Here is a 230,686-nt window from a genome sequence, read left to right on the forward strand (position 1 = left end):
TCAACGCCCAGGTGGCCCTGGAAAATGCCCGGGTGGATTATGCCAGCGCCAAGCGTCAGCTGGAGATGAGCCAGATAGCCCTGTCGCGAATGCTGCATCAGAGTGATGTCGATACCGCGTCAAAGCTGTTCCTCCTCGATAACCCGCCCTCCCTCGGACAACTCAGTCAGCTAACCCTGACTAGCCATCCGGCGCTCAAGCTGCTGGAGGCCAAGGAAACCCAGGCCAACGGCCTTATCGATGTGGAGAAGGGCAGTTATTACCCTAGCGTCTTTCTCTACGGCAATTACACACTATATGAAGACGACAGCCTGCTGGCCAAGATGGAGCCGGACTGGATGGTCGGCGTCGGGGTGAAGATCCCGCTTATCAGCCGCGATGGTCGTAGTGGCAAGGTCGAGGCCGCCCGCAGCGCCCTGTTGCAGGCGCGCTACACCAAGGCGCAGACCCAGCAGGATCTCAGCCTGCTGCTGGATCAGAGCTATCGCCAACTGCAGCAGGCCAGAGAGGAGACAGAGTCTCTCGACCTGTCGCTGTCGCTTGCCAGAGAAAACAAACGCCTAAGGGATCTCGCCTTCAGCCAGGGGCTGTCGACCTCTATCGAGAAGGTGGACGCCGAGCTTAAGCTGAGCGGCGTGCAGACCCAGCAGCTGGCGGCCCAGTATCGCTACGTACAGGCCTACGCCAGATTGATGGCCATCAGTGGCCAGTTAGATGAATTTATCGGTCGTTCACGCACCGCCCAGGAGAGAGCTGATGCGCACTAACAGAATCCTAGCCATTGTCGCCCTAATCGCCTTAGTGGCCATCCTGGCCTACGGCCTGATGCTGGCCCATACGCCCAAGGCCGAGCGACTGCAGGGGCAGATAGAGGCTAGAGAGTACAACATCTCCTCCAAGGTGCCAGGGCGCGTGGCGCAGGTCATGGTGCGCCGTGGCGATCAGGTGGCCGAAGGCGATCTCCTGTTTGCCATCGACAGCCCTGAGCTCAATGCCAAGTTGATGCAGGCTCAAGGGGGCCGCGATGCCGCCAAGGCGTTGCAACAGGAGGCGGATAACGGCGCCCGCAAGCAGCAGGTAGCGGCTTCTAAGGAGCAATGGCTAAAGGCGAAGGCGGCAGCAACCCTGGCCGAGACCACCTATCAGAGGGTAGAAGCCCTGTTTAGCGAAGGCGTGCTGGCCCGTCAGAAACGCGACGAGGCCTTTACCCAGTGGCAGGCGGCCAAGTACACCCAGCAGGCGGCCTACGCCATGTATCAGATGGCCGAAGAGGGCGCCCGTGAAGAGACCAAGGCCGCGGCCGAAGGCAATGCCCGCATGGCCGAGGGGGCGGTGAAAGAGGTCAGCGCCATTTTGGCTGACAGCCAGATGCGCTCGCCTAAGTCTGGCGAGGTTAGCGAGGTACTGCTGCACCCGGGCGAGCTGGCGCCAAGCGGCTTTCCTGTGGTGAGCGTTATCGACATGCAGGATGCCTGGGCCGTGTTTCAGGTGCGTGAAGATCAGCTTAAGGGCTTTAAGGTGGGCGATACCCTGGAGGTGGAGATCCCGGCGCTCGGCGAGCGTTACCCTTTCAAGGTGGCGCACATCAGCGTCATGGGCCATTTCGCCACCTGGCGCTCCACCGAGAGTGGCCACGACTTCGATATGCGCACCTTCGAGATGGAGCTGAGACCCGTGTCGCCCATAGCCGACCTAAGGGTGGGTATGACCAGCCTGCTGGTGCAATAGGCCTTGGCGTCCATGGGGCATCTCATCACGCGGGAATTCAGGCGGCTATGGCAGTCGCCCTGGCAGCTCGCCCTGGTCAGCTATCTGCCCTTGCTGGGCACGCTCGCCCTCTGGTGGCTGTTTAGCGCCGGGCTGCCTCGGGCCCTGCCTGTGGCCGTGGTGGATCAGGCTCAGAGCCAGCTGAGCCGCATGCTGGTGCGTCAGCTGAGTGCCAACTCGGTGATCAGCCCTGTGAGCTATCAGGATATCGGTCAGGCTCAGGCCGCCATGGAGAGAGCTGAGGCCTATGCCATAGTGGTGCTCCCCTTCAAGTTAAATCAGGACCTGATGATAGGGCATCAGCCCAGCATCGATATCCGTTACAACGCCCAATTTCTGCTGGTGGGCAAGCTGCTCTCCAGCCAGATCCAGCTCAGCCTGGCCGATGGCCTCAAACAGAAGGCGCGGCTGAAGCAGCTGGCATCTGGCGTGCCGCCGGTGCAGGCGGAGATTAACCTGAATCTGATAGAGACCCAGAGCAGCGCGCTCTATAACGCCAACAATAACTATGTGGCCTTCCTGGTGCCGCCGATCTTGATCGCCCTGGTGCAGATAGTGGCCATGTTGGTGTTTGCCAATGCTCTTACCGAGGAGCTGAGGCGCGAGACCCTGGTCGAGTGGTTTAGCCTAGGGACCTACCGGGTGTTGCTGAGTAAGGTCTTGGTCTATACCCCACTGCTGATGTTGCAGCTGGGGCTTGTCTACGCCTGGCTCTATGGCTATCTGGGGTTGCCGATGCGCGGCGGCCTGGGTCAGCTGCTCATCGCCCAGCTGGTGATGCTCCTGGCGGTGTGGCTTATCGTGCTGACCATCTTTGCCCTGCTGCAAGATTCGGCCCGGGTGATCAGCTTTTGCACCGCCTTGTTTGCGCCGTCCTTCGCCTTCATGGGGGTGACCTTCCCTACCCACGAGATGCCGCTTCTGGCGCAGTGGTGGCGACAGATCATGCCCTCGAGCCACTATGTCGACACCCATATCGGCGTCATCGCCTATGGTCAGGAGACTCAGGCATTAATCTCCCAGCTGTCGAGCTATTGGGGCTTCCTGCTGTTGCTGCCGCTGATCGCCTTGATGCTGGCTAAGATGCGCCGGGAACAGATTGGCGAGCAGCTGGGTCAGGCGCAGATAACGGAGGGGCAGGGATGAACTTTTTTGCCCTGATGTTTGAAGAGCTTAAGGCAATCGTTACCGACAAGGCGATAGCCATCACCCTGTTTGGTGGGGTGATCTTCTATTCCGTACTCTACCCCTTGCCCTATCTTAACGAGGTGCCGACCCGGCAACAGATAGTGGTGGTCGATGGTGATCACTCCAGCCTGAGTCGCCTGGTGATCCGACATGCCCAGGCCAGCCTTAAGCTGGAGGTAGTGGCTCAGGTGGATGACCTGAGCCAGGCACAGGCCGCCGTCAATTCAGGGCAGGCCCATGGCTATCTGGTGATCCCCGAGGGGTTTCGCCGGGATCTGCTGCGCCAGCGTGGCGTCACCCTGGCCTATGGCGGCGATGCCAACTATTTTCTGGTCTACTCGGCGATCCTCGAGGGGCTGGTGTCCGTGGGGATTGATGCGGGGAAATATATTCAGTTCCAGGGCCTGCTGGCCAGAGGCGAGGCGGCCAAACAGGTTCAGCGCGAGCTTGAGCCGATTCATCTCAACAGCGTGCCAGCTTTCAACCCCAGCCTGGGCTATACCTCCTACGTAGTGCCCGGCGTGCTCTTGTTAGTGCTGCATCAGACCCTGCTGATAGGCACCGGCATATTGGGCGCAGGTCAGTGGCAGCGTCAGGGGTATTGGCGCAGCGTGGGACTCGGGCAGTTGCTGAGCGCCAGGGTGGCCACCTTCGGCCTCATCTATAGCCTGTTTACTGCCTACTACATAGGCTACTGCCACTACTGGTATCAGGTGGGCGTGCAGGGCAATCTGGGGCAGGTCTGTCTGTTTCTACTGCCCTTCTTGCTGGCCACTAGCCTGGCGGGTATCGCCTTTAGCAGCCTTTTTGTGCGCCGGGATCTACCGACCCAGGTGCTACTGCTGATCTCCATGCCCATCCTGTTTGTGTCGGGCTTCGCCTGGCCGGTTGAGCTGATCCCTGCGCCGCTGCAGGCCGTGTCTCAGCTGATCCCCGGGGTGGTGACCATCAAGGGGATGTTACAGCTTAATCAGATGGGGGCGGACTGGCAGAGCGTCGCGCCGCTATGGTGGCAGCTGTGGGGCCTAGTGCTCTTCTATCTGCTGCTGGCCTATCTCGGGCTGCGGCTCAGACTCGAGACAAGAAAAAGCCCGCACTAGCGGCGGGCTGTTTCATCTTTCGTTTAAGGCTGGTGGCTATTCGCCTGTCTCGGCGCGCAGGTACTTCACCAGCTCGGCCGCTGACTTAGAGGCCGTCTCAGGCTGTTTGGCTAACTCCTTGTTGGCCTGTCTCACCAGCTGACGCAGCTTCTGGCGCTCGAGGCCGGGATGCTGCTCGAGCAGGGTCTGAATCGCCTCATCACCGCCTGTCAGCAGATGATCTTTCTGCTTCTCGGCGACGTTCTGTTTAGAGCTCTCGTTGCGGTTCTGGTTAAGCACGTTCTTCAGGTTTTCCTGCAGTTCGTCGATATCGACGCTGCGCATCAGTTTACCCACATAGTGCAGCTGGCGGCGGTGAGCCTCGCTGTTGATACGGATAGTCTTGGCCTTCAAGATGTTGTCGTGTAGCAGCTCATCCAGCTCAAGCTTCTTCAGCTGACTCTTGCTGAGGGAGACCAGTTTCTTACCTAGCTCTTGGTAAATGGCAATTTCGCGCTTTATATCGGCTCTGCTGACGTAATCATCGTCATGATCGAAGGGCTGTTTAAAGTGTTCTGAGTCGCCAACAATATTCATCATTAAAAAATCTCTGGGGTCCAAGCCATAACTCCCCTAATCATAACATTTCCGGCCAATATCGCCTACGAAACGACTCAGTTATTTAATGTGAAAGCCTGACGGGTTTGCTATGCTACGGCCACGATTGATAACAAAAGAGTAGATCTGTGGCTTCTCCAAGCATCGAAACCGAATTGAATTCATTGAAAGACGCCGTGTCTATGGCATTAGAATATGCCGCCAAGTTGGGCACCTCGGGGGCCGAAGTGGCCATCAGCAAGCAGCAGGGACTCTCTGTCTCGACGCGCTTGAAAGAGGTTGAGACCGTTGAGTTTAATAAAGATGGTGCACTGGGGATCACCCTGTTTCGAGATGGCTGCAAGGGGAGCTCGTCGACCTCAGATCTGAGCCCAGAGGCGATTCGCCGCGCCGTGAAGGCCGCCGACGATATCGCCCGCTTCACCTCGGAAGACCCCTTCAATGGCCTGGCCGATGCCGAGCTGATGGCTAAGCAGATCGACGATCTCGAACTCTACTATCCCCACGAGACCACGCCCGCCGAGCTCGAAGCCCTGGCGGCCCGCGCCGAAACTGCGGCCCTAGATGCCGATGCCCGCATTAAAAACTCCGATGGCGCCAGCGCCAATGCCCATACGGGTGCTAAGGTGTATGGTAACAGCCATGGTTTCCTCAACGGTTACGTCAGCTCACGCTACAGCCTGAGCTGTGTGGTGATCGGCGAGCAAGATGGCCATATGCAGCGTGACTATGACTATACCGTCGCCCGCCGCTTCGACGACCTGTGGACGCCAGAGGCCGTGGGCCAGCAGGCAGCCAAGAAGACACTGAGTCGTCTGGGCGCGCGTAAGATTGCCACCACTAAGCTGCCGATTCTGTTCGCACCCGATGTGGCCACCGGCCTCATGGGGCACTTGGTGGGCGCCATCAGCGGCAGTAGCCTGTATCGCAAGTCGAGCTTTTTGCTCGATGCCATAGACACCCAGATCTTCCCCGAGTGGTTCACCATCGCCGAGCAGCCGCACCTCAAGGGCGCGCTGGCCAGTGCCTGGTATGATAGCGAAGGGGTGGCGACAGTCGATCGCAACATCATCGACAGCGGCATACTCTCGACTTACCTGCTGACCAGTTATTCGGCGCGCAAGTTAGGGCTGACTAACACAGGCCATGCCGGTGGCATCTACAACTGGACGCTGTCCCATACCGGACAGACCTTCGATGAGCTGGTGAAGCAGATGGGCACAGGCCTTATCGTCACCGAGGTGATGGGTCAGGGGGTTAACGGCGTGACCGGTGACTATTCTCGCGGCGCCGCCGGTTTCTATGTGGAGAATGGTGAGATCCTCTATCCGGTGGAAGAGATCACCATTGCCGGTAACCTCAAGGAGATGTACCGCAACATGGTGGCCGTAGGTAAGGAGCAGGATCTGCGCTCCTCTATCCGCACCGGCGCTATTCTGCTCGACGAGATGAAGATAGCCGGTAACTAATCCTAGGGCCTGATTAGCCTGACGTTTTTAGCGACCTTAAAGCGAGCCTGATGGCTCGCTTTTTTGTGCGTTAAATTAATCTGCCAGGGCAAAAATGTGGCCATCACGACTTGTATATATGGAAATCCATATATATGATTAGCCATATATTTGTTTGAGGAAGCACTGATGGCTGTTGCAATCTTTAAAGCCCTGTCCGATGAGACCCGTCTGCTGAGCCTGCTGCTGATCCAGGCCGAGGGCGAGCTGTGTGTGTGCGAATTGATGGTGGCGCTGGACGAGAGTCAGCCCAAGGTCTCGCGTCATCTGGCGCAGCTACGCAAGGCCGAGCTGCTGAGCGATCGTCGCCAGGGTCAGTGGGTATTCTACCGAATCAATCCTGAGCTGCCCGACTGGGCGGGCGAGGTGATTCAAAAGACGCTGGCGGGCAACCCTCAGCTGTTGAGTCAAGCCCAGGCCAGGTTGGCCGAGATGGGTCAGCGCCCCGAGCGGGTGCAAGTCTGCTGTAAGGGATAGAGCCATGGGATTATTTGAGCGTTATCTGAGTGTCTGGGTGGGGCTGGCCATCGTCGCCGGCGTCGGCCTGGGTTATCTGCTGCCGCAGCAGTTTGCCCTGATCGCCTCGTTCGAGTACGCCAGCGTCAATCTGCTGATCGCTGTGCTGATCTGGGTGATGATCTACCCTATGATGGTGCAGATCGACTTCTCTGCGGTAAAGGATGTGGGTAAGCGCCCCAAGGGGCTGCTGCTGACGTTGGTGGTGAACTGGCTGATCAAGCCTTTTACCATGGCGCTGCTTGGCTGGCTCTTCTTTCGTGTGCTGTTCGCCTCCTGGGTCGATCCCCAGACCGCCAGCGAGTATATCGCCGGCATGATCTTACTGGGCGTCGCGCCCTGTACCGCCATGGTGTTTGTCTGGAGTCAGCTCACCAGGGGCAATCCTAACTACACACTAGTGCAGGTGTCGGTGAACGACATCATCATGGTGTTCGCCTTCGCCCCCATCTGCGCCTTCCTGCTAGGGGTGAGTGATATTCAGGTGCCCTGGCAGACGCTGCTGATCTCCGTGGTGCTCTATGTTGTGCTGCCCCTGGTGGCAGGCATAGTGACACGCAAGCTATTGAATAAAAAGGGTCATGTTTTGAGTGTCGAGGCCTTTGTCGCCCGCCTCAAGCCCTGGTCTATCCTGGGCCTGCTGGCCACAGTTGTGCTGCTGTTTGGTCTGCAGGCCAACACCATATTGGCTCAGCCGCAAAACATCTTGCTGATCGCCATCCCCTTGCTGCTACAGACCTACGGCATCTTCTTCATCGCCTATCTGGCGGCCAAGCGGATGAGGCTAGAGCAGGATGTGGCGGCGCCCGCCTGTATGATAGCCACCTCTAACTTCTTCGAGCTGGCGGTGGCCGTGGCCATCTCCCTGTTTGGTCTTCACTCGGGGGCAGCCCTGGCGACCGTGGTCGGTGTGCTGGTGGAGGTGCCAGTGATGCTCTCCCTGGTGGCCTTCGTCAATCGGGATAAAACCAATTACCTGCGCGGCCTGGGTAAGGCCTAGGCGGTTAGCGCGAATCTAACGAATAGGACGATAAGATGACAATCAAAGTGGGAATTAACGGCTTTGGCCGCATGGGACGCCTGGCGCTGCGCGCCGCATGGGAGTGGGACGATATCGAGTTTGTACAGATCAACGACCCGGCGGGTGATGCTGCCACCCTGGCGCATCTGCTGACCTTCGACTCCATCCATGGCCGCTGGAGCCATGAGGCAATCGCCGAGGGCGAGCAGATCATTATAGGTGACAAGCGCATCGCCACCAGTGCCAACCGCGCCATCGGCGACACCGACTGGTCGGGCTGCGATCTGGTGATCGAGGCCTCTGGGGTGATGAAGTCTAAGGCGCTGCTGCAGGCCTATCTGGATCAAGGCGTGAAGCGCGTGGTGGTGACCGCGCCGGTGAAGGAGGAAGGCGTACTCAACATCGTCATGGGGGTTAACCATCAGCTGTATGACAAGGATAAACATCCTATCGTCACCGCGGCCTCCTGCACCACCAACTGCCTAGCGCCTGTGGTCAAGGTTTTGCATGAACAGATAGGTATCAAGCATGGCTCCATGACCACTATTCATGACATCACCAATACTCAGACCATACTCGATGCGCCCCATAAGGATCTGCGCCGCGCCCGCGCCTGCGGCCAGTCGCTGATCCCCACCACCACGGGCTCGGCTACCGCCATCACCCATATCTTCCCCGAACTCAAGGGTAAGCTAAACGGCCACGCGGTGCGTGTGCCGCTGGCCAACGCCTCCATCACAGACTGTGTGTTCGAGATGCAGCGCCCGGTGACCGAGCAGGAGGTCAACGCCCTGTTTAAGGCGGCCGCCGCAGGTGAGCTGAAAGATATTCTCGGCTACGAGGAGCGCCCGCTGGTCTCTGTGGATTACAGGACAGATCCCCGCTCCAGCATAGTCGACGCCCTGTCGACTATGGTGATCAACGGCACTCAACTCAAGCTCTATGTCTGGTACGACAACGAGTGGGGCTATGCCAACCGCACCGCCGAGTTGGCGCGCATGGTCGGCCGCATGGATAAGGCCTAAATGATACTTGCCAGCCTGCGCGCCCTGCCGAGCGAGATGCGACAGTATCTGCTGGTAACGGGCAACTACTGGGCCTTCACCCTTACCGACGGCGCGCTGCGCATGCTGGTGGTGCTGCATTTTCACCAGCTTGGCTATTCGCCGCTGTCCATCGCCATGCTGTTCCTCTTCTACGAGATCTTCGGCGTGGTGACCAACCTGGTGGGCGGCTATCTGGGGGCTCGCCTCGGGCTCAATCGCACCATGAACATCGGCCTCGGGTTGCAGGTGGTGGCCTTGGCCATGTTGTTGGTGCCCAGTAGCTGGCTTGTCGTGCCTTGGGTGATGGCGGCCCAGGCGCTATCTGGGATTGCTAAAGATCTCAACAAGATGAGCGCCAAGAGCAGCGTGAAGATGCTGGTGGCCAAGGGGGAAGAGGGCAGGCTGTACAAGTATATCGCCGTGCTGACTGGCTCTAAGAATGCCCTCAAGGGGGCGGGCTTCTTCCTCGGCGGTGCCCTGCTGGCGCTGCTGGGCTTCAAGGGGGCGATCGGCCTGATGGCGGCGCTGCTGACTATCGTCTGGCTGGTGAGCATCATCAAGCTCAAGCAAGATCTCGGCAAGGCCAAGAACAAGCCCAAGTTTACCGAGCTGTTTTCCAAGAGCCGGGCGATCAACATACTCTCGGCGGCGCGCATGTGCCTGTTTGCCTCCCGCGATGTCTGGTTTGTGGTGGCCCTGCCCGTCTATCTCGCCAGTCAATTTGGCTGGGATCACTATCAGGTGGGCGGCTTCCTAGCGCTGTGGATCATCGGTTATGGTGCGGTGCAAAGCCTCGCCCCTAAGATCACCGGAAGAGCCAGCGGTGTGGTGCCCGACGGGCGCAGCGCCATGTGGTGGGCTGGCGCTCTGACGTTAATCCCTGCGCTGATCGCCTATTTGATGAGTGGTGAGTTGGCGGCACAGGCGCCCGAGTTCAATCTCGGCGTGTTGCTACTTGGCCTGATGCTGTTTGGCGCCGTGTTTGCGGTCAACTCCTCCCTGCACAGTTACCTGATTGTCAGCTATGCCAGCGACGATGGCGTCTCCCTAGATGTGGGCTTCTACTACATGGCCAATGCCATGGGGCGCCTGCTGGGCACTATCCTCTCAGGCTGGGTGTACCAGGCCTATGGGCTGGGGGCTTGCCTGTGGATCTCCACTGGACTGCTCGGGCTGACGGCTGTGATAAGCGTGGGACTGCCGAGGCGCTAGCTTTGGAATGAAGACTGAATGCTTTGAGGTTGCTAAATATTCTAGCAACAGCGGGAACTGCTTAAGAACTCATATACCAAGACTTAGACTCTTGGTGTAACAAAATCAAGAGGATTTGGTTATAGTGACTCTAGGTTCAAGCGTGACCGCTTGTTAATAGTAATCTGAATTTAAAAGGGATTTTCATGACGGATTTAGAGGAAATTAAGATTTTAACCCGGGGTGAGAGGGGCGTTGTTGCCGGAGTCTGCTCCGGGTTAGCCGACTATTTCGTTTGGCAAGTCAACGGATTGCGGGTCGCTTTTGTCCTTAGCAGCCTATTCTTCTTCCTACCCGTTTTAGTCTATCTGGTGTGCTGGTTAGTGTTGCCTAAATATCCCACAACCCAGGCGATGCGTCGTCAGTTGCAGCGAAAGGCCAACCAAACTCGTTGATTGGCCGATCCTGTTCCTATGCGTTTGTGTCTCTGTTCATTCCCCTTCAATTTATAGTCATTCGTCTCAGTGAAAGAGTCGCAGGCCTAGCGCCGAGAGGTAGAGGCCGAGCCCGAATACGCCATGGGTGATCAGGCTGTGTAGTCGAGCCAGGCCAGGGTTGGGCAGACGTGAGGCGGCGATGCCTGCGCCCATGCCGGGTTGCATCAGCAAGAAGGGGGCGAGCACAGTGACTAAGCCCACCGCGAGGGCGGGGGGCAGGCTGGGGCTGGTGAACCATTCCGATCCAGCGACGAGCAGCAAGAGGGCGGCAAAGCTGACGCCGATGAGATAGTGGGCCAACCAACCTATGAGGGTCTCACCTGGGACTGGGGCGGCCTCGGTAATCGTCTGGTGACGAAACTGGCCGCGGGGCATATGGCCCAGCCAGCGGCCCACCAGATAATAGCTGGGCAGTGGCATACCCAGCAGGGGATGACGCAGCAGGCCCCAAAGATCCATGATGAGGGTGGCGCCTAGGCCGATGAGGAGGCAGTCGATAAGGGGAGACATATTCATTCCTTTGTTGTGTGAAGCCGTTGATATTGTTAGCTTACAACTTCAAGTCGACTTGAGGTCAAGGGAAGGATATGGATATTTCACAGGTCGCCAAACGCTCAGGCTTGCCGGCGTCGACCCTGCGTTATTACGAAGAGCGGGGGTTGATCCGCTCGCTGGGACGTCATGGCATTCGTCGCCAATTTGGCGCCGAGGTGCTAGAGCGTCTGGCGTTGATCGCTCTTGGCCGCTCGGCGGGATTGTCCCTCGATGAGATTGGCAGCATGCTAGCTACAGGCGGCGATCCCCTCATAGACAGAGAGCTGCTGCTGCGCCGGGCCGACGAGCTGGAGCGCACCATCTTGAGGATGCAGGCGATGCGTGACGGTTTGAGACACGCCGCCAACTGCACCGCGCCCAGTCACATGGAGTGTCCCAAGTTTCGCCGTCTGATGAAGGCCACCGCAGCCGGTGCATTTGACCCGCAGGATAAGCCTTCTCTGCCAAGGCTTTAGCGGCTCGCTTGCGTCTAACGCCCTGAACACCCCTTTAGTCTTATTCTTCGGCGTTAGGCTCGCCGCGTCAGCTAACATCTCTCTTTGTTTCAATTTGTTAACAATCGCTGCTTTCATTTTGAACGCTTTTCGTTGTACTCTGGGATGCAATCAACAGAGCGTGGCGTAGATCACCAAAATAACGATAAAAACGACGAGGTTTGAATGGAAGGTATTACTGAATTTGTCAGTACGATCAACGGGTTCGTATGGGGTACTCCCATGCTCGTGATGATCTTAGGCGTGGGACTCTTTCTCTCCTTTGGCTTGCGGTTGATGCCGATCCTCAAGCTGGGTACCGGCTTTAAGCTGCTCTGGTCCGGACGCATTCCCGACAAGGATAAGCAGATGAAGGGGGAGATCAGCCCTTTCAATGCCCTGATGACCTCGCTGTCGGCCACCATAGGTACGGGTAACATCGCAGGGGTGGCGACCGCCATCTTTATCGGTGGCCCAGGCGCCCTGTTCTGGATGTGGTGTACCGCCCTGGTGGGGATGGCTACTAAGTTTTCCGAGGCCGTGCTGGCGGTGAAATATCGTGAAGTGGACGATAACGGCAACCATATCGGCGGCCCTATGTACTACATCAAGAATGGTCTGGGCAGCAAATGGGCCTGGCTGGGCACCGCCTTCGCCCTGTTTGGATCCTTTGCCGGTTTCGGTATCGGCAACACGGTACAGGCCAATTCAGTGGCCGATGCCCTTAACAGTAACTTCGGCGTGCCAACCTGGGTGACGGGTCTGGTGCTCATGGTGCTGGTGGGCGCCGTGCTGATGGGGGGGATCAAGCGTATCGCCGATGTGGCGGGTAAGCTGGTGCCTCTGATGACGGTATTCTACATCGCCGCCGGTCTGTCGGTGATAGTGGTTAATGCCGCAGCTATCCCAGATGCTATCGCTCTTATCGTCCACAGCGCCTTCAATCCTGTGGCGGCCCAGGGCGGTTTTGCCGGGGCGGCAGTATGGGCGGCGGTGCGCTTCGGTGTGGCCCGCGGCGTCTTCTCTAACGAGGCCGGTCTGGGTAGCGCGCCTATCGCCCACGCGGCGGCGCAGACCAACAACCCTGTCGCTCAGGGCCTGGTGGCTATGCTGGGTACCTTCATCGATACCCTGGTGGTATGTACCATTACCGGTCTGGCGATCGTGGTATCAGGTGCCTGGACATCGGGTGAGAATGGCGCGGCGTTGACCTCCTACGCCTTCTCTCACGCCCTGCCTATGGGTAACTATATCGTGGCCATCGCCCTCTCTATCTTCGCCTTCACCACCATCCTGGGTTGGAGCGTCTATAGCGAGAAGTGTGTGCAGTACCTGTTTGGTGTGCGCGCGGTAAAACCCTTCAGAGCCATCTGGGTCATTGTTGTTCCCCTCGGGGCTGTCAGCTCGCTCGACTTCATCTGGCTGCTGGCCGATACCCTGAATGCGATGATGGCGATACCAAACCTGATCGCCCTGTCGCTGCTTAGCCCAGTGGTCTTTGGATTGACCCGTGAATACTTCATCAAGAAGCGTCAGCAGGAAGCAGAAGCCAGCAGCTAAGCCAACAGCTAAAGCCTGTGTTTGTTGAATTGAAGAAGCGCCCAAAAGGGCGCTTTTTTTGTACCTCAGTTCTGGAATCAATCGAGGCGCTTATTGAAGCGCAGCGAGGCGACCAGGATACCGACCAGGGTGAAGCCGATAAGCCAGAGAGCATCGAACTGCATGTCACTTAGGGCGCCGCCCCGCAGGACGATGGCGCGTATGATACGCATAAAGTGGGTGGCGGGCAGCAGCTCGGCGATCCACTGGGCGGGCTTGGGCATGGCCTCGAAGGGAAACATAAAGCCCGACAACAAGATAGTGGGCAGTATGATGAAGATGGTCATCTGCATCGCCTGCAGCTGCGTCTTGGCGATGGTGGAGATGATAAGCCCCAGGGTAAGGCTGGCGGCGATGAAGAGCAGGGTGCCCATGAGCAGTTGGGCGATGGCGCCATTGATGGGCACATCGAAGATAAGATGCCCAAGGCCGAGGATGATGGTCATCTGCACCAGCCCCACCAAGATATAGGGGACTATCTTACCCAGCATCAACTCTAAGGGCTTGATGGGGGTGGTGATCAGCAGCTCCAGGTTGCCACGTTCGCGCTCTCTGACGATGGCCGCCGAGGTAAAGAGGATCATTGTCATGGTGAGGATCACAGCGATCAGCCCTGGCACTATGTTGACCGCCGAGCGCTGCTCTGGGTTGTAGAAGAGGGCGACCTCGAAGGTGGGCAGTCGCTGGCTGTCTTGGCCCGTGATCTGATCCAGCGGCATGTTCCTCAGCTGGCTGATAGCCGAGGCCACCATAGTATCTGATCCGTCGACCACCCATTGGCCCAGTGTCTCGCCGTTGGCCAGCTTCTCGGTAAGGTTAGGCGGCAATATCAGCGCCGCGCGCACCTCGCCCCGGGTGATGGCGGCCTCGGCCTCCTCGGCGCTGGCGTAGTGCTTCTCTATGCTAACCACCTGAGTCACCTTGACGGCCTCGACGATCCAACGCCCGGCGGCGGAGTGGCTCTGATCCACCACCACCACAGGCACGTTACGCACATCGGTATTGATGGCGTAGCCAAACAGCAATAGCTGGATCAGGGGGATCATCACCACCATGCCGAAGGTGATGCGATCCCGCTTGAGCTGGCGGATCTCCTTGGTGGTGATCGACTTTATCCGCCTCAGGCTAGCCAGTAACATCTTCAGCCTCCCGAGAGGTCTTGAGTCCCTTACCTGTGACGGAGACGAAGAGATCTTCCAGGTTGGGCGAGACCAGGCTTAATTGGCTTGGCTTTAGTTGGCTAGCGTTAAATTGATTTGGGCTCAGCGGTTCAGGTGTTGGTTGCCCTGCCATGGTGCGACTCCTCTCCAGCAGCCAGGGGATGGGATCTGCTATCTGCTTATCGACAAGAACCCGCAGGCGATCGCCGAGTTGGGCGGCGGAGGGGATCTCGCTGAACTGGCTCAGGTGTGACTTTAGCTGGCGTAGTCTGTGGCCGGCGATTTCTATGACATGCAGCGGCATCGCCTCGAGTAGCGCCTGAGGATTGCCCTTGGCACGAATGTGGCCGCTTTCCATGATCGCCAACTGGTGGCAGCGCTGCGCCTCGTCCATGTAGTGGGTGGTGACCAGTATGCTGGTGCCGCGCTCGGAGAGATCGAATAGCTGCTCCCAGAAGTCGCGCCGATTCTGGGGATCCACCGCCGAGGTGGGCTCATCGAGAAACAGCAGTTCGGGCTCGTTGATACAGGCGCAGGCCAGCCCCAGGCGCTGCTTCTGCCCGCCGCTGAGGGTGCCCGCTAGCTGTTGGCGCTGGGCGTCGAGATGATAGGTATCGATCAGCTCATCTATTTTGCGTTTGCTTTCTCTGGCACCCAGTCCATAGATATCAGCGATAAATTGCAGATTCTCCCTGACGCTTAGGTCTTCGTAGAGGGAGAACTTCTGGGTCATGTAACCGATGCGTCGCCTGAGGGCCTCGGCTTGCTGGGGGATGGCCATGTCGAGCACGGAGATCTCGCCCCGGCTAGGAGTCAAGAGGCCGGTGAGCATGCGTATTGTGGTGGACTTACCGCAGCCATTGGGACCGAGAAAGCCATAGATGTGGCCCTTCTGCACCTGTAGATCCAGCTCGGCCACCGCCAAGAGATCGCCAAATTGCTTATCGACGCCGCGGGCATCTATAGCCAGATCCGCATTTGACTGCATCAGGGCAGCTCCACCTGGGCGGGGATCCCCGTGGGCAGGCTCTGGGCCGAGTCGTCGAGATCGAACTCCGCCAGATAGACGAGGCGAGACCTGTCTTGCTGATTCAAGGCGTAATAGGGAGTGAAGGCCGGCTCCTTGCTGAGCCAGCGCAGTGTGCCGCTGAAGGGCTGCTCTTGACCGTCGACATGCACCTTGAGCTGTATCCCTATGGTGAGCTTGGCCATGGCGGGAGCGGGAATATAGACCCTGGCATAGGCGGCCTTGTCGGCCTGAATCGCCACCACCACGGCGTTGGCGGGCACCCGCTCCCCCAGGTTAAAGGGCAGGCTGTCGAGGCGGCCGCTGCGGGTCGCCGTGATGCTAAGGTCATCCAGCAGTTGCCGCGCCAGATCCAGCTCGGCCGCGGCGGCATCGAGGGCGGCCTGGGCCTGCTGAATATCTTCCTGGCGCACGCCGACAATCAGCTTGCTCAAGGCCTCATTGGCGGCGTTGTGTTCGGCTATGGTTTGATCCCGGCTGGCAACGGCCTGATCCAGATCCTGCTGACTCACCAGATTCTGTCGCTTGAGCTTGTCGATGCGCCTGTAGGTCTTCTCCGCCTGCACCATGGCGGCGGTGGCGCGCTCCAGATTAGCCTGGGCACTGGCGATATCTTCGGGGCGCTCACCATTGGTGAGTCTGAGCAAATAGGCCTGGGCCTTCTGCCACTGGGCCTGGGCATTGGCGACACGAGCGGTTTGTTTGCGGGTGTCGAACTGTAGCAGCAACTCGCCTTCGGTGACCTGGCTGCCCTCGCGTTTGGGCAGTGCCGTGATGATCTCTGAGGTGGTGGCGCGCAGTAGCACCCGGTCGCGCTCCAGTGTGCCCAGGGCCTGGGGAGGTTCGACGCCCTGACAGCCGCTAAGTAGCAGGAGCAGCGGGGCGAGAAGGCGTAAGGATTTACTCAGCGTCATGGTGACCTCTTGCAGACGAACCGCTTGGAAGAATTATGACTATCAATAAGTTATGTGCTGAATTTAATCTTACACCAATTTAACCTGGGTAGAAGGGGAATCTTTGAGTTTTGAATTTGAGTGCTATATCCTTGATGTACTCAAGGCTTATGCTCAACGTCGAGAGCAAACGCCTGCATGGAGCCTGGCCCCATGCAGTGCTGGCGCGAAGGAGGCAAAGGAGTCAGGGGTTAGTAGAAATCTCCCCCCATGGCGCGTTTAAGTGCCGCCTCTTCGAGTAACTCTTCCAGGCGACGTTTGACTTCGCGTCTGTGTTGCAACTCACAGGCGGCCTTAGGGTTTTTGGGTGCTGTGATCGCTTCGATTTCAGCATCGTTCGGAATAACATCGAGTAACTGAGCCATAGTGAAATCCTCGTCAAATAAAGTGCTTGTGCACTCATTTGGTGCCGCTTAGCACTGAGCCGCTTTAACATAAAGTTAACTGAGTCAAAGCGTTAGCTAGTTTAGCGTCCTAAGGTGTGAGCACATTAGCGAGCGCTAATGAGAAAAATAGCAGGGGATTTTCGATTTTTGTTTGATCGAGTTAACACTATTGTATTTGTCGTGGATTTAGACAAAATGTGAGCGAATAGACGGGTGAACTGTTTTTAATTAACTGTTTTTAATTGAAATATTTTTAGAGTAATAGTGAGTTGCCAGCTAATTTAGTGGCAACTCATTTAAATTTAGATCACAAATCGAAACTATAGCTGTAGCCAACGACCACTTTAGGATCGTCACCCTCGAGGTCGGTATCGCTGACCAGGAAGGAGATGGTGCCGAAGTCGGTTTCCTTATCCAGAGACAAAGAGTAGTCGGCATAGTTGTCGGTATCGAACCAGGCGTTGACGACATCACCGCTGGAGTAGCCATAGTGGGCCGAGATAGACAATGTCTCTGACAGTGGGAAGCTGACGCCTGCGTTGATATAGCTGAGATCTTTCTCATCGAAAGGATCCGCTGCCACGTCGCTGCCGGCATTGACCACCTTTGAATAGCCGATGCTGAACCACTTCCAGCTCAGGGCCAGGGTGACTTCACCAAAGTCTATGCTCGAATCGCTGTCTGGGTAGGCGTAGTAGAGGTAGCTGATGTCATAACCAAAGTCTTCCCCTATGCTACCGGCATAGCCGCCGTAGAAGTCGATCTCATAGCTAGTGTCGTCGCCGAAATCCACATTGGACGCCCAGGTTCCGAGGTAGAGGCCGCTGTCGTGTTCGAAGTCTATGCCGCCTTGAACCGCGGGCGCATCCCCCGTCTGTGTGGCGCCGCGCCACAAGTAGTTGGAGGTTGCGCCTATGTTGCCCGTGACGCTAGCGCTGGTCGGTAGGGCAACCATCAAGGTGCCCGCGAGTAGGCTTAGGGTTCGCAATGCTTGTTTCATACTCATTCCTTCTTATTGGTCTATGGGAGCGGCCCTGCCTGTTGTTATGAGTATTGTCAGGCCGCGTACAAGCTATAGCGAAGAACGTGCCAAATATTTATATGTTATTTTTCAACTATTTATTATATTTGCATCAGAATTAGGCAACGAATTGGTTAAAAATGAGGCAGAGGATGCACTAGGAGGGTGCATAAAAAAACCTCCATGGAGGAGGTTTTTTCGACGGATTAAATACCGATTTAGTTTACGCTGTCTTTTAGCGTCTTACCGGCTTTAAACTTAGGTACTACAGCCGCTGGGATCTGAATTTCTTTGCCCGTCTGTGGGTTGCGGCCTGTACGTGCTGCACGGCTAGTGGTCTCGAAAGAACCAAAACCTACAATAGAGATTTTTTCGCCGTTCTTCATCGCTTCCGCTACCGTTTCTTCGAAAGACTTTAAGGCGCGAGCAGCTTCAGCTTTAGTGAGTTCTGCGCTTTCCGCTATTTTTGCAACAAGTTCAGTTTTATTCATTTGGATAGTCTCTTCTTTCCGTAGATTTAGTAATACCAATTACATTAGATACTTGCAATTGCTGGACTTAACATGCCACAAGCATCCCTATAATGAAAGCGGTTTTATGCGCTCAAAGGGTGCTTTCAGTCAAATTCAGTAAAAATTTAACCCTGTGACAGAGGAAAGCGGCCTGGATTTGACTGAATTGGCACGAAGGCCTGTCAGATAAGGGCTGGGGAGGAGATGGGATGTAAACCTCCCCGATAGAGGGATTAGGCCTTGGTCTGGTCGCTCGTTTGAGCCGTCTGCGGCAGGTACTGTTTCAGTCCCTTGGAGAAGGCCATATACCACTGGAAACTCAGCAGTGCGATGACGACTAGGGCGATGGCCCAGATGGGCAGCTCCTGACCACGCACCACCACCTTAACGTCCTCCGGGGTGATCTGATAGGCGATCACCGCCGTGGCACCCAGCGCCATGAAACCCAGAGTCTGTATGCCGATATAGATCTTTAGCACCAGGCTTGCCCAGCTGGTGCGGGCGATGAGGCCGATGAGCACAGGGATCACGCCCAGGGTAAAGAGATCTAAGGTCTGGCTGTCCAGGGCGCGCCAACCGGCGAGGATGGCGATAACAATATAGAGGGCGATCAGTAGCAGTATGCTGGGACTTGGTCGGTTCATCTTGGCTCTTGGGTGAATGATTTGCCCCGCAGTGTAGAAAAATGGCGCAACTTAGTCCAACGCTTTACTTAAATGTCTAATGCTTTACCTAAATGTCTATTGCTTTGGCTAAATTGCAAAGGTCATGCTGCTAGCTGGGCTGGCTTAGGGTAAGATGTGGCCTCTGTTTGGCCTGTCGCTTGGTACAAGTGAGTTAGGATACGCAGGGCAGGAGTATATATGAAGGCTATCGTTAACCATAAACCGCGTTTGGTATGAGAAGAGCATGAACGAGAATGAATTTTGGCAGTTAGTCACCCGCAGCAAGCCAGAGCAAGATCAGGAGAGCCTGGCGGCGGAGCTTAAGGCGAAGCTGAACGAACTCGACAACCAAGCCTTGGCGGCCTTCGATAAGTTCTTCTCGCAACAGATGCGCCGCTCTTACCTCTGGTCGCTGTGGGGCGCCGCTTACATAGTGACCGGGTGTGACAGCGAATATGGCTTTGCCGAATTTCGCGCCTTCCTGATCTCCCTGGGGCAGGAGTGGTTCGAGCGGATACTGATTGACCCGGATGCCTTGGCCGAGCTGCCTGCCTGGCCTGAGAAGGATGGCTATGCCTATCCCTTCGTGGAGGATTACGATCTGATCGCCGGGCAGATCTATGAAGATCGCATCGGCGAGGAGCTGCCCTTTGTGCCTTCTGGGCAGGCGACGCCTCAGGGCAAGAAGTTTTCGCCCAAGAAAAAACAGCTGAAGGCGACTTACCCTCAGCTGTTTCAGTTATTTCCTTTCTAGCGAGCCCTTACTAAGGCTGCTCTAGTAGCAGACCTGGCTATCGCTATCGAAGGTTAGTTCATGCTCGGCGCAGGCTCCTTCCATAAACTCCTCTTCGGCCTGTTCCAGCTGGCTGTCGAGATCGGCCAGGAAGCCGTCGAGCGTCTGGTTATCGCTCGCTTCTTGCTGCTGGTCCAGAATCTGGAAGTGTTGTTCTACCGCGGCGCGTTCGCTGTCGCTAAGCTCACTGGCGTTGGCGCCTGAGATAAAGGCGAAACCAAGGATTAGCGAGGCCAATAGGGCGAATCTACCTGAGAATCTTGTGTGGGTTAGCTTGCTCATTGTCATAGCTCCTGTCGGTGTCTTAAATTCAATCTGTTGTCGGCATCTGGGGCTGTGTTTGCTGCTGCCGTTTCATTGATACCTATGTTAATGGCAATAGCTTGAACAGAAGCTGAATAAAAAACGAACAAGTAAAATTGGCTCGCTGAGCGATGAAAGGCGGCTGACTCACTCCTGATTCTGCATGGTCTCGCACTGAAAGCCCTGACGGCTGTTGTCGAAGCGACACCTGAGGCCACACTCCCACAAGACATCGCCAAGCTCCTTGGCCTGCTCGGTGGCGAAGGCCTTACAGCTTTGGTAATCCTCGAAGTCATCGGTTTTCTTGTAGCGGCCCGAGTTGTAGCCATGGGCATAGACGAAGGCCGACCAGGTTTCTGGGGCCTGCTGGGTCTCCTCCTCTAAGGTGATCCAATAGAGGATGCCGGCCAGCAGCGAAAAAAGGATGACGACGAACAGCAGAGAAGATCGATTTTGCATGATTTACCTTAGTAGCCTTGCTTGCCCTGTGAGTCTACCCCAGGCTCGAAGCAAATTGATACAAAGGCTGCCAAAAACTGTGGGCTGGGGAGAAAAGGGTTAATTGCGCTTGTCCAATAAGTAAATGATGGCGAAAAGATTCGCCAGGATTTTGCATTAAGCCTATATTCAGGTTAGCTTTTGTACACTCAATGCAGTCGCTAGACTCAGTAGGTGTCCCAAGCTTGGGCGATTAAGGAGGCATAATATGAAGTTTCAATCTCTACTCTTGGTGGGCGCACTGGTGTCACTCAACCTTGCCGCCGAAGAAGCCAAAGAGAATCCAGTCACAGAGGCCGGGGTGGTCAAGATCACCTGGCAAGATACGGATAACTACCGTGACGTGAAGGCGGTGGGTGACATTCAGTCTCGCTATGAGCAGCGTGTGTTCGACACTCTGACCAAGAACCTCAACAAGGCCGCAGAGAAGACGCTTAAGCCGAATCAGAAGCTGGTGCTGGTGGTGACAGATGTAGATCTGGCCGGTGATGTGCGCCCCACCTTTGGCGCGACCCCTAACGATATTCGTCTGATCGAAGATATCTACCCGCCACGCATGACCTTTAGTTACCAGGTGCTCGACGGTGATAATGTGGTGATCGCCGGTGACGAGAAGCTCAGAGACATGAGCTTCATGCACACCACAGGCGTGATGAACGACAAGCCCCTGAGACACGAGTCTAAGATGCTGAGCGATTGGCTGAAGAAGACGGTGCAGCCCAAACTCTAAGGCTGCTGGGCCTCTCAGGCGAACTTGAGCGGCCGATACATGGCAATTGCCGCGTCGTTGGGCGCGGGCGTAAACAGGCTAAAGCCATTCAATGCGGCTTTGGCCTGTTTTTTTGCCGCCGCGCTATAGGCCGACAGCCCCTGCTCGTCGCAAAAGCGAGTCACCTCGGGGGGCAGCAGGCCGACACACAGGCTGATTAAAGGGTGGGCCACCCTTTGTCCCTGTCTGTCTTCGGCCATCACGCACTGGGCCAGCCAGTCGTCTGGGCTGTAGAAGGCTTCTCTGTCTTGGTTAAAGCTGAGCAGCAGGCGGCGACACTCATCGACGATCGCCTGGCTCGTGCCTATCACCACAAAATCATCGCCGCCCACATGGCCGACAAAATGCTCGCTACCCAGTTGCTGCTGCAGGCGTAGCGCTAGGGATTGGATCACCTCATCGCCACGGCAGAAGCCATAGATGTCGTTGTAGGGCTTGAAGTGGCATAGGTCGAAGTAGGCCAGATAGAAGGCGCGACCCTGTTGTCGCAGGCGTTGCAGCTCCTCCTGAATGGGGATGTTGCCAGGAAGACCGCTCAGGGGGTTGGCGTGACGGGCCATCTTGATGCGCTGCTCGGTGATCTGTTGCAGCAGATCTTTGGTGTGACCTATTCCTAGCAGTTGTTGGTCGCGCATCACCATGAAATGTTGTGCAACCGTGCCGTGTTCTGCGGTCAGGCACTGACTCACCTCGGAGATCGGCATGCAGGCTGGCACCTTCAGCACCTTGTCGTTCATCACCTCTATTACAGGGCTGTTCTCGTGCAGGGCACGGCCATAGGGGGTGCTGAACAGCTCCATCAACTGCGCCCTGTCGACGACGCCAAGGGGTTTCTGCTTAGCATCGACGATGGCGACTACCTGCAGGTGCGGTGAGCGTACGAAGCGGGCGCTCAGTGCCTTGAGCTTGATCTCGGGTGTCACACATATGGTGCGGGTCGATAGACTTTCGGCCGATTCGGCGTAGCGGGTCTGTCGTTGCTTGGTCTCCTGGGGCGCCACTGCCTTCAGTGTCTGTGTCGGTTGCGTTTGGGGGCGGCCCAATAGGTAGCCCTGACAATAGACTATGCCTAGCTGAGTCAGTAACGCTAGTTCCGCAGGTGTCTCTATCCCTTCGGCGATCACCTTACAGCTCAGGCTCTGGCAGAGATCTATGATGGAGCGGACAAACTCCTGCTTTACCGGGGATTGGTCTATCTGGTGGATGAAGTGGCGGTCTATCTTGACATAGTCTGGTGCCAGTTCGGACCAGAGTCGCAACCCTGAATAGCCGGTGCCGAGATCGTCGATGGCGGTCAGAAACCCCTGGCTGCGGTAGTGGTTGAGACATTCCTTCAGGAGATCGATATCGTCGGCGGGATATTGCTCCGACAGTTCTATTACTATCTGATCCGGCGACAGCCCCAGCTCCTGCACCAGGCTTAGGGTGAGCCCCTTGGCGTGGCTGGGTTCCAACAGGGCCTTGGGGGAGATGTTGATAAACAGCTTGCCCGGCAACTCGCGGGCGTCGAACTGCCTGATGGAATGACGACGGCAGATCTCTTCAAGCTCGGACAGGCGTCCCTCGTGGGCCGCGGTCTGAAACAGGGGCACGGGAGAGAAGAGGGCGCTATGCTCGGGCCCCCGGCTCAGGGCCTCGAAGCCATGTAGCCGCTGGCTGTTGATGTTAAAGATGGGCTGAAACAGCACGTGGATCTTCTCATTCTCGATGATCTTATCCAGTTCACTGCTCAGGTCGATTGCTGTCATCTAGGTCCGCCTCGTACGAAAAGTAGGGCGATTTTATGGCCAGGCCATGACAGCAATATGACACTAAAGTATGAGCCTACCCGCTCATTCAGTTACTTTAGTTACTTAGGTGCTTCGTTATTTGGCCTGGCTCTTAAATGCCTGCAGGGTCTGTAACAGTACTCCTAGCTTACGCACGAAACTCTCCAGCGCCGGGGCCAGACCATCGCCTTGGCTTGGCAGCTTGGTCATCTCGTCGGCCAGCTCCTGTACATAGGGGCCGAAGCGGTTGCTGCGCGAAGTAAAGCCTTCATCTTGGGTGAAGATGGTGGTGAATTTACCGTGGCCGGCCTTCTTTAACTCATCCAGTTTGGCATCGGCGTCGATGGCCTGACGATAGGCCAACTGTAGGTTCTCTTTCAGTTGCTCTATTAGGTGACTATGTGGCATAACAGCCTCGTGTTGAAAAATTTAGCCGAATTATAAGGGGCAAGCCAGATGGCAACAAGTCGACCGCGTTTATTAACTATAGGGATTTTACTATTGACAGGGATCATGTCACTCAGCGCGATGGCCGCCGGTGATGACAAGCCGCCCTTTTATAAGATCACTTATCAAGGCAAGCAGACCTATCTCTTGGGATCGATTCATATCGGTCAGGCCGATTTTTACCCCATGGCGGAGCAGATCGAAACGGCCTTTGCCAAGGCGGGCGCCCTGGCGGTAGAGGCCGATACCAACAAGGCGGATATCATGGGGCTGATCCGCAAGTATGGTTTGGCTCAGGTGGCTGCCGATGCCAAGACCCAGACCCGATTGGCAGAATACTGCCGTACCCGCAGCGAGATCTGCACCCCCATGCAGCCCTACGCTCCTTGGATGCAGGCGATGCAGTTTAGCGTGATGCGTTTCGCCTCCCTGGGTTATCAGGCTCAGTGGGGCGTGGATCAGATGCTGCTGAGCAAGAACGGTTCGCGCCCTGTGATCGAGCTTGAGAGCACAGAGTATCAGTTTAAGCTGATGGCCTCTTTCAGCCCGCAGATGCAGTGGGATATGGTGCTCGAGGCCATCGATGCGCCGGACGAGGAGATGGTACAGCTGATCAAGGCCTGGCGCAGTGGCGATGAGGCTGGGCTCGATGCCTTGATGCAGGGGCAGATGCTACATGATGGCGATAAGGAGCTTATCGACAAGATGCTGTGGCAACGCAACGAGCAGATGACGGCCAAGATCAGATCCTTGATGATGCAACAAGATGGCCCATCGCCACTGTTTGTGGTGGTTGGCGCAGGTCACGTTGTGGGGGATAAGGGGATACCTGCCAAGTTTGCAGGTGTAGAAGGAGCCAAGGTGCAAAACTGTTGGCAGACGGCCTGCAACTAACCTTTCTCTGCTCTGCACCGGTTTCTCCCGTTTGGCTATACTGATAGGCAGGATAAACCTTGGAGAGATATCGATGGACGCCAAGTCCATCGATGCAGGGAGGCAAGATGCAGGCAGAGGCGACTCTTTTCCCCGTTCGACCCGAATTTGAGGCGATTCCCCGCCATTGGGATAGCCGCCACGACGCCGTGGTGGCCCGGGTCGATCCCGGCAACTTCTATGTCACCGCCCATGATGAGCTGATCTTCACCCGCCTGGGTTCCTGCGTCGCCGCCTGCATCTGGGACCCCTTGCTGGGCATAGGCGGCCTCAACCATTTCCTGCTGCCCGAGCGGCAACTCCATGAAGACTGGCATCAGTTGACAAGCTATACCTGCCGCTATGGCAACTGGGCTATGGAGCAGCTGATTAACAGCATTTTGAGTCTGGGGGGCATGCGTAATCGCCTCAAGGCCAAAGTCTTCGGCGGCGCGCAGATGACGGCCACCAGTGTGCTGAACGTCGGCGAATCCAATATCAGCTTCGTGAAGAACTACCTCAAGACAGAGGGGATAGAGATAGTGAGCGAAGATCTCGGCGGGCCCTGGCCGCGTAAGGTGCTGTTTCATCCCAACAGCGGCAAGGTCAAGCTGATGCGCCTGTCACCTGAGCGGATCGCCAAGATGATGAGCGAAGAGCAGCGCTACCTGAAACAGATAGTCACGGCTCAGGGGGAGAGCCAGGTGGAGCTGTTCGATTAGTGAGCTAGCTATTTTTGCCAACGGATGATGAAGTGAACGTAGCGCCCCAGGCCTATGTAGGCGGGGTGGGTCGAGTATTGCAGCTCCATCTCCAGTAGCTGGCTGAAATCTGAATTAGGGGGCTGGTGGGTCTTGAGATAGTCGTGGATCACCCGCACGCCAGAGACCGTCACCAGCTCCATCTGCCAATCACTCACCCAACCTCGCACATCGTCGATATACAGGGGATAGCTTGGGGTTAGGCCCACCTTCTTCTTCACCTTAAAATCTGCCGCCACATAATCGAAGTTACCCGAGATCAGGCTGTGAAAGCGCATCGCCTCCTTGTTGTAGAACATGAGGGAAAACAGCCCCTGGGGTTTTAACAGCTGGGTCAGACCGGCCAGGGTCTGCTTGGCATCGCTGAGCCACTCGGCCACCGCATGGCAGAGTATGAGGTCGAACTGGCCAAGCTCTTCCAGGGTCAGGGATTGTATCGGTGCGTGCAGCAGTGTGATGTCCAGCTTCTCACCGCTATCATTTTCATACTCTGTAATCTGCGCCTGACCCAGGGCCAGCATCTCGCTGGAGATATCGCACAGGGTGACGCTATGGCCAAGCTTGGCCAGCTTCTGGCTAAAGAAGCCGAAGCCGCCGCCGGCGTCCAGAATACGCAGTTGCCCCTCGGGCAGTTGTGTCATGGCCTGAGAGATGTCCCGCCACAGCACGGCGGCGCGGATCTCGCCCTTAGGCGTGCCGTAGATGTTCTTGGCAAATTTACCGGCTAATGCATCGAAGTTTTTGTCTTGCACTGAGTGACGCCCATGGGAAAAGCTGACTGAAATTAGGAGGGCTATTTTGCCATAGGCGGGGGCGACGCGCATTAAACAGACTTAAGGTTTAGGTAAAAAACGTGATTTTGGGGTATACTCGCGGGCTTGCAATTTTTAGGCTGAGTAAAGTGTGAAGGGTTTGGATAGCGTGAATAAAGAAATTTGTGTTGAACTTAAGGCGATGCCGTCGCTGTTATCGCTTTATCGCAAGATCTTTTTTGGCCGAAAGCCAGGCTGGGACGAACAGCCTCTGCCCCATGTTAAGGTGACCTGTCCACAGGTGGCTGTGCGCGGCGATAAGGTCGCCCAATATGCCAAGGTGTGTGGCTTCGAGTTCGATGGCGAGCAGCTGCCGTTGACCTATCTCTATGTCATGGTGTTTCGCCTGCATGCCAGCATCTTTACCTTAGATGCGATCACCTTCCCCTTGCTGGGCATGATCCACCTGAAGAACAGTATCACCCGTTACCGCACCACGAGTGTCGATGAGCGCTATGATCTCGAGTGCGAGCTGACCAGCAGCCAGATGACAGACTCAGGGCTGGAGTTTGAGCTGGTGTCTCGCGCCTTCGTCGGCGGCGAGCTGGTGTGGGAGTCGCTGTCGACCTATCTCTACCGTATCGAGCAAAGCGGCAAGCGTGCGCGTCCGCCTAAGGCGAGCCCAATGAGCTGGTCGAATCCGGTCAGCTGGGAGCTGAGCGAAGATCTCGGCCGTCGCTATGCCAAGGCATCGGGTGACTACAACCTGATCCATCTGCATCCCGTGTTGTCTAAGCGTTTCGGTTTCGATCGCGTGTTGGCCCACGGCATGTGGTCTAAGGCGAGAAGCGTGGCCCAGCTGATGCCTGAGATCGGCGATAAGCCCTGTACCGTGGAGGTGGCCTTCAAGTTGCCGCTACTCATGCCGGCTCAGGTGAGTTTCGACTTCGATACCGAGAGTGCAGAGGGGCTGATGTTCGAACTGCGTGACGTCAAGGGGCGCAGGCCGCACCTGACGGGTCAGGTGAAGTTTCACGATTAAATCCCTGAAGCTAAACCTTAAAAGTTAATTCCTCAAAAGCTAACTCATAAGGTGCAGCCCCAGTTTTGAGATAGATAGAGAAAAGCCAGCAGATTGCTGGCTTTTTCGTTTCTGATGAGAAAGGTAATGACTTCCTAGAGCCCTAAGGCACGCTGTGGCCGGTGGAGGCTTGCCAGATGCTAAACCACTCCTGCCTGTCCAGCTTTATCTCGCTGGCGTCAACGGCGGCGCTTATCCGCTCAGGATTACCGCTACCTATGATAGGCCTTGGCTGGCTCGGCAGGGCCATCACCCAGGCGTAGATGATCTGGCTGATATCGTCCGTGCCATGGTCGGCGGCTATCTTGGTCAATGTCTGGCGAAGTCGCTTGGCCTGCTCACTCTGGCTGCTGAAGATCTCGCCGCCACCTAGGCAGGACCAGGCCATGGGCGGGCAACGATACTGCTGCGCCTGATCCAGGCTGCCATCGCTCAGGGTATGCATGGCTAAGGGCGAGATCTCCAGCTGGTTGGTCACCAGGGGGCGATCCAGCCGGGACTGCAACAGGTCAAACTGGGCTGGGGTGAAGTTGGAGACGCCGAAGTGGCGCACCTTGCCGGTCTGATAGAGCTGCTCGAAGGCCTGGGCGACTTCGTCGGCATTCATCAGGGGATCTGGTCTGTGGATCAGCAGTAGATCTATCTCATCCACCCGCAGCGCCTTAAGCGAGTTATCGACGCTGGTGAGAATGTGCTGATAGCCTGTGTCATAGTGGTTGACGTAGCGCTCAGGTGTCGAGGCGAAGGCAGGCTTGATGCCGCACTTGGTGACTATCTGCATCTGCTGTCTCAGCTCGGGCTTGAGGGCCAGTGCGCGGCCAAACAGTGCCTCGCAGCTGTACTCGCCATAGATGTCCGCATGATCCATACAGGTCACGCCCAGGCTGAGATAGTGTTCGATCAACGCCAGGGTCTGCTGGGGTGTCTGTTGCCAGCTATCTAGGCGCCAGAAGCCGGCGATAAAGTGTGAGAATGTAAAGCTTTGCTGACTCATGGGCCGCTCCGTTTGGATTAATTTTTTCCATTAATAATCATTTTATTGATTTAGATTCATAAATCCTTAATTAATGCCTTCGCCGACAATGAATAGGTTTGTTGTGACCACTTTTTGCTCTATATTCGCACCAGCTCGCTTTTTTTCATGCTTATTTATTGTAGGAGCGCTATATGCTGACTGACATCGAAATTTCACGCCAAGCCAGCTTACAACCCATAGAAAGTATCGCCACTGCTTTCGGGATCTTGCCCCACGAATTAAGCCCTTACGGCAGAACCAAGGCCAAGGTTGATCTGGCTATCACCAACCGAATTAAAGATAACAAACATGGTAAGTTAGTGATAGTCACGGCGGTAACGCCGACTCCCTTCGGCGAAGGCAAGACAGTGACCAGTATCGGCCTGACCCAGGGCTTGCAGGCAATCGGCAAGAAGAGCTGCGCCTGTATCCGTCAACCCAGCATGGGACCTGTGTTTGGCATCAAGGGCGGCGCCGCCGGCGGTGGCCTGGCCCAGGTGGTGCCCATGGAAGATCTCAACCTGCATCTGACAGGTGACATACATGCGGTGACCAGCGCCCATAACTTGGCGGCCGCGGCCATCGATGCCCGCCTCTATCATGAACAACGCCTGGGCAGTGATGCCTTTCGCGAACAATCTGGGCTAGCGCCCTTAGATATCGATCCCGAGAAGATCTTATGGCGCCGGGTAGTGGATCAGAATGAGCGCAGCCTGCGCACCATCACGGTCGGCCTTGGCGAGGTCAATGGTCCAGTGCATCAGGGCGGCTTCGACATCAGCGCCGCCTCCGAGTTGATGGCGATTCTGGCGCTGAGCCGGGATCTTAAGGACCTGCGTGCCCGCATCGGTCGTATTGTGCTGGCGCAGAACAAACAGGGCGATTACATCAGCGCCGAAGATCTTGGCGTGGCCGGCGCCATGACGGCCATCATGAGTCAGGCCATCTCGCCGACCCTGATGCAGACCTTAAGTGGTGCCCCTTGTCTGATCCATGCCGGTCCCTTTGCTAACATCGCCCATGGTAACTCGTCGATCATCGCCGACGATATCGCCCTCAGGCTGGCAGATATCGTGGTGACCGAGGGGGGCTTCGGCTCAGATATGGGCTTCGAAAAATTCTGTAATATTAAGACTCGTCAGTCGGGCAATGCGCCGGATGCGGCGGTATTGGTGGTGACGGTCAAGGCGCTCAAGTCTCATAATCCTGACGCAGGTAGCGAGATGGAGAAGCTCGCCGCCGGCTATGCCAACCTCAGCTGGCACATCAGCAACGTGGCCAAGTATGGCCTGCCACTGGTGGTGGCCATCAACCGCTTCGCCGAAGATACCCTGGAGGAGCTGGACTGGCTCAAGGCCCGCGTGCTGCAAGAGGGGGTGTTTGCCTGCGAAGTCTGCGAAGCCTTTACCCAGGGCGCCGAGGGGGCGGTGGCATTGGCCAGGGCTGTGGTACGCGCCACCGAGCAGCCGAGTCAGTTCCGTTATCTTTACGAGACCAAGCAGTCTATCGAGGCCAAGCTGCTGACCATCGCCGAGGCAGGTTACGGCGCCAGCGGCATCAGTTTATCCGACACGGCCAAGTCTCAGCTGGCGCAGCTGCAACGCCAGGGATTTGATAAGCTGGCGCTCTGCATCGCAAAGACGCCCATGTCGGTCAGCCATGACCCTAAGCTCAAGGGGGCGCCACAAGGCTTTGAGCTGCCCATCGCCGAGCTGAAACTCAATGCTGGTGCCGGTTTTATCACGGCGCTTGTGGGTAAGGTGATGACCATGCCAGGACTTGGGATACGTCCCGGATATCTGAACATAGATATCGATGAGCGAGGCGAGATAACCGGGCTAGCCTAACGCTGGCAGGTCTTCCTAACTTAAAATAGATAAAAAAAAGCGCCTGCAGTTGCAGGCGCTTTTTTGTGAAGGGCTTTGTTATAAAGAGCTGTTTTTGATCCCTTACTTGCCAGTCTGGTAGATATGCACGTCGCGCTGTGGGAAAGGAATCGAGATATCTTCCTGGTCGAAGCGCATCTTCACCGCGCGGGTGATGTCCCAATACACGTCCCAGTAATCTTCTGGTTTCACCCAAGGACGCACCACGAAGTCCACCGAAGACTCGCCCAACAGGTGTAGTTTCACCGTCGGCTCAGGCTGCTTGAGCACCTTAGGATGCTCGTCGACTATGCCGCGCAGCACCTGCTCGGCCTTCTCTATGTTGTCGCCGTAGCCTATGCCGAAGGTCATGTCGACGCGGCGCTGATGTTCTACCGTGATATTGTTGATGGTGTCGCCCCATATCTTGTTGTTGGGGATGATCAGACGCTGGTTGTCCAGGGTCTTGATGGTGGTGGAGACCAGGCTCATCTGGCTCACCTTACCCGTCACGCCCGCGGCGTTGATCAGATCGCCCACATCGTAGGGACGATAGATGAGGATCATCATGCCCGAGGCGAAGTTAGACAGGGTATCTTGCAGGGCGAAACCTATGATCACACCCGCAACCCCGAAGCCGGCCAGTAGCGGCCCAAGTTCGAAGCCCAGCTGTGACAGGGCGATCATCAGACCCAGGGCAAACACTGTCTTACCCGAGAGGGAGACGAAGAAGTCTTGCAGCAGCTTGCTGAATTTAAGCTTAGAGTTGCTCACCATCTTCTTGACGATGCGCTGCACCGCCTTGCCGGCCAGATGGGCCAGGAAGAGGATCAGCAGGAAGACAAACAACTTGAACAGCAGGCCCGGGCCGTTGTCCAGCGCCTGATTCTTGGCCTGGTTCCACCACTGGTCCAGCAGGTTGCTGGCCACGTCGACGTTGAGCACGTCTTGGGTGATATCCCCTGAGATGCTAAACAGGGTCTGCTTGAGGGCTGTGGTGTCCTGGCTCATAGCATCCAGTAGCTCGATCGCCACCGACAGGCTGGCGCTGGTCAGGCTGAGTCGCTCGTTGAGGTTGGTGACCAGCGCGGTCTGCTCAGCAGTGACATCCTTACCCGCCTTGGCCGCCTCATCCACCGCCAGCTTGAGTTTGTCCTGGGTGAAATGCACCAGGCTGTTGAGCATGTCTGAGCGTTTCAGCAGTTGAGCCGTCAGCTGGGTCTTGATGGCTTGGGTATCTTCGCCCAAGGCGTCCAGCCAGGTGAGGGTCTCATATTTGGCGCTGAGGATCTCGTCGCGCTGGCGATCCCGCATGGCGAGCTTATACATGACGCCTGTGTCATTATCGCTGCCAAGCTGTTGTTTAAATTGGTCAATATCGGCGGCATAGTAGTCGGCCACCTTGTCGATGAAGGCCAGATGCTTCTGCAGCAGTGGTAGCAGGTTTGCCTTATCCAGCGGTTGCTGGTTCATCATCAGCTTGAACTTGTCGTGCAGCTGGTTGGCGTGCTCCTTGATACGGTACTCGATAAACTGCTTCATCTCGCCGTTGGCATTGCCTAGTTTAGCTATGTCTGAATCTATGGTCTGTTGCAGTTGAGTCAGTTCAGTCAGGGGCTGGGGTGTCTGGAGGGCTTCATCGGCGGTGGCGGGAAGATGGGCTAGGGCCATCATAGTCACCAGCGCCAGGGCTAAGTTGCGTAACATATTATCCGTCCTGTGTTAGCTAATGGCTGGGATCATAATCTGTTCCATCTGCGCTGTAAATTCGCAACGCGCGGCGGCGCAATCTGATAGACTAGCACTCTTTGCCGTTATTTGAGAGTTTGTTGTGCTGTGTCCTCACTGTAGTCACCCCTTTCGCGCCCAACAGGTTGCTGCCCAGCGGGGCAAGGGGCTGGATGCTCAGATCCAATGTCCCCACTGCGAGGCCTGGCTGGGTCGAAGTGCCAACCTGATGCGATTGAAGATGTTGGGTTTCTATCTGGGGCTGGTGATGCTGGTCGTGGGCTATTTCCTACCAGAGTGGCGTAACTTGACCACGCCGGTGGCGATATTTGCCGTGATGATTCTGCTGGTGACTCATATGATGGACCACCTCAAGGTGACCCAGGCGCCGCCGAGGCAAGAGGTGGACGACAGCGAGCACAGACATAAGTATCGCTAATGGGCGGGCCGTGTGAGTCGGTTAGATGATGATGCGCTTGAGCTAGGCCTGGCGCCTAGCTCATCAGAAATCTGATATGTGTGCCCGAGTCGTTATATGTCGACTCAGGCCTAAGCCGTTATTCGACGACCTGAACCTGAGCCTCGAGCGCCGCTTCGACGTAATAGATCCCGCCGAGAATGGCGACAAAGAAGATGGCGGTCCAGAACAGCATTTTGAAATTTTCGCGAAAAAATTCCTTCATAGAGAGCATTTCCTTTAAACCTTGAATGGTGAGAGTCGGTAGCCCAGAGCCGCCGCTCAATTTAGCTGTCATCTTAGTGTCACTAACTTAAGTCAGACTTAATTTTAGCCAATCTGGCCGTGATGTGGGCCACGCTTTGGGTCGGCGCATAAGTAAAATTTTCGAATAACTTTTGTTACATTCCAGCCTGAGCCACCGCCAATTCTGGCTTGACTTCATCACTCGTATCCCTAAACTTGGTCGGAATTTGAATGCGTCCAGTAGATCCCATGGCAATAAAGGTAAAAGGAAAAGTTAGAGGAGTGGCGATATGGCTTAGTGCTATATTGTTCTGCTTGTCTGTGCTTGCGCCTGCCCATAGCCTGGAACATCTGGACGAGGGCGCCACCACACACTGCACCCTGTGTATTCAAAAACTGCAGCTCAATAGCGTCTTGCCGGTTGGCGAGTTCAGCTTTAGTCTGCCCAGTCTCACGGTGGAAGTGCCGCTGCGAGAGCCCACGGCCCTTGCCGCCGTCCACGTCGACTACTTCCAGAGCCGCGCACCGCCCGCACAATCGTAATACCTCAAAAACTCAAGATAATTAATACTCTGCGCCCCATTGGCGGCGGAGTCGTTTAGCTGTTTTTTGGAGACATTATGATGAATTTCAATGCCCGCCTGTCGGCGGTTGCACTTGCCTGTGCCTGTTTGCCTAGCCTAATGCCAAGCCTAAGTTTCGCGGCGGATCCTAGCCTGACTAACCCTGCCATCAGTGCGGTGCTCGACGGTTACTATCAAAACGCCGAGCGCCCAATGTCTGAGCGTGTCGAGGGCTTTGGCCTGGGCCACACAGAGCTGGCGCTCAGCGCCAACATCGACGACATGTTCTACGGCAAGCTGACCTCGGTGATCGAGGTGCACGATGGCGAGACCGAGGTGGGACTCGAAGAGGCCTTCATTCAGACGTTGGCGATGCCCTATGGTCTGTCGATGCGCGGCGGTCGTTTCCTGTCGGATGTGGGTTACCTTAACAATCAGCATGTGCACAGCGATGCCTTCTCCGATCGTCCGGCGGCCTATCGCGCCTTCCTGGGCAGTCACTACTTCGATGACGGTGTGCGTCTGGACTATGTCGCGCCTACCGATCTCTACTGGAGCATGGGCGTCGAGGCTTTCAAGGGTGATAGCATGCGCGCCGAAGATGAACACGGCGAGCGCGAATTTAAGAGCGTCGGCGTCTACACCGCCTACACTAAGTTGGGTGGAGATATCGGCGTCAGCAGCTCCTGGCAGCTGGGTCTGAGTTATCTGCGTAACGAAAACGGTCGTCTCACCGCCCATGAGGAGCATGAAGAAGCCGTGGTGGCCGAGGATGGCCATGATCATAGCCATGCCGCCAGATACACGGGTGAGAACACCTATATGGCGGACTTCGTCTACAAGTGGGCGCCCCAGGGCAACTACAAGTATCAGCATCTGACCCTGAGCGGCGAGTATTTCCGTGTGAGCGACTATGCGCCGCTGGACGACCATGACCACGAGGCGGTCGACGATCATGATACCGCTAAGCCGGATGCCCACACGGGTTGGTATCTAAGCTCTGTGTATCAGTTCTCGCCAAACTGGTCGGCGGGTCTGCGTTACGGTCAGGTCGATACGCACCTGATGCACGATGAGCACTTCGATGCCCAGAAGCTGAAAGAGACTGAGGTGAGCCTGGCCTGGCATCACAGCCACTTCTCCACCGTGCGCCTGCAATATACTAATCAGCAAGGCACTAACTTTGACGGCATCACAGATGATAACGTCATTACTCTTCAATATGTTATGACTCTGGGGGCTCACGGTGCGCATCAATTCTAACTACTTAAAAGCTGGCGTTGCGGCGCTGGCACTGAGCTTTGCTTGTGGTGCACAGGCGAAATTGAATATCTTCGCCTGCGAGCCTGAATATGCCGCCTTGGCCAAGGAGCTGGCACCGGATGCTAAGATCTACGCCGCGACCACGGCGATGCAGGACCCGCATCAGGTGCAGGCCAGACCCAGCCTGATCGCCAAGATGCGCCAGGCGGATCTGGCGGTCTGTGCCGGTGCCGATCTCGAGGTGGGCTGGCTGCCCATGTTGCAGATGAAGTCGGCTAACGCCCAGGTGCGCTCGACCGACAAGGGGCTCTTCTATGCCGCCGAGCATACTCAGACCCTGGATAAGCTGGCCCAGGTGGATCGCAGCATGGGCGATGTCCATGCTCAGGGCAATCCACACCTGCACTTCGACCCTGAGCGTCTGCTCGAGGTGGCTAAGGCGCTGTCGGCCAAGATGGTGTCGCTGGATCCGGACAATCGCGCGGCCTACGAGTCGGCCCTGGCCGATTTCAGCCAGCGTTGGCAGGCGGCGATTGGCCGTTGGCAATCACAGGCGGCGCCGCTTAAGGGCAAGAAGGTGATCGCCTATCACACCAGCTTCCGCTACCTGTTTAACTGGTTGGGCATGGAGCAGGTGGGGGATCTCGAGCCTAAGCCTGGCCTGCCGCCAAGCACGGGGCACCTGGCCAGCCTGCAGGGGCGCGCCGGGCAGGGCGATGTGATGGCGATTATTGTCGCCTCCTATCAGGATGAGCGCGGCGCCAACTGGCTCGGTGAGCGCACCGGCCTGCCGGTGGTGAATCTGCCTATGTCGGTCGGTGGCAACGATGACGCCCAGGACCTCTTTGGCCTGTACGACAGCGTTATCCACTTGTTGCTGGGCGTGAATCGCTAGCCTGGTTTAGATCCGGCGCCCTCATTGCGGGCGCCGTTGTTCGCTTTTTGGTACTTAATCATGTTTGATCTCGATCTCTTATCAATTCTACTCCCTGCCTTCGCCGCGGGGATCTTGGTGCTCTCGACCCATGTCTTGCTGGGGAGTCAGGTGCTCAAGCGGGGCATCATCTTCATCGACCTGGCGATCGCCCAGGTGGCGGCGCTGGGGGCGATTATTGCCCACACTAACCATGAGCTGGAGCATCTGCCCTATGCCACGGTCTGGATGCCGGCTCTGTTTGCCCTGCTGGGCGCTGGGTTTATCGCCTGGCTGGCCAAGCGGATGGCCGACGAGCTGGAGGCGATCATCGGCTGCTTCTATGTGTTGTCGGCGGTGGCGGCCATGCTCTTGCTGTCCAATGACCCCCACGGCGCAGAGATGCTTAAGCAGTTGATGTCTGGGCAGATTCTCTGGGTGAACTGGTCACAGTTAATCCTACCGGCTGTGGTGTCTGGCCTGGTGCTGGCGATCATCGCGCTGCGCCCCGCCATACTCAATGGCGCCGGTTTCTATCTGCTGTTTGCCTTAGTGATCACCCTGTCGGTGGAGCTGGTGGGCGTCTATCTGGTGTTCAGCTCGCTGATTTTGCCGGCACTGGCGGTCAACAAGCTGCGCGGCAAGGGTAAGTGGCCGTTGGCCTACCTGGTGGGCTTGCTGGGCTATGGCATAGGTCTGCTGCTATCGGCCAGCTTCGATCTGCCTAGCGGCGCAGCGATCGTGGCGACCCTGGCGGTCAGCACGATAGCGTTTCGTCTGCTGCAACCCAGACTACTTAGAGAAAGTTCGATTACAAAGGTCGAGGCTAACTAGAAAAGTCGATAAAAACGACGCACTTGTGAGTTGAGCGGGTAGGGGGCAACAGGTTCCCGCCCGCTTTTTTCTTAGCTGTATTTGATTGCGGTGATGTTTTTCTACTGTTAATTCCATGACTTATATCGTTAACACTTGCCCTGTATCCTGTAAGGCTGCTAGGGGCCTAAGACGACAGGTGTAAGTCAAAAGGCCTGCTGCTATAATGTCGCCACTGAAATCACAGGAGTAAGTTGTGCTGTTAATCTTCAGATCTCTGATCTTAGCCATCATGTTGTTGTTGGCCTTTGTCTTCGGTGGCCTCTATTGTGTGCTGCGCCCCCGTCATAGAGACAATGTTCATCTGTTTGCTAAGATTTTTTCCTGGGCCGCGCCAGTCTTGGGGGTCAAGGTAGTGGTGCGCAAGCCCAAGGTGGAGCGCAGCGAGCCCTGTATCTTCCTAGCCAACCATCAGAACAATTTCGACATGTTCACCCATACGGCCGCCGTGCCAAAGGGCACAGTTAGCCTGGGCAAGAAGAGCCTGGCCTGGATCCCTTTCTTCGGCCAGATCTACTGGCTGTCGGGTAACATACTGATCGACCGTAAAAATCGTAACCGCGCCTTCGAGACCATGGCACAGACGGCGAAGAAGATTAAAGATAAGTGCCTCTCTATCTGGATCTTCCCAGAGGGCACACGCTCACGGGGCAAGGGGCTGCTGCCCTTTAAGGCTGGCGCCTTTCATACCGCCATCGAGGCGGGTGTCGCCATGGTGCCTGTGCTGGCCTCGAATCAGGAACATATTAAGCTCAACCGCTGGAACAACGGCGTGGTGATCATCGAGGTGATGGATCCCATAGAGACCAAAGGCCTGGCTAAGTCTCAGGTAAAAGAGCTTTCTACCCGGATTCATGCCATGATGGCGGAAAAACTGGCCCAGCTTAATCAGGAAGCCAGCGCCCTGATGGCCAAGAAAGCAATTAATTAAGAACATTTTTATTCGGAGAGATCCATGTCTACAGAACGTCAGCTGCAGGAACAGAAACAGGAAAACCAGGAGATCGTGGATGCGATTCTTGCCGATGGTTCTGAGCCAGATGCCGAATACACCATAGAACACCACTTCTCGGCCTCTAACTTCGACCATCTGGAGAAGGCGGCGGTGGAAGCCTTTAAGATGGGCTTCGAGGTGAACGATGCCGAAGAGATGGAGCTGGAAGATGGCTCAGTACTCTTCTGTTTCGACGCCATCGCCTACCACAAACTCGACGTGGCTTTGCTGGACAAGGCCTGTGAAGATCTGATCCAACTGGCGGCTAAGCTCAAGGTGGATTACGACGGTTGGGGCACCTACTTCATCGGCGATGAGATGGAAGATGACGACGAGGAGTACGAAGAGGAAGACTCTCGTTTCCATTAATCTTCGCGTATCTCGCATCGAGCAAAAAGCCCATCATAGATGGGCTTTTTCGTATCTGTCACAGCTTGGGTTTGACCCTATTCGGCTTCATCGGGATTGAAGATGACGCAGCAGTTACGCCCCTTCTGCTTGGCCTGATAGAGGGCGCTGTCGGCTTGGCCTAGCCACTGGGCGCTGTTGCTCAGGTGCTCGTCTATGCCGCAGATGCCGATACTCACCGTCACCTTGAGGATGGCGCTCTCGAATCTCAGCTCAGAGGCCTCGATCTTCTCCCGCAGGCGATCGGCAAAATGCAGTGCAGCCTCGGCATTGGTGTTTGACAGCACCACGGAGAACTCCTCACCGCCGTAGCGGCCGGCGCAGTCTGTGTCCCGAAGGGATTGACGCAGGATATGGGAGACATGCTGGATCACCCTGTCACCGGCGATATGGCCATAGGTGTCGTTGATTCGTTTGAAGTGATCTATGTCGAACATCACCAGTGTGGTGGGCTCGCCGTAGCGGGCATGGCGGTCGAACTCCTTTTGCATACACAGCTGCCAGTGACGGCGGTTGTGCAGCTGGGTTAGTCCATCTGTCTGGCTCAGATGCTCCAGGCGCTCGTTGGCGGCCTTGAGCTGTAGCTTGTTGATCGCCACATCGGTGACGTCATAGATGATCATGCTGATATGGGTGATCTGCCCCGTGAGGGAGGAGAGGGGCAATAGGGTCACATTCTGGTACATGAAGTCGGCGCGGCCCGTGATGGGGCGATAGTTGCCAAACTTAAACACATAGGGGCGTTGCTCCCAGCTGATGAAGGCGCGGTTCTTGAGCAGAAACACAGACTCCATCTTCTGCTTCAGCCAGTTGGCTGGCAGGTAGTCGAACTGATCGAACAGATTCTTGCCCTTGATGGAGTTGGGTGAGATGCCGCTATGGTTCTCCATGAAGCCGTTCCAGAGCTGGATGTTGTAGTCGCGATCCAGCACGACCAGGCCCACCTCTATGGTCTGCACCATATCGATTAGCCAGTGGAGTTCGTTCATTGCGCTTTGGTCATATGGCATATCTTGGTCCAACTTAATCCAGCAGGTAGCCCAGCTTATAGTTAAGCGTCGGCAAAGAGTCTTCGGTAAACAGCAGCAGGAGATCGCATTGAATATCATGGCCTTCGATGCGGTAGTTGATCTCCATCGCCAGGGTGCGGGACCATTTTTCCGAGTTGTCGTGGATAAGGTCGTTTACCGTGCAGTGACGCCCCAGCACCACGGGATGGCTCTGGCTGAATTTCATGTGCAGCTGCTCCGAGATACCACTGAGGAAGGCGCCGATAAGCACGTTGCCCGTGTCTATCATCACCTCGATCTCTGTGTTGGCATCCTCGGGATTAGCGAGTCCCATCAGCTTGGCCATATCCTGAAAGGAGGAGTCGTGAAACAGCAGCAGCGCCTCGCCGGCCACGCCAGCGCCGATAAAGCCCTGGCACAGGGCCGAAACCGTGCTGTAACGCTCGGTGGCCTTGAGGGTCATGGTGAGCTCGCTGACTTCCAGCACGTTGACGTTAGGGATTGGCAGCAGCACGAAGACATCCAGCAGCTTGGCCAGCAGATCGGCGGCGCGGCCCATGGCCACGTTGGCGACCTCCTGGCAGGCGTCGCGCAGATCCACCTCTATCATGGGGTTGTCGTTGTCTTGCTCGCCCAGGGCTATGGTGAGTATGCCGTATTCCTGGAGGATATTGCTGATGGCATCGGCGCTCACCGGCTTCTGAATAAAGTCCAGGGCGCCCAGAGCCTTCACCTTCTCGTGGGCCTTGATCTGAATGTCGCCGGAGACCACAATCACCAGGGCGGGTAGATCTTCCTTCTGAATCGTCTCCAGTACCTCGTAACCATCCATGACAGGCATATTGAGATCGAGAAACACCACTTCGCCCTTGCCGGCCCTGATCGCCTCGATACCTTCGGCACCATTGTTGGCAAAGGTGATCTCGACATCCCACTCCTTGGGCAGGGTCCTGGCCATCTGCTTGCGAGCGAGTGCGGAGTCATCGCATATGAGTACGGGAATCGACATCTAGTTATAACATCCTAATCTGCCTTCATTATTAGAAGATAACACCAAATCACTTGCTTGGTGGCTAAAAGCTTCGTCCTGAGGCAGTTTTCATCGGTTTTGTCTGTGGTAACGACAGGGTTTAATGGGACTTGCAGTTGGTCTCTTTGCCGGGGCATCTACCCCAATCCCAGGCATCCAGGCCGGGTCGCCGGGTATGTCGGCGGAGGTATATGACAAGCTTTGCCCAAAGGTTATTATCTATCAGCTTGATTAACAACCGTAAACTCTTAAGTGGCAATATTTTGACGCCAGTCAAAAAACGGACTTATGTTATATCTTTTAGGGATATTTGCCAAATGTGTTACATTCCTTCTGGACTGACCAGTAGCAGAGTTTACCTGCAGCGATTGAGGAGTAAAGGAATGCAACATCCCCACGTCACCCTGACCATAGTCGAAGGCATTGCCTGGGTAGAACTGTCACGGCCGGAAAAGTACAACGCCCTCAACTATGCGCTGTTCGACTCTATCGTGAAGGTGCAGAAGGTTATCGCCGGGCGCAGAGACGTGCGGGCGGTGATCCTCAGTGGCAGTGGCGGCAACTTCTGCTCCGGGCTGGATGTGGCCAGCGTGATGAAGTCACCCCTGCAGGCGTTTAAGTTGCTGTTTAAATGGCTGCCGGGCAATGCCAACCTGGCGCAGCGGGTCTCCATCGGCTGGCGCCGCCTGCCCGTGCCAGTGATCTGCGTGCTCGAGGGGATCTGCTATGGCGGCGGCACTCAGATAGCCTTGGGGGCCGACATGCGTATCGCTGCGCCAGACTGCCGCCTCTCTATCATGGAGGCCAAATGGGGCCTGGTGCCCGACATGGCCGGCCTGGTCGGCCTGCGGGAGCTGGTAGGTAAGGATGTGGCCATGCAGCTCACCATGACCGCCGAGGTGATCGATGCCGAGCAGGCCAAGGCCTATGGCCTAGTGACCCAGGTGAGTGAGGCGCCGCGCGAGGCCGCCGAGGTGCTGGCCTTGAGGCTGGCGAATACCTCCCCCGATGCTAACGCCGCGATCAAGTTCAGCATCAATAAGAGTTGGCGCGCCGGTGAGCGCAGCCTGCTGGCCCGGGAATCCTTGAGTCAGGTACGCCTGCTGCTGGGTAAGAACCGGGTGATTGCCGCCCTGCGTCAGACCAAAGATCCCGAGCGGCGCTACCGGCCGCGTCAGCCCTGGTGGCGCTAACCAGAACCCTTATCGCTAAGGACGGCGACATAGAGATGTCGCGGCTAAGCGAATGAGTCATAAGTAATTTTCAATGTGATCTGCTTCACACTCCGCTTCCCCAGGCGCGACTAAGCCCCTGAGGCCCGCTAGTATCCCGCTGCCAAATTTTTGATTAAGGAAAGCATGATAATGCGACAAGGGTTCGAACGATTTCTCTGGAGTAGCCGCCTCTCTGTGATGATAGGGGTGTTTGCCTGTGTGCTAGCGGCCTTTGTGGTGTTTATCATGGGGGTGAAGGACGTGGTCCACATGGTCGCCCTGCTGTGGGACTATGTGCTGACCGGCAGCTACGAGGTGCGCAACGATCTTGTGATGGTGGTGGTCGAGATCTTAGATACCTTCCTGCTGGGCTCTGTGTTGCTCATCTTCGCCTTCGGCCTGTATGAGCTGTTTATCAGTAACTTGCAGGCGGCGGAAGACAGTGTCGCTGGCGGTAAGATATTGGTGATCAGCAGCATAGACTCGCTCAAGAGTAAGCTGGGTAAAGTGATTCTTATGATGTTGATCATCAAGGTGTTCTCTTACTTTACCGAGATGAAGCCCACCTCAATGCTCGAGCTGCTCTACATGGGCGTCATCGTCGTGCTGATCGCCCTGGCCCTGATGTTGAGTAAAGACAAGAAGTAAAAGGCAAGAAGTAAAAGACAAGAAGTAAGGGACTAGATACCCAAGCTTTATGGATAGGCCCGCAGGATGCGCTGGGCGAAGCCCTGCACCAGGGTCAGCACATCCTGCCAGGCGCTGGGCTGATCCAGGTTTAACGCCAATCGCTGCTGCTCATAACGCAGCGGCTCCCCCATGGGGGAGAGAGCCTTGCGGGCCTTCTGGGTCGCCAGCGAGGCGGGCAGTCCGTCCGGCGATTGAATATCCAGTACCGGCAGCGCCAGCTTGGCCAGCTTGCCCGGCAGATCGCGATTCTCCTCATCCTGTTCAAGATAAGGGTTGATCACCACCAGTAGATCTGGGCTCGGCAGCGTTGCAGCCGTCAGCATCTCGATAACCAGGCCGGCGCTTTGGCCGGTAACTATCAGTATGCGTTTACCTGGATAACTCTTGCCGAGAGAGTCTAGCTGACCCAGGGTCTGACTCATCACCGTCTTCTGTTGCTCCCGCAGCGCCGCCCACTCCTCCTGGCTGTATTTAGGCAGACTCTGATTACTCTTCTGGCTAAGCTGCTGCTCGCCCGGCTTAGGGATCTCACCGGCATCAGTAATATGGTTAGGCTGCGCCGCACCCTGGGGCGCGCCTATGCTGAGGGTCGCCCAGCCCTTGGGCGTCAGCTCGCGCCTGAGAAAGGCTAGCAGTCCCTCAGGGTCGGCGTCCTCGCCTAAATCTCCTAATAAGACTGCCGCACCATATTGATTTCGCCCCTGCCAGGGACGCACCAATACAGCTTGCTCAGCATCGCCTAGGGTGATCTTTTCCACCTCGGCAGGCGGCAGGTAATCATAATCCGGCGTGGCACTGCGCTGGGCTATGGCCATAGCGGGAATTAGGGTCAGGCTCATCAGAGCGAGCAGGGAGAGGCTAAGCTGTGTGGCGCGTAGAGTCATCGGCATCTAAAGTCATTGGGCGTTTACTTTGGCTATGGCGTCAGTATAAGCCTAAGTGCTTGCCATTGGCGATAAAATGCAGAAGAAGCAGGCACCGACTAGAAGTCGGTGCCAGTGGAAGAGGTGTAGCGCTAAGGGCAGATTAGGCGTGGCTGACCAGTACCAGACGCACGGCGTCTAGCTGCAGCTGACAGGCATCTAAGTAGTTGCCCAGCTCGACCATCTGATTTCTCAGGTGCTCCAGCTCCTCGTCACGAATGTTGGGATTGACCGCCTTGAGGGCCTCCAGTCGCTCCAGCTCTGCGGTGAGCTGCTGGGTCATCTTGTTGCTGGCCTCTTCGGTCAGCTGCTTCATCGCCGCCAGGGCAAACTCCTCACCCTTGGCAAACAGCGGATGCAGCAGGGTCTGCGAGGCATTCACCAGCTTGCTGGCGATATGGCGGTTGACCGCGCTCAGCTGCTTGTCGAAGCTCTCGTAGCTGACATTCTGCGACAGGTTGTTGCCATTCTTGTCCAGCAGCACGCGTACCGGGGTCGGTGGCATGTAGCGGTAGAGCTGGCTCGAGCGCGGCGCCGAGGCATCGGCCATATAGATCAGCTCCAAGAAGATGGTGCCCGCAGGTAGTGCCTTGTTTTTGAGCACGGCGACGCTGGTGGTGCCTGTCTCGGAAGAGGTGATCAGATCCAGCCCCGTCTGCACCAGCGGGTGCTCCTGGGTGATCAGGGCGATATCGTCGCGTGACAGCGCCATCTCGCGGTCGAAGGTGACGGTAATGCCATCTTCCGGCAGACCCGGGTAGGTCGGGAACATCATGTGCTCGCTCGGGTGCAACACTATGGCATTCTCGCCGCTGTCTTCCTGCTCGACGCCTATGATATCCCACAGGCGGATCACAGAGCCGATCAGCTGGGTGTCCTGATCGCGGGCCGCCAGACTCTCCACCAACTTCTGCGCCTTGTCGCCGCCATGGGAGTTGATCTCCAGCAGCTTGTCGCGGCCCTGTTCCATCGCCTTCTTCAGCGCCTTGTAGCGGCTCTGGGTGTGGTTGAGCAGCTGGGTGAACTTGTCTTCGTCGCGGTAGACCAGCTGGGTCAGCAGCTCCTCGGAAAACTCGTTAAACAGAATATGGCCGGTAGGGCAGGTCTGCTCGAAGGCGTTCAGTCCCTTGTGGTACCAGTTCATCAGGTTTTCCTGGGCCGTGTTGGCCAGGTAAGGCAGATGGATCTCGACATCGTTGGCCTGACCGATACGGTCCAGACGGCCGATGCGCTGCTCCAGCAGATCCGGATTCAGCGGCAGATCGAACAGCACCAGGTGGCTGGCAAACTGGAAGTTACGACCTTCCGATCCGATTTCGCTACAGATCAGTGCCTGGGCGCCGCCGCTTTCCTGGGCGAAGTAGGCGCCGGCCTTGTCGCGCTCTATGATAGACATACCTTCGTGGAAGACGGTGGCCTGAATCCCTTCACGGGTACGCAGGGCCTCTTCCAGGCTCAGGGCGGTCTCCGCCTGGCTGGCGATGATCAGCACCTTCTTGCTGCGATGGTTCTTAAGGAAATCGATCAGCCAGTCGACCCTAGGGTCGAACTTCCACCAACTGGCGCTATCACTCTCGAAGGCCTGATATAGCTTCTCTGGGCTCAGGGCCTGTTTCACCTTGGCGGTCAGATCTGTCTGGCCACCCATCATGTCAGACACCCTGGCGGCAGTCTCATACTGAGCCGGCATGGTCTGTGGGTGTGCGTTGAAGATACGGGTCGGGAAGCCCTTCACCGAGGCGCGGCTGTTGCGATAGAGCACACGGCCGGTGCCGTGTCTGTCTAACAGCTCCTGCAGCAGCTCGCTGCGGGCCTGGTCGCGTTGTTCGTTATCGACGCTCTCATCTTCAATCAGACGCAGCGCCGGGGTGATATCTTTCTCGTTGAGCAGCTCGGTCAGGCTGGCAACGGCCTCGTCGGGCAGACGCTTCCCGCTGGCCAGAGCATCGGCGGCGCTGGCCACCTCTTTATAGCTCTCCTCCTCTTTGAGGAAGGCCTGATAGTCGTAGAAACGGTCTGGATCCAGCAGACGAAGACGGGCGAAGTGGCTCTGGTGGCCCAGCTGATCCGGGGTGGCGGTCAGTAGCAGCACGCCGGGCACCACTTCACTCAGGGCCTCGACCACGCGGTAGGCGCGGCTCGGCGCCTCTTCGGTCCACTCCAGGTGGTGGGCCTCGTCGACCACCATGAGATCCCAGTCGGCATCCAGGGCCTGATCCAGGCGCTTCTTCTTACGCAGCAGCTCGAGTGAACAGATCACCAGCTGCTCTGTGTAGAAGGGGTTGTCGTGGTCGGCGTAGGCCTCGACGCATCTGTCTTCATCAAACACAGAGAAGCGCAGGTTGAAACGGCGCAGCATCTCCACCAACCACTGATGGCGTAGGGTGTCTGGCACTATGATCAGGATACGCTCGGCGCGGCCGGTCAGCAGCTGCTGATGGATGATCAGGCCGGCTTCGATGGTCTTACCCAGGCCCACCTCGTCCGCCAATAAGACGCGCGGCGCGAAGCGCTGGCCCACTTCATGGGCAATCCACTGCTGATGGGGGATCAGGCCGACGCGAGGACCCTGTAGGCCCAGCAGATCTGAGGTGGCCAGCTTATGACGCAGCAGCTGGCTCTGATAGCGCACGCCGAATCTGTCCAGACGGTCGATCTGGCCGGCAAACAGTCTGTCTTGGGGCTTGTTGAAACGAATATTGTGGTTAAGCAGCGTCTCTCTGAGGCTGACCTCTTCGCCGGTCTCGGTGTGGATACCGTGGTAGATCACCAGCTGGTTCTTCTCTTCGATCTCGCTGACCTTGAGACTCCATCCTTCGTGACTCTCAATGATATCGCCAGGGTTATAGATCACTCGGGTTAGCGGGGCATCGTCGCGGGCAAACATGCGGTTTTCGTCAGTGGCGGGGAACATCAGGGTGACCATACGGCCTTCGAGTCCAATGACAGTACCTAAACCGAGTTCCGATTCGGTATCACTAATCCAACGTTGACCTAAGGAAAAGGGCATTTACAAATTCTCATCTACAGGGTGAATCACGAAAGGGCGCGTATGTTATCCAATCGAGACTATGATGTCGAACATATCTGACCCGTAATTGCCTCGTTAAAAATACTAATTAGATTACAAATTATCCAATCAGATCGGCCGCCGCCCGCCTTGTCATCTTAATGTCATTTTAGGCCACCAGTCTCGAATTGGGTCGGGCGATTTTCTGGACAAGTTTCCGTTGAAGCCGTGAGATTTTGGTGTCAGTATGGATTTAATCCCTAAGTGCTTTATTGCGCGTCACTATACTGACAGAGAAGGAGGCTAATTACCCGCTCAGCTCGCTTGACTACAAATATAACACCCTACGCACAAGTGGAGGCGCCATGGAACAAGACGACAAGAAGTTGTTTGTACTGGATACCAATGTGTTACTGCATGAACCCTTAGCCATCTATTCGTTTAAGGAGCATGATGTCGTAGTCCCCATGACTGTCCTTGAAGAGTTGGATCAGATCAAAGACAGGAAACGAGATGTTAGCCGAGATGCCCGAGTCGCCATTCGCGCATTGGAAGACATACTCGGCGGGCAGACCACCCCAGAAGAGATTGTCAGCGGGGTGCCCTTGCCCAAACGCGAAGGACACGGTGACGCAGTAGGTTCCCTCTCTATCTTCCCCGACCATCAACTCGAATTTACCCAGGCATCTCTGCCCGGCGACAACAACGACAACCGCATCATCAACACAGCACTGCATCTGCAGAATCAGTTTGCCCCACGCCATGTGGTGCTGGTGACCAAAGATATCAACATGCGCCTCAAGGCCAAGGGCGCCGGCATCAATCTGGTCGAAGATTATCGCACCGACCAACTGATCGACGACATTCGCTTCCTCACCAAAGGTTTCCATCAGTTTGAGGGGGATTTCTGGGCGCGCAAGGAACATGTGAATACCGAGACTCAGGGGCGTCATACGGTGCATCGGGTGCCAGTTAAGGAGGTGGGTGAAGAGAACTTCTATACCAACCAATACCTTATCGACGAAGACTCCAACTTCTGCGGCCGGGTACTGAGCAACAACGACGAAGAGCTGGAGATATTGGATCTCGGCCGCGACCGTCTGCTTAACCTGGATGCTTGGGGCATCAAGCCTAAGAACGTCTACCAGGGGATGGCGATGCAGGCGCTGCTGGATCCCGATATCGATCTGGTGATCCTCACCGGCCCCGCCGGCTGTGGTAAGACGCTACTGGCCATGGCGGCGGCCCTGGAGATGGTGGTGGAGCGCGGCCTCTACGATAAAGTTATCGTGACCCGTAACACGCCAGAGATCGCCGAGTCTATCGGCTTCCTACCTGGCACAGAGGAGGAGAAGATGGCGCCCTGGCTGGCGGCCATTACCGATACCCTGGAGGTGCTGCACAAGCATGACGTTAACCCCAGCGGCAGCATGAACTACATCATGGACAAGGCCAACATTCAGTTTAAGTCGATCAACTTCATGCGCGGACGTTCGATACAGAACTCTGTGGTGCTGCTGGATGAGTGTCAAAACCTGACCGCCTCGCAGATCAAGACGATGATCACCCGTATGGGCGAGGGGACTAAGCTGATCTGTAGCGGCAACCTGGCGCAGATCGATTCTAACTATCTGACGGCGGTGACCTCGGGACTCACCTATATCGTCGAGCGCTTTAAAAACTTCGATGGCAGTGCCAATGTCTACCTCAACGGCGTGGTGCGCTCTCGTCTGGCAGAGTTTGCCGAGGAAAACCTCTAACCGCTTAGGCGGCCACCGACGGCAAAAGACTCCCTGGTGGAGTCTTTTGTCTAAAGTAAGGGCGATCTTGTGGGTCTGCGCCAATGCGCCAGCCCTGTGCCAGCCTGACGACTGAGATCATTCTGGCAAAAGCGACTCCCCTTTGTATTCCATTGGGCTGGCTTCCTGATACTATATGCAGAATATGATGCGCCGCTCCGGGTTAGCCCAAGGGCAGATGCTTGTTTTCAAAGGTAATCAATGAAGTCGACAGAGCCGGACTTACAGCTTAAGTCTCCGATTCAAAAAAACTACAATCGCGCGGTTTTCTATACCTATATCGGCGTGATCATCATGGCGTTGCTGACGGCCTGGATCTTCTTCGAGCGTCAAAAGACCCAGATGATGGATCAGCGTGAAGAGCTGGTCGAGCGTCACGTGTTGCAGATCGACCTCCTGTTGGAATCCAGTATCCGCGCGGTAAAGAGCCTGCGCAACGTGGCGGTGGATCACCTGCGTCTGGGTGAGCTGGTGCGTACCGACCGTCTACCCCAGTATGAGAAGTTCAACGAGAGCGGCCAGTTCTTCACCCTTGAGCCCAGCTATGCCCAGAGCGGCAAGCCCTTCACCAATATGGGTCGGATCACGGGCGCGGGCTCGCTCAATGGCCGCAGCGACAAGTTTTATCAGGAATTGGAGATGCTGTTCGAGCTCTCCCTCTCCTTCCCGGTGGCCCGACAGGCGGCGCCCAAGGCCTCCTCTATCTACTACATCTCCAAACATAGGATGATGTCGTACTACCCCTGGCCCTCGGATGAGCAGCGTTTTCGCGACGAGCTGCTGAAGAAGCAGCAGTTCCAGCTGGTCACCCCGGCGATGAACCCACAGCGCAGCGTGGCCTGGAGCCCCGCCTATGTGGAGCCCAACGGCAAGGGGCTGTTGACCACGGTCGGCGTGCCCATCTATCTGGAAGATGAGTTTATCGGCTCCATCAACCTGGACATGACTCTCTCCTCACTGGATAAGCAGATCCGCCTCTACTTCAAGATGCCGGGCACGGTTATCCTGCTGGATCAGCAGAACAACATTCTCTCCCACAGCGATATCGACGCCGCCGACATCAACCGCGTCTTCCATATCAGCCAGAAGATCCCCTCGGCGCTGCACTCGGTGCCCGAGTCTGAGCTGTTCGATGCCCATGAGGGGATCATGCGCAACGGCTATTATATCCACTCGGTGGCCCTGCAGAACGCCCCCTGGCGCCTGCTCTATCTGCAGGATGAGAACGAGCTGTTTAAGGACTCCTGGGAGAAGCTGGAGCTGACCTTCCTGCTGGTGGTGATCGCCCTGTCTGTGTTGGTGACCATAGTGCACTGGCAGACCCGCCGCTCCTTCGTTAACCCGGCGTCGCGCCTGCTGTCCCATCTGGAGGGCTGCTCTCAGGAGCCACGCAAGCCACCGGCCAAGATCACCCAGGGCTGGGAGCCCTGGTTCCAGCTGGTGAGTCGCATCTTCGAAGAAAACCAGCAATATACCCGTCACCTGGCGGAGCAGAATCGTCGCCTGGATAACCTGGTGGCGCGGCGCACCGAGCGCCTCAAGGAGACCACGGAGCGGCGCGAGCGGGAATACGCCCTGTTGCGCTCCCTGCTGGACTCCATCCCAGAGGCGATCATCTTCAAGGATAAAGAGGGTAAATACCTGGGCTGTAACAAGTCCGCCGAACGCATGCTGGGTTATACCGAGAGCGAGATGATAGGCCAGGATTCCCAGACCATGACCAGCAATGAGCAGTCGATGCGGATCCGCGCCGAGGATGAGCGGGTGCTGTCCGAGCGCACGCCGCTGCGCTACCAGGAGAAGGTGGAGCTGGCGGGCAAGCCGGTGCTGCTCGATACCCTCAAGCTGCCTTTCTATAACCGCCGTGGCGAGCTGCTGGGCCTGATTGCCGTGTGGCGTGACGTGACCAGAGAGTACGAATCCGCCGAGCAGCTCAGGCTGTCGGAGGAGCGTTATCACCTGGCGATGGACGCGGTAGAAGATGGCCTGTGGGACTGGTATCTGGATTCCGAGCAGATCATCTGTAACCCGGCCTACTACTCTATGCTCGGCTATAAGAGCAACGAATTCCCGGCCCTGGTCTCCACCATAGACGAGCTGGTGCATCCAGACGATCGCATCCGGGTACAGGAGTATCGCGAGCAATACCTGGCGGATCCTATCGGCGCCTACGACGTGGAATTCCGTATGCGCGGCAAGAGCGGCATGTACCACTGGGTGCTCAGCCGTGGCCGTGTGGTGGAGTTCACCTCGGACAATCAGCCTAAGCGTATGGTGGGTACCCACAAGGATATTACCCGTCATAAGAGCAACGAGGTGGCGCTACTGGAGGCCAAGCAGGACGCCGAATCGGCCAACCTCTATAAGAGTGAGTTCCTGGCCAACATGAGTCACGAGATCCGCACGCCGATGAACGCCATTATCGGTATGTTGCAGCTGGCCAGTCGCACTCAGTTGACGCCACAGCAGGCGGATTATCTGGATAAGGCGGGCTTCTCGGCCCAGTCACTGCTGCGCATCATCAACGACATCCTCGACTTCTCTAAGATCGAGGCCGGTAAGCTTGAGCTGGAACGGGTCGCCTTCCCACTGGATAAGGTGCTGGACCACGCCCTGGATCTCAACGCCCTCAAGGCGCAGGAGAAGGGGGTCGAGCTGCTGCTGTATGCTCCTGTCACCGCTGGGCTTATCCTCGAAGGAGATCCCCTGCGTTTGGGTCAGGTGCTGATCAACATGCTCAGCAATGCGGTGAAATTTACCCAGAGCGGCGAGATTGAGCTGGGTTGTGAAGATGTGGGCGAGCGGGATCACCGCATCACCCTCAAGTTCTGGGTACGCGACACCGGTATAGGGATCAGCAAGGAGCAGCAGGAGAGCCTGTTCGACGCCTTCGCCCAGGCCGACGGCTCGACCACCCGCAAGTATGGCGGCACGGGTCTGGGTCTCTCCATCAGTAAACATCTGGTTTCCATGATGGGCGGCACCATGCAGGTGCAGAGTGAGCTGGGGGTCGGCAGTACCTTCAGCTTCACCATCAGCTTCGAGATCGCCGAAGAGGCCGAGGTGAAGCCGCTTATCGTGCCCGAGGTGATCGGCAACCTGAAGACGCTGGTGGTGGACGACAACCCCACGGCGCTGCAGATCTATTCTACCGCCATGCGTGACTTCCACTTCGACGTGGACACAGCATCCAACGGCGCCGAGGCGCTATACAAGCTGGAGCACAGGCCGGTGGATCTACTGCTGCTGGACTGGATGATGCCAGAGATGGATGGGGTCGAGGTGATCAAGGCGCTGGACGCCATGGTGGCCGACGGCCGCCTGGAGAAGCGCCCGGTGATCATCATGATGACCGCCTACGCCTCTGAGCCACTCAAGGAAGATCTGGACGATCTCGACATCTACGCCATGTTGCAGAAGCCGTTCAAGGCCTCGGCCCTGTTCGACGAGATCATCGCCGCCTTCATCGACAAGCCTAAGATCAATCCGGCGGCCGCGCTGCCGGTGGAAGGCAACGCCACGGGCACAGGGCAGATCCTGCTGGTGGAAGACAACTTCATCAACCAGCAAGTGGCGACCGAGCTGCTCAAGAGCGCGGGTTACGAGGTGGATGTGGCCGAGAATGGTCAGGTGGCCCTGGATATGGTGGACGCCAAGCAGTACGACGCCGTGCTGATGGATATTCAGATGCCAGTGATGGACGGTCTGACGGCCACCAAGGAGCTGCGTAAGCGCTACACCAAGGAGGAGCTGCCGGTGATCGCCATGACGGCCCACGCCATGTCGGGGGATCGCGAGAAGAGCCTGGCGGCGGGCATGAACGCCCACATCACTAAGCCTATCGTGCTCAACGAGCTGTTCGACACCCTGGCCCAGTGGATAGTGCGTCACTAATCAGACAATGCAATGCGCATGTGCGAGAAGAGAAGGGGCCCTGGCCCCTTTTTTATGCCTGTGGCTCCGCTGGCCAATAAGGCGGAGAGGCTTATGATGCGGCGTGAATTATTTGCACTTGAGCCTGAATTGAGACCTGTTAAGCTAAGTGACTGATATTCACGAGACGCATAATATTTGAACAACTCAGTCTCCCATTATAAGTCTCAGCAAGGAGATAACATGAGACCCTCTACACTCGCGCTGGCCCTTGCCCTCATTCTGGTCCCGACTGGCCCCCTGCTCGCCGTCGAAAATAGCGCTAAGGTGATCAAGAGCAGCCAGGCCGCCAAAGGCTTTATCAACCTCTTTTATCAGCAAGGCTCGGGCGACCTCTACCTGGAGGCGACCCGCCTCAATCAGCCTTTCTTGTTGGTCACCAGCCTGCCCCATGGCGTGGGCTCTAACGATATCGGCCTGGATCGCGGCCAGCTAGGGATGACCCGCCTGGTGCAGTTTGAGCGCCACGGCCCCTATCTCATTCTGAAACAGCTCAACACCCGCTACCGGGCGACCACAGACAACGGCGCCGAGCAGCGGGCAGTCAAAGAGGCCTTCGCCGAGTCTGTGCTCTGGCGCGGCAAGGTGCTGGAGGGCAAGCAGGCGCTGGTGTCGATCAACGATCTTGTGCTGCGCGATCTGCACGGCATAGCCGACACCTTGGAGCAGACCAAGCAGGGCCATTATCAGCTGGATAAGGAGACCTCGCTTATCCTGCCTCAGGGAGTGAAATCCTTCGAGCGTAACAGCGATGTCGACGTGCTGCTCACCTTCAAGGGCGCCAAGGCTGGGCCTCAGGTGGCCGAGGTCACCCCAGACGGCAAACAGATGTCACTGCGGATGCGCTACTCCTTCGTCGAGCTGCCGGACGACAACTATCAGCCACGGGCCTATCACCCCAACAGCGGCTACCTGTCCGATGAGTATCTGGATTACGGCGCGCCGATCGACAAAGACATAGTGCAGCGTCATCTGCTGCGTCACCGCCTGCAGAAGGTCACCCCGGGCGATGCGCCTAGCGAGGTGGTGAAACCTATCATCTACTACCTGGATCCCGGTGTGCCCGAGCCCATTCGTAGCGCCCTGCTAGAGGGAGCCCGCTGGTGGGAGACCGCCTTCAACGAGGCCGGCTTCATCAACGGCTTCAAGGTGGAACTGTTGCCGGAGGATGCCGACCCTCAGGACATTCGCTACAACGTGATCCAGTGGGTACACAGGGCGACCCGCGGCTGGTCCTACGGCAGTGCCATCGCCGATCCCCGCACAGGTGAGATCATCAAGGGCCATGTGACCCTGGGCAGTCAGCGGGTCAGACAAGATCACCTCATCGCCCGTGGCCTCACCGCAGGCTGGCAAGACAGAGAGGCGGCCGCCCAGGCGGTGACAGACCTCTCCCTGGCGCGTATTCGCCAGCTGTCGGCCCATGAGGTGGGCCACACCCTAGGCCTAGATCATAACTTCGCGGCGTCGAGTAACGATAACGCCTCTGTGATGGATTACCCGCACCCCAAGGCGACCCTCAAGGGCGACAAGATAGATATCTCTGCCCCCTATGATGAGGGCGTCGGTGCCTGGGACAAGTTTACCGTGGCCTATGGCTATGCTCAGTTTAGCCAGGAAGATCAACAGGCTAAGCTGACTGAGCTGATGCAGGCGGTGGAGCGTCAGGGGCTAAGATATATCGGCGAAGCAGACTCGCGCCGCGCCGGTGCCAGTCATGCCTACGCCAGCCTGTGGGACAATGGCCAGGATCCTGTGGCCGAGCTGAGCCGCCTGGCCAAGGTGCGTGAGGCGGCCATCGATGGCTTTAGCGATGCCGCCTTGTTGCAAGGCCAGCCCTTTGGCGAGCTGCGCGATGCCTTCGTGCCTATCTATCTGCTGACTCGCTATCAGATAGAAGCCGCAGCCAAGTTTATCGGCGGCACCGACTATAGCTACTCTACCCAGGAGGCCGGGCGCAGCTGGCACTATATGGCGCCAGAGCTGCAAAAGAACGCGCTGGATGCACTGCTGCAAGGGCTGAGTGTGGATGCCCTGACGCTGCCGACCAAGGTGACCGATGCCCTGGTGCCTAAGTCGGGTAACTATGGCTCCACCCGCGAGAGCTTCGATAGCGCCACCGGCGTGGTGATTGACCCTATCGGCATGGCCGAGGTGCTGAGTCGTCACACCTGTACGCAGCTGCTGCAGCCGATGCGACTCAATCGCGTCAATCAGGGCTACTTTGCCGACAAGGAGCAGCTCTCCGTAGTCACTCTGGTAAACAAGCTGCTGGCCAAGACAGTGTTTGCCGATGCCCCTAACGGCCCAAGCCAGGGGGTATGGATGCGGGTCAACGCCGTGGTGCTCGACGCCCTGCTGGCCAGCTACCACGACGGGGGGAGTTCGCCCGAGGTGAAGGCGCAGCTGGCGGGCCGTCTGGCTTTTGCTCAGAAGCAGCTCAGCCGACTGGTGAAGCGCAGCAGTGACTATGAGGCGGCCCACTATCAGTGGCTGCTCGATGGCGTAGAGAAGGGGCTGAAGGATAGCAAGTACAAGCTGATCCACAAGCCGCTGGCTATGCCGCCTGGCTCACCTATCTAACTTCGTCAGAAGCGCTTCTGAGCGTAAATGGTATTTAGCTAAAAGCCCCGCATCGCGGGGCTTTTTTATGGTCTAAATTTGCTCGAGCCGGCGGGCTAGAGACGCTGCACTGAGTCGAGGAAGTTGCGGGCGGTCTGCTCTTCGCGGCTGGACTGATAGCTGGCCATCAACAGCAGCAGGTGGTCGTCGATGATATAGATGTGTTGCAGCATGCGGGTATCGTCCTTGGGCAGACGCATCTCAACTTCGTAGCCGCGCATGCCATTGGTATTGATATAGCCCTTGCTGAGGATCAACTCCTCAAGAATGGCGGCGACTTCAGGCCCCGCCATACTGGTGTATTTGTCCATCTAAAGGGTCTGTTGACCTTTCCTGTTTATTTCTGCAGCAGTGTGTAGGCGGTTTATACAAGGCAGAGCCTGTGAGGTGTAGTTACTCTACATAAACAGGCAATAACGCAGTAAAAATCGCCTACAAACGCTGCCCGTAGGGTTCATCTAAACACATCTTGTACTTTGTTGTTCGCCACTCGCATAGCACCACTATGCTACATGGCTCTCGCCGTGTACAAAACGCGTTTAGATTGAACAGAAATTAAACCTGAAAGATAAACAGACCCTTGGGTAAGAACTCCAAGTCTTCTGGCTCGAAGCGTTCCATCGACGACTTGAAGGTCATCACGAACATGGTGAGCTTTTCCTCGCTGTTTTTCTGGGTATTGAGGGACTCGAACTCCACCTGAGTGTTTTGCTTGTGCAGCACCTTAGGATCCGGCAACAGCTTGAGGCTTACGGGCACAGAGGTGAGGCGATAGGTTTTTAGCGGGTAGGGGGCAAACCAATGTTGGTAGCCAAAGTAGAGCGCAGCCACCAGGGCCGCCAGTTTGATCACGTGCGACATGTTTGTTTCCTTGTCTGCTTAGCCTGGGGCTAAGGGTTATCCGTAACGCGTCATTGGGTCTTGCTAGCCATATCTGCCCGACTTGCCATATTTGCTGTGCATTGCGCACTTGCCATGAAAATAGACTTGGGGGCCGCTGCAACCAAGTCAGTTTACCCAGCAAATTACCCAAATAGCAAATTTGCTGCTGGGTGGATTGCCATGCAAAAAATGTAACAATTTGCAAGCCTTACTGTGATCTTGTTCAAAAAATGTGGGGTTTAGGTTAGTATCTTTGTTAGCTAATTGTGGTCAATAAGATTGGAGTACATGATGAAGTTGTTAGCCAGCACGACCTTAGCTTTAGCCTCTCTACTACTTACTACCCAGGCGTTTGCCGAGAGACCGGATTTCTCGAAGACCGCCGCGGCAAGAGCCGATTATCTCTTTGCCAACAACCCAAGTGCGCAGCTGGATCAGGTGCAGCGTTCAAGCAGTCGTCATGATTTTTCCAAGACGACCGCCGCCAACAGTGAGTATCGCTTCGCCGACAATCCTCCCGCCGATGAGACTGAGCTTGAGCCGAGAACGACTCAGCACGATTTCTCGCGCACGGAAGCGGCAAGAAAACAGAGCTAAAGCATTTTTGATCTTGTGAAGGAGCCGCTTAGGCTCCTTTTTTTATGGCTGTTTTTGCGGTTGTTTTGCAGAGTTAGCTAAGGATTTGAGTCGGTCATTTGAGCCAGTCTCTTGAACCTTAGCGGTTAGCCTCGGCGTGCGTCTCGCCCTGCTGTGCCTCCTGGCGCATCAGCTTACGGCCCTGGCGATAGGCGTCTATGATGCCGATGAGCCAACCGAGGATGAAGGCCCAGGTGGCTGCCTCGACCCAGAAGGCCTCGCCACCCTGGGGTGCCTGGCTGATGGCGGCATAGATGGCGCCATAGTCCAGCGGCAGCTCCCCCGACAGAATCTGGTCCGATACCGTCACGGCGCGATTGACCGCCTGATATAGCAGGTAGGCGAGGCCGCTCAGGCTGATGCAGGAGATCAGTGTCCCGGCGTTATAGCGCTTGAGGTAGAAGTGGCCCGAACCCGGGCAGACGAAGGCTGAAAGCAGGGTGGCTATGATGGCTTTATTCATAATGTTCGCTTCTGAGTTGTTTGGTTTCAGCCTCTACACATTAGCGGCTGAACTATTCCAGGTCGATGCGCCGGATGGCGGCCCTGAGGTGTTCGGCCTTGGCGTGCATATTCTCGGGCGCACTGTCGCCATGGGCGGCGAGCTGACTCTCAATGCCGCTCAGCTCCTGCACCAGCCAGCCACGCACCATCACATAGTAGCGCGAATCCGTGCCGAAGCGGGCGATCACCTCTAGCTGCTCGGGCGATGGGCTGGCAATTGCCTGCTGCAGCGCCTGCACCATGGCCCCCAACTCTTGCTGCTCTGCCTGGAGACTAGATTGAGCCTGAGTCAGGGACTGAGCCTGAGTTTGAGACTGATCTTGAGCCTGGCCGTGACCATTGGCGCAGCCGGACAGTATTCCGGTGATGAGCAGGCTGGCTGCAAATAGGGTGAACAAAAACAGACGAGCCATGGGCGTGTCCAACTAAGTGGCCTACAAGTGAGTCTGATAATAACAGCTCTTTTGGGCCTGTTTAGTCTTATGGATTAATTTTTATGCAAGCTACACCCGCGCTGTTTATTTGTGAAGCAGAAAAAAAACCACCGCCTCGGGGCGGTGGTCAGCAGGTGGAATCTTAGTTCTGTTTCGCGCCTTCATCTATCCAACGCTTGATGAGGGCGATCTGCTCGCTGCTGAGGGGCTTTCCTTCGCCTTGCGCAAATTTATCACTGTGGTGGGGCGGCATCTGGATCTTGCTGTCGACCTTATGGTCGATCGCCAGATAGAGGGTGCTGGAGGCGGAGCTGCCAGGAACCACGACGGGGCCAAGCTGGGTACCGCGCATCACGCCCTGATAGCTATCCAGTGCCAGATGGGTTTTTGCCATGCCTTCGCCTGCACCCGAATGACAGCTGATGCAGGAGGCGTTGAGTATGGGCTGTACTTCGGATGAGAAGCTCACCGGCCGCTCACAGCCCAGTAGCGCCGTGGCGGCTAATGCTGCCACCAGTAACAGGCGCCTGTCGATGGAGTGATGAGCATACATAGTATCCTCCCAATAACCTTGTATTATGTACGGTTTAAGTATAGTCCCGCCGCGCCTAATCCTCCTGTGTGGTGAGTGAGACAAGGCGCCTGTGGTGAGCGGGTGTAAATCCAGCTTGCCGCTAATCCGAGGTGAACCAAAGAAAAAGCCCGACTCTCTCGAGCCGGGCACGCCGGGAAGCGAAATGGAAAGGGGTTATGCCGCCTTAGGCACCTTGATGCCGAAGACCAGGGTGTAGGCCACCGGCAGCACCACCAGGGTGAGCACAGAGGCGAAGCCCAGGCCGAAGATGATGGTGATCGCCATGGAGCCGAAGAAGGCATCCGGCAGCAGGGGGATCATCCCCAGCATGGTGGTGATCGCCGCCATCAACACCGGACGCACACGGCTCACCGAGGAGTCGAATACCGCGCGGTAGGCTTCCTTACCCTGGCTCAGCTCCAGGTTTATCTGATCCACCAGGACGATACCGTTCTTGATGATCATCCCGGTCAGACTCAGCAGGCCCAGCAGCGCCATGAAGCTGAAGGGGGCATCGAACAGCAGCAGGCCTGAGACCACGCCGATCAGCGCCAGCGGCACGGTAAACCAGATCACCAGGGGCTGTCTGACCGAGTTAAACAGCAGCACGGTTATCAGGAACATCGCCAGGTAGCCAAGTGGGATCGAGCTAAATACCGATTGCTGCGCCTCGCTTGAGGTCTCATATTCGCCGCCCCATTCCAGCTCATAGCCGGCAGGCAGGCTGATGGCCTCGACCTTAGGTCGTAGCTTTCTAAATACCGAGTCTGCGGTCTCGTTGCCGCCGTTCACCGGGTCGGCGAGCACAGAGATCACCCGCTTACGGTCGCGGCGCATGATCAGCGGATCTTCCCACTCTGTGGTGAAGTCACTGACCACCTGAGAGATGGGCACGAAGATGTTGTTTTCCGTGCTCCACACCTGCAGCGCCGAGATGCTGTCGGCATTGAGACGTTCATCGGCCGGCGCGCGGGCGATAATCGGCAGCAGATGGCTGTTCTCACGATACAGGCCGACATGCTTGCCGCTGAAGTTGGTCAGCAGGGCATTATCCAGATCTTGCTTGCTGATGCCGGTTTCCCGGGCCTGAGCCAGTGCCAGCTGTGGACGCACCAGGGTCACCTGGTTACGCCAGTTATGGCGCACGCTGGTGGCGCTCGGCTCGGCGAGGAAGATTTCGCTCGCCTGCTGGGCCAGCTGTCTCAGCACCTCTGGGTCTTCACCGTAGAAGCGCGCCTCGATCTTGGCCGCCGGGCTGGGGCCATTCTCCATATACTTGAAGCGATATTCAGCCTCTGGATAGTGCTGTACCAGGTCCTGCTCCAGCTTACGCATATAGGCGTTGAGGGTCTCGAGATTGGTCATCTCGATCAGCAGTTGACCATAGGCGGCGTAGCCCTTCTCCGGCACATAGGGCAGCACGAAGCGTTGGGCCCCCTGGCCGACCACGCTGGTGATGTTCACCAGGCCGAGATCCTGTTTTTCCTGCTCCGCCATCAAGTCCTGCTCGATACGACCCAGCAGCGCCTCGGTGGCCTTGATGTCGCTGCCTTCCGGCATCCACACATCCACGAAGAAGATGGGGGTGTTAGAGGCCGGGAAGAAAACGTTCTTCACCTGACCAAAGCCCATCACCGAGCCCACCAGGGCCAGCAGCACGACCAGCAGGGTCAGGCCGCGAAAACGCATCGCCAGGCTCAGGCTGCCGCGATAGAGCTGGAACAGCCAACCCTTGTAGGGGTCGCTATCCGCCTCATCGGGGATCTCGCCATCCTTAAACAGCAGATCGCAGAAGAAGGGGGTCAGCGTCATGGCGGTGATCCAGCTGATAAACAGGGAGATCAGCAGCACCAGGAACAGTGAGATACAAAACTCACCGGTGGCGTTATCCGACAGGCCGATAGGTGCGAAGGCGATGATGGCAATAACCGTCGCCCCCAGCAGTGGCCACTGGGTCTGGGTGATCACCTGCTTGGCGGTCTCCAGACGCGACTGGCCGCGCTTGAGGCCTATGATGATCCCTTCGGTCACCACGATGGCGTTATCCACCAACATCCCCAGGGCGATGATCAATGCCCCCAGCGAGATGATCTGCAGCTCGATATTGAGCACCTTCATCATGATGAAGGTACCGAGTATGGTGAGCAGCAGCACCAGCCCCATCAGCAGGCCAGATCTCAGCCCCATGAAGATCAGCAGCACGCCGATAACGATGGCGATCGATTCCGCCAGGTTCACCAAAAAGCCGTTGATGGTCTGATCCACCATCTTGCTCTGGTCGTAGACTGTGGTGAGCGTCATGCCCACCGGCAGCTCGTCGTTCAGTGCCATCATCTTCTGGTTGACGGCTTCGCCCACCTTGACCACGTTGACGCCGCTGGAGAAGGCGATGCCCACAGACAGCGCCATGTTGCCGCCGCTGTGATACAGGTTGCTCGGGGTCTCGTCCATCGCCTTGTAGATGTTGGCGATATCCCCCAGGTAGATCAGCTTGGCGCTACCGGGCGCACTCACCACCAGGCGTGATAGCGCCTCGACGCTGTCGAACTCGCCCGTGGGGTGGATGCGGATACGGTTGTCGCCCACGCGAATGCTCCCCGCGTTAGAGACCACGTTCTGGCTGTTGATCAGGCCATAGATATAGTCCTGGTTCAGGCCTAAGGCGTTGATCTTCTGAGTGGAGATCTCCACCACCACCTGTTGGTCGACGATACCCGCGATATTAACGCGCTTGATCCCATCGACCAGCACCAGCTCGCGGCGCAGAAAGTCGGCGTAGTTTTCCAGTTCGCGTTCGCTGTAGCCGTCGCCGCTGAGGTTGAGCAGAATGCCATAGACGTCGCCGAAGTCGTCGATCACCTGAGGCGTCATGGCGCCGCTGGGCAGACTCCCCTGGGTATCGCTCACCTTACGGCGCACCAGATCCCAGATCTGCGGCAGCTTCTCGGCGTCGTACTTGTCCTCCATCTCAATCTGGATCTGCGACAGGCCGGCGCTGTTGATCGAGGTGATATGTTTCACCCCATCGAGCTGTTGCAGTGCATCTTCCAGGGGCAGGGTGACCTCTTCCTCCACCTGCTCCGGCGAGGCGCCAGGGTAGGCGGTGACGACCAGTGCCTCTTTAATGGTAAATTCGGGAAATTCCAGCTGCCCCAGGCTCATGAACGACAGACTGCCACCTATGAGGAGCAGCAGGGCAAACATCCAACTGACCACCTTGTGGGTGATCGAATACTCGGCAAAATTCATCTGTTAAACACCTCGTTGCCAGCGCAGAGGCTTGACCTGCTGACCCTCGTGCAGCTGGGCCACACCGGCGACTACCACACGGTCACCTACCGCCAGGCCCTGGGTGATCTCTATCCCCTGACTGGTCACCTTACCCAGGCTCACCTTGCGGGCGCTCACCTGGCCCGTGCCCAGATCATAGGTCCAGACGATAGGCTCGCCGTCTTGATCCCGCTTGAGCACGGCGCTCGGCGGCACTATGGCGCTCTTCTTTTTGGCATCGGGACCGGCGATATCCAAGATCAGCTGGGCACTCATGCCCGGCAACACGCTAAATTCGGTTGGGGTCGGTAGGGTAAACACCACCTCGTAGCTCTGGGTGCCTGGCGTCACCTGAGTGGCGAACTCCTTGAGACGCGCGGCATACTGCTGCTCCGGGTGATTGCTAAAGGTCACCATGGGCAGCGAAGGCGAGTGTGGGTTAAAGGAGGTCACACGGCTGGCCAGCGACTCGGGCACCTGGATCACCACGTCGATGAAGCGATCTTTCTGCAGCACCAGAACCGGCTGGTTGGCCTGTACTATCTGGAAATTCTCTATCTTGGTCTTGGCGACCGTGCCGCTGAAGGGTGCCTTGATCACTGTATAGCTCAGCTGATCCTGGGCGCTGGCTAGGTTGGCGGCGCTGGATTTCAGCTGGGCCTTGGCCAGGTCATATTCCGCCTGAGAGATCAGCGCCTGACGCAGCAGCTCACCCTTACGGTTAAAGTCGGCCTGGGCCAGTTCATGATCTGCCTCGCGGTTGAGCAGCTGATTGCGTGCGTCTCTGTCGTCGAGGCGCGCCAGCACCTCGCCCTTGGTGACGCGCTGGCCATCCACCAGAGAGAACTCGACCAGCTGACCCGATAATCTGAACGACAGTTCCGCCTGCTTGGTGGCGGCGACCTTGGCGGGGAAGCTTCTCAGGGTGCCGCTACCCAACTCGGTGATCTCCAGCAGCTTAACGGGACGAACACTCTCGGGAGCGATCTCGGCAGATTCTGTGCTGCAGCCGGCAAGTACTAGAGTTAATACGAGTAGTGAAAGTGACGTTGTAAGGGGTTTCATATCGTAAACTCCATCATTTGTGACAAGGTGTATCTCATGGCGGCTAAGATAGCAGCGCGATACATCTATTAAAATGGAATTATGTGGAACCGTGAGTTCCAAAAATTGAAACTGTATTAACTTGATTTACCCCTGTGACTGTGTGCAAAGTAATAACAGAATCGGGTCTGCCGCCTGTTATTAAAGTGAGACTGTGATGAAAACCGAAGATATTGCCCTGTTCCACCGCATCGTAGAGACAGGCAGCCTGGTCGAGGCTGCCGATATTCTCAATGTGCCTAAATCGACCCTGAGTCGGCGCCTGCAGACGCTGGAAGATGAGCTCAATGTTAAGCTGTTTCATCGCCAGAGTCGTGCCATGACCCTCACCGCCTCGGGCAGCCATTTCTACAATAAAACCACGCCCTTGCTGGCGACTCTGGAGCAGACTTTCTCCGAGCTGTCGGGGAAGGAAGCGGCGGTTAACGGCCATCTACGCATACTGATCTTTCCGATCCCCGAGCTCTTGTATATCACCCAAGCGATATTCGAGTTTATGGATCTCAATCCGGCGCTAACGGTGGAGATCATCGTCAGCTCAGAGCCCAAGGATATGATCCGCAACAACATCGATCTGGCCTTCATGCTCGAAGATGCGTTTAACGAGAATGAGATGGTGGCACGGCACATCATCAGCGAATTCGTGCATTTCTTTGCCAGCCCGGAATACCTGGAGAGGGCGGGTAAACCCACCAAGCCGGAGGAGTTGCCCGAGCATAACTCCATTTTGTTTCGCTATCCCAACGGTAGGATCTTCAACGAGGTGCCCTTCGGCAAAGACAGGATACTGTCGGTAACGGGTAACCTGTGTGTCAACAGCCTGAGTACCTGTCTAGAGGCCGCCTTGATGGGGCGTGGCATCGCCATGATGCCGCTGCCGATCGCCCGGGAATATGTGGAAAATGGCAAGCTGGTGATGCTATTTGAAGATATCGAGCCCTATGAGGGTAAGTGTTTCCTCGTCTATCCTTCGCGGCGTTTCATTAGCCTCGCCAGTCAACGCTTTATCGACCATGTATTGAAGGCATTAGATGAGTGTCTGCAAAATGGTGCCTGCGATCGTGAGGCCAGGACCAAGGGGGCGATTAAGCCGTTAATTTAACGCTATTCGCCGCAGACAATTAAGCCGAAGGGCGCCAGCAGCTGACTCTGCTGCCAGGCGTCTATCATCACCCCTTCCAGTGCCACCTCGCGGGGATCCAGCCCCTCGAGATCCACCCTCGTCAGGTTGGCGCCCCTGAGATCGAACTCGCCCCACAGCTCAGGGCTAAACTCGCCGCCGCTGAGGTCACTGCCCTTAAGCGATGCCCCGGTCAGGTTGGCGCCGCGCCAGCGATTGTCGGTCAGTTCGCAATCTTCCAGTATCGCCTGGGACAGGTTAGCGTAGGCGAGGTTACAGCCGGAGAACACGGCGCTGCAGAAGTAGTGGTTAATGCCTATCTGATTGGCGAAACTGGCGCGGTAGAAGTCGGCGCCCTGCAGGTTAGAGTCTCGAAACTCGGCGCCGAAACAGCGGGCACCTGTGAAGCGCGCCAGGTTGAGGCGACAGTCACTGAACTTGGCGTTGATCAGCGTGGCGTAGCTAAAATCACACCCCAGCAGATCGCCGGGCTCGACAAACTGACACTGCTCGAAGTGGCAGTCGGTCAAATCCGCGCGGTTAAAGCTGCAGCGCAAGAAGCGGCAGCGACGAAACTGCAGCCCCTGCAGATCCTCACCGCTGAAGTCATGCTCAAAGTAATCCTGTTCAAGCGTCTCGTGTTGCAAATCATCCATGGCGGCTAGCCCTCTGTTAACGCTTGTAGATCTCGACGTGCTTGGGCGTGGTGTCTGGCTCAGTGATGCGACTGGCCAGGATATAACAGGCGATGCCCATCACGGCGTTGGTGATAGGTAGCGCCAGCAGCAGCCCCTTCACGCCGCCTAGGTAAGAGCCCAGCGCCGCCAGCGGCAGCAGGAGCAGAAACAGGCGGCAGACGTTTAGCACCAAGGAACTCATCGGCCTGTGATAGGCGTTGAGCGAGGTGGCGGTGAGGATCACCATCCCCAGCGGGCCATAGGCGGCGGGCAGGGCGATGATGTAAAAAGCGAGCCACTCGATCACCTGGGGATCTTTACTGAACAGCTGGGCGATAGGCGTCGCCATGAGTGCCAGCGGCAGATAGATGAGGGTCTGGAATACCAGCACGAAACGCAGCGATAGCATCAAGGCGTCGCGGGCGCGCTCCGTCTGCCCCGCCCCCAGGTTTTGGGCGATAAAAGGCACCAAACTGGAGGAGAGCGCCATCACGGCGATCAGTAAAACCGACTCCAAACGGGTGCCGGCGCCGAAGGCTGCCACCGCGCTGTGGTCGATGCGCGCCAGCATGGCCATTATGATGGCGTTAGCCACAGGGTTGAGCAGGTTCATCAGCGCCGCAGGCTGGGCGATATGGGCCAGCTGGCGCCAGTTGCAGTGAATGCGCTCAAGGTTAAACTCGGCAAAGTCCACCAGGTTGCGCTTGATGATTAAAAGGTATCCCGACAAGGACAGCGCCACCACCCAGGAGATCAGGGTGGCGATGGCCGCGCCCTGAATTTCCAAGCGGGGGAAGGGGCCCAGACCGAAGATGAGCAGCGGATCCAGCACTAGGTTGATCACCGCCGCCAGGGCCATGATCTTGGCCGGCGACTTGGTATCACCGGTGGCGCGCAGCCCCTGGTTGCCCACCATCAAGAGCACCAGCAGCGGCGCCCCCAGATACCAGAGAAACATATAGTCGCGGATCAGCGGCAGGCTGTCGTCGTTGGCGCCCAGCAGGGTAAACAGCGGGCCGATAAACAGGCTGCCCAGCAAGGAGAGGGCGGCGATCAGCCAGAAGGTGATCAGCAGGGCATCGTGCAGAAACACCTTGGCCTTGGGGCTGTTGCCACTGCCGATGAGGCGGCCGAGGTTAGTCGATACCCCGGCCCCTATGCCAATGGCGATGCTGGAGACGATCAGGGTGACCGGAAAGGTAAAGCTGATGGCCGCCAGGGCTTCTGTCCCCAACTGGCTGATAAAAAAGGTGTCTACAAGGCTGAACCCAAGAATGGTGAGAATACCAATCAGGTTCGGGAGGCTCATATTTAGCAGTACACGACCGATTGGCTGACTGAGCAGCCCGTGTCTGTCTCTCATGTATGTGGAATGCCTAGGTAACAGAAGGAGGGCAATTCTATCAGGAAAGGCTGATCTTTTATAAAACCCAGTTAAAAAAAATCAGATTTTTTTTGTAAAGCCCTTGGATCTGCTAAACCTTATCCCCATATATCGAACATCCCGCGGCGAAAGCTATCTCGCCGCACTTTTAATTTGATAAACCGCCAACGTTTGTTGGGCAAAAAAATCATTAGGAGAGTCCGTAGATGAATATTCGTCCATTACATGACCGCGTCATTGTTAAGCGTTCTGAAGTTGAATCAAAATCAGCCGGTGGCATCGTACTAACAGGTAGTGCAGCCGAGCAGTCAACTCGCGGTGAAGTTCTTGCAGTAGGCAATGGCCGAATTCTTGAAAATGGCACTGTGCAGCCACTGGACGTGAAAGTCGGTGACATAGTGATCTTCAACGAAGGTTATGGCGTGAAGAAAGAGAAGATCGATGGCCAAGAGGTCTTGATCCTTTCTGAATCAGATTTGATGGCTGTAGTGGAATAATCCACTCAATATCCCGTTTAACCAGAATTTTATTAAAGGATACAGAACATGGCAGCTAAAGAAGTTTTATTTGGCAATGACGCTCGCGTAAAAATGCTTGCGGGCGTAAACGTACTGGCTAACGCAGTTAAAGTTACTCTAGGCCCTAAAGGCCGTAACGTAGTTCTAGACAAGAGCTTCGGCGCGCCGCTGATCACCAAAGACGGTGTATCGGTAGCTAAAGAGATCGAACTGGAAGACAAGTTCGAAAACATGGGCGCGCAGATGGTGAAAGAAGTTGCTTCTAAAGCCAACGACGCCGCCGGTGACGGTACCACTACTGCAACCGTACTGGCACAAGCTATCGTAACCGAAGGCCTGAAAGCCGTTGCCGCTGGCATGAACCCAATGGATCTTAAGCGCGGTATCGACAAGGCGGTTGTGGCTGCTGTTGCCGAGCTGAAGACCCTGTCTCAAGAGTGTAGCGACACTAAGGCTATCGCTCAGGTAGGTACCATCTCTGCTAACTCTGACGAGTCAATCGGCGAAATCATCGCAACTGCGATGGAAAAAGTCGGTAAAGAAGGCGTGATCACAGTTGAAGAAGGTCAGGCCCTAGAGAACGAGCTGGACGTGGTTGAAGGTATGCAGTTCGACCGTGGTTACCTGTCTCCATACTTCATCAACAAGCCAGAAACTGGCAGCGTTGAACTTGAAAACCCATACATCCTATTGGTTGACAAGAAGATCTCTAACATCCGTGAGCTACTGCCGATCCTTGAAGGTCTGGCGAAAACCGGTAAGCCACTGATGATCATCGCAGAAGACGTTGAAGGCGAAGCCTTAGCGACTCTGGTTGTGAACAACATGCGTGGCATCGTTAAAGTAGCCGCGGTTAAGGCACCTGGTTTCGGTGACCGTCGTAAGGCAATGCTACAAGATATCGCTATCCTGACTGGCGGTACTGTGATTGCCGAAGAGATCGGTCTTGAGCTTGAAAAAGCGACTCTGGAAGACCTAGGTACCGCTAAGCGCGTTGTGATCACCAAAGATGACACTACCATCATCGACGGTACTGGCGAGCAAGAGCAGATCTCTGCCCGCGTTGCCCAGATCAAGCAACAAGCCGAAGAGACGACTTCTGACTACGACCGTGAAAAACTGCAAGAGCGTATGGCTAAGTTGGCCGGCGGTGTTGCAGTGATCAAAGTTGGCGCGGCTACCGAAGTTGAAATGAAAGAGAAGAAGGCTCGCGTAGAAGACGCGCTACACGCGACTCGCGCTGCCGTTGAAGAAGGTGTGGTTGCCGGTGGTGGTGTTGCCCTGATCCGCGTTGCCTCTAAGATTGGCGAGCTGGACGTGGCTAACGAAGACCAGAAGCACGGTGTAACTATCGCACTGCGCGCCATGGAAGCGCCACTACGTCAAATCGCGACCAACGCAGGTGAAGAAGCCTCAGTGGTAGCGAACAACGTGAAGAACGGCTCTGGTAACTATGGTTACAACGCTGGTAGCGACGTGTATGGCGACATGCTAGAGATGGGTATCCTTGACCCAACTAAGGTGACTCGTAGCGCGCTACAGTTCGCTTCATCTATCGCAGGTCTGATGATCACCACCGAAGCTATGGTGGGTGATGTACCACAAGAAGCTGGTGCTGGCGATATGGCCGGTATGGGTGGAATGGGTGGTATGGGCGGAATGGGCGGCATGATGTAATTCTAGCTGGTTAAAATCGTCTATAGCGGCGTTATCTTGCCACTCGTTTAGACAGCTAAACGTCGCGGCAAGATGCCTTGCTCTAAAACGATTTTTCCTGCGCTAGAAGTAATGCTGGTCTAAAACCTAACAGCCTGAAACCAAGTTAATTTAATAGTAAAGCCCCGATACCTAACGGTATCGGGGCTTTTTATTTGTGGTGAGAGAGTGAGTGGCGTAGTTTTGCCACATTCTTGTAAGGTGTTAGCAGACAGCTAAACATCACGGCAAGATGCCTTGCTCTAAAACGATTTTTCCTGCGCTAGATTAATACTGGTCTAAATCGTTTATAGTGGCGTTACATTTCCGCTTGTGTAAGTGAACTACACGTCGTGGAAAAATTCTTGCTCTAAAGCGATTTATCCTACGTAAAATAACCTGTAAAGTTACAATAGCTATATCAAAAAAAGGGAATCCAAAGACTCCCTTTTTTGTGTCCTATAAAAATTAGGGGTGATAATTTAGGATATGGCTTAATAGGTTGTGAGTATTAGTTCTCGAATTATAAGTTATCAGCAGAAACAGCAAGACTTCCTAAAAGGAGGGTGAGTTTCAATCATGAATATAACGTTTATAGATGCTGGTTTTTTCTTATAACGTCAATAGTTCATTTGTAATAAATATGTTGATTACAAGGAGGGTAATTGTGAGAGTAAGTGGTTTTACCATAGATGATGTGCTTTGGGCTGAGTTAAGAAAGTGCCAAAAAGGTAGCATTAAAACTGCACTTAGCTATGTAAGAAGGCCACTGAACGCTGAGGCTAAATCTTGCTTAATTAGCTTACCGACAGGCGCGGGTAAATCAGGTGTTATTAGTGTTATCTGTCATAAGGCTACACAGAAAAAAGTACTGGTTTTATGTCACCGTAGGGCTGTATGTAATCAACTGCTTGATGACATTAATGGTAAATTCTTCAATGAGCGTGCAGAGGGGGAGGATATTCCTCTTAAGCCGGCTTTTAGTATAGTTGATGACACATCTGCTAATGGCGTGTATGTGTCAACTTTTCAAAAGCTACAAACTTTCACTCAAGCCCAGTTAGATGAGCTGAAGCAGAATATTGAATTGGTTATCATTGATGAAGGTCATGCCGAGCCATCTCCAGTTTGGCGTAATTTGGTACGCAACATTGAAGCACATAAGATAGTTATTACAGCAACGCCATACCGTAATGACCTATTTCAGTTTGATATTGATGCTAACGCTAGTTACATATATACCTTTGAAAAAGCGCTTGAAGACGGTGTGCTAAAAGAGCCTCAGTTTGAAACTATCCAAGCTGATGAGTTAAGCGCATCCATTCGCCATTTCTTAAACAATAATCCTGGTGCCAAATGTATCATAAAAGCTAATAAATTTAGTGATGTAGAACATTATTACGCTTTATTAAATGAGCAGTTTAATTTATTGGCGATCCATGAGCAGTTCACGGCTGATCCACGTGAAAATGCGAAATCATCCGTTCCATCTAACCTAAATAGTTCAAACTATGAAGTCATCATTCATCAACGTAAGCTTGATGAAGGTGTTGATATTCCTCAAGCAAAGCTGCTGGTTTTAACCTATGCGGTAAGTAGTGGCAGGGAGTTAGTTCAAACTATAGGGCGAGTGGTTCGTCTGTTCGGCGAGGTTGATCCAAAGGTTTTGGAGCTCGGGCAAAATGCAAATGAACAGATGTGGCGCAATTATCGAATATTTGACTCATCGATCAGTGATGATAGTGCGGCCAAGAAGTTTATATCTTCATTAGATGTAAATAGGCTCATTGAACTATATTTAGAAGCTTTTCCTGATGCTAGTTACTATGGAAATCGTTTCTTAAGTAAGTTTGATCTCAATACCTTTAACCCCGAAGCCTCGCTTAACATTCCTACTGCCTCGGTTTGTTTTCTTAACCAATCAAGAAACTTCAATATTGAGGTTATGTTAGATGCGTTGTACTGGCGATGTAATAACGCAGGTGAGTTAGCAAGGAAGATTGATACAGACTATGGGATTAAAGTAATTGTCTCTATTGCATTTAATCGTTCTAAATTTCTAGCTGATAAGTTTTTCTTTGAACCATCACTGGAGATCACTCTGTTTAAAGAGATTGCTCAAAATATTGTTGCCATTTATGACAGTCGAGGGCGTAGATTCAATGGCGATAAGGATTTAAATTTAGGCTCTGCGGTGACACAAGATCAACTGTTAAAGGTCATGTCTCGAGGTGTCTCTGTCAAAACAAAAGAAACAAGCAGTAAGTCAGTTAGCTCTGCCAGACGGCGACCTGAAAGTGTTGCTGTAAAAGGGCCTAATTTAGAGGATATGTCCGATTTACAGAGTAATGCTGCATATAGGCTTGCGACTTTGAGGTGTGATACATATAACCAGTTTGATCAAAAGTCTGGCAGTTATTACGTAGGGGTTGATTCTGGCCGAATTTCTGACCAAAAAGAAAGTTCATTTAGCCTAAGGGACCTGAATGATTGGTTAGAGGGGATGGAAGCTATGATTTTAGGCAACCCCGCAATCACGAGTGGGTTAGTACACTCTTTTGCAAAGCCTATTCCTGTAAATGTCGACTTGGGTATTGAGAGTTTAATTTTTGACTTTAGTGAGTTTGAGCAACCTATATCTATACTCGTAGATGGAGAACGTTTTATTCTAGAAAATGAGTTCATATATAGACAGTACGATGATGGATGTTTGTTAAATGCAGAGGTTGAACGGAGCAAAGTCAAAGCAACTTTACAGGCAGAAGAGCCATTTCTAGTGCTAACTACGGATGAGCAAATACTGTATTCATTAGAAGATGGAGTGGAACCTAATCTTGATCTAGTTGAACTACTAACAAAGTACTTACACAAAGCCCTATTGGAAAATGGTGTGGGTTATTCACAGGGGAAATTCTTCGAACTTAAATTGCCTGTGGAGAATGATTTTGATATTGCCAATTCACAGTTAGCAAATGTGGTTGTTGGTATGGATACATTAGTGGGTGCAAATCTAGACGAGAAAGGCCTTAATAATGGTGTTTATCAAGTTATTAACCAGGAGTTTAGTGCAAACTCTATCTTTTATCTGTTAGACCAGATTAAGAGCAATGCTTTAGATAATCCGACACTTCGCCAATTAGGTCCATTTAATCAATATATTCCCGCAGCAGATCTAGTACTCAATACTGATATGGGGACTGAACCTGCCGACTTTATCCTCTCTTCGCCAGAAAAATTAGTTTATGTACATGTAAAGTGTGGTTCATCACAAAACCCTCAATCATCAGCTGGCGCACTTGCTGAAGTTGGCTCCCAAGCCATAAAGAATATTGAGATGTTAATTAGCGGTAATTCCAACTTAACGGCTGCAAACTGGAATCGTTTGCTGGGGCCTTGGCCTCAAAATGGTGCTGCTCAGCAAATGCATGAAAGAATCAGAATGTTTAAAGGTGAGCGCTTCCAAGCTGCTAATAATAATGAACGAGAAGCGATGACTGAAGAAGTGTGGGACATTATCGCACAAAGAAGACGCTCAAGCAGAGTTCATAAAGAAGTGTGGATTGTCGCCGCTAATAGTTTCTCGGCTAGTCATTTCGAAACGCAATTAACACGTGGGCACAATGCGTTAAGTGAGTCATTACAAGCCTACCAGTTAATTCAAAGTTGGTTGTCGACGGCAAATAGCAATGATGTCGACTTGAAAATATTTGTATCTCCTTAACTCTTGGGAAAAGTAGTCAATCCAGGGAATTTGATATAACAATAAGTGGGGTTAATAAGTCCTTGCCTTATGCCGACTCTCTGGTGAGAGCGGCGCCATCCCTGACATTCATTCGCACAATCTAGTAAGCGCTTAAATATTGTTTTAACAACAAAATATTAACTTATCCTACAGTATGGCCGCCGCGCAAGGCAATAGTGAACAAGATACCGCTCAGGAATGGTCGGGACCGTCAGAATAGTGTCGATGATGTTTTGCGGTGTTAGAGACTCTGAGAGTGTAACAAATGACACTTTTGGCCCATTTGCTAACCCGAACAGATGAAAGGTGTATGATGTTACACTTTTTGCTCTATTGGTCTTGTTAATACTCAAAAAGTGTATGTTGCTACACTTTTATGTTGAATCATCCCTTTATCGTGGCTAAAGTGTAGCAAAGTACACTTTATGGTGATCTTATGAGCTCCTCGTTAAACCAAGATTCGTTGGGATTGCTGATTAAAACCCGCAGGAAGGAAGCTGCGCTGACTCAAGAGGTGGCGGCAATGTTGTGCGGTGTCACTAAGAAAACCTTGATTCGTGTCGAGAAGGGCGAAGATGTCTACATCTCTACCGTATTCAAGATACTTGATGGTCTGGGGATTCGGCTCGCTGTCGAGTCAAAGTCGGATGCCGGCTCAAGTGAGTGGTACTAGCCATGGCCGAATCACCAATCCTTGTGTTAGATATGCTACTTGGTGACCAGCTTATCGGCGCGTTGTCATTTAATCCAAGCGATGAGCGTTTTGCGGTCAGCTACACTCAAGCCTGGCAGCAAAGCGGTTTTCCGTTATCACCTATGGTCCCTTTGGATGGCTCGGGTAGCAGTACGCAAATTGCCATGTTTCTGGTTAATTTACTGCCTGAGAATAAGGGGCTCGATTATCTTGTTGAATCGCTTGGTGTTGCAAAGGGCAATACCTTTGCGCTTATTCGGGCCATTGGCCTAGACACTGCGGGTGCCATCGCCTTTTCTTCTAACGGTTCTGCATTTCCACCGACAACATTCCGGACTATCAGTGACGATGAGATCGTTCAGCGACTGGAAGATCCTGAGTTCTGGCCGATGGAGATTTGGGATGGTAGACCCAGGCTGTCGGTGGCTGGGGTACAGTCAAAGTTAAATCTCTTCTTTAATGGTGAGGAGTTTGGCTTCGGTGAAGGAGCACTGTCATCGACACATATCCTGAAGTTTGAACAGCATCCGCATCTGGTCATCAACGAGTTCCTTACTATGCGCTTGGCTAAGGCGCTGGCCTTGAATGTCGCGAATGTCGAGATTCGTTGTTTTGGCCAGTATAAATCCTTGTGTGTCGAACGTTTCGATCGTCGCTATCTGGCCGATGAAAACAGGGTGCAGAGGCGGCACATTATCGATAGTTGCCAAGCCCTTGGTTTTAGCGTCAACAAGAAATATGAACGTAACTTTGGTAGTGGACGGGATGTCAGGGATATTCGTGAAGGTGTCAGCCTGCCAAGGTTGTTTGGCCTAGCTAATCAATGTATTAATCCTGCAGCAGCCAAGCAGGATATGTTGCGGTGGACGCTGTTCAATTTATTGAGTGGCAATGCCGATGCCCATGGGAAAAACTACTCGTTTTTTATGACGCCTAAGGGGATGTCACCTACACCTTGGTATGACTTAGTTTGTGTCGCCCTGTATGAGGATTTTGAACAAGAGTTGGCAATGGCGATAGATGATGAATTCGATCCCAATAAGATTTATGCCTATCAGCTTGCCGCTTTTAGCGAAGAGGTGGGATTACCAAGAGCCTTAATCGTAAATAGCCTGGATAAGATGCTAGTTAAGATAAGGCTCGAAATTGATGGTGTCATCGCCATGCTCAAAGACTTGGACGAAGATGAGCAGGCTTTTGTGGAGGCATATAAGGCACAATTGCTGGCCAGGTGCGAACGTTATTCGGCGATCGCTCCTGAAATCAAGGCTATTGAGCTTTAACCCTTAACAGGCCATCGGCATCAGCCGAGCTGTTTTTAATGATTAGGACAAATTTCCTTAAGTGGATCTATGGTATGGATACACAACATGTATGAAGATCTTATGCCGGTTTTGGTGATCGCCGTGATGCTGGCGCTGCTCGTTGCGGTCATGCTTTTTATCGAGGGACGACGTAAGCCGACCATAATGCCGGGCTGGTTAGACTTGCAGGGCTTTGAGCGTCTGTTTATCTACTGGGATGCGCCGAGTGCGAAGGAGTATGGCGAAAAGCATCCTCGCCGTTATCAGCGTCTGCTCGAGGCCTGGCAAGATCTGCCGCCAGAGGAGGCTTGGTTTCACTATAACCTCTCCTGTATCGGCGTGACGCCTGTGGGGGCGAGTGTGCGTAGCGCGAAACGTTGGTGTCAGAAGGCCTGGCTGAATAAGCAGGATGTTGAGGCGGCCTATCATCTGGGGATGATGCAGCTTATGGGCTTAGGTGGGGCGCCGGAGTATCGCTCGGCGTTGACACTGTTTGAGGCGGCGGAGCAGGGGGGCATCATACGCGCGACTACTGCTCGCGGCCTGATGTTGCTGCGTGACCCTGGTTTTATGAGTACTGGCTATGTAAATACTGGCTTTGGCAACTCAGATATAGGAGATTCTGGCTTAGCAGAGGACTGGCCAATCGAGATGCCCAAGGCGCAGCGCCACGCCGAGGCGCTGGCCTGCTTCATGGGAGCGTTTGCACAGGGCGATATGTTGGCGGCGCTTAACTTGGGTTACATGCTGGAGCATGGCCTTGGTTTAGATGCGGGTGCAGAGGCTGAGCGCGCGGCCAATCTGGATCGCGCCATCGAGAGTTATCTGCTGGCAGCAGAGGCCGGATTGCCGGCCGCTCAGTATCGTCTGTCTATGCTGTTTGAGGATCGCGGCGAGCTGGTCGATGCCTATCGCTGGGCCTATGTTGCCGCGGCCTGCTCTGAGTCCGACATCCCCATGGCTCGCAGCCAGAGGTTGGCAACCTTGCTGGATAGTTGCACCCTGCAGCAGGCGCAGGAGTCGGCCAGAGCAACCGCCCACAGGATAATGACGCCACGTGTGCTCGCCATGCTACATAACCTTAAGCATCTGCGCAGTGCGGCTTAACCCTTTATCTGGCTCTCTGCGCTAACGCTCGGCTTTAACCTGAACAATTACCCATTTTTAAGATTTGCCTCAGCTTGCTTGGGTAGCATGGTGACTGTTTTGTGTCTGGAATGGTTATCAAAGGGAGCGAGCGGCATGGGAAATCAGCATTTAAATGGGACTAAGCGGGGGCCTTGGATGGCGATTGGGGTGAGTCTGGCCGTGGTGGGCCTGATCGCGCTGCTGCTTATGATGATGCCCAAGGGCTTCAAGGCGACCCATGAGGAGATAGGCAAGGGCACGCCGGCCCTGGTGTTTGTCTACGACCCTAATCTGGCGGTGAGCCATACTCAGACAGAGCAGATGAACGAGGCGCGGGGCCATCTAGGCGATAATGTACTGTTTCTGCTGGCGAGAGTCGGCACCCCTGAGGGTGAGCAGCTGATCGCCAAATACCGGGCGGGCGCCGCCGAACTCCTGCTGTTTGATGGCTCGGGCAAGCTGGTTAAGCGCCAGCTTGCGGTGCAGGATGCCAATCAGTTGATGCGCTGGGTACGTTAATCCCTCGTTGGGCGCGTTTTCGGGCGCGCCGCCTATCTTTAATCGCTAATCCTTCAATACCAATTCTTTGCTGCTAGTTACTCAGTGCTAGCCATTGTCCCTGCAGCCCGCCTTAACCTAAGTGTTTCCAGTTTGCTGAACATTTGTTAATCGAAAAAGTCGTTGTTGAAACCCGCTGGGGTGGTAAAATGCCGCTCGGCTTGCGGTTGCTGCTGTTTAACACGGCAACAAATACGCAGCCCCATAACTCCTAACATCTTATTTTTCCTGACTAATCATTAGAGTGTTTATGAAACGGATTTTATGCTTGTCCCTGCTGGCCTTTTCTCAAATGGCCGCCGCCGTAGAACCCCTGATTGAAACGCCAAAAGATATGCAGCCTACCTGGGTCGATGAGATCCTGGACGTCTTCGGCGCCGACGGTGAGTTTGACGAGAGCAAGACCATAGACATGAGCTACCTGCCGACCGCCTATTACACGCCCGAGAAGAAGTTCGGCGTGGGCCTGCTGATGGTGGGGCTGTATAAGACAGATGGCGCGGCGCCCGAAGAGCAACCCTCTTCCCTGGTGCTGAACTCCTTCGTGTCGATGAACAACTCCTACGGCGTCGAAGTGGAAAACATGACCTTCTTCAACGGCGGCAAGCAGCGTCTGCTGCTGGGGCTGGAGCTGCACAACGAGGCGTCTGTCTACTATGGTCGTGGCATAGCCGATGGCAACATCGACAGCAATCACCATGAGTTCGACGAGCAGCTCTATAGCTTCACGCCGCGCTGGATGACTCAGGTGGCCGACAACTATTTTGTTGGCGTGGGCGCCGACTTTACCTACGCCAGTGCCGACAAGTTCACTCGGGTAGAGGGCGATATTCCCCTGCCATCCGACGGCATCTTGCCAAGCAACTTCAGCTCGGGCCTGGTGGTGACCAGCATCTATGATTCCCGCGACTACCGCCTCAACGCCACCAAGGGCTGGTTGTTGCAGCTTGATGCGGGCCTGTATCAAAACAGCGAGTACGACAGCTTTGCCAAGTATGACCTCGAGCTGGCCAACTATATCGATCTCAGCACCACCTCTTTGTTGAGCCAGATGCCAGGGCTTATCGCCTGGCAGGTGCAGGGCCACTTCACCAGCGGTGACGTGCCCTGGAACATGCTGCCGGATCTCGGCGGTTCCAGCGCCATGCGCGGCTACATCAAGGGCCGCTACCGTGACAAGCAGATGATGATGGGCCAGGTCGAGTACCGTCTGCCTATCTTCCAGCGTTACGGCATGGTGTTCTGGGGCGGCGTGGGTAGCGTGGCCGACAAGGTGAGCGATCTTAACGATGAGCTGCTGACCTCTTATGGCACAGGTTTCCGCCTTAAGATCAAAGACAACATCAACCTGCGTCTGGACGTGGGTGTCGGCGAGAACGAGACCAACTTCTACCTCAACGTCAACGAAGTCTTCTAGCCATGACAGTGCTGCCTGCTCGATTGTGTGTTAACGCCAAGCCTATGCTTGTCGCCTCGGCCGTTGTTGCGGCCCTGGCTTTGAGCCAGTGCGCGAAGGCGGACGAGACTCAGAACCGTGATGCACAAGACAAGGCTGTTATCGATGCGGCCCCTAAGCAGAAGCCACAGTGTACTCGCCGCTCGGATTACGACATCTATCTCAGCGGCATACACACGGGCACCATGAGCCGCACCGAGCAGTGGCAGGGCAAGCAGGCAGTAGTGACTTCAAACAGTGAGGCCAGCATCTTAGGCATTGGCACCCGCTATCGGCAGCGGGCCGAACTCAGCTGGTCAGAGGCCACTGAGGAGTGGATCACCCAGGCGTTTCATCAGCAGGTGAGCGGCTTTCGCGCCAGAGACATGCAGGTGCGTTTCAGTCAGAATGGCCGCGCCGCGCGGGTGGATCTGGATGGTGAGGTGACCGACTACCACTCCAAAGACAAGGCCCTGCGGGACGTAGACACCCTGGCGATAGAGATGCGGCGGCTATTGATGCAGGGCAGGCACCAGTTTGCCTTGGTTCGTCAGGCGTCCGATGCCATGGAGCCCTATCAATTTTATGTTAAGGCTCCGCAAGCCGCCGAAGTGGCGCCTTGGGGCCAATTGATGCTGGTACCCGTGGAACAGACTGGCGCCGAAGAGGTGACCTACTATTTCGCCCCCGAGCTGGACTATCAGCTGATCAAGGCGCGCTATCACGGCATCTTGCTGCAGGGCCTTATCGAGCTGAAGCATTACAGCTCGAGTTGCGAATCCGCCCCCTCGGCGTGAGTCGCGCGCTTTCTTTCTTATCCAAGCGCGGCGGCTAACATAAACGCTCAAGATAAACGCCCAAGATAAACGCCTAGCTTAAGCGACTAATTTAAGCCAAGAGCCTGCTAGTTGGTTTCGTAGTGGGCGATCGGTAGCTGACTGACGCTGTCGAGTCGCCAGGCACCTTTCTCGTAGACGAAGCTGACGCTGTGCAGGGTATCCTTGAACTCATAGCGTTCGCTTGATTTGGGCAAGGCATCTTTAAATTCGATCTGAATGTTTTGGTAGCCTTGCTCGAGCGACATCTTACTCAGATGGCTGGGCAGGTCTATCAGGCGGCTCAGCGCCTTGTCTAACTCACGATCCTTTATCGGTAGCTTAAGTTTAAACTGCTCGCTGAACAGCGCCGAGAAGGCCTGTTTATCTTTGCTGTGGGTGTAGGCGGCGACAGTCCAGTCGGCCAGCAGCAGTTCGAATGCCTTGTCGGCCTGGGTGAGCGAGGCGATAGGCGTCTTGTTGTCGTTGGCTAGGTATGCCTTGAGCGTCGCCTCGGCTTCTTGGTAGCCGTCGATGAAGATCTGCGCCACCTGAGTCGCCGCCGGATCTTGGCTCGCCTTAAGCTCATCGGTTACGGTCGCGATGGCGTCCCCGCGGGCCTGCCAGCTGTCGAAGCCCTTCATCAGGCCTTGGAGTGAGGCCTTATGTTGTTTCACCACCTCGGCAACGGCCTTATCCTGTTGGCGCGCCTGTCTGATCTTAGTGCCGACATACTCGCTGTAGGTGCCGCTGAGCAGGCTGGCTGGCGACTCGAAGTAGAGACCCGCACCGCTGTAGGGATCGACCCAGAAAGCGCTGCTATCTATCGGCGCCATGGTCTTGGGCGTCATGCCGTTAAAGTAGAGATCTGTGAGTGTCGTCTTGTGCTTAGTGAAGAAGGCCGCTATCGCCTTGCTATCCGTAGCGGGCACTTGCCGGTATTGCGCCGCTAGTTGCTGCAAGCCTTGGGATGCCTGGATTCTCTGACTGGCATAGTAGCCGCAGCGCAGGTCACAGGCTTGCTTGGTCAGGCTAGAGGCTGGCCCTATGTTGATTGTCTTGCTCTGCACGAAGACCTCGGCGGTATAGATGCCCCTGGGGATAGCGCCGCTTTTATCCATCAGGTAGATGGTGTTGTTGGGGCTATGGCGGCCGACGACCTGGAGATCTTGCTTGCTGGCGCAGAGGGAAAAGTCACGGCTGGTGACCGGCAGCTCCTTGTTATAGGTGGAGACCACTAGCTTCTCCAGGCTGACGCCCTCGGGCACTGTGCCTGTGATGCTGAGATCACACTGCTGAGCGTTAGCGCTCATTGTCATCGCGCCTAAGCCTAGGCCGATGATTAGACATCCTTGTTTCATAAAGCTTCCTTGTCGCTATTAAATTAAATTGACTTTATATGCTTCCCCAGCGGCACCATTGTCGCTCACAGGGGATACCGTCGCCATCGCCGTCCATTTCTGTGCCCGGGCAATGACGAAGGTAATAGGTGGCCTCCTCGCAGGAGCGCATATGACTGCAATGTGTCTTACCTGCCTCACAGCGAAACTTAGGCGTAGCCGGTTGCCACTCTTGGGTCTCGACTGTAGGGAGTTCTTCGTAGGTGATCACCGGAGTGGCATTGAGTGCCTGATACTGTTTAATGGCGAAGCTGCCGATACTTACCAGTATGATAATGAAGATCATCCGCTGTAGGCGTGAGCCGGAGCGACGATGGGAATAGTGGGACGTGGGCGTATGGTCTTTATATTGGGAGCGAGTCGGTTTATTCGCGAGGCCGGAGGTTACGCCCGATATGACGGCGACCCCCTCGATGCTGGCTTTAATCGCCTTTATCTTGCCATCACTCTGTTGCTGGCTTTGATAGACAATTTCGTCGCCTACCACAGGCTTTCTGGCCATCTGTTTCAGGGCGGAGATATGGATAAACACATCTTGGGCATTGGGCGTATTTGGCTTGATAAAGCCAAAGCCTTTGTCGTCGTTCCAGCGAACCAGTGTGCCTCTTTCCATGGCAAAGGTTGTCCTTTTTTGAATTGTTTTGCTATCGATGCAGTCGCTAAGCAATGATTTTCACTCAGCTTTTTATCTATGCTATCGCGAATGCTCCCGCTTTGTCATCAGCTAATGCTGACCAGGTTCAGCACCCAACCCATCAGGGTGAAGGCGACCAGTAGCAGGGCAAACAGCAGGGCTAGCAGGCGCCACTGCATCACCTGTTTGAGCATGACAAATTCGGGAAAGCTGGCGGCGACCGTGCTCATGCAGAAGGCCAGTGTGGTGCCCAGGGGCACGCCTTGGATCAACAGGCTCTCCAGCACCGGAATCACCCCGGTGGCATTGGCATACAGGGGGATGCCCATCAGTACGGCGATGGGCACTGACCACCACTGGCCGTCGCCCAGGTTGGCTTCAAGATAACCTGCGGGCACGAAGCCGTGTAGCGCCGCGCCGATACCGACTCCAATAATCACCCATTTCCACACGCGGCCGAAGATGGTGAGCGTCTCCTCCTTGGCGAACTGGTGACGCTGGCGCCAGCTTATGCCGGGCGTGCTCTCGTCTGGCGTGTAAGTGTCAGATGCAGAAGTTGAAGTTTGCGTCTGGGTGGCGCCACGTCGGTAGGCGTTGGCGGCGAGGGGCTGTAGCCAGCGCTCGGCATGCAGTAGGTCGAGCAGGGCGCCGCCGAGCATGCCAATGGTGATGCCGGTGAGGGCGTAGAGCAGGGTGATCTTGGCCCCCAGCAGGCTAAACAGCAGCAAGATGGCCACCTCGTTGATCAGCGGCGAGGTTAGCAGGAAGGCCATGGTGATCCCCACGGGGATCCCCGCCGTGGTAAAGCCGAGGAACACGGGAATGCTGGAGCAGGAGCAGAAGGGGGTGATGGCGCCAAAGCCGGCCCCCAAGCCATAACCCAGCAGCTTAGGCTTGCCCGCCAGATAGTCGCGCACCCGCTCGACATTGAGCGCGGCTCGTAGCCAGCCGATCAGGTAGATCATCACCACTAAGAGGGCGAAGATCTTGCTGGTGTCTTCGACGAAGAAGTGCAGCGCCTGTCCGGCGGCGCTCTGGCTGGAGAGGCTGAGCAGATCGTAGACCAGGAGATCGGCGAGTTGGGTAAACCAGGCTAGCATGGGGCCCCCTTGAGGTGACTGAGGCGCTATTGCACCTTGTTGATCTTGGTCAGCAGCTGGGCGAGCTCGTCCTCGCTGGGCAGGCGGCCGGCGGCCAGGACTTCGCCGTCGATCACTATGGCTGGGGTCGACATCACGCCGTAAGCGGCGATCTGCGCCATGTCGCTCACCTTGGTCAGCTCTATATTGAGGTTAAGCGTTTCGGCGATCCTGGCGATGTCGCTGGCGAGGTTAGTGCAGCGTTTACAGCCGCTGCCGAGTACTTCTATCTTCATCTGTTTCCCCTTATCTCACGGATTGAATAGGTTTGGCTTTATCTACTTTGGCTTTATCTGTTTTGGCTGCTAATGACTTGGCGCAGCAGCCGGGTGATTGCGCAAGGGCGGTCTCGATACAGCTCAGCATGCCGAGCAGGCAAGGCGTCTCCAGCCGGTAGTAGATCTGCTTGCCCTCGCGGCGGCTGGCGACTATGCCCGCCTGCCGCAGTAGCGCCAGATGTTTGGAGACGGTGGAGATGTCGGCGTCGACGCCATCGGTCAGCTCGCAGACGCAGCGCTCCTGATGTTCCAGCTGTTCAACCAGCCAGAGCCGGGTCGGGTGGGCCAGCGCCTTGAGCAGGGCGGCGCGGTTGTTGAGTCGCTGCTGGGCCTGAGCTTGAGTCTGGATCTGTGCCGTCGTTGATTTCATGGTGCGCCTCAAAAAGTGGAGCCTTCATTTGGCATAATAGCCAAATGTTCTGGGGTGAGTCAGCTTTATATCAAGGGTTTAGCTCGGGTTTGTGATGGGCCTGTCAACTGCAGAAGGCTTTGTGAGCCTTGGCTGATTTGCAATCTGAGTGAAGTAGATTTGCAGTTTGTGCAACTCTGCCTGGCCCACTGTGTGAGTGCGTTTGATGATGTGGCGAAAATTTGTACTTCGGCCACTTGGTGATAGAGTGAACAGATGCTGATCACAAGGAATTAAGATGAAGGCACTCAAATTATCCCAGAGGCTGGCATTGATGCCTGCTCTGTTAATAGGGCTTGGCCTGTTTAGCGCCCAGGCGTCGGCCAGCAATGGTTTTAACAGTGAGGCGAGTCACGCCGCCGGAGGCGCCGCCATGGCAGGGGCGCTGGTGTGGGCATCGGATGCCTGGACGCCTCAGTATGACAGGGCCTGGGTGGGCTTCTCCGTCAGCGCCGCCATCGGCATCCTGGTGCAATATCATGAGTACGACAAGGGCACCAACACCGCCAGCGAAGCCCTGCTGGACGCCGCCTCTCACACCCTGGGGGCTGCCATCGGCGCCTATGTGACCGACGGCTATCTGCTTAGCCCTGTGGTCAAGCCCGAGCCGGGCGGCAGTTATGTGGGCGTGGATCTCTCCTTTCGTTTCTAGCGCCTTCCCTCTTTGGTGACTGACGCTGGATGGCGTTTGACAGATTAAGCTTGGTTTAAGTGTTAGGGCCGATCATGTTGGCCAAATCACAATAAAAACAACTTGAAGGAGAGGACGCGTGAAGAAGATAGCCATTTTGTTGCTGTGCATCTTGATGCCGGTGACGACGGTTTTTGCCCAGACGGGCAAGCCCCTGTCGGTGGAGGTGCTGTGGCAGCTCAGCCGAATAGGTAACCCCAGCATTTCCCCCAACGGCGATTACATCATCGCCCCAGTGACCGAGTACGATGTGCCCGAAGACAAGGGCAATACCCAGCTGTGGCTGTTTAGCCAAGATGGCAAGCAGCAGCGGGCGCTGACCGCCAAGGGGATGCGGGTGAGCGAGCCGGTATTCTCGCCAGACAGCAAGACCCTAGCCTTTATCAGCAAGCGCGATAAGGACGAAGCTGGGCAGATCTATCTCTTGCCTATGGATGGTCCGGGCGAGGCTCAGCGCCTGACCGATGTGCCGAGCGGCGTCTATGGCCTCAAGTGGGTGGGCGAGCACCTCTACTTCATCAGCTCTGTCTATCCGGGTAAGAACTGGAAAGAGATAGGGGAGCAGCTCAAGGCCGATAAGGACAAAAAGGTGTCGGCCCATCAGTGGAACGCGCTGCCTTATTCGAGCTTCGATCACTGGATAGACGAAGGCCGTCAGGCCCATGTATTCCGTATTGCCGCCAAGGGTGGCGAGGTGGAGGCGATCACTCAGCCCCTGAATATCGAGCTGCCACGCTCGTCCCAAAGTGCGGGCAGCTATGACATCAGCCCGGATGAAGCCTGGATCGCCTTCAACGCCAACGGCAGCGACAACCAGGTCAATCCTAAGCTAGATCTCTTCCTTGCGGCCATCGGCAGCGGCAAGGCGGAGAACATCACCTCAGACAACCTGGCGCCAGACGCCAGCCCGCAGTTCAGCCCCAACGGTAAGGCGTTGGCCTTCACCCGCCAGCACATTCAGGGCTTCTATGCCGACACCGCCAAGCTGATGCTGTTCGACTTGAAGAAGCGCAGCACTAAGATGCTCGCCAAGGATTGGGATCGCTCTGTGGCCCGCTTCGTGTGGACCCCAGACAGCAAGGGCTTCTATGCCGCCATCGACGATGCGGCCACCAGACGCCTGTACCATATCGACGCCAAGAACGGCAAGGTGAAGGCGATCACCAAGGCGACCAATTTCGGTCAGCCTGCCATCGCCAACAATGGCACACTAGTGGCGGCCAACGACAGCTTCCTCTACCCGGCGCGTTTGGTGAAGGTGAATGGCAAGAACGGCAAGACCAGCCGTTTGGATAGCTTTAATGACGAGATCCTCGCGGATGTCGATCTGGGCAGCTATGAGTCGGTGACCTACAAGGGTTATAACGACCAAGAGATCCAGATGTGGGTGCACTACCCTCCAGGGTTTGATCGCAGCAAGAAATATCCGCTGATGATGCTGGTTCATGGCGGGCCGCACAACGCCATATCGGACGGTTTCCATTACCGCTGGAACGCCCAGACCTTCGCCTCTTGGGGTTATGTCACCGCCTGGCCAAACTTCCACGGCTCCAACAGCTTCGGTCAGGCGTTTGCCGACAGCATCAATCCGGACTGGAAGAACAAGTCACTGGAAGATGTGCTCAAGGCGGCAGACTGGTTTAAGCAGCAGTCCTGGATCGACGACAAGCGCATGGTGGCTGGTGGTGCCAGCTATGGCGGTTACCTGACCTCTATCATTCTGGGGCAGAAACATCCCTTCAATGCCCTGTTGATCCACGCCGCCGTATACAACATGTACTCGCAGATGGCGGCGGATTTCTCGGTGCACAGCCCACGCTTTGGCAACTACTGGGATAACCCAGAGATCTACCAGTCTATCTCGCCTCACTACGGCGCGGGCAACTTCAACACCCCGACCCTGGTGATCCATGGTCAGTTGGATTATCGCGTGCCTGTGGGCCAGGGCTTCGAGCTGTTCAGAACCCTGCAGACTCGCGGCGTGGAGTCGCGCATGATCTACTTCCCCGATGAGAACCATTGGATCATGAAGCCCAACAACTCCATCTACTGGTATCACCAGGTGAAAGACTGGATGACCCGCTTCGCCGAGCCGGGTGGCAAGTAGCAGAGCAATCTAGCCATTAAATCAGCAATAAAAAAAGGCTGCCCCAATTACTGGGTGCAGCCTTTTTCGTATAACAATTTGCTTAGGATTTTTGTAGCTGGGCCTTGGCGGCCTCGACCTTGGCGAAATCCAGGCCTAGCTCGGTCACCGCCTCTTTGATCAGGGCGGGATTTTGCATCACCAGCGCCATCAGCTGCTGTAGCTTTTCCGGGGCGATCCCCAGCTGACCAATGGTGCCCATGGCCATCAGAGGGTTTTCGGTCAGGGCCTGAAACAGCTCCTGGATCTGCGCGTCGCTGACGTTGTGTTCTTTTAAGATCGCAATAATCGGATTCATTGCACTACCTTATCTCGGTTGAAAGTAAAACAGGCCGCAAGTGTAGCATCCTCTGCGACCAGCTCAAGCGATAGCTTCTAATGCCAAAGCTTCTAGCGCATGCCACAGCATCTAGTTCATGCCACAGTTTCTAGTTCATGCCATTGCGCTTGAAGCAGTCCACATAGGCCTTGTCCTCCTTCTGGATGTGCTGGCTGAGCCAGCTCTTCAGAAATGCCATCAACTCAGCGCCAATATCTTCGCCCTGTTCCACCCGGCGCTGAAACGCCAGCACCTTGCCCACTAGCTGGTGGTGAGAGTCGGTATGCTGCTTATCCTGGGGGTAGCCAAACTGCTCGAACAGCGTCTCTTCATACTTGAAGTGATTGGCTGTGTAGTCGATCAGCCCCTGTACCACCCGCTTGATGGAGGCCAGGCCATAGTTGTTGTTGAGCAGGTAGTAGAGCTCGTTGATCAGGTGTACCAGAGTCTGGTGCTGACGGTTGATCTCGGCAAGGTTGAGATCCAGGGCATCGCTCCATTCGATCAGCTTGTCGCGGCGTGTATCCTCACGGCCGATCTGCTGGCTGTCGGTGGCAAAGCGGTGCAGCAGGGAATCGATCTCACCCGCTAAATTACGCACCGTGATGCTTGCCAGCAGTGTCTCCTGGGTAGCCTTGACGTTTTCATCGGATACCTTGTCGACCTCCACCAGACAGGTTTCCAGCATCTGAGTCTGCTCGACCTGATGCTGGGAGGCGACGGCGATCTCCTGGCCCAGGGCGTCGATGGCGTCTATCTGGCTTACCAACTCTTCGAAATGGGATTCGGCCTCGTTGGCCACGCTCTGGGAGTGTTGCACGCTCTGGCGGTTTTTCTGCATCGCCGCGATGGCACCATTTATCTGGGTCTGCAGGTTGACTATCTTGTTGTTGATATCTTCGGTGGCCACCTGGGTGCGTAGCGCCAGGGAGCGAACCTCGTCGGCGACCACGGCGAAGCCCCGGCCCAACTCGCCGGCGCGGGCACTCTCGATGGCGGCGTTGAGCGCCAGCAGGTTGGTCTGCTCGGCAATCCCCTTAATGGTTTCTACCACCTGACCTATCTGCAGGCTCTCCTGCTTGAGCTGCTCGAAGTTCTGGTCCGAGGCGGCAAACTGTTCGCCAACTTCTTCCAGCGCCGTCTCGAGGGAGCGCATCTCCTGCTTACCACGATCCGCCTGACGCTTGGACTCGCTGGCCAGCTGTGAGGTGGACTCACAGAAGGAGGAGACTTCGGCGGTGGTCTCAAACAGCTTGGAGACTATCTGTTTGGCCTCTTCGACATCGCCCTTCTGTCTGAGGGCGCCGGTTTTGGAGACTTGGGAGTCGGCCTGCACGGTATCGGCCACCCTGACCAGCTGCTGGGCAGACTTGCTCAGGGAGAAGACGGTGCGCGACACATCCTCGCCTATCTGATTGAAGGCCTTAAACAATGGGCCGCCGAGGGCCTCCTGGGTGTCGAGCCTTACCCTGAGATCGCCCTCGGAGAGATGGATGGCGGCGCTGTGCAGCCTGCCGAACATGCTATTCAGGGCTAGTAGCACAGAGAGGATAAACAGGTAATCGATAACTAACAGGGCCAGCCAGCCCCAGGCGCCTTGGCGTATCAAGAGGTAGGCTATCGGTACCAGTGGCAGGCCGGTCAGCAGACTCCACTGCAGGGCGCTAAGCGAAGCGATCCTTTTCGCAATTTTATCAATCATTCCCAAACCTTATGTTGAGTGTGACTCTATAAAATTTAGTCCAAATTCACTAAATAGGTTATCTGTATCCGCTAATAAAAACCGCTCGGCCCGGCGCAGATTTAGCCGGGCCGAATGTTGGTCGAATGCGGGCTGAATGTGGGGGGGAGGGAAGGTGAGCGCCTAGAGGCGGGGATCGCCGGACTTGCTGTCGACCTTGCCGATCACCTCGATATCGCTCAGTTTAGAGAGTATGCCCCACTGTTGTATGGTCATCATATCCTTCACTTCCTGGGCCTTGAAGCTCAGGCGCAGGCCATCCTTGCGATACTCCTGGGGGAGGTTTTGCGGCAGTATGTGGCGACCATCGTCGGCAACTATGCCCCAGAAACCACCCTCGAGATTGAAATACCTAACCGTGCCTTGTGTCATGGTGATCGCCTTCTGCAGTGAGTCGCTGGTCTCCTTAGATAAACCATCGGCGACGATTTTAAGATCCTCGGCCTTGGGCTGAGCCTTGCTCGTTTCGACTTGAGTCGCCGTGGCCTCATCGGCCTTAATTGCGACTGTCTCTTCAGCGCTTTGCTTTGCCGCAGGTGGCTGCGCGGGGGCTGATTGCTCTTCCTGGTTACAGGCCGAGAGCGCCAGGGCGGCCAGTAGGGGGAGTGACAGCTTAGTGATTACACCCATAGGTAAGTTCCTCATGCACTTTATGTTTATCTTAATTACTCTAACAGAATCCCCAGGAATGCCTAGCCCAAGGAGTGGGGCAATGCTTGCAATAGCATTTGCAAGATAGCTCGTACCATAGCCGCCTCATAGCAGGCTAGCGCTAGCACGCCAGTATCTATTGGTTTTTCGCATATTAACTGCCAAGGCGGATCGTCCCCGCGGGGATAAGATGGCGCCCCATTACCTCTGTGATAACCAAAAAGAGAAGGCCCATGAAAAAATTACTCCTTGTTCCGGCGTTGATCTCTGGCGCCCTAGTCGCCGCTACGTCGGCATCGGCGGCGACCATTATCGGTGGTTTAGGCTTCGAGTCGGCGCGCACAGTGCAGCCCACTGAGAAGAAGGAGAAACAGCAGGTCGAAGCCATCTTGCAGGCGGTGAATGTGGAGTTTCTCGGGCTTAACTGGAGCAACACCACGGCGGCCAAGATAAACCGTAACGGCGATATGACGGTGGCGCGCAACTGGGCCTACGGCTTCTGGAACGATAATTTCGGTGTCTCAGTGGATCTTATCAAGGGGGACTGGCTCGGCGCCGGCCCCAATATCGCAGCGATGGGTCTCGCCTATCAGGATTGTTGGGACAAGTTCTGCCTGCGGGTTAACCCGACCCTGGCGGCGATCGACATGAAGGGCGCCGACGGGCAGGTGTTTAAAGATAATGGTGCCCAGCTCAACCTTAAGGCGGACTATCAGTTTAACGATACCTTCAGCGCCACCTTTCACCCCCAGTATGCCAGTTGGAACGACGACGAGCTGGGGCAGACCCTTAAGCTGGAGTTTAACCTGACCGCTAACCTGACGGACGATAAGCGTCATAAGCTGATGCTGGTGAACGAACATTTTCTGGTCAATAACGCCTCTACCGACCACAGAACCCGTTACATAGGCGAGAACTCTCCCTTCGGCGGTTATGTGGTGGGTACCGAGTCGACCCTGAAGCTGCGTTATTTTTACGTGTTTTAAATCAAACCTTTGCCTACAAATTTGCCGACACTACCCTCTCTCCTGGTGTCGGCGATCTCCGCCTGGGCCCACCCTTAGGGTGTGGCCCAGGTTTTCTTCTTCCCTTTAGCCAAGTACCATAGCCTGCAACAGACTGATTTATAGCGCCGCGAACCAACCCTGTTCGGCGGCCAAAGGAAGGCGTGATGCTTGCTAACAAATTGCTTGCCAAAAAAAGAGGCCCCACGACCGCGATGCGCGCTCAGCGAGGCTTTAGCGGAATGCAGATCTTCTTGATCGTGCTCCTGACCATGGTGCTGACCGCGCTGGCCAGCTTCTTTATCATCAAGACCTATATCTTTCCCTCGCCCTTTACCCCTGTGACCCTCAATGCGAAGGAGGAGCAGCGGCTGGATAACAAGCTGTCCCAGCTGGGCTGGCAGGTGGAGCGCAAGGATGATCGCCACGGCGGCGCTGGCAAACTTGAGCCAGAACCCTATCGTGAGCGCGACGCCGACCGTCAGGTGACCTTTAGCGAGAAGGAGGTCAACGCCATGATCGGCCGTAACCCTGATTTTGCCGAGCGCGTGGCGATAGATTTCTCCGACAATCTGGCCAGCGCCAAGATCTTGATCCCCATTCCCCAGGACTTTCCCATCATGGCCGGTGAGATCCTGCGGGTGAACGCCGGGCTGGATATCCATCTGGATGCCAGCCGTCGCCCCGTGGTTGCCCTGGTTGGCGTGAGCCTGATGGGCGTGCCTATCCCCAATGCCTGGTTGGGTAACATGAAGAACGTCAATCTGGTTGGGGAGTTTGGCGATCGCGGCTTCTGGACCGCCTTCGCCGATGGGGTCGAGGATCTGCAGATCCGCGATGGTGAACTCTATCTTAAATTACGCCGCTAGAATCGCCCGGCCTCAGCTGAATTGGAGGCAAAATAAAAGCCGGTGATGAGGGCCGGCTTTCGATGCAGTGGTGTAGGGAGATGGTGAGATGGCGCCTAGTCCTTGCTCTGCTGGGTGTCGGCCTCCTGCTCTGCTGCCTTCTCTTGCTTGGTCTCTTCCTGTTTAGGTTTCTCGGCCTGTCCGCCGCATCCGCCGCAACAACTCATAACAACTCCTGTTGGTTCGATTAACTGGTCACAGAGTACTTGATTAAATTACTCAGGTATTTGATCTCGATCAGCTTTTTGCAACTTGTTGTGATCGCCGCCGCGCTCGGCAGCGATCCTTTAAGCGTTCTGGCGAGCATTTAAGATCTCAGGCGGTCAGCTCCTGCTGCGCGCCTTGGCTGTCTTTGGCGGCGAAATAGCTCAGGGTGTCGGCTATGATCACCTTGCGCAGGCCGATGAGGGCGATCAGGTTGGGAATCGCCATCAGGCCGTTGACGGTATCGGCCAGCAGCCAGATGAGATCCAGCTGGATGAAGGCGCCCACGGCGATCAGGCTGAGGAAGATAAACTGGTAGATCTTAATGCCTCGCTCGCCCAGCTTGTGGCCGGTGAGATAGTACCAGCAGCGCTCGCCGTAGTAGTGCCATCCCAGTATGGTGGTGAAGGCGAAGCAGACTAGGGCGATGGTCACCAGGTATTGGCCTATGACGGCCGAACCGCCGGTGGCGAAGGCGGCGCTGGTCATGGCGGCACCTGCGGCGTCGCCGCTCCAGACCCCCGTGATGATCAGCACCAGTCCCGTCATGGTGCAGATGAGCAGGGTGTCGAAGAAGGTGCCCGTCATGCTTACCAGCCCCTGTTCTACCGGTTCCTTGGTCTTGGCGGCTGCCGCTGCGATGGGCGCGCTACCCAGACCCGACTCGTTGGAGAAGACGCCGCGGGCGATCCCTATCTGAATCGCCTGGGCCACTGTGGCGCCAAGGAAGCCACCGGCGGCCGAGATGGGGCTGAAGGCCGAGTGGATCACCAGCTGCAGCGCCGGGATGATCTGCTCGCTAAAGGTCACCAAAATCCACAGGCAGGCCAGCACATACCCCAGCGCCATGCTGGGTACCAGCTTCTGTGCCACCTTGGCGATCCGCTTAACGCCCCCAAGGGTAACAGCGGCCACCAGCAGGGTGAGCACCAGGGCCGTCACCCAGGCGGGCAGGTGGAAGGCGATGGTCATGGCATCGCTGATGGCGTTGACCTGGGCAAAGGTGCCTATGCCGAAGAAGGCGACGCCGACGCCGAACAGGGCGAACAGCTTGGCCAGCCAGCCCAAGCCCAGGCCACGTTCTATGTAATACATGGGGCCGCCGGCGATATTGCCGCGTGAATCTGTGGTGCGATACTTGAGCGCCAGCATGCACTCGCCATACTTGGTGGCCATACCGAAGAAGGCCGCCAGCCACATCCAGAAGAGGGCGCCCGGGCCGCCTACCTTGATGGCGGTGGCCACGCCGACGATATTGCCCGTGCCTATGGTGGCCGACAGCGCGGTGCACAGGGCGGCGAAGGAGGAGAGGTCCCCCTGGCCGCTGGCGGGTTTAAACAGCAGCCTAAGTGCCAGGGGCAGTTTGAAGACCTGGATCAGCCTGAGGCGCAGGGTGAGATAGAGGCCGGTGCCGACCAGCAGGCACAGGGTGATGGGGCCCCAGACGATGGCGTTGATCTCGCTTAGTAACGCGTGAAAATTCATGATGTTCCTCGAATATTAAACAACAAAATTAATATGGAGGAGGAAAAGAAATGTCTGTGTGGAGACCGGCGTTTGTGGCTACATAACACTTATTAGTAGTGACGGCTATTAGCAGTGACACCTAGCGGCACCGATTAACAGCGACAGGCTTTAGCAGTGGCGAGCAGCAACTGGCAAAAGCAACAAACGACAGTGACTGAATATAGCCGGGGCTATAACCGCTACAGTCATCCTCTCCTCTGTCCTTTTGCCTGAGCGTTTCGCGCAGCCATTGGGGCTGCACTTTCGCCTTCGGCGCCGTGATACCTAGGGGTTATCCTGGGCTCACAGTCTCTCCAGAGGCTCGTCCAGTAACAGTCCACGCCACAATATGGCACCTGAAAGAGTGGTTTCTCGCCGATAACGCCTGGCGACAAACTTGCCTCGTCGGTGTGGGGTTGACTCCCCACTCTCCTGCTACCTTCATCCGAACGGAATCCGGGGGCGGTAGCCCCCGGGGCCGTATAGCATGCGACAAACACCGCGCCATCTCAAGGGGCTAAGTCACACTTTTGGTTGGTAAGTGTGGCAAAGAGAGTAGGGGATCGGGGGGAGAGGGGATGAACGCCAGGCTTAGACCAAAGGCGTACGATTTTTTTCGCCCAGCCCCTTACCTTGGCGCCCGCCCAGGGTTTAGAATAAAAGCTCATAATCACACTGTGGTTATACTGGCATTCATTGCTTAGCAGTCCAGCCTCTACGCTCACAGAAACTTCAGGTGTATCGTCACCTCACGACTTGCCATTTTTTGCCAAGTGCAGACAAGCCTTGATCTCGACTCGTTACACTCAGATGTTCGCAACTGTGTTGCGGCCGCAAGCATTATTTCATCGGGATCAACATGTTTTCAGCAGTCAAAAAAAGCATTAGCGCTAAACCCTCTTTTCAGGAGATACAGACCAACATCTTGGCGGGATTGACCGTGGGGGTGATTGCCCTGCCACTCTCTATGGCACTGGCGATCGCCAGCGGCGTGCCGCCTCAGCACGGCCTCTACACGGCGATGATCGCCGGCATAGTGATCGCCCTGTGTGGCGGCTCTAAGGTCAACATCTCGGGGCCGACGGCGGCCTTCGTGGTGATCTTGCTGCCAATCGTGCAGCAGTTTGGTCTGGGGGGACTCCTGCTGAGCGGCCTGATGGCCGGGGTGATACTGTTGCTGATGGGGCTGGGCAAGCTGGGCAAGTTGATCGAGATTGTCCCTTACCCCGTGACCGTGGGCTTCACCGCCGGGATAGGCGTGGTGATCGCCACCTTTCAGATCAAAGACTTCTTCGGCCTCGAGGTGGCCGCCGGTGGCGAGCATTACCTGGAGAAGCTCTCCTATATCCTTCAGGCATTGACCAGCATCAGTTGGCAGGAGACGCTGATCGGCGCCCTGACCCTGGGCGTGTTGCTGGCCTGGCCTAAGCTCAAGTCTAAGGTGCCGGCGCACCTGGCCGCGCTTTTGGTGGGCGCACTCATCGCCTGGGTCATGACCCAGATGATCGGCGGTTTCTCGGTGGCGACCATAGGCAGCCGTTTTCACTATGAGCTCGATGGCCTGCTGGGCAGCGGTATTCCGCCCATCATGCCCAGCTTCGAGTGGCCCTGGAACCTGCCGGGCGCCGATGGCCAGCCCATAGGCATGAGCTTCGAGTTGGTTCGCGAGCTGCTGCCCTCGGCCATCACCATCGCCATCCTGGGGGCGCTGGAATCCTTGCTGTGCGCCGTGGTGGCCGACGGCATGTCGGGCAAGAAGCACAACCCTAACGATGAGCTGATCGGCCAGGGGCTGGGTAATATGTTGGTGCCTCTGTTTGGCGGGATTCCGGCGACGGCGGCTATCGCCCGCACCGCGGCCAACGTCAAGGCTGGGGGGAGCATGCCGCTGGCCTCCGTGGTCCATGGTTTGTTTATCTTGGCGGGGATCCTCCTGCTGGCGCCGCTGCTGTCTTACATTCCCATGGCGTCCATGGCGGCGCTGCTGCTGGTGGTGGCCTGGAACATGAGTGAGGCCAAACACTTTGCCCGTACCTTAAAGGTGGCGCCGAGGGACGATGTGTTGATCTTGGTGCTCTGCTTCGCCTTGACCGTGTTGTTCGACATGACCATTGCCGTGGCGGTGGGCATGGGGCTGGCGGCCATGTTGTTTATTCGCCGCAGCATCAGCCTGACCGATGCCAGGGCGGTGGAGACCAACCATCAGGCCTATGAGGTGCCAGAGAGTGTGGTGGTGTACGACATCAACGGGCCGCTGTTTTTCGGCTCTGCTCACAAGGCGCTCAAGACCATCGCCCTGGTGCGTCCCGACGTGCGGGTGGTGATTCTGGATATGTCCGAGGTGACTCTGCTGGATATGAGCGCCATCGTCGCCATGGAGTCTATCGCCCAAGATCTGTCGGGCAAGCAGGTGGCGCTGATCATCAACAACCTGCAGCCGCGCATGTTGCTCAAGCTCAGGCGAGCGGGGATCCGCAAGCGCCGTGGTCAAGTGGAGTACGCCCGCACCATGGACGACAGCTTCGCGCTGGCCCAGCGGATGACGGCGCAGGCATAAAGCGATTAGGGCACTTGGGGCCGCTGCATGTCGAAGCGCAGCGCCTCAGAGATGCCGTAATAGGCAGAGGGACCGCCGGCCCTGAGGATAGGCTCGGCCCTGGCGGTCTGGTAGCTGCCATTTTCTATCAGGCTGGGGTCGATATGCACGGCGACCACTTCGCCCAGCACCAGCCAGGTCTCAATCTTCTCGCCGCTAGCCGATTGCAGCTGCAGCGACTGGGTCAGCCTGCACTCGAAGTTGACCGGGCTCTCGGCCACCCGGTCGACCCCCACAATGCTACCCGCCACAGGCGTGAGCCCGGCAAAATCAAACTCGTCGCTGCCCGCTGGCAGGGCCGCCGAGGTGAGGTTCATCTTCTCAGCTAGCGGCCGGGTGGCCAGGTTCCAGACAAACTCGCCGGTAGCCAATATGTTGGCCAGGCTGTCCTTATAGCCGACGCTGGCGAAGCCTATGATAGGTGGATGGTAGTTGAAGCAGTTGAAGAAGCTGTAGGGAGCCAGATTTCTATGGCCCTCGGGGCTGCGAGAGGCGATCCAGCCGATCGGCCTGGGCCCGACGATGGCATTGAGCGGATCGTGCGCCAGCCCATGGCCCTTGCTTGGTTCATAGTAATAACGCGCCTGTGTGTCCATCTCATCACCCTCTGCCAAGATCGCTGTCGATTAGGTTAGTCGATTAGGTTAGTCGATTAGGTTATTTAACGCCGCTTCAGCTCGAAAAACAACTCTCTGGTCTTGGGTTGAGTTTTTGATTAGTCTAAAAAATCCCCTACCTAACAGTGAGAGCTCGAATGCTTGCCAATAAGAATAATAATTTAAGCCTCTTTGCGATTTTTATCTCGCTCGCCTGCCTACTGGCGCCTCAGCTTGGTCAGGCGGCCGCTACCGACAAGATACTGCCGCTGCGCGAGCGTGCGGCGATGATCGACAGCCTGACTCAGAAGCGTGTGCAGCAATTGCTGCCCGACTTGATGCGCGAAACCAATATCGATATGTGGCTGCTGATCAGCCGTGAATATAACGAAGATCCCGTGCTGAAAACCCTGCTCCCTGCCACCTGGTTGTCGGCGCGGCGCACCACCATACTGGTATTTGCCCGTGATAAAGTGGGCGAGGTGAACGCCTATGCCATCGCGCCTTATAGCGTGGGGAATCTGTTTACCAAGGCCTGGGATAAGGAGGCGCATCCCAGTCAGTGGCAGGCGCTGAACGCCTTAGTGGAGCGTTATCACCCCAAGCGTATCGGGGTGAACCGCTCCGGCAGCTGGGCCCACGCCGACGGCCTGGTATCCGGAGATGAGCAGCGGCTCTTGAGTCATCTGCCCGAGCGTTATCGACAGGCGCTGGTGTCTGCCGAGCCGCTAGCGGTGGGCTGGCTTGAGCGTCGCATCCCAGAGGAGGTTGAGCTCTACCCCAGCCTGGTCAAGATGGCCCATGAGATCATCGCCCAGGGCTTTTCCAATCGGGTGATTAAGGTGGGGAAGACGACCAGCGAGGATCTGGTGTGGTGGTTTAGGGAGCGGGTACGTGAGCTGAAACTCGACACCTGGTTTCATCCCAGCGTCACCATACAGAGGGCTAAGCAGCAAGACCTGTCTGGCGATAGCGTAATTCTGCAGGGTGATCTCCTGCATGTGGACTTTGGTATCACCTACCTGAGATTGAATACCGATACCCAGCAACTCGCCTATGTGCTGCGCGATGGCGAGACCCAGGCGCCCGACTATCTGGTGAAGGCGTTTAACTCTGGCAACCAGCTGCAAGACTTACTCACGGCTCAGTTTGCCGTGGGCAAGACGGGCAATGAGGTGCTCAAGGCGGCGCGCGAACAGGCCATCGCCGCTGGGCTGAAACCCACTATCTATTCTCATCCCATCGGCTATCACGGTCATGGCGCCGGCACTAGCTTAGGGATGTGGGATGCCCAGCAAGGGATCGCGGGATCTGGGGATCACCCCCTGCATCTTAACACCGCCTACTCCATCGAGCTCAATAACGCCGTGTTTATCCCCGAATGGGAGCGCGAGATCCGTATCATGCTGGAGGAAGATGCCATGTTTGACGCCAGCGGCGTCTGGTATCTGGACGGCCGCCAAACGGCACTGATCTTAATCGAACCGGAATTAAGTATGGGAGGTAAGTGAGCGGACTAATACATTTGTTGTATTTTTGTTGACACTCGGTTGGCCTGGCAGTAGCTTCTAGTTTCTTTTTTTTGAGGGAACAAAAATCGTGACTAACTACAAGATACAAAAACATTTTTCGCTAATTTTAGGGGTTGTTTTATTAGGCCTGACCACAGGTTGTGCCACCTCTTATAAGGTGAACCCTGAGCTGGTGAGCCAGTTTAAACCTGAGGCGACGCCGACTCAGGAGCAAACCTTCGTCTATGTGATCCGCGGCGCGAACTTTCAGGGGGGCGCCCGCGGTGCCTGGGTAGCGGCTAACAAAGATGTGGTTGCCGATCTCTCTAACGGCAGTCATACCCTGTTAAAGCTGGCAACCGGGCTTAACTCTGTGCATCTGGTGCAGGGGCTGGTGGGCTTCGGTTATAGCCGGGTAGATAATCGTCCCGGTGAGACGGTATACCTGACCATAGACTACACCACGGGCAAGATGAAGGAGGTCGAGCGTGACCTTGGTGTCTCCATGATCATGCAGACCAAGAAGGCCAAAGATATCGGCGCACCGAGAAAGAACGATGCCTACGATAACCTGTTGGCCAACCCTGCCTTGCTGGGCTTTCCCGTGATGAAGACTGGTGTCGAGCCGATTAAACCCGATGAGCACTCGGCGGTGATCAACTTCTATCGCATGGAGACGCTGATCGGCGAGGTGCCTTTCGATATCTGGTCTGAAACCGGTTATGTGGGCAGTACCAAGGCGGGCACCTATTTTCAGGTAAGAGTCACTCCGGGCAAGCACACCTTCGTATCACTCTCCGAGCGTTATTCTGTGCTCGAAGCCGAGGTCGAGGCGGGCAAGGAGTATGTGGTCGAGTACGATGTCGACATGGGATGGAACCAGGCCCATGTGCAGATCTTGCCTATCGATCCCGTCAAGTCGGCCAAGACCATCAAGAAGTGGCAGGAGAAAGCCAGGCTGATGGTGTTGGATGAGACTGTGGTGCAGCAGCCCGAGTTTGCCCAGCGTGTTCAGATGGCGAAGGAATACCTGACGCCGAAATTTAAGAGCATAGATGCTGGCGAGATGAGCACTCGTGCCTTGACTAAGCAGCACGCGCTCTAGTCTCTAGGCTCTAGTCTTTAGGGACTAAGCCTTGCCTCTCATAAGCGAATCACTCTTAGGTGGTTCGCTTTTTGTTTTTTAGCCACCGCGAATATAAGCCAGTGTGAGCCAGCCCTCAGTTTCATTTCATAAGATCTCCCACAATTCAGTTATTGGCGCACGCTAATAACTAGTCAACATTTAATCGATAAAGGGAATGGCCATGCCAAGACCCAAAAAATGTCGCCGTCTGCAGTGCCGTCCGCCCTGCAGCCTGTTTAAGCCTAATGGGATCCCAAGCGTGGAGCTGGAGAAGATCCAGCTGGAGGCCGACGAATTTGAGGCCCTGGCGCTGGGTGATGTGCAGCGTCTGAGTCAGTTGGAGGCCGCCGCGTCCATGGGGATCTCCCGCCAGACCTTCGGCAATCTGTTGGCCAGTGCCCGCCAAAAGGTGGCGACGGCGATCACTCTGGGGCAGGCCATAGTGTTGCCGACATCGAACCAATAAGGAATCATCATGATAATTGCTATGCCCATGAGCAGGGGCCGTCTGGCGGCGCATTTTACCAAGGCGCAGCGCATCGGCTTCTTCAACGAATATCACCAGCTGATCACCAGCTTCGATAACCCGGCCATAGGTGGCGGTGGTTGTCGGGCCAAGAGTGAGCTGCTTAGCCTGATCAAGGCGCAGAAGACAGACATAGTGATAGTGCAGCATATCGGCGAGCGCATGCTGGGTAAGTTGCTGGCGGCGGGGATAAGCATCAGCCAGGGTGACAACGCTGAGAGCATCGAGGTGCTGCTCAGTCAGGCTCAGCTGCTGGAACGTCGTCTGCTGGACGCCTCACAGGGACGGGCTTCCCTCAATCACGCCAAGAAGGGCGGCTGTTGCGCAGATGGCGGTGGCTGTTGCTCAAGTGCAAGTAGCTCGGGTGGCGGCTGTTGCTCTAGTGTGAGTGGCTCGGGTGCGAGTGGCGGCTGCGGATGTGGTGGCCATGATGGGCACGAGAGCCAATCCTCAAGCCTGTTGCAGCAGTCTGCTTTGCACAAGGCTGTCCACTCTTCGAACAAGTCTGCCCAAGCTTTGCACAAGGTTGAAGAGAAGGCCGACAAGCCCATCAGCTATCAGGGATTTCGTCCTCTGACTTGATTGATCATGGTCTGTTAGTAAAGAGGCGTATAGGCCTGGGCGACGCTTATAGCGGTATTTTCTGCGTTACACTTCTTGCGAAGGACTAGGGCCATTCGCAGCAAACTGTGCCTTGCATCTATCCACTTTAAGCACACGCAGAGCAAGCACGGGACTTATTCGCACCTTCTCTAGTCCAGCAGTCGATAGGGGCGAGCGATCGCCTCTCTCACCTCGGCCATGGCAAACACCTTCATGAAGCGAGCGAACGCCTGCCCCTGAAAGTAGAGCTCGACGACGGGGAGGGTGAACACCCTGTGGGCGGCGGCAATATCTGCCTGCTGCTCACAGTCGATATAGCAGAGGTGCATCTTGGGAAACTCCTCGGCCAGCATCTGTAGCAGTCTGGGCTTGATGCTCTGACAGACGCCGCAATGGGCGCCGCCAAAGAGCAGGAGCACGGCCTCATGGGTGGCTAAGTAGTCGTCCAAGGCGTCATTAGACTCTATGTTATCTGCAATTAACTGTGCCATCTGCATTACCCTTGTCTTTCATGCTCTCTTTCGCCTCGATGCTCTCGAGAGGCTTCGCAAGCGTTACGCCACTTACTGAGTATGCCTCTAAAGAGGTATTTAAATTCAATATCATAGCCTAATTTACCTACTTGGTTCACACTTCTTTTGTTCGGCTCGAATATCCGTTGTCCGCCATCCCTCCTCTGAGTAGACTGGCGGCAATAAAGCTATATTCAAGATGTTTGTTTAGTCCCTTATTCAGACCGAGGCGCAGCAGATGTTAAATATCGATGATCCTAGCGTGGTCGACAAGACACCGGCGATTTGGCGCCTGGGGTTTAGGCCCTTCTTCTTGGGTGGCGCCCTGCTGGCGACCCTGTATGTGCCCCTGTGGTTGATCACCTGGTATCTGCCTGAGATGAGCCTGCTGAGATCTCAGTTCTGGGTTAAGGTGGTGCCGCTCTGGTGGCACCCTCACGAGCTGCTGTTTGGTTTTGCCATGGCGATCGTCTCGGGCTTCCTGCTCACCTCGGTGCAGACCTGGACCAATCAGCCTAGCCTCAAGGGCTGGCCCCTGGCCTTGGTGTTTGCCTGCTGGTTACTGGCGCGGGTGCTGCTATTGTCGCCGTTTGAGCTGCCGGTGTGGCTGCCCGCGCTGTTTGACAGCCTCTTCTTGCTGCTGACGGCGGCCAAGCTCTGGTCTTGCATCTACCGGGTCAAGCAGTGGCGCAACATAGGTTTTCCCATCATGTTGTTGGTGGCCACGGGGATCAACCTGCTGAGTTACTACGCCCTGAGCCAGCGCGACTTCGTGCTGAGCCACCATATCTGGCAAGGCATGCTCTGGTGGCTGGGGCTGTTGATCACCATAGTGGGCGGCCGGGTGATCCCCTTCTTTACCGCGGTGCGTATCAAACAGGCTAAGCCTGAGCCGACTAAGGCGTTGGATCTTAGCCTGATCGCCTTGATGATCTTGTTGATCGCTCAGGGGATCACTAAGTACCTCACGCCTGGGGGCGAGCAAGCTTTGCTGGCGGTGACCGCGCTGGCACACCTGCTGCGCTGGAGTCGCTGGCTGCCCCACAAGACGCTCGGCGAGCCCATGCTCTGGTCCTTGCAGCTGGCCTATCTCTGTCTGCCCCTGACCCTGGCGGCGCTCGCCTGGAATATTGACGATGAAAATGCCTATCGCCATCTGCTGCATCTGTTTGCCATAGGCACCATGGCGGGGCTCTGCCTGTCGATGATCTCCCGGGTCTCCTTGGGCCATACCAGCCGTAACATCTATCAGGGCCCCAAGATGTCACTGGCCTTTATGGGCATCACGCTGGCGGCGCTGTGCCGGGCCGTGATGCCGCTGTGGTTTCCCGAGTATAGCGAGCTGTGGCTGTGGATAGCCGGCAGCTGCTGGAGCCTGGCCTTCGGTTGGTTTGTCTGGTGCTACGCGCCCATATTAACCCGGCCCAGAGTCGACGGACGTCCGGGTTAGCCCAGAGACAATCTATCCCAGACACAAGTAGTCATTTAAATGAGTGTGGAAGTGTAATGAAGAAACTAACTGCCATCGCATTGAGCCTGCTGGGCTGGTGCACCCTGAGTCAGGCGCTCGCCGCAGATGTGAGCCCCGAGAAGATGCAGGCCAAATATCCTAACCAGTATGCCAGCTGGCAGGCGACTTCGACCCAGGCGGCGCGCAGCGACATGCTGGCCAGCTATCCCGCCGCCATTATCCTCTGGGCGGGCTCGGCCTACGCCAAGGAGTACCATAGCCCTCGGGGGCATCAGTTTGCGGTGGCTGACGTGACCCATACCCTGCGCACAGGTGTGCCGCCGGGAGAGGGCAAGAAGGGGCTATCGGCGAGCTGTTGGACCTGTAAGTCGCCGGACGTGCCGAGGCTTATCGATGAGCTGGGGGTCGAAGGCTTCTCGGCAAAGAACTTTACCGATCTCGGCACCGAGATGAACAGCGTGGTCTACTGCAGCGACTGCCATGAGCAGGGCAAGGCGGCACTGACCTTGCCGCGTCCTCATGCCCGCGACGCCATGGCCAAGGTCCATCTGCCCTTCGACAAGCAAGATGAGGCGATGCAGGGGGCGCAGGTGTGTGGCCAGTGTCATGTGACCTACTACTTTCAGCCGGAGCGCAGCAACAAGGTTAACATTCCCTGGATCTTCGGCAGCAGCGCGGATCTTATCGAGAAATATTACGACACCCGCCGTTTCTACGAGTGGATCCATCCCGTTTCTAAGACGCCCATCCTCAAGGCGCGTCATCCAGAGTTTGAGCATTGGAGCCGCAGCGAACACGCCAAGGTGGGTGTGACCTGTGTGACCTGCCACATGCCGGCGGCGACCGACGGCGAGGGCAAGACCTACACCAACCATCAGGTGGGCAAGGCACTGCCAAACTACGATGCCGTGTGCAAGGGCTGCCATGAGAATAAACAGGCCTTGATGAAACAGCTCACCTCGGCCAAGTCGCAGATTGCCGAGAAGGCGAGACGCGTGGAGCAACTACTGGTTAAGGCCCACTATGAGGCGGGAGCCGCCTGGGATGCGGGCGCGAGCTGGGCAATTATGAACGATGCCATCATGGCGATCCGTCATGCACAGTGGCGCTGGGATTTCGCCATGTCATCCCACGGCAGCTATGCCCATAACCCCCAGGAGGCTAACGCTCTGCTAGACACGGCGATCCTTCAGGCCGAACATGCCCGCCGCGCGCTTAGCGAAATCCTCAGCATGTTGTCTGTCACCCAGGTGAACTACCCGGACATCTCCACCAAGGAGGCGGCGCAGCAGGCAGTGGGGATCGAGCTGGATAAGCTGACCAAGGCAAAGCAGGCCTTTATCAAGCAAGAGGTGGATAAAAATTGGCCCGCGGTGAGCCGAACTGGTTACTAATCTACTGGCTTTCAAGTTTACGTAATTAAAAGCGCCGGCCTGGATATTGAGCCGGCGTTTTTTGTTGCTAGCGCCTGAGCAGCGGATATTGGTTGTCGAAGGCCTGGCATTTCTCTTTAAGATACTCGATGCAGGTGCGGACCTTGTGGCTTGGGTATTCCGTTTGCAGATAGGTGAGCTGCAGAGGGATGGGGTCGGCCAGATAGTCGGTCAGCAGCAGCTCGAGCCTGCCCTCTGTGACCTCCTGGGCCACATCGAACCAGCTCTTGTAGGCGATCCCTTCCCCCGCCAGGGCCCACTCTTTTATCACGGCGCCGTCGTTGCAGCTCTTGCTGCCCGTCAGCTCGACCTCGAGGGGCTGTTGTTTGTCGGCGAAACGCCACTTGTGCCATGGGGTGTTACCGCGATTGAGCAATAAGATTTTATGTTGGCTTAGCTGCTGGGGATGGCTCGGGCGGCCATGTCGCGCTAAGTAGCCTGGCGAGGCCACCGCCACCCTGTGCATGCGCGCCAGCTGCCGACGCATCAGGGAGGAGTCCTGCAGCTCACCGTATCTCAGCGCCAGGTGGACATTCTGAGCGATGAGGTCGTCCAGCTGATCGCCGAAATAGAGCCTCAGGGTCAGCTCGGGAGCCTCGGCCGCTAGCTCATCCAGCCAGGCTCTGACCCGGTTGCGGCCAAGATCTGAGGGGAGGGCGATGCGCAGCTCGCCCCTGAGTTCGCCTCGCTTGTCGGCGAGGGCGTCGCTGGCGCCTTGCAGCAGGCTGAGGGCCTGACGCCCGGTGTCGATGAAGGCCTGGCCCTCCTCGGTGAGCTGCATGTTGCGGGTCGAGCGGGCGAACAGCTGACAGTTAAGCTTATGTTCCAGACGTTGCAGGGCGGCGCTGGCAGAGGCAGGTGTCATGCCCAGTTCGCGGGCGGCGGCCGATACGCTGTGCAGGTCGGCGATGCGGATCGCCAGTTGCAGATCTTTGAGATGATACATATCAAAAATTTTTTGAAAATGATTTCAATACTAGCCTAATTATCAAATTATGTAACGGGTAATAGACTCTGTTTCATCGAACAACTTGAACTGCATCTGCCGCGACCTGTCGGCATAAGGAAACCCGATGAAACTTTTTAACTCCTACCAGATGGGCCAGCACACCTTGGCCAACCGTATCGTGATGGCGCCCATGACACGTTCACGCACCAGCCAGCCAGGCAATCTGCCCAACCAGATGATGGCCACCTACTACGCCCAGCGCGCCTCGGCGGGGCTGATAGTGACCGAGGCGACCCAGATCTCAGGAGATAGCCAGGGATATTCCTTTACCCCTGGCATCTATACCCAGGCGCAGATCGACGGCTGGCGTCAGGTGACTGATGCGGTGCACAGTGCGGGCGGTAAGATCTTCAATCAGCTCTGGCATGTGGGCCGGGTGTCTCATCCTGTCTTTCAGGGCGGCGAGGCGCCCATGGCACCCTCGGCCATCAAGCCAGAAGGAACCCAGGTCTGGGTGGTCGATGCTGCGCACCCCGAGGGGCAGATGGTCGATTGTCCGACGCCCAGAGAGATGTCCCAGGCGGATATCGATCGTGTGGTCAAGGACTTTGCCGATGCGGCGAGCAATGCGGTGGCCGCCGGCTTCGATGGGGTGGAGATCCACGGCGGTAATGGTTATCTGATCGATCAGTTCCTGCGCACCAACTCTAACAAACGCCGCGATGCCTACGGCGGCAGCGGTGAGAAACGTATTCGCTTCCTGCTTGAGGTGGTGGCGGCCGTGAGCGAAAAAGTTGGCGCCGGCCGCGTCGGCGTGCGTCTTGCTCCCTTCGTGACCTTTAAGGACATGAACTGCCCCGAGATCGTCGATACCATCTTGCTGGCAGCCGGCGCGCTGTCAAAGATGGGGATCGCTTATATTCATCTGTCAGAGGCGGATTGGGATGATGCGCCGCAGATCCCCGAGTCCTTCCGTGTGCAGCTGCGCCACCTGTTCGACGCCACTATTATCGTTGCCGGACGTTACGATCTCGCCAGAGCCAGCGAGGTGCTGAGCAAGGGCTATGCGGATCTGGTAGCCTTCGGTCGCCCCTTTATCGCCAACCCTGACCTGCCCCACAGGTTGCAGCAGCAGTTGCCTCTGGCAAGCTTCGACAAGGGGCCGCTGTTTGGCGGTGGCGCGGCGGGATATACGGACTATCCCGCTGCGCGTTAGGCATAATAAAAATCTGATGGGAGGTATTCCCTTAGCCCCAAGGATTAGTACAAGGGCTAGGGGATTAATCGACTTAGTGCCTGAGATCAGAGATCAGGTGCCACTGCCTGCGGCCCATCTCCAATATCACCCCAACGGCGAGTCCGGCGGCGGTATTGATGGTCAGGCAGACGGCGGCGGTGGATAAGATCACAAAGATGCAGAAGGGTTTGCCATCGAGGAAGCGTTTCGACCAGGCCAGTTGCAGGCCGGCGATCGCCAGCAGGCTTCCCAGGATCGCAAGAGGGATCAGGGACAGCACCTGGGCTATGGTATCGCCCCAGCACAGGGCGACCAGCAGGCAGCAGATACCGAACAGGGCCGGGGCGCGCCAGCTGCGGGCACCAAAGTGATATTGCACCGCCAGGCCGCCTGCGCCATGACACATGGGCGTGGCGCCCAGTGGTGCCAGCAGCAGGTTTGCCCAGCCCGAGCTGGTGGCCAGGCGCCGCGGCGCGAAACGTTTGTCATCGATTAGCCTATCTTGGGGAAACTTCTCACCGGCCATGGCCGAAGTGGCGATCACCGCATTGGTGAGTGTGAGTGCCAGCTGCGGCAGCACTAACAGCAGGGCGGCAGATTGCCACTCGTCGATATTGGGCCAGCCCAGTTGCCAGTCAGTGGTGGCCGACAGGGTGAAGCTGGGGGCCGAGCCCTGGTTTGCCTGCCACAGCACGCCTAGCACCAATACCAGGGGCATGGCCAGGTAGGGAAGCGGCATGAAACGGCTCATAAACAGGGCGCTGAAGGCCAGTATGCCGATGAGCCAGGTGCCGCTCATCATCTGCCCGCCCATCCAGATGAGTTGCAGGCCGATAGCCAGTTGTATACCTATGCTCACCGCGGGGGACAGTTGTTTGGCCATCCAGCCGATGGCACCGCTATAGGCCAGCAGCAAGAGTATGAGTCCCATCAGGATACCGCTGGCCTGCAGCATGCCGGGCGTGAGTCCCTGGGCGATTACCAGCGCCGCGATCACCTTCATCGGCTGCACAGGAATGGGCCGACGATAGAAGTAGGCGGTAAAGAGGGCGAATAGGCCGAAGCCGAGAAAGATCCCCTGAGGGGAGAAATGGTTGATGGCGACCAGGCCTAGCACCAGTGGCAGAAAGGTGCCGAGATCGGCGAAGGCACCGCTGAATTCTCCTATGTGTTTGTTTAGCTGGTTAACGTCTTGGGTGTTACATCTCATATTACTTGCCGTGGGAAATCATCACTCATTTCATGGCAAATTTAATGCCATGTTTTTTGTAGGCTTTTATCGGTAAAACCGAGGCAAAATGGGCCATTTGGCTAAAGTGGGTGAGACAAGTTGTCACACTCTCGGTCGCCACTGGGTCAAGAGATCTCAACATTAATTATTGCTAATCATTCAAAAAGTGTGCGATTGCTGCGGATTTCTGGTCGGACGTGTGTGTTAGTGTTTCGCTTCTGTCAAATGAAAAAAGGGTCAAGTGATGGAAGAGAAGCAGTTTATCAAATTGGGGATTGTGCCTTTGCTGGTGGCGACGACATGCCTGCTGTCGGCCTGTGCCAGCCAGAGAGACATCATGATAGACCAAGGGTATCCGGTCGCCTATGCCGATGGTTACGACGATGGATGCCATAGTGGCAATAAGGCGGGCGGCAGCCTTTTCGATCAGTTCAAGAAGGATGTCGCCAAGTTCGACGCCGATAAGCAGTATGCTCAGGGATGGTCCGACGGCTTCAAGCAATGCGAGTCTGAGCAGGAAGCGATTCAGCGTCAGGTGAGGCTGAATCTGGAGCAGCAGAAACTCGACGAGCAGAAGAAACATAACGCCTGGGAAGAGAAGAAGGCGATGGAGCGCGAGGCGCTAAAGGGGGTAGACACCAGCGGCCTGAAGAGCCTGTCTCAATCTTAGCGACCAAGCCTAGGTTAAATGCAAAGGCCCGCGAGCGGGCCTTTCTTATGCCTTAAAACTGGTTGTGCATATCGTTTAAGGCGTTGTGCAGCAGGTCGTCGTCATGGGCACTGGCATGCTGATCGTCTCTGGGATCGTCGATATCCACAAGCGATGGATGAGGCTTCTCTTTCTCATGCTCCTCCAGCAGCGGGTTGTCGAACTGATCTGCCGGGGTCAGGGTGAGATCGTCGGCGTCGAAGTGCTCTGTGGCCATCAGCGGCGTCTCCAGATCAGGCTGAGGCTTAGTGTGACTCTCGACTTGCGCCAGATCCTGCTGACTCAGCCCCACCATCTGCAGGTAGTGGTCCACGGGGGCGAGCGCCGCAGCCGCCAGTGGGCGGGCGTCCGCCTCTGTATGAGAGGGTTCGGCGCCACTTGCCGCCAACTCATGGGGATGATTAACAGGCTTCTCATCTTGATCCGCCGCGCGTTGTGCATGCTTGTCCTCTGCCTCGCCTTCGCTTGCCTGAATGACGATGACCTGGGCGTCATCACTGGCCTCCTGGTTGTCATCCCATTGGGGAGTATCGTGCAGCTCAGGCGGCGGTGGCGGCGGGGCAGGGCTAGTGGTGACAGGGGTGACCGTCATATCTACCAACTGGGTCGATAGTTGGTTGTGACCACTGTGGCCGTGAACATAGGTGATATCCAAATTTACTTCCACATCCACATTGGAGGAGTGGCTGTCGTGATAGAGGATATGAAAGATATCGTGATGGGTTTCCGAGGTGGTTTCCCCCGCCCAGTGGGTGCCGCCGGCAGCCTTATCGCCAGGTGTTGGTGCCTGGTTATAGACATAATCCACATGGCCGGTATCTGGATCTATGGTGAGTGTGCCGTACTGACCCCTGAGGCTTAGGGTGGGGTGACCATGACCGTCATCGATCGCCCAGGCGCCCTTGGTGGGAGCGTTGGGGGTAAGCTGTTGCAGTAGCGGCGGCGCAATCAGATCGCCCGAGATGTGGGAGCCTATGGCGCCAGTCCCCGTCGGCGTAGGCGGCGTGAGGAAACTCATGCTGGGGATCGGGTTGGCGTGGTCGACCACATACAGGGGGCTGCTCATCTGGGCGTGGTTACCCGCCAGATCGCTGACCATGGCCTTGATCTCCAGGCTGCCGCCCGGCAAGGCATCGACCTCGGCGGCGCTTAGCTGAGTGCTCCAGCAACCGTTATGCACATTGGCATGGTATTGCTGCCCACCTATGGAGACGGTCACCCTCTGCCCCTCTTCGACATTAGTGACCGTGCCGCTGATGGTGAGGGCTTGGTGCTGCTCGCCGGCCTGTAACATGTTGTCGCCGGCGATGGGGTTCATGTCTATGCTGGCCTGGGTATCGACCCGGTATTGATGGCTCTCCGTGGCGCTTCCCTGGTTACCGGCAAGATCTGTGGTGGTCAGGGAGGCATTGATCTCATGGGCGCCGGCCAGCTCGCTGCCGGGCACCTGCACGCTGAAATTCCCCTGGTTGTCCACCTGTCCCTGATAGGTCTGTTGCCCTATGGCCAGGGTGATTACTGTACCGGCGGGCACCTCGCTGTTGACGCTGCCCGTGACCGCTATGCTTCTGCCTGCCTCGGCGGCATTGACCAGATTGTCTGGCGTGATGGCGTCGAGTCGTATCTGGGGGAGCGGCGCCTGATTATCCAGCTCAAAGTCGAGTTGGGTGTGGGGCGATGCGTGGCCGAAGGCGTCGGTCTGGCGCACCCACAATTGGTTGTGGCCCTGCACCGGATTAAATTGCGACTGCCAATGCTGACCGCCGTCGATCGAATATTCCACCCACATGCCGGCAAGCTGGCCACCTATGGTCAGGCTGGCGTCTGTGGTGATGCCATCGCTGCTGGACTGGCCGGTATCATGGGTCAGCGCCAGGGTGAGGGGCGGTATATTGGTGTTGAGGCTGAGCGGTAAGCCGTTAAATTGGCTGCTGCTGGCCGAGGCCTGATTGCCCGCTACATCTTGCCCGCGCGCGCTGATGGTGAGTTCGCCATCGGGCAGCGATGAGAGGTCGATATGCTCGAAATTAATATACTGATGATCGGGATGACTCACGCTGCCACCTATGGCGTCGTGATGTTGAGGGTCGATCACCAGGGGCTGACCGCCGCCACTGCTGCTGATCACCAGCTGAGTCAGCTCGCTATCCTTGGGCAGGTAGACCTGCACCACCAACTCGCCATGACCATTCAGTGAGGCGCTATGTACGGCTATGTCGGTCTGGGTGTCGAGTGTGAGCGCCAGCGGTGTGGACTGCACAGCTTGTTGACTGCCGGGGGCCTGGGCACTGGCGCTGATCTGATGGGCGCCCTCGCTCAGGCCGCTGAGTGCGACGCTGTAGTGTCCCTGAGCATCACTTAACACACTGGTGAGCTTGTTGCCTTGCTCATAGAGGGTGACCAAGGAGAAGGGAATGTCCGTCTGCCCTTCGACCACAGGGTGGGTGTCATGGGTGATTCCGTCGCTGTCGGAGACTCCGGTATCGCTGCCATGACTCAGTACTAGGGTGATGGCGTTGCCTATGGTCTGTGTCGGTGGCAGCTGTGGCTTAGTGTCCACCAGCTGTGATGGACTGGTGACTGTGGCATGCAATTGGGGTTGCAGGCCAGTGCCGGTTGGCATGGTGAGGCTAACCCTTGCATCGAAGCTGATAAATTTGGTCTCGCTGCCGCCATGGTTGTCACTGACCTGCACCTCGAAGGAGTCTGTGCCTTGGTACTGACCGCTGGCCTTGTCATAATGCATGCCGGCCACGCTCTGATTGAGGTGGTAGCTGTAGGCGCCTGTGTCTGGGTCGACAACCAGGGTGCCAAATTGTCCCGTTTGCCGGGCAACCGAGAAGCTGTGGCTGTCTTGGCTGTCGGGGTCTTGTACCGTGAGATGCCCAGTGGTGCTTGAGAGCTGCGCCACGCCTAGCTTGGGAGCATCGTTGGTGCCAGTTATCTTGATGACGATATCCTGCGCCGTGCCGTCTAAGGTATAGACTCTGTGGGTAACCAAGACCTCCTGATGTTCGCTCAGCTGTTGTAGTTTGGCGTTGTCGACGTCGTAGGTCCAGCTGCCGTCGGCGCCGATATGCAGGCTACCGCCGAAGGGATCGTCCACTTGTGTGGCCGTGCCCGCTTGGAAGGCCGCCTGTCCCGCGTCGGGATCCTGCACATTGAGCTGGCCCGAGATGGCTATCTGGTTGTGGGCGTCCGGGTGTTGATCTTCGACAAGCTCACCCCGGGTATCCCCCGAGACCTGGGCCTGGTCACTCACCGCTGCCAGTGTGGTGCTGGCACCTGTGTGAGTCACTCCGCCGTGGGCATCTTTGACGTCATAGGTAAAGTGTACCTCGCCGTTGTAGTCCTTCTCAGGGGTGAAGGTGAAGCTGCCGTCGGGGTTGGTGGTGATAGTTCCATGATCGGCCTGGAGATTGGCGACCGTGAGTTGGCCGGCGTCGTTGTCGTCGACATCTCTGGCGTGGGCTAGCAGCTGCGCCGGGGTGAGCCGCATCTGGGTATCTTCCTGACCGTCGCCGAGACGGACGGCAGAGCTGATCACCGGCTTATCGTTGGTGCCATGCACAGTCACGCTGATGGTTTGGCTGACACTGCTGTCGATGGAGGTGACGGTAAAGGTCTTATTGAATGATTCATTAGAGCCTAAGTGCTGCACATTAGCGTTGTCGATAGTGTATGACCAGCGTCCGGAAGCATTGATTTGGAAATGGCCACCCTCAGGCGTGTTGATGCTTTGTGGGATAAAGCCCGCCTGATCATGGTCTGGATCTATAGCCACTAGAGTGCCACTGCTATGGAGTTGATTGGTGGCATTACCCAGGGGAAGACGATCTTCATAAAGATGGTTCTCTAGGGTGGAATACTTACCGACTTCGATGCGCGCCTGGTTATCTTCGCCGATGATTTTGACCATGACGGTGAGGCGCTGGCCGTCGCTGGTGCGCACCTCGTAAGGCACCTCCATCGACTCGCCTTTGTGTAGACTGGCGACCTTGTCATCGGCGTGATGGATGTGGGCACCATCTAAATGGAATTCATAGTGACCATCGGGCCATACGGTGAGGTCCCCGGGAGCATAGCCTTGGCCGAGGTAGGTACCACTGAATGCAAAATGGGTCTGATCACCGCTGTCGGGGTCGAACAGCTGTAGCTGCCCCCGGTAGGTGACCTTCTGGCTATCGATCGCTTGTGTCTCCGTCATCTGGATCACGTTAGAAACCAGGGATGCCTTATCATCTGTGCCTTGTATGATCAGTTTGGCCGTCTGCTCAGTGCTGCCGCCGTGGCCATCTTCGACCCGATAGGAGAGGGTGATCGCCTGGTTTTGCCCCTTGGCAAGGTGCTCGAAGGCAGGATCTGTGGCATCGACCACCAGGCTGTGGCCATCCGGTGCCAGTGTTACGCCCGCCGGGAGTTGGCTCGAGGCTGGCTGGCCATCGACGCTGATGCTGAGGTGGCTGATGGATAAGCTATCGCCTTCCTTGTCGGTGGCTCCTTGAAGCAGATCTATCGCGCGTAGTTGGGGTTCGCCTTCCGTTATATGCTCTTCGAACGGCGACACATCCGGCGCGTCATTGACCGCCGCGAGCGTAGTTCTGGCCTGTGCGTGGGTTATACCACCGTGTGCGTCTTTGACGTCATAGGTAAAGTGTACCGCGCCGTTGTAGTCCTTCTCTGGCGTGAAGCTGAAGCTGCCGTCGGGGTTGGTGGTGATAGTTCCATGATCGGCCTGGAGATTGGCGACCGTGAGTTGGCCGGCGTCGTTGTCGTCGACATCTCTGGCGTGGGCTAGCAGCTGCGCCGGGGTGAGCCGCATCTGGGTATCTTCCTGGCCGGCTGGAAGTATCTGGGTGGCGCTAACCACGGGGGCATCGTTGGTGCCCTCTAGGGTGATCGTGATATCTTTACTTGTGCCATCGGCGCTGTAGACGCGATAGACGACCTGCTCAAACTGTCCCTTACCCAGGTGTTGGAGGGCGTTATTTGAGACTACGTACTGCCACACTCCATGCTTCTCGATATCCAGGCTGCCACCGAAGGGATCCGAGATTGCCTGGGCGTCGTGAGTCGCCCGAAAATAGCTCTCCCCCTTATCTGGATCATGAACGTCCAGGGACCCCGTGTAGTGCAGGGTATTGTGCGCATCGCCGGCAGGATAATAATCTTCCTTAAGGTTGCCCTTGTCTTCTCCCGTGATGACGGCGGCGTCGTCTTGTCCTGAGATCTTGATGGTGATCGTCTGCTCTGTGCCATCGACGCTATGCACCATCAGGGTTTCGCTGAGGTACTTGCCAGATTTGAGCCCTTGTATCGCGGGCTGGGAGTTGTCGGCTGTGTAGGTCCAGTGGCCGAGATCGTTAATAGTCAGAGTGCCATATTGGCCCTGCAGGCTGGTGGCAATGAACTGGTTTTGGCCGCTGTCGGCATCGGTGACCGTCAGCGCGCCATCGACTCTCAACTGCCCCTGATAGAGGTCTCTGTCCTCGGTCACGGCTCCCGTTGCGGCGCCACCAATGACGGCCTTGTCATCAGTGCCATTGATGGTGACTGTGACTTTCTGCTCGCTGCCATCGACACTGTGAACAAGCAGAGTTTCGGTGAGTGACTCGCCTGATTTGAGCCCCTGAATGGCAGTTTGAGAATTATCGGTGCTGTAGGTCCAGTGACCGAGATCGTTGATGCTGAGGGTGCCGTATTGGCCCTGCAAACTAGTGGCGAAAAATTGCGCCTCGCCATGATCGGCATCGGTCACCGTGAGCGCACCGTCCACTCTCAGTTGCCCTTGATAGAGGTCTCTGTCCTCGGTCACTGTGCCCGTTGACGTGCCGCCAATCACCGCCCTGTCGTCAGTACCATTTATGCTGACTGTGACTTTATGTTCGCTGCCGTCGATGCTATGAACAAACAGAGTCTCGGTGAGCGACTCGCCGGACTTGAGCCCTTGAATGGCAGCCTGTGAGTTGTCGGCTGTGTAGGTCCAGTGGCCGAGATCGTTGATGGTCAGGGTGCCGTATTGGCCCTGCAAGCTGGTGGCGGCGAATTGCGCCTCGCCATGATCTGCATCGGCGACCGTGAGCGCACCATCGACCCTTAGTTGGCCTTGATAGAGATCTTTGTCTTCAGTAACCGCCCCCATTGAAGCGCCACCAATGACCGCCTTGTCGTCCGTGCCATTGATGGTGACTGTGACCTTCTGCTCGCTGCCGTCAACGCTGTGAACAAACAGGGTCTCAATGAGTGACTCGCCGGACTTGAGTCCCTGAATGGCGGCCTGGGTGTTGTCGGCGGTGTAGGTCCAGTGGCCGAGATCGTTGATGCTGAGGGTGCCGTACTGGCCCTGCAGGCTGGTGGCGACAAATCGCGCCTCGCCATGATCGGCATCGGTGACCGTTAGCGCGCCATCGACCCTCAGCAGGCCTTGGTAGAGGTCTCTGTCCTCGGTCACGGCTCCCGTTGTGGTGCCGCCAATCACAGCTTTATCGTCTGTGCCATTGATGGTGACGGTCACCTTCTGCTCTGTGCCATCGACCGAGTGTACAAACAGAGTCTCGGTGAGTGACTCGCCGGATTTCAGCCCTTGTATCGTGGCCTGGGAGTTGTCTGCTGTGTAGGTCCAGTGGCCCAATTCATTGATGCTGAGGGTGCCGTATTGGCCTTGCAGGCTAGTGGCAACAAATTGCGCCTCGCCGTGGTCGGCATCTGTGACCGTCAGCGTCCCGTCCACTCTCAGTTGTCCCTGATAGAGGTCTCTATCTTCGGTTACGGCTCCCGTGGCCGCGCCGCCAATCACAGCCCTGTCGTCTGTGCCATTGATGGTGACGGTCACCTTCTGCGCTGTGCCATCGACCGAGTGCGCCTGTAAGGTTTCGGTGAGCGATTCGCCGGATTTGAGCCCCTGAATGGCGGTTTGAGCGTTGTCGGCTGTGTAAGTCCAGTGGCCGAGATCGTTGATGGTGAGGGTGCCGTATTGGCCTTGCAGGCTGGTGGCGATGAACTGGTTTTGGCCGCTGTCGGCATCGGTCACCGTCAGTGCACCGTCCACTCTCAGTAGGCCCTGATAGAGGTCTCTATCTTCGGTTACGGCTCCCGTGGCCGCGCCGCCAATCACAGCTTTATCGTCAGTGCCATTGATGGTGACGGTCACCTTCTGCGCTGTGCCATCAATTGAGTGAACAAACAGAGTCTCGGTGAGTGACTCGCCGGACTTGAGTCCCTGAATGGCGGCCTGGGTGTTGTCGGCGGTGTAGGTCCAGTGGCCGAGATCGTTGATGGTCAGTGTGCCGTACTGGCCCTGCAGGCTGGTGGCGACAAATCGCGCCTCGCCATGATCGGCATCGGTGACCGTTAGCGCGCCATCGACCCTCAGCAGGCCTTGGTAGAGGTCTCTGTCCTCGGTCACGGCTCCCGTTGTGGTGCCGCCAATCACAGCTTTATCGTCTGTGCCATTGATGGTGACGGTCACCTTCTGCTCTGTGCCATCGACCGAGTGTACAAACAGAGTCTCGGTGAGTGACTCGCCGGATTTCAGCCCTTGTATCGTGGCCTGGGAGTTGTCTGCTGTGTAGGTCCAGTGGCCCAATTCATTGATGCTGAGGGTGCCGTATTGGCCTTGCAGGCTAGTGGCAACAAATTGCGCCTCGCCGTGGTCGGCATCTGTGACCGTCAGCGTCCCGTCCACTCTCAGTTGTCCCTGATAGAGGTCTCTGTCTTCGGTCACGGTTCCCGTGGCGGCGCCAATCACCGCCCTGTCGTCTGTACCATTGATGGTGACCGTGACCTTCTGCGCTGTGCCATCGACCGAGTGTACAAACAGAGTCTCGGTGAGCGACTCGCCGGATTTGAGTCCTTGTATCGCGGACTGGGAGTTGTCGGCAGTGTAGGTCCAGTGCCCCAAATCATTGATGGTGAGTGTGCCGAATTGCCCTTGGTGTGTGGTAGCAATGAAGTGATTATCGCCGCCATCGGGATCGATAACCGTCAGTTGCCCCGATGTCTGTAGCTGTCCGGCGACCAGGTCTCTGTCTTCTGTCACCGAGCCGCTGGCCATGCCATGGATGATGGCTCGCTGATCTGCGCCGTGAACTTCTATTGTTACTATCTGGCTGACGGGTTGTCCCGAGCTGTCGGTTGCTGTGACTCTGAAGGTTTCCGTGGCCACCTGGCCTGCGTGTAGGGAGAGGGTGTTGGGGGAGCTATTATCGATCCGATACTGCCAGACACCTGTATCTGGGTCGATCACTAGCTCGCCATAGACGCCGGATGAGTGGGGGACGGCCCAATGGACGGCGTCTCCTGTGTCAGGATCTGTGGCGATCAATTGCCCCGACACCTTATCAACCGAGCCCAGCTCGTTGAGGCTGGCGTGATGAACACCGGAGATCACCGGCAGATCGTTGCTTCCCTCGACGGCGACGCATATGATGCTGCTGACTCTGTTGCCCAAATTGTCAGTGGCCGTAATGGTAAAGGTTTCATTGTGGTGCTCGCCTTCGAACAGGGCATTGGTCTTGGCATCGAAGTTGTTGAGATGATAGTGCCACTCACCTGTGCTGGGATTGAGCACAAGATCGCCATATTGCCCCTTGCTGGTCTCTACCGTCCAGGTGACGGTATCCTTGGTGTCGCCGCTGGCCGCGAGTTTGCCCGATACCGTATCGATAACACTATTTTCTTTAATCGTTTGAAAATCTTGTTGACTATCAATATGTAACGGATTTTCATGCGTGCCAGTGCCAGTGCCAGTGCCAGTGCCAGTGCCAGTGCCAGTGCCAGTGCCAGTGCCAGTGCCAGTGCCAGTGCCAGTGCCAGTGCCAGTGCCAGTGCCAGTGCCAGTGCCAGTGCCAGTGCCAGTGCCAGTGCCAGTGCCAGTGCCAGTGCCAGTGCCAGTGCCAGTGCCAGTGCCAGTGCCAGTGCCAGTGCCAGTGCCAGTGCCAGTGCCAGTGCCAGTACTCGTTCCTGTCAGCGAGACCTGAGGGTCGGTAGTGGGGCGGTCAGTTGTTGGGTGCTGAGTGCCTGTTTGCTGAGTGCCAGGCTGCTGTGTCGAGCCTGTGCTCGGTTGTGGTGGCTTATGAGCTTGTGTCTCGCTGCTCGTCAGGGTCACCTGAAAGGCGGGTGGCGTGCCGCCTGAGGTGAGGGCGTGAGCAAGAGGCGTCAGGTTTGGGGTCTGGGCTGTGCCTTTTTCGAAGCCGCTAAACTCCTCTATTCCCGTTGTCTGCGCTGCGCGGTGGGCCAGCTTATTATGCGGCTGCGCCGCATTTGCTTGTGCTTCTGGCGCTTGAGCTTCCTGTGGCTGGGCTTCTTGTGGCTGAACCTCTTGGGACTGACTTTGATGAGACTGGCTTTGCTGTGACTGCGCCGCTGACGCCATCTTATCGTCTAATTCTGTTGAGCTTGGTGCTTGCTCTCCCTGAGCCATTGGGCCCTGATCTGCACTATTTGCCAGATCTGCGTCTAGTTGCTCTAGCTCTGTTTGTGGCTCTGCGCCTGCGCTGGCGGCCGTGTGCCAAGGCTTATCTGCCACCAGATCTTGATTGAAGCGGCTCGTCGTCTTGCCATCGCGATACTCTTCGGCCTTGAGCTGTTCGACCGCGTTGTCCTGCGCCCTGGCGAGACGTTTCGCCTCGCGCTCACGTCGCTGAGCCTCTGTTAACGGCTCCGGCTCGCTCGCCGGCTGCGAATTGGTTTGCGGCTTAGCCTGATTCCTAGCCTGACTAGATTCGTCCTGAGGCGGCGTGTTGGGGCGCTTATCTTGGCTCATGGCGTTCTCCTAACGTTCACCAAAGGCTTCGGTCACATTGGTAAATACCGGCTTCCACAGGTACTGGAAGACGGTCTTGTCGCCTGTCACTATGTCGGCTTCTCCCGTCATGCCGGGGATCAACGCCAGCTTGTCGGGTTGGTCGCCGAAGTAGGGCTTGTCGATGGCGATCTGTACCTTGTAGAAGACGCCACCCTTCTCGTCGGCGTCCGTGCTGGGGGAGATCTTCTTCACTAGCCCATCGATGGCGCCGTAGCGGCTGTAGTCGAAGGCATCTATCTTGATGCGGGCCTTCTGTCCGACGGTGACGAAGCCTATGTCTCTTGGGGACAGCTTGGCTTCCAGCAGCGCAGTGGGTGTGGTTGGGACGATCACCGCCACGGTACCGCCCGGCTGGATCACGCTATCCGCCGAGTTGTTGGGGATAGATTGAATGATGCCATCTACAGGTGAGGTGACCCGGTTCTGCTGCACCAGGGAGTCAGAGGATTTGAGCCGGGCAACTATGCCCAGCAGTTCGGCCTGGGCGTCGGTGCGTTTCTCACCCACCTCGTTGAAGAGGCTCGCCTGCTTCTGGGCCAGTTGTTTCTCTTGATTGTCTATGTTGCGTTGCAGCACGCTGCGACGCCCCTCCAGCACCTTGAGCTCACGGATATAGGCGTCGAGCTTCTGTTGTGACTCCAGCATTCTAAGCTTAGAAACTGCCTGTTGTTCCTTGACCGAGTTCATCATCTTGAGGGTCTGTTCTACCGAGCGGATCTGATCCTTGAGCGGGGTGATCTCCTGCTCGACACTGGCCAGCTCAGCCTCAGACTTTGCCACGTCAGATTCGGACAGGGCGATGATCGCCTGCTTCTCCTGATTCATACGTGCCAGGGCGTTGATGTGTTGAGCCACCAGGGCGGGGAAGCCGAGCTGATAGGCGTTGAAGTCGGGCTCGCGCTCCTCGAGGAAGGCGGTGTATCTCTCTATTTTCAGCTCCAGGTTGGCCTGCTTGCTTTGTAGCTCCTCCTTCAGCGCCTGGCTGTCGGTGGCGACAAAGTTAGCGATAAGGTCGCCCTTCTGGACCAGATCTCCCTCGGCGACGGCGATCGATGCCAGGGTGCCGCCGGTCTGGCTCTGGATCACTTGCCTGTGCCCCAGAGGCACCACCTGGCCCTTGGCCTTGGCGATCTCCTCAATGTTGGTGAAGATAGACCAGATCAGCAGAATGAAGACGGCCGTGGCGATAAAGAAGGTGATGCGGCGAATGGCGCGCTTCTCGGCGGGCGCCTCGACGGCCTCGGTAAATTCGTGTTCAGGCCATGAACGCTGAGTGAGTTGGCTGTCATTCATTTTGTGAGGCCTCCATGCTGGGGGTTGAGTCCTGGTTGGTTGCACCTTGTGTCGTCACACCGTCTTGGTTAGGCAGAGGCCCTGCGTAGACCACTGTGCCCTTGTCGAGGATCACCACCTTGTCGGCCTGTTGAATCAGTGCCTGATCGTGAGTGGTGAATAGTATGGTGGTCTTGCCCTTGAGGTGCCTGAGGGTCTGGATAAAGGCCTGTCTGGCAAAGGGATTGCGATTGGCTATCGGCTCATCCATCACCAGCAGGGGGGAGCCTTTCAACAGGGCCCTTGCCAGGCTGATATAGCTGCTTTCCACTGCCGAGAACATGCTGGTGCCGCGGGAGAAGAGGTTGGCATCTATGTCTTGTTTTAGCGCCTGCAGCAGCGATGCGCCGCCGGCATCTTTGAGGGCCTGCTTAAGCTCTTCGTCACTGGCCTCTGGCTTGGCCAGGCGCAGGTTGTCCGCCAGGGTGCCGGGTAAGATCTCGCTGTTGGTGGGGCTGTAGGCGGCCCACTGACGGAAGATCTCAGGGTCGAACTGTTTCAGATTTTTGCCATTGACTGTGACGAAGCCCGCCTGGGGCTCGATAACTCCGATGGCGGTGAGCAGCAGCGAGGTCTTGCCGCTGCCGTTGGGGCCTATGATGGCCACCGTCTCGCCGGCTTCGATGTCGAGGGTGACCCCGGAGAGGGCGGGCTCGCTGTCGGCGCTGTATCTCAGGGTTACATGCTTAAAGGAGAGCACCGGTGTCTGGTTGAGATTTGGCGAGTCGAGCCTGAGCTCATTGAACTCTGTGGTCACGCCCATGAAACGGTCGAACTGATCGACGGCGCCCTTGAGCAGGGTAAACTTCTGCCGCGAGGCGAAGGCCAGCTGCGCCGGGCCTGTGATCCGCCAGATCAACATGACGCAGGCGATCAGCGCCCCCGGGGTGATGCTCTGGTTGAGCACCAGGAAGATGCCGGTAAACACTGTGGCTAGGGCGGTAAACAGCCCCATGGCATGGGCCACCGCCGCGTTGAGTCCCGCACGTTTGCTGTAGAGAAAGTTCTGCCGGCAATGTTCCCGGGCGCGGCGCATAAATTGCTCGTACCAGGCGCCACTCTCGCCGGCGCTCTTAAGTGGTAGCAGATGAGTCGAGAGCTCGTTGAGGCTGTTCTGATATTCGCCGCTGATGGTGGGCGCCGCGGCCTGGGTATACTTGTCCAGCGCCTTCATCACCAGATAGAAGAGCAGCAACATGGCCAGCGGCACCAACACCAAAACACCACTCAACAGGGTGATGGCGACCAGAGCTATGAGGGTAAAGGGCAGATCGATGAGACCGGCGCCGCCAGGACCGGCCACCAGGCTGCGTACCTTCTCGGCGTTGCGCATCCTGGCGATATGGCTGGAGAGGCCGACGCGTGAGAGCAGGCTAAGGGGCATGCTCAGCAGGCGGTTGAAGGTGATGCCGGAAAGATCCCTTGCGAAGCGATTGCTAACATTGGCCAGCGCCTGTGCCCTAAGCAGTCGACTGGCGACAAAAATTCCCAAGGCAAGGGCCGCACCCAGGGCTATGCTGGGCAGGATCTGAGGCGCCTGGCCGCCGATGACCCTGTCGTACACCGCCATGGTAAAGAGGGGAATGGCGAGGCCACTCAGGCTGGATAGCAGACTCAGCCAGAAGATGGGGCGATACCAGGGCCTGAGCTTGGCGAGATGGGAGGCGAACACGCTGCTGCTTCGGCTCTGGGCCGGCAGGCTCTCCACCAGAAACACGTGGCCGGCGCCCGGCAGCTTGTCGAGGGTGAGCCATTGATTATCTTGGCTTAAGTATTGAAAACTGTGGTTGCTGCGCCGCGCCACCATAGGCTCGCCATCCTGAGGCAGCAAGATGAAGGGGTAGACGCTGTGGACCAGGAGGTTAGCATCCAGTGCCTGCACCTTGATACCGACATGATGCTTCTTCAGCAGAATATAGGCTTCGAGATGGGTGAGCCTGTCGTGGAGATCGCTCTTGTCGATGTTGCTGGCCTGCACGCTAAGGCCCAGCTGATGGAACAGGGCGATCAGCAGCGACTTGGGCAGATGTATCGGATCCAGGTGCTGACTCATGGGCGCGCTCCTCCTTGACCTTGGCCTTGACCTTGGCCTTTAGCTTGACCAGCCAGCTCACCATGCTCGCCGAGTGCGATCTGCATGTCGCTCAGCGCCGCGACCTCATCGAAATAGGAGGCGATGACAACCGTCATCTGCCCGCGCCGTTCCATTAACACCTGTAGCAGGCGAGCCTGGGAGTCGGCATCCAGTGAGACCATGGGCTCATCCAGCAATAGGATAGAGGGGGACTGCGCCAGGGCCCGCACCAGGGCGATCAGCTTGATTGCACCCTTGTTGAGCACCTGATTCTCATTGCTGCCCACCTGGGTCTGATAACCGGCTGGCAGCTGCGCCAGGGTGGCCGATAGGCCGAGTTGGTCTGCGATCAGCATGGCGCTGGCCTCACGCTCGCGGCGAAACAGCGTCATGTTCTCCAAGATGGAGCCGCTGAAGAGGCTGGCCCAGGGGGGGACATAGCAGATGGATTGACGGTACTCGAAACCGTCGTGATCCTGCTGCGGCACGCCAGCGATGGCGATCTGCCCGCTATCCACCTGGTGATAGGCGCCAATGGTACTCAGCAGGAGGCTGGCATGGGTCATGGGGTTGGAGGTAACGGTAACTATGCTGCCCGCAGGGATGGTCAGGCTGATGTTGTCGAGCCGGGCGCTGGTCTTCTCGGCGCTGACGCTCTCGAAGCTAATGGGGCCGAGGGGCAGTTGCTGTTGATAGCGGGTCTGGCCGTTAAAGGTCTCCTGAGGCGTTGCAATCAAGGTATTGACCTGATCCATCGCCTCCTTGGCACTGACGTATTTGGCCCTAAGGCTGCCGATGGCGCTTAAGGGGGCGACGGCGCGACCGGCTAGGATGGAGCAGGCCGCCAAGCCACCTGTGGTCAGGTTACCGTTGAGCACCTCGAAACAGCCTATCATCACCAGGCACAAGGTGGTGGCCTGGGCGGTGCCCTGTATCAGCTCCTGTAGTTTCGCCGAAAGCCAGTCGACCTCCTCCTGCTGAGCGAGGCGCTGATGATTGATCTTTTTATAGGCGTAGGTCATGCGGGACTCGAGGGCCATCGCCTTGGTGGTAGTGAGGCCTGAGAGCACCAGCATCAAGAGGCGGGTGCGCTCATCCTGGCTCAGGCTCAGCTCCTTGGTGGCGAGAGAGAGCTTCTGCCCCAGCTGCCACACCCTCACGCCGGCGATCAGCCAGACGACTAAGGGGATAAACACCAGCGGCCCGCCTATGTAGGCTACCAGGGCGAGGAAGATGATCACGAAGGGGAAATCCATCAGCGCCACGGCCGCCTGGCCGGAGTAGATGTCGCGCATGGCCGCTATGCTGTGGATGCCGTGGGAGATCTTGCCCGCGCCGAGATTCTCTATTTGGTGGTAATCGGCATTGAGCAGACGCTTCACCACCTGGGTGATGGTATGCAGCTCATAGTTGGCCGCCGAGGCGCCGAGCAGCCAGCTACGGGCGTACCTGAGGATCAGTTCCAGCAGGATGGCGATAGCGACTCCAATCACGAGTACCGTTGCCGTCCCGTGTGCCTCGTTGGGCAAGATACGATCGTAGATCTGTAACATAGTAAAAGGCAGGGCGAGTGAAAGCAGATTGATAAACACAGAGGTGAGGAGCAGTTCGTTGAACGACTGATTCTGTGCGAGCAAACGAAAGGTTTTAACCATCTATGCCGTCCCTTGGAATAATTGGTGATTAAACAAGAGTGTAGTTCAATGTTGCTAGGACTAAAGCTAGCAGCTAAGACAAGGGTTAGATATAAGACAAATTTCTATACTTTTGATTTAGCTGCAAAGCTTGTCTCGTCATCCTTTCGAGCGGATTGGTTGACTAAAAGGGGGGGTCGATGGGCAAAAAAAAGAGGCCTGGTAGACCAGACCTCTTTGCTGCAGGGAGATGACGAAAGGGGATTACAATTTACTTGGCGTGTTTAGCGCCTTTCTTGTTCTTCATTGGGTCGCCTTCGTAACCTAAGGCTTGCCAATCTAAACGTGTGCCCTTGTTGTGGCAGTCGTTACACTTGAGCGCCTGATCTTTTGGCGAAACCATGTGGTTAATACGCCACCACATCTCGGTTTCGGCAAAGCCATGCTCACCACTGTACTTGATGCCTTGCTGGGCCAGTGCCTGGTTAGCCTCCATGCCGAGCTTGGCGGCCTTATCCCAGTCGAACTCTTTCCAGTAACCGCCCTTGCCATAGACTTTGGCGGTAACGAAAATGTTCTGCTTCTTGTCGTAGATCTGCTTGCCGCGATGCACCTTGAATGGGTAGATCTTGGCGGTCTTGTCTGTGATATCACCCAGTGGTGCAGTCAACTTAGTGACCTTGGATGGATCCATCTTGTCACCCACCATGTAGGCATCGGCCTTGCCGTTGTACCAGGCGTATTCAGGCTTGACCATCTTGCCCCAGACGAAGCTGCCTTTCTTCTTCATGAAGGTGTGCTTGCCATACTCGTCTACGGTTTCCTCTTGATCGCTACCAGCGGTAGACCAGTCCCAGCTCATCTTGGTGGGTTCGTTACGGGCGAAGAAAGGAATGTGACAGGTCTGACAGGCGACACTGGCCGTATGGGTGTTGAGGCGCTTGTTGGCGTGTGGCGCGCTATCGTGGCAGTTTTCACAGCCGATATCGTTCTCACCGCCTGGCGATACGCCCATGGCATTACCTGTGATCTGGTGTTGCTGTGTGGTGTGACAGGTTTGGCACTGGAAGTCATTGCCATCGCTGTCCATGTGCACGTCGGTAGCCTTGTCGGGATAGGCCATGGAGGAGTCTAGATCCCCATGCTTCACCGCGTCGCCGCCGCCACCGTAGAAGTGGCAAGAACCACAGTTGTCACGTACCGGCATGCCGACATTTTGCGCCACACGTTCCAGGTTGACCTTAGCCAAGGCCTCACCGGCTCCGGCAGGGTCTTTAACATAGGTACCTGTGGTGTCGTGACATACCAGGCAGTCGACCTTAGTCATGTCGCTAAAGTCGAAGTTGTTGTCTTTCCAGCCATAGCCGGCGTGACAGCTGGTACATCTGGGTTCGTTGCCGGCAATCGAGGTACAGAAGTTGTTGATGGCGTTCTTCTTCCCCCGTTTAACTGTGCGTCCGGGCAGCTTCTGCTCCAGTTCCCAGGTCCAGTGAGACGACTTCATAAAGTCTTTGGCGTGATCTTCATGGCATTCGATGCACTGCTCGGTCACCTGAGAGCCCTGGGTAAAGGGTCCCTGAATGGCTTCCTTATGCGGGTTTTCGGCGATGGCATTGAGGCTGGCCAAGCCGAAGATCCCTGCAGCAAACATCGCCGTGAGAGAATGTGTGTGTTTCATTGTCTGTTCCCTACCCCCGGCCTAAGCCGGGGGAGATAGCTTAGTTAGAAGTTGACGACGAGTGAGGCGTTGATGTCATAGGCGGTATCGACTACTGGCAACATAGAGAAGGCAGAGCCAGCGATCACGTCATCCACCTTCTGCGGTGCGCCCACAGGGGTGCCGCTGCCGGTGTATTCGTAGTCGTAGTAAAGGCCGGCGAGTTTGATGAACATTCTTGGGTTGATATCAAACATATAGTAGGCCTCGGCCACATGACCACGGGTAGCCAGCTTGCTGCCGATAGGATCGTCTTGTGCCTGAGTAAATGGGGTCCAGTACTTGGAGCCATAGTTATACTCGAGACCGAATTTTCCGTATGGCGCCGGGATCTGAATACCTACATAGATACCGTAACCATCTTTGGTGTCGTTCTCATCGGCGACGCTTGGCATCATGATGATCTCGCTGCCGTCGGCATTGAGCTGTGCTTCAAATACCGCGTCGCTGAGCATGCCACCAAACATTCCGGCATTACCGTTGCCTTCGGCGCGGGTCCAACCGAAAGAGGCGAAGGCTTTGAAGTCTTCATCGCTCTCGTAGGCGTAACCTATGCCGCCCAGGTACATGTCGCCGATCACGCCGCTAGGCTGTACTCGGGTCTGGAAGTTGAAGTTGCTGAACTTCTGCATGTCCTGGTACATGGTCGGTGCGAAGATGCCGGCTAGCTGTGTTGGGAAGGCCATGGTGCCCTTGAAGCCATCGTTGATATCTTTGGCGCCAAAAAGAGTGAACTGCAGGAAGTGGTTACCGTCGTTGATGGCATCTATGTTAAAGCCGCCCAGGTGGGTGTCTTTGGTGACGATATCGCCAAACATCTCACCATTGCCCCACTGTGACTCGAAGCCCTGGCCATAACAGAAACGCACCACCTGACCTTCGATGCCGGTGAGCTCACCCAACTTGTAACCTAGGGTGGCGCCGTCGAAGTTGAAGTTAACCAGGTGACCCGATGGCGTACCGCCGCGTTTCTCGTTTTCACGATATTGGGTTGGTGGGCCATAGGTAGATGGACGACGACCGATAGAGAGGTAGGTGTTGCTGCCACCTATGTTCTTCCAGTCGAAGTAGGCGCGTTCGACCCTGAGCCAGTCGCCGCTGGTGTTACCACTGTTGGTGCCGTCCATGGTGAAGGAGCGCCATGAGTCGAACACCTGAACACCTGTGGAGTCACCCCAGTTTTTGTACATGCTGAGACGGCCGGCGAAGCTGACGTTATCCCATACCTTGGCCTTGAGGTTGAGTCGCAGACGCGTGGTGTAGAAGATGTCGTTGTTGATGTCTTGGGTGGTCTTAGGAGCCAGCACGTAAGGCATCACACCTTGTAGCATGCCGCTCTGGAAGGCGGCGGCAAGATCCGGGTTGGCAGCCATCATCTGTCCCAGGGGGGAGTTGGGATCGTTAGGCATACCAAAGGCACCAGACATGGCTTTAGCCCCAAAATCATTGAAGTCCACCTTGATTGCAGGGTTCCAGGTGACATTTTGGTAGTGCAATGAATGGGCCTTGGTACGGAAATCGCCGGTGATCTCTAATCGGTCGAGAGCTGTGTGGCGCTCGTTCTTATCGACGCGGCTGTTGATCTGATCGATCTCTTCGGTGAGATCGGCAAGTTATTGTTTAAGTTCGGCTATTTTTTGCGCATCGCTATCGGCGGCATAGACTGAGCCTGACATAGCCAGGGCGTTAGCGATCAATATAGACAGTAGAGTACGCATGTGAATCTCTCCTTAGGCGCTCATCGGGAGCGGTGAATGAGCGCTTCGATTACGAAAGCTGTGGTTAACCGCAAGTCTGTGGCTGATCTGAGTCGGCCGCGTGGTCGTATAAGAACTGCTGGATATCCAGGCGTTCTTTGTCGGAGAGCTTTTTAAATACGTCTGGTTGGGCGCTGTGCATGTCGCGCTTGAAGAAGCGATCCCACTGGCTCATGGTCTTGCTCATGGGCGTGAGTTCACCGGCGGCATCGCCCTTGCTGTGGCAGGCTTTGCACTCTTTTTTATAAAGGTGTTTCCCTTTCTTAGGGTTACCACCGTCGACGGCGTAGACTTGTCCGCCTACGGTGAAGGCGAGGAGTAAGCATGTAGCTATTTTGGCAACGTTTTTCATCATCATTTTCCTTAATCGCTACTCTGAGCGATTTATTAACCTGAAACAAAATGCTTGTTTCTTGTTGGAAAATTTACCAAAAGGGGTTAGTTGTAAATTTGATGTTGATCACCTTCATGAAAAAAATCTAATTGATAAAAATATCATGGATAAAAATCTAATGAATATTTGATAATGCAATGAAATTTAATGGTTTTTGTTCTTAAGGTTTTGCTGTCTTGTGATCTTGCTCTCGGGGAGAAACCACCTAGTTAGATCACACTTTATTATTTCAGCTCTCTCTAAATAGGTATTTTTGCTTGTTTTTGTATTGCAAACGGGCCTGTTTTAACGGGCTGGGTGGCGAACCGAATCGGCAGGTTTCTCTGGCAATGGGAAGGGGCGGCAAAATGATTTAAAAAAAAGTGTCTGATCGAGCTGTTTTGAGAGCACTTTTTAGCCGTCTTAGTCTATCTTTAAAGACGACTCGGGTAGATTCTCGAGCGAGAACAAAAATAATGAACGGGGTGAATGAGATGAAATACCTTAGCTTGGTCATCGCAGTGTTATTGTCTGGTAGTGCCTCACTGGCATCTGCCGCCTCCCTCTACAACGAGGCCCGTAGTGATGCCATGGGCGGAACCGGGGTCGCGGCCTCTAACCGCGAAGGTGCCGCCTTTATCAACCCCGCTCTGTTAGCCATTCATGCCCCCAAGTATTCCGGCGGCGCCGTGATGTTGCCCGTGCTGGGTGCCGAGGCTGCCAATATCGATAATCTGACCGACAAATTCGACGCCCTGCAGGCCTCCTATGACGGTCTGGAGGCGGCCATCAATGCCAGCGACGTCACTGGGATCACCAATTACCGCGACATGCTGGTCGCCGATCTCAAGTCCCTTGATGGTGAGAATGCCTATGGCAGCGTGGGGCTAGGTTTCTCCGTGGTTTTACCGACCAAGCGCATGCCTATGTCGATCTTTTACAAGACCTATATCGATGCGGTGAGCGTGGCGGTGATCGAGGACAGCGACATAGACGCCCTGACTAATCTCGATCCTAACAATCCGCCTGCCGTCACCGATCTGGATTCGCAGGGGGCCGTGGTCGCCGGTGCCATCTCTGATCTTGGTGTGGCCCTCAGCTTCCCGCTGTCGATCGTCAACATGCCGGTCGCCGTCGGTATCTCGCCCAAGCTGCAGCGCATCGACACCTATAACTATGTGGTCAGCGCCAACAACTTTGACGCCGATGATTTCGACGACAACAAGTACCGCAACGATGATACCGTGGCAAACCTGGATATTGGCGTGGCCATTCAGCCACTCGAACGCATGACCATAGGCCTGTCGGGACGTAACCTGGTGAGCCAGAAACTGGACACCGTCGAGGCGATGGGACGCAAGTTTACCTACCGTGTCGAGGCCCTCTATACCTTAGGTGTGGCCTATGATTGGGATAACTTCAGCCTGACGACAGATGTGGATCTTAATGGTCATAAGCGATTCGATGAGATAGGCGAGACCCAGTATTGGCGCCTGGGCGGCGAGATGAGGGCGACCGATTGGCTGGCCCTGCGTGTCGGCTATCGCCACGACATGAAAGATACCAGCAGTAATCTCTATACCCTGGGCACGGGCTTTACCATAGGCCGCTCCTTTAATCTGGATCTCACCGGTCTGGTGGGCACAGATGACGCCGTGGGCGGGGTGATTCAGACCTCCTATCATTTCTAGGATAGGTTTTTTAGAAACAAGAAGGCCGGCTATGATGCCGGCCTTCTTTTGAGCCTAGGTGTTAGAGCAGGGCACTTAAGGACTTGGCGGCCAGCAAGATGGCGCTCAGGCTACAGAGCACCAGCGTCATGATGCGGGTCTTATTCTTGTCTATGCGTCCCACCAGGCGATTGGCCATCAGGTAACCCAGCAGCACAGAGGGGAGCAGCAGCGCCGAGCAGTAGAAGTGATGCAGGGTCAGTAGACCCGTAAGCCCCAGGATCACTATGGCGATGGTGGAGCTGAAGATGAAGAAGGCCGACAGGGCCGCGCGAAACTGCTTGGCATCTTTACCCGAGAGCAGTATGGCCAGCGGTGGTCCGCCGATAGCGGCGATGTTGCCGAAGATCCCCGAGATCACCCCGGCGATAAACAGGCTGCGGCGGTTGACCACTAAGTTGAGCCGCATCAGGCTCAGCAGTACGGCGATGGCCACGATGATGGCGATAGTCATGCCGAGCACGTCCTGGGGGGCGACCATGAGCAGGCCGGCGCCGATCAGTCCGCCGGGGATGCGTCCCAGCAAGGCATATTGCAGGCCGTTGAATTCCAGGGCGCCACGCTCGCGGATCAGGGTCAGCAGGGCGATAGAGAAGCCCATCAGGATCACCGGCGCAGGCACCAGAGACGGTTCGATAAGGTAGAGCAGAGGCGCGGCGACGACTGCCATGCCGAAACCGATCAGGCTCTGGGTGAGGGCGCCGACGAAGACGATAAGCGAGGCTAGCGCCAGAATATGGGGATCGAGCGGAAGTGCAGGCACTGCAATGTTCCAGGCTAAGGTTGAAAACTAAAAGAGGGACCGCCTAGCGATCCCTCTATCGATTCGTGTGTGAGTGGATCACTCCATCTCTTCCCACTCTATGCCCATCTCGGTCATCAGACGTTTGACTTCGGCTGGGATGCTATCTGGCTTGTCTTTAGACAGGTCATCGTCTTGGGGGAGTGGTTGACCGGTGTAGGCGTGCAGGAAGGCCTCGCACAGCAGCTCGCTGTTAGTGGCGTGACGCAAGTTGTTGACCTGGCGCCGGGTGCGTTCGTCGGTTAACACCTTAAGCACCTTAAGAGGAATAGAGACAGTGATCTTCTTTACCTGCTCATTCTTCTTACCATGTTCAGCATAGGGGCTGATATAATCGCCATTCCACTCAGTCATTGACTCACCTGTAAATTCTAAAATTCGGTGCAGATTTTAAACCCTTACAAATTACAGTCAAATTATTGCCTCGAATTTTTGGCAAATGCAAATAGATTTCTAAATGTTTGGACGTCTAAACGTCCAAAAGTTGTTGACGCCCACTACCGGCTTAGGTACATTTAGACGTCCAGACATCTCTTTTGTCCGAGGTGCCTGCCCAGATCCATATTGAGGAGTTGAAGATGACAGCGCGTAAACTAGCCACCGCCGCCGTACGACGAGGCATAGAGTCAGACACTCAGCACGGTGCCGTGGTGCCGCCTATCTATCTGTCGACAAACTACTCGTTTGAAGGGCATCAACAGCCGCGGGCGTTCGATTACAGCCGTTCCGGTAATCCGACCCGCTCCATTCTCGGCGATGCGATTGCCGAACTGGAACAAGGGGCGACCGGCGTGGTGACCTGCACCGGCATGGCCGCCATCACCCTGGTGACCAGCCTGTTAGGCCCAGAGGATCTGCTGGTGGTGCCCCACGATTGCTATGGCGGCAGCTATCGTCTCTTCACCAACCTGGCCAAGAAGGGCGCCTTTAGGCTCCTGGTGGTGGATCAAACCGATGAGCGTGCGCTTGAGCAGGCGCTGACCCAGTCACCCAAGGTGGTGTGGCTGGAGACCCCCTCTAACCCGCTGCTGCGAGTAGTCGATATCGAGGCCATCGCTCAGGCGAGCCATAAGGTGGGCGCTCAGGTGGTGGTGGACAACACCTTCCTCTCTCCTGTGTTACAACAGCCGCTGTTGCTGGGGGCCGATATCGTGGTGCACTCCACCACCAAATATATCAATGGTCACAGCGATGTGGTGGGCGGCGCCGTGGTGGCCAAAGACCCTGAGGTGGGCGAGCTGCTGCACTGGTGGTCGAACACCCTAGGTCTCACCGGGTCAGCCTTCGACAGCTACCTGACCCTGAGGGGGCTGAGAACCCTGGCGGTGCGCATTCGTGAACACCAAGCCAACGCTCAGAAGGTATTGGCACTGCTTTGTGACCACAAGGCGGTGGAAAAAGTGTATTATCCGGGGCTTGCCGAGCATCCAGGCCATGAAATTGCGGCCAGACAGCAGAAGGGCTTCGGCGCTATGCTGAGTTTTGAATTAAAAGGTGGCGAATCGGCACTCGTTGCCTTTTTAGATGCGTTACAATACTTCTCGGTAGCCGAGAGTCTGGGAGGCGTAGAGAGTCTGGTGGCGGTCCCCGCGACCATGACCCACAGAGCCATGGACCCGGAGGCGCGCCGTGAGGCGGGCGTGAAAGATACCCTGATCCGTTTGTCAGTGGGCATAGAAGATGGCGAGGATCTGGTGGCAGATATTCTTGCGGGTTTAGAAGCGGCTATCGCGGTAAGTAGTTAAAGGGTTTGAGGAGCAGATAATGACACGATGTCATTTGCATAAGTTTGGTGGTTCTAGTTTAGCGGATGCAGATTGTTACCGCCGCGTCGCCCACATTTTACTGACCCACGGCCACAGCGATGATCTTATCGTGGTGTCGGCCGCGGGCAAGAGTACCAATTTCCTATATCGTTTGCTGGAGCTGTGCGACACAGATCAGCTGTGGCAGGAAGAGTTACAGGTGCTGGTGAGTTACCAGCAGAATCTAATCGAGCAGCTGCTTTCCAACGAGCAGGCCCGTAGCCTGAGAGAGCGACTGGCCACCGACAAGTCGCAGCTGACCAGCCTGTTGTCGCTCGATGAGCTCAACGATTATCAACGTAATCAGGTGGTGAGTTTCGGCGAGCGCTGGTCTTCCCGTCTGCTGGCGGCGCTGCTGCGCGAGTCTGGCGTGGCGGCGACCGATGTCGATGCCCGCACCCTCTTGGTCGCCGATGAAGGCGCCGTGCCGCAGATCCGCCTTGGCGAGTCGCGCCAGAAGGTGCAGGCGCTGCTCGAGGCTCATCCACAGGAGCGTCTGGTGATCACCGGCTTTATCTGCGCCAACGAGCAGGGCGATACCCTGTTGCTGGGCCGTAACGGCTCAGATTTTAGCGCCACATTGCTGGCCAGCTTGGCGGATATCGAACGCGTCACCATCTGGACAGATGTGGAAGGGGTGTTCAACGCCGACCCGAACCGAATTAACGATGCCAAGTTGCTCAAGAGCATGTCGCTCACCGAGGCGAATCGCCTGGCGCACCTTGGCTCTCCAGTGCTGCATAACCGTACACTGCAGCCCTTGTTCGACACCGAAGTGAGCCTGGCGGTGCGTTCAAGCTACGCCCCTCATACAGATTTTACCCTGATCGCCCCTAAGAGCTCGTCGGCCAGTGCCCCTGTGGTGACCAGCCTCTCCAGCGTCAGCCTGTTTAGCCTAACCATAGGGGTCGAGTTGCCGCAGTTGCTGGCCTGTTTTGCCCAGGCTGGCCTGACGCCACTGGCCTATTGGTCGTTGGCCCACGGCCGCGCCGAGCTGGCCTTTACCCATGAAAATCAGAAGCAGGCCCAGGCGATCTTCGAGGCCAAGCGCAGCGAGCTGGGAATCGATGAGTTACAGCTGCGCGACGATCTCGGTTTGGTGGCCCTGGTAAGCGCCGATGCCAGCCTCTATCGCCGCGGTTTCTCGCGTCTGTTGAGCCGTGAGGCCCATCCTCTGTGTAATGATGGCCTGAGCCTGGTGACTCTGGTGCCTAAGGCGCAGGTGAACCTGTTGACCCAGAAGGTGCACAGACGCTGCGCCGGTCCGCGCAAGCGTATCGGTGTCTTGCTGCTGGGCATAGGCAACATAGGCGAAGCCTGGATCGATCTCTTCAAGCGGGCTCGCCCCGTGCTCAATAAAGAGCTTGAGGTCAGCGTCGAGCTGGTGGGACTCTTAAGTTCCAAGAAGGCGCTGCTGAGCGAGACGGATATTGACTTAAGCAGCTGGCAGCAGGCTTTCGAGGAGCGCGGCACCGGCTGGCAGTACACTCATCTGTTCGAGCAGTTGCAGGCACTAAATTGCGATGAGTTGATCGCCCTGGACATCAGTGCCAGCGCCGATCTCACCCTGCAATACCCCGAATTTTTTGCCCGCGGCATCCATATCGTCAGCGCCAACAAGCTGGCGGGTTCTGGGCCGCTGGCCTTCTATCAGGAGCTGAAACAGCAACTGGGCAATCGTCGTCTGTTCTGGCGTTATAACGCCAGCTGTGGTGCGGGCCTGCCGGTGCAACATGCGCTGAACGATCTGCATAACAGCGGCGACAGCATAGAGGCGGTCGGCGGCATCTTCTCCGGCACCCTGTGTTGGCTGTTCGAGCACTATGATGCCAAGAAACCCTTCTCCGAGCTGGTGCTGGAGGCTAAGGGGCTGGGCATTACCGAGCCGGATCCCCGCGACGATCTCTCCGGCCGGGACATGCAGCGCAAGTTGCTGATCTTGGCCCGTGAGATAGGTTACGACATAGAGCTGGACGATATCGAGCTGGAGTCTCTGGTGCCGACTAAGCTGGCTGAGATCCCGCTGGATGATTTCATCAAGCGTATGGCGGAGCTTGATGGCGAGATGTTGCAGCAATATCAGGCTGCTGCCGAGCAGAACAAGGTGCTCAGGTATGTGGCGTCATTGGATTCAGACCAGGGCCAGCTCAAGGCCAAGGTGGGGATCCAGTGGGTCGATAGGAGCCACCCGTATGCCAATCTGACGCCGGGCGATAATGTCTTCGTCATTCGCAGCGATTTCTATCAGGATAATCCGCTGATCATCCGTGGTCCGGGCGCCGGGCGCGAGGTGACGGCTGCCGCGGTGCAGTCGGATCTGGCGCAGATCTGCCGAGATCTCCTGCAAGAGTAATTAAATGGGCCGATCTCGAATCGGCCCTTTTTTTACCCTTTATCTCTTCATTCTTACTCGCTTTCTCAGCATATTTCGCCGGGGTCACTCGGCGGGATCGGCTCGCCTGTGTCTGCCGTTTCACTTTCGGACTATCTTATAAACAGATTGTTTTTTAATGAGGCAATTTTTGGGCTTGACATCACTCTGAGTTTCTCTAGTATATGGACATATAGACGTCCAAACGTCTAAAATATTTTTTGCTCTAGGTCTGAGGGAATTAAGATGGCTTTTCATCACGCACAACACGCCAATTCATTGAATCAAAGCTTGTCTGAGCTTAATGGTGATATCAATGTGTCATTTGAGTTTTTCCCACCGGCCACCCCCGAGATGGAAACCATTCTGTGGAACTCCATCAGACGCCTGGAGCCGCTTAAGCCTAAGTTTGTCTCGGTAACCTATGGTGCCAACTCTGGTGTTCGCGATCGTACCCATGGTGTGATCGAGCGTATTCAGAAGGAGACAGATCTGGTGGCGGCGCCCCATCTGACCCTAGTCGATGCCAGTGACGAAGAGCTGGTCGAGCTGGCGAAGCACTACTGGAACTCGGGCATACGTGACATCGTTGCGCTACGAGGCGATCTACCCGCGGGCAGTCCTAAGCCGACCCGTTTTGCCAACGACCTGGTGCGCCTGCTTAAGTCTGTGGCCGACTTCGATATCTCGGTGGCGGCCTATCCTGAGGTGCACCCGGATGCGCCCAATGCCCAGGCGGATCTGATCAACCTCAAGAAGAAGATAGATGCGGGGGCCAACCGCGCCATCACTCAGTTCTTCTTCGATGTGGAGTCTTACCTGAGATTCAGAGACCGCTGCGTGGCCGCCGGTATCGACGTGGAGATAGTACCGGGCATACTGCCAGTGACCAACTTTACTCAGCTGAAACGCTTCGCCGGCATGACCAATGTGTCTATCCCAAGCTGGCTGCATAAGCAGTTTGAAGGGCTCGACGATGACCCCTCGACCCGCCAGATGGTAGGGGCCAACGTGGCCATCGACATGGTCAAGGTGCTGTCGCGTGAAGGGGTGAAAGACTTCCACTTCTATACCCTGAACCGCGCCGAATTAACCTATGCCATCTGCCATACCCTTGGGGTAAGACCCGGTAAATAGCATTTCGTTAGCCAGAATAGACGTCTAGCCCCGCCTCGATAGGTGGGGCTTTTTTATACCTATTATCAATAGTCCTAGTGTGGTTTTTCTTCTATGATTGACCACAGCCAATAAGGAGGTTGATATGTATAGAATGCTTATCGGAGTGACAGTGCTTTTCCAGAGTAGTCAGGCGATGGCCGCCAACGAGATGCCACCGGCCGCCGCCCTGTGTGGCAGTTGTCATGGCCCGACCGGGATGGGCATAGAGCCTATCGCGCCGCGTATCGCCGGACTCTCTTCCGAATATATTGCCAAGCAGATCCACCTGTTTCAGCAAGGCGACAGACAAAACCCCAGCATGACACCCATGTCGATGACGGTGCAGGGAGAGGCCATCAATCAGGTGGCAGATTACTTTGCCGCTCAGCCAGTGCCTGACTTTTCCCAAGCCTCACGCGGTAGCCAAACTAGCTATCAGAGCGTGGCGGAAACCTTGGTCTATCAAGGGGACTGGCAGCGCACCCTGCCGGCCTGTGTCTCTTGCCATGGCCCCTCGGGGATAGGTGGAGGCCAGTTCCCGCGTCTGGCGGGGCAGCAGGCCAGCTATCTCAAGACACAGCTGATGGCCTGGCAGTCGGGCACGCGTAAGGGGGATATCGATAACATGATGGGCAATATCGCCAGCAAGTTGAGCCAGGATGAGATAGCGGCCCTGGCCGACTATTTTGCCACGTTGAAGTAGGGAGGCGGATATGAACAGGAATCTAATGACACTCAGCGGCCTACTCTTGTTTGCCCTTGGCAATAACGTACAGGCGGGTGACTTACCCGATAAGCAGGCTGAGCTGAAACTGGCGGCGCCAGCGCAGGATGCGGATTATCTTAAGATGCGTTCGCTTGCCAGCATCCCCGAAGGTGCCTTCGGCGACAAGGTGCGCCTGGGTTATCAGCTGTTCGTCAATACCCAACAGCTTAGGGGCCAATATGTGGGCAACGAGCTGAACTGTGTCAACTGCCATATGGACGCAGGACGCAGGGCCAATGCCTCTCCCTTGTGGGCCGCCTATCTGGCCTATCCCGCCTATCGCAAGAAGAACGATAAGGTGAACAGCTATCAGGAACGGATCCAGGGTTGTTTCACCTATTCGATGAATGGCAAGGCGCCCGAGTCGGGCAGCGAGTCCCTGGTGGCGCTGTCGGCCTACTCCTACTGGTTAGCCATGGGCGGCCTGATGGATAAGTTCGGCGTGACAGGCGCCGTGCCCGAGCTGAGCGATGCCGAGCTGCTCAAAGGTGGCAAGCGGGAGGATTTTGTCTTGCCCGAGGCGATCGCCAAGGCCACGACACTCGATGAGCGTGCCAAGCTGCCGGGCAGAGGCTTCCCCGCCATCCCTAAGCCCGAACAGGCTTATTCACCTGCGCGCGGCGAGCAGGTCTATCGGGCTCATTGCCAGTCCTGCCACGGTGAAAACGGTGAAGGGTTAGCCATGGGCGGTGTCTATAGCCTGCCGCCGTTGTGGGGGCCGAACAGCTTTAACTGGGGAGCTGGCATGCATAGGGTTAACACGGCGGCCAATTTCATCTATGAGAATATGCCTCTGGGTAAGAGTGTGCAGCTATCGCATCAGGAGGCCTGGGACGTGGCTGCCTTTGTGGTCTCCCATGAACGACCACAGGACCCGCGACTGGAAGGCGATAAGGTGATGGAGCTGAGCAAGCGCTATCACCAGCATCAAGGCTATTACGGCAAGAGTGTGGGTGAGGGGGCCGTGCTCGGCACTCAATCCTATCCTATCAATCCGGTTAAGCAGTAAGCCTAAGCAATAAGCCTTAAGCTTGTTCCGCCAGAGACTGAGTGTTAACGTTAACGGCTAACACTCAGTCTCTATGGATTCTATGCGCACCAATGCCAGTCAGTGCCCCCTGTGTCACCAGCCCAATCAATGCGCCGTAGTGGCGGGGCGTGAGAGTGATACCTGTTGGTGTCATCATCAGACGTTTGCGCCCAAGGCGCAGTTGCCTCAAGCCATAGCCCCAGATGTTTGTATCTGCCAGGCCTGCGCCGAGGCGCTTAGGCTGGAGGCTGAGTTGGGGGTTAAGCGAGTCGATTAATGGTCAATCAATTATTTAAGGATGAATATTTATGAAAAATAGCGCCATCATGCTCTTAGGCCTGCTTGTTCTCGCGGGATGTAGCAATTTAACGCTGACGACCAATATCTCACCTGAAGAAGCGTTAAAGACCTCTAAGGTGGAGGAGTATAGTATGGCCGAAATTGGCCGTTATAAGGCGGATTCTCTGGGGAAAGTGTCAACCTCTATGTGCCGTACCCGCTCTACTCAGCCGAAACCGACCGAGTCATTATTGGTTGGCAATCTCAAATATAAGGCGCAGAAGTTGGGAGCTAACGGCATAGTCGTCATGGAGTGTGTCGATCATAAAATCAATAACGATTGTCCTGAGTTCTTGCGCTGTGATGCGCTAGCCTATCGCGTCGACTTCGACGCCCTGTAAAATAAAAAAGAGGCGAATTCGCCTCTTTTTTCATCTTATGCGCTAACGGGAGCTTGGGTAGTAGTTAGGGCCTTCGATTCTAAATGGAATGGTCTCTCTTCCCCAGTCAGACAGCAATACATCTCTAACACGCTCACTGTCACCCTCTGTGCTACATCCCCACATCTCGGCACAGGTGCGTCCGGCGATGTTGGAGCCGGTACCCGACTCTGTATCTGGGCGGCTGTTATTGAGGCGGGCAATTTCGTCGTCGAAATAGCGGTTATAGTCGGGTGCCGTTACTGTGATGGTTTCCATTTCACCCACAGGGGCATTGCTGCCTGGTTTGGCGTCCTTGTCTGCGTCGACCATGGCATATAGCTTAGGTAGCGGCAGAGTCTTGGCCAGTTCTGATTTTTTCAGGTTAGCGGCAAAGACTTTAGCCGAGGCATTATTCAACTCATAGGCGCGAGATAGCCACTTGTCGGCTTCGGTAAGGTCTTGCTTGACCAGAGTATCGTTGAGGTAAACCTTACCTAACACTAAGGCACTTGGAGAGAAGTTGACCTTCATACTGCGCTCCAAGAGCGAGATCGCCTTATCGACATCTTGATAGTCGGTCTCTTGCAGGTACATGACTGCTGCCTTGTACTGTGCCGTCGTATTGCCAAACTTGGCGGCGCGTCTAAACCATTTCAGCGCCTTCTTGTTGTCTTTCTTGGTGCCGTAACCTGCATAGTAGAGTTCCCCCAGAGTTGCCATGGCGTCTGAGTGACCTCGCTTGGTCAAGATGGTATAGGCCTTAAAATATTCCTTACATTCTGCCGAGTCACACTCAGGCAATCCCGAAGCGTAACTCGTTGAAGTAATAGCCCAAAAGGTCAAGCCGATTGAGAGTGTTTTGATTATCCTTTTCATTATATTGTCCTATTTTGGTGGTTGATGTGCTTCAACCCTCTATGCCTCAATCGGCTCAGAGTACATCTTGTTGAGGCTGATATTATCGAAAACATTATCGAAAACTAAGAGCTATCCTTCCCCAGTCAGACAGCAGGAAGTCGCGAATACGCTCACTGTCTCCCTCCGTACTACATGCCCACAATTCGGCACAGGTTCTGCCTGCGATATTGGATCCTGTGCCTTTTTCCGTATCTGGGCGACTGTTGTTGAGACGGGCGATTTCGTCGTTGAAAAACTGGGTATAGTCAGGCGCAGTGACAGTGATGGTTTCCATCTCACCGACAGGTGCATTACTGCCAGGTTTATTGCTGGCTTGCGCATCCAGCAGGGCATAAAGCGTTGGCAGGGCGAGTGTTTGGCCTTGTTGGGACGCTTTAAGTTGCTTGGCAAATTTTTGCGCCTCTTGGTTGTTGAGCTCATAGGCCTTGGCTAGCCAGTGATCGGCTTCGGCAAGGTCTTGTTTAACGAGTTCGTTGCCAAGATAAATTTTACCCAATACGAAGGCGCTGGGAGAGAAACCGACTTTACTGCTGCGTTTGAGCAGTGTGATGCCTTTGTCGATATCTTGATCATTTGAATCTTGAAGATACATGATCCCGGCCTTGTACTGGGCCGTGGTATTGCCAAACTTGGCGGCACGTCTAAACCACTTGAAAGCTTGCTCCATATCTTTCTCTGTGCCATAGCCAGCATAGTAGAGTTCGCCCAGGGTCGCCATGGCGTCCGAATGCCCTCGCTTGGTCAAGATGGTATAGGCCTTGAAATACTCCTGGCATTCAGCCGTGTCGCATTCGGGAAGCCCGGCGGCAAAGCCTTGGGAGGTAACCGCCAACAGGCTTAGTCCAACTGAGAGAGCTTTGAGTCTCTTCTTCATCATCTCGTCCTTTGATAGCGCTGACAAAACTCCAACTCTTTAAGCCTGAAAGAGGCTTTAAGTACCACTCGTTGAAATGGATTTACCTAACATTTAAGGCCAATGCGATATTGCCCCAATCCGATAACTGTAGATCTCTAATGCGTTCGCTGTCGCCCTCGCTACTACAGGCCCAGATATCTGAGCAGGTTCGTCCGGCGATGCTGGACCCGGTTCCCTTTGCCGTGTCGGGACGACTCTGATTAAGCTGTGCTATCTCCTCATCGAAATAGGCGGCATAGTCAGGGGCCTCAACCAGTATTATCTCCATCTCTTCCAATGATGATTTACTGTCGGCCGCGACGGGCTTTTCGGCATCGACAAGTGCAAACAGTTTAGGCAGCGGGAGCTTGGCAGTATCGGTCGATTCTCTAAGGGTTTTGGCAAATTTCATTGCCTCTAAGTTGTTGAGCTTATAAGCGAGCGTCAGCCACCTGTCCGTTGCGGCAAGATCCCTTGGGATAAGTTTGTCTTGCAGGTAGATCTTGCCTAAGGCTAGCGCGCTTGGTGAAAACGTCGCCTTGGCGCTACGTTTTAGCAAAGCGATCCCTTTGTCGATATCTTGGTATGCAGAGGTTTGCAAGTACATGATCCCGGCTTTATATTGCGCCGTGGTGTGGCCAAACTTGGCGGCGCGTCTAAACCACTTAAAGGCCTTATCGAGATCTTTTTCCGTGCCATAGCCCGAGTAGTAGAGCTCACCAAGCGTCGCCATTGCGCTCGAATGACCCCGTTTGGTCAAGATAGTATAGGCGTCAAAATAGGCCTCGCATTCTGCCGTTTTACAAGGGGCTAACTGAGTTGCATTGCAAAGAGGGGCTATCGCGACCAAAGCTGCTACTAACAAAAGCTTATTCACGATTCGCTGCATGCCGATATCCTTTAGTAAAATGTTAATAACTATTACTATCAGTAACTAATGGAGAGTGCCATAGTACTAAAGTGCTAATGTTTGGTGATCTCTTAGTCCTCTCCCGGCATGGCTAAGAGCGGGCTCGATTTAGGAGTTTTTAATCTATTCAGAACAAGGTCAGATATTTAGCCTGTTGGCATTAAGGGGCTCAAGTTGTCTGGTAGGAAGGGCAGGATTGGCAAGGGGGGGTGATGGACAAGCTTGATGCGATCGTAATCGGTGCCGGTGTGGTTGGGCTAGCGGTGGCGGCTAGCTTGAGTCGGCGTTTTGGTAATGTGTTGATCATAGATCGCGCCGAGAACTTAGGTACTGGCATCAGCAGTCGCAACAGTGAGGTGATCCACGCAGGGATCTACTACCCGACGGGGAGTCTCAAGGCGCAGCTTTGCGTTGAGGGTAAACGGCAGCTGTATGCCTATTGTCGTCGCCGGGGTGTCGCCGTGAATCCCTTGGGTAAGCTGATAGTGGCGACTCAGGCCGAGCAGGAGGCGCAGCTCGACGTCTTGCTGGCCCAAGCTCGGGCCAATGGGGTCGATGATCTTGTGCCGCTTGGTCGCCGTCAACTGCTGACGCTCGAGCCGACGCTCAAGGCATCTGCCGGGTTACTCTCTCCCTCTACCGGTATCGTCGATAGTCATGGCTTAATGTTGAGTCTGCTGGCCGAGGCGGAGGAGTATGGCGCGATATTCTGCCCCCATACCGAGTTTATCGCCGCCCAGGCCGATGCCAGCGGCTTTAGGGTGGAGCTGATGCAGCAAGGGGAGCGGGTGAGTCTGGAGACCAGCTATCTGATCAACTGCGCCGGATTATATGCCACAGAGGTGGCGACGCGTATTGAGGGGCTGGCAGAGTCCCTCATTCCAAACCTTTATTGGTGCAAGGGGCATTACTTTGCCTATCAGGGCAAGAGTCCGTTTTCGCATCTCATCTATCCCGTGCCCGAGCCAGGGCTGAAAGGCTTAGGAATACACGCAACCTTAGATCTCGGCGGTCAGCTTAAGTTTGGCCCGGATACCCAGTATCTGACGCCCGACTCACAGGAAGATTATCGGGTGCCCGCAACGCTGCGCCAGCGTTTTCATCAGGCGATTTCGCGTTATTATCCTGGCTTAGATATCGATCGTTTGGTTCCGGATTACGCCGGGATCCGCCCTAAGCTGCAAGGGCCCGATGACACCGAGGTGGCTGATTTCTTGATTCAGGGGGAGGCGCAGCATGGCATACTTGGCTTGGTGAATCTGCTGGGAATCGAATCCCCCGGATTAACGGCGAGTCTGGCCATTGCCGAGCAGGTCTCTCGGCAGTTAGGGGCGCCATAAAAAAAGGAGCCGATAGGCTCCTTTTCTGAGATCGCGCTTTAATCGCGCCAGGGACGGGCGTTAGCTGTTGTCTCTGTTACCCTTGCGGTGTGACTTGCGCTCACCCACAGGCTTGCGACGACGCGGTGTACGGTTGTCATCGCTGGCGTTAACGATTTCGCTGCCCGCTTCGCGGATGTTTAGCGGCTTGCCACATACGCGCACCTTCTTCAGGTGTTGCAGGACATCCTTTGGCATGCCTTCTGGCAGATCGATCGAGGTGATCTGATCGAACAGTTGGATCTGGCCTATGTAACGGCTGTCGATGTTGGCTTCGTTGGCGACGGCGCCGACGATGTTGCCCACGCCCACACCATGGTCACGACCCACGTCTAGCACGTAACGGCACATCTTGACGTCTGGATGATCTTTCAGGGTATCTGCCTGACCCAGGTTTGCCGGGGTCGGACGCGATTCGCGGCGGCCACGAGGAGCACGATCTGAGCGGTCGCCACGGTCGCGCGAGTTGCGCTCGTCACGGCTATCGCGCTGACGCTCCTGAATAGGAGGCAGCTGCAGAGGACGCTCCTGCTGCACCATGTTGAGCAGTGCGGCGGCAAGTACTTCGGTGTCCACTTCCAGTTGCTGACACAGCTGGGCGACGGCGCCATGCATGAAGTCCAGCGACTCGTTGTCTATGGTGTTCGAAACCTGCTCACCCAGACGCGACAGACGACGCTCGGCCACTGTCTCAGGGCTTGGCACGTTCATCGGCGAGATACGGCTCTTGGTCGCACGCTCGATGGTGCGCAGCATGCGCATCTCTCTGTGGGTGACGAACAGAATCGCCATACCGGTACGACCAGCGCGGCCGGTACGACCGATACGGTGTACATAGGCTTCGGTGTCGTAGGGGATATCATAGTTGATCACGTGACCGATACGCTCAACGTCCAGACCACGGGCGGCCACGTCGGTGGCGATCAGGATATCTAGCTTGCCACGCTTAAGCTGATCGACGGCGCGCTCACGGGCCTGTTGGTTCATGTCGCCATGCAGTGGCGATGAGGCATAACCGCGGGCTTCCAGTTTCTCGGCCAGTTCGACACAAGAGTTACGGGTACGCACGAAGATGATGATACCTTCGGTGTTTTCTACTTCCAGTACGCGTACCAGGGCCTCGAGTTTGTTGTGCTGAGACACCTGCACGAAGCGCTGCTCGATAGACTCAACTGTTGTGTGGCTGGCGGCGATGCTGATGTGTACCGGCGTTTGCAGGTACTTGTTGGCGACGCGCTTGATCTGCTCTGGCATGGTGGCCGAGAAGAGTGCCAGTTGACGCTCCTGTGGCGTGTGCTCCAGGATCCACTCGATGTCGTCGATAAAGCCCATCTTGAGCATTTCATCGGCCTCATCGAGTACCAAGGCGTTGAGTGTCTCTAGCTTCAGGGTGCCACGACGCATGTGGTCCATGACACGACCCGGTGTACCCACGACAATCTGAGGGCCACGACGCAGGGCGTTAAGCTGTTGATGCATGCTCTGACCGCCGTAGATAGGCAGTACGTGCAGGCCTTTCATAAATTTGGAGTAGCTACCGAAGGCTTCGGCAACCTGTACCGCCAGTTCGCGGGTCGGCGCCAGTACCAGAATTTGTGGTACGTTGCGGTTAGGATCGATAGCGTTGAGCAGGGGCAGGGCAAAGGCACCGGTTTTACCCGTACCGGTTTGCGCCTGGCCTAGAATATCTTTACCCGCCATAAGGGGGTCGATACTGGCGGCCTGGATCGGGGTAGGTTTTTCATAACCTAGCTCGTCGAGAGCACGCAACAAAGGCTCGGACAGGCCGAGTTCGCGGAAAGTTTTTTCACTGGATGACATGGGTTGTAGCCTTGTGGTGTAACTAAAGTGCAGAGACTGCACCAAAAGATGTAAAAGACAGAAAATCAACCCCGTGTCGACTTCCCGCACCGAAAACGAATCAGTAAGCCGATTATTATAACAGTAAGCCAGAGATCTTTCCACCGCCTGGCATAATTTTCGCAGTAAACTCAGATGTCGTTAATTTAACCATTTAGTTAACAGTGAGTTACATTTTTCAAAAATACAAAATTCCCTGTGTTTTGTATTAGTTATTCAAGAGATAAGTGTCAATTATTAACAGTTTATAGGCGGTTTCCGTAACAGCGGCCAGAAAATTAACATCTATCTTACTCGCCTCGTCACTGGGTTGGTGGTAATCCTTGTGGGGTGGCACGCCGAAGTAGAGCCAGGGGATGCCCGCCTGATGAAAAGGATAATGATCTGAGGCTCTTAACCAATCGACCTTCTGTATCGTCTTGCCCGCTTCCGGCGGATGATTGGCGCGAATACAAAGATTAACCGTCTGCTCCAGCCGGGCCTTGATCTGCTCGAACTGGCCAAATCCACGGCGGCCCTCCAGGTAAATACGGCTGTTGCGCGCGGGGCGGCCTATCATGTCCAGGTTGACCATCAGCTGGATCTGACTGGCCTTGAGCTTGGCATCTGGGGCCATCAGGTCGTCGACAAAGGCCTTGGAACCGTAGAGGCCTGGCTCTTCGGCGTCGGTGGCGATAAACATCAGGTTGGCGTCTCTTGGCAGGCTTGCGCTATGAAAGGCTATCTCAAGCAGGCCGGCGACGCCTGAGGCGTTATCGTCGGCGCCGTGATAGAGCTTATAGCCCTGCTTGCCTAGGTGATCATAGTGGGCGACCACCAGACGCCAGCGGTCGCTGGGCTCGCTCGCCGGCAATATGCCTATGATGTTGGTGCCAAGGCGAGTGCCGAACTGATAGTCATACTCAAAGTCGTGATCGAAACGGCCCAGCCAGGGGGTGAGGCCCGCCTGCTGCATCTGATTGGTTATGTAATCTCTGGCCAGGGCGGCGCCATCTGTGCCTGTCTTGCGCCCGGCGAATTGATCGCTGCTGAGGGTCTCTACGTGGGCGAGGAGCCTTGATTGATCGCTCCAGGTGAGCCGGTACTCATCGCCGCAGCGCCTATCGTTCGGGCTCTCGGCGCAGCCTACCAGGCCGAGCGCGAGCAGGCTTAGTGCGAGCATGCTCTGCGTGAACAGCCGCAGCAGTGGTGGGAGTCGCAAGTTGCGTTTATGGGCAGGGGCGTAGCGGCTTCTCAATGATGGCAATCCTCGAGTGTGAATACTCCTAAGCTACCCCTGTTTGCCGGGGAAGGAAACAAAAAAGCCAGCCTGTAGAGGCTGGCTTCTTAAGGCCGTCGGCTTGAGCTAGCTCTTTTATAGCGGCTTGAGTTAGCTCTTTAGCAGCGGCTTGAGGAAGCGCGCCGTGTGAGAGCTTGGATGCTCGGCGACCTGCTCAGGTGTGCCGCTGACCAGTATGGTGCCGCCGCCGGAGCCGCCCTCTGGGCCGAGGTCGACGATCCAGTCCGCCGTCTTGATCACATCCAGGTTATGCTCGATAACCACTATGGTGTTGCCATGGGCCTTGAGGCGATGCAGTACATCCAGCAGTAGCTGAATGTCGGCAAAATGCAGACCTGTGGTTGGCTCATCCAGAATGTAGAGGGTCTTGCCGGTATCGCGTTTCGACAGCTCCTTGGCCAGCTTAACCCTTTGAGCCTCACCACCTGAGAGTGTGGTGGCACTTTGACCCAGGCCGATATAGGAGAGACCGACCTCCATCAGGGTCTGTAGCTTGCGGGCGATGGCCGGCACGGCGTCGAAGAACTCCCGCGCCTCCTCGACTGTCATCTCCAGCACCTCGTGGATGTTCTTACCCTTATAGCGTACCTCCAGGGTCTCGCGGTTATAGCGCTTGCTCTTACAGCTGTCACAAGGCACGTACACATCCGGCAGGAAGTGCATCTCAACTTTGATCAGGCCATCGCCCTGACAGGCCTCACAGCGTCCGCCCTTGACGTTGAAGGAGAAACGCCCGGGCTTGTAGCCACGGGTTCTCGCCTCTTGGGTGGCGGCAAACAGCTCGCGGATCGGGGTAAAGATCCCCGTATAGGTTGCTGGATTAGAGCGTGGTGTGCGGCCGATAGGGCTCTGGTCGATATCCACTACCTTGTCGCAGTGATCCATGCCGGTGACTTTCTGATAAGGCGCGGGTTCATCGACCGTGGCGCCGTTGAGCTGGCGATGGGCGATCTTGTAGAAGGTGTCGTTGATCAGGGTCGACTTGCCCGAGCCCGATACCCCGGTGACACAGGTAAACAGGCCGACAGGAATGGTGAGGTCGACATGCTTGAGGTTGTTGCCTGAGGCGCCGAAGAGTTCGATCACTTTGCTGCCATCGTACTGGGCGCGCTTCTCGCTGATATGGATCTGCTTCTTACCCGAGATATATTGGCCAGTTACCGACTCGTCGCAGGCGACAATCTCCTTAAGTGGACCGTCGCAGATCACCTGACCGCCATGCACCCCGGCGCCCGGGCCGATATCGATAATATGATCCGCCATGCGGATGGCGTCTTCGTCGTGTTCGACCACGATGACAGTGTTGCCGAGATCCCTAAGGTGGATCAAGGTGTTAAGCAGGCGCTCGTTGTCTCTCTGGTGCAGGCCGATGGAGGGCTCGTCCAGCACATACATGACGCCGACTAAGCCGGCGCCGATTTGGCTGGCCAGACGGATACGCTGGGCCTCGCCGCCGGACAGGGTATCGGCCGAGCGCGACAGGCTCAGGTAGTTGAGGCCGACGTTGACCAGGAAGCCGAGGCGATCGCGCACCTCCTTGAGGATCTTCTCGGCGATCTGTGCCCGCTGGCCGGTCAGGCTCAGCTGCTCGAAATACTCCATCGCCTCGCCGATAGACCACTCTGTGAGTCTCGGCAGGTTAAGGTCTTCGATAAACACATGGCGAGCCTCTTCACGCAGGCGCGAGCCGCCACAGCTGCTACAGGCCTGAGTGTTGATGTATTTAGCCAGTTCTTCACGCACCGCGTTAGACTCAGTCTCGCGGTAGCGTCTGTCCATGTTGTTGAGGATCCCTTCGAAGGGATGGTTACGCACCACCACGTCGCCGCGATCGTTAATGTATTTGAACGCTATGCTCTCCTTGCCCGAGCCGTGCAGCACTATGTTACGTATCTTGGCGCTCAGCTTCTCAAACGGCGCCTCGACATCGAACTTATAGTGCTCCGCCAGCGAGGTGAGCATCTGGAAATAGTAGAAGTTGCGTCTGTCCCAGCCGCGGATGGCGCCGCCGGCCAGTGAGAGTTCGGTGTTGGTGATCACCCTGTCGGCATCGAAAAATTGCTGCACGCCCAAGCCATCACAGGTAGGGCAGGCACCGGCCGGGTTGTTAAAGGAGAAGATGCGCGGCTCAAGCTCCGCCATGGAGTAACCACAGTGGGTACAGGCAAAGTTGGCCGAGAACAGTAGCTCTTCGCTGTCGCCGTCCATGGAGGCGACGGTGGCGATACCGCCAGAGAGTTCCAGCGCGGTCTCGAAGGATTCCGCCAGGCGCTGCTGCAGATCGTCACGCACCTTGAAGCGATCTACCACCACCTCGATGGTGTGCTTTACATGTAGCTCAAGGGCCGGGGGATCGGACAGGTCGCACACCTCGCCGTCGATACGGGCGCGGATAAAGCCCTGGGCCGCCAGGCTGTCCAGCAGCTTGACGTGCTCGCCCTTGCGATCGTTGATCACCGGGGCCAGCAGCATCTGGCGGCTGCCCTCTGGCAGGGTGAGTACCTTGTCGACCATCTGGCTGACGGTTTGCGCCGCCAGTGGTTGGTTGTGGGTCGGACATCTCGGCTCGCCGACACGGGCAAACAGCAGACGCAGATAATCGTAGATCTCAGTGATGGTGCCCACGGTGGAGCGCGGGTTATGGGAGGTCGATTTCTGTTCGATTGAGATCGCCGGACTCAGGCCCTCGATATGATCCACATCTGGCTTCTCCATCAGGCTGAGGAACTGGCGCGCATAAGCCGACAAGGATTCGACATAACGACGCTGGCCCTCGGCGTAGAGGGTGTCGAAGGCGAGTGAGGATTTTCCTGAACCCGACAGGCCAGTGATCACAATAAGCTTATCTCTGGGGATCGTCAGGTTGATGTTTTTGAGATTGTGGGTGCGGGCGCCACGAACTTCAATCTTGTCCATCTGTCTCTCTGAATGTGCCGAAAAAGAGACTGATTATCGCATAAAAATTGAGTTAGGTCATAGAAAAGCCCAGCCTGTGATCTAGCCATGGGGGGAGGGCAATTGCGCATTTTGCTCGCATCTTCAACTTTTCTTTTTGAGCTATTTCTCCGCTTCGTGATAAACTGCGCGACTTATTTATAAATACAGATCAGGGCGAATAATGGCCAATAATGGACTGTCTAAGACTGAGAAAAGAGTCGCGTTTTCACTAGCCAGTGTATTTGGGCTACGCATGATGGGCTTGTTTATGATCATGCCTGTCTTTGCGTTGTACGGACAACACCTTGAGGGATTCTCTCCCCTGTGGGTGGGGATTGCCATCGGGGCCTATGGCCTAACCCAGGCCATCTTGCAGATCCCCATGGGGATCCTATCGGACAGATATGGCCGCAAGCCTATCATTCTTATCGGTCTGGCCCTGTTTGCGCTGGGCAGCCTGCTGGCCGCCTCGGCCGATTCTATCTATGGTGTCGTCGCAGGACGTGCCCTGCAGGGGATGGGGGCAATTGCAGCCGCCGTGTTGGCCCTGGCCGCCGACCTGACCCGTGACGAGCAACGCACTAAGGTGATGGCCATCATAGGCATGTGCATCGGTTTCTCCTTCGCGCTCTCTCTGCTGGTGGGCCCAATCGTGGCCGAGCATCTTGGCCTGTCGGGTCTGTTTGCCATGACAGCTGGTCTCGCCCTGCTGGGGATGGTGATAGTGCAGCTGCTGGTGCCTAACCCCATAGGTCAGGCGCCCAAAGGCGATACCGTAGCCGCGCCGGCCAAGCTCAAGGCGATGCTCACCGATCCGCAGCTGTTCCGCTTGGATGCCGGTATCTTCATTCTGCATCTGGTGTTAACCGCGGTATTTGTGGCGCTGCCGCTGGATCTGGTGGATGCCGGCCTGGTGAAAGAGAAGCACTGGATGCTCTATTTCCCCGCCTTCGTAGGAGCCTTCTTCCTCATGGTGCCGCTGATCATCATAGGGGTGAAGAAGAAAAACACTAAGGCGACCTTCCAGATCGCCTTGCTTATCATGATCGCCGCCCTGGCCGCCATGGCGCTGTTTGCCAACAGCCTGGTGGTGCTGAGCGTCGCCGTGGTGCTCTTTTTTACCGGTTTCAACTATCTTGAGGCATCCCTGCCAAGCCTGATCGCCAAGTTCTGCCCCGTGGGCGACAAGGGATCGGCCATGGGGGTTTACTCTACCAGTCAGTTCCTCGGCGCCTTCTGTGGAGGACTGCTGGGCGGTGGCGCCTATCAGCTGCTGGGAGCTGCCGGTGTGTTCGCCGTAGCACTGGGCCTGATGTGCCTGTGGCTGCTGCTGACTCTGGGGATGCAAAATCCCGTGCTGTTAAAGAGTTACACCCTGGAAGCCGAGGTGGAAGGCAAGGAGCAGGCCCGCGCCATGGCGACCGAGCTATCGCAACTGCCCGGCGTGGCCGAGGCTATTGTGGTGCTTGAGGAGAAGGTCGCTTATTTAAAAGTTGATGAGCATTTCGATTTGAGACAGGCGCGAGCTGTGTTAGGCTCTTCCAATTAACAGATTCGCGGTCGAGTACGGCCGTGCATCTGTACCTAATTTAGATTTATAAGATTATCGCAGGAGATTTCAATGGCCAGTCGTGGTGTCAATAAGGTAATTTTGGTCGGTAACCTAGGGAAAGATCCTGAGGTTCGTTACATGCCAAACGGCAACGCCGTAGCCAACTTTACAGTGGCGACCAGTGAGTCTTGGAAAGACCAGCAAGGTCAGATGCAAGAACGTACAGAATGGCACAACATTGTAATGTACCGTCGTCTTGCGGAGATCGCCGGTGAGTACCTGAAGAAGGGCTCGAAAGTGTATCTGGAAGGTAAACTGCAGACCAGCAAGTGGCAGGATCAGCAGACCGGACAAGATCGCTACAAGACAGAGATCAACGTTAACGAGATGCAGATGCTGGATAGCCGTGGCCAAGGCCAAGGCGGTCAGGGTGGTCAACAAGGTTACGGTGCGCCCCAACAGCAAAACCAGTACGCACCACAGCAGTCGGCGCCAGCCGCGCGTCCACAGCAGCCACAGCACTCGGCTCCTCAAGGTGGGTACGGTGCCCAGCAACAGGCTGCACCACAGCAGCAAGGTTATGGCGCTCAACCACAGCAGGCTCCAGCCTATGCGCCTAAGCCACAGGCGGCACCGCAACAGGCACCGCAGCAGCGTCCAGCACCTCAGCCACAACAGAACTTCACGCCGGATCTGGATGACGGTTGGGACGACGATATCCCGTTCTAGGATTCGGTCGACAAATGTTTGCTTAAAACCCTGCCTTGGCAGGGTTTTTCTTTTCTTAGACTCTGCCGCGCCTTGCTTTGCTTAGCGCGCGCCGATTGGCGTCACCCTGTGGGAGTGTTCATTTACCGCCATGCGGTGTAAAATGCGCGCCCAGCCCGTAAAAGGGCGACTGCTAAACTTGGGTTACCCTTATTTATGTCATCTGCCACTATGCCAACTGCTATTAATCGTACCTTCTCCATTGCGCCCATGCTCGATTGGACCGACAGGCATTACCGCTATTTCGCGCGCCTGATGTCTTCCGAGTTGCTGCTCTATACCGAGATGGTGACGACTGGGGCGATCATTCATGGCAAGGGCGACTATCTGGCCTATAACCAGGAGGAGCATCCGCTGGCGCTGCAGCTGGGGGGATCTAATCCTGAAGACCTAGCTAAGTGTGCCAAGCTGGCGGCGGAGCGTGGCTATGATGAGGTCAACCTCAATGTGGGCTGCCCATCGGATCGCGTGCAGAATGGCCGTTTCGGCGCCTGCCTGATGGCCGAGCCTGATCTGGTGGCTCAGTGCGTGGCGGCGATGAATGAGGTGGTGGATATTCCGGTAACGGTGAAGACCCGCATCGGCATTGACGAGCAGGACAGCTATGAGTTTCTTACCGAGTTTGTCGACAAGGTGAGCGCGGCTGGTTGCGACACCTTTATTATTCATGCCCGTAAGGCCTGGTTGCAGGGGCTGAGTCCCAAGGAGAACCGCGAGATCCCCGAGCTCGACTATGACAGGGTGTATCGCCTCAAGCAGGATTACCCTCAGCTGAGCATCTCCATCAATGGTGGGGTCAAGACACTTGAAGAGTGCGGCGAGCACCTCAAACAGCTAGACGGCGTCATGGTGGGCCGAGAAGCCTATCAAAATCCTTATCTGTTGGCTCAGGTGGATCAGCAGCTGTGCGGCCTGGACAAGCCAGTGCTGAGCAGAGATGCCGTTTTGGAGAATATGATTCCCTATATAGAGAAACATCTAGTGTCCGGTGGCCGCCTGAATCATATTACCCGTCACATGACAGGTTTGTACCAGGGAGAGGCGGGTTCGCGCGCCTGGCGTCGTTATTTGAGCGAGAATGCTCATAAGCCTGGTGCCGGTATCGCCGTGGTGCATGAGGCCAGAGCCAGCATGGAACTCAAATAAAAACATAATACAAACAATGCATTGCTCAAGATTATTGCAGAAAGCCGCTGATAACACAGCGGCTTTTTGTTGTCTGATTTTTAAACTTTTCACCAGAGTTGGTGAAAATTACCAGCCGGTAGTGAAACTCACTATCTTCTTAACCTGCCGCCTCAGTCCTAATGAATGCCTTAGCGGCATAAAATTTTATAAATCCATATTTATCATGTATTTATATTGTTTTTATAAAGTTGGCACACCCCTTGTATTGTCAAAGATGTCATAAACGAAATGGAAAGGAAGACATCATGAACAAGCTAACTAAAGTATCGCTAATCGCCTCTCTACTTGTAGGTGCTAGCTTCTCTGCCTCGGCAGATGACTTTATCCCAACAGATATCACCGCCAAGCTGGAGCGTCATTTGGCGACTCAGATGCAAGAGATGATGGTGACTGCTCAGCAAGAACTGACACTTTCATTGCAGGCGCAGCTGTCAGAGTCGCTATTCGACACTAACCTTAAGCTGGCAGAAACGGCAACCAAGAGTGAAGAAGCACCGATGAAGAGTGCGATGGTTAAGGAATAACTCTGGTAAAGGAATACCATAGTTTAGGGAATTATTATGACTTATCTGTTTGAGTTGGCAGCACTGTTACTGCTCCCAGTATTGAGCTTCGCGCTCTGCGCAACCTTAGTCTGTACCTTGAAATGGCATAAGGTGTTATAGCCGGGGCTCATGAATTTGTTGATAGTAAGGACAAGTATTATGAATATCGATGATCTGGTAAGAAGGCTAAAAAATCCCCGCAGCATGGTGTGTGGTGTGGCGGCGATGACGGCAGACAAATTTGCCTGGTCTTGCCTGTGGACTCGCGTCGTGTGGGCCGTGGCAGCCTTTATGAATCCGGCCTTCGTCTTGTTAGTGTATTTTGTATTGGCACTCGTTCTGCCGAAATGGAAACCAGGCTACTAGCCGTTAGGGATTAAGAGCGTGAAGGGACGTACGAATTTACAAAAAGCGCTGGATATCTTGCTGGCCCTGGGTGTCATCCTCATAGTCGCAGCGGCGCTGATGATGCTGGGACATTACTTTGAAGCGCGTTGGTTTTATATCAGCCTGGAGTCGCCTCAGTGGATCGACATAGGCTTGTGGAGTACGGCGCTGGTCAGTGCCCTGTTATTGATTCTGCTACTCTGGCTCACCCTGGCCTTTAGTTTTATCGCGCTGGTTTCTTCTGTTTGCGTGCTAAGCGCCATCGCCATGTTGTTTGCCGGCTTTTCGCTGTTTTGGCCGATTCTCCTATTGCTACTGGCGGCCTGGGGCGTAGGCCAGGCTAGCCGGGTCGACTAGCCGGGCCCAATTTCTTTATCTGCTCAGGAAGGCGTTAAACTGCGCCTTGGCCTCATCGCTTTGCAGGCGAATGGCAAACTCTTCCAACTCTTTTTGCATCTGCTCCCTGATGAGCTCGCTGTCACCGCGTATCAAGCGGCGACTGGCTCTGAGTGCCTGAGGTGGCTTCTTCGCCAGCTTGATGCTTTGGCTCAGGGCATGACTCATCAACTCATCGCTTGGCAGCAGATCGTTGATAAGCCCCATCGATAGGGCGCTGTGGGCATCGAAGGCCTCACCGAGCAGCAGCAATTCGCTGGCTTTGGTCTGGCCGACAAGGCGGGGCAGTAGAAGGCTGGCACCGGCCTCGGGCACCAGCGCCAGATTGACGAAGGGCAGCTGAAACTTGGCCGTATTGTCGGCATATACCAGATCGCAATGCAGCAGCAGGGTCGTACCTATGCCGACCGCAGGACCGGCCACGGCGGCGACCAGAGGTTTAGTGAGATCCAGCAGAGTGAACAGGAACCTGACGGTAGGATGATTCTGTCCTAAGTCACTATTTTTTAAAAAGTCGGCAACATCGTTACCCGAGGTGAAACAATCGCCTTCGCCTTTGAGGAGAAAGGCGTTAATTCCGTTGTCTGACTCCCCTTGGATAAGGTATTCTGTGAGCCGAGCATACATCTCAAGGTTAAGCGCGTTGCGTTTGTCGGGGCGATTGATCGTGATGATGCGTACGCCCTGCTCATCCTGAAATTGAATGTTACTCATGGGTCAATAATCCTTATTTGGCAGATGGGTTAAAAAGGAGTTTAAGGCATTGAAACAGATTTTCAAACACGCGTTTAATTTTGTCCTGCTATCATGCACTTCATTTTCCGTATTGGCAAACGTCATGTTTGTCGATGGCTATGTCAGGGCCATGCCGCCGAGCGTGCCCAATACCGCCGCCTATTTCACCCTGATGAACCATGGGCCTGAGGTCGATCTCGTCGGCGTCGATACAGAGGTAGCCGCCGAGGCGCAGCTACACACCCTGGTGGAAGAAGAGGGCGTAGTGAAGATGCGCCAACTCCCCAAATTTACCCTGGCCAGCCACGCTAACCTGGAGCTTATGCCCTCGGGTAAGCACGTGATGCTGTTGGGATTAAAAAAACCGCTGACGGAAGGACAGGAAGTGGTGTTAAGGCTAAAGTTTAGCGATGGCAGCGAGCAGCAGCTAACGCTGCCGGTGAGCAAGCAAGCGATAGCGACACAAGATGATGGCGAGCACCATCATCACCATTAATGGAGTAAGAGTATGCAGGTAACATGGAAACGGGTCAGCCTGGCGGCCGCCGTCTTATTTTTGATCGGCTACATCATCAGCGTATGGTGGAGCGTAGAGCCAGACAGCATAGAGCCCCATCAGCTCAATAACGAGACGGGCCATAAGATAGTGGGCTATGCGACCACTACCTCTTTGATTTTGACCATGGAAACCCTCCTCGATAAGAACGGCGGCTGGTTGTCTAACGATGTGATGCCCCCCTCGCTGTTTATGGATAACATGCCCGCCTTCGAGTTTGGCGCCATAGAGCAGGCGCGGGATCTGGCGCTGATCATGCGCAAGGAATTTAGCCGTTCCCAGTCACAGTCGACCGCCGACAAAGATCTGCTGGCGGCCCACTCTAAGCTGAATATCGAACACACCAGCTGGTTGGTGCCGAGCGCCGAGGGCGAGTATAGTGACGCCATCAAGTTGCTCAAGCTCTATCGTGCCCGCATCGCCGACACCAATAATCCCGATGCCCAGTTCTACGCCCGCGCCGATAACCTCAACGAGTGGCTCAAAGAGGTGCAGAAGCGCCTGGGCAGCATGTCGCAGCGCCTGTCTGCCAGTGTCGGCCAGGAGCGGATCAATACCGATCTCGCCGGTGACACTGAGGCCAGCCAGTCGACGCCTAATCTGGCCAGCCAGGAGATCAAGACCGGCTGGTGGCAGATCGACGATGTCTTCTATGAGACCCGCGGTGCCACCTGGGCACTGCTGAACTTTATGAAGGCTATTGAGGTAGATTTTGCCGACGTATTGAAGAAGAAAAATGCTGAGGTCAGCTTGCAGCAGATCATTCGTGAGCTGGAAGAGACACAGCAGCCTGTGTGGAGCCCGATCGTGTTGAACGGTTCTGGGTTTGGCATAGTGGCCAACCACTCGCTGGTGATGGCCAATTATATTTCCCGCGCCAATGCCGCGGTGATCGATTTAACTAACTTATTGACTCAAGGCTAATTAGATGAAAAAAACACTACTTGCATGTGCTCTGCTCGGGTCTTTGGCTGCGACATCTGCACAGGCGGCTACTGTAGTTGGCTTCAAGGTGGGCGGCGACTACTGGAACGCCGACACCGAGGGTACCTTTGCTCAGACGGGCCAGGCTCAACAGGAGTTTGATTACAGCTCTTCATCTCAGGGTAGTATCTGGGTCGCTATCGAGCATCCGATTCCTTTAGTGCCTAACCTGAAGATCCGTGAAAACCGTCTGGATGCAGATGGCAAGGCGACTTTGACCGGCGACTGGTCATTCGGCGATCGCGTATTTAACGACGATGTGACCACGGCAAGCAACCTGAGCAATACCGATTTCGTGCTCTACTATGAGCTGCTGGATAACGACATAGTGGCACTGGATCTCGGCGCCGCCTACAAGAAGATGCATGGCTCTTTCCGCGTACATCAGATCTCGCCATCTGGCGTGGTAGGGGCTTACGCGCAGAAAGATCTTAGTGACGGCGTGGTCATGGCTTACGCCAATGCCGAGGTGGGCATTCCTGGCCTGGGTCTGTATGGTTTTGCCGACGTGATGCAGGGCATCGATGAGAGCAGCGTCTACGACTATCAAGTGGGTCTGGGTTGGCAGTTTGACGGCGTGGCGCTAGATACCAAGGTGCGTGTCGGTTACCGCGACTTTAACTTCGACGTGAACAACTTTGACGGTGTGACCGCCAACATGCAGTTCAAAGGCTATTTCGCCGGGGTTGAGCTAGTCTTCTAATCGCTAGTTTGTAGCCATAAAAAAAACCGCCATGATGGCGGTTTTTTTGTATCTAAAGCCTGATCTTTTACTGACTGACTTCAGGGGCCTTCAGGCCATTGTTGATGGCGATGACATCGTCTTCGCTCAGGGTGCCAGTCGCTTGTTTCAACGCCAAGATAGAGTTGATATAGCCATAACGGGCATTAGAGAGCTGACGCTTAGAGTCATACAGGTCACGGGTACGGTTGAGTACGTCGACGATAGTACGGGTACCGACTTCGAAACCTGCCTGGGTCGCTTTCAGTGCGCTCTCAGAAGAGATCACCGATTGCTCATAGGCGCGGATAGAGCTGATAGAGGCACCAACGTTGTTGAAGTTGTTGCGCACATCTTTTACTACCTTGCGGTAGGTCTGTTCCATCTTCTCGCTGGCTTCTACGTATTGGTACTGCGCCTGGTTGACCTTAGAGCTCACCTTAAAGCCTTCGAAGATAGGCACGCTCAGGGTCAGACCCACGTTGGCGTTGTCGTAATCGCTCAGATCGCCGTTCTGATTCTTCTGATCCAGGTTGGTGGTGTAACCGGCATTCAGGCTCAGAGACGGCATGTGGCCCGCCTTGTAGAGCGAGATGGTCTGCTGGGCGATATCTTTACCGATACGCGTGGTCAGCAGATCCACACTGCTGGTCTCGGCCATCTTCAACCAGTCGTTTGGCATGGCTGGGGTTGGCGGTACCGCCGTGAAACGTGTGGTATCCAGGATGTCGATAGACTTGTGGTCTATGCCGGTGATCTCTCGCAGGGCTTCGTAGCTGTTGATCAGCTGGTTTTCCGCCAGGATTTCCGATGCACGGGCCAAGTCATACTGAGCCTGAGCCTCGTGTACGTCGGTGATCGCGGTGAGACCCACGGCGAAACGCTGCTTGGTCTGCTCGAGCTGACGCTCGATGGCACGCTTCTCGGCGCCCTTGAATTCATAGTTATCTTTCGCGGCTAAGACGTCGAAGTAGGCGCCTGTTACGCGAATGATGAGTGACTGAAGTGTCGAGGCGTAGGCGGCATCGGCCTGTGACGCCGCAAGCTCCGCGAGGTCGAGTCCGACCCAGGCGCTGTGATCATAGATCACCTGCTTGAGTGACACTCCAGCATCGAGTCCGCTGTTGTACTTGTCATCATCAACATTGGTCCAGCTCTTTCCATAGCCTACGCTGGCGCTGATGGTAGGTAGCAAGGGGGCGCGGTTCTCTTCGATCTGCTCGTAGAGACGGTCGCGCTGCGCTTGTGCCTGGAGCGCAATAGGATCATTGGTAAGGGCCTGCTGATATATCTGCAGTAGATCGTCGGCATGCACGGCAGAAGTCGTTGCCGCGAGAGTCAACGCTGCACATAAGGTGCGGATCTTAAATTTCATTAGCTGTCCTTTTTTAGACATAAATACTCCGAGGCGGAGCCATTTACTTAATAAAGTTAAGTGATGCTTCAGCGCAAATCATTTGCGCGAAGCGGTTTGCGCTTCCCGACGCTTCCCGATACATCTAAACTTATTAAGGTTAAGATATTAAGAAATTAACCATTTTTAAGTCAACTAGGAAGTGTAACAGTTTTTAACGGTAAGTCTGCATTTTTTAGTGGTCTACATGGTATATTGAGAGCCCTTGGGGATAAGCATTTACTAACTGAGTCGCGGGACGGGTAATGAGTCAGAAATTCACCAATGAAGATGTACAGATGCTGGGAAAACGAACCCTTTTTCAGGGGTTCTTTCGTATGGAAGAGTACAGATTCAAACATAGGCTGTTTGCCGGTGGCTGGAGCCCGGAAGTGGTGCGTGAAGTATTCGAGCGCGGCCATGCCGTGGTCGTGCTGCCCTATGACCCCGTGAGCGACAAGGTGGTGCTGATTGAGCAGATACGCATTCCCGTGGTGAATGCCGCAACCACCCCTTGGCTGCTGGAGTTTGTTGCCGGCATGATAGAGGAGGGGGAGAGTGCCGAGCAGGTGGCTCACCGTGAACTGCTCGAAGAGTCTGGCCTGGTGGCCAGCGAGATGCACTACATCAGCCAATATTTTTCCAGTCCCGGCGGTACCAGCGAGCGATTCGACTTCTACTGGGCCAGGGTCGACGCCAGTCAGGCCGATGGCCTGCATGGTCTGGATGATGAACATGAGGATATCAAGGTGCACGTGATGCCCCGTGAGGCTGCCTTTCAACTGTTGCAGGATGGCACCATCAACAACGCCTCGACGGTGATCGGTCTGCAGTGGCTGCAGCTCAACTACCAAAGCCTAAGGGCCGCCAAGTGAGCCTGTCGTTAAATAAGCGCAAGCCGGACTATCAGGCAAACGTGAGTCGTTTTCTCGCCTTGTGTAGTCGTAACTACTTCAATATATTACGCTGGCTGCCCGCGGGCTATGAGCAGGGGCAGTCCTGGCAGGTCGAGGGAGACTTCGGTTGCCTCGAGGTTAAGCTGCTGGAAAACACCCAATATACCCAATTAATTGAGATCTCCCGTCCGCTGAAAATCGCGCAATACGTTGATACGCCTAAAGTTGTAGTGCGTGTTTACCATGACGCTAAATTAGCAGAAGTGTTAACTAGTCGACAGATTTATCGATTAAGACCAGTATATGATTATCCAAATATACGTATGTACCATAGAGACGAAAAGTATCAGGTAAATGCTTTTCTTGAAGAGTTACTCAAGATTGACAACCATGCCCGCATCATTTGTCAGTCAGAATCTTAGGGTTTTAATGTGCTAAAAGAGGCTATCTCTTATTCCATCGATCACGATGAGAGCGTAAAGCTGGTCCAGGTGACGGACCCTCATCTGTTTGCTGATCCCGAGGCGCAACTGCTGGGTGTGAATACCGCACATAGCTTGGATGCTGTATTGAACACCATTAAGGCCGTCGATTATCCGGCACATCTCTTATTGGCCACCGGCGACATTAGCCAAGATTATTCTAATCAGTCTTACCATAACTTCGTCGCCGCGATTGAAAAATTAAACCTTCCTTGTCACTACCTGCCGGGCAATCACGATGATCCGCGCATCATGCATCTGCATATGCAGGGCCCCAGAGTCTATGGCGATAGGCGGATCCTGGTGGGAAAGTGGCAAATCATCATGCTGGACTCCACCGTTAGGGGGAAGCCTGGCGGGCATATGGCCGACAGCGAGATGGAGCTAATTGAGGCGGCGGTGGCGGCCCATCCCGAGCTGCATACCCTGTTGGTGATGCATCACAATCCCATCCTGGTGGATTGCAAATGGCTGGATCAACACTGCATGGACAATGGCGAGGCGTTTCTCGACAGAGTGACGGCCATGCCTCAGGTCAAGGGCCTGCTGTGGGGCCATGTACATCAGAGCCTGGATCAGTTCTACCAGGGCAAGAGTGGCCCGGTGAAGTTGATGGCAACGCCTTCTACCTGCATCCAGTTTAAGCCCAAGTCTCCCTATTTCGCCCTCGATGCCCAGCAGCCAGGTTATCGCCTGCTGGAGTTAAAGCCAGACGGCAGCATCCAGGCCAACGTCTACCGGGTGCCCGGCAACAAGTTTTCACCGGATCACGACTCCAGTGGTTACTAGGCGCTCATTTTGGTGAGCAGATAGCGAGCAGTTTGCTTGGCATTGGCGGGGTTAATATTTGGTTAATCGCCGCGCCGGTGTTAGCATCTGGATGCCCGATACTTGGCTGCAGATGTTAGGCGCAGAGCCAATCTGCCCACTAAGCCGTCGTGTAGGGAACACATAGCCGTTTTATCATTCGCTGCCGAGGAAATATGCTGCTCTATATTCATGGATTTAATAGTTCACCGCACTCAGACAAAGGTGTGGTCACTGCCCAGTATATTGCCAAGCATTTTCCCGATATCAATTTCGTACAACCCCAACTCCCAGCCACGCCCAAGGCGGCCATGGCGCTGCTGACAGATTTGGTCGAGCAGGCGCTGGAGAGGGGGGAAAGCCTGAGTTTCATCGGTTCATCCCTCGGTGGCTATTTTGCCAGTTATCTGGCGGAGCGTTATGGCGGGCGCGCAGTGCTGGTTAACCCGGCGGTGAAACCCTTCGAGCTGTTTGATGAGTTCCTCGGTCCCCAGTACAATCCCTACACAGAAGAAGATTATCAGATTCTACCCGAGCACAAGTTAGAGGTGGCTGAGTACGATACCCCGGCCATTTCGCATCCAGATCGTTTCTTGGTGCTGCTGCAGTCTGGGGATGAGGTGCTTGATTATCGGCAAGCCGTGAATAAATACCAATGTTGTCAGATGCTCATCGAGGCGGGTGGCGATCACAGCTTCGTCGGCTACCAGCAGCAGATGCCGGGGATCTGTCAATTCCTGTTTCTTGACAAATAGACATGTAGGGCCGCAACATGGCCTGAATAACAATATATTGTGTGCGCTATGACTAACCAATACACTTCAGATGCAATTGAAGTCCTCAATGGACTCGACCCGGTAAAACGTCGCCCAGGTATGTATACCGACACCACACGTCCAAACCATTTGGGCCAAGAGGTGATCGATAACAGCGTCGATGAGGCCCTCGCGGGACACGCGACCAGAATCGACGTGATACTGCACAAGGACAATTCGCTTGAGGTGATCGATGATGGCCGCGGCATGCCGGTGGATATCCATCCCGAAGAGGGGATCCCCGGGGTCGAGCTGATCCTCACCAAACTGCACGCAGGTGGTAAGTTCTCCAATAACAACTATCAGTTTTCAGGTGGTCTGCACGGCGTAGGTATCTCGGTCGTAAACGCGCTGTCGAATCGCGTCGAGATCACGGTGAGGCGCAGCGGTCAGGTCTATGAGATGGCCTTTGAGCATGGCGACAAGGTGGAAGAGCTGACGGTGACAGGCACCTGCGGTCGACGCAACACGGGCACCCGCGTCCATTTCTGGCCAACCGCCAGCTATTTCGACTCGGTTAACTTCTCGATTCCTAAGCTTATCTATCTGCTAAGGGCCAAGGCGGTCCTCTGCCCGGGGCTGCGCATCAAGTTTACCAACAAGCAGACCGGCGATGTCGAAGAGTGGTGCTACGAGAGCGGCCTCACCGATTACCTCAAGTCGTCAACACAGGGAGCATTGACTCTGCCTGAAGAGCCTTTTATCGGCAGTATGGCTGGCAATACCGAGGCGGTCGACTGGGCCATCACCTGGTTACCTGAGGGGGGAGATTCTCTCAACGAGAGTTACGTCAACCTGATCCCCACGCCGCTGGGCGGCACCCATGTAAACGGTTTCCGTCAGGGCCTGCTGGAGGCGATGCGCGAGTTTTGTGAGTTTCGTAACCTGATCCCCAGAGGGATCAAGCTCTCCCCCGAGGATATCTGGGATCGCAGCAGTTTCATTCTGTCGATCAAGATGCAAGATCCTCAGTTTGCCGGCCAGACCAAAGAGAAGCTCTCCAGCCGTCAGAGCGCGGCCTTCGTCTCGGGTATCGTCAGAGACGCCTTCAGTCTCTGGCTTAATACCCATACGGATCAGGCTGAGGCCCTGGCCGAGATGTGTATCAGCAACGCCCAGAAACGTCTTAAGGCGGCCAAGAAGGTAGCGCGTAAGAAGGTGACCTCAGGTCCAGCGCTGCCGGGTAAGCTGACTGATTGTAGTGGCCAGGACCCTATGCGCGGCGAGCTCTTCCTGGTGGAGGGTGACTCTGCGGGCGGTAGTGCCAAGCAGGCGAGGGATCGTGAGTTCCAGGCGATCATGCCGCTGCGGGGTAAGATCCTTAATACCTGGGAGGTGGAGGCCTCGCAGGTGCTGGCCTCTCAGGAGGTGCACGACATCTCAGTGGCCATCGGCTGTGACCCGGACAGTAACGATATCTCAGAGCTCAGATACGGTAAGATCTGTATCCTGGCGGATGCGGACTCGGATGGTCTGCATATCGCGACCCTACTGTGCGCCCTGTTCATGAAGCACTACAAGGTGCTGGTGGAGAAGGGGCACATCTATGTGGCCATGCCGCCGCTGTTTAGGGTCGATGTGGGTAAAGAGGTATACTACGCGCTGGATGAAGCCGAGAAGCAGGGGATCTTAGATCGTATCAGCGCCGAGAAGAAGAAGGGTAAGGTGCAGGTGACCCGATTCAAGGGATTGGGTGAGATGAATCCATTGCAGCTGAGGGAGACCACCATGGATCCCAACACCCGAAGACTGGTACAGTTAACCATAGATGATGCCGAGGATACCCTGGCCATCATGGATATGTTGCTGGCCAAGAAGCGTTCTGGCGATCGTAAGACCTGGCTTGAAACCAAAGGCGACTTAGCCCAGCTATAGCTATGTCATTAAAATAAAAAGACAAATCGTTAGACAAGCTTAATATAATGCATAATAAAAGAGTTAGTTGTTATTTTCTGTGTGCGATGTTTGCCATGATGGCATCGGGCGTGTCCCTGACGGCGCGCGCCGAGCAGCCCATCATGATCACAGTCACCAAGGGATTTGGACTCTCCTTATATGCCTCAGATCTCGGTGATGCCAAACAGATGGCACTGGGTGACGAAGGCACCCTGTTTGTGGGCTCTTATAAGTCCGGCACCATACAGGCCCTGGTAGACAGCAACGCCGATGGTCGTGTAGACAAGCGCTACGTAGTTGCCAAGGGGCTGGAGTACCCAGAGGCGATCGCCTTTCATAAGGGGGATCTCTATGTCGCCGAAGAGGAGCGCATCCTACGCTTCGTGGATATCGAGAATCGCCTGAAGCGTCCCGGCCGCGGTAAAGAGGTTTACGACCGTCTGCCGGGTAAGACCAACAAGAGCCGCCGCGCCATGCGTTTCGGCCCAGATGGTCGCCTCTATGTCGCCATAGGCGCTCCCTGTAACGTGTGTGAGGCCCATGCCCCCTTTGGCAGCATTATCGCCATCGACCTCGACAGCGGTAGCAGTGAGCAGATCGCCACCGGCATACGCAATGTCACCGGCTTCGATTGGGACCCGAAAGACAGCAAACTGTGGTTTGCGGACCTTGGCCGTGATTGGATGGGCGACAGGCTGCCACCGGATGAGATAAACCGTGTCGATATCGTCGGTGCCCACTACGGCTTTCCCTATATTCACGCCAGCAGCGTGCTGGAACCCGCCTACGAGAAGCCCAAGGGGCTCAAGGTCACCACGCCCGTCTTCGAACTGCCGGCCCACGTGGCGCCCATGGGGCTCGAGTTTTACCGTGGCGAGCAGTTCCCCGAGAAGTATCGTGACCAGCTATTCGTGGCCGAGAATGGCTCCTGGAACCGCTCCAGTAAGATCGGCTATCAGGTCACCATGTTGACCCTGGAAGATGACAGTATCAGCAAGCGCCAGACGGTGGTGAGCTTTCTCGATGGAGAGTTCCCCGTCGCCCGGCCCTATGACTTAATCATGGCGCCCGATGGAGCCATGTATATCTCAGACGATCTGAAAGGCAATGTGTACCGTCTGTTTTATAAAGAGAACGCGAGCGAAGAGATTGAATCGAGTGAAGCGAGTGAACAACAGGATCCTAATCAATGAGTGATGCGATAGATTTAAGCCTCGATGGCGTCGAACAGATGCCCTTGAGACGTTTCACCGAAGAGGCGTATCTGAACTATTCCATGTACGTCATCATGGATCGCGCCCTGCCACATATCGGCGACGGCCTAAAGCCGGTGCAGCGTCGCATCGTCTATGCCATGAGCGAACTTGGCCTGTCGGCGCAATCTAAGCACAAGAAGTCGGCGAGAACCGTGGGTGACGTACTGGGTAAGTATCACCCCCACGGCGACAGTGCCTGTTACGAGGCCATGGTGTTGATGGCGCAGCCTTTCTCCTACCGCTACCCGCTGGTAGATGGTCAGGGTAACTGGGGCGCGCCGGACGATCCTAAGTCGTTCGCCGCCATGCGTTATACCGAGGCGCGCCTGTCTAAATTCTCCGAGGTGCTGCTGACTGAGCTGGGTCAGGGCACGGTCGATTGGGGCGTCAACTTCGACGGCACGCTCAAAGAGCCTATGGTGTTGCCGGCTCGTCTGCCACATATCCTGCTCAACGGCATCACAGGGATCGCGGTGGGGATGGCGACCGATGTGCCGCCCCATAATGCCCGCGAGCTGGTGGATGCCTGTGTGGAGCTGATTGACAACCCCAAGGCGGATCTTGAACGTCTGATGGAGCTGGTACCCGGCCCTGACTATCCCACCGAGGCGGAGATCATCAGCCCGAGAACCGAGATCGCCAAGATCTACGAGACGGGCCGCGGCTCCATCAAGGCCCGAGCCGTCTATACGGTGGAGTCGGGCGAGATAGTGATCACCGCGCTGCCGCATCAGGCCAGTGGCGGTAAGATTTTAGAGCAGATCGCTGCCCAGATGCAGGCCAAGAAGCTGCCCATGGTGGCCGACCTGCGCGACGAGTCAGATCACGAAAGCCCGGTGCGTATCGTTATCGTGCCTCGCTCAAATCGTGTCGATTGCGATCAGCTGATGGCGCACCTGTTTGCCACCACAGATCTCGAGAAGAATTTCCGCGTCAACCTCAACGTGCTGGGGCTCAATGGCCGTCCTCAGGTGAAGGGGCTGAAACAGCTGCTGACCGAGTGGCTGGAGTTCAGATTGACCACGGTCAGACGCCGTTTAGAGCACAGATTAGACAAGGTTTTGGCAAGGCTGCATATTCTGGAAGCCTTGATGATCGCCTTCCTCAATATCGATGAGGTGATCGAGATCATTCGTTACCACGATGATCCTAAGGCCGAGTTGATGGCGCGCTTTAGCCTGACCGACGATCAGGCCAACGCCATCTTAGATCTTAAACTGCGTCATTTGGCGAAGCTGGAAGAGTTTAAGATCAAAACAGAACAGAGCGAACTTGAGGCGGAGCGTGAGAAGCTTGAGCAGCTGCTCAGCTCAGATCGCCGCATGAAGACGCTGATCAAGAAAGAACTTAAGCAAGACGCCGAGACCTATGGCGATGAGCGCCGTTCTCCGCTGGTCGAGCGCAGCGAATCCCGAGCCCTGTCGGAGCAGGAGCTGGTGCCGGCCGAGGCGGTAACCGTGGTGCTGTCGGAGAAGGGCTGGGTGCGCTGCGCCAAGGGTCATGATATCGACCCTACGGCGCTCTCCTACAAGGCGGGTGATAGCTTCCTCTGCGCCGCGTCTGGCAGGAGTAATCATGCAACCGTCTTTATCGGCTCGACGGGCCGCGCGTTTGCCACCGATACCCATACCCTGCCATCGGCCAGGAGTCAGGGTGAGCCTGTGACAACCCGCTTCCAGCTGTCGCCGGGCGAGTCTATGGCCCATGCGCTGCTAGGGGAGGATGGACAATGCTTCCTGCTGGCCTCGGATGCGGGCTATGGCTTTATCGGTGATTACAAGGATATGGTGTCTCGCAATAAGGCGGGTAAGGCGCTACTCAGCCTGCCAGCCAACGCCCAGGTGCTGCCGCCGAAACGGGTGGATAAGAGTCGTAGCGAGTCTATCCTGGCGATCACCAACGAGGGTCGCATGCTGCTCTTTTCCGTCGATGCGCTGCCGCAACTGGCTAAGGGCAAGGGTAACAAGATCATCGGCATCGCCAGCGACAGGGCCAAGAGCCGTGAAGAGCTGCTGTTGCATCTGCATGTGGTGCCGCAAGATACCGCGGTTACCCTGTGGGCGGGTAAGCGCAAGCTTACTCTCAAGCCGAGCGATCTCGAGCACTACCGTGGCGAGCGTGGTCGTCGCGGCGCCAAGTTGCCTCGTGGCCTGCAACGTGTGGACAAGGTGGAGCTTGGCGAGGACGAGACCAGTCTCTAGCCGACTGTCAGACATAAAATCCGGATACAAAAAAAGCTGCCCTAGGCAGCTTTTTTTATCTCTGATGTAAGTAGGCCCTAAGCCACTTCGTAGAAGTTGGGGATCACATCGAGGCGGGCCTGGATGATTTCGGTGGCCATCTTGCTACATTTACCACATTGATTGCCTACACCCAGACGACGCTTAACGTCGGCAAGAGACATATCTCCTTGATCGACAGCTTCTTTTATTTGCTTGTCGGTAATGGCGTGGCAAAGGCAAACATACATACAGGTGACTCCCCTACTTCAGATGCATGCAAGTATAAATGAAAACGATTCTCACTGCTAATAACTCCTGGTTATAGATCGTGCATTATGGCGCCTAAGCGGGGAATTAAAAATTGTGAGCTAGCCCACTAAATACGGGGCCTCCAGCCTATTGCTAGCTCGAATTTGACCTCGTTTTGTCTGGCTGTAGGCTAGGGCGGTAAGGAGCGCAAGCGCGCATGAAAGATTCACTTACCCCAAGTTAAGATGGTTTATTTGCTGGCTTATGATGGGGTGGGGTAGGCATTTACTGCTTAGTGGAGGCGCTATCTTTGGCAGATAGCGCCAGGGTGGATTTAAGCTTAATAGCCGCGCTCGAAGTTGACCTTGTGGCTCAGGGGCTCTCCCTTGATGAACTTGTGGTAGTTATTGGCGAAGATCTCCACTACTTGCTCGGGGAAACTCGGGGCGGCGATATGGGGAGTGATGATGACATTCTCCAGCGACCAGATGGGATGCTCCTGGGGCAGGGGCTCCTGATTGAAGACATCCAGGATAGCGTTCTGCTGGGGATGAGTCAGCAGTTGGGCGTAGAGGGCATCGAGATCCAACACGTCGCCGCGGCCCAGATTGAAGAGGATCGCCTCCGGCTTCATCATGGCCAGCAGCTCCTGGTTGAGCGCCCCCTGGGTCTGTGGCGTGCTGGGCAGTATGGCGGCGATGGCGTCTGCCTTACCTATGTGGTGGGCCAGATTGGCCAGTGTGTCGACGCTGTCGAAGCCTATGGTTGGCTTAGCGCCGCGGTTGATGCCGGTCACACGCATGCCGAAATGTTTGGCGGTCTGTGCCAGGTGTTTAGCGATGTTGCCTGTGCCTAACAGCAGCAGTTCCTGCCCCTGCAGGGTGCGAAAGTTGCCCGGGCGCCAGATCTTCTCCGCTTGCTGGGACTGATATTGCTTGTGCTGACGCTGGTGGGCCAGCAGGTAGCCAAACAGGTACTCGCTCATCAGGGGGCCGAATATTCCCCGCACATTAGTGAGCTGGTAGTCGCGGCGCAGTCTGGGTTTGACCAGGAGGTCGACGCCGGCATAGGTCGATTGCATCCACTTGATCTGTTTGGCATGGCCTACCAAGGGGGCGGCCAATGGCGGTTCGGCGAGCCAGATATCGGCATCGAGAATACTCTGGGGATCGTCGCCTAGCAGTGTCAGATGTGGCAGGTGACAGGAGCCGAGCAGGCTGCGGTATCTATTGTTATCTCTGGTCAGCAGCAGTAGCTTGTGTTCCATAGCGAGTCCTTTTGACTGTTATTATTTTTGTATGAGACCCAGAAAATGGCTGGTTTATTTTGGTGGCGAATTTTTTTCATTCGCACCTTGTCATTATAGATGCTCCCGCCTGGCTTAGTACTTAAGTGGGGGCTAGTGCTACAGTTACAAAAAATGGCAGAGGTGTCCACCGCTAGGGTGAACTTTGCCTATTTGTTGGGCGGTTTAGGGTGAGTAGGCACTCGCTGACCCTAGCGGGTCAGCAGCAGTTGATGGACGCAGTCGGCGCTGACATCGGGGAAATTACTGAATATGCCATCGACGCCCATCTGCGACAGATAGTGGATATCGTCGCGATTATCCACGGTATAGACAAACACCTTGGCGCCGCGGGCGTGGGCATCCTCCACTAACTCCCGGGTGACGAAGTTGACGCTCAGGTGCAAAGAGAAGGCCTCTAGCCGAGTGACTATGGCGGCCAAGTCTTCTGGCACCCCTTCGATGAGCGGCGCCAGTACGGCATCGGGAAAGGCCTGTCTCAGGGTGAACAGGAAGCCGTGATGGAAAGATGAGATCAGTAGCTGATCGGCCCGGTAGTTGAGCCTCTCGAGGATCTCAGGGTAGAGTGCCATGAAGGGGCCGAGGGAGTTGAGCCCTTTGAGCTCTATATTGATCAGGGCATCGAAGGGTTGCAGGTACTCCAGCAGCTCCCAGAGTTTAGGAATGGGCTCGCCATCTACGGTAACGCTGGCCAGATACTCCTGGGTCACCGCCTCGATAAGACCTGTGCCACTGCTTTTGCCGTCGAGGCGCCTGTCGTGAAACACATAGAGTTCACCTTCGACGCTGTGCACGTCGATCTCCACGGCGTTACAGCCCAGGGCGACCGATTTCTTGATAGCGGCCAGGGTATTTTCGGCGCCATAGCCGCTGGCGCCACGGTGAGCATAGACACGCATTAGCTTCTAATTATCCCCTGAGTCTCTTTACTTTGACCACTAATATGCACCTCGAGCTGCGGATAGGCGAGCTCCAGATGATTCTCTCTGAGTTTCTTGCTGACCTGCTTGTGCAGCTTGTGTCGTAGCGGCCATCGGGTGTTCATATCCTTGGCATAGGCGCGGATCTCATAATCCTGAGTATGCTGACCAAATCCGGCAAACCAGACCTCGGGCTCCGGCGTGGTCAGGGCATCGTCACACTCCTTGACCGCCTGATAGAGCGCCGCCTCGACCCGCGCGGGATCCGAGTCCCTGGCGACCGAGACATAGACGATCACCCTAGTGATCGGGTCTGACAGCGACCAGTTGATCAGCTGCTCGGTAATGAAGGCCTTATTGGGGACGATTATCTCTTTTCTGTCCCAATCGACAATCGTGGTGGCGCGGATCTGGATCTTACTTACCGTACCGGTCAGCTCGCGAATGGTGACGGTATCGCCGATACGCACAGGCTTCTCGAACAAGATGATTAGGCCCGAGATGAAGTTGGCGAAGATCTCCTGCAGACCGAAACCTAAGCCCACCGAAAGCGCCGCGACCAGCCATTGCAGCTTAGACCACTCCATCCCCAGGGTCGAAAAGCCACTGAGCATACCGAAGAAAACCACCAGATAGCGACTGACTGTAGTGATGGCGAAGCCCGTGCCCTGGGTGAGATCCAATCTTTGCAGAATCATCAGCTCCAGCAGGCCCGGCAGGTTGGTGGCTATCATCAGCGAGAAGCCGACTATGATAAGTCCCAGCAGCAGGGACTTGAGGGTGATAGGGATCTGCTGGGCGATGCCGTCGACCGTGCTCGAGCTGGTCCACAGGGTGATGCCATCCAGAAACGAGAAGATGGCGCTATGGGTCTGAGTCCAGAGGCCGATCAGGCTGATCAGAAAGGCCAGCGTCAGCAGTGAACGTACCAGCCCCAGCGACTGGCTGGAGATGGTCTCGAGATCCACCACAGGCTCTTCATAGGTGTCCGGCGGCTCGTTACTGTTGGGGTCATCTTCTTTCTCCCGCTGGGCCAAGATCTCGGCGCGCTTGGCCTTGGCGCGGTTAAAGGCGATGCGGCGTCGCTCGATCAACATCCAGCGCTTAATCAGCTGATACAGCAGCATGAAGCTTAGGGATAAGATCAGCGACAGCTGTAGCTGCAGCAGCATCTGATAGGCGGTGAAGTAGTAGCCCCTGAAGGCCAGCACGGCACAGGCCGGCGGCAGCAGGATGAGTATCGACCAGAGCAGCTTCTGCAACAGGCGCTTGTTCTTATCGTCCTGGTGATAGTGATGTTCCTGCTTCGACAGGCTCAGCATGTCGCGGTAGAACCAGAACAGCATGAGGGCCAGCAGGATGAAGGCGCCGCGTCCCAGGCTGTTGCGCACCAGCGAAGTTTCTAGCACCTCGGTGAAGCCGATCACGCCGACAATCGGCATCGCCAGTACGGTCAGGGCGCGCAGGCGTTGCTGACCGGCGCGTATGATCGTCTTGTCGCCCTTGAAGTGGCCGATCAACAGGCCCTTGTCCAGCGCCAGCAGATAGGTGAGTCGATAGAGCTGGTACAGCATGCCTATGGCCAGTATGCCCATGCCCACCGAGGAGACCAGGTTATGGTTGCTGAAGTAGAAGATCAGACCGCCGCTAATCAACGGCAGTGGCTTGATGCAGCTATAGAGCAGCGAGCCAATCAAGGTATTGAAACTATAGATAAACTTATCTTGCGTGACGTTACCCACATAGGTGACGTTTTTCGCCATCAGCTGGGTAAATTTAGGCGTGACCAGGTCCTGCATTACCAGGCAGAGCACCATCAAGATCACCCACCAGGACCAGAGGGTGCTTTGTTCGCTCAGGGAGTCCTGTACCTGATGCCAAGGCGCCTGGGTCAGCAGCCATTGGGTACTCTGATACAGGTCGCCCAGCCAGTAGCCGTCTATGCTGTTGGCGTTGGCCACCCAAAACAGGTGCTCGTTGAGGGTGGTCTTAAGGGTCTGATACTGCTGGCTCAGCTGCTCATACAGCACCCTTAATTCGGCGAGCTCACCAAGGTAGAGATCATAGTTTTCCAGCAGCTGACGCTGCAGCTCTTTCTGGGCACCGACCAGCTTGCTCTGCAGCGGCGTGAGTTGCTCGGTGTCGCCGAGTAGCGGATGCAGTGTCTGATCTTGCTCTATCTGGTAGCGGGCCAGGCGGGCATTGGCGATCTCATTGCTGATCTTGTCCTGGCTTGGCGGCTTGGGCAGTGAGTAGAGGATACGCAGGAAGCGCTCGCCGAAGGCTGAGTTAAGCTTCACCAAGGCGATCTGCTGTTGAATGTTGGTGATCTGCTTAGCCTGGAACTGGTATTGGGTCTCGGCCTGCTCCTGCAGTGTCATAACATTGGTGACCTCATGGGTCAGCTGTTTCAGCTGCTCGCCGTAGGCCTGGTTCTGCGCGTTCAGCTTGATGGCGATGGCATCGTCTGTGATGGAGGTTTCTATCTGACTGGCAGCTATGGTGGCCGCCGTCGCCTTGTGACGCTGCTCGGCGATGGCGCCGTTGAGGCGTTCGATCAGGGCCTCTTGCTGCACCAGTTGGCTGCGCACCAGCGCCAACTGCTGCTGGGTCAGGGCGATCTGTTTCTGGCTGCTGGCCAGCTCAGACTCCAGGGTCGACAGGCTCTGAACATAGACCCGGCGCTGCATCTCGCTCAGGGGCTGGTTGTCGTCGCTGGTCGCCTGTTTGTGCTTGGCCAGGGTCAGGTTGGCCTGGCTTATCAGGCTAGGTAGTTGCTGCTGGCGTTTGATTAACTCGTTGACCTGAGTGGCCAGGTTAGCCTCTGTCTCTTTGAGCTCAGACAGTCTCAGGTAGGAGAGTGACGCCTGCTGGCTCAGATCTTGTTTGGGATTGTACTCCAGTGGCGTGGCGGCTTCTTTAAGCTGCTGTGTCAGGGCCTGTTTCTGGCTCTGATACTGGTGAATGATGGCGTCGAAGCTGGACTGTAGGGCCTGTTGCTCGGTGAGCTGCTCCTCCAGCAGACTCAGCTGCTCGGCGGTGCTCTTGCTGGCGACCTGAGGCTCCTGTCCTAGTCCCAGGCGTTTATTGAGATTCAGGGGCGAATTTGCGGCGCCTGAGAATGAGATTAGACAGAGAATAATCAGTAATATACGAGACATAAGCCGCTTTGTTCACACCAGCATCAATGGACGCTTATATATTACCAAGTTAGTTCAAAAATGATATCTATGAATCGGTTAATTTGACCCGTGTGGCGTTTCCTTTGCCAGCGACGAAAACGCCTTAGGATTTTGCCTTTTGGGCGCGGTTGGCCTTATGGCTCTTCTGGGTCTCATAGACGGCGGTGAAGACTACCAAGGCGCCGCCAATCATCGTCTTCATGGCGAGTCCCTCGCCCAGGATCAACAGGGCTAACAGGGCGCCATAGAGGGGTTGCAGGCAGGAGACTAAGCTGACCGTCTTGGCACTCAGCTGGCGCAGCGCCGAGGTAAACAGGGCGTGAGGTGCGGCGGTAAAGACTATGCCTAAGAGGATCACCAACCACCAGACGTTGGCTTGGATGGCGCTTGGGTCGACCTCGAGCCAGGGCAGTAGGAACAGGGCGCTGACCCCTGTCTGGTAGTACATGGCCTGGGCGCCGCTGTAGCTGGCGAAGAAGCGCTTGTGCAGCAGGTTTCTGGCGGTGAACAGGGCCGCCGACAGAACGCCTATGAAGATCCCCAGGGTGACATCGTTACCCAGATTGGCCTCAGGGATCAGCAGGCTGACGCCCAGCAGGACACAGATGCCGCTGATGATGTCGGCCAGCTCCAGGCGTTTGCCGGTAAAGAAGGGCTCCACCAGAACTGTCATCACTGGATAGGTAAAGAAGGCGATCATGCCGATGGCCACCGATGAGAGCTGCATGGCGGCAAAGTAGGTGACCCAGTGCAGGCTGACGATAATGCCGAGCCCCAGGGCGATGCCGTAGTCTTTAGCGCGATTGAGCCTGAGGTGCTTGCCGCTGACCTTGACCAACAGGGCGAGGGCAAGGGCGGCGATGCAGCAGCGAAGTGCCGTGATATCCAGGGCACTGAGGGGAATAAGCTTGGAGAAAAGGGCCGTACCACCAAACAGGAGGACGGCCAGATGCAGTTCGATTAAGCCAGAGCGTTCGCTGCTACTTGTGTTCAAGATTTCCTCTAATCGATTTTGGCGAAGGCCTGACCCATGCGGGTAACGGCCTTAGGTTCTACGCCATCGGCAAAGTGTTCCAGTGCGTCTTTGGCAAATAGCATGACTACAGTGCTGCCAAGCTTGAAGCGTCCCATCTCCTCGCCCTTGTCCAGGGTGATCGCCTCTGGGCCCTCGGTTGGGTAGTCCCAGGTGAAGACCTTCTTGCCTGTCGGCGGCGTAACTGTACCTGCCCAGACGGTTTCTATGCTTGCCACGATTGTGGCGCCAACCAAGACCATGGCCATTGGGCCGATTTCGGTTTCGAAAATGGCCACCACACGCTCGTTACGGGCAAACAGGCCGGGCACATTTTCGGCCGTCAGCGGGTTAACCGAAAACAGCTCGCCAGGCACATAGGTCATCTTAGACAGGGTGCCCTTAATCGGCATGTGAATTCTATGGTAATCCTTAGGTGCCAGATAGATGGTGGCGAAATCGCCGCCTTCGAAGCGCTTGGCATCATCGGCTTGATCGCCTAAAAGGGCAAGTGACGAATATTCATGTCCCTTGGCTTGAAAGATACGTCCTGCTTTGATCGGTCCGCATTGGCTGACGGCACCATCGACCGGATGAACGATATAGTCGTCATCGTCACACAGGGGGCGGATACCGGGCTTCAGGGCGCGGGTGAAGAACTGGTTGAAGCTGGCGTAGGCTTCGGGTGCACTCTCGGCGGCCTCGCTCATGTCTATCTTATATTGCTTGATAAACCATTTAATTACGCTTGTCGTTACTGCGCCGAGTTCGGCGGCTGCCAGTTTACCCACGAGTCGCGAGAGCAGGTGTTTCGGCATTATGTATTGCAAGGCAATCTTCAATTTGTCCACTGTCTGTTTTCCTTCAAATCCAGTTTGGCTGTTCTTAATTTAGTTAGTCGTTATCGTTTTTGAAATGACGGGCGTGGCGTTGCTCGTCCAGGCTGTCGATAATTCTGTGGTAGTTCTGGTACCTGTCCTGGGCGATCTTGCCTTCCTCGAAGGCCTGGGTGATGGCGCAGCCAGGGTCATTCTTGTGTTTGCAGTCTCTAAACTTGCAGGTGCCCAGGTAATCCCTGAATTCGACGAAGCACCAGCCGACACGCTCGGCAGGCAGGTGCCAGAGGGCGAATTCACGCACACCGGGTGAGTCCACCAGATCGCCGCCGCTTGGGAAGTGTAGCAACTTGGCCGTGGTGGTGGTGTGCTGGCCCAGGCCCGAGGTCTCGGACACGTCGCCTGTGATGAGCTCGGCTTCCGGCAGTAGGGCATTGATTAGCGATGACTTACCCACGCCTGACTGACCGACAAACACGCTAACCTTGTCTTTTAATAGGGTCTTGATCGCTTCGACCCCTTCGCCAGACTTGCTGCTGACCCTATATACCTGATAGCCGATGGCCTGGTAGCGCTCCAGCGCGGCCTCGACGGCAGGTGCCTCTTCGTCGCTGAGTAGATCTATCTTGTTGAGTATGATGACGGGCGCTATGCCTGTGTCTTCGGCGGCTACCAGATAGCGGTCGATGATCTGGGTGGTAAAGCTAGGCACCACGGAAGAGACGATAAGTATCTGATCGATATTGGCAGCGATGATCTTGATGCCGTCGTAGAGATCCGGCCGCGACAGTGAGGAGTGTCTCGGATGAACGGCCTCGACCACGCCAGCTATGGTGGCTGTGGTTTCACTGGCTTGGCGCATGATCACCTTATCGCCGGTGACCAGGCTTTGAATATTTCGGCGAATGTTACAGCGAACCAGTTCACCGTTTTCCGTTTCGACATCAGCGTGTTGGCCGAAGCGAGAGATGACGGTGCCCAGCTGTTCTGGCCCCAGTGAGCTATTCTGTAACTCAATGGTTGTTTCTTTTGCGTCTTTGCGCTGCAGCCGTTTCTCATGATTGGCGCGCATGCGGCGGCGTTGGCCTTGGCTTAGGGGTTTCTTTTTACTCACAGTGTCGTCATCGTCAAAATAAGGTTATTTTGTGTCTTCTAAAAAAGCAGTATGATACACGGTCTTAAATAAAAAAGCCTGAATTTAGGCAAACACGCATTGATAAGGCAGATATATGGCTGCAGATGAAACAAATCTGATCTGGGTAGATCTGGAGATGACAGGACTAGAGCCCGAGGTCGACAGAATCATTGAGATAGCAACGATTGTGACCGACAAGGAATTGAACATTTTGGCGGAAGGGCCAGTGATTGCCATCCATCAGAGTGAAGATGTGCTTGCGGCGATGGACGATTGGAACCAGAAGCATCACGGCGAGTCGGGTCTGATCGACAGAGTCAGGGCGAGTGACTTCAACGAGCAAGATGCCATCGAACAGACGATTGCCTTCTTATCTGAGCATGTACCTGCCGGTGTATCGCCAATGTGCGGCAACAGCATAGGTCAGGACAGACGTTTCTTGAATCGTTACATGCCGTCCCTAGAAGATTATTTCCACTACCGCAACATAGATGTCAGCTCTGTCAAAGAGTTAGTGCGTCGCTGGAAGCCAGAGGTGATGGACGGTTTTAAGAAGCAGGGGACCCATCAGGCACTGGTTGATATCCAAGAATCGATCGCCGAACTCCAATATTATCGTGAGAAAGTATTTAAAATTTGACCAAACGGTAGAAAATTTTAAATTAGGGGGTTGCAGAGGGGCGAAATTCTCCTATAATGCGGCCTCAACTTTTTACTGGCGTGTGCGCTGGTAGAGATTGAAATGCGACATTAGCTCAGTTGGTAGAGCGATACCTTGCCAAGGTATAGGTCATCGGTTCGAACCCGATATGTCGCTCCAAATTACAAAAGTTTGGCTACACCAATATCCAGACTCACAGATTTTGCGACATTAGCTCAGTTGGTAGAGCGATACCTTGCCAAGGTATAGGTCATCGGTTCGAACCCGATATGTCGCTCCAAAATTTGAGTTACGTTAACTCAGTTGATGAAAGGTGAAAGACGATACCTTTTGTCGATGATGACAGTTAGGGTAGCACGAAAAATTTATGCGACATTAGCTCAGTTGGTAGAGCGATACCTTGCCAAGGTATAGGTCATCGGTTCGAACCCGATATGTCGCTCCAAATTACAAAAGTTTGGTTACACCAATACCAGACTCACAGATTTTGCGACATTAGCTCAGTTGGTAGAGCGATACCTTGCCAAGGTATAGGTCATCGGTTCGAACCCGATATGTCGCTCCAAATTTTCTCCCGCTAGTACCAATCATCTAATTCGACATTGCGACATTAGCTCAGTTGACTCTCTGTATAGAGCAAAAGGGCGATACCTTGCCAAGGTATAGGTCGAGTTTTTAGATTTACCGATTCGAACCCGATATGTCGCTCCAAATTTTCCCTCAGCAGTTTCTGTTTTCAGTGTCAGTTATTTCTTATTCCCGCTGATTGAATGTACCGCAGCATTGCGACATTAGCTTAGTTGACTCTTTGTATAGAGCAAAAGGGCGATACCTTGCCAAGGTATAGGTCGAGTTTTTAGATTTACCGATTCGAACCCGATATGTCGCTCCAAATTTTCTCCCGCTAGTACCAATCATCTAATTCGGCATTGCGACATTAGCTCAGTTGACTTTTTGTATAGAGCAATAGGCGATACCTTGCCAAGGTATAGGTCATCGATTGTTTGTTTCGAACCCGATATGTCGCTCCAAATTTTCTCCCGCTAGTACCAATCATCTAATTCGGCATTGCGACATTAGCTCAGTTGACTCTTTGTATGGAGCAAAAGGGCGATACCTTGCCAAGTCTTAGATCGAGAAGACATAGGTCGAGTTTTTAGATTTACCGATTCGAACCCGATATGTCGCGCCAAATTTCCCCCGCTTGTTTCAGCTTCCAGTTCCCCTTTGTTTGTACCCAGAGAGTCATCTAGTCATCTAGTTGTCTGTTTTTGGCTGTAATCGACTCAGCGCCATGGTTTTTACTTTGATGAATTTTTATTCATTTTCGGACGATTATTTTAGTGATTCGTTCATGGTCTGTTTTGTCCATAAAGCCCTTAAACTAGCGATTATTGGCCCTTTATCGGCGTGAAGATCACAAAAATTCCATTTGCGTGATGTGAGATAAAATTCTTTAAGCTTGTCTAATGTAGCGACTTCAGAAGTGCGCAAACTATGACATTGTTCAAAAAAAACTATGCTAATTACTCCCATAATGAAATCAAATCAGTATTAACGCCTAAAACTTGGCATCGATTGGAGAAGGAAAGATGAGATTTCAACAACTTAATGAACAGTTGGCATATGTCTCTAAGTGTCGCTTGGAAATGGCCCGTTTATATGCGCGTTTGCACAGTGCGGTAGACTCGTCTCGAGTGAAATTGATGCTGGAGTATTTGCAACAACATGAGAAAGAGGTTTCTCAGAAGATCGATGACTACATCGAAGAGGCGCCACGCCGTCTGTTGGAACTCTGGTACAACGATATCGTGTTTGAAGACTTCATCAAACGCTGCCAGGAGGTGATCCCTGCGGCCAACATGAACGAAGATGATCTGTTGGAGCTGCACCTGGATCTCGACAACCGTCTGATCGGCTTGTTTGAGAAGACGGCGGAATCCTCTGTACCGGGTGATGTGAAGAACGCCCTCAACGATCTGGTGCGTGTCGAGAAGATCCAACAGCAACGTCTGGTGCACAGCAGCCTGAGAATGGAAGATATATAATCTGAGCTCATTTAAGTTGAGCTTTCTAGCCGGTTGCTAGTGAGAAACGTAATAAAAAGGCGCCTTGGGCGCCTTTTTTTGTTTATGCCAGGACAATTGCAGTTAGGTATTTATAGCTAACTCTTTTTTATCGCTTTTTTCTTCTTACGTTAGAGCGAAATTATCACTTTCTTGCATCTATATCGCGATTTTTGGCTCATCTAGCTCAGTAATTTGACTGACTGGTTAGCGAGTTCAATTCAGTTTGATGAAATGTTTTGTTATCGCCTCGTTGGCCTTTTTGTCGTTGAGTCGGCGAATTTATTGTGCCAGATCAAACTTCTTACATTCTCTGGCACTTAAGCGGAATCTATTGGCGATTAAAAACTCAAATATCGAATATGCTTAAGCATAGGGTAACCCGCCCGGTGATGAGTCTTGTTAAGGAGAATCCAGATGTTGTTTAGTGACGGCCAGCTGCCATCGGCCTTATATACGGCGCAGATGATTCGTGATGCCGAAGCGCGCTTGATCGCGTCCGGTGAGGCTAACTTGTGCCAATTGATCGACAGCGCCGGACAGTCGGCCTTCGAGTTGCTACAACGAGAGGGTAAGCTCAATAGTAAAATTCTGGTATTGGCGGGTTATGGCAACAATGGCGCCGATGCCTATATCTGCGCCACCCTGCTGCTCGAATCTGGCTGTGATGTCGCCCTCTATGCGGTGGAGCGTTCTGAGCCGGGCGAGGGGATCAGCTACGCCAAGGCGGCCTTTCTCGCCGCGGGCGGGCATCAGTTATCTGATTATGAAGAGGCACTCAAGGAGGCAGAGGTCATCGTCGATGGCCTGTTAGGCACGGGGGTCAAAGGTGAGCTACGTGCCCCCTTTGCCGAGATGATAGTGGCGATCAATCGTTACTCGCCCTGGATCTTATCCTTAGATGTGCCTTCGGGTATCGATGTGGATACCGGCGCCGGTTTGTTAGCGGTTAAGGCCGATGTGACCTTGACGTTTGGCGCGCCGAAACAGGGACTGATCACGGGTAAGGCCAGGGACTGTGTCGGCAGGCTCTGGTTTGCCGATATCGGCCTGCAGGAGTATCTGCCTGAGTCTAAGGTGCTTAACATTGCCCATAGGCTGACCGATCTTGGATTGCCCGCCAGGGCGCAGAACAGCCACAAGGGGGCATGCGGTAAGGTGACCGTTATCGGCGGCGATATCGGCATGGCCGGGGCGCCGCGTCTGGCTGCCGAGAGCTGTTTGCGGGCGGGCGCCGGACTGGTGGCGGTGATCTCAAGACCCGAGCATCTGACCGTGGTTAACTCGGGACGACCGGAGATTATGTTCTGGGGCTGCGAGCTGGTGGATATGGAGGTGTATCAACGCTTGGGTTGGGCCGATATTCTGCTGATTGGTCCCGGACTGGGTAAACATGACTGGGGCTACAACTTGCTTAAGGCCACAGGCCTGAGCGACAAGCCCTGTGTGATGGACGCCGATGCGCTTAATCTGCTGGCGCTCGAGCCGTCACGTCAAAGCAATTGGGTGTTGACCCCTCACAGCGGTGAGGCCGCCAGGTTGTTGGGGATTAGCATCGCCGAGGTGGAGGCGGATCGCTTCGCCGCCGTCTATGCCTTGCAGGCTAAATATGGCGGCGTGGTGGTGCTCAAGGGCGCTGGCACTCTTATCTATGACGGTAAGGTGTGTCATGTGGCACCTGTGGGAAATCCTGGGCTCGCCAGCGGCGGCAGCGGCGATGTGCTAGGCGGCATCATAGCAGCCTTGATGGCCCAAGGAATGGCTAAGATGGAGGCGGCGAGCGCCGGAGTGGTGGTGCATGGGGCTGCAGCGGATCTGGCTGCGAAAGAGGGCGAGCGAGGCATGCTGGCCTGCGATCTGTTTGCTCACATACGCGCCCTGGTCGATAAGATTTAGCCTCAGCATTAAAATACAGTAATGTCTGTTTAGATAAACGCCGGTTTAGGTTAAAGTATCTGGCTCAAAAAAGGATTGTCCTTAATTAGCGATAGATACGATGACACCAGTAAAAGTTTATCTTGAAAATGAAGCAGAAACCGTTAGCTTAGGTCAAAGGCTAGCCAGTGCGATCAAGCCGCCATTGACCCTCTATTTGAGTGGTGAACTGGGGGCGGGAAAAACAACCTTTAGTCGTGGCCTCATTCAGAGCCTGGGACATAAGGGGGCGGTGAAGAGTCCGACCTACACGCTGGTTGAGCCCTATGAGCTAGGTGATATTGATGTGTATCATTTTGATCTATATAGACTAAGTGATCCAGAAGAGCTCGAGTTTATGGGGATTCGAGACTACTTTACCGAGTCGAGCCTGTGTATTGTCGAGTGGCCCGATAAGGGCGTCGGCCTACTGCCCGAGGCGGATCTGGCGATCCATATTCAGTATCATCAACAGGGCCGAGAGGTCATGCTGACGGCGCACTCGCGCGCCGGAGAGATTTTGTTAGATAGTTTACATAATAATGATAAGAACTGAGTCACTAATAAAACGCCTATTATTGATTGTCTTGCTATGCACTCCTTCCATTGCCTACAGCGCAAATAAATTGGAAGGTGTGCGTATCTGGGCGGCACCAGAATCGACGCGGGTGGTGTTTGACCTGCGCGAGCCGCCAAAATATTCCCACTTCACCCTCACCAGTCCCTACCGCCTGGTGGTGGATCTGACGACCACGGCTACCGGGCTGGATCTTAATAAGATCGAGAACAACAGTAAGCTGGTTAAGCGGGTGCGCATTAGCAAACCGCCCAAGAAGGGCACCCTTAGGCTAGTGATCGATCTGGTTAAGCCTGCCAAGGCTAACCTCTTTGCCCTGTCGCCCACGGCGCCTTACGGCAATCGCCTGGTGGTGGATCTCGAAGGGGGCAACCAGAGTCCTAAGACGGTAAAAGTCGAGCCTGAGCAGAAGCTTAGGGACATCATAGTAGCCATCGATGCCGGCCATGGCGGCGACGATCCCGGTTCCATCGGCCCCTCTGGCACCTATGAGAAGAAGGTGGCGCTGCAGATAGCCAAGAAAGTGGAGGCCAAGATCAACGCCACGCCGGGCATGCGCGCCATCATGACACGTTCCGGTGACTACTTTGTCAATCTGAACAAACGCTCCGAGATCGCCCGTAACAGTAAGGCCGACCTGCTGGTGTCGATTCACGCCGACGCCTTTACCTCACCGCAACCACAAGGAGCCTCGGTGTGGGTGCTGTCGATGCGCCGCGCCAACAGTGAGATCGGTCGTTGGTTAGAGCAGAAAGAGAAGCATTCTGAGCTGCTGGGTGGTGCCGGTGAGATTATCCAGAACGCGGATAACGAACAGTATCTGGCCATGACGCTGCTGGATATGTCGATGGACAGATCCATGGCGATCAGCCATAACATCGCCGGAGATGTGTTGGCTAATCTGGGCAAGGTGACTCGCCTGCACAAGCATAAGCCCGAGGCGGCCAGCCTGGCAGTACTCAAGTCGCCGGATATTCCCTCTATTCTGGTGGAGACAGGCTTTATCTCGAACCACAAAGAGGAGCGCCTGCTGACCCAGAGGGATCACCAGAACAATATCGCTAATGCCGTCCACAAAGGCGTGGTGCGCTATTTCGAGAATAATCCTCCCGCCAATACCATGATGGCCAGTAAGAGTGGCATCAAACACAAGGTGACGGCCGGTGAGTCACTGTCTGTGATCGCCCACCGTTATCAGGTGTCGGTCGATAGCATCAAGAAGGCCAACAAGCTTAAGTCTAATACCCTCTACATCGGTCAGAAGCTGATCATTCCCCGGGCCTAAGGAGCCAAGATGACCATACGTATTTTGCCTCCTCAACTGGCTAACCAGATTGCCGCCGGGGAGGTGGTAGAGCGTCCTGCCTCTGTGATCAAGGAGTTGGTTGAGAACAGCCTGGATGCCGGTGCGACCCGGGTCGATATCGAAATAGACAAGGGCGGCAGCAAGCTGATTAAGATCACCGACAACGGCTCTGGCATCCCCAAGGAGGAGCTGAGCCTGGCCCTGTCCCGTCATGCCACCTCTAAGCTGGCCTCGTTAGACGATCTCGATGCCATCTTAAGCTTTGGTTTTCGCGGCGAGGCGCTGGCCAGTATCAGCTCGGTATCCCGCCTGACGTTGACTTCTCGTACTCAGGAGCAGAGCGAGGCCTGGCAGGCCTATGCCGAGGGCTCCGAGATGGCGGTTCGGGTGATCCCGGCGGCGCACCCTGTCGGTTCGACGGTGGAGGCGGCGGATCTCTTCTTCAATACCCCGGCCAGACGTCGCTTCTTAAAGAGCGATAAGACAGAATTTACCCATATCGATGAGTGGCTTAAGCGTATCGCCCTGGTACGCAGCGAGATCCATTTTACCCTTAAGCACAACGGTAAGCAGGTGCGTAACTACCGCCCGGCCAAGACAGAGGCGCAGTATCTGCAGCGCCTGGCGCAGGTCAGCGGTAAGGCCTTCGCCGATAACGCCCTCAGGGTCGATTGTAACCATAACGGCCTTAGCCTTAGCGGTTACATTCAGTCGCCATTTAGCGAGATGGCGGTTGGCGATACCCAATATTTCTATGTAAACGGCCGCCTGGTGCGTGACCGCCTGGTCAATCATGCGGTGCGTCAGGCCTTTGCCCAGCAGCTGCAGGGGGAGCAGGTCGCCTTCGTGCTCATGCTGAACCTGGATCCCCATCAGGTGGATGTTAACGTGCATCCCGCCAAGCATGAGGTGCGCTTCCACGAGAGCCGATATGTGCATGACTTTATCCTGCAGGCGCTGGAATCGGCGCTGCGTCAGTCGAGCGAGTTAGCCTTCGAGGCAGCACTCGACAATCAGGTAACTGACCAGGATAGATCCGCCTCCTATATTCGTCCGCTACAGACTCAGCAAAGTGACACAGGCTCCAATCAGATTGCCCATGGCGATACCGAAGAATACGCGGTAGGGCTTGCGAATGAACGCCCAGCCTATGGCGAGTGCGAAGCCAGTCGCCAGGCAGGTGGGCAGCGAGTGCAAGAGGCCCTGGTGAGTAGCTATGGTGGCGGCCAGTCTGGCGGGCGAGGGCGCAACTATGCAAGCGCGGAGCTTCCTAGCCAGGCAGCAGTCGATAGTTATGCCCAGTTGATGAGCACGCCAGGCGTGTCGAGTCAGGCAAACCAAATACATGGCAGCCATCTTCCGCCCATGCCTCAGGTGCTCGACGGTCAATATTGGCTTTTAGTCAGGGGAAGTGAGCTGGCGCTATTGAGCCTTAGCTGTGCGGCGCGCGAAGTGACCCGCCGCGAGATTGAAGCCAAGCTGGATGCGGGGCTGATTGGTCAGCCGCTGTTGATGCCTGTGTCGGTCAAGGTGGATGAAGATTGGCAGCAAACCTTGGTCGAAAGAGAGCTTTTGGTCAGAAAATTGGGCTTAGAGCTAACTATTCGCCTCGGCCAGTTGATAATTAAAAAAGTGCCCCCATATCTAAGGCAGAGTCAGCTGGCGAGTGTGATCCCTGAGTTTCTCCAGTGGATTCGCTTCGAAGAGCCGACAACTGAAGCCCTAGTTAACTGGTTGGTGAATCAGTCGGGTGAACAGTTTAATTCGGCGAGTCGACTCTGGGCCGACCTCATGGGGTTACCCGAGTCGCAGCAGCAAGAAATTTTATCTTTGGCCAAGGTAATGCCTTGGCAAACATGGTTAGGTGAGCAAACGAGTGAATAGCGAGAGTCAGCCGACAATTATCACCCTGATGGGGCCGACTGCGTCGGGTAAGACAGCGCTCGCGATGGCATTGGCCGAGCAGCATAACTGCGAGATCATCTCGGTCGACTCGGCGCTCATCTATCGGGGTATGGATATTGGCAGCGCCAAACCGAACCAGGAAGAGCTGAACCGGGCACCCCATAGATTGATCGATATTCGCGACCCGAGCGAGAGTTATTCGGCGGCGGATTTTCGCAGCGACGCCATCGCCAACATCGAAGCGATCCTCGCCGCGGGCAAGACGCCCCTGTTGGTGGGCGGCACCATGCTCTACTTCAAGGCGCTACTCGAAGGCCTGTCGCCGTTGCCATCGGCAGATGAGGCGATTCGGACCGAGATAGCCAAAGAGGTCGAAGCTAAGGGCTGGCAGGCGCTACATGACGAGCTACGTCAGATTGACCCTGTATCGGCAGAGCGGATCCACCCTAACGATCCCCAGCGTCTGTCGCGGGCGATCGAGGTGTACCGGATTAGCGGTAAGAGTCTGACTGAGTTGACCCAGGTTAAGGCCGATGCCTTCCCCTATAAGGTGGTGCAATTTGGCATAGCGCCGAAAGATCGCAAAGTGCTACACCTTGCTATAGCAGAAAGATTCAAATTGATGTTAAATCAAGGTTTCGTCGAAGAGGTGCAGCGGCTCAAGGCGCGAGCGGATCTGCATCTAGACCTACCTTCGATGAGATGTGTCGGATATCGCCAGGTGTGGCAGTATCTCGATGGGGAATATGACTATGATACTATGGTCGAAAAATCCATAGTTGCGACTAGGCAATTGGCCAAGCGTCAATTAACATGGTTGCGAGGATGGGCTGATCTAAATTGGCTGGAGAGTGGGGATGAATCTAATCTGGCGCGACTATTAGAGCATTGTCGCTAGCTAATTCATTCACTCTATATAATACTAAAACCAAACCAGAAATTGATGCTGTATTAGGTTTTAATTAATTTTAATAAAAAGGAAATTACATAATGGCAAAGGGGCAATCTTTACAAGACCCATTTTTGAACGCATTACGACGTGAACGCGTTCCGGTATCTATCTACCTAGTTAACGGTATCAAGCTTCAGGGACAAGTTGAGTCATTCGATCAGTTTGTTATTTTATTGAAGAACACTGTCAGCCAGATGGTTTATAAGCACGCTATCTCTACCGTGGTGCCTGCGCGTCCATTTAACGTGAGCAGCCATCACAACACGCCTAACCAGGCGGCGGGTTACAATGCATCACATGACGATAGCGCTGAGTAATTTCCTGAGGAGTTCGATTTTTGTTTGAACGCTATGAGGCGGGAGAAGCTGCAGTACTTGTCCATATCGACTTTTCAGATGAAGACAGTAGGGAAGATATTACCGAACTTCGTTTATTGGTCGAATCGGCAGGCGCTGAAACCGTTGGCGTGATCACGGGAAGTCGTCGTTCTCCAGATAGAAAGTATTTTGTTGGTACAGGTAAAGCGGAAGAGTTGGCAGCCATGGTTGCCGCCACTGACGCCAATGTGGTGATTTTTAACCACGCCTTGAGTCCTGCACAAGAGCGTAATCTTGAGCTGATCTGTCAGTGTCGGGTCTTAGACCGTACGACGCTGATTTTGGATATTTTTGCTCAGCGCGCCAGGACCTATGAGGGTAAGTTACAGGTGGAGCTAGCGCAATTGCGCCACATGTCGACGCGCCTGATTCGTGGTTGGACTCACCTTGAACGGCAAAAAGGTGGTATCGGCCTGCGGGGACCGGGTGAAACCCAGCTGGAAACCGACAGACGTCTGCTGCGTGGTCGCATCAAGACCATCAACAAGCGGCTGGAAAAGGTCGATAAACAGCGTGAACAGAGTCGCCGGGCGAGGCAGCGAAGCGAGCTCGCCACCGTGTCTTTGGTGGGTTACACCAACGCCGGTAAGTCGACCCTATTTAACGCCTTGACCGTCTCCGAGGTCTATGCCGCCGACCAACTGTTTGCGACACTCGATCCGACCCTGCGTAAGTTAGACTTACAAGACGGTTCGGTCATTTTGGCCGATACGGTCGGTTTCATCAGACACCTTCCCCATGATCTTGTGGCGGCGTTTAAGGCCACCCTGCAGGAAACCCGCGAAGCGGATCTTCTGCTGCATGTGGTCGACAGTGCTGATGAAAACATGGGCGACAATTTTGAACAGGTACAGCTCGTACTCAAAGAGATTGGCGCCGAAGAGATTCCACAGTTGATCGTCTGTAACAAGATAGATCTGTTGGAAGATGTGGGACCTAAGATCGACTATGACGGCGATGGGGTCCCTATACGTGTTTGGGTTTCGGCCCAGCAGAGTCTAGGCTTGGATTTGCTCGAAAAGGCCATCAACCAGTTGGTTGGACGGGCCATATTGGAGCTTACCTTGCGAATTCCGGCGACGGCCGGGCATTATCTTGGTCAGTTTTATCGACTGGATGTGATACAGCAGAAAGAGTATGACGATCTGGGGAACTGTATCTTGTCTGTTCGTTTGTTGGAGGCCGACTGGCACCGATTAGCGAAGCAGAGCCAAGGGGAGTTGGAAACCTTTATTGTTGAAACCGAAGCAATAGAGTAGTTTTTAGTAATCTCGTTTATTTCATACACCTATGGAGTGCTAAATGGCTTGGAACGAGCCCGGTAACAAGGGTCAAGACCCTTGGGGAAACAAGAACGGCAATGACAAGGGGCCGCCAGATCTCGACGAAGTATTTAAGAATATTTCGAAGCGTTTTGGGGGTAAAGGAAATGGCGCTGGCGGTGGATTCAGCGCGCTAGGTTTTATCATTGTATTAGGCATCGCCGTTGTCGTATGGGGCCTATCAGGTTTCTATACGGTGAAAGAAGCCGAAAAGGGTGTGGCGCTACGCTTTGGCAAGTATATTGGCCAAGTAGAGCCGGGCCTACAGTGGAAGGCGACCTTCATCGATGAAGTCTTCCCAGTGAACGTGAGCAACGTTCGCTCAATTCCAGCCTCGGGCAGCATGCTCACCGCCGACGAGAACGTCGTTTTGGTGGAGCTGGATGTACAGTATATTGTGGTCGATGCCTATCGTTACCTGTTTAGCGCGGTCGATGCCAATTCGAGCCTGCGTGAGGCTACCGATAGCGCGCTGCGTTATGTGGTGGGTCACAACAAGATGGACGATATCCTGACCACGGGGCGTGATCAGATCCGTCGTGACACTTGGGAAGAGGTCGAGCGCATCATCAAGCCTTATAACCTGGGCATAGAGATCCGCGACGTGAACTTCTTGCCGGCTCGTCCGCCGGAAGAGGTGAAAGACGCCTTCGATGACGCTATCGCCGCACAGGAAGATGAGCAGCGTTTCATTCGTGAAGCCGAAGCTTATTCTCGTGAAGTTGAGCCTAAGGCTCGCGGTACGGTGCAGCGCATGGAGCAGCAGGCGAACGCCTATAAAGAGCGTGAGATCCTAGAGGCTCGCGGTAAGGTGGCTCGCTTCGAGAAGCTGTTGCCTGAATATAAGGCGGCGCCAGAAGTGACGCGTGATCGTCTTTACATCGATGCCATGTCTAATGTCCTCTCGGGTACCAACAAGGTGCTGGTGGATTCGAAGGCGGGCAACAACATGATGTATCTGCCACTGGATAAGTTAATGGAGCAGCGTCCACAGACCAAGACCAGCAAGCCTGTCGAGGTGGACTCGGTCAATGACTCAGTTAACAGCATAGTAAATAGTGTTGGCATGCCGTTAGATGGAAGGCCTTCTCGTAGCGACCGCACTCGCCAGGGGAGAAACTAATCATGGGTAGATTATCTGTTATTATTGCGGCCATCCTAGTCGCTATGGGTCTATCGTCCCTGATGGTGGTCAACGAGGGTGAACGCGCTATCGTGTCGCGCTTTGGTAAGATCATCAAAGATGAGGGGGTAACCCGCATCTATAAGCCGGGTCTGCATATCAAGCTGCCGGTGATCGATAAGATCAAGTATCTCGACTCTCGCATCCAAACCATGGATGGCGCGGCGGATCGCTTCGTGACGTCAGAGAAGAAAGACTTGATGGTCGACTCTTACGTGAAGTGGCGCATCAAAGATCACGAGAAGTACTATCTCGCGACCAATGGTGGTAACAAGGTTCAGGCGGAATCTCTGCTCCAGCGTAAGATCAACAACGACCTGCGTACCGAGTTTGGTCGTCGCACCATTAAGGATATCGTCTCTGGTAGCCGTGATGAGCTGCAGCAGGATGCGCTGCGAAACGCCTCTGACAGTGCTCAGGACCTGGGTATCGAGGTGGTCGACGTGCGTGTTAAGCAGATCAACCTGCCAGCCAACGTGAGCTCTAGCATCTACCAGCGTATGCGCGCCGAGCGTACCGCTGTGGCGAAAGAGCACCGCGCTCAGGGTAAGGAGCAGTCTGAGATCATTCGCGCCAAGACAGATGCCAGCGTGACCATTCAGATCGCAGAAGCAGAGCGTAAGGCGCTGCAGGTGCGTGGTGAGGGTGATGCCATCGCCGCTAAGATCTACGCCGATGCTTATAAGAAGGACTCAGAGTTCTTCTCTTTCCTGCGTAGCCTAGAGGCTTATCAGGCGAGTTTCGGTAACGGCTCTAACGTTATGGTGCTCGAGCCAGAAGGTGATTTCTTCAAGTATATGAAGAGCGCTGACGCGAAATAGTTCTCATTGAGGATTATTGAGATTAAAGCCCGACGAGTTCGGGCTTTTTTATCGCTTATTTCTGCAAGTTACTAATTTAGTTTTGATTGTTATTCTCGTTTACCATTTTATCAGGTAAAATCCTGACAGTTTTATCCCGCTCTTGCTGCACATTTTCTTCTAGAATGAGCAATTTCCTAACATAGTTAACTTTGTGCTTTGTTTTACTATGATCTGCTTCTAATTTTTGGCTATAATGAGCCCCGCCTCAAATTTGATTTTTGCGCTTTGGGGTAAAACCCCAATTTCAAAAATTTTTAAAACAAAAATTCCAACACTCTCTGGAGATAAGTGGATGAGCAATGCGCCAGTCGATACCGGACGTCGCAGATTCCTGACCGCAGCAACCGCCGTAGTGGGTGGTGCTGGTGCCGTCGCTGTAGCGGTTCCTTTTATAAAGTCGTGGAATCCGAGTGCCAAAGCGAAAGCTGCAGGTGCGCCGGTAGAAGTAAATATTAGTAAGTTAGAGCCGGGTCAGCTGATCCGTGTTGAATGGCGTGGAAAGCCTGTATGGGTTGTCCGCCGCACTGAAGAGATCTTAAAGGGTCTTGCTACTCACGATGATAAGTTGCGCGATCCAGCGTCTAACGAAGAGCAACAACCTGCCTACGCGCAGAACGCCGTTCGCTCAATCAAGCCTGAGTACTTTATTGCCGTTGGTCTGTGTACGCACTTAGGTTGTTCTCCAACGTATCTGCCTGATACATTCGGTGAACAGGTTGAAGGTGTCGCTTCTGGTTTCTTCTGCCCATGTCATGGCTCTAAGTTTGATATGGCTGGTCGTGTATTCCAGGGTGTTCCAGCGCCGTTGAACCTAGTTGTTCCACCTCATCAATACATTGATGACGGCAACGTGATCATCGGTGTCGACCAGGGGGCTGCATAATGGTTAAGAATATTATCGATTGGATTGATGCGCGCATCCCTATGACGGCGACCTACAACCGTCACGTAGGTCAATATGCGACGCCAACCAACTTCAACTTCTGGTACTTCTTTGGCTCGCTAGCCATGCTAGTACTGGTTAACCAGCTGCTGACCGGTATCTGGTTGACCATGAACTATGTACCAACCGCAGAAGGTGCCTTCGCCTCTATCGAATACATCATGCGTGATGTCGAGTACGGCTGGTTGCTGCGTTACATGCACTCAACCGGTGCATCTGCCTTCTTCGTGGTGGTTTATCTGCACATGTTCCGTGGTCTGATCTACGGTTCTTATCAGAAGCCTCGTGAGCTGCTGTGGCTGTTCGGTATGTTGATCTTCCTCGTACTGATGGCTGAAGCTTTCATGGGTTACCTGCTTCCTTGGGGACAGATGTCTTACTGGGGCGCACAGGTAATTATCTCTCTGTTTGGTGCTATCCCTGTTATTGGTGACGACCTGACACTATGGATTCGTGGTGACTTCGTTGTTTCTGGTGCGACACTGAACCGCTTCTTCGCGCTACACGTTATCGCGTTACCTTTGGTGCTTGTGGTTCTGGTGTTCCTACACCTGATCGCTCTGCACGAAGTGGGTTCTAACAACCCAGACGGTATCGAGATCAAGAAGAACAAAGATGAGAATGGCTGGCCGAAAGACGGTATCCCATTCCACCCTTACTACACCGTAAAAGATATCATGGGCGTCGCTGGCTTCCTGATCGTCTTCTGCTACGTATTGTTCTTCATGCCTGAAGGCGGTGGATACTTCCTCGAGAAGCCAAACTTCGAAGCGGCTAACCCGATGAAGACACCTGAGCACATTGCGCCAGTTTGGTACTTCACACCATTCTACGCCATCCTACGTGCGATTCCTGACAAACTGTTAGGGGTTGTGGGTATGGGTCTAGCGATTGCCGTACTCTTCGTTCTGCCTTGGTTAGATCGTTGTAAGGTTAAGTCAATCCGCTACCGTAGCATGATTCATAAGCTGAACATTGGTCAGTTTGCCGTATCTTTCGTTATCTTAGGCTACCTGGGTGCCGTACCTGCGACGCCAACGCTGACAATCGCTGCGCGCGTCTTCACTCTGACATACTTCGGTTTCTTCTTAGCGCTGTGGTTATACAGTAAGAATGAGAAAACTAAGCCTGTACCAGAGAGGTTGACCCACTAATGAAAAAATTACTGATTGCATTAGTTACATTAGTACCATCTCTTGCGTTTGCAGCAGGTGGTGCCCATGTTCATCTAGAAAGTGCTAACGTCGACCTGAAAGACAAAGAGTCACTGCAACGTGGTCTGGATACTTTCCAGCACTACTGCTCAGGCTGTCACAGCACTCAGTACCAGCGTTACAACCGTGTAGCCGAAGACCTGGGTATCTCAGTTGACGATATGCGTAACAAGTATATGCTCAACGGCGATGCCAAAGTGGGCGACCTGATGGAAAATGCGATTCCTGAAGTCGACGCGGCGAAATGGTTCGGTGCAGCGCCACCGGATCTGACTCTGGTTGCACGTGTACGTGGCGAAGACTGGATCTACACCTACCTAAAGAGTTTCTACAAAGATGAGACTCGTCCATTTGGTGTAAACAACACTGTCTTCCCGTCAGTGGCTATGCCGCACGTACTGCAAGAGCTGCAAGGTCTGCAGGTTAAGCAAGAAGACGGTAGCTTCGTTGCTACTGGTGGAAAGCTGACTGCCGAAGAATATGATCAAGTCGTTCGTGACATCACAGGCTTCCTGGTTTACTCAGGCGAGCCGGTAAAACTTGAGCGTGAAAGCTTAGGTTGGTGGGTAATGGGCTTCCTGTTTATTTTCTTTATTGTGGCCTACCTCTTGAAGAAAGAGTACTGGAAAGATGTACACTAACCCCCAATAGAGGTTAGAATATATTATCCGCATATTATAAACGGGGGGCTTTGCCCCTCGTTTGTTTTTGCTTTTTTAGCTTTCATATTTAAATCTTGGAGGGTATCAATGGCTGTTGCTGCCAATAAACGCTCAATCATGACCCTGTTTTCAGGCGCCGACGATCTCTATAGCCATCAAGTCCGTATCGTCTTGGCGGAAAAGGGAGTGACTGTCGATGTTCTGCAGGTGGATCCTAGCGATATGCCTGAAGATCTTATTGAGCTAAACCCATACAACACAGTGCCAACTTTGGTTGACCGTGAGTTGGTGCTTTATAACTCTCGTATCATCATGGAATACCTGGATGAGCGTTTCCCGCATCCACCTCTGATGCCTGTCTACCCGGTTTCCCGTGGCCAGACGCGTCTGATGATGCACCGTATCGAAAACGACTGGTATAGCCTGGTCGATCGCATCCGTAAGGGTGATCGTGCCGATGAGGCGCGTAAAGAGCTTCAGGAGAGCCTGACCTCTATCGCCCCTATCTTTAACGAGATGCCTTACTTCATGGCCGAAGAGTTTGGTCTGGCCGACTGTTACCTGGGCCCACTGCTGTGGCGTCTGCCTGTACTGGGCATCGAGCTGGACAGCCGTACCGCCAAGGAAGTTAAAGCCTACATGACACGTCTATTTGACCGTGACTCATTCAAGGCGTCTTTGACCGAGGCTGAGCGCGAAATGCGCATGGGTATCTAAAATGAAACCTATGACCCCTAACCGTCCTTACCTGTTACAGGCCTATTACGACTGGCTCATGGATAACGAGCTGACCCCTCATGTGGTGGTCGACGCTTATGTGCCCGGTACCCAAGTACCGCAGCAGTATGTGAAAGATGGACAGATAGTGCTTAATATTACCGCCAGTGCCGTGGGTAATTTGCAGATAGGTCATGACTTCATCGAGTTTAATGCCCGCTTCGGCGGCGTACCACAACAGGTGGTACTGCCTATGGCCTCGATTGTCGCCATCTACGCCAGAGAAAATGGCGCAGGAACCGTGTTCGATCAGGAAGAAGCCTATCAGCTCGAGGCCGATGCCCGCGATCTGGGTCTCTCTGTGGTCGATGAGCCTAAGACAGAAGAACCGGCTATAGCCGAGACTTCTGCCGAGAATGATAAGCCGAAACGTCGCGGTCATCTCACCCTGGTGAAATAACCGGCGCGAACGAGAAAAAACCAGCTTAGGCTGGTTTTTTTGTGCCCGAGAAAAAGCATGCATGGGTGGGGGCATAGCGGGAGGTAAGCCCGAGGCGTCAGTAGAATGGATGATCCCGCCTGGACTCTGTGTTAGCATCTGCGCCAGAAAAATGCGGCGCAACTCACACCCGCAACTCACACCCAATATACACGAGCACTCTATTCATGATCCTGATGATCGACAATTACGACTCCTTTACCTTCAACCTGGTGCAGTATTTTCAGCAGCTGGGGGAGGAGATTGTCGTCAGGCGCAACGATGAGCTTAGCCTCGCCGACATCCAGACTCTTGCACCGAGCAGGCTGGTGATCTCACCGGGTCCCTGTTCGCCTAACGAGGCGGGTATCTCCCTCGAGGCCATTAAGGCCTTCGCCGGTAAGCTGCCCATATTGGGGGTCTGTCTCGGCCATCAGGCGATCGCCCAGGCCTTCGGGGCTCAGGTGGTATGCGCCAAGCGGGTAATGCATGGCAAGACCAGCGCCATCACTCATACTGGTAAAGGTCTGTTTACCGGGCTGAATCAACCACTCACCGTCACCCGTTATCACTCCCTCCTGGTCGAGCAGTTGCCTAAGGACTTTACCCTTGATGCCTGGTTCGATGACCCGGTTCACGGCAGGGAGATCATGGCCATGAGCCGGCTCGAACTTGGCCTGTTTGGTGTACAGTTTCATCCCGAATCTATCCTCACCGAGCAGGGACTCGAACTGCTGGCAAATTTCGTTAAGCAGAGCATTCCTTCAAGCAACTAAAATAGCACTTTAGCCTAGCGCCGCGAGCGACAATGGTTAACCATTAGCTCAATTCTTTTTCAAACTGTTACAAGTTTTATCCCGCCCACATCCTCGTCCCACTCCCATTTTGTGATATAAAAGGCAGCAAAATAACAAGGCTGGGGCCTTAGCCTCGGCGACATAAATAATAAGGAAGGACGATGACGGGCGCGTTTCGTGGATTTGGTCTCAGCATTTTGACCCTCACCATCTTGGGGGGCTGTGCAGCCACCCCTTCAAGCGATACTCAACAGACTCAGGTAACGACTCAGGCAAGCACTCAGGTGGCGTTGGCCACGCCGCCAAGCGTGGATCAGCCACTGACCCTCAAACAGATCATGGCCAATCCAGATTGGATGGGTATCCTGGCTAAGGGCGAATATTGGAGTGACGACAGCCAGTCGGTCTACTTTGCCCGTCAGGCCCATCAATCGCCGCTACTGGACTACTATCAACAGCCACTCGTCTCGGGCGAGGCCGCCAAGCTAGCGCTCGATGCCCTGCATCAGGCGGATCAGCAGTATGGCGTGATGGACGAGGCCCGCAGCCGCAAGGCCTATATTTATCAGGGCAACCTGTTCGTTAAAGATCTGCTTAGCGGCAAGGTGTCGCAGCTGACCCGTCAAAACACTAAGGTGGACGGGGTGCGTTTCCTCACCAATGGCGATATTGCCTACTGGCAGGGCGAGCAGGTGTTCCGCATTCACGGCGACAGTGGCCTGTATGAACAGATCGCCAACATCAAGATGGCCAAGCAGCCCAAAGGGGTCGAGGCGCCTAGCAGCTATATCGCCAAGCAGCAGCATAGACTGATTGAATATGTCGCCCTTAAGCAGAACCAGGCGAAAGAGAAAGAGCAATATCAGGCGGAGCTGGCTAAGCAAGATCCTACCATGACGGCCAAGACCTGGTATCTGGGCGAGGAGGAAACCGTCTCCCAGATGAGCCTGTCACCGGACGGTCGCTACCTGCTACTGTCACTGGTGGACAAGAACTACAGCTGGCGCGCCGAGCATGACATCATGCCTAACTATCTGGGTAGCCAAGGTTATGTGGATGCCGTACCTGCAAGGGCGCGTGTGGCCGAAGATAAGTATCCCGGCGAGCGTCTGGTGCTCTTGGATCTCGAGCAGCATGAGAAGCGTGACATCACCATCGAAGGCCTGACCGGCTTCGATGAAGACGTGCTGGCCGCGGTGAAGGCTGAAAATGCCAAAGCCAAGGGCGAGACCTATAAGAGCGAGAAGGCACCGCGTAAGGTGCAGCTGATGCAGGACTGGGGCTGGACCCAGAGCGCCATGCAGTGGCAGGCCAAGGACAACAAGGTCGCCATCATGCTCGAAGCGGTGGACAACAAAGACAGATGGATTGCCACCCTCAACCTCAAGTCGGGCTCACTGAAGACAGAGCACAGGCTGCACGACGATGCCTGGGTTAACTACAACTTCAACCAGTTCGGCTGGTTGCCACAGAGCGATACCCTCTATTACCTCTCGGAAGAGACCGGCTATTCCCACCTCTACCTCAAGGCGAGCGGCGTCAAGCCACAGGCCCTGACCCAGGGTAAGTATGTGGTCAGCGATATCACCCTAGGCCCCAAGGCCGAGTATATCTACTACAAGGCCAACAAAGACCATCCAGGCATAGACAACGTCTATCGCGTCAACCTTGCCGATGGCCAGAGCGAGCAGCTCACCCAGTGGGATGGTCAGCTGGATTACAGCCTGAGCCCAGATGGCAGCAAGTTGCTGCTCAAGGCCTCTCGTCGTACTCAGCCGAGCGAGCTCTACGTGCAGGCGATCGGCGGTGAACTCAAGCAGCTGACCCACTACACCTCGGATGCCTTCAAGCAATATGCGTGGCAGGCTCCAGAGGTGGTTAAGGTACCGTCTACCCATGGCGCCGGCGATGTTTATGCCAGAGTCTATCTGCCACAGGGCTTTGATAAGGCGCGTGCCGAGAAATACCCTGCGGTGATCTTCAACCATGGTGCCGGCTATCTGCAAAATGCCCACTATGGTTTCTCCGGCTACTTCCGCGAGTTCATGTTCCACAATCTGCTGACTCAGCAGGGCTATGTGGTGATGGACATGGACTATCGTGGCTCTAAAGGCTATGGCCGCGACTGGCGTACGGCGATCTATCGCAACATGGGCCATCCAGAGGTGGAAGATCTGAAGGACGGCGTTAACTGGATGGTGGCCAATACCCATGTGGATCTTAAGCGCGTCGGCACCTATGGTGGCTCTTACGGTGGCTTCCTCACCTTCATGGCGTTGTTTACCGAGCCCGAGCTGTTCCAGGCCGGTGCGGCGCTGCGCCCCGTGAGCGACTGGGCGCACTACAACGCGCCATACACCTCTAACATTCTCAACACGCCAGATGTGGATGCTATCGCCTATGAGCGCAGCTCGCCTATCGAGCACGCACAGGGACTGCAGAAGCCGCTGTTGGTGATGAGTGGTGTGCTGGACGATAACGTCTTCTTCCAAGACAGCGTGCGTCTGGTGCAGCGCCTGATCGAGCTGGAGAAGCCTATGTTCGAGACCGCCATCTATCCGGTCGAGCCCCACGGCTTCCGCCAGCCTTCGAGCTGGTTAGATGAATACCGCCGCATCTTCAAATTGTTCGAGCAAGAGCTTAAATAACCGACCAGGGCCTCATTCGAGGCCCTTTTTATTGCTTGGGGATCTGCCAAGTGCGTGATTTGGTGTAATATAAGCCTAATGCGCTCAATTAGCTGAGGAGAACGGCTTAGGTGGCAAAGTCCATTGCCGGAGGTGTCCGTCCGGGCATCATCATAGATATCGAACACAGGCTTCTGAAACAGATCATCGTGGGTAAGCAGAAGGCCGCGGCCTCCATGTTTGATGACTTAGACCGTGAACTGGAAAACGATGCCAATAAGCTCGCCATCGAGCGCGATGCCGTGTTCGAGCGCCTCTCCAAGCAGATCCAGGCACGGCAGGTGTACGAGGCGGTCTCTAAGCAGCTGATCACTACGGTCAACAGCACCCTGGACAATCAACTGGCCTCGCCAGAGCTGCTGATACAGCACTCGGGCATCAACGCCAGTCAGATGTTGATGCTGGAGCTGCTGCAGCAGAAGAACCTGGATCTGAGCCGGTTGCGCCTGCTGATCGCCGATTTGCCCTGGCTGGCGCGGGATCTCACCAATATGGTCAACAGTCCTTCGTTTCGTCATAAGCGACAGCAGCGCTCGGATGTGAAGGTTACCGAGATAAAGCTGGTGCTCAACTTCATCGGCGTCGAAAACCTCAGGCTGCTGATCCCCTATTACTGTCTGCGCAACTGGCTGCCAACCGGGCACGCCAATCTGCTTTGGACCACACGTAAGCTGTGGCGTTACGCCATGGTTACCGGCATCGCGGCCAAGGCGCTGGCGCAGCTAAACGAGCAGGACATGGCCACCGCCTACACCAGCAGCCTGCTCTATCAGCTGGGGGTCTCTGTGGTGCTGAAAAATGGCGCCAAGGTCTACGAGAGCATCTGGGGCAATTGGCTCAGGGAGGCCAGTGCCAGTCGAGACAAGGAGCTGCACGACGCCGTGCTGGCCACAGAATTTCCCGCCGAGGATATCTATCAGCAGGTGCTGCAACACGCCCATACCCTCAACTGGCGCCTGCCTGAGCTGCTGGACTTCTCCGCCAGCGGACTAACCCAGACCCAGAGGGAGCTGGATACCTGTCTTAGCTACAGCGAGTTGTCGACCGAGGCGGCTCTGGTCGCCCGGGCCAGCTGTTATGCCAAGGTGTTGATGCTAGATGAGATGCGGCTGATCTCGCCCAAAGAGAAGCAGATGATGTTCGACTATTATCAGCTCTCGGAGCAGGAGCAGATCCGCCTCAAGGGGCAGAACTACCGCAAGCTAGACCTTTATTAGAGTTCTAGCGCTTCGCGTACCGACCTATAGCGCTTCGCATTAGCCCTTAGCCCGTAAAGCGCGGCTTCTCCCAGGGCGCCCAAAACTCAGCTTAACAGTGGCGCCTTCTTCTTACCCTTCGCTACGCATCCCATTGATAGTGATGACATCATTCACCTTGCTGGCCATGTCTGTCAGGTCACTCCCATCCTACTAATAAAGAGTGGAAACGGCGGTGTACAACAGGGCAGTGAGAATGAACTGTTTTACTGATGCTTTTTAGTGTTATTTGCTGTGGAAATGTTTTACTATCCACGCCACGTCAAAATGTGACTATATATTCATAAAAATTACATTATTAGTTGAATTTTGGGTCGATAAACTTTTTTCTGACTATTTATGCTCAAGCCTAGGTTATAAACGCTTGTATAACCTTTAAGCTCAAATCTTTATGCATTTGTTATGCACATTCTAAGAAGGCTCGACTGGAGGAACTGGTATTTTGATCACGTTTTCGCTATTAATGTCCCCCTAGATAACAAAATAACCGTCACCGATAGGCGTCGCTTTTTGGAAAAAGACGGGTACGACAGGCGATTGAAGCCTTCGGCAACATTGAAAGGATGAGTAGAATGAGCGTGAACCATAAGCTAACCCGAGCCCAGTTTGATGAAGTAATGGTGCCTAATTATGCACCTTCGGCTGTGATCCCTGTCCGTGGTGAGGGTAGCCGTGTTTGGGACCAGGAAGGCAACGAGTTTGTCGACTTCGCCGGCGGTATCGCGGTGAACTGTCTTGGTCATTGTCATCCTGCGCTAGTGGGCGCACTGAAAGAGCAGGGCGAGAAGATCTGGCACCTGGCCAACGTGATGACCAACGAGCCTGCACTGGCACTGGCTACCAAGCTGGTTGAAGCCACCTTCGCCGAGAAGGTTTATTTCGCGAACTCAGGTGCAGAAGCCAACGAAGCGGCCCTTAAGCTGGCCCGTCGTTACGCCCTGGACAAGTTTGGCGCCGAGAAGGATCAGATCATCGCCTTCGACAAGGCCTTCCACGGTCGTACCTTCTTCACCGTGAGCGTGGGTGGCCAGGCGGCCTACTCAGACGGTTTCGGTCCTAAGCCACAGTCTATTACCCACCTACCATTTAACGACATCGCGGCGCTGGAAGCCGAAGTGTCTGACAAGACATGTGCCATCATGCTCGAGCCACTACAGGGCGAAGGCGGCATCATCGACGCCGATCCTGAGTTCCTGCGCGCCGTTCGTGCCCTGGCCGACAAGCACAACGCCCTGGTGATCTTCGATGAAGTTCAGACTGGTGTGGGTCGTCTTGGTGAGCTTTATGCCTACATGCGCACCGAAGTGACGCCTGACATCCTCACCACAGCCAAGGCGCTGGGTGGTGGTTTCCCTATCGCGGCCATGCTGACAACGACTGAGATCGCATCTCACCTTAAGATTGGTACCCATGGTTCAACCTACGGCGGTAACCCATTGGCCTGTGCAATCGGTAACGCGGTACTGGACGTAGTGAACACGCCAGAGGTACTCGATGGTGTTAAACGTCGCGAGCAGCTGCTACGTGATGGTCTGAACCAGATCAACGAAAAATACCATGTGTTCACCGAGGTTCGCGGTCAAGGCCTGCTGCTGGGCGCCGTGCTCAACGAGCAGTACCAGGGTCGTTCGAAAGATTTCTTGGTTGCCGGTACCAGTGAAGGCCTGATGTGCCTGATAGCCGGTCCAAACGTGATCCGCTTTACTCCTTCTCTTGTTATCCCTGAGGCCGATATCGCCGAGGGTCTTGCTCGTTTCGAACGTGCAGTAGCCAAGGTTGTAGCTGGCTAAGCGACAGCATAAGCGCGGCATAACAACCGCGCTTTTTTGTCTGAGAGAAAACCTTGAACCTCAAGCGTGGCATATAGGTCTTAATTGTTAAGGCTGTCTGCGTTTGAACGACAAGGACAAGTGAGGAGACCCGAAGATGTTAATTATCCGCCCCATACGATCGAGCGATTTCGATGCCTTGTATCAGATCGCCATCGAGTCAGGTCATGGATTCACGTCTTTACCCGTCAATGAAGAACTATTAAGAAATAAGATTGCCCGCGTCGAGGCCTCGTTCGTTAAGGAGATCGAGAAGCCGTTCGATGAAGGCTATCTTATGGTGCTGGAAGACACAGAGACTGGCGAAGTGGTCGGTACCTGTGGACTCGAGGCCGCGGTCGGCATGGTCGATGCGTTTTACCACTACCGTCTGGGCACAGAGGTCTACTACTCAGAGCAGATCGATGTGCGCAACGAGGTGGAAACCCTGACCCTATGTCACGACTACACGGGCGCCGCCGAGCTATGTACCCTGTTCCTGCGTGACACCTACCGTAAGAACAACAACGGGCGCATGCTGTCTCGCAGCCGTTTCCTGTTCCTGGCACAGCACGCCGAACGCTTCGGCGACACAGTGATCGCCGAGATGCGCGGCGAGAGCGACGCTGAGGGCAACTCGCCTTTCTACGGCTGGCTGCAGAAGAACTTCCTTGGCATCGACTTCGTGCAGGCCGATTACCTGTCGGGCCTGGGCCAGAAGGCCTTCATGGCCGAGATGATGCCGAAAAACAGCGTCTATGTCTGTCTGCTGCCCGAAGAGGCGCAGAAGGTGATCGGCGAGGTGCACACCAACACTCGTCCGGCGCTTAATCTGCTGCAGGCAGAGGGCTTTAGATGCCGTGGCTATGTGGATATCTTCGACGGCGGTCCAACGGTCGAGTGTAATCTTAACGACATTCGTTCGGTGAGAGAGAGCCGTCTGCTGACGGTCAAGGTGGGCGAGATGCCTGTCTCGAGCAGCAGTTTTATTATCTCAAATACTTTGTTAGCGGGTTACCGCGCCACCTCGGCCAACCTGATGGTCAGCGATGAAACCGATGAGGTGATCCTGTCACCCGAGCTCGCCGGTGCGCTGCTGGTGGCAGAAGGCGAACAGATCCGTGTCTTGGCAATGTAGGAATATATGATGAGTCAATTTATTAACGGCCAGTGGGTTGCCGGTCTGGGACACGACGTGGTCTCGAAGAACCCAGCAAATCAAGAAGTGATCTGGGAAAGCAAGACGGCGACCCCAGAGCAGGTTAACGCAGCGGTTGAGGCGGCGCGTGCCGCTCAGTTCGACTGGTTCATGCTGGGCTTCGATGCCCGCCTGGCGATTGTCGAAGCCTATCGCGACCAGCTCGAGGCTCACAAGGGCGATATCGCCGAGGTGATCGCTCAGGAAACCGGTAAGCCACAGTGGGAAACCGCCACCGAAGCGGGGGCTATGATCGGCAAGATCGGCCTGTCGGTAGCTGCTTACCATAAGCGTACCGGCACCTCAGAAAACGACACCCCAGCCGGCCGCGCCGTGCTGCGTCACAAGCCACACGGCGTGGTGGCGGTATTTGGCCCCTACAACTTCCCGGGCCACCTGCCGAACGGTCATATCGTCCCAGCACTGCTTGCGGGTAACACAGTCGTGTTCAAGCCATCTGAACTCACCCCTAAGACGGCCGAGCTGATGCTCAAGCTGTGGGAGAAGGCGGGTCTGCCGGCTGGCGTGATCAACCTGGTTCAAGGTGAAGTGGAAACCGGCAAGGCGCTGGCGTCACATCCGCAGATCGACGGCCTCTTCTTCACCGGTAGCTCTCGCACCGGCCACATCCTGCACCAGCAATACGCGGGTCATCCGGGTAAGATCCTGGCGCTGGAGATGGGCGGCAACAACCCGCTGATCATCAAGGGCGTCAAAGACACCCTGGCGGCGGTTCACGATATCATTCAGTCGGCCTATATCTCATCGGGTCAACGCTGCACCTGTGCCCGTCGTCTCTATGTGGAGAAGGGCGCCGAGGGCGATGCCCTGCTGGCTAAGCTGGCCGAGGCGGTTAAGCAGATCAAGGTGGGTCCTTGGAACGCGCAGCCACAGCCATTCATGGGCTCTATGATCTCTGAGGCCGCAGCCAAAGGCATGGTGGAAGCTCAGCGTAACCTGATCAACCTGGGCGGTACGCCGCTGGTTGAGCTTAAGCATCTGGAAGCCGGTACCGGCCTGGTATCTCCGGGCCTTATCGATGTGACTCAGGTGATCGAGCTGCCCGACGAAGAGTACTTCGGTCCACTGCTACAGGTGGTTCGTTACACAGACTTCGACGAGGCGATCAAGCTAGCGAACGACACCCGCTATGGCCTCTCTGCCGGTATCCTGGCGGACAGCCGCGAAGACTACGACTACTTCCTGGCGCGTATCCGTGCGGGTATCGTCAACTGGAACAAGCAGATCACAGGCGCATCAGGTTCGGCACCTTTTGGTGGCGTTGGCGCCTCGGGTAACCACAGGGCGAGCGCCTTCTATGCCGCCGACTACTGTGCCTATCCGGTCGCTTCGGTCGAGGCCGATGCCCTGGCCATGCCTGCCAGCCTGAGTCCGGGTCTGACCCTTTAGTAAACAAGCATGGGAGTGGGCGTCTTGTCTGCTCCCATTTTTATAGGCGTACACGAAAATTCTCGTTGTACTTATATCGTGAAAACAAACAAACCGGCGCGATAACGACCGGTAACACGATGATGTTAAGGAAGAAATTGATGCATACCGATGTAAACCAGCTATTTGCCGCCCTATGGGACGACTATGTTGAAATGACCCCCTCAGCCGCCAAGGTACACCAGCTACTGGCCAAGGGTGAGACCATCATCAACGATCATATCGCCCTGCGTACCTTCAACATTGCTAAGGTGAACCTGAGCGTTCTGGCGAAGCATTTCGAGTCTCTGGGCTATGTGGCCTGTGGCGACTACGACTTCGAAGCCAAGAAGCTTAAGGCCAAGCACTTCGAGCATCCGGATCCGACTCAGCCTAAGGTGTTTATCTCTGAGCTGATGGTCGAAGCCTTCAGCCCTGAGCTGCAGGCCATAGTCCATGGTCTGGTGGAGCAGGTTGATGATGCCGCAACCACCGCGGATAACTTCCTCTACTCTGGCCGTCACTGGGAACTGGATTACGCAACCTACGAGCACCTACTGGCCGAGAGCGAGTACGCGGCATGGGTTGCGGCATTTGGCTACCGCGCTAACCACTTCACGGTTTCGATCAACCACCTGCCTGGATACAACACTATCCTTGAGGTGAACGACACCCTGAAGCAGGGCGATTTCGTGCTCAACAGTGTCGGCGGTGAGGTGAAAGGTTCGGCGGACGTACTGCTCGAGCAGTCATCGACCATGGCCGACAAGGTTAATGTTGCCTTTAAAGACGTCCAGAAGACGATTCCAAGCTGTTTCTACGAGTTTGCCTTGCGCTACCCTAAGGCTGACGGCGAGCTTTACACAGGCTTCGTGGCGGCCTCTGCGGACAAGATCTTCGAGAGCACCAACAACGCAGGTTAATCCTGGGGTGAGTCTCTGACAGCAAAAAGCCGATGCACTGCATCGGCTTTTTTGTGGGCGTAAGTTAGCCCATCGTATTTGCTAAGATTTGAAAGCAATTGCCCTTAAAACCAATCCCTTACAGTTTAGCTTTTAAAGCCAAGGCTGATCTTCAGTCCGCCCAGCTGCTGGCTATGCTCGAAGGCTAGGCTTATCTCATACTGCTCGGCAATATCCTTGACGATGGAGAGCCCAAGGCCATGGCCCATGATCGCCTCATCCAGTCGCTTGCCCCTCTGGGTCAGCTGGCTTAGGGCTTCGTCGGCAACGCCCGGACCATCATCTTCTATGGTCAGCAATATCTGCTCATCGGCTTGCGTCGTCGACACCGCCACCTTGCTGTCAGCCCACTTAAAGGCGTTGTCCAGCAGGTTACCGATAAGCTCCATGCCATCTTCACGGTGGATAGGTAGGCGGCTTAAGCGCTCGTCTAGGCTAAACTCGCAGGCGATCGCCTTGTGGCCGTGCACCTTGGTGAGGGTCTGGGCTAGATCTTGTAGATCTTTGGGTAGCTGCATCTGGGCCGCGGGCAGCATGTCGCCGGTAATTCGCGCCGCCGCCAACTTGCGCTCTATCATCTTGTGGATCTGATCCAGCTGACTCTGCATGGCGCTGGCGGCCTCGGGATCTTTCAGTCCCAGCACCTCTACCTGCTGCTGCATCACCGCCAGCGGTGTCTTGAGGCCATGGCTGAGGTTGCCCAGGTTGTTGCGGCTGCGCTCCATCTGCTTGCTCGAGTATTGCAGCAGCTCGTTATAGGTCTGGGCCAGTGGGGCTAATTCAGGCGGGATCTTGCTAGTGTCCAGCGCGGTGATCTCCCCCTCTCTGAGCTTCATCAGCGCCCGCTGCATGTCGTTGATCGGCTTGAAGGATTGCCGTAGCAGAATGAAGATCCCCGCAACCATGGTAAGCAGCATGGCCAGGTTGACCGACAGCTTAGTGCCATAGACCTGGGAGAATACTTGGCGGCCGATACTGAGATCCTGGGCGACCGTGAGCGTCGCCTGCACCTTGGCATCGGCGCTGCTCAGCCCCAGAGACAGCAGCTGAATATCGTGATTCTGCGGCCCCTTGGTCTGCCACACCCGGGTCTGGCCCTTGGAGAGGGGCTCTATCTCCAGGCGTTGATCCCAAAGGGAGCGGGATCTCAGCTCAATATCTTTGAGGTTGAGTTGGTAGTAGCGCCCGGAATAGACGGGCTTGTAGAAGTTAGAGACCTGGTTGGGGTCTATGCTGATGTCGCCGTTGTCGAACTGAATCGCCAGTAACACCTGCTCTAAATCCTCTTCGAGGCGGTCGATAATCGAGTCGTGAAACGCCTGACGCAGCATGGACTCGAAGATGACGATCGCCACGAAGGTGGAGATGATGACTAAGGCCGACAGCCAGAGGCTGAGCTTAGTGCGGATCGATATCATGGCTTGAGGCCGTGGAAGATGTAGCCCTGTCCCCTGCGGGTCTCGATGGCCGTCTTACCCAGCTTCTTACGCAGGTGGGTCACATAGACCTCCACCACGTTACTCTCCTTCTCGTCGTCAAACTGATACAGCTTGTCTGTCAGCTGCGCCTTGGAGAGCAGTTTCTTGGGCGACATGAGGAAGATCTTCAGCAGGCGAAACTCCATGGCGGTGAGTTCGAACTGTTGCTCGCCGACGGTGACGCTCTGCTGGCTCTCGTCCAGGGTGACCCCCTCGAAGCTCAGCTCCTTGGTGGGGCTGTTGGTCTTGCCGTGGGCACGATTGATCAGGGCGTGAATGCGCGCCAGCAGCTCCTGGCTGTGGAAGGGCTTGCCCAGGTAATCGTCGGCACCGGCGTTGAAGCCTTCGACCTTCTCATGCCACTGGCTGCGGGCGGTGAGCATGATCACCGGCGTGTCTATGCCCTGATTGCGCCAGGTCTCCAGCAGCTGCAGGCCGTTGCCGTCGGGCAGGCCGATATCCAGGATGACACAATCATAATGGGTTTCTTTGATCAGGTAGTCGGCTTCGGCGGCTCTGTCGGTGACATCTGTGACATAGCCGGCCTGCTTCAGCTGTTTGGCAAGCTCATCGACCAGTAGGGTGTTGTCTTCAACCAGCAGCAATTTCATCGTTTTTCTCTACCTTAGCGCGGCAGGCGCTTCTGTCTACATGGAGGCGGCCGAGTCGCATCGACCTGAATTGATAATACACTTTTTCACCCTAAGCGGATATTTCGGCGCTAGTTTTTGTGCGGTACGCAGGCCTGGGGCAGGGGCTTGTTGGCGCTGTGACGGCCGGTGGTGGCGTCGATATCCAGGGAGATCAGCTCGCCATTGGCCGATTTGATCTGCAGATCGTAGCGCCAGTGGCCTTGGGCATGAAACAGGTGGGCGTCCACCAGTTTGCCATCGCAGTAGGCCTGTACCTGGCTGAGGGTGAGATCGAGAGAGAGGATTTTGCCTTCGCTGACCAGCTCTTGAGCCTGGTTGTGCTCCAGTTCGATAACGGCGGTCGCGGCAGGACTGAGCAGTGAGCAGACACTAAGCAGTAAGGTGCTGATAACGGCGGTCGGTTTCACTGAGGCTGTCCTAAAAAAAATGGCCTGACTAAGGAGTCAGGCCACTTTAACTAAGATCTATTAAATCTAACTTAATGCTAGCTTAGCGGGTACCGTAAACCACGATAGTTTTGCCGTGTGCTTGGATCAGATTCTGCTCTTCAAGCATCTTGAGGATACGGCCCACGGTTTCGCGAGAACAGCCCACGATCTGACCAATCTCTTGGCGAGTGATCTTGATCTGCATGCCGTCTGGATGGGTCATGGCATCTGGTTGCTTAGCCAGGTGCAGTAGCGTCTGTGCGATACGACCGGCAACGTCCAGGAAGGCAAGGTCGCCCACTTTCTGGCTGGTGCTTTGCAGACGGTAAGCCATCTGAGAAGAGAGCTTCATCAGGATCTCAGGGTTTACCTGGATCAGCTGCTTAAATTTCTTGTAAGAGATCTCAGCGATTTCACAGGCTTGCTTGGCACGAACCCAAGCGGTACGCTCGGCTTGCTCTTCAAACAGACCCAATTCACCGATGAAGTCACCTTGGTTCAGGTAAGAGAGGATCATCTCTTTGCCTTCTTCATCTTTAATCAAGACGGCAACAGAACCCTTCACTATGTAGTACAGCGTGTCAGAGTCTTCACCCGCATGGATCAGAGTGCTTTTGGCTGGGTACTTATGAATGTGACAGTGTGATAAAAACCATTCCAACGTTGGATCAGGTTTAGGCTTACCAATCAGAGCCATGCCTATGTTCCTCGACTGATTAATGTAAATACAAGAATATGCTAAATAAGCAGATTACGTCAATTAGGGCCAAAAAACCTCGTCAGAGATCAAATTATTGCAATAAGTATGCAGCCGGTAACGTAATTTACTTTGCTGTCAATAGTGGGAGTTCATTTTGATACATTAGTAATATATGTCAACTAATACCGTAATCGGGCCAGTTTATTTGGCCGACAATGTTGCCCATATCACATCTGCCTAGGTGCTTATTGTCCGCCCAGGAGATAACACATGTGATTTTCATGCAGTAAAACACGGTTTTTACTCGACTTGACTGGGGGATTATTGATAGTGTTAGTCTCTGCGCCGCCGAATTTTGTTCGGGCCTGGGCAGCTCAAAGTTGTGGCTATTTCGTGTCGCCTCCCTAGGTGACATGAACTGGTGAAGGAGAGTTCTGAATCGTGACAAAGCATGTTTGGAAATTGGCCGCAGGCCTACTGGCCCTGTTTGCCGTGCAGCAGCCTGTCCTGGCATTTTCTGTGCCCGCCACCGAAGCGGCGGCGCCTGCCAGTAAGTTGGCCCATATTCAGCTAAAAGCCAGCCAAGGTGAGTCTGAGGCGCAATTTCTTCTCGGTTTGATGTATCTCTCCGGCCGTTTCGTTAGCCCGGATCCTCAGTTGGGTGCCAACTGGGTCGAACGCGCCGCCGAGACCGGCCACAAGAAGGCGGCCCAGACCATAGCGGATCTGGCCTTCGACGGTAAGATCATTCCTCGCGATCTGGCCCTGGCCGAGCGTTGGTATCTGAGCCTGGCGAGCGAGCAGGACAAGTGGGCCCAATTCCGTTTAGGTTTCATCTATGCCGCCGGCGGTAATGGTGTGGCGCGCAACTGTGGTAAGGCGGTCGATAACTTCATGGCGGTGGGCGATGAGATCTCCCTGGGCAACGTGGTGTGGATCCTCTCTACCTGTCCCGAGGCCAAGTATCGTGACGGCGGTAAGGCCCTGGCCATAGGCAAGGGGCTGGTCGAAGCCAACAAGCAAGACCCGACTAGCCTGGATAACCTGGCGGCGGCCTATGCCGAGATTGGCGATTACAGCTCGGCGGTGGATCTGCAGAAGCAGGCGATCAAGGCGCTCAAACAGACGGCCGAGTTCGACAAGTCAGATGAATTTGAATTAAGGCTGGAAAACTATCGCCAGCAGAAGCCCTATCGTGAAGTGGTGCCGCTGTCCCAGTAGTCCTCGCGCCAGTCAATATTGGTTTCCTAATGATTAAGACGTCGACTCGGGTCGGCGTTTTTTTATGCCTGAAAGCTCTATGCTTTAAAACTTTGGCCTTGAAATATTAGGCCTGAAATAGTTAAGAAGGTAACGCAGAGAGATTAATGCAGAGTGGCGTGCAAGATGAGGTGTCGGGACGCTAGCATACTCGAGGAAGTAAACAGATCAAGATGGGGGAATTCACTCCCAAGAGTATACTAACTATCAGTCTTTCGCCTGAAATCCCGATAGCCAGCATTGTATGTGAGCAGACTTAAATAAAGCTTAAGCGAATCTATCTCTGACTGAAGCGGGTGCGAGCGGTGAAAATTTATTCGCTATCCAGATCCAACAGGTGCTGACGCTTCTCCAGTAGATCCCGAATCAGCGGCGTGAGGATCAGCTCCATCGCCAGTGACATCTTGCCGCCGGGCACCACCAGGGTGTTGATGCGCGACATGAAGGAGCCGTCGATCATCTTCAGATAATAGGGGAAATCGACATTCTTGATGCCGCGAAAACGGATCACCACGAAGCTCTCATCCAGGCTGGGGATGGTCTTGGCGCTGAAGGGGTTTGAGGTGTCTACCGTAGGAACCCGCTGGAAGTTGATATGGGTGCGGGAGAACTGCGGCGTCATATGGTTGATATAGTCTTCCATGCTGCGCACGATAGAGCCCATCACCTTCTCGCGGCTGTGGCCTCTGTCTGAGGTATCGCGGATGATCTTCTGGATCCACTCCAGGTTAACTATGGGCACCATGCCGATCAGCAGATCCACGTGCTGGGCCACGTCGCAGTCGTCGGTTACCACGCCGCCATGCAAGCCTTCGTAATAGAGCATGTCGGTGTTTTCCGGCAGCGGTCGCCACTGGGTGAAGGTGCCGGGCATCTGATTGAAGGGCACGGCCTCGTCGAAGGTGTGCAGGTAGGAGCGGGTCTCGCCCTGACCTGTGGCGCTATAGTCGCTAAAGCACTGCTCCAGCTTGCCAAAATCGTTGGCCTCTGGGCCGAAATAGCTGATGTTGCGGTTCTCGTTCTGGGCCTGACGGATCTTCAGTTCCATCTCGGGACGCGTGTAGTGGTGAAAGCTGTCGCCCTCGATCATCGCGGCATTGATCCCCAACTGACGGAAGATATGGCTAAATGCTGTCGTGGTCGTCGTGGTGCCCGCTCCAGAGGAGCCGGTTACGGCAATAATGGGGTGTTTAGCAGACATTCTTTTACCTAAATAGCGCTAAGCTGATGCCCGATAACGGGCAATTGTGAACCAATAGTTATACGGCACGGATAACCTAAAGGTCAACAGGGCCCGTCATCTTGGCTCTGTTGTGTCAGGGTATCTTGCCGTTGGCGAATGGCGATAGATTCATCTTCTTCGCTGTATTCGACCACAAGTTCGCTGCGGGCCAACGCCTGGCGGCACTGTTTGATGGCGCGGGCCAAGGCCTCGCCATCCAGGCTGGCGAAGCTGCCATCCTCGGTCTGGGTGAAGAGAAACTCCTTGATCAGATTATCCAGAGTCTCGGCCGGCAGTTGCAGCAGAGATTGATAGGGGACCAGCATGATTAAGCCTCCAGCAGAAAATGGACGATGCGCTGCTCCAGATAATATCTGGGCTTTAAGGGATGGCCGCCGTCGATAAAGCCGACGTGACCGCCCTGTGGGTGCAGCTCATAGGTGACCAAGGACGAGAGCGCCTCCTGAGTCGGGATCACCTCATCTGTCATGAAGGGATCGTCCTTGGCGTGAATAACCAGGGTCGGCTTAGCCACCTGACTCAGGTAGGGCAGGCCGCTGGCGCGCCGGTAATAGTCTTCGACGCCATCGAAGCCATGCAGCGGTGCCGTGACCCTGTCGTCGAAAAGGTGAAAGGTGGTCAGGCTCTCCACCTCCGCCTGGGTCACCGGCATCTGGGCGCTCAGATCTGGCATGGCCAGCTTGTCGCGCACCTTCTGTTGTAGCTGCTTGATGAGATAACTCTGGTAGACCTTGGAAAAGCCGTGCCTGAGGCGCTTGGCGCAGGCGCCCAGCTGCAGCGGCGCCGAGATCACCACGGCGCGATCCACCAGGCTGTCACTGCCATGCTCGCCCATATATTTGGTCAGCACATTACCGCCCAGGCTATAACCCACCGCCAGCAGCGGCGAGTTGGGATAGTCCCTTCGCAGCAGACTGAGAGTGGTGTGCAGGTCCTGGGTATCGCCGCTGTGATAGCTGCGGGCGAGGCGATTGGTCACGCCAGAACAGCTGCGATGATGATGCACCAGGGCGGCAACCTTGTGCTCGCCCAGCAGAGTCAGCAGACGCCTGGCATAGTGAGAGTCTGCACTGCCTTCCAGCCCATGCACCAGCACGACTATGGGCTCAATCTGTGTGGATTCAGCCTGTGTGGGTTCCGTCTGTGTGGGTTTGGCCAGCCAGTCGAGATCGATAAAGTCGCCGTCATCCAGCTCCAGGCGTTGGCGGGTCAGGGCGGGCTTGTTCACCTTGGTCAGCACAGGCAGGATAGTTTGCACATGGGGATTTCTTGCCCACCAGGGGGGCGTGAAGGTACGCTGGGTCATAAATCGCTGTTGCCGAAAATTAAAACATGTGTTTAATTGTTAGTTATCTAACTAGTGTAACATAGATTCGAGTCGCTCCTTGTTTTCGAAGAGGGGTCATGGAATATCGCTAATCACAGAGCACAGGGAATAAGATGAACCGACGCACCTTTCTAACCACGGCCCTAGTGGGGACCGGCGCCCTGGCACTGGGGGTAAACCTGTATCATCCGCCGCAGGTGAGGGTGAGTGCTTCCCTGGATCAGTCCCATCGCCTGCTCTTTAGCCTGCTGGTACCCGTGTTTCTCGACAGCGCCTTGCCCCATACCCAGTCGCTGCGCGTGGCGGCGCAAAACCGCACCTTAGATGCCATAGTGGCGACCATGGATCTGCTACCCGAGGAGTCCCGCGACGAGCTCGAGCAGCTGCTGGAGCTGCTTGAGTCGCGCCTGGGACTGCTACTGCTTACCGGCAACATGACCCCCTTGCTGATGCGTCAACCCCAGGAGCTGGTGGCTATGCTGGAGGCCTGGCGAACGAGTTTTCTCGACCTTATGGTCACCGCCTATCAGGGGCTGCGGGAGCTGGTGCTGGCAAGCTACTACAGCTGCCCAGAGCATTGGACGCGATTAAATTACGAGAAGCCGCGGCTGTTTAATTGAGCATTTTGGCTACAGAGAAGCCGAGCGATTAGCCTCGGAACGATAAACACAGACCCCGACAACGGGGTAAAGGAGCGCCATTGGCCATCGAAGATCCCATAGTGACCGGCCTTGCAAACGGCTGGAAACATATAGATGCCAGTCAACTGACCCAAGACCAAACCCTTGAGGCCGATGTGGTGATTGTCGGCAGCGGCGCCGGTGGTGGCGTGGCGGCCGAGATCATGACCGAGGCGGGGCTGTCTGTGATTATCGTCGAAGGTGGGCCGCTGAAATCGTCAGAGAGCTTCAACATGGAGGAAAGGCGCGCCTACCCCAACCTCTATCAGCAGGCTGCCTCGATGAAGACCAAGGACAAGGCGATCGGCATCTTTCAGGGACGCGCCGTTGGCGGCTCCACCACCATCAATTGGACTACTTCAATTCGCACCCCGGAAAATGCCCTGGCGTTCTGGGCCCAGCATAAGTCGGTCGAAGGCCTCTCCAGAGAGGCGCTAACGCCCTGGTTCGAGAAGATGGAGCAGCGGCTGAATATCACAGAGTGGCCCTTCGAGCCCAACCGCAACAACATGGCGCTCAAGCAGGGTTGTGAGGCATTGGGCTGGGACTACACCGTCATCAAACGCAACGTGGCCGGCTGCTGGAACACTGGCTACTGCGGCATGGGCTGCCCGGTTAACGCCAAGCAGTCTATGCTAGTTACCACCATACCTGCGGCGCTGGATCGCGGCGCGACCCTGGTGAGCCGCGCCAAGGTGAGTAAGATAGAACACCATAACGACAAGGTGTACGCCCTCAAGGCTCAGGCGTTAACCGAGTCGCTGCGCCCCAGCGGTGTGCAGCTGATGTTAAAGGCCAAGCACTATATTCTCAGCGCCGGCGCCATCCATACGCCGGCCCTGATGATGCGCTCCCGCCTGCCGGATCCGCAAAAGTTGCTGGGTAAGCGCACTTTCTTGCACCCGACCGTGCTCAGCGGCGCCCTGTTTAACGACGCCATCAATGGCCATAGCGGCGCTCCGCAGTCTATCTATTCGGATCAGTTTGTCTGGCAAGATGGCGCCGACGGCGAGCTGGGTTATAAGCTGGAGGTGCCGCCCATCCATCCCGTGTTGATCGCCTCGAAATCCCTAGGATATGGCCAGAGTCACGCCGAGCTGATGGCCCAGTTTAATCAGCTGCAGGTGACAATTGCTCTGATGCGAGATGGCTATCATGCCGACAGCCCGGGTGGCCAGGTGCTGCTGACAGACAAGGGCTATACCCTGGATTACCCACTGACCGACGCCTTCTGGCGGGCCGCACGGCGCGCCTTTGCCAGCATGGCCGAGCTACAGTTTGCCGCCGGGGCGCAGAAGGTGCTGCCCATGAGCGAGGGGATGCCCTATCTGCCGAGCTGGCAGGCGGCCAAGGAGGCTATCGCCGAAATGACCCTGGCACCCTTTAAGACTGTGGTGGCCTCGGCCCATGTGATGGGCGGCTGCCCGCTGGGCGAAGATAAGCAGATGGCCATGGTAGATAGTCGAGGGCGCAGCCATTATCTGGAGAATCTGTCTGTGATGGATGGCTCGCTGTTTCCGACAAGCCTTGGGGCTAATCCTCAGCTCTCCATCTATGGCATTACCGCCCGCAACGCCAGCCTGTTAGCCGAAGAGCTAAGTGGCGCTTAAATAGCTGGGCTCGGGTTTGGAATTGGGATTTGCTTCTTAGGCCTTAGCGGATCAGTGTCTGTGCCAGCTGGTGGTATTGGTCTATCTCTATCTGAAACAGGCCGAGATAGCGGGGCAGGTTAGCCTGGCCCTGCTCATTGGGAAGCTGTCTGAGTTGGCGCAGTATCATCCCCTGGGACTTGCGCTCCAGCATGAGTTCTACCTCTAGCATCTGGCGATACTCGGCTTCGGCCAGGTTGTGTTTGCTCAGCTTTCTCAGCCTGCGGTAGGGCTTGAGCACCTTTTGCTCCCAGGTCTCGACCTGCTCGCTGAGCTGGCGCCAATCCTGATCGCTCAGGTAGTAGTGCTGCTCGTCGAGCCACTGGGCCAGCAGCAGGAGATTGATGTTGAGTCCGTAGTCATCTTGCAGCTTGAGGTAGAGCAACTGCCCCTTCTCGTAGAGGCTGTCGCAGGTCTGCCACAGGTTGGCGTCAAAATGATTTACATGGCTCATACTTCATCCTTGTATCGCTTAGGTTTTCCCTTAGGTAATGGTCGAGCTAGAGGCTTAGCCAAGATAGTTAGCTCTGCAGCTTGGCCTCTTGCTCTATGGCCTCTATGTTCTCTTGCAGCTCCAGCCACTCCATCTCGCTCTCTTCAAGCTGTTGAGTATGCTGGGTCCGCTCGGCCAGGATCTGGGTGAGCCTGGCCTTGTTATCGGCCTCATACAGGCTGGTGTCGGCCAGCAGGTTTTCCATCTCGGCCAGCTTGTCGCTGCAATCTTGTTGGATCTTCTCAAGCTTGGCCTGAGCCTTCTTCAGCGGTGACAGCTTCTGTCTCAGCTCCGCTTCCAATCGTTTTTGCAGCTTCTTGTCCTGGGCCGGTGTCGCATCATCCAGGGCGGCCGGTTTGTTGGCCTCCTTGGCGGCGTCCAGCAGCCACTGATGATAGTCGTCGAGATCGCCGTCGAAGCTCTTCACCTCGCCGCCATCTACCAGGTAGTAGTCGCTACAGCTAAGGCGCAGCAGGTGTCTATCGTGGGATACGATGATCATGGCACCTTCGAAGTCCTGCAGCGCCATGGTCAGGGCGTGACGCATCTCGAGATCCAGGTGGTTGGTGGGCTCATCGAGCAGCAAGAGGTTAGGGCGTTGCCACACCAGCAGCGCCAGCACCAGACGGGCCTTCTCGCCGCCGGAGAAGGGGCGAACCGGAGACAGGGCCATGTCGCCGTTAAAGCCGTAGCCGCCGAGGAAGTCTCTCAGCTCCTGCTCCCTGTTGTTTGGCGCGAGTCGCGTAAGATGCTGCAGCGGCGATTCATCCAGGCGCAGAAACTCCAGCTGATGCTGGGCGAAGTAACCGATATTGAGGCCGGGATTTGGCTCATACAGGCCGATCATGGGCTTGAGCTGTTCGGCCAGCAACTTGATTAGGGTCGACTTACCCGCGCCGTTACGACCGAGCAGGCCGATGCGGGCACCGGGCACCAGATTGAGGTGCACATGGTTGAGGATCGCCTTGTCGCCATAGCCGACTGAGACCTGCTCCATCTTCACCAACGGGTTGGGCAGGGCCTCGGGGGCGCGAAACGCCATGTAGAAGGGGCTGTCGGCCTTGGAGGGCAGCAGCTCTGTCATCCGCTCCAGCGCCTTGAGACGGCTCTGGGCCTGCTTGGCCTTGCTGGCCTTGTAGCGGAAACGGTCGACGAAAGATTGCATATGAGCGCGCTCTTTCTGTTGGCGCTCATAGGCCACCTGTTGCTGGGCCATACGCTCGGCGCGGATGCGTTCGAAGGCGGTGTAGTTGCCCTTGTAGTAGTTGAGCTTATGGTGCTCGACATGCACTATCTCGTCGACGATGGCGTCGATAAAGTCCCTGTCGTGGCTGATGAGGATCAGCGTGCCCTGATAGGCCTTGATCCAGCTCTCTAACCAGTACATGGTGTCCAAGTCGAGGTGGTTGGTGGGTTCGTCCAGCAGCAAGAGTTCGGAGCGGCACAGCAGCGCCTGGGCTAGGTTGAGACGCATGCGCCATCCCCCCGAGAAGCTCTTCACCGGATTTTGCTGCTCGGCCTCACTAAAGCCCAGACCTGCCAACAGGCTGGCGGCGCGGGCGCGGATGCTGTAGCCGCCGATGGCGTCTATCTTGCCGTGCAGCAGGGCGATCTGGTGACCGTTATCCTCCAGCTGTGCCTTGTGCAGCGCCGCTTCCAGCTCGCGATATTCGCGGTCGCCGTCGATCACATATTCCAGCGCACTCACCTCCAGCGCCGGGGTCTCCTGGGCTACGGTGGCGATCTGCCAGCCCGTGGGCACGCTGATCTCACCTTTATCCAGGCTGAGGTGTCCCATGATCAACGCAAGCAGAGATGACTTGCCGGTGCCGTTGGCACCTACCAGGCCCACCTTGTGGCCGGGGTAGACAGTCAGAGAGGCTTCATCCAATAGGGTCTTGGAGCCGCGAATAAGTTGCGCTTGGGTAATGGTGATCATTGAGGTCGACTTGATGCATAGCTAAGGATTAATAGGCTTGGGATGATAGCCCAGTTGGGGGGCCGCTTGCCACTCTTTAGCCGGGACATTTTGAATCCGATAGGGTGTTTTGCCGCACCTTGTGGCAAAATGGCCCCATCGACAGAGTTTTTATCCCAACAGGTTGAGTCAAGCGTGAGTAGAGTCAGAGTCAAGAAGCGTTTCGTTGCCGGTGCCAAGTGCCCCAAGTGTCATGCCCAGGACAGCATAGTGCTGTTTAAGGAGCAGGGAGTCGAGACGGTCGAGTGCGTCGAGTGCGATTACCGTGAGCAGCAGGCCGAGGCCGAGGTGGCCAAGCAGGCCACTGGCGCAGTGATCGGGGTCTTTAAGCCATAACGCTATTTAGTCGTGAAAAGCCTAGTCGCGAAAAACTTCGTCGCGAAAAACTTAGGCGTGAAAAGCCTAGTCGTGAAAACCCTGTTGTAGAAACAGGTGGCGCGTCTGATTGAAGCGCGCCTCGTCGGCGAGGATGAAGTCGATCGCTAGCTGGGCATTTTTCTGCCTGAACTTCTCCGTCTTGGCGATCTCATATTCGTTCATCACTATATTCATCGCCTCCACCGTCCATTCGCATTCACCCTGGCCTATGCTGACTTCGTCGGGATCATAATGGGTCACCATCCAGTCCTGTAACTCTTCATTGTCAATCTTGCCCTGCTGCCAGGCGGTGAGCTGGTCGATGAGTTGCTGTTTGCTGATGTTGGCTTGGCTCATTTTCTGTGTGTCTATTGTTTGGGGGATAAGTGGCACACATGATAGCGATAAAAGCGCTTTTATACGACGGCGCCGAGGTTATTGTTCGGCGCCTTCGAGATTAAAACTTAAAGCGAGATACCAGTTCGTTGAGTTGTACCGCCATCTCTCTTAGATCGCTACAATCGAGTGAAGTCTGGCGAACCACGTCACTGCTGCTGCGTGAGATATCGGCAATAGCTGTGACATGGGGATTGATTTCGCCAACAACGTTGGACTGCTCTTCCGTCGCAGTGGCGATCTGCATACTCATCTCGCTCATGGCCTGAATGTTTTCGGCGATGCTATGCAGGTGTTCGCCTGAGAGGCTGGCTTCCTGTTGGCTCTGTTGACTCTGGTTTGTACTCTGGCCGATGGCGTTGACCACCTCGGTCGTTTTTGCCTGTAGTTTCTCTATGATATGACGAATATCCTCGGTAGAGGCATGGCTGCGAGAAGCCAGTGTGCGGACTTCATCAGCCACTACCGCGAAGCCGCGGCCCTGTTCGCCTGCTCGTGCAGCCTCGATTGCTGCGTTCAGTGCCAGCAAATTGGTCTGTTCGGACACGCCGCGGATCACCTCAAGCACAGTGTCGATGGAGCTGGCATCTTCAGCAAGTTGCGATACCGTCTCGCTGGTGGTCAGTAGCTGCTCACTCATGCTTGCTACTGAGGCTATGGTATTTTGTACCGACTGATTGCCCTGATTAACCGATTGGTCGGCGACCTGGGCATTCTCGGCGGCATTGTTGGCGCTGCTGGCGATCTCTTGGGCTGTCATGCCCATCTCGTGAATGGCGGTTGCCACTTGCTCTATCTTGCTGACCTGATCGTTGATCTCATGCTCCATATGTTTAGCTTGATTGTCGATCCGCTCGACCGCCTGAAACAGATCGTTGGCTGTTGCCGATACGCTTTGCAGTGTCTTACTGAGATAGGTGACAAACTGGTTATAGCTGGCAGCCATGCTGCCGGTCTCATCCTGACGACTGTCGTCCAGTCGCAGCGAGAGGTCGCCCTCTCCCTCACCAATGCTTTTCAGCATGTCAGCAAGCTCGCCAAAGGGAGAGATAAGGCGGTTGATCAGCCAGGCGCTGGTGAACATGATAATGGCGGCCAGTACCAGCCCCATCAGTGCCAGTTGCCAACTGGCTTTATTGATGGCGCCAAATAGCTCGTCTTGTGGGACCTCGGCGATAAGATACCAGCCGATTGAGGGAATGTAGCGACTGGCGACTAGGGTGTCGACACCATTGTTATCATATTCCGAGGTGGCAAAGGTCTGCTGAGACAGCAATGCTTGCGGATCTTTGATGCCCAAGGCACTCAGTTGCTTGCCGGCAAACTGGCTTTGGCCGTGGATCTTTATCTGGCCATTGCCGTCGGTAAGATAGACGCGTCCCTGTTCACCAATCTTATATTGTTTGATGTTGTCGGCCAGACTGTTGAGTGACAGCCCTACGCCCGCTACACCGCTCGGCTTTCCCTCTATCTGTACTAGATAGTTGATAAACAGGGTGGGTGTTTGGTTGAGATCGTCGACATCGATACTCAAATCGTAATCTTTACCGCTACCTAAGAAGCGATAAAACCAGGCATCTCTGTCGTCACTTGGAGAGACGGTTTTAAAGAGTCCTTCATGGGTGAAGTAGCGTCCCGTGGTATTAGAGACCAAAAAGGCGGTAATGGCGCCAAATCGCTGACGAATATTGGCGAGGGAGGCTATAAGTGTTGCCTGGCTAGTTTCGGGTTCACCTTGACGTATCATGGCCTGAAATTCGAGATTATTGGCCATCACCTTGGAAACTGTAATCGGCATCAATAACTGGGCGTCAATATCGTTGGCGACCTCACCTAAAACCGCGGGTAATTCTCGGTTTAGGGTGCTGTCGAGAATGATCTCCCGACTATTGGACATTGCATAGAGGCTGATTAAAAAGATGGATAACACGACAGAGGCCAGGGTGGCGAGTACGACTTTACGACGGATGTTGAGTTTTAACATTAGCATCTCTCCTAATCTGACATAAGTATAGGAGACTATGATGAATCTGCAGGTGAGAAATACATTTAGAAGTTGCTGATATTTAATGGCTAATCGATAGATTTCAGTATGGAGAACTAGGCTCGTCCTGTAGAGGAGTGCATTTAGTTGTTACGGTCTTTCAGTGAGTTTGTCGCCCACTTTTGCCAAAAATTGATCCCCATCATGACGCTAAGGTTGCGTCTGGGCGCGGCTCGGGGTAGTTTGAGGTGTTTTTTTGCCTGGAAGACTAAAAATGAATAATAACTCTAAGTCCACAGAGGCGCCGCGCTTCCCCAGAATCTTCTGGATCGCCAACGGCGTCGAGCTGCTCGAACGAGCGGCCTATTACGGTGTGTTCATCGTTATCACCCTCTACCTGTCACGTATTCTTGGTTTTAGCGACGTCGAAGCCGCCTGGTTGGCGGGCTCTTTCTCGGCCGGCCTCTATTTTCTGCCCACCTTCAGCGGCGCTTTGGCCGACAAGATAGGCTTTCGCGGCGCCCTGTTGCTGGCGTTTGGCCTGTTAACCATAGGCTATGCGTCCTTGGCGATATTCCCTGCGCTCATTGAATCTCAGGGGCTGGTGGAATATGGCAAGGAGACCATATATCACGGCCTGAAGGAGGCGGATATTCGCTGGGCGATCGTGCCTATTCTTATCGTCATCATGATAGGTGGCTCCTTCATCAAGGCGGTGATCACAGGCACTGTGGCGCTATCGACCACGGCCGAGACCCGCGCCAAGGGTTTCTCTATCTTCTACATGATGGTCAACATAGGCGCCTTCTCGGGTAAGACAGTGGTGAAGCCGCTGCGTGAATCCATGGGCGACTTGGGTCTGATTAACCTTAACTACTTCGCCGCCACCATGACGCTGATCGCCTTCTTCAGCATCATGCTCTTCTTCAAGAGCACGGAGGAGAACCGCTCCGGCAAGAGCCTGGGCGAGATCTGGCAGGCGCTGCTCAAGGTGCTGTCTAATGGGCGATTGATAGCCCTGATCTTAATCATCACGGGCTTCTGGATGGTGCAGCATCAGCTCTACGCCACCATGCCAAAATATGTGCTGCGTATGGCCGGTGAGGGCTCATCACCGTCTTGGTACGCCAACGTCAACCCTCTGGTGGTTTTCCTCTGCGTCAGCTTCGTCACGGGTATGATGGCCAAGCGCAGCGCGCTGACCTCTATGACGGTCGGCATGTTTATCATGCCGGTATCGGCGTTGCTGATGGCCTCGGGCAACATGTTTGCTGGCAGTGAGACTATTTTAGGCATGCATCCCATCGCCGCCATGATGATCATAGGCATCGTATTCCAGGGCCTGGCCGAGTGTTTCATCTCGCCGCGCTTCCTGGAGTATTTCTCGCTACAGGCACCTAAGGGTGAAGAGGGTCTCTATCTGGGCTTCTCGCACCTGCACTCTTTCATAAGTTCATTGCTGGGCTTCGGTCTGTCGGGTTACCTGCTGGAGGCCTACTGTCCGGATCCGCGTGTCTATAACGACCACGCCGCCTGGGTCGAGGCTTCGGCACATGCTCACTATATCTGGTATGTGTTTGCCGCTATCGCTAGCGTGTCGGCGGTATCGCTCATCATCTATGGCGCCGTGATCAAGCGTATCGATGCCAAGAATGATTCCGACGCCGAACTGGCAACCGCCTAACTGTTTGACTCAGTTCTGGTTGGTTTAACCCTGAATGCCGTCGCGATCCCTCGCGGCGGCTTTTATTTTATCCCCGTCTAATTGGCGCATTGCCGCCTAATTGCTGCTATAATCGCCGCCATATCCACGCACGCCCTTGAAGGTTCATCGGCTGCTGCCATCACATAGCTTTATTTGTGCCTGATCTAACTCAGTTTTTCTCGGCACAGCATTAGGAAATTACCGTGAGTCAATCTGACGCTACTACTCCAAGCGGGGCTTTTGACAGCCTGCCGCTTAAACCCGCTTTGCTCGATACCCTGAAATCTATCGGCTTTCACCAGATGACGCCTATTCAGGCCCAGAGTCTGCCTGCCATCCTCAATGGGCAGGACGTCATAGGTCAGGGCAAGACGGGCTCGGGCAAGACGGCCGCCTTCGGTTTAGGCCTGCTCAACAAGCTGGATGTGAAGCGTTTTCGTATCCAGACGTTAGTGCTTTGTCCTACCCGTGAGCTGGCGGATCAAGTGGCGGCAGAGCTGCGCACCCTGGCGCGCGGTATCCATAACATCAAGATCCTTACCCTGTGTGGTGGCGTGCCCATGGGGCCACAGATAGGCTCGCTGGAACATGGTGCCCACATTATCGTCGGTACGCCGGGTCGTATCATAGATCACCTGGACAGAGGCCGCTTGGATCTCGACAACGTCGATACGTTGGTGCTGGATGAGGCGGATCGCATGCTCGAGATGGGCTTTCAGCGTGAGCTGGACGCCATCATGCAAGAGGTGCCCCGTGAGCGACAAACTCTGCTGTTTAGTGCCACCTTCCCGGAGCAGATCCAAGGGCTTAGCGAGCAGTTCATGATCGATCCCCTCATGGTGAAGGTCGAGGTACAGCACGGCGGTGAGAGCATAGAGCAGCACTTCTACGAGTGCGGTAACAATAACGATCGTATGAAGGCGCTGCAGCTTCTGCTGCTTAAACATCGGCCCGAGAGCGCCGTGGTTTTCTGTAACACCAAGCGTGAGACCAAGGATGTGGCGGCTAAGCTGACCAATGCCGGTTTCAGCGTGGTGGCCCTGCATGGGGATCTGGAGCAGCGGGATCGCGACCAGATGCTGCTAAAGTTTGCCAACAAGAGCGCCAGCGTCATGGTGGCCACAGACGTGGCGGCCCGCGGCCTGGATATCGACGCCCTGGATATGGTGGTCAACTACCATATGGCCTATGACACTGAGGTGCACATTCACCGCATCGGCCGTACCGGCCGCGCTGGCAGCAAGGGCGCCGCCCATACCCTCTTCAACCATGAAGATGGCTACAAATTATCCCTGCTGGCAGATGCACTTGGCCGCGAGATAGACGGCGAGGCGCTGCCAGGTGAAGCCCTGCTGGACACCATGCCGCCGCAACCCAGAATGGTCACGATTCAGATAGACGGCGGCAAGAAGCAGAAGGTGCGTCCAGGGGATATCCTCGGCTGTCTTACCGGTGACAATGGCATAGAGGGTAGTGAAGTCGGCAAGATCAAGATCACCGAGTTTCGCTCCTACGTGGCGGTGGATCGCAAGGTGCTGCGCAAGGCACTTAACAAGATCGTCAAGGGTAAGCTCAAGGGTAAGAGTTACCGGGCGTGGGAGTTAAAGTAATTAATCGCGTAATCTAGCGCGGTGATTGGAAAGGAGCTGACTGAGGTTGGCTCCTTTTTTGTTGCCTGGGGTTTGGCTGGGGATTGGTATTGGGTTAGTTTGTTTGAAGGTTCTACCTTCGTGGAAACTGATTGCCTGCCCGGCGGGTCCTGTTTATCGCGATATTCTATCTCTTTGTTTGATTAGCGTTTGGCAGCATGTTTAGTTGTTGAGTGAGATTGAAGGTCGACCCTTCATTGTAATCTAGCGCCTGTCCGGCGGGGGAATGTGCAAGCACTCTTCTGGCACGCTGTGAATATATCCCTATACGCTTCACGGCGGCGTCCGTGCCGCCGAGAGCCAAAAGCGTGCTTACACCCGTATCTAATGTCTCTTCGATTTGGCGGTATTGGCGTGTCTAAAGCGTGAGAACTAACTGATTTTTGCCCCAAAGAGTGCTGCCCTTAGAATGAAGGTTTGGCATTTCTATAGTTTGCTTGGTTGGCATTTGGCGACATGCTCATTTATTAAGTGAGTTGAAGGTCGTACCTTCATCGCTATCTAACGCCTACCCGGCGAGGGATGTGCAGATACGCCCGTGACACGCTGTGCGCCATCCCTAGCCGCTCTGCGGTTTCATCTGACCTACATGGATGTAGGAAATGCCGAAAATGTCGGGAACATTTTTTGGCCATGAAACCGAAGGTCACTGGCGTATCTACACTCGGTATCTAACGTCTCTTCGATTTGGCCGTGTTTGGTGTGAAGATGACATAAAAAGCTGATTTGGTTTTGCCCCGAAGTGAGTTGGTGGTCAGCCATACAGTCATATTTAAATTATGTGGCTTTTGGGTGATTTTAAGTCGAAATCCGTGCGCGCTTTCTCGTTGCCATCAAAACAAACACACTTAAAATTAACTGCTTATGCTTTCTGTTAAGGCGCTAACAGGTTTGAAAAGCGCGCACGTGCGGTTTTATAGATGGTGTATTTAATGAAAAGCTGATAAGTTCTTTTTATACAGATAGTTAACTGTTGTTATGTCAATGGTCTAACGTGATAAACGCGCATGCGTACTAATGAACTGTGACGCGGTTTTATAGGGAGTAGTATGAACATCAAGGATAGGATTCAAACTCTAGAAAGAAACCCTTACTTTAAGATAATAGTGGGGGGTGTTTATATTTTAGGTGGGACGTTTTTCTTCCATGAAACAATGTTTTATAACATTCCTTGTAAAGAACCTGCAATACTCTTTAGGTTCCTATGCTCTTTATCAGCCGCTTTAATATCTTTAAGTTTTGGTGCTCTTATTCCTGGTTCTATAAAGCAATTTATTGCGCTAAAAAAAGGTAATGTGGAATCAGACTTAATTGAGTACCTTGTTACTGTCCAACTACTGTTATTTGGCTTAGGGTTGTCTCTAATACTCTGTATTTGGTATTTTTAGTGAGTATCACCGCATAAAAATAAATTAAAGCGGAATTCGTAGAATTGGCACAGTTTCGCTTTGGTGCGCATTATAGCCAAAAATTCATTGTTCCTTAGTGGGGCGACATGTGTATATGAGCGTAGATGGTGAATGACCGTATAGACATGCTATTCCGTATCTTTGGCTTCTGGTTTGTGGTTTTTAATACGCACGCTAGAGAAGCATGGATTCGTGGTTTCTATAGTGCAAACTTTCTCGGTAAACTTTACCTAATTACAAAGGGCTTGTTTTCTGCGCTATTTGGAATTGGTATTCCAAGAGCTGTCGTTTACTTGGTATGTACAAATTAGATGAGAAAGATGACTAAGTGTCTGAAGACGTATCTGCACTCAGTCTCTAACGCCTCTTCGATTTGGCGGTGTTTGGTGTTAAAGAGGGAATGAAAAATCTGATTTAGTTTTGCCCTAAAGTGAGTTGGTGGTCAGCCAGTAAGTCGTAAACTTACCAAATTACGATCCTACAATTTCTCATTTAAGTTCTGTTAATAGCGATTCACCACAAGTAGTAGAAAATGGACTGGCATACAGTCGTATTTGATTCATGTGACTTCTGGGTGATTTTAAGTCTAAATTCGTGCGCGTTTTGCCGTTATTGATAATATAACTTCCTTTAAAATCAAGTGATTGCGATTTTTTGCCAAGTAAATGATGGGTTTGGGAAACGCGCATGCGCATTTTTCAGGATGGTATATTCAGCAAAATGTTGATAAGTTCATTGCATACAGATAGTTAACTGTGCGCGTTTTCACTGGTCTATCGAGGTAAACGTGCATGCGCACTAATAAAATGTTATGTGTATCCAAAGTTGAGTATGTAAATACAATATGGTCGAAAAAATCAGACAGTTATTTGCAAATACTAGTATTATATTACTTAGCGCTTTTTGTCTTTGGAATCTATACACGATTATATTTTATGGGTATGTAACTAACGGAGTTTGGGAAACTTATTATAGAGAAGAGCCTTTAACTTTTATTGTGGACTCACTAGAACTTTTAGCTATTCCAGTTTTAATACTCGTTATATTTCCACTCATGGAGCTTTTCAGTCGTAAACAAGTTTCTGTTCCAACTGCTACTAAAGTAAAACGTTTACGCCGTAAAAAGCGCAAAAAGAAACGTAAGGATTAAAAACAGCGGGCTGTTCGCCTCGCTCCATTTTTGCCCACTATTTTTAGCCCGTTATTGGGGCGTTACTGATCAAAAATTCTAACGCGTTTCTGTCCAAAAATATTTCAGCTTGTGCTAGACACACTATTAACGCTCAATCGAAGAGACGATAGATATCGGTGTAAACACGTTTTTGGCCTTCGAAATCAGGGATGATTTCGTAGAGCCCACAGGGAAGTGCTAGTGGCGTGCCAAAAACGTGTTTGCACATAAAGCCTGCGGCAAGCAATTGATACACTATGAAGCCTTGGTTCGACATCCCCATTTCAAATGGCAAAGTCCGTTAAGTTCTACCAGCTGAAAGCTGCTAGACAATATCTAACTTCAATAACATTAATTCGAAGAGACAATAAGCCCCTAGTGTAGATACGCTAGTGAACTGTCCGTGACAGGGCCGCGTTATGACATCCATGTCATTGCGGCATTCGTGAATCCATTCGCTTCAGATGTCACGGCATAGTCTACAGGGAACGTACTTCCGGTGTCTCACAAGCGTACCTGCACATCAGCCCTGTGCAGGTGATAAGTACACCATGACGCCATGACTCGACATCCCCAGCTGTATTCGCCCTACCGGGCTAAGAAAGCGTGTGAAACTAGATGAGCTAGGCAGCTGTCAGGGTGAATCTTAGTAAGGTAATTTTCCGTAAGGTTATTTTGCCTTGCCGGGCGTTTTAGTATAGATTCCGCCCTCGTTAATCTATTGGTATGTAAGAAAAAATGAATAAAGAGGCCGTTGTCGCGGGTCAGGCGATCTACTCCAGGAGTGTGCTCGCCATCTATGATCTTTGGGTGCTGGGATTTTCCAATCACTATCTGTGGAAGTGTCCTACCAGGCTGATCGCCGAGCAGTTTGCCGCCCTGACCTCGGCCAATCACCTGGATGTCGGCGTCGGCACGGGGTACTACCTCAAGCATCATCTGCCGGAGCATACCCGGCGCATCGCCCTGATGGATCTTAATGAGAACAGCCTGGCATCGGCCTCGGCCGTGGTGCGTCATCTCTCCCCAGAGATCTATTGCCACAACGTCCTGGCGCCGCTTGAGCTAACATGCGATGGCTTCGATTCGATCAGCGTGAACTATCTGCTGCACTGCCTGCCGGGCACCATGACAGAGAAATGCGAGCTCTTCTCTCATCTCGAATCTGTGATGAAGCCGGGCGCCGTGCTGTTTGGCAGCACAATTCTGGGCACTGGCATCACGCCCAATGCCTTCGCGGCCAGGCTGATGGCTGTCTACAACAAGAAGGGGATCTTCTGTAATCAGGCCGACGATATCGATTCCCTGACCCAGGAGTTAAGCGCCAGATTCGATCGGGTTAACATCAAGCAGGTGGGCTGCGTCGCCCTGTTTAGCGCCGTGAAGCGCTAGAGGTCGTTTCTTTCTAAACCCGCCTCAGCCTTCACTGCGGCTCTGGCGGTATTTGGGGAGGTCATCGGCAATCTTGAGCCAGTCGGGTTGATTGTCCGTGTAGATATGATATCTGGGGGCGACGGCGTTGGTATCGTCCAGGCTGGCGATGCTCAGGGTGTAGTAATCTGGGTAGTCGGTACTGCGATAGCTGATGCTGGTACCACATTGCTGGCAAAAGCCTCGACGTATGGTGTCTGAGGAGGCATATTCCTTGGGCGCCCCCTGTAACCAAGTGACCTGTTCGGCCTTAAAATCCATCCAGCAGGCGGCCATGGCGCCGGTACTCTTCTGGCACTGGCTGCAGTGGCAGTAATCGCTATCAAACGGCTGCGCCGACACCTTGTAACGCAGCGCGCCGCACAGGCAACCGCCTTGTAAATACTGATCGTTCTGTGTCGTCATGTCCGGCTCCCTGTTCGGCTAAAGGCTCCCTGTTCGCTAAAGGCTCCCTGTTCGCTAAAGGCTCCCTGTTCGCTAAAGGCTCCCTGTTCGCTAAAGGCTCCCTGTTCGCTAAAGGCTCCCTGTTCGCTAAAGGCTCCCTGTTCGCTAAAGGCTCCCTGTTCGCTAAAGGCTCCTTGTTCGCTAAAGGCTCCTTGCTGTTTAAGGGCTACTGTCGGTAAATCGTCCCGATAAGTCAATGCCGTGGTCATCCTATCGCAACTAAATGCTTAAGTGGGGATATGAAAAAGCCTGTCGGATGACAGGCTTTTAGGCGTTCGTTGTTAAGTGCTCGCTCGACTAATTCGTGGCCGGTTTAGGCGTGCCCTGGCTCGGGCGACGACGTCTGCGACGGCGAGCTGGGGCGTTACCGTCCCTGTGCTCTTGTTTGCCTTGGTTTTGCGCTTGTTGACCTTCGCTCACAGGCTTGCTTGTACCAGTACTTGCGCCTGTTCGGCGACGGCCCTGACCCTCTTTGTTGCCCTGAGCTTGATCGCCGCTGCGAGGCTTTCCAGCCTTGTCTGAACCCTGGCCGTTGCTTGAGCGATTGCTGCTGCGTTGGTTGTTGCTTTTAGGCTTAGGATTACGCGGTCCCTTGTGCTGACCGTGGCGCTTAGGCGTCAGATTGGTCTCGGGCAGGGTGTGTGTCGGCTCGAAGCCTTCTACTTCAGCACGCGGCAGCAGCTTGCCGATCAGGCGCTCGATATCCGCCAGCAGTTTGGCCTCTTCGTCGCTCACCAGGGAGACCGCTTTGCCATCGGCGCCGGCGCGGCCGGTACGGCCGATGCGGTGCACATAGTCTTCGGGCACGTTAGGCAGGTCAAAGTTGACCACTTGAGGCAGCTGGTCGATATCCAGGCCACGGGCGGCGATGTCGGTGGCTACGAGCACGCGCACGTCGCCCGACTTAAAGTTAGCCAGCGCCTTGGTGCGGGCACCCTGGCTCTTGTTACCATGGATGGCCGCGGCGGTGATCCCTTTGGCCTCGAGATGCTTAGCCAGACGGTTGGCGCCATGCTTGGTACGGCTAAATACCAGCACCTGTTGCCAGTCACCTTGCTGGATAAGCTTGACCAAGGCTGCAGATTTCTTGCTTTTGTCTACCGGGCAGATCAGCTGCTGTACCGTGTTGGCTGTGCTGTTGCGCGGAGTGACCGAGATCTCCACCGGATTGTTCACCAGCCCCTTGGCCAGGGTGCGGATCTCATCGGAGAAGGTGGCCGAAAACATCAGGTTCTGCCGCTTGGGCGGTAAGATGGCGAGGATCTTCTTGATGTCGTGAATAAAGCCCATGTCCAGCATGCGGTCGGCCTCATCCAGCACCAGTGTCTCCAGCTGAGAGAAGCTCACGGCATCTTGCTGATAGAGGTCCAACAGGCGGCCCGGTGTGGCCACCAGGATATCGACGCCGCGCTTAAGTTGACTGATCTGTGGGCTGATGCCGACACCGCCGAACACCACGGCGCTGCGAAGCGGCAGATGCTGACCATAGGTGGTGACGCTTTCCGCGATCTGGGCCGCCAGTTCGCGGGTTGGCGTCAAGACCAGGGCGCGCACCTGTTTACTGCGGGCGCGAGGGCCTTGGCTCAGTAGTTCCAGTAGCGGCAGGGTAAAGCCGGCTGTCTTGCCCGTCCCTGTCTGCGCCGCCGCCATCACATCTTTACCCGACAATACTGCTGGGATAGCCTGGGCCTGAATAGGCGAGGGGGTTTGATAACCTTTGTCGGCTACAGCTTTGAGAATGGGGGTGGATAACCCCAGGGAGGTAAAACTCATAGATGGATCTCTTGGGCGACGGGGCCGGATAATTGGAAGCCAGCTTGCTGGCGGGCGTGCAGCTTACATTAAGCGATAGCAAAGTGCTATCGAATTCGCCAGTTCTGCTTAGCTGAAAGGGCTAACTTTTTCGCATTTTGTGCGCGCTAATGATTGAGTTTTATCCAGAGGAGACTACAATAGCCGCCTTTCTGACGACAGTGGTATATTAGACCGCTGTTTCCCTCAATGAGCGGCACGTTTGCACTCGAAGATCGAATTAGGAAATTAACATGACACAAAACAAGAAATACGGTCTTCGCGTGAGCGAAGCCGAAGGTAGCTGGACTGCCGAAGTTACCCGTCGCATGACGGCGCGCAAGACAGTGGTGACTAAGGCGCAAACTGGCTTTGCCAGCGAAGCCGAGGCGACGGCCTGGGGCGAAGAGACCCTCAAGGGCATAGTCGATAACCTGATGCTGCGTAACGAGCGCCGTGCCAAGCAGCGCGTTGAGCGTAACGAAGCCGCTGCCGCCAAAGAAGCCGCCGCCGAGAAATGGCGCGCCGAGCGTGACGCCGGCGACAGCGATCTGGATGACGACTTCTTCGACGAAGACGACGAGTAACGGGACGAAGACGACGAGTAATCGCTCGCTAGCACATAAAAAAGCCCAGCAGATGCTGGGCTTTTTGCGTTTATGGAGATGAGATTAGCTGATATAGCTTTGACCTGCGTAGATCACGAAGTGTCTCAGGGCCAGCACGCCGGTGAGGCTGCAGCAGGCCACGGCTATCATCACGCCCTTGCTGTGACGTGTCTGCGACGGCATCAACATGGTGAGCAGCGGGATGGCAAAGCCGATACCGACCACACCGACCCAGAACACACTGGCCCAAACACCTGTGGTAAGTGACGCCAGCGCCGCCGCGGCCGCACCGCCCTTGAAGTAGAGGGCGCAGAACAGCATGAAGAGGAACATGATCTCGCTCAGCATCACGGGCAGTTCCAGGCCATGCATCTTGTTCAGGTTGGCATCATGACTGTGGGTGTTAAACATCAGCAGTGCGCCGATAGCATTAGCCGCCGCGCCGGCTGATAGGCCTGACACCAGGAAGAGCGCCGGTAGCACAGCCGTGTTCAGCATAGGGTAGGCGTTCATCGCCGAGATGAGGAAGCCGGTATAGGCGCCCACACCTATGGCCAGCACAAACAGCACCACTTCAATCGCCTTGCGCATCGGCATGATGGCGTTTGCCACAGGAACCAGGAAGCCCAGCTTCCACTTGACCAGCTCGTCTCTTAGCACGATCAGTGAGTAGGCGATGCCGATTGGTGAGTAGAGCAGCAGTGCCAGCACACCGATGGACATGACAGAGCTGAAGTTGTAGTTGACCAAGATCAGCCAAAACTCAAACGGCTTGGTCAAGTCAAACACCAGACAGGCTAGGCCTAAGCTGATGGCCAGCGGACTGATGATGGCCGCGGCTTTTAAAATTGCGCTCTCCATCGCCTTCTCTTTGCTGTACCAGCGCAGGCCGATACCGATCAGGATAGAGCCCGCCGAGAGACCCGCCATAAACAGGTAGACTGCGATAACCCAGTTCCAGGTGACTGGATCATATTGCGCCATATCGCCCCAGGTATTGTTCATGACTGTATCCCCCCACGTTTCGTTGGAATGCGATAGACCCTAGGCTTGGTCCCCAGATGGGTTTTCTCCTGATAGGTCGCTTTGGTGTTGATGAGTTTGGCTACCTCGCTGCTCGGATCGTTGGCATCGCCAAAGGTCAGTGCATCTGTGGGACACACGGTCACACAGGCGGGCAGCTCGCCGCGGGCCAGGCGGGTGTCCTTACAGAAGTTACACTTGTCGGCCGCCTTGGTTTCAGGGTTGATGAAACGCACCTTGTAGGGGCAGGCCGCCACACAGTACATACAGCCGACGCACTTATCTTCCTTGATAGAGACCAGGCCATCGTCGCCCACATAGGCCGCGCCAGTCGGACAGACGGTGACGCAGGGGGCGTTCTCACACTGCTGGCAGGAGACGCGGTTATATTTAAAGTGCAGGTGTGGCGCGTCGCCGAAGGGGCCTTCTACGCGCACTTGCAGACGGGTGACTCCCTCGGGGACGCCGTTTTCGCTGCGACAGGCGACGCTACAGGCCTGACAGCCGATGCAGCGATTCTCGTCGTGCACCATTACATATCTTTTACTCATACTGGACTCCTATTAGATCTTGGCTAGCGTGATGCCAGTAGTGTGGATATTCATGCCGCACACGGCCGCGGTTCTGTTGGGTAGCAGGTTACCGCAGTGAACCCCCTTGCCGATCGCCCTGGCGAGCTCTTTGTTTTTAGATCCAAAGCCCATGTAAGCGAACACGGTATCCTGACGAATACCCGGGGTGACCAGGGCCGTACCCTCTTCGCTGCCAACACTGCTGGTGAGGCGGATTCGATCGCCGCTGGAAATGCCTAAGCGTCCTGCCGTGATAGGGTGGATCCACACGCCGTTGTCAGACATCAGGTTGGCCAGCATGGGCACGTTGTGGGTGGCACCATTGGTGTGCACCGCCACCTTGCCTTGGATGAAATAGAGCTCGTTGTCCTGTTTGAGTTTGACCTCGCGGTACTTGATTACCCCGCGACCGGCGGCCATCTTCTCCACCTTGTCTGAGCTGAGTTCAATCTTGCCGCTCGGGGTCTTGAAGCTCATGGCGCTGGCATAGGTGCCGTCATCATCTGTGGGCTTGGCATTGGGGTATTGCTTAACGAATGCAGCTACCATGGCGGGTTCGCGCAGCATCAGCGGCTTGCCGTAGCTGACATAACCCTTTTGCTTGATCTCGTTGAAGCGGGCCATGTCGCGATCGACTTGCAGTAGTTGCAGGCTCTCCATGTTCTCCCAGGGGAAGTATTGCCCCAGACCCATCTCGTGGCCTAATTCTTTAAAGATCTGCCAACTTGGCTTAGTGTCGCCTATGGTCTCGACCACACGTTGGCGCACATAGTAGGCCGGGCTCTTGCCCGACTTGTCGGCGATCTCTTCGTCCCGCTCCAGATAGGTGGACTCGGGCAAGATGATATCGGCGTAGGCGGCGGTTTCGCTGATGTAGACGTCGCAGCTGACCACAAACTCCAGCTTCTTCAGGGTCTCGACCACCAGGGCCCTGTCTGTCATGGTCTGCATAGGGTTGGTGCGGCTCATCACCCAGGCCCTGAGCTGATAGGGCTGGGCCTTTAGGGTGGCATCGAGAATGGTTTGATAGATACCGCCGGAAGACCACATCATGGCGTACTGCTCATCCACTTGGTCGATACGCTTGGCCGCAGGCTTAGGCATGCCCTCGACACCTGGCTTACCCAAGCCGGGTGCGACCTTGTCACCGGCAAACTTGTTGTAGGTTTTAGCTTTCTTACCTAAGTAGAGACCACCTTTACGTTCAATGTTGCCGATTAATACGTTGGCGGCAAACAGAGCGCGGCGCATCTCGAACTCTTCCGGGGTGAAGGTGGCGCGGTGACCAAAGTCCACCACGGCGTGAGGCGCCTTGGCGGCAAACTCGTGGGCGATGCGGCGGATGTCCTTGGCGGGCACGTCGCTGATCCCCTCGGCCCACTCTGGAGTATAGGCTTTGACCTCCTTGGCGAAGGCATCGAAACCTTCGACATGGCGCTCGATGAAGGCCTGGTCGTAGAGGTTGTCGTAGATCAGCACATGACACAGGGCCAGAGCGACGGTGACATCTGTACCCGGACGTATGGCAAACCATTCGTCGGCCTTGTCGGCCACAATTGAGAAGCGTGGCTCGAATACCACCAACTTGGCGCCCTTGCTCATCTGCGCCTTCATCAGGCCGCGGGTTTCGGACATGTTGATCCCTTCATAGAGATTGTGGCCGAAGTTGATGATGTACTTGGAGTTACTTAAGTCACGCTTCACCTTAGTGCCAAACATTGCCTTGGCGGCGATCACATAGCCACCGGGGCAGGTGGAGGCGTGGGTGAAGGTGTTGGGTGAGCCGAAGGCCTTGCCCAGGTGGAACAGGTGTCCCGACAATGAGCCGGACTTGGAGGAGAAGGCAACGGCCTCTGGGCCATGTTGCTGCTTGATGTCGTTAAGCTTGTGGGCGATCGTCTTGTAGGCCTCTTGCCAGCTGATCTCTTCCCACTTGCCTTCGCCGCGTTCGCCCACCCGGCGTAGCGGTTTCACGATACGCTGAGGATCGTACAGCAGGCTGTGACCTGCGCCGCCACGGGCGCACACCTTGCCGCCGAAGGATTTAGCGGCGCTGTTGCCCTGGATAAACACATTCTTGCCATCGACGACCCGCGCCGAGATGGGGCAACGTGTCGAGCACATCTCACAGATGCTGGCGACTTCCTTGCCCATACCCTGTAGGGGTTTCTGTTCCAGCGCTGCCAGCGAACCGGGTAATAATGTTGCCAGCGCACAGCTTGCACCCCCTGCACCAGCACCCTTAATAAACGTTCGTCTATCAAGCTCTATCATGGTTTCCTCCTTCATCTGCCTGAGCAGATGAAATCACACACTGTTATTGGTTTTTGTTCCCTCCCGCAGGAGGTCTGAGATCATTGTTATCCCGCACAAAATTAAGGGGTATTGTGGTAAACCACATAGGCGGGGGGCGCGTGATCTGGCGCAGCGATTTTTAGCCAGAATGTGAAAAAAGTGTGACCTTTATTCACACAGGGCTTTGGGAATCTGGCGTAATAAGAAAGGCTTACGGCTAGTGCTGAGGACCGGGGCTTACAACTGGGGCTGAGGAAAGAGGGGGAATAGAAAACCAGGTTGCTACTTATGAGTCTCAGATCTGACTGTACTTGGCTAACTCGGCCAGGTTGTGCACCTTGAGCTTCTTCATCACGTTGGATCTGTGAACCTCTATGGTACGCAGCGACAGAAACAGCGCCTCGGAGAGCTGCTTGTTGGTCTTGCCCTGGGTAAGCAGCTCAAGCACCTGATGCTCGCGGTCGCTCAGGGTGGCCAGGTTTTGGCTCAGCTGCAGTGCCTCGAAGGCTTTCTGGCTGTGGGTCATGCTCTTGTCGATGGCGGCCGCCAACGCCTGGCCCGATACCGGCTTCTGAAAGAAGTCGCAGGCGCCCTGGCGAAAGGCATTGACCGCCATGGGCAGGTCGCCGTGGCCGGTGAGGAAGATGATCCCCAGGGGGCTCTGCTTGGTCAGCAGCTCTTGCTGTAGCGCCTGACCGCTGATGGCCGGCATGCGGCTGTCGAGGATGACGCAGCCTGGCTGGCTCAGGTCCACCTCTTCTAAGAAGCGCAGCCCTGAGGTGAAGGTGGTCATCTCATAGCCGAACTGGCGCAGCATGAAGCTGAGGGAATCGAGGACGGCTTCGTCATCGTCCACCAGATAGAGGGGCATAGGTTGCGGCGTGGATTGCGGCATAGCTTAAGTCGGTCGTTAGCCTTGGGTTGCATCTAGCCTAGCGCCTCTATTTGAGGCTGGCAAAAGGGGCATTTGGGCCTTTGAGACAGATCACTAAATGATAATTTTCTGATGGAGACACAAGGGGATGTTTGCACCGCCTCACATCAAATCACGCCTATCTTGCCTAGAGTGGTAGGTTAAATAGAGTGATTGGGTGAGCGATGAAAGGGCGATTGGGATTTGCACTCATAAGGTGTTGTAAGGGGAGCTTAAGGCGGCTCAAGGGCGCGCTGATCTGCCTCTTATTGCCTTTCTGTCTACTGCAGGTCGGCAACGTCTTGGCTAGCGAGAGCGCCAATGAGATAGGTGATGCGATAGTCGATGCCTCGGTTAGCGACAAGGCGGATCTCGTGCATCTCAGGGTCGGCGTGCTGGCCAATCACGGGGTACAGAAGGGGATAGAGCGCTGGCAGCCCATGATGGACTACCTGTCTCAGGAGGTGCCTGGCACACATTTCGAGGTGGTGCCGGTGGATTTCGACGAGATGAGCCGGCAGCTGCTGGAGCACGAGCTGCAGTTTATCGTCACCAACCCGGGGCAATACTTTAATCTCAGCAGCAACTTCCCCCTCTCTTGGCTGGCGACCATGAAGAGCCATATGCATGGTGGTGCCACCTTTGCCATCGGCTCCACCATCATAGTGCGCACCGACAGCCAGATCTACACCCTCAAGGATCTCGAAGGCAAACATCTGGTGGCCAGCGATCCTCAGGCATTGGGGGGCTACCAAGCCGCCATTGGCCTGTTGCACAAGATGGGTTACAACCCAGAGAACTACTTCGGCTCGCTGCGCTTCCTGGGCTTTCCCCTGGAGCCCATTGTCTATCAGGTGCGCGACGGCACGGTGGATGCGGCCATCACCCCCTTCTGCACTCTGGAGGAGATGATTCAGGACGGCCTGGTGAAGAAGGAGGATTTCAGGGTGATCCACCCCACCATGCCGGCGGGCTACGAGTGTCTGGTGAGTACTCAGCTCTACCCCAACTGGTCCTTTGCCGCTGCCGATACCGTGCCGCCGGCCATCACCCAGAAGATCACCCAGGCCCTCTATGCCCTGGGGCCGGACCATCCCGCCGCTATTCAGGCCAAGACCCTGGGCTGGACGGCGCCCATCAGTCAGCTCAAGGTGATCAAGCTATTTAAGGAGCTGCAACTCAAGGCGCCACCGCCGCCGCTGCACTACACGGTGTTGAAGTGGATGGAGAAGAACAAGGAGTGGGGCCTGGCGTTGCTGTTGCTGTTTCTGGTGTCCACCGTCTACCACCTCTGGCTTGAGTATAAGTTTCGGCAGAAGAGCGACTTTCTGATCGACACAGAGCGCCAGCTCAAGGATAAGGCGCTGCAGGTGGAGCGGATGAAGAGCGCGGCGATCCTCGGCGAGATAGGCTCGGGCCTGGCCCATGAGCTGAATCAGCCCATCGCCGCCATCACACAATACAGCGAGGGGGGCATGATGCAGCTCAACAGCCGCGGCGATGCCGACTCAGATCTGTATGAGCTGCTGGCCAAGATCAATGCCCAGTCTGCACGGGCCGGCGCCGTGGTGCACCGCATCCGTGGCCTGCTCAAGCGGCGCAAGTCCCAATATGAAGCCCTCTCCTTAGATGAGGTGGTCACCAACACACTGGCGCTGTTTCGCCGCGAGTTTCAGCAGCAGGGCATCGTCCTCACCCAGGAGGTGCGGGGCGAGCCCTACAGCCTGTTTGGCGACGCAGTCGGCCTGAGTCAGGTGCTGGTGAATCTTATCAAGAACAGCCTGGATGCCATGGCCGAGATGAAACCCGACAGGGAGAAGCGACTGCTGCTGACTTTTGAATATGGCGCCCAGCAGGCGACCCTTAAGCTGGTGGACAATGGCCCCGGTCTCAAGGGCAAGGCGCAGGATCTCATGGCCTCCTTCTACTCCACCAAGGACGACGGCCTGGGGCTTGGCCTCGCCATCTGCTGCGACGTGATGCGTCAGCATAAGGGACAGTTCACCATAGATAACTGCGCCAATCATGCCGACCTTCCCTGGCGGGAGGGATGCGTGGTGAGTTTGAGTTTGCCAAGAAACTCGGGGACTTGTGAGAGGGGAAGTTAGCCGGTTTGGGCTAATCGGCAAATTAGCCTTGTTGTTGTCGCGAGAATGTTTACCTGTTGAGTAGATTTGAAGGTCGTACCTTCGCTGTTACCTAACGCCTGCCCGGCGGGGGATGTGCAGATACACCTGTGAGACGCCGCAAGTACGTTCCCTGTAGGCTCTGCCGTGACATCCCTGTCACGGAAGCTCACCGGCGTATCTACACTGGGTATCTAACGTCTCTTCGATTTGGCGTTGTATTTTTTACTAAGGGCTACTATTTGTAGGAAATTTCAAATTTTATGGATTATATAACTGTTCTATCATGGCACTGTTAAAAATTTGCCCCTTCTGAGATAAAGTCTCTTCAAGTGACTTATAAGTCATATCTGTTAGTTTAAATGCTTGGTCTATATTTAAAACTTTATGCGAGTCACAAACTAGGTTTATTATTTTTTGAATTATATGGTCTAGGTAGTCGTGAATGTTTTCTATTAGCGATTCTATATAAGTTGGTGTTGTTCCGCTATGTACAATCATATTTCTCGCGCGATAAATTCTTCTTACTTGCCAACCAATTCTAGTTGAATGAGATTTTAATCCATTAGACATGTTTTGGGGTGATGAATGTACGTGCTCAAGATAATTAAATCTATCTGTAAGCAAATGAAAATCTTTGAATGAGCTTTTGAGTTCTTCACGTTTTTCTTCATGTTCAGGTAAGGACAAAAGTTTAGCAAGCTTTATCGTTTGGTTGTCACCATCGATTTGCGATAATACCTTTTTTACTTTTGCTCTATCCCAGTGAAAAAGATCTCTTGTCAACCTTGCTACAAGTCGTTGGTAATAACCAAGATTTAAAAATGGAATTGTACTTTTTATTATGTGCTCGATATTTGATATGTCGTCATTATGGCTCGCTGGGATTATTGACTCTAATGCAATCCATAAGTTCAGCATTTGATTTTCTGTAGAATCACTTTTTAGAGCTAAAGAGTGTAACTCTGCGGCACGAGTAAAAATTTTAAATGAATTTTTTTCTAAACCAAAATCTGCAAGAAAACGATTTGCTTGCATTGCCGCTCTAGATGGTTTTTGGTCTATACATTTATGCATTGCGTTAGTTCGCAATCGTGAGCGACTAATTTCTGAATCAGTATCGTTTATAATAAGGCAATCAGCCGTCCAGTTTAATTGCTTCTTGTGATGAAAAATTCCAAATATGGTGCTTAACATTTCAAGAGTTACTTCTGCTGTACTTTTGGCTGAAAAATTGTCTCTAGCTTTAACATCTGAAATGCAGACATACATTTCGTTATCACTTTTATGGAATTTATGGTTGGTTGTGTTTATTTTTAATTCATCAATGTCATTTGCTAAAATTATGTCAAATTTCTTGAGTGAGTCTCTGTATAATTCAATGTCATTACTTGATTTGAAAATTAGTCTGTATGACTTTGCTTTCTTACAAAATATCTGTATGAAGTCAGATATTGCATTGTTTCCATGGATTCTGTTTTTTTCGTAATGAAAGAATTTTTTTGTGGTTTCTGATATGTACTCTGTGCTGTATCCTAAATTTAATAGTGTTGTTGAGTATGTTCTTGCTAATGACCGTATTCTAGAAAAGTCTTCTTTACCTTCAATAACTTGAGTTAATAATTCTTCATTCTTTTTCTTGTAATTTTTCAAGTTTATCTGACGTAGTATTAGTTCTATTACTGTTTTTTTGTCTTCTGGTGCGCTCTTTGGATCGCGTAAAATCGAATTAACTTGTTTTAGTTTTATCGATAAAAGTGATTGAGCTACTTCATCTTTAGATAGGTTGTCACAAAGCTCATCTATTACATGCTTTAAATTTGGTGTTTTAATAGTTCCCTTATTTATTTCTTCCAGAACATCAAGTGCTTCCTCGCATAATAAGCTTGAATTCATTGATGATGGTTTGTATGTATCGAGAGAAAAGTCAAAGAAAAGCTCATCAAATAATTGAGCGAAAAATAATAGGTTTTTGCTGTTTTCAACATCATCCCATTTTTCAGTATTTCTATATTTCATAGGCTTTCCCTATTTACAGCACTAATGATGAAAGAACGAATGCTTAATGTTGATTAATAACAAATACAACTAGCATGAAAAACTATGGGTATCTTATATAAGTTTATATTTTATAACAATATTTTTGTAGGTTTCTTTTTGAATTTGGAGTCTTTGGAGTCTTTGGAGTTAGTGAGATGATGACTAGGATGAGCAACATTATATTAAGTCAAATCGAAGAGGCGTTGGATACCGAGTGTAAACAGGTTTTTGGCCTTCGAAATCAGGGATGATTTCGTAGAGCCCACACGGACGTGCTTGCGGCGTGCCAAAAACGTGTTTGCACATGAGCCTGCGGCAGGCAATTAACAGTCATGATGGTACGCTTTCAGTCTCCCTTTTTAAGTCAAATTCAGGTCAAAGCTAAACCCATAGCATCAATCAATAAGGTCAAATCGAAGAGACGATAGATACAGGTGTTTGCACATGAGGTAACTCCATCACATTCATGTGATCGTGACATTGGTACATCCATGTACAGCACCCGCCGGGCAGGCGATAGAAAACAGCGTAGGTGCGACCTTCAAGACCTTCTCAAACACAAACCCAGGTAGTGGCTAAAGTTATTAACCTAGACAGATGAAGCCCTCATGAGAACCATCAAAACCCAACAAATCTGAAACTCCAAAGCCAAACTCGATAAAAACTGAGTTCCCAGTTTTTTTGATCTAGCTCAATTTTTGTGAGCCT

General features: G+C 55.1%; 198 protein-coding genes, 7 tRNA genes, 1 pseudogene and 1 riboswitch (1 of these 207 cut by a window edge). Of the genes and pseudogenes, 120 read left to right on the forward strand and 86 right to left on the reverse strand.

Annotation, left to right across the window (positions count from 1 at the left end; genetic code table 11):
* The 4 genes in view from K0I31_RS02095 to K0I31_RS02110 are tightly spaced (at most 12 nt apart) and all read left to right on the forward strand, a layout consistent with a single transcriptional unit that may run on beyond the window.
* Positions 1-767, forward strand: the 3' portion of a protein-coding gene (locus tag K0I31_RS02095; RefSeq protein ID WP_220079731.1) for a TolC family protein. 637 nt of this gene lie to the left of the window's left edge; the window shows 767 of its 1,404 coding nt (coding positions 638-1,404); its start codon lies beyond the left edge, outside the window; it ends in the stop codon at positions 765-767.
* Entirely contained in the window at positions 757-1,728 is a 972-nt protein-coding gene (locus K0I31_RS02100; protein ID WP_220079732.1) for an HlyD family secretion protein, read from the forward strand. The genes K0I31_RS02095 and K0I31_RS02100 overlap by 11 nt, the downstream gene beginning before the upstream one ends.
* A gap of 12 nt (positions 1,729-1,740) precedes the next feature.
* Positions 1,741-2,913, forward strand: coding sequence for an ABC transporter permease (locus tag K0I31_RS02105; protein WP_220079733.1), 1,173 nt, complete (start codon positions 1,741-1,743; stop codon positions 2,911-2,913).
* Positions 2,910-4,055, forward strand: a complete 1,146-nt coding sequence (locus K0I31_RS02110) for an ABC transporter permease (RefSeq protein ID WP_220079734.1) — start codon at positions 2,910-2,912, stop codon at positions 4,053-4,055. The genes K0I31_RS02105 and K0I31_RS02110 overlap by 4 nt, the downstream gene beginning before the upstream one ends.
* A gap of 36 nt (positions 4,056-4,091) precedes the next feature.
* On the opposite strand, the gene yjgA is transcribed toward K0I31_RS02110, so the two are convergent.
* On the reverse strand, positions 4,092-4,631 hold the full coding sequence (yjgA, locus tag K0I31_RS02115) for a ribosome biogenesis factor YjgA (protein ID WP_041406308.1): 540 nt from the start codon (positions 4,629-4,631) through the stop codon (positions 4,092-4,094).
* A gap of 149 nt (positions 4,632-4,780) precedes the next feature.
* Between yjgA and pmbA the strand changes: the two genes are divergently transcribed.
* The 6 genes from pmbA to K0I31_RS02145 all read left to right on the forward strand — a co-directional run bounded on the left by pmbA (position 4,781) and on the right by K0I31_RS02145 (position 10,389).
* Entirely contained in the window at positions 4,781-6,121 is a 1,341-nt protein-coding gene (pmbA, locus tag K0I31_RS02120; protein ID WP_220044053.1) for a metalloprotease PmbA, read from the forward strand.
* Between the two features lie 165 nt (positions 6,122-6,286).
* Entirely contained in the window at positions 6,287-6,637 is a 351-nt protein-coding gene (locus K0I31_RS02125) for a metalloregulator ArsR/SmtB family transcription factor (protein WP_434086785.1), read from the forward strand.
* 4 nt (positions 6,638-6,641) lie between these two features.
* The gene (gene arsB / locus K0I31_RS02130) at positions 6,642-7,676 is read left to right on the forward strand and encodes an ACR3 family arsenite efflux transporter (RefSeq protein ID WP_220079735.1); all 1,035 of its coding nucleotides are present in this window, start codon (positions 6,642-6,644) and stop codon (positions 7,674-7,676) included.
* A gap of 35 nt (positions 7,677-7,711) precedes the next feature.
* Positions 7,712-8,722 carry an ArsJ-associated glyceraldehyde-3-phosphate dehydrogenase gene (locus K0I31_RS02135; protein WP_220079736.1) on the forward strand — a complete coding sequence of 337 codons (1,011 nt, stop codon included), beginning with the start codon at positions 7,712-7,714 and terminating at the stop codon, positions 8,720-8,722.
* The gene (arsJ, locus tag K0I31_RS02140) at positions 8,723-9,955 is read left to right on the forward strand and encodes an organoarsenical effux MFS transporter ArsJ (protein WP_220079737.1); all 1,233 of its coding nucleotides are present in this window, start codon (positions 8,723-8,725) and stop codon (positions 9,953-9,955) included.
* A gap of 185 nt (positions 9,956-10,140) precedes the next feature.
* Entirely contained in the window at positions 10,141-10,389 is a 249-nt protein-coding gene (locus tag K0I31_RS02145; protein ID WP_220079738.1) for a PspC domain-containing protein, read from the forward strand.
* A gap of 66 nt (positions 10,390-10,455) precedes the next feature.
* Here K0I31_RS02145 and K0I31_RS02150 read toward each other — a convergent pair whose 3' ends face one another.
* Positions 10,456-10,941, reverse strand: coding sequence for a DUF2938 domain-containing protein (locus tag K0I31_RS02150; protein WP_220079739.1), 486 nt, complete (start codon positions 10,939-10,941; stop codon positions 10,456-10,458).
* Positions 10,942-11,018: 77 nt separating this feature from the next.
* On the opposite strand from K0I31_RS02150, the gene K0I31_RS02155 reads away from it, so the two are divergent.
* On the forward strand, positions 11,019-11,441 hold the full coding sequence (locus K0I31_RS02155; RefSeq protein ID WP_220079740.1) for a helix-turn-helix domain-containing protein: 423 nt from the start codon (positions 11,019-11,021) through the stop codon (positions 11,439-11,441).
* A gap of 204 nt (positions 11,442-11,645) precedes the next feature.
* Positions 11,646-13,019 carry an alanine/glycine:cation symporter family protein gene (locus K0I31_RS02160; protein WP_011864230.1) on the forward strand — a complete coding sequence of 458 codons (1,374 nt, stop codon included), beginning with the start codon at positions 11,646-11,648 and terminating at the stop codon, positions 13,017-13,019.
* Positions 13,020-13,096: 77 nt separating this feature from the next.
* On the opposite strand, the gene K0I31_RS02165 is transcribed toward K0I31_RS02160, so the two are convergent.
* The 7 genes from K0I31_RS02165 to K0I31_RS02195 all read right to left on the reverse strand — a co-directional run bounded on the left by K0I31_RS02165 (position 13,097) and on the right by K0I31_RS02195 (position 18,761).
* Complete coding sequence (locus tag K0I31_RS02165; protein WP_220079741.1) at positions 13,097-14,197, reverse strand: ABC transporter permease; 1,101 nt, start codon at positions 14,195-14,197, stop codon at positions 13,097-13,099.
* Positions 14,184-15,206, reverse strand: coding sequence for an ABC transporter ATP-binding protein (locus K0I31_RS02170; RefSeq protein WP_220079742.1), 1,023 nt, complete (start codon positions 15,204-15,206; stop codon positions 14,184-14,186). The genes K0I31_RS02165 and K0I31_RS02170 overlap by 14 nt, the downstream gene beginning before the upstream one ends.
* On the reverse strand, positions 15,206-16,159 hold the full coding sequence (locus K0I31_RS02175) for an HlyD family secretion protein (RefSeq protein WP_220079743.1): 954 nt from the start codon (positions 16,157-16,159) through the stop codon (positions 15,206-15,208). The genes K0I31_RS02170 and K0I31_RS02175 overlap by 1 nt, the downstream gene beginning before the upstream one ends.
* Before the next feature lie 230 nt (positions 16,160-16,389).
* Entirely contained in the window at positions 16,390-16,563 is a 174-nt protein-coding gene (locus K0I31_RS02180) for a hypothetical protein (protein WP_011864234.1), read from the reverse strand.
* A 328-nt stretch (positions 16,564-16,891) separates the two neighbouring features.
* Complete coding sequence (locus K0I31_RS02185; RefSeq protein ID WP_220079744.1) at positions 16,892-17,584, reverse strand: TorF family putative porin; 693 nt, start codon at positions 17,582-17,584, stop codon at positions 16,892-16,894.
* 239 nt (positions 17,585-17,823) lie between these two features.
* Entirely contained in the window at positions 17,824-18,096 is a 273-nt protein-coding gene (locus K0I31_RS02190) for an HU family DNA-binding protein (RefSeq protein WP_011864236.1), read from the reverse strand.
* 254 nt (positions 18,097-18,350) lie between these two features.
* On the reverse strand, positions 18,351-18,761 hold the full coding sequence (locus tag K0I31_RS02195) for a hypothetical protein (RefSeq protein WP_220079745.1): 411 nt from the start codon (positions 18,759-18,761) through the stop codon (positions 18,351-18,353).
* Positions 18,762-19,026: 265 nt separating this feature from the next.
* On the opposite strand from K0I31_RS02195, the gene K0I31_RS02200 reads away from it, so the two are divergent.
* Positions 19,027-19,536: a DUF4240 domain-containing protein gene (locus tag K0I31_RS02200; protein ID WP_220079746.1), complete on the forward strand. Its 510-nt coding sequence runs from the start codon at positions 19,027-19,029 to the stop codon at positions 19,534-19,536.
* Between the two features lie 21 nt (positions 19,537-19,557).
* Here the strand turns inward: K0I31_RS02200 and K0I31_RS02205 are convergent, their stop codons facing one another.
* Both K0I31_RS02205 and K0I31_RS02210 read right to left on the reverse strand, forming a co-directional pair.
* The gene (locus K0I31_RS02205; protein WP_220079747.1) at positions 19,558-19,857 is read right to left on the reverse strand and encodes a hypothetical protein; all 300 of its coding nucleotides are present in this window, start codon (positions 19,855-19,857) and stop codon (positions 19,558-19,560) included.
* Between the two features lie 168 nt (positions 19,858-20,025).
* Entirely contained in the window at positions 20,026-20,337 is a 312-nt protein-coding gene (locus K0I31_RS02210) for a hypothetical protein (RefSeq protein WP_220079748.1), read from the reverse strand.
* A 247-nt stretch (positions 20,338-20,584) separates the two neighbouring features.
* On the opposite strand from K0I31_RS02210, the gene K0I31_RS02215 reads away from it, so the two are divergent.
* Positions 20,585-21,106, forward strand: a complete 522-nt coding sequence (locus tag K0I31_RS02215) for a DUF3016 domain-containing protein (RefSeq protein WP_220079749.1) — start codon at positions 20,585-20,587, stop codon at positions 21,104-21,106.
* Positions 21,107-21,120: 14 nt separating this feature from the next.
* Here the strand turns inward: K0I31_RS02215 and K0I31_RS02220 are convergent, their stop codons facing one another.
* Positions 21,121-22,893, reverse strand: coding sequence for a bifunctional diguanylate cyclase/phosphodiesterase (locus tag K0I31_RS02220; protein ID WP_220079750.1), 1,773 nt, complete (start codon positions 22,891-22,893; stop codon positions 21,121-21,123).
* Positions 22,894-23,010: 117 nt separating this feature from the next.
* Complete coding sequence (locus K0I31_RS02225) at positions 23,011-23,322, reverse strand: prephenate dehydrogenase (protein ID WP_144199949.1); 312 nt, start codon at positions 23,320-23,322, stop codon at positions 23,011-23,013.
* Between the two features lie 48 nt (positions 23,323-23,370).
* Here K0I31_RS02225 and K0I31_RS02230 point away from each other — a divergent pair, with 48 nt between their 5' ends.
* Together K0I31_RS02230 and K0I31_RS02235 are read left to right on the forward strand one after the other, a co-directional pair.
* Positions 23,371-24,255 (forward strand): TraB/GumN family protein, encoded by an 885-nt coding sequence (locus K0I31_RS02230; protein ID WP_220079751.1) that lies wholly within the window; start codon positions 23,371-23,373, stop codon positions 24,253-24,255.
* A gap of 107 nt (positions 24,256-24,362) precedes the next feature.
* Complete coding sequence (locus K0I31_RS02235; protein WP_220080759.1) at positions 24,363-24,995, forward strand: chemoreceptor glutamine deamidase CheD; 633 nt, start codon at positions 24,363-24,365, stop codon at positions 24,993-24,995.
* An 8-nt stretch (positions 24,996-25,003) separates the two neighbouring features.
* Here K0I31_RS02235 and K0I31_RS02240 read toward each other — a convergent pair whose 3' ends face one another.
* The gene (locus K0I31_RS02240) at positions 25,004-25,786 is read right to left on the reverse strand and encodes a methyltransferase domain-containing protein (RefSeq protein WP_220079752.1); all 783 of its coding nucleotides are present in this window, start codon (positions 25,784-25,786) and stop codon (positions 25,004-25,006) included.
* A gap of 202 nt (positions 25,787-25,988) precedes the next feature.
* Between K0I31_RS02240 and K0I31_RS02245 the strand changes: the two genes are divergently transcribed.
* Complete coding sequence (locus K0I31_RS02245; RefSeq protein WP_220080760.1) at positions 25,989-26,828, forward strand: MaoC/PaaZ C-terminal domain-containing protein; 840 nt, start codon at positions 25,989-25,991, stop codon at positions 26,826-26,828.
* A 142-nt stretch (positions 26,829-26,970) separates the two neighbouring features.
* On the opposite strand, the gene K0I31_RS02250 is transcribed toward K0I31_RS02245, so the two are convergent.
* Positions 26,971-27,861, reverse strand: coding sequence for an aldo/keto reductase (locus K0I31_RS02250; protein WP_220079753.1), 891 nt, complete (start codon positions 27,859-27,861; stop codon positions 26,971-26,973).
* A 173-nt stretch (positions 27,862-28,034) separates the two neighbouring features.
* Here K0I31_RS02250 and K0I31_RS02255 point away from each other — a divergent pair, with 173 nt between their 5' ends.
* Entirely contained in the window at positions 28,035-29,729 is a 1,695-nt protein-coding gene (locus tag K0I31_RS02255) for a formate--tetrahydrofolate ligase (RefSeq protein WP_220079754.1), read from the forward strand.
* 102 nt (positions 29,730-29,831) lie between these two features.
* On the opposite strand, the gene K0I31_RS02260 is transcribed toward K0I31_RS02255, so the two are convergent.
* Complete coding sequence (locus K0I31_RS02260) at positions 29,832-31,454, reverse strand: mechanosensitive ion channel family protein (protein ID WP_011864250.1); 1,623 nt, start codon at positions 31,452-31,454, stop codon at positions 29,832-29,834.
* A 124-nt stretch (positions 31,455-31,578) separates the two neighbouring features.
* Between K0I31_RS02260 and K0I31_RS02265 the strand changes: the two genes are divergently transcribed.
* Entirely contained in the window at positions 31,579-31,914 is a 336-nt protein-coding gene (locus tag K0I31_RS02265; RefSeq protein WP_220079755.1) for a hypothetical protein, read from the forward strand.
* A 118-nt stretch (positions 31,915-32,032) separates the two neighbouring features.
* On the opposite strand, the gene K0I31_RS02270 is transcribed toward K0I31_RS02265, so the two are convergent.
* Positions 32,033-32,230 carry a hypothetical protein gene (locus tag K0I31_RS02270; RefSeq protein ID WP_150099935.1) on the reverse strand — a complete coding sequence of 66 codons (198 nt, stop codon included), beginning with the start codon at positions 32,228-32,230 and terminating at the stop codon, positions 32,033-32,035.
* A 230-nt stretch (positions 32,231-32,460) separates the two neighbouring features.
* On the opposite strand from K0I31_RS02270, the gene K0I31_RS02275 reads away from it, so the two are divergent.
* The 6 genes from K0I31_RS02275 (at position 32,461) to rraB (ending at position 37,153) form a co-directional block, all read left to right on the forward strand.
* Positions 32,461-32,721 carry an ABC-type zinc uptake system zinc chaperone gene (locus K0I31_RS02275; protein WP_258406159.1) on the forward strand — a complete coding sequence of 87 codons (261 nt, stop codon included), beginning with the start codon at positions 32,461-32,463 and terminating at the stop codon, positions 32,719-32,721.
* 77 nt (positions 32,722-32,798) lie between these two features.
* Positions 32,799-34,004 carry a hypothetical protein gene (locus K0I31_RS02280; protein WP_220072941.1) on the forward strand — a complete coding sequence of 402 codons (1,206 nt, stop codon included), beginning with the start codon at positions 32,799-32,801 and terminating at the stop codon, positions 34,002-34,004.
* Positions 33,988-34,899, forward strand: coding sequence for a metal ABC transporter solute-binding protein, Zn/Mn family (locus K0I31_RS02285; RefSeq protein ID WP_220079756.1), 912 nt, complete (start codon positions 33,988-33,990; stop codon positions 34,897-34,899). The genes K0I31_RS02280 and K0I31_RS02285 overlap by 17 nt, the downstream gene beginning before the upstream one ends.
* 60 nt (positions 34,900-34,959) lie before the next feature.
* Entirely contained in the window at positions 34,960-35,751 is a 792-nt protein-coding gene (locus K0I31_RS02290; protein WP_220079757.1) for a metal ABC transporter permease, read from the forward strand.
* Positions 35,752-35,986: 235 nt separating this feature from the next.
* A complete protein-coding gene (locus K0I31_RS02295; protein WP_220079758.1) occupies positions 35,987-36,721 on the forward strand; it encodes a 1-acylglycerol-3-phosphate O-acyltransferase in 735 nt (244 codons plus the stop codon).
* Positions 36,722-36,745: 24 nt separating this feature from the next.
* Entirely contained in the window at positions 36,746-37,153 is a 408-nt protein-coding gene (rraB, locus tag K0I31_RS02300) for a ribonuclease E inhibitor RraB (RefSeq protein WP_220079759.1), read from the forward strand.
* Positions 37,154-37,230: 77 nt separating this feature from the next.
* Here the strand turns inward: rraB and K0I31_RS02305 are convergent, their stop codons facing one another.
* Both K0I31_RS02305 and K0I31_RS02310 read right to left on the reverse strand, forming a co-directional pair.
* The gene (locus K0I31_RS02305; RefSeq protein WP_220044081.1) at positions 37,231-38,202 is read right to left on the reverse strand and encodes a GGDEF domain-containing protein; all 972 of its coding nucleotides are present in this window, start codon (positions 38,200-38,202) and stop codon (positions 37,231-37,233) included.
* A gap of 13 nt (positions 38,203-38,215) precedes the next feature.
* Positions 38,216-39,211, reverse strand: a complete 996-nt coding sequence (locus K0I31_RS02310) for a response regulator (RefSeq protein ID WP_011864259.1) — start codon at positions 39,209-39,211, stop codon at positions 38,216-38,218.
* 404 nt (positions 39,212-39,615) lie between these two features.
* Between K0I31_RS02310 and K0I31_RS02315 the strand changes: the two genes are divergently transcribed.
* Positions 39,616-40,425, forward strand: coding sequence for a crotonase/enoyl-CoA hydratase family protein (locus tag K0I31_RS02315; RefSeq protein WP_220079760.1), 810 nt, complete (start codon positions 39,616-39,618; stop codon positions 40,423-40,425).
* Between the two features lie 171 nt (positions 40,426-40,596).
* Positions 40,597-41,094 (forward strand): YqhA family protein, encoded by a 498-nt coding sequence (locus tag K0I31_RS02320; protein WP_144199921.1) that lies wholly within the window; start codon positions 40,597-40,599, stop codon positions 41,092-41,094.
* A 47-nt stretch (positions 41,095-41,141) separates the two neighbouring features.
* On the opposite strand, the gene K0I31_RS02325 is transcribed toward K0I31_RS02320, so the two are convergent.
* Positions 41,142-42,026: a DUF3530 family protein gene (locus tag K0I31_RS02325; protein WP_220079761.1), complete on the reverse strand. Its 885-nt coding sequence runs from the start codon at positions 42,024-42,026 to the stop codon at positions 41,142-41,144.
* Between the two features lie 136 nt (positions 42,027-42,162).
* Positions 42,163-45,069 (reverse strand): RNA polymerase-associated protein RapA, encoded by a 2,907-nt coding sequence (gene rapA, locus K0I31_RS02330; protein ID WP_220079762.1) that lies wholly within the window; start codon positions 45,067-45,069, stop codon positions 42,163-42,165.
* Positions 45,070-45,434: 365 nt separating this feature from the next.
* Between rapA and K0I31_RS02335 the strand changes: the two genes are divergently transcribed.
* From K0I31_RS02335 to K0I31_RS02345, 3 genes are all read left to right on the forward strand, one after another.
* Complete coding sequence (locus tag K0I31_RS02335; protein ID WP_144199915.1) at positions 45,435-46,829, forward strand: PhoH family protein; 1,395 nt, start codon at positions 45,435-45,437, stop codon at positions 46,827-46,829.
* A gap of 240 nt (positions 46,830-47,069) precedes the next feature.
* The gene (locus tag K0I31_RS02340) at positions 47,070-50,762 is read left to right on the forward strand and encodes a response regulator (RefSeq protein WP_011864265.1); all 3,693 of its coding nucleotides are present in this window, start codon (positions 47,070-47,072) and stop codon (positions 50,760-50,762) included.
* A 222-nt stretch (positions 50,763-50,984) separates the two neighbouring features.
* Positions 50,985-53,384, forward strand: a complete 2,400-nt coding sequence (locus tag K0I31_RS02345) for a zinc-dependent metalloprotease (RefSeq protein WP_220079763.1) — start codon at positions 50,985-50,987, stop codon at positions 53,382-53,384.
* Between the two features lie 95 nt (positions 53,385-53,479).
* Here K0I31_RS02345 and K0I31_RS02350 read toward each other — a convergent pair whose 3' ends face one another.
* Positions 53,480-53,734, reverse strand: coding sequence for a hypothetical protein (locus tag K0I31_RS02350; protein ID WP_220072949.1), 255 nt, complete (start codon positions 53,732-53,734; stop codon positions 53,480-53,482).
* A 244-nt stretch (positions 53,735-53,978) separates the two neighbouring features.
* Entirely contained in the window at positions 53,979-54,284 is a 306-nt protein-coding gene (locus K0I31_RS02355; protein ID WP_220079764.1) for a hypothetical protein, read from the reverse strand.
* A gap of 309 nt (positions 54,285-54,593) precedes the next feature.
* On the opposite strand from K0I31_RS02355, the gene K0I31_RS02360 reads away from it, so the two are divergent.
* Positions 54,594-54,902, forward strand: coding sequence for a hypothetical protein (locus tag K0I31_RS02360; protein ID WP_223294754.1), 309 nt, complete (start codon positions 54,594-54,596; stop codon positions 54,900-54,902).
* A 118-nt stretch (positions 54,903-55,020) separates the two neighbouring features.
* Here K0I31_RS02360 and K0I31_RS02365 read toward each other — a convergent pair whose 3' ends face one another.
* The 5 genes from K0I31_RS02365 to K0I31_RS02385 all read right to left on the reverse strand — a co-directional run bounded on the left by K0I31_RS02365 (position 55,021) and on the right by K0I31_RS02385 (position 60,788).
* The gene (locus tag K0I31_RS02365) at positions 55,021-55,404 is read right to left on the reverse strand and encodes a DUF6677 family protein (protein ID WP_220079765.1); all 384 of its coding nucleotides are present in this window, start codon (positions 55,402-55,404) and stop codon (positions 55,021-55,023) included.
* Between the two features lie 52 nt (positions 55,405-55,456).
* Positions 55,457-55,858, reverse strand: a complete 402-nt coding sequence (locus tag K0I31_RS02370) for a hypothetical protein (protein WP_220079766.1) — start codon at positions 55,856-55,858, stop codon at positions 55,457-55,459.
* 163 nt (positions 55,859-56,021) lie between these two features.
* Entirely contained in the window at positions 56,022-56,432 is a 411-nt protein-coding gene (locus K0I31_RS02375; RefSeq protein WP_011864271.1) for a c-type cytochrome domain-containing protein, read from the reverse strand.
* A 195-nt stretch (positions 56,433-56,627) separates the two neighbouring features.
* Positions 56,628-59,702: an efflux RND transporter permease subunit gene (locus K0I31_RS02380; protein WP_220079767.1), complete on the reverse strand. Its 3,075-nt coding sequence runs from the start codon at positions 59,700-59,702 to the stop codon at positions 56,628-56,630.
* A 3-nt stretch (positions 59,703-59,705) separates the two neighbouring features.
* A complete protein-coding gene (locus tag K0I31_RS02385; protein WP_220079768.1) occupies positions 59,706-60,788 on the reverse strand; it encodes an efflux RND transporter periplasmic adaptor subunit in 1,083 nt (360 codons plus the stop codon).
* Positions 60,789-60,984: 196 nt separating this feature from the next.
* On the opposite strand from K0I31_RS02385, the gene K0I31_RS02390 reads away from it, so the two are divergent.
* Entirely contained in the window at positions 60,985-61,929 is a 945-nt protein-coding gene (locus K0I31_RS02390) for a LysR family transcriptional regulator (RefSeq protein ID WP_220079769.1), read from the forward strand.
* A 2-nt stretch (positions 61,930-61,931) separates the two neighbouring features.
* Here K0I31_RS02390 and K0I31_RS02395 read toward each other — a convergent pair whose 3' ends face one another.
* Positions 61,932-62,603 carry a Qnr family pentapeptide repeat protein gene (locus tag K0I31_RS02395; protein ID WP_220079770.1) on the reverse strand — a complete coding sequence of 224 codons (672 nt, stop codon included), beginning with the start codon at positions 62,601-62,603 and terminating at the stop codon, positions 61,932-61,934.
* Between the two features lie 16 nt (positions 62,604-62,619).
* Positions 62,620-63,987 (reverse strand): MATE family efflux transporter, encoded by a 1,368-nt coding sequence (locus tag K0I31_RS02400; protein ID WP_220072958.1) that lies wholly within the window; start codon positions 63,985-63,987, stop codon positions 62,620-62,622.
* 227 nt (positions 63,988-64,214) lie between these two features.
* Here K0I31_RS02400 and K0I31_RS02405 point away from each other — a divergent pair, with 227 nt between their 5' ends.
* The 9 genes from K0I31_RS02405 to K0I31_RS02445 all read left to right on the forward strand — a co-directional run bounded on the left by K0I31_RS02405 (position 64,215) and on the right by K0I31_RS02445 (position 75,879).
* Positions 64,215-64,505: a co-chaperone GroES gene (locus tag K0I31_RS02405; RefSeq protein WP_011864277.1), complete on the forward strand. Its 291-nt coding sequence runs from the start codon at positions 64,215-64,217 to the stop codon at positions 64,503-64,505.
* Between the two features lie 48 nt (positions 64,506-64,553).
* Positions 64,554-66,203 (forward strand): chaperonin GroEL, encoded by a 1,650-nt coding sequence (gene groL / locus K0I31_RS02410; RefSeq protein WP_220079771.1) that lies wholly within the window; start codon positions 64,554-64,556, stop codon positions 66,201-66,203.
* Positions 66,204-66,888: 685 nt separating this feature from the next.
* Positions 66,889-69,942, forward strand: coding sequence for a DEAD/DEAH box helicase (locus K0I31_RS02415; protein ID WP_220079772.1), 3,054 nt, complete (start codon positions 66,889-66,891; stop codon positions 69,940-69,942).
* A gap of 457 nt (positions 69,943-70,399) precedes the next feature.
* Positions 70,400-70,636, forward strand: a complete 237-nt coding sequence (locus K0I31_RS02420; protein WP_011864284.1) for a helix-turn-helix domain-containing protein — start codon at positions 70,400-70,402, stop codon at positions 70,634-70,636.
* Positions 70,637-70,638: 2 nt separating this feature from the next.
* Complete coding sequence (locus tag K0I31_RS02425) at positions 70,639-71,940, forward strand: HipA domain-containing protein (protein ID WP_220079773.1); 1,302 nt, start codon at positions 70,639-70,641, stop codon at positions 71,938-71,940.
* Positions 71,941-72,027: 87 nt separating this feature from the next.
* A complete protein-coding gene (locus K0I31_RS02430; RefSeq protein WP_220079774.1) occupies positions 72,028-73,068 on the forward strand; it encodes a tetratricopeptide repeat protein in 1,041 nt (346 codons plus the stop codon).
* A 135-nt stretch (positions 73,069-73,203) separates the two neighbouring features.
* Positions 73,204-73,608 carry a hypothetical protein gene (locus K0I31_RS02435; RefSeq protein ID WP_011864287.1) on the forward strand — a complete coding sequence of 135 codons (405 nt, stop codon included), beginning with the start codon at positions 73,204-73,206 and terminating at the stop codon, positions 73,606-73,608.
* A 289-nt stretch (positions 73,609-73,897) separates the two neighbouring features.
* Entirely contained in the window at positions 73,898-75,064 is a 1,167-nt protein-coding gene (locus tag K0I31_RS02440) for a BamA/TamA family outer membrane protein (protein ID WP_220079775.1), read from the forward strand.
* A gap of 2 nt (positions 75,065-75,066) precedes the next feature.
* Positions 75,067-75,879: a hypothetical protein gene (locus tag K0I31_RS02445; protein ID WP_220079776.1), complete on the forward strand. Its 813-nt coding sequence runs from the start codon at positions 75,067-75,069 to the stop codon at positions 75,877-75,879.
* Positions 75,880-75,986: 107 nt separating this feature from the next.
* Here the strand turns inward: K0I31_RS02445 and K0I31_RS02450 are convergent, their stop codons facing one another.
* From K0I31_RS02450 to K0I31_RS02470, 5 genes are all read right to left on the reverse strand, one after another.
* On the reverse strand, positions 75,987-77,258 hold the full coding sequence (locus tag K0I31_RS02450) for a hypothetical protein (protein ID WP_220079777.1): 1,272 nt from the start codon (positions 77,256-77,258) through the stop codon (positions 75,987-75,989).
* Positions 77,259-77,292: 34 nt separating this feature from the next.
* Complete coding sequence (locus K0I31_RS02455) at positions 77,293-77,910, reverse strand: excalibur calcium-binding domain-containing protein (RefSeq protein WP_220079778.1); 618 nt, start codon at positions 77,908-77,910, stop codon at positions 77,293-77,295.
* A gap of 107 nt (positions 77,911-78,017) precedes the next feature.
* On the reverse strand, positions 78,018-79,031 hold the full coding sequence (locus K0I31_RS02460; RefSeq protein ID WP_220079779.1) for a permease: 1,014 nt from the start codon (positions 79,029-79,031) through the stop codon (positions 78,018-78,020).
* A gap of 26 nt (positions 79,032-79,057) precedes the next feature.
* Positions 79,058-79,306, reverse strand: a complete 249-nt coding sequence (locus K0I31_RS02465) for a thioredoxin family protein (RefSeq protein ID WP_220079780.1) — start codon at positions 79,304-79,306, stop codon at positions 79,058-79,060.
* Positions 79,307-79,316: 10 nt separating this feature from the next.
* Positions 79,317-79,718 carry an ArsR/SmtB family transcription factor gene (locus K0I31_RS02470; protein ID WP_220079781.1) on the reverse strand — a complete coding sequence of 134 codons (402 nt, stop codon included), beginning with the start codon at positions 79,716-79,718 and terminating at the stop codon, positions 79,317-79,319.
* 277 nt (positions 79,719-79,995) lie between these two features.
* Between K0I31_RS02470 and K0I31_RS02475 the strand changes: the two genes are divergently transcribed.
* The gene (locus K0I31_RS02475) at positions 79,996-80,409 is read left to right on the forward strand and encodes a hypothetical protein (protein WP_220072972.1); all 414 of its coding nucleotides are present in this window, start codon (positions 79,996-79,998) and stop codon (positions 80,407-80,409) included.
* A gap of 118 nt (positions 80,410-80,527) precedes the next feature.
* Positions 80,528-82,555, forward strand: a complete 2,028-nt coding sequence (locus K0I31_RS02480; protein ID WP_220079782.1) for a S9 family peptidase — start codon at positions 80,528-80,530, stop codon at positions 82,553-82,555.
* Between the two features lie 82 nt (positions 82,556-82,637).
* Here the strand turns inward: K0I31_RS02480 and K0I31_RS02485 are convergent, their stop codons facing one another.
* From K0I31_RS02485 to K0I31_RS02495, 3 genes are all read right to left on the reverse strand, one after another.
* Positions 82,638-82,892, reverse strand: coding sequence for a DUF2999 family protein (locus K0I31_RS02485; protein ID WP_011864297.1), 255 nt, complete (start codon positions 82,890-82,892; stop codon positions 82,638-82,640).
* Positions 82,893-83,022: 130 nt separating this feature from the next.
* Positions 83,023-84,615, reverse strand: coding sequence for a bacteriohemerythrin (locus K0I31_RS02490; protein ID WP_220079783.1), 1,593 nt, complete (start codon positions 84,613-84,615; stop codon positions 83,023-83,025).
* Between the two features lie 162 nt (positions 84,616-84,777).
* On the reverse strand, positions 84,778-85,284 hold the full coding sequence (locus K0I31_RS02495; RefSeq protein WP_220079784.1) for a hypothetical protein: 507 nt from the start codon (positions 85,282-85,284) through the stop codon (positions 84,778-84,780).
* 254 nt (positions 85,285-85,538) lie between these two features.
* Here K0I31_RS02495 and K0I31_RS02500 point away from each other — a divergent pair, with 254 nt between their 5' ends.
* Both K0I31_RS02500 and K0I31_RS02505 read left to right on the forward strand, forming a co-directional pair.
* The gene (locus tag K0I31_RS02500; RefSeq protein ID WP_220079785.1) at positions 85,539-86,291 is read left to right on the forward strand and encodes a hypothetical protein; all 753 of its coding nucleotides are present in this window, start codon (positions 85,539-85,541) and stop codon (positions 86,289-86,291) included.
* Positions 86,292-86,524: 233 nt separating this feature from the next.
* A complete protein-coding gene (locus K0I31_RS02505; RefSeq protein WP_258406557.1) occupies positions 86,525-87,178 on the forward strand; it encodes an arginine N-succinyltransferase in 654 nt (217 codons plus the stop codon).
* A 354-nt stretch (positions 87,179-87,532) separates the two neighbouring features.
* Here K0I31_RS02505 and K0I31_RS02510 read toward each other — a convergent pair whose 3' ends face one another.
* Positions 87,533-88,906 carry an alanine/glycine:cation symporter family protein gene (locus tag K0I31_RS02510; protein ID WP_220079787.1) on the reverse strand — a complete coding sequence of 458 codons (1,374 nt, stop codon included), beginning with the start codon at positions 88,904-88,906 and terminating at the stop codon, positions 87,533-87,535.
* 229 nt (positions 88,907-89,135) lie between these two features.
* Positions 89,136-89,255, reverse strand: a riboswitch (glycine riboswitch).
* Between the two features lie 531 nt (positions 89,256-89,786).
* Between K0I31_RS02510 and dauA the strand changes: the two genes are divergently transcribed.
* Positions 89,787-91,484 (forward strand): C4-dicarboxylic acid transporter DauA, encoded by a 1,698-nt coding sequence (gene dauA, locus K0I31_RS02515; RefSeq protein WP_220079788.1) that lies wholly within the window; start codon positions 89,787-89,789, stop codon positions 91,482-91,484.
* Between the two features lie 5 nt (positions 91,485-91,489).
* Here the strand turns inward: dauA and K0I31_RS02520 are convergent, their stop codons facing one another.
* A complete protein-coding gene (locus K0I31_RS02520; protein ID WP_220079789.1) occupies positions 91,490-92,119 on the reverse strand; it encodes a flavin reductase family protein in 630 nt (209 codons plus the stop codon).
* A gap of 158 nt (positions 92,120-92,277) precedes the next feature.
* Here K0I31_RS02520 and K0I31_RS02525 point away from each other — a divergent pair, with 158 nt between their 5' ends.
* The 4 genes from K0I31_RS02525 to K0I31_RS02540 all read left to right on the forward strand — a co-directional run bounded on the left by K0I31_RS02525 (position 92,278) and on the right by K0I31_RS02540 (position 95,864).
* Complete coding sequence (locus tag K0I31_RS02525; RefSeq protein WP_220079790.1) at positions 92,278-93,630, forward strand: M24 family metallopeptidase; 1,353 nt, start codon at positions 92,278-92,280, stop codon at positions 93,628-93,630.
* A gap of 88 nt (positions 93,631-93,718) precedes the next feature.
* Positions 93,719-94,735: a DUF2846 domain-containing protein gene (locus K0I31_RS02530; protein ID WP_220079791.1), complete on the forward strand. Its 1,017-nt coding sequence runs from the start codon at positions 93,719-93,721 to the stop codon at positions 94,733-94,735.
* A 202-nt stretch (positions 94,736-94,937) separates the two neighbouring features.
* Positions 94,938-95,222 carry a DUF134 domain-containing protein gene (locus K0I31_RS02535; protein WP_220079792.1) on the forward strand — a complete coding sequence of 95 codons (285 nt, stop codon included), beginning with the start codon at positions 94,938-94,940 and terminating at the stop codon, positions 95,220-95,222.
* 9 nt (positions 95,223-95,231) lie between these two features.
* Positions 95,232-95,864, forward strand: coding sequence for a NifB/NifX family molybdenum-iron cluster-binding protein (locus K0I31_RS02540; protein ID WP_258406558.1), 633 nt, complete (start codon positions 95,232-95,234; stop codon positions 95,862-95,864).
* Positions 95,865-96,034: 170 nt separating this feature from the next.
* Here the strand turns inward: K0I31_RS02540 and K0I31_RS02545 are convergent, their stop codons facing one another.
* The gene (locus tag K0I31_RS02545) at positions 96,035-96,376 is read right to left on the reverse strand and encodes a thioredoxin family protein (protein WP_220079793.1); all 342 of its coding nucleotides are present in this window, start codon (positions 96,374-96,376) and stop codon (positions 96,035-96,037) included.
* Positions 96,377-96,635: 259 nt separating this feature from the next.
* Between K0I31_RS02545 and K0I31_RS02550 the strand changes: the two genes are divergently transcribed.
* The gene (locus K0I31_RS02550) at positions 96,636-97,847 is read left to right on the forward strand and encodes an NnrS family protein (protein WP_220079794.1); all 1,212 of its coding nucleotides are present in this window, start codon (positions 96,636-96,638) and stop codon (positions 97,845-97,847) included.
* A gap of 56 nt (positions 97,848-97,903) precedes the next feature.
* Positions 97,904-99,262 (forward strand): ammonia-forming cytochrome c nitrite reductase subunit c552, encoded by a 1,359-nt coding sequence (locus tag K0I31_RS02555; protein WP_220079795.1) that lies wholly within the window; start codon positions 97,904-97,906, stop codon positions 99,260-99,262.
* A 67-nt stretch (positions 99,263-99,329) separates the two neighbouring features.
* Here K0I31_RS02555 and K0I31_RS02560 read toward each other — a convergent pair whose 3' ends face one another.
* Positions 99,330-100,247, reverse strand: coding sequence for a LysR family transcriptional regulator (locus tag K0I31_RS02560; protein ID WP_220079796.1), 918 nt, complete (start codon positions 100,245-100,247; stop codon positions 99,330-99,332).
* Positions 100,248-100,374: 127 nt separating this feature from the next.
* On the opposite strand from K0I31_RS02560, the gene K0I31_RS02565 reads away from it, so the two are divergent.
* On the forward strand, positions 100,375-101,466 hold the full coding sequence (locus K0I31_RS02565; RefSeq protein ID WP_220079797.1) for an alkene reductase: 1,092 nt from the start codon (positions 100,375-100,377) through the stop codon (positions 101,464-101,466).
* Between the two features lie 73 nt (positions 101,467-101,539).
* Here the strand turns inward: K0I31_RS02565 and K0I31_RS02570 are convergent, their stop codons facing one another.
* Positions 101,540-102,697, reverse strand: a complete 1,158-nt coding sequence (locus tag K0I31_RS02570; protein WP_220079798.1) for a putative sulfate/molybdate transporter — start codon at positions 102,695-102,697, stop codon at positions 101,540-101,542.
* 265 nt (positions 102,698-102,962) lie between these two features.
* On the opposite strand from K0I31_RS02570, the gene K0I31_RS02575 reads away from it, so the two are divergent.
* Positions 102,963-103,388, forward strand: coding sequence for a hypothetical protein (locus K0I31_RS02575; protein ID WP_220079799.1), 426 nt, complete (start codon positions 102,963-102,965; stop codon positions 103,386-103,388).
* Between the two features lie 52 nt (positions 103,389-103,440).
* On the opposite strand, the gene K0I31_RS02580 is transcribed toward K0I31_RS02575, so the two are convergent.
* The 7 genes and pseudogenes from K0I31_RS02580 to K0I31_RS02610 all read right to left on the reverse strand — a co-directional run bounded on the left by K0I31_RS02580 (position 103,441) and on the right by K0I31_RS02610 (position 122,101).
* Positions 103,441-113,190, reverse strand: coding sequence for a VCBS domain-containing protein (locus tag K0I31_RS02580; protein ID WP_220079800.1), 9,750 nt, complete (start codon positions 113,188-113,190; stop codon positions 103,441-103,443).
* Positions 113,191-113,199: 9 nt separating this feature from the next.
* Positions 113,200-114,525 carry an HlyD family type I secretion periplasmic adaptor subunit gene (locus tag K0I31_RS02585; protein ID WP_220079801.1) on the reverse strand — a complete coding sequence of 442 codons (1,326 nt, stop codon included), beginning with the start codon at positions 114,523-114,525 and terminating at the stop codon, positions 113,200-113,202.
* The gene (locus K0I31_RS02590; protein WP_220079802.1) at positions 114,518-116,617 is read right to left on the reverse strand and encodes a peptidase domain-containing ABC transporter; all 2,100 of its coding nucleotides are present in this window, start codon (positions 116,615-116,617) and stop codon (positions 114,518-114,520) included. The genes K0I31_RS02585 and K0I31_RS02590 overlap by 8 nt, the downstream gene beginning before the upstream one ends.
* Positions 116,614-118,293 carry an ABC transporter transmembrane domain-containing protein gene (locus K0I31_RS02595; protein ID WP_220079803.1) on the reverse strand — a complete coding sequence of 560 codons (1,680 nt, stop codon included), beginning with the start codon at positions 118,291-118,293 and terminating at the stop codon, positions 116,614-116,616. The genes K0I31_RS02590 and K0I31_RS02595 overlap by 4 nt, the downstream gene beginning before the upstream one ends.
* 250 nt (positions 118,294-118,543) lie before the next feature.
* Complete coding sequence (locus K0I31_RS02600) at positions 118,544-119,950, reverse strand: tetrathionate reductase family octaheme c-type cytochrome (RefSeq protein ID WP_220079804.1); 1,407 nt, start codon at positions 119,948-119,950, stop codon at positions 118,544-118,546.
* A 44-nt stretch (positions 119,951-119,994) separates the two neighbouring features.
* Positions 119,995-121,707, reverse strand: a pseudogene (locus tag K0I31_RS02605) (DUF3373 domain-containing protein).
* A gap of 64 nt (positions 121,708-121,771) precedes the next feature.
* A complete protein-coding gene (locus K0I31_RS02610) occupies positions 121,772-122,101 on the reverse strand; it encodes a c-type cytochrome (RefSeq protein WP_220045201.1) in 330 nt (109 codons plus the stop codon).
* Positions 122,102-122,613: 512 nt separating this feature from the next.
* On the opposite strand from K0I31_RS02610, the gene K0I31_RS02615 reads away from it, so the two are divergent.
* The gene (locus K0I31_RS02615; RefSeq protein ID WP_011864323.1) at positions 122,614-123,810 is read left to right on the forward strand and encodes a conjugal transfer protein TraF; all 1,197 of its coding nucleotides are present in this window, start codon (positions 122,614-122,616) and stop codon (positions 123,808-123,810) included.
* Between the two features lie 61 nt (positions 123,811-123,871).
* Here the strand turns inward: K0I31_RS02615 and K0I31_RS02620 are convergent, their stop codons facing one another.
* Together K0I31_RS02620 and metJ are read right to left on the reverse strand one after the other, a co-directional pair.
* A complete protein-coding gene (locus tag K0I31_RS02620; RefSeq protein WP_011864324.1) occupies positions 123,872-124,612 on the reverse strand; it encodes a sulfite exporter TauE/SafE family protein in 741 nt (246 codons plus the stop codon).
* A gap of 78 nt (positions 124,613-124,690) precedes the next feature.
* Positions 124,691-125,005, reverse strand: coding sequence for a met regulon transcriptional regulator MetJ (metJ, locus tag K0I31_RS02625; RefSeq protein ID WP_011864325.1), 315 nt, complete (start codon positions 125,003-125,005; stop codon positions 124,691-124,693).
* Between the two features lie 224 nt (positions 125,006-125,229).
* Between metJ and metB the strand changes: the two genes are divergently transcribed.
* The 7 genes from metB (at position 125,230) to K0I31_RS02660 (ending at position 132,461) form a co-directional block, all read left to right on the forward strand.
* Entirely contained in the window at positions 125,230-126,396 is a 1,167-nt protein-coding gene (gene metB, locus K0I31_RS02630; protein ID WP_220079805.1) for a cystathionine gamma-synthase, read from the forward strand.
* A 19-nt stretch (positions 126,397-126,415) separates the two neighbouring features.
* Positions 126,416-128,809 (forward strand): bifunctional aspartate kinase/homoserine dehydrogenase II, encoded by a 2,394-nt coding sequence (locus tag K0I31_RS02635; protein WP_220079806.1) that lies wholly within the window; start codon positions 126,416-126,418, stop codon positions 128,807-128,809.
* A gap of 264 nt (positions 128,810-129,073) precedes the next feature.
* Complete coding sequence (metF, locus tag K0I31_RS02640) at positions 129,074-129,964, forward strand: methylenetetrahydrofolate reductase (protein WP_011864328.1); 891 nt, start codon at positions 129,074-129,076, stop codon at positions 129,962-129,964.
* A gap of 124 nt (positions 129,965-130,088) precedes the next feature.
* Positions 130,089-130,688: a c-type cytochrome gene (locus K0I31_RS02645; protein WP_220079807.1), complete on the forward strand. Its 600-nt coding sequence runs from the start codon at positions 130,089-130,091 to the stop codon at positions 130,686-130,688.
* Positions 130,689-130,698: 10 nt separating this feature from the next.
* Complete coding sequence (locus tag K0I31_RS02650) at positions 130,699-131,760, forward strand: c-type cytochrome (protein WP_434086908.1); 1,062 nt, start codon at positions 130,699-130,701, stop codon at positions 131,758-131,760.
* Between the two features lie 82 nt (positions 131,761-131,842).
* On the forward strand, positions 131,843-132,058 hold the full coding sequence (locus K0I31_RS02655; protein WP_223294755.1) for a cysteine-rich CWC family protein: 216 nt from the start codon (positions 131,843-131,845) through the stop codon (positions 132,056-132,058).
* 31 nt (positions 132,059-132,089) lie between these two features.
* Complete coding sequence (locus tag K0I31_RS02660) at positions 132,090-132,461, forward strand: hypothetical protein (protein WP_144199810.1); 372 nt, start codon at positions 132,090-132,092, stop codon at positions 132,459-132,461.
* Positions 132,462-132,503: 42 nt separating this feature from the next.
* Here the strand turns inward: K0I31_RS02660 and K0I31_RS02665 are convergent, their stop codons facing one another.
* The 3 genes from K0I31_RS02665 to K0I31_RS02675 form a co-directional block, all read right to left on the reverse strand.
* Positions 132,504-133,358: a tetratricopeptide repeat protein gene (locus K0I31_RS02665; protein ID WP_220079808.1), complete on the reverse strand. Its 855-nt coding sequence runs from the start codon at positions 133,356-133,358 to the stop codon at positions 132,504-132,506.
* A 94-nt stretch (positions 133,359-133,452) separates the two neighbouring features.
* A complete protein-coding gene (locus K0I31_RS02670) occupies positions 133,453-134,277 on the reverse strand; it encodes a tetratricopeptide repeat protein (RefSeq protein WP_220079809.1) in 825 nt (274 codons plus the stop codon).
* A 79-nt stretch (positions 134,278-134,356) separates the two neighbouring features.
* Positions 134,357-135,028 carry a tetratricopeptide repeat protein gene (locus tag K0I31_RS02675; protein WP_258406559.1) on the reverse strand — a complete coding sequence of 224 codons (672 nt, stop codon included), beginning with the start codon at positions 135,026-135,028 and terminating at the stop codon, positions 134,357-134,359.
* Positions 135,029-135,417: 389 nt separating this feature from the next.
* Here K0I31_RS02675 and K0I31_RS02680 point away from each other — a divergent pair, with 389 nt between their 5' ends.
* Positions 135,418-136,545: an NAD(P)/FAD-dependent oxidoreductase gene (locus K0I31_RS02680; protein ID WP_220079811.1), complete on the forward strand. Its 1,128-nt coding sequence runs from the start codon at positions 135,418-135,420 to the stop codon at positions 136,543-136,545.
* Between the two features lie 60 nt (positions 136,546-136,605).
* Here the strand turns inward: K0I31_RS02680 and K0I31_RS02685 are convergent, their stop codons facing one another.
* From K0I31_RS02685 to uvrA, 3 genes are all read right to left on the reverse strand, one after another.
* Positions 136,606-138,405 carry a DEAD/DEAH box helicase gene (locus K0I31_RS02685; protein ID WP_220079812.1) on the reverse strand — a complete coding sequence of 600 codons (1,800 nt, stop codon included), beginning with the start codon at positions 138,403-138,405 and terminating at the stop codon, positions 136,606-136,608.
* Between the two features lie 247 nt (positions 138,406-138,652).
* Entirely contained in the window at positions 138,653-139,606 is a 954-nt protein-coding gene (locus tag K0I31_RS02690) for a M28 family peptidase (RefSeq protein WP_258406560.1), read from the reverse strand.
* 207 nt (positions 139,607-139,813) lie between these two features.
* Positions 139,814-142,639 (reverse strand): excinuclease ABC subunit UvrA, encoded by a 2,826-nt coding sequence (gene uvrA / locus K0I31_RS02695; protein WP_220079814.1) that lies wholly within the window; start codon positions 142,637-142,639, stop codon positions 139,814-139,816.
* Between the two features lie 202 nt (positions 142,640-142,841).
* On the opposite strand from uvrA, the gene K0I31_RS02700 reads away from it, so the two are divergent.
* The 6 genes from K0I31_RS02700 (at position 142,842) to K0I31_RS02725 (ending at position 147,457) form a co-directional block, all read left to right on the forward strand.
* Positions 142,842-144,209 (forward strand): MFS transporter, encoded by a 1,368-nt coding sequence (locus K0I31_RS02700; RefSeq protein ID WP_144199796.1) that lies wholly within the window; start codon positions 142,842-142,844, stop codon positions 144,207-144,209.
* A gap of 72 nt (positions 144,210-144,281) precedes the next feature.
* The gene (locus tag K0I31_RS02705; protein WP_220079815.1) at positions 144,282-144,941 is read left to right on the forward strand and encodes a single-stranded DNA-binding protein; all 660 of its coding nucleotides are present in this window, start codon (positions 144,282-144,284) and stop codon (positions 144,939-144,941) included.
* A gap of 195 nt (positions 144,942-145,136) precedes the next feature.
* Complete coding sequence (gene dusA / locus K0I31_RS02710; RefSeq protein WP_011864342.1) at positions 145,137-146,126, forward strand: tRNA dihydrouridine(20/20a) synthase DusA; 990 nt, start codon at positions 145,137-145,139, stop codon at positions 146,124-146,126.
* A 287-nt stretch (positions 146,127-146,413) separates the two neighbouring features.
* Positions 146,414-146,692, forward strand: coding sequence for a hypothetical protein (locus tag K0I31_RS02715; RefSeq protein WP_011864343.1), 279 nt, complete (start codon positions 146,414-146,416; stop codon positions 146,690-146,692).
* Positions 146,693-146,872: 180 nt separating this feature from the next.
* Positions 146,873-147,079, forward strand: a complete 207-nt coding sequence (locus K0I31_RS02720) for a PspC domain-containing protein (RefSeq protein WP_011864344.1) — start codon at positions 146,873-146,875, stop codon at positions 147,077-147,079.
* 18 nt (positions 147,080-147,097) lie between these two features.
* Positions 147,098-147,457 (forward strand): hypothetical protein, encoded by a 360-nt coding sequence (locus K0I31_RS02725; protein WP_220073015.1) that lies wholly within the window; start codon positions 147,098-147,100, stop codon positions 147,455-147,457.
* 15 nt (positions 147,458-147,472) lie between these two features.
* On the opposite strand, the gene K0I31_RS02730 is transcribed toward K0I31_RS02725, so the two are convergent.
* Entirely contained in the window at positions 147,473-148,210 is a 738-nt protein-coding gene (locus tag K0I31_RS02730) for an enoyl-CoA hydratase (protein ID WP_220079816.1), read from the reverse strand.
* A 49-nt stretch (positions 148,211-148,259) separates the two neighbouring features.
* On the opposite strand from K0I31_RS02730, the gene K0I31_RS02735 reads away from it, so the two are divergent.
* From K0I31_RS02735 to K0I31_RS02745, 3 genes are read left to right on the forward strand one after another with little or no spacing between them, the layout of a single operon-like run.
* Complete coding sequence (locus K0I31_RS02735; RefSeq protein ID WP_220079817.1) at positions 148,260-148,727, forward strand: copper chaperone PCu(A)C; 468 nt, start codon at positions 148,260-148,262, stop codon at positions 148,725-148,727.
* A 12-nt stretch (positions 148,728-148,739) separates the two neighbouring features.
* Positions 148,740-149,711, forward strand: a complete 972-nt coding sequence (locus tag K0I31_RS02740) for a DUF2333 family protein (RefSeq protein ID WP_220079818.1) — start codon at positions 148,740-148,742, stop codon at positions 149,709-149,711.
* Between the two features lie 4 nt (positions 149,712-149,715).
* Positions 149,716-150,474: a TIGR04219 family outer membrane beta-barrel protein gene (locus tag K0I31_RS02745; RefSeq protein WP_220079819.1), complete on the forward strand. Its 759-nt coding sequence runs from the start codon at positions 149,716-149,718 to the stop codon at positions 150,472-150,474.
* 67 nt (positions 150,475-150,541) lie between these two features.
* On the opposite strand, the gene tolC is transcribed toward K0I31_RS02745, so the two are convergent.
* A complete protein-coding gene (gene tolC / locus K0I31_RS02750) occupies positions 150,542-151,867 on the reverse strand; it encodes an outer membrane channel protein TolC (protein ID WP_220079820.1) in 1,326 nt (441 codons plus the stop codon).
* Between the two features lie 284 nt (positions 151,868-152,151).
* Here tolC and nudF point away from each other — a divergent pair, with 284 nt between their 5' ends.
* The 7 genes from nudF (at position 152,152) to parC (ending at position 160,238) form a co-directional block, all read left to right on the forward strand.
* Entirely contained in the window at positions 152,152-152,760 is a 609-nt protein-coding gene (gene nudF / locus K0I31_RS02755; RefSeq protein ID WP_220079821.1) for an ADP-ribose diphosphatase, read from the forward strand.
* Positions 152,757-153,203 (forward strand): DUF1249 domain-containing protein, encoded by a 447-nt coding sequence (locus K0I31_RS02760; RefSeq protein ID WP_011864352.1) that lies wholly within the window; start codon positions 152,757-152,759, stop codon positions 153,201-153,203. The genes nudF and K0I31_RS02760 overlap by 4 nt, the downstream gene beginning before the upstream one ends.
* 9 nt (positions 153,204-153,212) lie before the next feature.
* Complete coding sequence (gene cpdA, locus K0I31_RS02765; RefSeq protein ID WP_220079822.1) at positions 153,213-154,052, forward strand: 3',5'-cyclic-AMP phosphodiesterase; 840 nt, start codon at positions 153,213-153,215, stop codon at positions 154,050-154,052.
* A gap of 194 nt (positions 154,053-154,246) precedes the next feature.
* Complete coding sequence (locus tag K0I31_RS02770; RefSeq protein WP_220079823.1) at positions 154,247-154,825, forward strand: YqiA/YcfP family alpha/beta fold hydrolase; 579 nt, start codon at positions 154,247-154,249, stop codon at positions 154,823-154,825.
* A gap of 48 nt (positions 154,826-154,873) precedes the next feature.
* On the forward strand, positions 154,874-156,760 hold the full coding sequence (gene parE, locus K0I31_RS02775) for a DNA topoisomerase IV subunit B (RefSeq protein ID WP_011864355.1): 1,887 nt from the start codon (positions 154,874-154,876) through the stop codon (positions 156,758-156,760).
* Between the two features lie 86 nt (positions 156,761-156,846).
* On the forward strand, positions 156,847-157,974 hold the full coding sequence (locus tag K0I31_RS02780; protein ID WP_258406627.1) for a PQQ-dependent sugar dehydrogenase: 1,128 nt from the start codon (positions 156,847-156,849) through the stop codon (positions 157,972-157,974).
* On the forward strand, positions 157,971-160,238 hold the full coding sequence (gene parC / locus K0I31_RS02785) for a DNA topoisomerase IV subunit A (protein ID WP_220079825.1): 2,268 nt from the start codon (positions 157,971-157,973) through the stop codon (positions 160,236-160,238). The genes K0I31_RS02780 and parC overlap by 4 nt, the downstream gene beginning before the upstream one ends.
* Positions 160,239-160,315: 77 nt before the next feature.
* Here parC and K0I31_RS02790 read toward each other — a convergent pair whose 3' ends face one another.
* The 7 genes from K0I31_RS02790 to rsgA form a co-directional block, all read right to left on the reverse strand.
* Positions 160,316-160,507 (reverse strand): bacterioferritin-associated ferredoxin, encoded by a 192-nt coding sequence (locus K0I31_RS02790; protein WP_144199766.1) that lies wholly within the window; start codon positions 160,505-160,507, stop codon positions 160,316-160,318.
* 341 nt (positions 160,508-160,848) lie between these two features.
* Positions 160,849-161,775 (reverse strand): D-2-hydroxyacid dehydrogenase, encoded by a 927-nt coding sequence (locus K0I31_RS02795; protein WP_220079826.1) that lies wholly within the window; start codon positions 161,773-161,775, stop codon positions 160,849-160,851.
* A 230-nt stretch (positions 161,776-162,005) separates the two neighbouring features.
* On the reverse strand, positions 162,006-162,713 hold the full coding sequence (locus tag K0I31_RS02800; protein WP_220079827.1) for a glycerophosphodiester phosphodiesterase: 708 nt from the start codon (positions 162,711-162,713) through the stop codon (positions 162,006-162,008).
* Entirely contained in the window at positions 162,713-165,895 is a 3,183-nt protein-coding gene (locus K0I31_RS02805) for a mechanosensitive ion channel domain-containing protein (protein ID WP_220079828.1), read from the reverse strand. The genes K0I31_RS02800 and K0I31_RS02805 overlap by 1 nt, the downstream gene beginning before the upstream one ends.
* A gap of 124 nt (positions 165,896-166,019) precedes the next feature.
* Positions 166,020-166,910 (reverse strand): DMT family transporter, encoded by an 891-nt coding sequence (locus tag K0I31_RS02810; protein ID WP_258406561.1) that lies wholly within the window; start codon positions 166,908-166,910, stop codon positions 166,020-166,022.
* An 8-nt stretch (positions 166,911-166,918) separates the two neighbouring features.
* On the reverse strand, positions 166,919-167,779 hold the full coding sequence (gene asd / locus K0I31_RS02815; RefSeq protein ID WP_220079829.1) for an archaetidylserine decarboxylase: 861 nt from the start codon (positions 167,777-167,779) through the stop codon (positions 166,919-166,921).
* A 43-nt stretch (positions 167,780-167,822) separates the two neighbouring features.
* Complete coding sequence (gene rsgA / locus K0I31_RS02820; protein ID WP_220079830.1) at positions 167,823-168,878, reverse strand: small ribosomal subunit biogenesis GTPase RsgA; 1,056 nt, start codon at positions 168,876-168,878, stop codon at positions 167,823-167,825.
* Between the two features lie 115 nt (positions 168,879-168,993).
* Between rsgA and orn the strand changes: the two genes are divergently transcribed.
* The 30 genes from orn to K0I31_RS02970 all read left to right on the forward strand — a co-directional run bounded on the left by orn (position 168,994) and on the right by K0I31_RS02970 (position 196,136).
* Positions 168,994-169,539: an oligoribonuclease gene (gene orn / locus K0I31_RS02825; protein ID WP_220079831.1), complete on the forward strand. Its 546-nt coding sequence runs from the start codon at positions 168,994-168,996 to the stop codon at positions 169,537-169,539.
* Positions 169,540-169,643: 104 nt separating this feature from the next.
* A tRNA-Gly gene (locus K0I31_RS02830) sits at positions 169,644-169,719 on the forward strand.
* Between the two features lie 45 nt (positions 169,720-169,764).
* Positions 169,765-169,840: transfer RNA gene (locus K0I31_RS02835), tRNA-Gly, on the forward strand.
* An 89-nt stretch (positions 169,841-169,929) separates the two neighbouring features.
* Positions 169,930-170,005: transfer RNA gene (locus tag K0I31_RS02840), tRNA-Gly, on the forward strand.
* 44 nt (positions 170,006-170,049) lie between these two features.
* A tRNA-Gly gene (locus tag K0I31_RS02845) sits at positions 170,050-170,125 on the forward strand.
* A 39-nt stretch (positions 170,126-170,164) separates the two neighbouring features.
* Positions 170,165-170,271 (forward strand) — tRNA-Gly (locus K0I31_RS02850).
* Between the two features lie 74 nt (positions 170,272-170,345).
* Positions 170,346-170,452 (forward strand) — tRNA-Gly (locus K0I31_RS02855).
* Positions 170,453-170,491: 39 nt separating this feature from the next.
* A tRNA-Gly gene (locus tag K0I31_RS02860) sits at positions 170,492-170,591 on the forward strand.
* Positions 170,592-171,152: 561 nt separating this feature from the next.
* Positions 171,153-171,608, forward strand: a complete 456-nt coding sequence (locus tag K0I31_RS02865) for a hypothetical protein (RefSeq protein ID WP_011864366.1) — start codon at positions 171,153-171,155, stop codon at positions 171,606-171,608.
* A 435-nt stretch (positions 171,609-172,043) separates the two neighbouring features.
* Complete coding sequence (locus tag K0I31_RS02870; protein WP_220079832.1) at positions 172,044-173,522, forward strand: NAD(P)H-hydrate dehydratase; 1,479 nt, start codon at positions 172,044-172,046, stop codon at positions 173,520-173,522.
* Positions 173,523-173,622: 100 nt separating this feature from the next.
* On the forward strand, positions 173,623-174,096 hold the full coding sequence (tsaE, locus tag K0I31_RS02875) for a tRNA (adenosine(37)-N6)-threonylcarbamoyltransferase complex ATPase subunit type 1 TsaE (protein WP_011864368.1): 474 nt from the start codon (positions 173,623-173,625) through the stop codon (positions 174,094-174,096).
* A complete protein-coding gene (locus K0I31_RS02880; protein ID WP_220079833.1) occupies positions 174,083-175,402 on the forward strand; it encodes an N-acetylmuramoyl-L-alanine amidase in 1,320 nt (439 codons plus the stop codon). Before tsaE ends, K0I31_RS02880 begins: the two co-directional genes overlap by 14 nt.
* Positions 175,403-175,411: 9 nt before the next feature.
* On the forward strand, positions 175,412-177,307 hold the full coding sequence (gene mutL / locus K0I31_RS02885) for a DNA mismatch repair endonuclease MutL (protein ID WP_220079834.1): 1,896 nt from the start codon (positions 175,412-175,414) through the stop codon (positions 177,305-177,307).
* Positions 177,300-178,226 carry a tRNA (adenosine(37)-N6)-dimethylallyltransferase MiaA gene (gene miaA, locus K0I31_RS02890; RefSeq protein WP_220080763.1) on the forward strand — a complete coding sequence of 309 codons (927 nt, stop codon included), beginning with the start codon at positions 177,300-177,302 and terminating at the stop codon, positions 178,224-178,226. Before mutL ends, miaA begins: the two co-directional genes overlap by 8 nt.
* Positions 178,227-178,318: 92 nt before the next feature.
* Positions 178,319-178,597, forward strand: coding sequence for an RNA chaperone Hfq (gene hfq, locus K0I31_RS02895; RefSeq protein ID WP_011864372.1), 279 nt, complete (start codon positions 178,319-178,321; stop codon positions 178,595-178,597).
* Between the two features lie 20 nt (positions 178,598-178,617).
* The gene (gene hflX, locus K0I31_RS02900; RefSeq protein ID WP_220079835.1) at positions 178,618-179,916 is read left to right on the forward strand and encodes a ribosome rescue GTPase HflX; all 1,299 of its coding nucleotides are present in this window, start codon (positions 178,618-178,620) and stop codon (positions 179,914-179,916) included.
* 43 nt (positions 179,917-179,959) lie between these two features.
* On the forward strand, positions 179,960-181,102 hold the full coding sequence (gene hflK / locus K0I31_RS02905) for an FtsH protease activity modulator HflK (RefSeq protein ID WP_220044170.1): 1,143 nt from the start codon (positions 179,960-179,962) through the stop codon (positions 181,100-181,102).
* A 2-nt stretch (positions 181,103-181,104) separates the two neighbouring features.
* Positions 181,105-181,983, forward strand: a complete 879-nt coding sequence (gene hflC, locus K0I31_RS02910; RefSeq protein ID WP_220079836.1) for a protease modulator HflC — start codon at positions 181,105-181,107, stop codon at positions 181,981-181,983.
* 334 nt (positions 181,984-182,317) lie between these two features.
* Positions 182,318-182,908, forward strand: a complete 591-nt coding sequence (petA, locus tag K0I31_RS02915) for a ubiquinol-cytochrome c reductase iron-sulfur subunit (RefSeq protein WP_011864376.1) — start codon at positions 182,318-182,320, stop codon at positions 182,906-182,908.
* Positions 182,908-184,122, forward strand: a complete 1,215-nt coding sequence (locus K0I31_RS02920; protein WP_011864377.1) for a cytochrome b — start codon at positions 182,908-182,910, stop codon at positions 184,120-184,122. The genes petA and K0I31_RS02920 overlap by 1 nt, the downstream gene beginning before the upstream one ends.
* Positions 184,122-184,823, forward strand: coding sequence for a cytochrome c1 (locus K0I31_RS02925; protein ID WP_011864378.1), 702 nt, complete (start codon positions 184,122-184,124; stop codon positions 184,821-184,823). The genes K0I31_RS02920 and K0I31_RS02925 overlap by 1 nt, the downstream gene beginning before the upstream one ends.
* 108 nt (positions 184,824-184,931) lie before the next feature.
* On the forward strand, positions 184,932-185,561 hold the full coding sequence (gene sspA, locus K0I31_RS02930) for a stringent starvation protein SspA (protein ID WP_011864379.1): 630 nt from the start codon (positions 184,932-184,934) through the stop codon (positions 185,559-185,561).
* Between the two features lies 1 nt (position 185,562).
* Positions 185,563-186,021: a ClpXP protease specificity-enhancing factor gene (locus K0I31_RS02935; protein ID WP_220079837.1), complete on the forward strand. Its 459-nt coding sequence runs from the start codon at positions 185,563-185,565 to the stop codon at positions 186,019-186,021.
* Between the two features lie 206 nt (positions 186,022-186,227).
* Positions 186,228-186,815 carry an anthranilate synthase component II gene (locus K0I31_RS02940; protein ID WP_220079838.1) on the forward strand — a complete coding sequence of 196 codons (588 nt, stop codon included), beginning with the start codon at positions 186,228-186,230 and terminating at the stop codon, positions 186,813-186,815.
* 182 nt (positions 186,816-186,997) lie between these two features.
* Positions 186,998-189,484, forward strand: coding sequence for a S9 family peptidase (locus K0I31_RS02945; protein WP_220079839.1), 2,487 nt, complete (start codon positions 186,998-187,000; stop codon positions 189,482-189,484).
* Positions 189,485-189,594: 110 nt separating this feature from the next.
* Positions 189,595-190,740, forward strand: a complete 1,146-nt coding sequence (locus K0I31_RS02950; protein ID WP_011864383.1) for an HDOD domain-containing protein — start codon at positions 189,595-189,597, stop codon at positions 190,738-190,740.
* A 611-nt stretch (positions 190,741-191,351) separates the two neighbouring features.
* On the forward strand, positions 191,352-192,569 hold the full coding sequence (locus tag K0I31_RS02955; protein ID WP_011864384.1) for an aspartate aminotransferase family protein: 1,218 nt from the start codon (positions 191,352-191,354) through the stop codon (positions 192,567-192,569).
* A 136-nt stretch (positions 192,570-192,705) separates the two neighbouring features.
* The gene (astA, locus tag K0I31_RS02960; RefSeq protein ID WP_011864385.1) at positions 192,706-193,725 is read left to right on the forward strand and encodes an arginine N-succinyltransferase; all 1,020 of its coding nucleotides are present in this window, start codon (positions 192,706-192,708) and stop codon (positions 193,723-193,725) included.
* Between the two features lie 9 nt (positions 193,726-193,734).
* The gene (gene astD, locus K0I31_RS02965) at positions 193,735-195,195 is read left to right on the forward strand and encodes a succinylglutamate-semialdehyde dehydrogenase (protein WP_041406340.1); all 1,461 of its coding nucleotides are present in this window, start codon (positions 193,735-193,737) and stop codon (positions 195,193-195,195) included.
* A 140-nt stretch (positions 195,196-195,335) separates the two neighbouring features.
* Positions 195,336-196,136: a DUF1338 domain-containing protein gene (locus K0I31_RS02970; RefSeq protein ID WP_220079840.1), complete on the forward strand. Its 801-nt coding sequence runs from the start codon at positions 195,336-195,338 to the stop codon at positions 196,134-196,136.
* 125 nt (positions 196,137-196,261) lie between these two features.
* Here the strand turns inward: K0I31_RS02970 and K0I31_RS02975 are convergent, their stop codons facing one another.
* From K0I31_RS02975 to crp, 4 genes are all read right to left on the reverse strand, one after another.
* A complete protein-coding gene (locus K0I31_RS02975; RefSeq protein ID WP_220079841.1) occupies positions 196,262-197,593 on the reverse strand; it encodes an ATP-binding protein in 1,332 nt (443 codons plus the stop codon).
* Entirely contained in the window at positions 197,590-198,264 is a 675-nt protein-coding gene (locus K0I31_RS02980) for a response regulator (protein WP_011864389.1), read from the reverse strand. Before K0I31_RS02980 ends, K0I31_RS02975 begins: the two co-directional genes overlap by 4 nt.
* Before the next feature lie 110 nt (positions 198,265-198,374).
* Positions 198,375-198,713 (reverse strand): PepSY domain-containing protein, encoded by a 339-nt coding sequence (locus tag K0I31_RS02985; protein ID WP_220044178.1) that lies wholly within the window; start codon positions 198,711-198,713, stop codon positions 198,375-198,377.
* Between the two features lie 82 nt (positions 198,714-198,795).
* Positions 198,796-199,431 carry a cAMP-activated global transcriptional regulator CRP gene (gene crp, locus K0I31_RS02990; protein ID WP_011864391.1) on the reverse strand — a complete coding sequence of 212 codons (636 nt, stop codon included), beginning with the start codon at positions 199,429-199,431 and terminating at the stop codon, positions 198,796-198,798.
* A gap of 444 nt (positions 199,432-199,875) precedes the next feature.
* On the opposite strand from crp, the gene K0I31_RS02995 reads away from it, so the two are divergent.
* A complete protein-coding gene (locus K0I31_RS02995) occupies positions 199,876-200,655 on the forward strand; it encodes a sel1 repeat family protein (RefSeq protein ID WP_220079842.1) in 780 nt (259 codons plus the stop codon).
* Positions 200,656-201,007: 352 nt separating this feature from the next.
* Here K0I31_RS02995 and K0I31_RS03000 read toward each other — a convergent pair whose 3' ends face one another.
* The 3 genes from K0I31_RS03000 to K0I31_RS03010 form a co-directional block, all read right to left on the reverse strand.
* Positions 201,008-201,895 carry a phosphoribulokinase gene (locus tag K0I31_RS03000; RefSeq protein ID WP_011864393.1) on the reverse strand — a complete coding sequence of 296 codons (888 nt, stop codon included), beginning with the start codon at positions 201,893-201,895 and terminating at the stop codon, positions 201,008-201,010.
* Positions 201,896-201,978: 83 nt separating this feature from the next.
* Positions 201,979-202,242, reverse strand: a complete 264-nt coding sequence (locus tag K0I31_RS03005) for a YheU family protein (RefSeq protein ID WP_220079843.1) — start codon at positions 202,240-202,242, stop codon at positions 201,979-201,981.
* Between the two features lie 2 nt (positions 202,243-202,244).
* A complete protein-coding gene (locus tag K0I31_RS03010) occupies positions 202,245-203,243 on the reverse strand; it encodes a hydrolase (RefSeq protein WP_220079844.1) in 999 nt (332 codons plus the stop codon).
* 134 nt (positions 203,244-203,377) lie between these two features.
* Here K0I31_RS03010 and K0I31_RS03015 point away from each other — a divergent pair, with 134 nt between their 5' ends.
* Both K0I31_RS03015 and K0I31_RS03020 read left to right on the forward strand, forming a co-directional pair.
* Positions 203,378-203,884, forward strand: a complete 507-nt coding sequence (locus tag K0I31_RS03015) for a twin-arginine translocation signal domain-containing protein (protein ID WP_220079845.1) — start codon at positions 203,378-203,380, stop codon at positions 203,882-203,884.
* A gap of 80 nt (positions 203,885-203,964) precedes the next feature.
* Positions 203,965-205,554, forward strand: coding sequence for a GMC family oxidoreductase (locus K0I31_RS03020; RefSeq protein ID WP_220079846.1), 1,590 nt, complete (start codon positions 203,965-203,967; stop codon positions 205,552-205,554).
* Between the two features lie 43 nt (positions 205,555-205,597).
* On the opposite strand, the gene K0I31_RS03025 is transcribed toward K0I31_RS03020, so the two are convergent.
* Together K0I31_RS03025 and K0I31_RS03030 are read right to left on the reverse strand one after the other, a co-directional pair.
* Positions 205,598-206,047 carry a TIGR02444 family protein gene (locus K0I31_RS03025; protein ID WP_220079847.1) on the reverse strand — a complete coding sequence of 150 codons (450 nt, stop codon included), beginning with the start codon at positions 206,045-206,047 and terminating at the stop codon, positions 205,598-205,600.
* A gap of 67 nt (positions 206,048-206,114) precedes the next feature.
* Positions 206,115-208,025, reverse strand: a complete 1,911-nt coding sequence (locus K0I31_RS03030; protein WP_220079848.1) for an ABC transporter ATP-binding protein — start codon at positions 208,023-208,025, stop codon at positions 206,115-206,117.
* A gap of 174 nt (positions 208,026-208,199) precedes the next feature.
* Between K0I31_RS03030 and K0I31_RS03035 the strand changes: the two genes are divergently transcribed.
* On the forward strand, positions 208,200-208,400 hold the full coding sequence (locus K0I31_RS03035; RefSeq protein ID WP_011864400.1) for a YheV family putative zinc ribbon protein: 201 nt from the start codon (positions 208,200-208,202) through the stop codon (positions 208,398-208,400).
* A gap of 66 nt (positions 208,401-208,466) precedes the next feature.
* Here K0I31_RS03035 and K0I31_RS03040 read toward each other — a convergent pair whose 3' ends face one another.
* A complete protein-coding gene (locus tag K0I31_RS03040; protein ID WP_220079849.1) occupies positions 208,467-208,778 on the reverse strand; it encodes a hypothetical protein in 312 nt (103 codons plus the stop codon).
* A 100-nt stretch (positions 208,779-208,878) separates the two neighbouring features.
* Positions 208,879-210,801: a methyl-accepting chemotaxis protein gene (locus K0I31_RS03045; protein ID WP_220079850.1), complete on the reverse strand. Its 1,923-nt coding sequence runs from the start codon at positions 210,799-210,801 to the stop codon at positions 208,879-208,881.
* Positions 210,802-211,075: 274 nt separating this feature from the next.
* On the opposite strand from K0I31_RS03045, the gene K0I31_RS03050 reads away from it, so the two are divergent.
* The 5 genes from K0I31_RS03050 to K0I31_RS03070 all read left to right on the forward strand — a co-directional run bounded on the left by K0I31_RS03050 (position 211,076) and on the right by K0I31_RS03070 (position 218,127).
* Positions 211,076-212,485, forward strand: a complete 1,410-nt coding sequence (locus K0I31_RS03050; protein WP_220079851.1) for an MFS transporter — start codon at positions 211,076-211,078, stop codon at positions 212,483-212,485.
* 224 nt (positions 212,486-212,709) lie between these two features.
* A complete protein-coding gene (gene dbpA / locus K0I31_RS03055) occupies positions 212,710-214,116 on the forward strand; it encodes an ATP-dependent RNA helicase DbpA (RefSeq protein ID WP_220079852.1) in 1,407 nt (468 codons plus the stop codon).
* Positions 214,117-215,204: 1,088 nt separating this feature from the next.
* A complete protein-coding gene (locus tag K0I31_RS03060) occupies positions 215,205-215,543 on the forward strand; it encodes a hypothetical protein (RefSeq protein WP_220079853.1) in 339 nt (112 codons plus the stop codon).
* Between the two features lie 865 nt (positions 215,544-216,408).
* Positions 216,409-216,714, forward strand: coding sequence for a hypothetical protein (locus K0I31_RS03065; protein WP_220079854.1), 306 nt, complete (start codon positions 216,409-216,411; stop codon positions 216,712-216,714).
* Positions 216,715-217,473: 759 nt separating this feature from the next.
* On the forward strand, positions 217,474-218,127 hold the full coding sequence (locus K0I31_RS03070; protein ID WP_220079855.1) for a methyltransferase: 654 nt from the start codon (positions 217,474-217,476) through the stop codon (positions 218,125-218,127).
* Between the two features lie 24 nt (positions 218,128-218,151).
* Here K0I31_RS03070 and K0I31_RS03075 read toward each other — a convergent pair whose 3' ends face one another.
* The 3 genes from K0I31_RS03075 to K0I31_RS03085 form a co-directional block, all read right to left on the reverse strand.
* Complete coding sequence (locus K0I31_RS03075; protein WP_220079856.1) at positions 218,152-218,571, reverse strand: GFA family protein; 420 nt, start codon at positions 218,569-218,571, stop codon at positions 218,152-218,154.
* Complete coding sequence (locus K0I31_RS03080) at positions 218,568-218,819, reverse strand: hypothetical protein (protein ID WP_220079857.1); 252 nt, start codon at positions 218,817-218,819, stop codon at positions 218,568-218,570. The genes K0I31_RS03075 and K0I31_RS03080 overlap by 4 nt, the downstream gene beginning before the upstream one ends.
* Positions 218,820-218,907: 88 nt before the next feature.
* Positions 218,908-220,383, reverse strand: a complete 1,476-nt coding sequence (locus K0I31_RS03085; RefSeq protein WP_220079858.1) for a DEAD/DEAH box helicase — start codon at positions 220,381-220,383, stop codon at positions 218,908-218,910.
* Between the two features lie 272 nt (positions 220,384-220,655).
* Here K0I31_RS03085 and K0I31_RS03090 point away from each other — a divergent pair, with 272 nt between their 5' ends.
* The gene (locus K0I31_RS03090; RefSeq protein ID WP_220079859.1) at positions 220,656-220,988 is read left to right on the forward strand and encodes a DUF3622 domain-containing protein; all 333 of its coding nucleotides are present in this window, start codon (positions 220,656-220,658) and stop codon (positions 220,986-220,988) included.
* Positions 220,989-221,072: 84 nt separating this feature from the next.
* Here the strand turns inward: K0I31_RS03090 and nrfD are convergent, their stop codons facing one another.
* The 4 genes from nrfD to K0I31_RS03110 form a co-directional block, all read right to left on the reverse strand.
* Positions 221,073-222,014 carry an NrfD/PsrC family molybdoenzyme membrane anchor subunit gene (gene nrfD, locus K0I31_RS03095; RefSeq protein WP_220079860.1) on the reverse strand — a complete coding sequence of 314 codons (942 nt, stop codon included), beginning with the start codon at positions 222,012-222,014 and terminating at the stop codon, positions 221,073-221,075.
* Positions 222,011-222,583, reverse strand: a complete 573-nt coding sequence (locus tag K0I31_RS03100; protein ID WP_011864413.1) for a 4Fe-4S dicluster domain-containing protein — start codon at positions 222,581-222,583, stop codon at positions 222,011-222,013. Before K0I31_RS03100 ends, nrfD begins: the two co-directional genes overlap by 4 nt.
* A gap of 12 nt (positions 222,584-222,595) precedes the next feature.
* The gene (phsA, locus tag K0I31_RS03105) at positions 222,596-224,878 is read right to left on the reverse strand and encodes a thiosulfate reductase PhsA (RefSeq protein ID WP_220079861.1); all 2,283 of its coding nucleotides are present in this window, start codon (positions 224,876-224,878) and stop codon (positions 222,596-222,598) included.
* Positions 224,879-225,194: 316 nt separating this feature from the next.
* Positions 225,195-225,794 carry a response regulator transcription factor gene (locus tag K0I31_RS03110; protein ID WP_220079862.1) on the reverse strand — a complete coding sequence of 200 codons (600 nt, stop codon included), beginning with the start codon at positions 225,792-225,794 and terminating at the stop codon, positions 225,195-225,197.
* Between the two features lie 344 nt (positions 225,795-226,138).
* On the opposite strand from K0I31_RS03110, the gene K0I31_RS03115 reads away from it, so the two are divergent.
* Complete coding sequence (locus tag K0I31_RS03115) at positions 226,139-227,920, forward strand: sensor histidine kinase (protein WP_258406628.1); 1,782 nt, start codon at positions 226,139-226,141, stop codon at positions 227,918-227,920.
* Positions 227,921-228,199: 279 nt separating this feature from the next.
* Here the strand turns inward: K0I31_RS03115 and K0I31_RS03120 are convergent, their stop codons facing one another.
* On the reverse strand, positions 228,200-229,957 hold the full coding sequence (locus tag K0I31_RS03120) for a HEPN domain-containing protein (protein WP_220079863.1): 1,758 nt from the start codon (positions 229,955-229,957) through the stop codon (positions 228,200-228,202).
* Positions 229,958-230,686 lie beyond the last annotated feature (729 nt).

It is taken from the genome of Shewanella spartinae, assembly GCF_019457555.1.
GTDB lineage: Bacteria > Pseudomonadota > Gammaproteobacteria > Enterobacterales > Shewanellaceae > Shewanella > Shewanella loihica.

Bases quoted from the DNA above. Each gene is read 5' to 3' on its own strand.
- K0I31_RS02100 (WP_220079732.1), top strand. From the start codon at position 757: ATGCGCACTAACAGAATCCTAGCCATTGTCGCCCTAATCGCCTTAGTG.
- K0I31_RS02105 (WP_220079733.1), top strand. From the start codon at position 1,741: ATGGGGCATCTCATCACGCGGGAATTCAGGCGGCTATGGCAGTCGCCC.
- K0I31_RS02110 (WP_220079734.1), top strand. From the start codon at position 2,910: ATGAACTTTTTTGCCCTGATGTTTGAAGAGCTTAAGGCAATCGTTACC.
- yjgA (WP_041406308.1), bottom strand. From the start codon at position 4,631: ATGAATATTGTTGGCGACTCAGAACACTTTAAACAGCCCTTCGATCAT.
- arsB (WP_220079735.1), top strand. From the start codon at position 6,642: ATGGGATTATTTGAGCGTTATCTGAGTGTCTGGGTGGGGCTGGCCATC.
- K0I31_RS02135 (WP_220079736.1), top strand. From the start codon at position 7,712: ATGACAATCAAAGTGGGAATTAACGGCTTTGGCCGCATGGGACGCCTG.
- arsJ (WP_220079737.1), top strand. From the start codon at position 8,723: ATGATACTTGCCAGCCTGCGCGCCCTGCCGAGCGAGATGCGACAGTAT.
- K0I31_RS02145 (WP_220079738.1), top strand. From the start codon at position 10,141: ATGACGGATTTAGAGGAAATTAAGATTTTAACCCGGGGTGAGAGGGGC.
- K0I31_RS02150 (WP_220079739.1), bottom strand. From the start codon at position 10,941: ATGTCTCCCCTTATCGACTGCCTCCTCATCGGCCTAGGCGCCACCCTC.
- K0I31_RS02155 (WP_220079740.1), top strand. From the start codon at position 11,019: ATGGATATTTCACAGGTCGCCAAACGCTCAGGCTTGCCGGCGTCGACC.
- K0I31_RS02160 (WP_011864230.1), top strand. From the start codon at position 11,646: ATGGAAGGTATTACTGAATTTGTCAGTACGATCAACGGGTTCGTATGG.
- K0I31_RS02165 (WP_220079741.1), bottom strand. From the start codon at position 14,197: ATGTTACTGGCTAGCCTGAGGCGGATAAAGTCGATCACCACCAAGGAG.
- K0I31_RS02170 (WP_220079742.1), bottom strand. From the start codon at position 15,206: ATGCAGTCAAATGCGGATCTGGCTATAGATGCCCGCGGCGTCGATAAG.
- K0I31_RS02175 (WP_220079743.1), bottom strand. From the start codon at position 16,159: ATGACGCTGAGTAAATCCTTACGCCTTCTCGCCCCGCTGCTCCTGCTA.
- K0I31_RS02180 (WP_011864234.1), bottom strand. From the start codon at position 16,563: ATGGCTCAGTTACTCGATGTTATTCCGAACGATGCTGAAATCGAAGCG.
- K0I31_RS02185 (WP_220079744.1), bottom strand. From the start codon at position 17,584: ATGAAACAAGCATTGCGAACCCTAAGCCTACTCGCGGGCACCTTGATG.
- K0I31_RS02190 (WP_011864236.1), bottom strand. From the start codon at position 18,096: ATGAATAAAACTGAACTTGTTGCAAAAATAGCGGAAAGCGCAGAACTC.
- K0I31_RS02195 (WP_220079745.1), bottom strand. From the start codon at position 18,761: ATGAACCGACCAAGTCCCAGCATACTGCTACTGATCGCCCTCTATATT.
- K0I31_RS02200 (WP_220079746.1), top strand. From the start codon at position 19,027: ATGAACGAGAATGAATTTTGGCAGTTAGTCACCCGCAGCAAGCCAGAG.
- K0I31_RS02205 (WP_220079747.1), bottom strand. From the start codon at position 19,857: ATGAGCAAGCTAACCCACACAAGATTCTCAGGTAGATTCGCCCTATTG.
- K0I31_RS02210 (WP_220079748.1), bottom strand. From the start codon at position 20,337: ATGCAAAATCGATCTTCTCTGCTGTTCGTCGTCATCCTTTTTTCGCTG.
- K0I31_RS02215 (WP_220079749.1), top strand. From the start codon at position 20,585: ATGAAGTTTCAATCTCTACTCTTGGTGGGCGCACTGGTGTCACTCAAC.
- K0I31_RS02220 (WP_220079750.1), bottom strand. From the start codon at position 22,893: ATGACAGCAATCGACCTGAGCAGTGAACTGGATAAGATCATCGAGAAT.
- K0I31_RS02225 (WP_144199949.1), bottom strand. From the start codon at position 23,322: ATGCCACATAGTCACCTAATAGAGCAACTGAAAGAGAACCTACAGTTG.
- K0I31_RS02230 (WP_220079751.1), top strand. From the start codon at position 23,371: ATGGCAACAAGTCGACCGCGTTTATTAACTATAGGGATTTTACTATTG.
- K0I31_RS02235 (WP_220080759.1), top strand. From the start codon at position 24,363: ATGCAGGCAGAGGCGACTCTTTTCCCCGTTCGACCCGAATTTGAGGCG.
- K0I31_RS02245 (WP_220080760.1), top strand. From the start codon at position 25,989: ATGCCGTCGCTGTTATCGCTTTATCGCAAGATCTTTTTTGGCCGAAAG.
- K0I31_RS02250 (WP_220079753.1), bottom strand. From the start codon at position 27,861: ATGAGTCAGCAAAGCTTTACATTCTCACACTTTATCGCCGGCTTCTGG.
- K0I31_RS02255 (WP_220079754.1), top strand. From the start codon at position 28,035: ATGCTGACTGACATCGAAATTTCACGCCAAGCCAGCTTACAACCCATA.
- K0I31_RS02260 (WP_011864250.1), bottom strand. From the start codon at position 31,454: ATGTTACGCAACTTAGCCCTGGCGCTGGTGACTATGATGGCCCTAGCC.
- K0I31_RS02270 (WP_150099935.1), bottom strand. From the start codon at position 32,230: ATGACAGCTAAATTGAGCGGCGGCTCTGGGCTACCGACTCTCACCATT.
- K0I31_RS02280 (WP_220072941.1), top strand. From the start codon at position 32,799: ATGATGAATTTCAATGCCCGCCTGTCGGCGGTTGCACTTGCCTGTGCC.
- K0I31_RS02290 (WP_220079757.1), top strand. From the start codon at position 34,960: ATGTTTGATCTCGATCTCTTATCAATTCTACTCCCTGCCTTCGCCGCG.
- rraB (WP_220079759.1), top strand. From the start codon at position 36,746: ATGTCTACAGAACGTCAGCTGCAGGAACAGAAACAGGAAAACCAGGAG.
- K0I31_RS02305 (WP_220044081.1), bottom strand. From the start codon at position 38,202: ATGCCATATGACCAAAGCGCAATGAACGAACTCCACTGGCTAATCGAT.
- K0I31_RS02310 (WP_011864259.1), bottom strand. From the start codon at position 39,211: ATGTCGATTCCCGTACTCATATGCGATGACTCCGCACTCGCTCGCAAG.
- K0I31_RS02315 (WP_220079760.1), top strand. From the start codon at position 39,616: ATGCAACATCCCCACGTCACCCTGACCATAGTCGAAGGCATTGCCTGG.
- K0I31_RS02320 (WP_144199921.1), top strand. From the start codon at position 40,597: ATGCGACAAGGGTTCGAACGATTTCTCTGGAGTAGCCGCCTCTCTGTG.
- K0I31_RS02325 (WP_220079761.1), bottom strand. From the start codon at position 42,026: ATGCCGATGACTCTACGCGCCACACAGCTTAGCCTCTCCCTGCTCGCT.
- rapA (WP_220079762.1), bottom strand. From the start codon at position 45,069: ATGCCCTTTTCCTTAGGTCAACGTTGGATTAGTGATACCGAATCGGAA.
- K0I31_RS02335 (WP_144199915.1), top strand. From the start codon at position 45,435: ATGGAACAAGACGACAAGAAGTTGTTTGTACTGGATACCAATGTGTTA.
- K0I31_RS02340 (WP_011864265.1), top strand. From the start codon at position 47,070: ATGAAGTCGACAGAGCCGGACTTACAGCTTAAGTCTCCGATTCAAAAA.
- K0I31_RS02345 (WP_220079763.1), top strand. From the start codon at position 50,985: ATGAGACCCTCTACACTCGCGCTGGCCCTTGCCCTCATTCTGGTCCCG.
- K0I31_RS02350 (WP_220072949.1), bottom strand. From the start codon at position 53,734: ATGGACAAATACACCAGTATGGCGGGGCCTGAAGTCGCCGCCATTCTT.
- K0I31_RS02355 (WP_220079764.1), bottom strand. From the start codon at position 54,284: ATGTCGCACGTGATCAAACTGGCGGCCCTGGTGGCTGCGCTCTACTTT.
- K0I31_RS02360 (WP_223294754.1), top strand. From the start codon at position 54,594: ATGATGAAGTTGTTAGCCAGCACGACCTTAGCTTTAGCCTCTCTACTA.
- K0I31_RS02365 (WP_220079765.1), bottom strand. From the start codon at position 55,404: ATGAATAAAGCCATCATAGCCACCCTGCTTTCAGCCTTCGTCTGCCCG.
- K0I31_RS02370 (WP_220079766.1), bottom strand. From the start codon at position 55,858: ATGGCTCGTCTGTTTTTGTTCACCCTATTTGCAGCCAGCCTGCTCATC.
- K0I31_RS02375 (WP_011864271.1), bottom strand. From the start codon at position 56,432: ATGTATGCTCATCACTCCATCGACAGGCGCCTGTTACTGGTGGCAGCA.
- K0I31_RS02380 (WP_220079767.1), bottom strand. From the start codon at position 59,702: ATGAATTTTGCCGAGTATTCGATCACCCACAAGGTGGTCAGTTGGATG.
- K0I31_RS02385 (WP_220079768.1), bottom strand. From the start codon at position 60,788: ATGAAACCCCTTACAACGTCACTTTCACTACTCGTATTAACTCTAGTA.
- K0I31_RS02390 (WP_220079769.1), top strand. From the start codon at position 60,985: ATGAAAACCGAAGATATTGCCCTGTTCCACCGCATCGTAGAGACAGGC.
- K0I31_RS02395 (WP_220079770.1), bottom strand. From the start codon at position 62,603: ATGGATGATTTGCAACACGAGACGCTTGAACAGGATTACTTTGAGCAT.
- K0I31_RS02400 (WP_220072958.1), bottom strand. From the start codon at position 63,987: ATGAGAGACAGACACGGGCTGCTCAGTCAGCCAATCGGTCGTGTACTG.
- K0I31_RS02405 (WP_011864277.1), top strand. From the start codon at position 64,215: ATGAATATTCGTCCATTACATGACCGCGTCATTGTTAAGCGTTCTGAA.
- groL (WP_220079771.1), top strand. From the start codon at position 64,554: ATGGCAGCTAAAGAAGTTTTATTTGGCAATGACGCTCGCGTAAAAATG.
- K0I31_RS02420 (WP_011864284.1), top strand. From the start codon at position 70,400: ATGAGCTCCTCGTTAAACCAAGATTCGTTGGGATTGCTGATTAAAACC.
- K0I31_RS02425 (WP_220079773.1), top strand. From the start codon at position 70,639: ATGGCCGAATCACCAATCCTTGTGTTAGATATGCTACTTGGTGACCAG.
- K0I31_RS02430 (WP_220079774.1), top strand. From the start codon at position 72,028: ATGTATGAAGATCTTATGCCGGTTTTGGTGATCGCCGTGATGCTGGCG.
- K0I31_RS02435 (WP_011864287.1), top strand. From the start codon at position 73,204: ATGGGAAATCAGCATTTAAATGGGACTAAGCGGGGGCCTTGGATGGCG.
- K0I31_RS02440 (WP_220079775.1), top strand. From the start codon at position 73,898: ATGAAACGGATTTTATGCTTGTCCCTGCTGGCCTTTTCTCAAATGGCC.
- K0I31_RS02445 (WP_220079776.1), top strand. From the start codon at position 75,067: ATGACAGTGCTGCCTGCTCGATTGTGTGTTAACGCCAAGCCTATGCTT.
- K0I31_RS02450 (WP_220079777.1), bottom strand. From the start codon at position 77,258: ATGAAACAAGGATGTCTAATCATCGGCCTAGGCTTAGGCGCGATGACA.
- K0I31_RS02455 (WP_220079778.1), bottom strand. From the start codon at position 77,910: ATGGAAAGAGGCACACTGGTTCGCTGGAACGACGACAAAGGCTTTGGC.
- K0I31_RS02460 (WP_220079779.1), bottom strand. From the start codon at position 79,031: ATGCTAGCCTGGTTTACCCAACTCGCCGATCTCCTGGTCTACGATCTG.
- K0I31_RS02465 (WP_220079780.1), bottom strand. From the start codon at position 79,306: ATGAAGATAGAAGTACTCGGCAGCGGCTGTAAACGCTGCACTAACCTC.
- K0I31_RS02470 (WP_220079781.1), bottom strand. From the start codon at position 79,718: ATGAAATCAACGACGGCACAGATCCAGACTCAAGCTCAGGCCCAGCAG.
- K0I31_RS02475 (WP_220072972.1), top strand. From the start codon at position 79,996: ATGAAGGCACTCAAATTATCCCAGAGGCTGGCATTGATGCCTGCTCTG.
- K0I31_RS02485 (WP_011864297.1), bottom strand. From the start codon at position 82,892: ATGAATCCGATTATTGCGATCTTAAAAGAACACAACGTCAGCGACGCG.
- K0I31_RS02490 (WP_220079783.1), bottom strand. From the start codon at position 84,615: ATGATTGATAAAATTGCGAAAAGGATCGCTTCGCTTAGCGCCCTGCAG.
- K0I31_RS02495 (WP_220079784.1), bottom strand. From the start codon at position 85,284: ATGGGTGTAATCACTAAGCTGTCACTCCCCCTACTGGCCGCCCTGGCG.
- K0I31_RS02500 (WP_220079785.1), top strand. From the start codon at position 85,539: ATGAAAAAATTACTCCTTGTTCCGGCGTTGATCTCTGGCGCCCTAGTC.
- K0I31_RS02505 (WP_258406557.1), top strand. From the start codon at position 86,525: ATGCGCGCTCAGCGAGGCTTTAGCGGAATGCAGATCTTCTTGATCGTG.
- K0I31_RS02510 (WP_220079787.1), bottom strand. From the start codon at position 88,906: ATGAATTTTCACGCGTTACTAAGCGAGATCAACGCCATCGTCTGGGGC.
- dauA (WP_220079788.1), top strand. From the start codon at position 89,787: ATGTTTTCAGCAGTCAAAAAAAGCATTAGCGCTAAACCCTCTTTTCAG.
- K0I31_RS02520 (WP_220079789.1), bottom strand. From the start codon at position 92,119: ATGGACACACAGGCGCGTTATTACTATGAACCAAGCAAGGGCCATGGG.
- K0I31_RS02525 (WP_220079790.1), top strand. From the start codon at position 92,278: ATGCTTGCCAATAAGAATAATAATTTAAGCCTCTTTGCGATTTTTATC.
- K0I31_RS02535 (WP_220079792.1), top strand. From the start codon at position 94,938: ATGCCAAGACCCAAAAAATGTCGCCGTCTGCAGTGCCGTCCGCCCTGC.
- K0I31_RS02540 (WP_258406558.1), top strand. From the start codon at position 95,232: ATGATAATTGCTATGCCCATGAGCAGGGGCCGTCTGGCGGCGCATTTT.
- K0I31_RS02545 (WP_220079793.1), bottom strand. From the start codon at position 96,376: ATGGCACAGTTAATTGCAGATAACATAGAGTCTAATGACGCCTTGGAC.
- K0I31_RS02550 (WP_220079794.1), top strand. From the start codon at position 96,636: ATGTTAAATATCGATGATCCTAGCGTGGTCGACAAGACACCGGCGATT.
- K0I31_RS02555 (WP_220079795.1), top strand. From the start codon at position 97,904: ATGAAGAAACTAACTGCCATCGCATTGAGCCTGCTGGGCTGGTGCACC.
- K0I31_RS02560 (WP_220079796.1), bottom strand. From the start codon at position 100,247: ATGTATCATCTCAAAGATCTGCAACTGGCGATCCGCATCGCCGACCTG.
- K0I31_RS02565 (WP_220079797.1), top strand. From the start codon at position 100,375: ATGAAACTTTTTAACTCCTACCAGATGGGCCAGCACACCTTGGCCAAC.
- K0I31_RS02570 (WP_220079798.1), bottom strand. From the start codon at position 102,697: ATGAGATGTAACACCCAAGACGTTAACCAGCTAAACAAACACATAGGA.
- K0I31_RS02575 (WP_220079799.1), top strand. From the start codon at position 102,963: ATGGAAGAGAAGCAGTTTATCAAATTGGGGATTGTGCCTTTGCTGGTG.
- K0I31_RS02580 (WP_220079800.1), bottom strand. From the start codon at position 113,190: ATGAGCCAAGATAAGCGCCCCAACACGCCGCCTCAGGACGAATCTAGT.
- K0I31_RS02585 (WP_220079801.1), bottom strand. From the start codon at position 114,525: ATGAATGACAGCCAACTCACTCAGCGTTCATGGCCTGAACACGAATTT.
- K0I31_RS02590 (WP_220079802.1), bottom strand. From the start codon at position 116,617: ATGAGTCAGCACCTGGATCCGATACATCTGCCCAAGTCGCTGCTGATC.
- K0I31_RS02595 (WP_220079803.1), bottom strand. From the start codon at position 118,293: ATGGTTAAAACCTTTCGTTTGCTCGCACAGAATCAGTCGTTCAACGAA.
- K0I31_RS02600 (WP_220079804.1), bottom strand. From the start codon at position 119,950: ATGAAACACACACATTCTCTCACGGCGATGTTTGCTGCAGGGATCTTC.
- K0I31_RS02610 (WP_220045201.1), bottom strand. From the start codon at position 122,101: ATGATGAAAAACGTTGCCAAAATAGCTACATGCTTACTCCTCGCCTTC.
- K0I31_RS02615 (WP_011864323.1), top strand. From the start codon at position 122,614: ATGAAATACCTTAGCTTGGTCATCGCAGTGTTATTGTCTGGTAGTGCC.
- metJ (WP_011864325.1), bottom strand. From the start codon at position 125,005: ATGACTGAGTGGAATGGCGATTATATCAGCCCCTATGCTGAACATGGT.
- metB (WP_220079805.1), top strand. From the start codon at position 125,230: ATGACAGCGCGTAAACTAGCCACCGCCGCCGTACGACGAGGCATAGAG.
- K0I31_RS02635 (WP_220079806.1), top strand. From the start codon at position 126,416: ATGACACGATGTCATTTGCATAAGTTTGGTGGTTCTAGTTTAGCGGAT.
- metF (WP_011864328.1), top strand. From the start codon at position 129,074: ATGGCTTTTCATCACGCACAACACGCCAATTCATTGAATCAAAGCTTG.
- K0I31_RS02645 (WP_220079807.1), top strand. From the start codon at position 130,089: ATGTATAGAATGCTTATCGGAGTGACAGTGCTTTTCCAGAGTAGTCAG.
- K0I31_RS02650 (WP_434086908.1), top strand. From the start codon at position 130,699: ATGAACAGGAATCTAATGACACTCAGCGGCCTACTCTTGTTTGCCCTT.
- K0I31_RS02655 (WP_223294755.1), top strand. From the start codon at position 131,843: ATGCGCACCAATGCCAGTCAGTGCCCCCTGTGTCACCAGCCCAATCAA.
- K0I31_RS02660 (WP_144199810.1), top strand. From the start codon at position 132,090: ATGAAAAATAGCGCCATCATGCTCTTAGGCCTGCTTGTTCTCGCGGGA.
- K0I31_RS02665 (WP_220079808.1), bottom strand. From the start codon at position 133,358: ATGAAAAGGATAATCAAAACACTCTCAATCGGCTTGACCTTTTGGGCT.
- K0I31_RS02670 (WP_220079809.1), bottom strand. From the start codon at position 134,277: ATGATGAAGAAGAGACTCAAAGCTCTCTCAGTTGGACTAAGCCTGTTG.
- K0I31_RS02675 (WP_258406559.1), bottom strand. From the start codon at position 135,028: ATGGCGACGCTTGGTGAGCTCTACTACTCGGGCTATGGCACGGAAAAA.
- K0I31_RS02680 (WP_220079811.1), top strand. From the start codon at position 135,418: ATGGACAAGCTTGATGCGATCGTAATCGGTGCCGGTGTGGTTGGGCTA.
- K0I31_RS02685 (WP_220079812.1), bottom strand. From the start codon at position 138,405: ATGTCATCCAGTGAAAAAACTTTCCGCGAACTCGGCCTGTCCGAGCCT.
- K0I31_RS02690 (WP_258406560.1), bottom strand. From the start codon at position 139,606: ATGCTCGCACTAAGCCTGCTCGCGCTCGGCCTGGTAGGCTGCGCCGAG.
- uvrA (WP_220079814.1), bottom strand. From the start codon at position 142,639: ATGGACAAGATTGAAGTTCGTGGCGCCCGCACCCACAATCTCAAAAAC.
- K0I31_RS02700 (WP_144199796.1), top strand. From the start codon at position 142,842: ATGGCCAATAATGGACTGTCTAAGACTGAGAAAAGAGTCGCGTTTTCA.
- K0I31_RS02705 (WP_220079815.1), top strand. From the start codon at position 144,282: ATGGCCAGTCGTGGTGTCAATAAGGTAATTTTGGTCGGTAACCTAGGG.
- dusA (WP_011864342.1), top strand. From the start codon at position 145,137: ATGTCATCTGCCACTATGCCAACTGCTATTAATCGTACCTTCTCCATT.
- K0I31_RS02715 (WP_011864343.1), top strand. From the start codon at position 146,414: ATGAACAAGCTAACTAAAGTATCGCTAATCGCCTCTCTACTTGTAGGT.
- K0I31_RS02720 (WP_011864344.1), top strand. From the start codon at position 146,873: ATGAATATCGATGATCTGGTAAGAAGGCTAAAAAATCCCCGCAGCATG.
- K0I31_RS02730 (WP_220079816.1), bottom strand. From the start codon at position 148,210: ATGAGTAACATTCAATTTCAGGATGAGCAGGGCGTACGCATCATCACG.
- K0I31_RS02740 (WP_220079818.1), top strand. From the start codon at position 148,740: ATGCAGGTAACATGGAAACGGGTCAGCCTGGCGGCCGCCGTCTTATTT.
- K0I31_RS02745 (WP_220079819.1), top strand. From the start codon at position 149,716: ATGAAAAAAACACTACTTGCATGTGCTCTGCTCGGGTCTTTGGCTGCG.
- tolC (WP_220079820.1), bottom strand. From the start codon at position 151,867: ATGAAATTTAAGATCCGCACCTTATGTGCAGCGTTGACTCTCGCGGCA.
- nudF (WP_220079821.1), top strand. From the start codon at position 152,152: ATGAGTCAGAAATTCACCAATGAAGATGTACAGATGCTGGGAAAACGA.
- K0I31_RS02770 (WP_220079823.1), top strand. From the start codon at position 154,247: ATGCTGCTCTATATTCATGGATTTAATAGTTCACCGCACTCAGACAAA.
- parE (WP_011864355.1), top strand. From the start codon at position 154,874: ATGACTAACCAATACACTTCAGATGCAATTGAAGTCCTCAATGGACTC.
- K0I31_RS02780 (WP_258406627.1), top strand. From the start codon at position 156,847: ATGTTTGCCATGATGGCATCGGGCGTGTCCCTGACGGCGCGCGCCGAG.
- parC (WP_220079825.1), top strand. From the start codon at position 157,971: ATGAGTGATGCGATAGATTTAAGCCTCGATGGCGTCGAACAGATGCCC.
- K0I31_RS02790 (WP_144199766.1), bottom strand. From the start codon at position 160,507: ATGTATGTTTGCCTTTGCCACGCCATTACCGACAAGCAAATAAAAGAA.
- K0I31_RS02795 (WP_220079826.1), bottom strand. From the start codon at position 161,775: ATGGAACACAAGCTACTGCTGCTGACCAGAGATAACAATAGATACCGC.
- K0I31_RS02800 (WP_220079827.1), bottom strand. From the start codon at position 162,713: ATGCGTGTCTATGCTCACCGTGGCGCCAGCGGCTATGGCGCCGAAAAT.
- K0I31_RS02805 (WP_220079828.1), bottom strand. From the start codon at position 165,895: ATGTCTCGTATATTACTGATTATTCTCTGTCTAATCTCATTCTCAGGC.
- orn (WP_220079831.1), top strand. From the start codon at position 168,994: ATGGCTGCAGATGAAACAAATCTGATCTGGGTAGATCTGGAGATGACA.
- K0I31_RS02865 (WP_011864366.1), top strand. From the start codon at position 171,153: ATGAGATTTCAACAACTTAATGAACAGTTGGCATATGTCTCTAAGTGT.
- K0I31_RS02870 (WP_220079832.1), top strand. From the start codon at position 172,044: ATGTTGTTTAGTGACGGCCAGCTGCCATCGGCCTTATATACGGCGCAG.
- tsaE (WP_011864368.1), top strand. From the start codon at position 173,623: ATGACACCAGTAAAAGTTTATCTTGAAAATGAAGCAGAAACCGTTAGC.
- K0I31_RS02880 (WP_220079833.1), top strand. From the start codon at position 174,083: ATGATAAGAACTGAGTCACTAATAAAACGCCTATTATTGATTGTCTTG.
- mutL (WP_220079834.1), top strand. From the start codon at position 175,412: ATGACCATACGTATTTTGCCTCCTCAACTGGCTAACCAGATTGCCGCC.
- hfq (WP_011864372.1), top strand. From the start codon at position 178,319: ATGGCAAAGGGGCAATCTTTACAAGACCCATTTTTGAACGCATTACGA.
- hflK (WP_220044170.1), top strand. From the start codon at position 179,960: ATGGCTTGGAACGAGCCCGGTAACAAGGGTCAAGACCCTTGGGGAAAC.
- hflC (WP_220079836.1), top strand. From the start codon at position 181,105: ATGGGTAGATTATCTGTTATTATTGCGGCCATCCTAGTCGCTATGGGT.
- petA (WP_011864376.1), top strand. From the start codon at position 182,318: ATGAGCAATGCGCCAGTCGATACCGGACGTCGCAGATTCCTGACCGCA.
- K0I31_RS02920 (WP_011864377.1), top strand. From the start codon at position 182,908: ATGGTTAAGAATATTATCGATTGGATTGATGCGCGCATCCCTATGACG.
- K0I31_RS02925 (WP_011864378.1), top strand. From the start codon at position 184,122: ATGAAAAAATTACTGATTGCATTAGTTACATTAGTACCATCTCTTGCG.
- sspA (WP_011864379.1), top strand. From the start codon at position 184,932: ATGGCTGTTGCTGCCAATAAACGCTCAATCATGACCCTGTTTTCAGGC.
- K0I31_RS02935 (WP_220079837.1), top strand. From the start codon at position 185,563: ATGAAACCTATGACCCCTAACCGTCCTTACCTGTTACAGGCCTATTAC.
- K0I31_RS02940 (WP_220079838.1), top strand. From the start codon at position 186,228: ATGATCCTGATGATCGACAATTACGACTCCTTTACCTTCAACCTGGTG.
- K0I31_RS02945 (WP_220079839.1), top strand. From the start codon at position 186,998: ATGACGGGCGCGTTTCGTGGATTTGGTCTCAGCATTTTGACCCTCACC.
- K0I31_RS02955 (WP_011864384.1), top strand. From the start codon at position 191,352: ATGAGCGTGAACCATAAGCTAACCCGAGCCCAGTTTGATGAAGTAATG.
- astA (WP_011864385.1), top strand. From the start codon at position 192,706: ATGTTAATTATCCGCCCCATACGATCGAGCGATTTCGATGCCTTGTAT.
- astD (WP_041406340.1), top strand. From the start codon at position 193,735: ATGAGTCAATTTATTAACGGCCAGTGGGTTGCCGGTCTGGGACACGAC.
- K0I31_RS02970 (WP_220079840.1), top strand. From the start codon at position 195,336: ATGCATACCGATGTAAACCAGCTATTTGCCGCCCTATGGGACGACTAT.
- K0I31_RS02975 (WP_220079841.1), bottom strand. From the start codon at position 197,593: ATGATATCGATCCGCACTAAGCTCAGCCTCTGGCTGTCGGCCTTAGTC.
- K0I31_RS02980 (WP_011864389.1), bottom strand. From the start codon at position 198,264: ATGAAATTGCTGCTGGTTGAAGACAACACCCTACTGGTCGATGAGCTT.
- crp (WP_011864391.1), bottom strand. From the start codon at position 199,431: ATGGCTCTGATTGGTAAGCCTAAACCTGATCCAACGTTGGAATGGTTT.
- K0I31_RS03000 (WP_011864393.1), bottom strand. From the start codon at position 201,895: ATGTCTGCTAAACACCCCATTATTGCCGTAACCGGCTCCTCTGGAGCG.
- K0I31_RS03005 (WP_220079843.1), bottom strand. From the start codon at position 202,242: ATGCTGGTCCCCTATCAATCTCTGCTGCAACTGCCGGCCGAGACTCTG.
- K0I31_RS03010 (WP_220079844.1), bottom strand. From the start codon at position 203,243: ATGACCCAGCGTACCTTCACGCCCCCCTGGTGGGCAAGAAATCCCCAT.
- K0I31_RS03015 (WP_220079845.1), top strand. From the start codon at position 203,378: ATGAACCGACGCACCTTTCTAACCACGGCCCTAGTGGGGACCGGCGCC.
- K0I31_RS03025 (WP_220079847.1), bottom strand. From the start codon at position 206,047: ATGAGCCATGTAAATCATTTTGACGCCAACCTGTGGCAGACCTGCGAC.
- K0I31_RS03030 (WP_220079848.1), bottom strand. From the start codon at position 208,025: ATGATCACCATTACCCAAGCGCAACTTATTCGCGGCTCCAAGACCCTA.
- K0I31_RS03040 (WP_220079849.1), bottom strand. From the start codon at position 208,778: ATGAGCCAAGCCAACATCAGCAAACAGCAACTCATCGACCAGCTCACC.
- K0I31_RS03045 (WP_220079850.1), bottom strand. From the start codon at position 210,801: ATGTTAAAACTCAACATCCGTCGTAAAGTCGTACTCGCCACCCTGGCC.
- K0I31_RS03050 (WP_220079851.1), top strand. From the start codon at position 211,076: ATGAATAATAACTCTAAGTCCACAGAGGCGCCGCGCTTCCCCAGAATC.
- K0I31_RS03060 (WP_220079853.1), top strand. From the start codon at position 215,205: ATGAACATCAAGGATAGGATTCAAACTCTAGAAAGAAACCCTTACTTT.
- K0I31_RS03065 (WP_220079854.1), top strand. From the start codon at position 216,409: ATGGTCGAAAAAATCAGACAGTTATTTGCAAATACTAGTATTATATTA.
- K0I31_RS03070 (WP_220079855.1), top strand. From the start codon at position 217,474: ATGAATAAAGAGGCCGTTGTCGCGGGTCAGGCGATCTACTCCAGGAGT.
- K0I31_RS03075 (WP_220079856.1), bottom strand. From the start codon at position 218,571: ATGACGACACAGAACGATCAGTATTTACAAGGCGGTTGCCTGTGCGGC.
- K0I31_RS03080 (WP_220079857.1), bottom strand. From the start codon at position 218,819: ATGACCACGGCATTGACTTATCGGGACGATTTACCGACAGTAGCCCTT.
- K0I31_RS03085 (WP_220079858.1), bottom strand. From the start codon at position 220,383: ATGAGTTTTACCTCCCTGGGGTTATCCACCCCCATTCTCAAAGCTGTA.
- K0I31_RS03090 (WP_220079859.1), top strand. From the start codon at position 220,656: ATGACACAAAACAAGAAATACGGTCTTCGCGTGAGCGAAGCCGAAGGT.
- nrfD (WP_220079860.1), bottom strand. From the start codon at position 222,014: ATGAACAATACCTGGGGCGATATGGCGCAATATGATCCAGTCACCTGG.
- K0I31_RS03100 (WP_011864413.1), bottom strand. From the start codon at position 222,583: ATGAGTAAAAGATATGTAATGGTGCACGACGAGAATCGCTGCATCGGC.
- phsA (WP_220079861.1), bottom strand. From the start codon at position 224,878: ATGATAGAGCTTGATAGACGAACGTTTATTAAGGGTGCTGGTGCAGGG.
- K0I31_RS03110 (WP_220079862.1), bottom strand. From the start codon at position 225,794: ATGCCGCAATCCACGCCGCAACCTATGCCCCTCTATCTGGTGGACGAT.
- K0I31_RS03120 (WP_220079863.1), bottom strand. From the start codon at position 229,957: ATGAAATATAGAAATACTGAAAAATGGGATGATGTTGAAAACAGCAAA.